Annotated in this window: 210 protein-coding genes and 2 tRNA genes (2 of these 212 cut by a window edge); 130 read left to right on the forward strand and 82 right to left on the reverse strand. The window is 33.6% G+C overall.

Features of this window, described 5'->3' with window-relative positions:
- A protein-coding gene (locus tag HGK31_RS04350; protein ID WP_191858637.1) for a S46 family peptidase crosses the window boundary here: on the reverse strand, positions 1-1,200 show its 5' portion. 891 nt of this gene lie to the left of the window's left edge; the window shows 1,200 of its 2,091 coding nt (coding positions 1-1,200); the start codon lies at positions 1,198-1,200; its stop codon lies beyond the left edge, outside the window.
- A 79-nt stretch (positions 1,201-1,279) separates the two neighbouring features.
- On the opposite strand from HGK31_RS04350, the gene HGK31_RS04355 reads away from it, so the two are divergent.
- From HGK31_RS04355 to HGK31_RS04365, 3 genes are all read left to right on the forward strand, one after another.
- On the forward strand, positions 1,280-2,422 hold the full coding sequence (locus HGK31_RS04355; RefSeq protein WP_191858638.1) for a methionine aminotransferase: 1,143 nt from the start codon (positions 1,280-1,282) through the stop codon (positions 2,420-2,422).
- Positions 2,423-2,487: 65 nt separating this feature from the next.
- Positions 2,488-2,841: a hypothetical protein gene (locus HGK31_RS04360; RefSeq protein ID WP_191858639.1), complete on the forward strand. Its 354-nt coding sequence runs from the start codon at positions 2,488-2,490 to the stop codon at positions 2,839-2,841.
- 15 nt (positions 2,842-2,856) lie between these two features.
- Complete coding sequence (locus HGK31_RS04365) at positions 2,857-3,636, forward strand: amidohydrolase (RefSeq protein WP_191858640.1); 780 nt, start codon at positions 2,857-2,859, stop codon at positions 3,634-3,636.
- Here the strand turns inward: HGK31_RS04365 and HGK31_RS04370 are convergent.
- Together HGK31_RS04370 and HGK31_RS04375 are read right to left on the reverse strand one after the other, a co-directional pair.
- The gene (locus HGK31_RS04370; RefSeq protein ID WP_233450979.1) at positions 3,623-5,179 is read right to left on the reverse strand and encodes an Ig-like domain-containing protein; all 1,557 of its coding nucleotides are present in this window, start codon (positions 5,177-5,179) and stop codon (positions 3,623-3,625) included. The two genes, HGK31_RS04365 and HGK31_RS04370, sit on opposite strands and share 14 nt — an antisense overlap.
- A gap of 99 nt (positions 5,180-5,278) precedes the next feature.
- On the reverse strand, positions 5,279-5,959 hold the full coding sequence (locus HGK31_RS04375) for a ComF family protein (protein ID WP_191858642.1): 681 nt from the start codon (positions 5,957-5,959) through the stop codon (positions 5,279-5,281).
- Positions 5,960-6,115: 156 nt separating this feature from the next.
- Between HGK31_RS04375 and HGK31_RS04380 the strand changes: the two genes are divergently transcribed.
- Positions 6,116-7,000, forward strand: a complete 885-nt coding sequence (locus HGK31_RS04380) for a hypothetical protein (RefSeq protein WP_104735333.1) — start codon at positions 6,116-6,118, stop codon at positions 6,998-7,000.
- A gap of 63 nt (positions 7,001-7,063) precedes the next feature.
- Positions 7,064-8,605 carry a glycine--tRNA ligase gene (locus HGK31_RS04385; RefSeq protein ID WP_191858643.1) on the forward strand — a complete coding sequence of 514 codons (1,542 nt, stop codon included), beginning with the start codon at positions 7,064-7,066 and terminating at the stop codon, positions 8,603-8,605.
- 73 nt (positions 8,606-8,678) lie between these two features.
- Here the strand turns inward: HGK31_RS04385 and HGK31_RS04390 are convergent, their stop codons facing one another.
- Positions 8,679-12,113 (reverse strand): hypothetical protein, encoded by a 3,435-nt coding sequence (locus HGK31_RS04390; RefSeq protein WP_191858644.1) that lies wholly within the window; start codon positions 12,111-12,113, stop codon positions 8,679-8,681.
- Between the two features lie 122 nt (positions 12,114-12,235).
- Between HGK31_RS04390 and HGK31_RS04395 the strand changes: the two genes are divergently transcribed.
- The 7 genes from HGK31_RS04395 (at position 12,236) to HGK31_RS04425 (ending at position 31,974) form a co-directional block, all read left to right on the forward strand.
- Positions 12,236-12,997 (forward strand): exodeoxyribonuclease III, encoded by a 762-nt coding sequence (locus tag HGK31_RS04395; protein ID WP_191858645.1) that lies wholly within the window; start codon positions 12,236-12,238, stop codon positions 12,995-12,997.
- A gap of 19 nt (positions 12,998-13,016) precedes the next feature.
- Positions 13,017-13,973, forward strand: a complete 957-nt coding sequence (locus tag HGK31_RS04400; protein WP_191858646.1) for an OmpA/MotB family protein — start codon at positions 13,017-13,019, stop codon at positions 13,971-13,973.
- Between the two features lie 33 nt (positions 13,974-14,006).
- Entirely contained in the window at positions 14,007-15,044 is a 1,038-nt protein-coding gene (locus HGK31_RS04405) for an NADP(H)-dependent aldo-keto reductase (RefSeq protein WP_191858647.1), read from the forward strand.
- 202 nt (positions 15,045-15,246) lie between these two features.
- Positions 15,247-22,656 (forward strand): T9SS type A sorting domain-containing protein, encoded by a 7,410-nt coding sequence (locus HGK31_RS04410; protein WP_191858648.1) that lies wholly within the window; start codon positions 15,247-15,249, stop codon positions 22,654-22,656.
- A gap of 307 nt (positions 22,657-22,963) precedes the next feature.
- Entirely contained in the window at positions 22,964-29,119 is a 6,156-nt protein-coding gene (locus HGK31_RS04415) for a T9SS type B sorting domain-containing protein (RefSeq protein WP_191858649.1), read from the forward strand.
- Positions 29,120-29,139: 20 nt separating this feature from the next.
- On the forward strand, positions 29,140-30,057 hold the full coding sequence (locus HGK31_RS04420) for a PorP/SprF family type IX secretion system membrane protein (RefSeq protein ID WP_317045760.1): 918 nt from the start codon (positions 29,140-29,142) through the stop codon (positions 30,055-30,057).
- A gap of 18 nt (positions 30,058-30,075) precedes the next feature.
- Positions 30,076-31,974: an OmpA family protein gene (locus HGK31_RS04425; protein ID WP_191858650.1), complete on the forward strand. Its 1,899-nt coding sequence runs from the start codon at positions 30,076-30,078 to the stop codon at positions 31,972-31,974.
- A 55-nt stretch (positions 31,975-32,029) separates the two neighbouring features.
- On the opposite strand, the gene HGK31_RS04430 is transcribed toward HGK31_RS04425, so the two are convergent.
- Positions 32,030-33,574, reverse strand: a complete 1,545-nt coding sequence (locus HGK31_RS04430) for an Rne/Rng family ribonuclease (protein WP_104735343.1) — start codon at positions 33,572-33,574, stop codon at positions 32,030-32,032.
- Between the two features lie 307 nt (positions 33,575-33,881).
- Complete coding sequence (locus HGK31_RS04435; RefSeq protein ID WP_044626974.1) at positions 33,882-34,172, reverse strand: HU family DNA-binding protein; 291 nt, start codon at positions 34,170-34,172, stop codon at positions 33,882-33,884.
- A gap of 134 nt (positions 34,173-34,306) precedes the next feature.
- Between HGK31_RS04435 and mutY the strand changes: the two genes are divergently transcribed.
- The 4 genes from mutY to gldD all read left to right on the forward strand — a co-directional run bounded on the left by mutY (position 34,307) and on the right by gldD (position 37,785).
- Positions 34,307-35,329 carry an A/G-specific adenine glycosylase gene (gene mutY / locus HGK31_RS04440; protein WP_191858651.1) on the forward strand — a complete coding sequence of 341 codons (1,023 nt, stop codon included), beginning with the start codon at positions 34,307-34,309 and terminating at the stop codon, positions 35,327-35,329.
- An 89-nt stretch (positions 35,330-35,418) separates the two neighbouring features.
- On the forward strand, positions 35,419-35,871 hold the full coding sequence (locus HGK31_RS04445; RefSeq protein ID WP_191858652.1) for a single-stranded DNA-binding protein: 453 nt from the start codon (positions 35,419-35,421) through the stop codon (positions 35,869-35,871).
- Positions 35,872-35,895: 24 nt separating this feature from the next.
- The gene (locus HGK31_RS04450; RefSeq protein ID WP_191858653.1) at positions 35,896-37,200 is read left to right on the forward strand and encodes a gliding motility-associated protein GldE; all 1,305 of its coding nucleotides are present in this window, start codon (positions 35,896-35,898) and stop codon (positions 37,198-37,200) included.
- 3 nt (positions 37,201-37,203) lie between these two features.
- A complete protein-coding gene (gene gldD / locus HGK31_RS04455) occupies positions 37,204-37,785 on the forward strand; it encodes a gliding motility lipoprotein GldD (RefSeq protein WP_191858654.1) in 582 nt (193 codons plus the stop codon).
- Between the two features lie 50 nt (positions 37,786-37,835).
- On the opposite strand, the gene HGK31_RS04460 is transcribed toward gldD, so the two are convergent.
- The gene (locus HGK31_RS04460; protein ID WP_191858655.1) at positions 37,836-38,354 is read right to left on the reverse strand and encodes a heavy-metal-associated domain-containing protein; all 519 of its coding nucleotides are present in this window, start codon (positions 38,352-38,354) and stop codon (positions 37,836-37,838) included.
- 88 nt (positions 38,355-38,442) lie between these two features.
- On the opposite strand from HGK31_RS04460, the gene HGK31_RS04465 reads away from it, so the two are divergent.
- Positions 38,443-39,321 carry a DMT family transporter gene (locus tag HGK31_RS04465; protein ID WP_191858656.1) on the forward strand — a complete coding sequence of 293 codons (879 nt, stop codon included), beginning with the start codon at positions 38,443-38,445 and terminating at the stop codon, positions 39,319-39,321.
- Positions 39,322-39,372: 51 nt separating this feature from the next.
- On the opposite strand, the gene HGK31_RS04470 is transcribed toward HGK31_RS04465, so the two are convergent.
- Both HGK31_RS04470 and HGK31_RS04475 read right to left on the reverse strand, forming a co-directional pair.
- A complete protein-coding gene (locus tag HGK31_RS04470; RefSeq protein ID WP_191858657.1) occupies positions 39,373-41,424 on the reverse strand; it encodes a M16 family metallopeptidase in 2,052 nt (683 codons plus the stop codon).
- Between the two features lie 17 nt (positions 41,425-41,441).
- Positions 41,442-42,761 carry a M16 family metallopeptidase gene (locus HGK31_RS04475; protein WP_191858658.1) on the reverse strand — a complete coding sequence of 440 codons (1,320 nt, stop codon included), beginning with the start codon at positions 42,759-42,761 and terminating at the stop codon, positions 41,442-41,444.
- A gap of 174 nt (positions 42,762-42,935) precedes the next feature.
- Here HGK31_RS04475 and HGK31_RS04480 point away from each other — a divergent pair, with 174 nt between their 5' ends.
- The 3 genes from HGK31_RS04480 (at position 42,936) to rpmA (ending at position 44,312) form a co-directional block, all read left to right on the forward strand.
- Positions 42,936-43,379, forward strand: a complete 444-nt coding sequence (locus tag HGK31_RS04480; RefSeq protein WP_191858659.1) for a DUF4199 domain-containing protein — start codon at positions 42,936-42,938, stop codon at positions 43,377-43,379.
- Between the two features lie 86 nt (positions 43,380-43,465).
- Complete coding sequence (gene rplU / locus HGK31_RS04485; RefSeq protein ID WP_104735352.1) at positions 43,466-44,026, forward strand: 50S ribosomal protein L21; 561 nt, start codon at positions 43,466-43,468, stop codon at positions 44,024-44,026.
- A gap of 25 nt (positions 44,027-44,051) precedes the next feature.
- A complete protein-coding gene (rpmA, locus tag HGK31_RS04490) occupies positions 44,052-44,312 on the forward strand; it encodes a 50S ribosomal protein L27 (protein ID WP_007646798.1) in 261 nt (86 codons plus the stop codon).
- Between the two features lie 52 nt (positions 44,313-44,364).
- Here rpmA and HGK31_RS04495 read toward each other — a convergent pair whose 3' ends face one another.
- Together HGK31_RS04495 and ahcY are read right to left on the reverse strand one after the other, a co-directional pair.
- Positions 44,365-44,835 (reverse strand): DUF1569 domain-containing protein, encoded by a 471-nt coding sequence (locus HGK31_RS04495; RefSeq protein WP_191858660.1) that lies wholly within the window; start codon positions 44,833-44,835, stop codon positions 44,365-44,367.
- Between the two features lie 117 nt (positions 44,836-44,952).
- Positions 44,953-46,269 carry an adenosylhomocysteinase gene (gene ahcY, locus HGK31_RS04500; protein WP_104735852.1) on the reverse strand — a complete coding sequence of 439 codons (1,317 nt, stop codon included), beginning with the start codon at positions 46,267-46,269 and terminating at the stop codon, positions 44,953-44,955.
- A gap of 68 nt (positions 46,270-46,337) precedes the next feature.
- Here ahcY and HGK31_RS04505 point away from each other — a divergent pair, with 68 nt between their 5' ends.
- From HGK31_RS04505 to HGK31_RS04540, 8 genes are all read left to right on the forward strand, one after another.
- Positions 46,338-46,967, forward strand: coding sequence for a 4'-phosphopantetheinyl transferase family protein (locus tag HGK31_RS04505; RefSeq protein ID WP_191858661.1), 630 nt, complete (start codon positions 46,338-46,340; stop codon positions 46,965-46,967).
- Entirely contained in the window at positions 46,968-47,699 is a 732-nt protein-coding gene (locus tag HGK31_RS04510; RefSeq protein ID WP_191858662.1) for a phosphoglycerol geranylgeranyltransferase, read from the forward strand. It begins immediately after the preceding gene.
- Complete coding sequence (locus HGK31_RS04515; RefSeq protein ID WP_191858663.1) at positions 47,696-47,956, forward strand: thiamine-binding protein; 261 nt, start codon at positions 47,696-47,698, stop codon at positions 47,954-47,956. Before HGK31_RS04510 ends, HGK31_RS04515 begins: the two co-directional genes overlap by 4 nt.
- Positions 47,940-48,572, forward strand: a complete 633-nt coding sequence (gene pnuC / locus HGK31_RS04520) for a nicotinamide riboside transporter PnuC (RefSeq protein WP_191858664.1) — start codon at positions 47,940-47,942, stop codon at positions 48,570-48,572. The genes HGK31_RS04515 and pnuC overlap by 17 nt, the downstream gene beginning before the upstream one ends.
- Positions 48,533-49,102 (forward strand): AAA family ATPase, encoded by a 570-nt coding sequence (locus HGK31_RS04525; RefSeq protein ID WP_191858665.1) that lies wholly within the window; start codon positions 48,533-48,535, stop codon positions 49,100-49,102. Before pnuC ends, HGK31_RS04525 begins: the two co-directional genes overlap by 40 nt.
- A complete protein-coding gene (locus tag HGK31_RS04530; protein ID WP_191858666.1) occupies positions 49,103-50,653 on the forward strand; it encodes a DUF4301 family protein in 1,551 nt (516 codons plus the stop codon). It begins immediately after the preceding gene.
- Between the two features lies 1 nt (position 50,654).
- Positions 50,655-51,062, forward strand: a complete 408-nt coding sequence (arfB, locus tag HGK31_RS04535) for an alternative ribosome rescue aminoacyl-tRNA hydrolase ArfB (RefSeq protein WP_191858667.1) — start codon at positions 50,655-50,657, stop codon at positions 51,060-51,062.
- A gap of 219 nt (positions 51,063-51,281) precedes the next feature.
- Positions 51,282-53,495, forward strand: coding sequence for a TonB-dependent receptor (locus HGK31_RS04540; RefSeq protein ID WP_191858668.1), 2,214 nt, complete (start codon positions 51,282-51,284; stop codon positions 53,493-53,495).
- Positions 53,496-53,525: 30 nt separating this feature from the next.
- Here HGK31_RS04540 and HGK31_RS04545 read toward each other — a convergent pair whose 3' ends face one another.
- Positions 53,526-53,978: a hypothetical protein gene (locus HGK31_RS04545; RefSeq protein WP_162919950.1), complete on the reverse strand. Its 453-nt coding sequence runs from the start codon at positions 53,976-53,978 to the stop codon at positions 53,526-53,528.
- Positions 53,979-54,123: 145 nt separating this feature from the next.
- On the opposite strand from HGK31_RS04545, the gene greA reads away from it, so the two are divergent.
- Together greA and HGK31_RS04555 are read left to right on the forward strand one after the other, a co-directional pair.
- Complete coding sequence (gene greA, locus HGK31_RS04550) at positions 54,124-54,597, forward strand: transcription elongation factor GreA (protein ID WP_104735362.1); 474 nt, start codon at positions 54,124-54,126, stop codon at positions 54,595-54,597.
- Positions 54,598-54,669: 72 nt separating this feature from the next.
- Entirely contained in the window at positions 54,670-55,059 is a 390-nt protein-coding gene (locus HGK31_RS04555; RefSeq protein ID WP_104735363.1) for an HIT family protein, read from the forward strand.
- On the opposite strand, the gene HGK31_RS04560 is transcribed toward HGK31_RS04555, so the two are convergent.
- Positions 55,054-55,407, reverse strand: a complete 354-nt coding sequence (locus tag HGK31_RS04560; protein ID WP_104735364.1) for a hypothetical protein — start codon at positions 55,405-55,407, stop codon at positions 55,054-55,056. The genes HGK31_RS04555 and HGK31_RS04560 overlap by 6 nt on opposite strands.
- Before the next feature lies 1 nt (position 55,408).
- Positions 55,409-56,581, reverse strand: coding sequence for a sensor histidine kinase (locus HGK31_RS04565; protein WP_191858669.1), 1,173 nt, complete (start codon positions 56,579-56,581; stop codon positions 55,409-55,411).
- Between the two features lie 120 nt (positions 56,582-56,701).
- On the opposite strand from HGK31_RS04565, the gene HGK31_RS04570 reads away from it, so the two are divergent.
- From HGK31_RS04570 to aat, 3 genes are all read left to right on the forward strand, one after another.
- Positions 56,702-57,571, forward strand: coding sequence for a flavin reductase family protein (locus HGK31_RS04570; protein ID WP_191858670.1), 870 nt, complete (start codon positions 56,702-56,704; stop codon positions 57,569-57,571).
- 22 nt (positions 57,572-57,593) lie between these two features.
- Positions 57,594-57,971, forward strand: coding sequence for a DUF3127 domain-containing protein (locus HGK31_RS04575; protein WP_104735367.1), 378 nt, complete (start codon positions 57,594-57,596; stop codon positions 57,969-57,971).
- Positions 57,972-58,286: 315 nt separating this feature from the next.
- On the forward strand, positions 58,287-58,910 hold the full coding sequence (gene aat, locus HGK31_RS04580) for a leucyl/phenylalanyl-tRNA--protein transferase (RefSeq protein ID WP_191858908.1): 624 nt from the start codon (positions 58,287-58,289) through the stop codon (positions 58,908-58,910).
- Here the strand turns inward: aat and HGK31_RS04585 are convergent, their stop codons facing one another.
- Complete coding sequence (locus HGK31_RS04585) at positions 58,911-59,474, reverse strand: DNA-3-methyladenine glycosylase I (RefSeq protein WP_191858671.1); 564 nt, start codon at positions 59,472-59,474, stop codon at positions 58,911-58,913. It abuts the gene before it with no gap.
- Positions 59,475-59,627: 153 nt separating this feature from the next.
- On the opposite strand from HGK31_RS04585, the gene HGK31_RS04590 reads away from it, so the two are divergent.
- Positions 59,628-60,245: a thioredoxin family protein gene (locus tag HGK31_RS04590; protein ID WP_191858672.1), complete on the forward strand. Its 618-nt coding sequence runs from the start codon at positions 59,628-59,630 to the stop codon at positions 60,243-60,245.
- On the opposite strand, the gene HGK31_RS04595 is transcribed toward HGK31_RS04590, so the two are convergent.
- From HGK31_RS04595 to HGK31_RS04625, 7 genes are all read right to left on the reverse strand, one after another.
- Positions 60,242-60,958, reverse strand: a complete 717-nt coding sequence (locus HGK31_RS04595) for a hypothetical protein (protein ID WP_233450980.1) — start codon at positions 60,956-60,958, stop codon at positions 60,242-60,244. The genes HGK31_RS04590 and HGK31_RS04595 overlap by 4 nt on opposite strands.
- Positions 60,959-61,021: 63 nt before the next feature.
- Positions 61,022-61,717, reverse strand: a complete 696-nt coding sequence (gene truB / locus HGK31_RS04600) for a tRNA pseudouridine(55) synthase TruB (RefSeq protein WP_191858674.1) — start codon at positions 61,715-61,717, stop codon at positions 61,022-61,024.
- Between the two features lies 1 nt (position 61,718).
- Positions 61,719-62,513 carry an undecaprenyl-diphosphate phosphatase gene (locus HGK31_RS04605; protein WP_191858675.1) on the reverse strand — a complete coding sequence of 265 codons (795 nt, stop codon included), beginning with the start codon at positions 62,511-62,513 and terminating at the stop codon, positions 61,719-61,721.
- A 56-nt stretch (positions 62,514-62,569) separates the two neighbouring features.
- Entirely contained in the window at positions 62,570-62,824 is a 255-nt protein-coding gene (locus HGK31_RS04610) for a DUF3098 domain-containing protein (protein ID WP_104735373.1), read from the reverse strand.
- A 2-nt stretch (positions 62,825-62,826) separates the two neighbouring features.
- Positions 62,827-63,180 carry a hypothetical protein gene (locus tag HGK31_RS04615; protein ID WP_191858676.1) on the reverse strand — a complete coding sequence of 118 codons (354 nt, stop codon included), beginning with the start codon at positions 63,178-63,180 and terminating at the stop codon, positions 62,827-62,829.
- Between the two features lie 27 nt (positions 63,181-63,207).
- Complete coding sequence (locus HGK31_RS04620) at positions 63,208-64,143, reverse strand: hypothetical protein (protein ID WP_191858677.1); 936 nt, start codon at positions 64,141-64,143, stop codon at positions 63,208-63,210.
- 58 nt (positions 64,144-64,201) lie between these two features.
- Positions 64,202-65,080 carry a cell division protein FtsX gene (locus HGK31_RS04625; protein ID WP_191858678.1) on the reverse strand — a complete coding sequence of 293 codons (879 nt, stop codon included), beginning with the start codon at positions 65,078-65,080 and terminating at the stop codon, positions 64,202-64,204.
- A 186-nt stretch (positions 65,081-65,266) separates the two neighbouring features.
- Here HGK31_RS04625 and HGK31_RS04630 point away from each other — a divergent pair, with 186 nt between their 5' ends.
- The 5 genes from HGK31_RS04630 to HGK31_RS04650 all read left to right on the forward strand — a co-directional run bounded on the left by HGK31_RS04630 (position 65,267) and on the right by HGK31_RS04650 (position 71,436).
- Positions 65,267-66,136, forward strand: a complete 870-nt coding sequence (locus HGK31_RS04630) for a UbiA family prenyltransferase (RefSeq protein ID WP_191858679.1) — start codon at positions 65,267-65,269, stop codon at positions 66,134-66,136.
- A gap of 68 nt (positions 66,137-66,204) precedes the next feature.
- A complete protein-coding gene (locus HGK31_RS04635) occupies positions 66,205-69,216 on the forward strand; it encodes a leucine--tRNA ligase (RefSeq protein ID WP_191858680.1) in 3,012 nt (1,003 codons plus the stop codon).
- 60 nt (positions 69,217-69,276) lie between these two features.
- Positions 69,277-69,804 (forward strand): hypothetical protein, encoded by a 528-nt coding sequence (locus HGK31_RS04640; RefSeq protein ID WP_191858681.1) that lies wholly within the window; start codon positions 69,277-69,279, stop codon positions 69,802-69,804.
- A 138-nt stretch (positions 69,805-69,942) separates the two neighbouring features.
- Positions 69,943-70,638 (forward strand): zinc metallopeptidase, encoded by a 696-nt coding sequence (locus HGK31_RS04645; protein WP_191858909.1) that lies wholly within the window; start codon positions 69,943-69,945, stop codon positions 70,636-70,638.
- Positions 70,639-70,731: 93 nt separating this feature from the next.
- Positions 70,732-71,436 carry a Bax inhibitor-1/YccA family protein gene (locus HGK31_RS04650; RefSeq protein ID WP_104735381.1) on the forward strand — a complete coding sequence of 235 codons (705 nt, stop codon included), beginning with the start codon at positions 70,732-70,734 and terminating at the stop codon, positions 71,434-71,436.
- Positions 71,437-71,488: 52 nt separating this feature from the next.
- On the opposite strand, the gene HGK31_RS04655 is transcribed toward HGK31_RS04650, so the two are convergent.
- Together HGK31_RS04655 and HGK31_RS04660 are read right to left on the reverse strand one after the other, a co-directional pair.
- A complete protein-coding gene (locus HGK31_RS04655) occupies positions 71,489-71,959 on the reverse strand; it encodes an Lrp/AsnC ligand binding domain-containing protein (RefSeq protein WP_191858682.1) in 471 nt (156 codons plus the stop codon).
- Positions 71,960-73,324 (reverse strand): saccharopine dehydrogenase family protein, encoded by a 1,365-nt coding sequence (locus HGK31_RS04660; RefSeq protein WP_191858683.1) that lies wholly within the window; start codon positions 73,322-73,324, stop codon positions 71,960-71,962. It abuts the gene before it with no gap.
- A gap of 79 nt (positions 73,325-73,403) precedes the next feature.
- On the opposite strand from HGK31_RS04660, the gene HGK31_RS04665 reads away from it, so the two are divergent.
- The 3 genes from HGK31_RS04665 (at position 73,404) to HGK31_RS04675 (ending at position 76,526) form a co-directional block, all read left to right on the forward strand.
- A complete protein-coding gene (locus HGK31_RS04665) occupies positions 73,404-73,799 on the forward strand; it encodes a DUF423 domain-containing protein (protein WP_104735384.1) in 396 nt (131 codons plus the stop codon).
- A gap of 59 nt (positions 73,800-73,858) precedes the next feature.
- Positions 73,859-75,472: a phosphoenolpyruvate carboxykinase (ATP) gene (gene pckA / locus HGK31_RS04670; RefSeq protein WP_191858684.1), complete on the forward strand. Its 1,614-nt coding sequence runs from the start codon at positions 73,859-73,861 to the stop codon at positions 75,470-75,472.
- Between the two features lie 103 nt (positions 75,473-75,575).
- On the forward strand, positions 75,576-76,526 hold the full coding sequence (locus HGK31_RS04675) for a T9SS type A sorting domain-containing protein (protein WP_191858685.1): 951 nt from the start codon (positions 75,576-75,578) through the stop codon (positions 76,524-76,526).
- Between the two features lie 71 nt (positions 76,527-76,597).
- Here the strand turns inward: HGK31_RS04675 and HGK31_RS04680 are convergent, their stop codons facing one another.
- Entirely contained in the window at positions 76,598-77,347 is a 750-nt protein-coding gene (locus HGK31_RS04680; RefSeq protein WP_104735387.1) for a uroporphyrinogen-III synthase, read from the reverse strand.
- 23 nt (positions 77,348-77,370) lie between these two features.
- Positions 77,371-78,018: a DUF4271 domain-containing protein gene (locus tag HGK31_RS04685; RefSeq protein WP_104735388.1), complete on the reverse strand. Its 648-nt coding sequence runs from the start codon at positions 78,016-78,018 to the stop codon at positions 77,371-77,373.
- Positions 78,019-78,125: 107 nt separating this feature from the next.
- Here HGK31_RS04685 and HGK31_RS04690 point away from each other — a divergent pair, with 107 nt between their 5' ends.
- From HGK31_RS04690 to HGK31_RS04700, 3 genes are read left to right on the forward strand one after another with little or no spacing between them, the layout of a single operon-like run.
- Positions 78,126-78,851: a polyprenol monophosphomannose synthase gene (locus HGK31_RS04690; protein WP_191858686.1), complete on the forward strand. Its 726-nt coding sequence runs from the start codon at positions 78,126-78,128 to the stop codon at positions 78,849-78,851.
- A gap of 4 nt (positions 78,852-78,855) precedes the next feature.
- On the forward strand, positions 78,856-80,196 hold the full coding sequence (locus HGK31_RS04695) for a dihydroorotase (protein WP_191858687.1): 1,341 nt from the start codon (positions 78,856-78,858) through the stop codon (positions 80,194-80,196).
- Positions 80,193-80,660: a DUF4296 domain-containing protein gene (locus tag HGK31_RS04700; protein WP_191858688.1), complete on the forward strand. Its 468-nt coding sequence runs from the start codon at positions 80,193-80,195 to the stop codon at positions 80,658-80,660. Before HGK31_RS04695 ends, HGK31_RS04700 begins: the two co-directional genes overlap by 4 nt.
- On the opposite strand, the gene HGK31_RS04705 is transcribed toward HGK31_RS04700, so the two are convergent.
- Positions 80,657-81,745: an NAD-dependent epimerase/dehydratase family protein gene (locus HGK31_RS04705; protein ID WP_317169718.1), complete on the reverse strand. Its 1,089-nt coding sequence runs from the start codon at positions 81,743-81,745 to the stop codon at positions 80,657-80,659. The two genes, HGK31_RS04700 and HGK31_RS04705, sit on opposite strands and share 4 nt — an antisense overlap.
- A 9-nt stretch (positions 81,746-81,754) precedes the next feature.
- On the opposite strand from HGK31_RS04705, the gene tyrS reads away from it, so the two are divergent.
- Complete coding sequence (gene tyrS / locus HGK31_RS04710; protein WP_191858689.1) at positions 81,755-83,065, forward strand: tyrosine--tRNA ligase; 1,311 nt, start codon at positions 81,755-81,757, stop codon at positions 83,063-83,065.
- A 100-nt stretch (positions 83,066-83,165) separates the two neighbouring features.
- On the opposite strand, the gene HGK31_RS04715 is transcribed toward tyrS, so the two are convergent.
- The 3 genes from HGK31_RS04715 to HGK31_RS04725 all read right to left on the reverse strand — a co-directional run bounded on the left by HGK31_RS04715 (position 83,166) and on the right by HGK31_RS04725 (position 86,379).
- Positions 83,166-84,146 (reverse strand): LuxE/PaaK family acyltransferase, encoded by a 981-nt coding sequence (locus HGK31_RS04715; RefSeq protein WP_191858690.1) that lies wholly within the window; start codon positions 84,144-84,146, stop codon positions 83,166-83,168.
- Positions 84,147-84,217: 71 nt separating this feature from the next.
- On the reverse strand, positions 84,218-85,945 hold the full coding sequence (locus tag HGK31_RS04720) for a T9SS type A sorting domain-containing protein (protein WP_104735394.1): 1,728 nt from the start codon (positions 85,943-85,945) through the stop codon (positions 84,218-84,220).
- Positions 85,946-86,043: 98 nt separating this feature from the next.
- Positions 86,044-86,379, reverse strand: coding sequence for a T9SS type A sorting domain-containing protein (locus HGK31_RS04725; protein ID WP_191858691.1), 336 nt, complete (start codon positions 86,377-86,379; stop codon positions 86,044-86,046).
- Positions 86,380-86,569: 190 nt separating this feature from the next.
- Here HGK31_RS04725 and HGK31_RS04730 point away from each other — a divergent pair, with 190 nt between their 5' ends.
- Both HGK31_RS04730 and HGK31_RS04735 read left to right on the forward strand, forming a co-directional pair.
- Complete coding sequence (locus tag HGK31_RS04730) at positions 86,570-87,253, forward strand: response regulator transcription factor (RefSeq protein ID WP_104735396.1); 684 nt, start codon at positions 86,570-86,572, stop codon at positions 87,251-87,253.
- Positions 87,253-88,290 carry a sensor histidine kinase gene (locus tag HGK31_RS04735; RefSeq protein WP_104735397.1) on the forward strand — a complete coding sequence of 346 codons (1,038 nt, stop codon included), beginning with the start codon at positions 87,253-87,255 and terminating at the stop codon, positions 88,288-88,290. The genes HGK31_RS04730 and HGK31_RS04735 overlap by 1 nt, the downstream gene beginning before the upstream one ends.
- Here HGK31_RS04735 and HGK31_RS04740 read toward each other — a convergent pair.
- On the reverse strand, positions 88,264-89,325 hold the full coding sequence (locus HGK31_RS04740) for a glycosyltransferase (protein ID WP_191858692.1): 1,062 nt from the start codon (positions 89,323-89,325) through the stop codon (positions 88,264-88,266). The genes HGK31_RS04735 and HGK31_RS04740 overlap by 27 nt on opposite strands.
- Before the next feature lie 81 nt (positions 89,326-89,406).
- Here HGK31_RS04740 and trmB point away from each other — a divergent pair, with 81 nt between their 5' ends.
- The 4 genes from trmB to HGK31_RS04760 are packed head-to-tail and all read left to right on the forward strand — an operon-like array spanning position 89,407 to position 92,072.
- A complete protein-coding gene (gene trmB, locus HGK31_RS04745; RefSeq protein WP_191858693.1) occupies positions 89,407-90,087 on the forward strand; it encodes a tRNA (guanosine(46)-N7)-methyltransferase TrmB in 681 nt (226 codons plus the stop codon).
- Positions 90,084-90,713, forward strand: a complete 630-nt coding sequence (locus HGK31_RS04750; protein WP_191858694.1) for a LysE family transporter — start codon at positions 90,084-90,086, stop codon at positions 90,711-90,713. The genes trmB and HGK31_RS04750 overlap by 4 nt, the downstream gene beginning before the upstream one ends.
- A complete protein-coding gene (locus HGK31_RS04755; RefSeq protein WP_191858695.1) occupies positions 90,713-91,042 on the forward strand; it encodes an MGMT family protein in 330 nt (109 codons plus the stop codon). Before HGK31_RS04750 ends, HGK31_RS04755 begins: the two co-directional genes overlap by 1 nt.
- Before the next feature lie 19 nt (positions 91,043-91,061).
- On the forward strand, positions 91,062-92,072 hold the full coding sequence (locus tag HGK31_RS04760) for a T9SS type A sorting domain-containing protein (protein WP_191858696.1): 1,011 nt from the start codon (positions 91,062-91,064) through the stop codon (positions 92,070-92,072).
- Positions 92,073-92,089: 17 nt separating this feature from the next.
- On the opposite strand, the gene HGK31_RS04765 is transcribed toward HGK31_RS04760, so the two are convergent.
- Complete coding sequence (locus HGK31_RS04765; protein ID WP_191858697.1) at positions 92,090-94,927, reverse strand: T9SS type A sorting domain-containing protein; 2,838 nt, start codon at positions 94,925-94,927, stop codon at positions 92,090-92,092.
- A gap of 232 nt (positions 94,928-95,159) precedes the next feature.
- On the opposite strand from HGK31_RS04765, the gene HGK31_RS04770 reads away from it, so the two are divergent.
- The 4 genes from HGK31_RS04770 to HGK31_RS04785 all read left to right on the forward strand — a co-directional run bounded on the left by HGK31_RS04770 (position 95,160) and on the right by HGK31_RS04785 (position 98,012).
- A complete protein-coding gene (locus HGK31_RS04770) occupies positions 95,160-96,296 on the forward strand; it encodes an Mrp/NBP35 family ATP-binding protein (protein WP_191858698.1) in 1,137 nt (378 codons plus the stop codon).
- 3 nt (positions 96,297-96,299) lie between these two features.
- Entirely contained in the window at positions 96,300-96,542 is a 243-nt protein-coding gene (locus HGK31_RS04775) for a NifU family protein (protein WP_104735405.1), read from the forward strand.
- A gap of 76 nt (positions 96,543-96,618) precedes the next feature.
- A complete protein-coding gene (locus HGK31_RS04780) occupies positions 96,619-97,680 on the forward strand; it encodes an NAD(P)/FAD-dependent oxidoreductase (RefSeq protein ID WP_191858699.1) in 1,062 nt (353 codons plus the stop codon).
- The gene (locus tag HGK31_RS04785; RefSeq protein WP_191858700.1) at positions 97,680-98,012 is read left to right on the forward strand and encodes a 2Fe-2S iron-sulfur cluster-binding family protein; all 333 of its coding nucleotides are present in this window, start codon (positions 97,680-97,682) and stop codon (positions 98,010-98,012) included. Before HGK31_RS04780 ends, HGK31_RS04785 begins: the two co-directional genes overlap by 1 nt.
- On the opposite strand, the gene HGK31_RS04790 is transcribed toward HGK31_RS04785, so the two are convergent.
- Together HGK31_RS04790 and HGK31_RS04795 are read right to left on the reverse strand one after the other, a co-directional pair.
- Complete coding sequence (locus HGK31_RS04790; RefSeq protein WP_191858701.1) at positions 98,009-98,908, reverse strand: metallophosphoesterase family protein; 900 nt, start codon at positions 98,906-98,908, stop codon at positions 98,009-98,011. The genes HGK31_RS04785 and HGK31_RS04790 overlap by 4 nt on opposite strands.
- A gap of 77 nt (positions 98,909-98,985) precedes the next feature.
- Positions 98,986-100,164 carry an acyl-CoA dehydrogenase family protein gene (locus tag HGK31_RS04795; protein WP_191858702.1) on the reverse strand — a complete coding sequence of 393 codons (1,179 nt, stop codon included), beginning with the start codon at positions 100,162-100,164 and terminating at the stop codon, positions 98,986-98,988.
- A 141-nt stretch (positions 100,165-100,305) separates the two neighbouring features.
- On the opposite strand from HGK31_RS04795, the gene HGK31_RS04800 reads away from it, so the two are divergent.
- The gene (locus tag HGK31_RS04800; RefSeq protein ID WP_191858703.1) at positions 100,306-101,610 is read left to right on the forward strand and encodes an amino acid permease; all 1,305 of its coding nucleotides are present in this window, start codon (positions 100,306-100,308) and stop codon (positions 101,608-101,610) included.
- A gap of 4 nt (positions 101,611-101,614) precedes the next feature.
- On the opposite strand, the gene HGK31_RS04805 is transcribed toward HGK31_RS04800, so the two are convergent.
- Genes HGK31_RS04805 through HGK31_RS04815 form a run of 3 tightly spaced genes read right to left on the reverse strand, consistent with a single transcriptional unit; the run spans position 101,615 to position 103,440 of the window.
- Complete coding sequence (locus tag HGK31_RS04805) at positions 101,615-102,325, reverse strand: tRNA1(Val) (adenine(37)-N6)-methyltransferase (protein ID WP_191858704.1); 711 nt, start codon at positions 102,323-102,325, stop codon at positions 101,615-101,617.
- A 2-nt stretch (positions 102,326-102,327) separates the two neighbouring features.
- Positions 102,328-102,855 (reverse strand): ribosome maturation factor RimM, encoded by a 528-nt coding sequence (rimM, locus tag HGK31_RS04810; RefSeq protein ID WP_191858705.1) that lies wholly within the window; start codon positions 102,853-102,855, stop codon positions 102,328-102,330.
- A gap of 60 nt (positions 102,856-102,915) precedes the next feature.
- Positions 102,916-103,440 (reverse strand): 30S ribosomal protein S16, encoded by a 525-nt coding sequence (locus HGK31_RS04815; RefSeq protein WP_104735413.1) that lies wholly within the window; start codon positions 103,438-103,440, stop codon positions 102,916-102,918.
- A 143-nt stretch (positions 103,441-103,583) separates the two neighbouring features.
- Here HGK31_RS04815 and HGK31_RS04820 point away from each other — a divergent pair, with 143 nt between their 5' ends.
- The 10 genes from HGK31_RS04820 (at position 103,584) to HGK31_RS04865 (ending at position 115,396) form a co-directional block, all read left to right on the forward strand.
- A complete protein-coding gene (locus HGK31_RS04820) occupies positions 103,584-104,261 on the forward strand; it encodes a DUF6252 family protein (protein WP_191858706.1) in 678 nt (225 codons plus the stop codon).
- A gap of 190 nt (positions 104,262-104,451) precedes the next feature.
- Positions 104,452-104,901 (forward strand): ferritin-like domain-containing protein, encoded by a 450-nt coding sequence (locus HGK31_RS04825; RefSeq protein ID WP_191858707.1) that lies wholly within the window; start codon positions 104,452-104,454, stop codon positions 104,899-104,901.
- 156 nt (positions 104,902-105,057) lie between these two features.
- Positions 105,058-109,443 (forward strand): DNA polymerase III subunit alpha, encoded by a 4,386-nt coding sequence (gene dnaE, locus HGK31_RS04830; protein WP_191858708.1) that lies wholly within the window; start codon positions 105,058-105,060, stop codon positions 109,441-109,443.
- A 139-nt stretch (positions 109,444-109,582) separates the two neighbouring features.
- Positions 109,583-109,900 carry a thioredoxin gene (trxA, locus tag HGK31_RS04835; RefSeq protein ID WP_191858709.1) on the forward strand — a complete coding sequence of 106 codons (318 nt, stop codon included), beginning with the start codon at positions 109,583-109,585 and terminating at the stop codon, positions 109,898-109,900.
- A 66-nt stretch (positions 109,901-109,966) separates the two neighbouring features.
- Positions 109,967-110,896, forward strand: a complete 930-nt coding sequence (locus tag HGK31_RS04840) for a DUF58 domain-containing protein (RefSeq protein ID WP_191858710.1) — start codon at positions 109,967-109,969, stop codon at positions 110,894-110,896.
- A 77-nt stretch (positions 110,897-110,973) separates the two neighbouring features.
- Positions 110,974-111,047, forward strand: a tRNA-Asp gene (locus tag HGK31_RS04845).
- Positions 111,048-111,285: 238 nt separating this feature from the next.
- Positions 111,286-111,966 (forward strand): hypothetical protein, encoded by a 681-nt coding sequence (locus HGK31_RS04850; RefSeq protein WP_191858711.1) that lies wholly within the window; start codon positions 111,286-111,288, stop codon positions 111,964-111,966.
- Positions 111,967-112,343: 377 nt separating this feature from the next.
- Positions 112,344-112,529, forward strand: a complete 186-nt coding sequence (locus HGK31_RS04855) for a hypothetical protein (protein WP_191858712.1) — start codon at positions 112,344-112,346, stop codon at positions 112,527-112,529.
- A gap of 131 nt (positions 112,530-112,660) precedes the next feature.
- Positions 112,661-114,700, forward strand: coding sequence for a tetratricopeptide repeat-containing sensor histidine kinase (locus HGK31_RS04860; protein ID WP_191858713.1), 2,040 nt, complete (start codon positions 112,661-112,663; stop codon positions 114,698-114,700).
- A 21-nt stretch (positions 114,701-114,721) separates the two neighbouring features.
- A complete protein-coding gene (locus HGK31_RS04865; protein ID WP_191858714.1) occupies positions 114,722-115,396 on the forward strand; it encodes a response regulator in 675 nt (224 codons plus the stop codon).
- 251 nt (positions 115,397-115,647) lie between these two features.
- Here the strand turns inward: HGK31_RS04865 and HGK31_RS04870 are convergent, their stop codons facing one another.
- Entirely contained in the window at positions 115,648-116,157 is a 510-nt protein-coding gene (locus tag HGK31_RS04870) for a DUF456 domain-containing protein (protein ID WP_191858715.1), read from the reverse strand.
- Between the two features lie 143 nt (positions 116,158-116,300).
- Between HGK31_RS04870 and HGK31_RS04875 the strand changes: the two genes are divergently transcribed.
- From HGK31_RS04875 to HGK31_RS04885, 3 genes are all read left to right on the forward strand, one after another.
- On the forward strand, positions 116,301-116,666 hold the full coding sequence (locus HGK31_RS04875; protein WP_104735422.1) for a BlaI/MecI/CopY family transcriptional regulator: 366 nt from the start codon (positions 116,301-116,303) through the stop codon (positions 116,664-116,666).
- Positions 116,663-118,114 carry a M56 family metallopeptidase gene (locus HGK31_RS04880; protein WP_191858716.1) on the forward strand — a complete coding sequence of 484 codons (1,452 nt, stop codon included), beginning with the start codon at positions 116,663-116,665 and terminating at the stop codon, positions 118,112-118,114. The genes HGK31_RS04875 and HGK31_RS04880 overlap by 4 nt, the downstream gene beginning before the upstream one ends.
- A 116-nt stretch (positions 118,115-118,230) precedes the next feature.
- Positions 118,231-118,707 carry a hypothetical protein gene (locus HGK31_RS04885; RefSeq protein ID WP_191858717.1) on the forward strand — a complete coding sequence of 159 codons (477 nt, stop codon included), beginning with the start codon at positions 118,231-118,233 and terminating at the stop codon, positions 118,705-118,707.
- Here HGK31_RS04885 and HGK31_RS04890 read toward each other — a convergent pair.
- From HGK31_RS04890 to HGK31_RS04905, 4 genes are all read right to left on the reverse strand, one after another.
- Complete coding sequence (locus tag HGK31_RS04890) at positions 118,704-119,435, reverse strand: Bax inhibitor-1/YccA family protein (protein ID WP_191858718.1); 732 nt, start codon at positions 119,433-119,435, stop codon at positions 118,704-118,706. The genes HGK31_RS04885 and HGK31_RS04890 overlap by 4 nt on opposite strands.
- Entirely contained in the window at positions 119,435-120,310 is an 876-nt protein-coding gene (locus HGK31_RS04895) for a hypothetical protein (RefSeq protein WP_191858719.1), read from the reverse strand. The genes HGK31_RS04890 and HGK31_RS04895 overlap by 1 nt, the downstream gene beginning before the upstream one ends.
- 67 nt (positions 120,311-120,377) lie before the next feature.
- Positions 120,378-121,502 carry a glycosyltransferase family 2 protein gene (locus HGK31_RS04900; RefSeq protein WP_191858720.1) on the reverse strand — a complete coding sequence of 375 codons (1,125 nt, stop codon included), beginning with the start codon at positions 121,500-121,502 and terminating at the stop codon, positions 120,378-120,380.
- A complete protein-coding gene (locus HGK31_RS04905; RefSeq protein ID WP_233450983.1) occupies positions 121,493-122,413 on the reverse strand; it encodes a lysylphosphatidylglycerol synthase domain-containing protein in 921 nt (306 codons plus the stop codon). Before HGK31_RS04905 ends, HGK31_RS04900 begins: the two co-directional genes overlap by 10 nt.
- Positions 122,414-122,517: 104 nt before the next feature.
- Here HGK31_RS04905 and HGK31_RS04910 point away from each other — a divergent pair, with 104 nt between their 5' ends.
- The 8 genes from HGK31_RS04910 to HGK31_RS04945 are packed head-to-tail and all read left to right on the forward strand — an operon-like array spanning position 122,518 to position 127,690.
- Complete coding sequence (locus HGK31_RS04910) at positions 122,518-123,156, forward strand: cell envelope biogenesis protein OmpA (RefSeq protein WP_191858722.1); 639 nt, start codon at positions 122,518-122,520, stop codon at positions 123,154-123,156.
- Entirely contained in the window at positions 123,156-123,710 is a 555-nt protein-coding gene (ruvC, locus tag HGK31_RS04915; RefSeq protein ID WP_191858723.1) for a crossover junction endodeoxyribonuclease RuvC, read from the forward strand. Before HGK31_RS04910 ends, ruvC begins: the two co-directional genes overlap by 1 nt.
- A 3-nt stretch (positions 123,711-123,713) precedes the next feature.
- Complete coding sequence (locus HGK31_RS04920; RefSeq protein WP_191858724.1) at positions 123,714-124,454, forward strand: DUF3667 domain-containing protein; 741 nt, start codon at positions 123,714-123,716, stop codon at positions 124,452-124,454.
- The gene (hemW, locus tag HGK31_RS04925; protein ID WP_191858725.1) at positions 124,454-125,584 is read left to right on the forward strand and encodes a radical SAM family heme chaperone HemW; all 1,131 of its coding nucleotides are present in this window, start codon (positions 124,454-124,456) and stop codon (positions 125,582-125,584) included. The genes HGK31_RS04920 and hemW overlap by 1 nt, the downstream gene beginning before the upstream one ends.
- Positions 125,584-126,333 (forward strand): cyclase family protein, encoded by a 750-nt coding sequence (locus HGK31_RS04930; protein ID WP_191858726.1) that lies wholly within the window; start codon positions 125,584-125,586, stop codon positions 126,331-126,333. Before hemW ends, HGK31_RS04930 begins: the two co-directional genes overlap by 1 nt.
- 1 nt (position 126,334) lies before the next feature.
- The gene (locus HGK31_RS04935; protein WP_191858727.1) at positions 126,335-126,691 is read left to right on the forward strand and encodes a DUF4260 domain-containing protein; all 357 of its coding nucleotides are present in this window, start codon (positions 126,335-126,337) and stop codon (positions 126,689-126,691) included.
- 24 nt (positions 126,692-126,715) lie between these two features.
- On the forward strand, positions 126,716-127,078 hold the full coding sequence (locus HGK31_RS04940; protein WP_191858728.1) for an MmcQ/YjbR family DNA-binding protein: 363 nt from the start codon (positions 126,716-126,718) through the stop codon (positions 127,076-127,078).
- A gap of 30 nt (positions 127,079-127,108) precedes the next feature.
- Positions 127,109-127,690 carry a PhnA domain-containing protein gene (locus tag HGK31_RS04945; protein WP_104735436.1) on the forward strand — a complete coding sequence of 194 codons (582 nt, stop codon included), beginning with the start codon at positions 127,109-127,111 and terminating at the stop codon, positions 127,688-127,690.
- 2 nt (positions 127,691-127,692) lie between these two features.
- Here the strand turns inward: HGK31_RS04945 and HGK31_RS04950 are convergent, their stop codons facing one another.
- Positions 127,693-127,842, reverse strand: coding sequence for a hypothetical protein (locus tag HGK31_RS04950; protein ID WP_191858729.1), 150 nt, complete (start codon positions 127,840-127,842; stop codon positions 127,693-127,695).
- Positions 127,842-128,684, reverse strand: coding sequence for an AraC family transcriptional regulator (locus HGK31_RS04955; protein ID WP_104735437.1), 843 nt, complete (start codon positions 128,682-128,684; stop codon positions 127,842-127,844). Before HGK31_RS04955 ends, HGK31_RS04950 begins: the two co-directional genes overlap by 1 nt.
- Before the next feature lie 131 nt (positions 128,685-128,815).
- Here HGK31_RS04955 and HGK31_RS04960 point away from each other — a divergent pair, with 131 nt between their 5' ends.
- From HGK31_RS04960 to HGK31_RS04990, 7 genes are all read left to right on the forward strand, one after another.
- Positions 128,816-129,730, forward strand: coding sequence for a dihydrodipicolinate synthase family protein (locus HGK31_RS04960; RefSeq protein WP_191858730.1), 915 nt, complete (start codon positions 128,816-128,818; stop codon positions 129,728-129,730).
- A gap of 47 nt (positions 129,731-129,777) precedes the next feature.
- Positions 129,778-130,044 (forward strand): DUF1272 domain-containing protein, encoded by a 267-nt coding sequence (locus HGK31_RS04965; protein ID WP_104735439.1) that lies wholly within the window; start codon positions 129,778-129,780, stop codon positions 130,042-130,044.
- Entirely contained in the window at positions 130,041-131,624 is a 1,584-nt protein-coding gene (locus HGK31_RS04970) for an aldehyde dehydrogenase (NADP(+)) (protein WP_191858731.1), read from the forward strand. Before HGK31_RS04965 ends, HGK31_RS04970 begins: the two co-directional genes overlap by 4 nt.
- 3 nt (positions 131,625-131,627) lie before the next feature.
- Positions 131,628-132,638, forward strand: a complete 1,011-nt coding sequence (locus HGK31_RS04975; protein ID WP_191858732.1) for a 4-hydroxyproline epimerase — start codon at positions 131,628-131,630, stop codon at positions 132,636-132,638.
- A gap of 107 nt (positions 132,639-132,745) precedes the next feature.
- Complete coding sequence (locus HGK31_RS04980) at positions 132,746-133,108, forward strand: four helix bundle protein (RefSeq protein ID WP_191858733.1); 363 nt, start codon at positions 132,746-132,748, stop codon at positions 133,106-133,108.
- Positions 133,109-133,187: 79 nt separating this feature from the next.
- Entirely contained in the window at positions 133,188-134,432 is a 1,245-nt protein-coding gene (locus HGK31_RS04985) for an NAD(P)/FAD-dependent oxidoreductase (RefSeq protein ID WP_191858734.1), read from the forward strand.
- Positions 134,433-134,609: 177 nt separating this feature from the next.
- Entirely contained in the window at positions 134,610-134,888 is a 279-nt protein-coding gene (locus tag HGK31_RS04990) for an STAS domain-containing protein (protein WP_191858735.1), read from the forward strand.
- Here the strand turns inward: HGK31_RS04990 and HGK31_RS04995 are convergent, their stop codons facing one another.
- From HGK31_RS04995 to HGK31_RS05015, 5 genes are all read right to left on the reverse strand, one after another.
- On the reverse strand, positions 134,889-135,311 hold the full coding sequence (locus HGK31_RS04995; RefSeq protein WP_191858736.1) for a YybH family protein: 423 nt from the start codon (positions 135,309-135,311) through the stop codon (positions 134,889-134,891).
- Positions 135,312-135,355: 44 nt separating this feature from the next.
- Positions 135,356-136,456: a DUF4407 domain-containing protein gene (locus tag HGK31_RS05000; RefSeq protein ID WP_191858737.1), complete on the reverse strand. Its 1,101-nt coding sequence runs from the start codon at positions 136,454-136,456 to the stop codon at positions 135,356-135,358.
- A gap of 102 nt (positions 136,457-136,558) precedes the next feature.
- On the reverse strand, positions 136,559-138,988 hold the full coding sequence (locus tag HGK31_RS05005) for a M56 family metallopeptidase (protein ID WP_191858738.1): 2,430 nt from the start codon (positions 138,986-138,988) through the stop codon (positions 136,559-136,561).
- 2 nt (positions 138,989-138,990) lie between these two features.
- On the reverse strand, positions 138,991-139,356 hold the full coding sequence (locus HGK31_RS05010; RefSeq protein WP_191858739.1) for a BlaI/MecI/CopY family transcriptional regulator: 366 nt from the start codon (positions 139,354-139,356) through the stop codon (positions 138,991-138,993).
- A gap of 143 nt (positions 139,357-139,499) precedes the next feature.
- A complete protein-coding gene (locus tag HGK31_RS05015; RefSeq protein WP_191858740.1) occupies positions 139,500-140,888 on the reverse strand; it encodes a dipeptidase in 1,389 nt (462 codons plus the stop codon).
- Positions 140,889-140,990: 102 nt separating this feature from the next.
- Between HGK31_RS05015 and HGK31_RS05020 the strand changes: the two genes are divergently transcribed.
- Positions 140,991-141,072: transfer RNA gene (locus HGK31_RS05020), tRNA-Leu, on the forward strand.
- Positions 141,073-141,382: 310 nt separating this feature from the next.
- On the opposite strand, the gene HGK31_RS05025 is transcribed toward HGK31_RS05020, so the two are convergent.
- From HGK31_RS05025 to HGK31_RS05050, 6 genes are read right to left on the reverse strand one after another with little or no spacing between them, the layout of a single operon-like run.
- Complete coding sequence (locus tag HGK31_RS05025; protein ID WP_191858741.1) at positions 141,383-142,312, reverse strand: T9SS type A sorting domain-containing protein; 930 nt, start codon at positions 142,310-142,312, stop codon at positions 141,383-141,385.
- A gap of 12 nt (positions 142,313-142,324) precedes the next feature.
- Positions 142,325-145,189 carry an alpha-amylase family glycosyl hydrolase gene (locus HGK31_RS05030; protein WP_191858742.1) on the reverse strand — a complete coding sequence of 955 codons (2,865 nt, stop codon included), beginning with the start codon at positions 145,187-145,189 and terminating at the stop codon, positions 142,325-142,327.
- A 53-nt stretch (positions 145,190-145,242) separates the two neighbouring features.
- Complete coding sequence (locus tag HGK31_RS05035) at positions 145,243-147,072, reverse strand: SusE domain-containing protein (RefSeq protein ID WP_191858743.1); 1,830 nt, start codon at positions 147,070-147,072, stop codon at positions 145,243-145,245.
- A 7-nt stretch (positions 147,073-147,079) separates the two neighbouring features.
- Positions 147,080-148,147, reverse strand: coding sequence for a SusE domain-containing protein (locus HGK31_RS05040; RefSeq protein ID WP_233450984.1), 1,068 nt, complete (start codon positions 148,145-148,147; stop codon positions 147,080-147,082).
- A 17-nt stretch (positions 148,148-148,164) separates the two neighbouring features.
- Positions 148,165-149,706, reverse strand: coding sequence for a RagB/SusD family nutrient uptake outer membrane protein (locus HGK31_RS05045; RefSeq protein WP_191858745.1), 1,542 nt, complete (start codon positions 149,704-149,706; stop codon positions 148,165-148,167).
- Positions 149,707-149,716: 10 nt separating this feature from the next.
- Entirely contained in the window at positions 149,717-152,821 is a 3,105-nt protein-coding gene (locus HGK31_RS05050) for a SusC/RagA family TonB-linked outer membrane protein (RefSeq protein ID WP_191858746.1), read from the reverse strand.
- Between the two features lie 213 nt (positions 152,822-153,034).
- On the opposite strand from HGK31_RS05050, the gene HGK31_RS05055 reads away from it, so the two are divergent.
- The 9 genes from HGK31_RS05055 to HGK31_RS05095 all read left to right on the forward strand — a co-directional run bounded on the left by HGK31_RS05055 (position 153,035) and on the right by HGK31_RS05095 (position 169,797).
- Entirely contained in the window at positions 153,035-154,075 is a 1,041-nt protein-coding gene (locus HGK31_RS05055) for a LacI family DNA-binding transcriptional regulator (protein ID WP_191858747.1), read from the forward strand.
- A 129-nt stretch (positions 154,076-154,204) separates the two neighbouring features.
- Positions 154,205-155,578, forward strand: coding sequence for an MFS transporter (locus HGK31_RS05060; RefSeq protein ID WP_191858748.1), 1,374 nt, complete (start codon positions 154,205-154,207; stop codon positions 155,576-155,578).
- Positions 155,579-155,580: 2 nt separating this feature from the next.
- Positions 155,581-156,240 carry a beta-phosphoglucomutase gene (gene pgmB / locus HGK31_RS05065; protein ID WP_191858749.1) on the forward strand — a complete coding sequence of 220 codons (660 nt, stop codon included), beginning with the start codon at positions 155,581-155,583 and terminating at the stop codon, positions 156,238-156,240.
- Positions 156,241-156,296: 56 nt separating this feature from the next.
- Entirely contained in the window at positions 156,297-158,603 is a 2,307-nt protein-coding gene (locus HGK31_RS05070; protein ID WP_191858750.1) for a glycoside hydrolase family 65 protein, read from the forward strand.
- A 2-nt stretch (positions 158,604-158,605) separates the two neighbouring features.
- Entirely contained in the window at positions 158,606-160,459 is a 1,854-nt protein-coding gene (locus tag HGK31_RS05075) for a glycoside hydrolase family 13 protein (protein WP_191858751.1), read from the forward strand.
- Between the two features lie 27 nt (positions 160,460-160,486).
- Positions 160,487-162,412, forward strand: a complete 1,926-nt coding sequence (locus tag HGK31_RS05080; RefSeq protein WP_191858752.1) for a glycoside hydrolase family 13 protein — start codon at positions 160,487-160,489, stop codon at positions 162,410-162,412.
- The gene (locus tag HGK31_RS05085) at positions 162,409-165,888 is read left to right on the forward strand and encodes a TIM-barrel domain-containing protein (protein ID WP_223115302.1); all 3,480 of its coding nucleotides are present in this window, start codon (positions 162,409-162,411) and stop codon (positions 165,886-165,888) included. The genes HGK31_RS05080 and HGK31_RS05085 overlap by 4 nt, the downstream gene beginning before the upstream one ends.
- Before the next feature lie 5 nt (positions 165,889-165,893).
- Positions 165,894-167,333 carry an alpha-amylase family glycosyl hydrolase gene (locus HGK31_RS05090; RefSeq protein WP_191858753.1) on the forward strand — a complete coding sequence of 480 codons (1,440 nt, stop codon included), beginning with the start codon at positions 165,894-165,896 and terminating at the stop codon, positions 167,331-167,333.
- Positions 167,334-167,424: 91 nt separating this feature from the next.
- Positions 167,425-169,797, forward strand: coding sequence for a GAF domain-containing protein (locus HGK31_RS05095; RefSeq protein WP_191858754.1), 2,373 nt, complete (start codon positions 167,425-167,427; stop codon positions 169,795-169,797).
- Positions 169,798-169,815: 18 nt separating this feature from the next.
- On the opposite strand, the gene HGK31_RS05100 is transcribed toward HGK31_RS05095, so the two are convergent.
- Entirely contained in the window at positions 169,816-171,096 is a 1,281-nt protein-coding gene (locus tag HGK31_RS05100; RefSeq protein ID WP_191858755.1) for a Pycsar system effector family protein, read from the reverse strand.
- A 154-nt stretch (positions 171,097-171,250) separates the two neighbouring features.
- Here HGK31_RS05100 and msrB point away from each other — a divergent pair, with 154 nt between their 5' ends.
- From msrB to HGK31_RS05135, 7 genes are all read left to right on the forward strand, one after another.
- A complete protein-coding gene (gene msrB / locus HGK31_RS05105) occupies positions 171,251-171,712 on the forward strand; it encodes a peptide-methionine (R)-S-oxide reductase MsrB (protein WP_191858756.1) in 462 nt (153 codons plus the stop codon).
- Positions 171,702-172,244: a peptide-methionine (S)-S-oxide reductase MsrA gene (gene msrA, locus HGK31_RS05110; protein WP_191858757.1), complete on the forward strand. Its 543-nt coding sequence runs from the start codon at positions 171,702-171,704 to the stop codon at positions 172,242-172,244. Before msrB ends, msrA begins: the two co-directional genes overlap by 11 nt.
- Positions 172,241-172,489, forward strand: coding sequence for a glutaredoxin family protein (locus tag HGK31_RS05115; RefSeq protein ID WP_191858758.1), 249 nt, complete (start codon positions 172,241-172,243; stop codon positions 172,487-172,489). The genes msrA and HGK31_RS05115 overlap by 4 nt, the downstream gene beginning before the upstream one ends.
- Entirely contained in the window at positions 172,479-174,041 is a 1,563-nt protein-coding gene (locus HGK31_RS05120; protein WP_191858759.1) for a protein adenylyltransferase SelO, read from the forward strand. Before HGK31_RS05115 ends, HGK31_RS05120 begins: the two co-directional genes overlap by 11 nt.
- 24 nt (positions 174,042-174,065) lie before the next feature.
- Positions 174,066-174,935, forward strand: coding sequence for an acyl-CoA thioesterase (locus HGK31_RS05125; RefSeq protein ID WP_191858760.1), 870 nt, complete (start codon positions 174,066-174,068; stop codon positions 174,933-174,935).
- Positions 174,932-175,621 carry a glycerophosphodiester phosphodiesterase gene (locus tag HGK31_RS05130; RefSeq protein WP_191858761.1) on the forward strand — a complete coding sequence of 230 codons (690 nt, stop codon included), beginning with the start codon at positions 174,932-174,934 and terminating at the stop codon, positions 175,619-175,621. Before HGK31_RS05125 ends, HGK31_RS05130 begins: the two co-directional genes overlap by 4 nt.
- Positions 175,622-175,731: 110 nt before the next feature.
- Positions 175,732-179,430, forward strand: a complete 3,699-nt coding sequence (locus HGK31_RS05135) for a BamA/TamA family outer membrane protein (RefSeq protein ID WP_191858762.1) — start codon at positions 175,732-175,734, stop codon at positions 179,428-179,430.
- Here the strand turns inward: HGK31_RS05135 and HGK31_RS05140 are convergent.
- Entirely contained in the window at positions 179,427-180,233 is an 807-nt protein-coding gene (locus HGK31_RS05140) for a hypothetical protein (protein WP_191858763.1), read from the reverse strand. The two genes, HGK31_RS05135 and HGK31_RS05140, sit on opposite strands and share 4 nt — an antisense overlap.
- Before the next feature lie 133 nt (positions 180,234-180,366).
- Between HGK31_RS05140 and HGK31_RS05145 the strand changes: the two genes are divergently transcribed.
- The 8 genes from HGK31_RS05145 to HGK31_RS05180 all read left to right on the forward strand — a co-directional run bounded on the left by HGK31_RS05145 (position 180,367) and on the right by HGK31_RS05180 (position 190,179).
- Positions 180,367-184,074 carry a metallophosphoesterase gene (locus HGK31_RS05145; RefSeq protein ID WP_191858764.1) on the forward strand — a complete coding sequence of 1,236 codons (3,708 nt, stop codon included), beginning with the start codon at positions 180,367-180,369 and terminating at the stop codon, positions 184,072-184,074.
- A 112-nt stretch (positions 184,075-184,186) separates the two neighbouring features.
- The gene (locus HGK31_RS05150) at positions 184,187-185,338 is read left to right on the forward strand and encodes a BaiN/RdsA family NAD(P)/FAD-dependent oxidoreductase (RefSeq protein WP_233451005.1); all 1,152 of its coding nucleotides are present in this window, start codon (positions 184,187-184,189) and stop codon (positions 185,336-185,338) included.
- Entirely contained in the window at positions 185,335-185,868 is a 534-nt protein-coding gene (locus HGK31_RS05155; protein ID WP_191858766.1) for a DUF1697 domain-containing protein, read from the forward strand. The genes HGK31_RS05150 and HGK31_RS05155 overlap by 4 nt, the downstream gene beginning before the upstream one ends.
- Positions 185,869-185,874: 6 nt before the next feature.
- The gene (gene mvaD / locus HGK31_RS05160; RefSeq protein WP_191858767.1) at positions 185,875-186,960 is read left to right on the forward strand and encodes a diphosphomevalonate decarboxylase; all 1,086 of its coding nucleotides are present in this window, start codon (positions 185,875-185,877) and stop codon (positions 186,958-186,960) included.
- Positions 186,961-187,022: 62 nt separating this feature from the next.
- On the forward strand, positions 187,023-187,370 hold the full coding sequence (locus HGK31_RS05165; RefSeq protein WP_104735476.1) for a four helix bundle protein: 348 nt from the start codon (positions 187,023-187,025) through the stop codon (positions 187,368-187,370).
- Between the two features lie 36 nt (positions 187,371-187,406).
- Positions 187,407-188,336 (forward strand): mevalonate kinase family protein, encoded by a 930-nt coding sequence (locus HGK31_RS05170; protein ID WP_191858768.1) that lies wholly within the window; start codon positions 187,407-187,409, stop codon positions 188,334-188,336.
- A gap of 11 nt (positions 188,337-188,347) precedes the next feature.
- Positions 188,348-189,262 carry a geranylgeranylglycerol-phosphate geranylgeranyltransferase gene (locus tag HGK31_RS05175; protein WP_191858769.1) on the forward strand — a complete coding sequence of 305 codons (915 nt, stop codon included), beginning with the start codon at positions 188,348-188,350 and terminating at the stop codon, positions 189,260-189,262.
- Positions 189,263-189,303: 41 nt separating this feature from the next.
- On the forward strand, positions 189,304-190,179 hold the full coding sequence (locus HGK31_RS05180) for a pseudouridine synthase (protein WP_191858770.1): 876 nt from the start codon (positions 189,304-189,306) through the stop codon (positions 190,177-190,179).
- 31 nt (positions 190,180-190,210) lie between these two features.
- Here the strand turns inward: HGK31_RS05180 and HGK31_RS05185 are convergent, their stop codons facing one another.
- From HGK31_RS05185 to HGK31_RS05200, 4 genes are all read right to left on the reverse strand, one after another.
- Positions 190,211-190,735: a hypothetical protein gene (locus HGK31_RS05185; RefSeq protein WP_191858771.1), complete on the reverse strand. Its 525-nt coding sequence runs from the start codon at positions 190,733-190,735 to the stop codon at positions 190,211-190,213.
- A gap of 55 nt (positions 190,736-190,790) precedes the next feature.
- Positions 190,791-191,147 carry a hypothetical protein gene (locus HGK31_RS05190; protein ID WP_191858772.1) on the reverse strand — a complete coding sequence of 119 codons (357 nt, stop codon included), beginning with the start codon at positions 191,145-191,147 and terminating at the stop codon, positions 190,791-190,793.
- 155 nt (positions 191,148-191,302) lie between these two features.
- Complete coding sequence (locus HGK31_RS05195) at positions 191,303-192,313, reverse strand: transglutaminase domain-containing protein (protein ID WP_191858773.1); 1,011 nt, start codon at positions 192,311-192,313, stop codon at positions 191,303-191,305.
- A 20-nt stretch (positions 192,314-192,333) separates the two neighbouring features.
- Entirely contained in the window at positions 192,334-192,825 is a 492-nt protein-coding gene (locus HGK31_RS05200) for a carboxypeptidase-like regulatory domain-containing protein (protein WP_191858774.1), read from the reverse strand.
- A 474-nt stretch (positions 192,826-193,299) separates the two neighbouring features.
- Between HGK31_RS05200 and HGK31_RS05205 the strand changes: the two genes are divergently transcribed.
- The 7 genes from HGK31_RS05205 to HGK31_RS05235 are packed head-to-tail and all read left to right on the forward strand — an operon-like array spanning position 193,300 to position 198,386.
- Positions 193,300-194,697, forward strand: coding sequence for an arginine decarboxylase (locus HGK31_RS05205; protein WP_104735482.1), 1,398 nt, complete (start codon positions 193,300-193,302; stop codon positions 194,695-194,697).
- On the forward strand, positions 194,690-195,631 hold the full coding sequence (speB, locus tag HGK31_RS05210) for an agmatinase (protein ID WP_191858775.1): 942 nt from the start codon (positions 194,690-194,692) through the stop codon (positions 195,629-195,631). Before HGK31_RS05205 ends, speB begins: the two co-directional genes overlap by 8 nt.
- Complete coding sequence (locus tag HGK31_RS05215) at positions 195,621-196,595, forward strand: deoxyhypusine synthase family protein (RefSeq protein ID WP_104735484.1); 975 nt, start codon at positions 195,621-195,623, stop codon at positions 196,593-196,595. The genes speB and HGK31_RS05215 overlap by 11 nt, the downstream gene beginning before the upstream one ends.
- A 2-nt stretch (positions 196,596-196,597) precedes the next feature.
- A complete protein-coding gene (locus HGK31_RS05220) occupies positions 196,598-196,930 on the forward strand; it encodes a hypothetical protein (protein WP_191858776.1) in 333 nt (110 codons plus the stop codon).
- 14 nt (positions 196,931-196,944) lie between these two features.
- Positions 196,945-197,175, forward strand: coding sequence for a hypothetical protein (locus tag HGK31_RS05225; protein WP_104735486.1), 231 nt, complete (start codon positions 196,945-196,947; stop codon positions 197,173-197,175).
- Between the two features lie 11 nt (positions 197,176-197,186).
- Entirely contained in the window at positions 197,187-197,603 is a 417-nt protein-coding gene (locus HGK31_RS05230; protein WP_191858777.1) for a VOC family protein, read from the forward strand.
- Positions 197,604-197,606: 3 nt separating this feature from the next.
- Complete coding sequence (locus HGK31_RS05235) at positions 197,607-198,386, forward strand: RMD1 family protein (RefSeq protein WP_191858778.1); 780 nt, start codon at positions 197,607-197,609, stop codon at positions 198,384-198,386.
- On the opposite strand, the gene HGK31_RS05240 is transcribed toward HGK31_RS05235, so the two are convergent.
- From HGK31_RS05240 to HGK31_RS05270, 7 genes are all read right to left on the reverse strand, one after another.
- Entirely contained in the window at positions 198,387-199,211 is an 825-nt protein-coding gene (locus HGK31_RS05240; RefSeq protein ID WP_191858779.1) for an alpha/beta hydrolase, read from the reverse strand.
- Entirely contained in the window at positions 199,201-200,535 is a 1,335-nt protein-coding gene (locus tag HGK31_RS05245) for a glycosyltransferase 87 family protein (RefSeq protein ID WP_191858780.1), read from the reverse strand. Before HGK31_RS05245 ends, HGK31_RS05240 begins: the two co-directional genes overlap by 11 nt.
- A 34-nt stretch (positions 200,536-200,569) precedes the next feature.
- Positions 200,570-202,054, reverse strand: coding sequence for a cellulose synthase family protein (locus tag HGK31_RS05250; RefSeq protein ID WP_191858781.1), 1,485 nt, complete (start codon positions 202,052-202,054; stop codon positions 200,570-200,572).
- Positions 202,051-202,743 (reverse strand): glycosyltransferase family 2 protein, encoded by a 693-nt coding sequence (locus HGK31_RS05255; RefSeq protein WP_191858782.1) that lies wholly within the window; start codon positions 202,741-202,743, stop codon positions 202,051-202,053. Before HGK31_RS05255 ends, HGK31_RS05250 begins: the two co-directional genes overlap by 4 nt.
- Before the next feature lie 273 nt (positions 202,744-203,016).
- Positions 203,017-203,325, reverse strand: coding sequence for a GIY-YIG nuclease family protein (locus HGK31_RS05260; protein ID WP_191858783.1), 309 nt, complete (start codon positions 203,323-203,325; stop codon positions 203,017-203,019).
- 137 nt (positions 203,326-203,462) lie between these two features.
- Positions 203,463-205,055, reverse strand: a complete 1,593-nt coding sequence (locus HGK31_RS05265) for a 4Fe-4S binding protein (protein WP_191858784.1) — start codon at positions 205,053-205,055, stop codon at positions 203,463-203,465.
- A 2-nt stretch (positions 205,056-205,057) separates the two neighbouring features.
- Positions 205,058-206,362 (reverse strand): NAD(P)/FAD-dependent oxidoreductase, encoded by a 1,305-nt coding sequence (locus HGK31_RS05270; protein WP_191858785.1) that lies wholly within the window; start codon positions 206,360-206,362, stop codon positions 205,058-205,060.
- Between the two features lie 96 nt (positions 206,363-206,458).
- On the opposite strand from HGK31_RS05270, the gene HGK31_RS05275 reads away from it, so the two are divergent.
- Positions 206,459-207,466: a glycoside hydrolase family 113 gene (locus HGK31_RS05275; protein ID WP_191858786.1), complete on the forward strand. Its 1,008-nt coding sequence runs from the start codon at positions 206,459-206,461 to the stop codon at positions 207,464-207,466.
- Here HGK31_RS05275 and HGK31_RS05280 read toward each other — a convergent pair.
- The 9 genes from HGK31_RS05280 to HGK31_RS05320 form a co-directional block, all read right to left on the reverse strand.
- Positions 207,463-208,989, reverse strand: coding sequence for a carboxypeptidase-like regulatory domain-containing protein (locus HGK31_RS05280; protein ID WP_104735858.1), 1,527 nt, complete (start codon positions 208,987-208,989; stop codon positions 207,463-207,465). The genes HGK31_RS05275 and HGK31_RS05280 overlap by 4 nt on opposite strands.
- A gap of 114 nt (positions 208,990-209,103) precedes the next feature.
- Positions 209,104-209,829 (reverse strand): TIGR04283 family arsenosugar biosynthesis glycosyltransferase, encoded by a 726-nt coding sequence (locus HGK31_RS05285; RefSeq protein WP_191858787.1) that lies wholly within the window; start codon positions 209,827-209,829, stop codon positions 209,104-209,106.
- Positions 209,822-210,526 (reverse strand): DUF547 domain-containing protein, encoded by a 705-nt coding sequence (locus HGK31_RS05290; protein ID WP_233450986.1) that lies wholly within the window; start codon positions 210,524-210,526, stop codon positions 209,822-209,824. Before HGK31_RS05290 ends, HGK31_RS05285 begins: the two co-directional genes overlap by 8 nt.
- A gap of 37 nt (positions 210,527-210,563) precedes the next feature.
- Entirely contained in the window at positions 210,564-211,535 is a 972-nt protein-coding gene (arsM, locus tag HGK31_RS05295; protein ID WP_191858789.1) for an arsenosugar biosynthesis arsenite methyltransferase ArsM, read from the reverse strand.
- Between the two features lie 4 nt (positions 211,536-211,539).
- Complete coding sequence (locus HGK31_RS05300; protein ID WP_191858790.1) at positions 211,540-212,352, reverse strand: purine-nucleoside phosphorylase; 813 nt, start codon at positions 212,350-212,352, stop codon at positions 211,540-211,542.
- Complete coding sequence (locus HGK31_RS05305) at positions 212,333-212,947, reverse strand: TIGR04282 family arsenosugar biosynthesis glycosyltransferase (RefSeq protein WP_191858791.1); 615 nt, start codon at positions 212,945-212,947, stop codon at positions 212,333-212,335. Before HGK31_RS05305 ends, HGK31_RS05300 begins: the two co-directional genes overlap by 20 nt.
- Positions 212,940-213,434 carry a rhodanese-like domain-containing protein gene (locus HGK31_RS05310; RefSeq protein WP_191858792.1) on the reverse strand — a complete coding sequence of 165 codons (495 nt, stop codon included), beginning with the start codon at positions 213,432-213,434 and terminating at the stop codon, positions 212,940-212,942. Before HGK31_RS05310 ends, HGK31_RS05305 begins: the two co-directional genes overlap by 8 nt.
- A complete protein-coding gene (gene arsS, locus HGK31_RS05315; RefSeq protein ID WP_191858793.1) occupies positions 213,434-214,486 on the reverse strand; it encodes an arsenosugar biosynthesis radical SAM (seleno)protein ArsS in 1,053 nt (350 codons plus the stop codon). Before arsS ends, HGK31_RS05310 begins: the two co-directional genes overlap by 1 nt.
- A complete protein-coding gene (locus HGK31_RS05320) occupies positions 214,487-214,822 on the reverse strand; it encodes an arsenosugar biosynthesis-associated peroxidase-like protein (protein WP_104735504.1) in 336 nt (111 codons plus the stop codon).
- A gap of 152 nt (positions 214,823-214,974) precedes the next feature.
- On the opposite strand from HGK31_RS05320, the gene HGK31_RS05325 reads away from it, so the two are divergent.
- From HGK31_RS05325 to HGK31_RS05360, 8 genes are all read left to right on the forward strand, one after another.
- Positions 214,975-216,231 carry a cation:proton antiporter gene (locus HGK31_RS05325; protein WP_191858794.1) on the forward strand — a complete coding sequence of 419 codons (1,257 nt, stop codon included), beginning with the start codon at positions 214,975-214,977 and terminating at the stop codon, positions 216,229-216,231.
- On the forward strand, positions 216,228-216,854 hold the full coding sequence (locus tag HGK31_RS05330) for a Crp/Fnr family transcriptional regulator (RefSeq protein WP_191858795.1): 627 nt from the start codon (positions 216,228-216,230) through the stop codon (positions 216,852-216,854). Before HGK31_RS05325 ends, HGK31_RS05330 begins: the two co-directional genes overlap by 4 nt.
- Positions 216,855-216,930: 76 nt before the next feature.
- Complete coding sequence (locus HGK31_RS05335; protein WP_104735507.1) at positions 216,931-217,734, forward strand: sulfite exporter TauE/SafE family protein; 804 nt, start codon at positions 216,931-216,933, stop codon at positions 217,732-217,734.
- A gap of 70 nt (positions 217,735-217,804) precedes the next feature.
- Positions 217,805-219,217, forward strand: coding sequence for an MBL fold metallo-hydrolase (locus HGK31_RS05340; protein WP_191858796.1), 1,413 nt, complete (start codon positions 217,805-217,807; stop codon positions 219,215-219,217).
- A gap of 115 nt (positions 219,218-219,332) precedes the next feature.
- Complete coding sequence (locus tag HGK31_RS05345; RefSeq protein ID WP_191858797.1) at positions 219,333-219,611, forward strand: heavy-metal-associated domain-containing protein; 279 nt, start codon at positions 219,333-219,335, stop codon at positions 219,609-219,611.
- A complete protein-coding gene (locus HGK31_RS05350) occupies positions 219,601-220,608 on the forward strand; it encodes a Tll0287-like domain-containing protein (protein WP_191858798.1) in 1,008 nt (335 codons plus the stop codon). The genes HGK31_RS05345 and HGK31_RS05350 overlap by 11 nt, the downstream gene beginning before the upstream one ends.
- A gap of 2 nt (positions 220,609-220,610) precedes the next feature.
- Positions 220,611-220,907, forward strand: coding sequence for a thioredoxin (gene trxA, locus HGK31_RS05355; RefSeq protein ID WP_191858799.1), 297 nt, complete (start codon positions 220,611-220,613; stop codon positions 220,905-220,907).
- The gene (locus HGK31_RS05360) at positions 220,900-221,493 is read left to right on the forward strand and encodes a methyltransferase domain-containing protein (RefSeq protein ID WP_223115303.1); all 594 of its coding nucleotides are present in this window, start codon (positions 220,900-220,902) and stop codon (positions 221,491-221,493) included. The genes trxA (HGK31_RS05355) and HGK31_RS05360 overlap by 8 nt, the downstream gene beginning before the upstream one ends.
- Before the next feature lie 3 nt (positions 221,494-221,496).
- Here HGK31_RS05360 and HGK31_RS05365 read toward each other — a convergent pair whose 3' ends face one another.
- Complete coding sequence (locus HGK31_RS05365; protein WP_191858800.1) at positions 221,497-222,375, reverse strand: sterol desaturase family protein; 879 nt, start codon at positions 222,373-222,375, stop codon at positions 221,497-221,499.
- 139 nt (positions 222,376-222,514) lie between these two features.
- Here HGK31_RS05365 and HGK31_RS05370 point away from each other — a divergent pair, with 139 nt between their 5' ends.
- The 3 genes from HGK31_RS05370 to HGK31_RS05380 are packed head-to-tail and all read left to right on the forward strand — an operon-like array spanning position 222,515 to position 224,138.
- Entirely contained in the window at positions 222,515-223,072 is a 558-nt protein-coding gene (locus tag HGK31_RS05370; RefSeq protein ID WP_191858801.1) for a YeeE/YedE family protein, read from the forward strand.
- A gap of 3 nt (positions 223,073-223,075) precedes the next feature.
- Complete coding sequence (locus HGK31_RS05375; RefSeq protein ID WP_191858802.1) at positions 223,076-223,489, forward strand: YeeE/YedE family protein; 414 nt, start codon at positions 223,076-223,078, stop codon at positions 223,487-223,489.
- Between the two features lie 49 nt (positions 223,490-223,538).
- On the forward strand, positions 223,539-224,138 hold the full coding sequence (locus tag HGK31_RS05380) for a peroxiredoxin-like family protein (protein ID WP_191858803.1): 600 nt from the start codon (positions 223,539-223,541) through the stop codon (positions 224,136-224,138).
- Here HGK31_RS05380 and HGK31_RS05385 read toward each other — a convergent pair.
- The 4 genes from HGK31_RS05385 to HGK31_RS05400 form a co-directional block, all read right to left on the reverse strand.
- Complete coding sequence (locus HGK31_RS05385) at positions 224,135-224,866, reverse strand: porin family protein (RefSeq protein WP_191858804.1); 732 nt, start codon at positions 224,864-224,866, stop codon at positions 224,135-224,137. The two genes, HGK31_RS05380 and HGK31_RS05385, sit on opposite strands and share 4 nt — an antisense overlap.
- Before the next feature lie 33 nt (positions 224,867-224,899).
- Positions 224,900-226,000: a hypothetical protein gene (locus tag HGK31_RS05390; RefSeq protein WP_223115304.1), complete on the reverse strand. Its 1,101-nt coding sequence runs from the start codon at positions 225,998-226,000 to the stop codon at positions 224,900-224,902.
- Positions 226,001-226,234: 234 nt separating this feature from the next.
- Positions 226,235-227,317, reverse strand: a complete 1,083-nt coding sequence (locus HGK31_RS05395) for a sensor histidine kinase (RefSeq protein ID WP_191858805.1) — start codon at positions 227,315-227,317, stop codon at positions 226,235-226,237.
- Positions 227,314-228,084 carry a LytR/AlgR family response regulator transcription factor gene (locus HGK31_RS05400; RefSeq protein ID WP_223115305.1) on the reverse strand — a complete coding sequence of 257 codons (771 nt, stop codon included), beginning with the start codon at positions 228,082-228,084 and terminating at the stop codon, positions 227,314-227,316. Before HGK31_RS05400 ends, HGK31_RS05395 begins: the two co-directional genes overlap by 4 nt.
- 392 nt (positions 228,085-228,476) lie before the next feature.
- On the opposite strand from HGK31_RS05400, the gene HGK31_RS05405 reads away from it, so the two are divergent.
- A protein-coding gene (locus HGK31_RS05405) for a SusC/RagA family TonB-linked outer membrane protein (RefSeq protein WP_191858806.1) crosses the window boundary here: on the forward strand, positions 228,477-230,686 show its 5' portion. Its footprint extends 886 nt past the window's final position; only the first 2,210 of its 3,096 coding nucleotides appear in the window; the start codon lies at positions 228,477-228,479; its stop codon lies off the right edge, out of view.

Below are 230,686 nucleotides of genomic sequence, written 5' to 3' on the forward strand. Positions count from 1 at the left end.
CAATTCATTGGTTACCAAAAACACTTCAATGAAATTTCGGCGCTTAACATTGACATCAGCAAAATCTTTATATAGTTTGTCAAATTCAGGTAAGATATAGCCATACTTGTCTTCAAGTCCTTTTTCTTTTAAAGCTTTAGTGAATGTGGCTTCAAATGCTTTGCGTTCAGCAACCGCATTACTTTTTTCGATTCCTAAATTTTCACCAATCCATTTTTTCCAAGCATTAGCAATACGTGCTTGTTTGGATGCATATTTAATACGCACTTCGTCATCAGCTTTCATTTGTGCATCAATAACTTTTAAAGCTGCTTCACGAATAGCAATATTACTTGGATTATAGTCTTTTGTAATATGCTCAATAGCAACGGCTGGAAGGTACTCGTCGGTACGACCTGGAAAACCAAATACCATTGTGAAATCGCCTTCGGCAACGCCATCTAAAGAAACTGGTAAAAAGTGTTTTGGTTTGAATGGTACGTTGTCTTCACTATATTTTGCAGGACGATTGTTTTTATCGGCATAAATTCTAAACAGTGAAAAATCACCCGTATGTCTTGGGAATACCCAGTTGTCAGTATCACTACCAAACTTACCTATACTACTTGGTGGTGCACCAACCAAGCGGATATCTTCATAACGTTCTGTTACAAATAAGAAATACTGATTGCCTTTGTAAAATGACTTGACTTTAGTGTCTTGCCAAGCCTCTTTTTTTACTTCAGCTTGTAGGCTATTACTGTTTTTATCAATGGTCGATTGCTTTTCCTTTTCGGTCATTTCTTCGGTTACACCTACTAAAACTTGGTCAGTAACATCTTCAATGCGAACAATAAACTCAATGAACAGACCTTCGTTTGGTAATTCTTCATCTAAATTCATAGCCCAAAAACCATCCTTTAAATAATCGTTTTCTAATGAAGAATGCGATTGAATTTGACTAAAACCACAATGATGATTAGTTAAGACTAACCCTTTTGGGGAAATTACTTCACTTGTACAACCACCGTTAAAATGACCAATGGCATCTTTTAAACTGGAGTTATTAACGTCATAAATATCTTTAGCGGTTAACTTACTGCCCAAAGCTTTCATTTCGTTCTCGTTCATGCCTTCCAATAACGAAGGAATCCACATACCACCTTGTTGTGCTGAAACTTGAAGTGTAATAAAAAGAAAAAGAATTCTGAATAATTTCATAGTGTATAAATTTTGAATCTTTCAAAGATAAAAAGTTCTGGTTATAAAATTGTTAATTGAAGTTATTACCTTTACAAATATGAGTTATAAGTCAAAATTACCACATGTTGGGGATAGTATTTTTTCGGTGATGAGTGCTTTATCTAATAAGCATAATGCCATTAATTTAGCTCAAGGATTTCCTAATTTTAAAAGTGACCAGAAACTGATTGATTTAGTCTGCAAAGCCATGAATTCTGGTTATAACCAATATGCACCTATGCCAGGAAATTCAGAATTGCGTCAAGCTATTTCAAAGAAGTTTGAACACTTGTACAATGTAACCTATCATCCGGAAACTGAAATCACAGTTACGGCAGGAGCTACGCAGGCCATTTTCACAATTATTTCAACCTTTATAAAACAAGATGATGAGGTAATAATTTTTAAGCCAGCATATGATTGTTACGAACCCAGTGTTGAGTTGTTTGGAGGAGTTGTGAAGTCTATTCCATTACATGCACCAAATTATCGTGTTGATTGGGAATTAGTTAAAAATACTATAACCCATAAAACCAAGATGATTATTATCAATACGCCACATAATCCAAGTGGAACTGTGTTATCTGAACAAGATATGTTACAGCTACAGAGACTTACGGAAAATACAGATATCATTGTTTTAAGTGATGAAGTGTATGAACATATTATATTTGATGGACTAAAACATCAAAGTGCTTGTCTGTTTCCTAATTTAAAATCACGTAGTTTTATTGTAGCTTCTTTTGGAAAGACTTTTCATAATACTGGTTGGAAAATGGGATATTGTTGCGCACCTAAAGACTTAATGGATGAGTTTAGAAAAGTGCATCAGTTTAATGTATTTGCGGTTAACCACCCCATGCAAAAAGGATTAGCCGATTATCTGCAAGAACCAAGTCATTATTTAGAATTATCAGAGTTTTACCAAGAAAAGCGTGATTATTTTCTAAAATTAATTCAGGGCTCAAGGTTTCAATGTAATACATCTCAAGGAACGTATTTTCAGGTTTTAGGATTTTCAGATATTACAAATGAAAGTGATGTTGAATTCTCGAAAAGACTAACTATTGACAATGGTTTGACATCTATACCCATGTCTGTTTTTAATGAGCAAGGAAAGGATGATAAAATGTTGCGGTTTTGTTTTGCTAAAACCAATGAAATATTAGAGCAAGCTGCCGAGATATTAAATAAAATATAATTCGTGTTACTAATCTTAAATTATTGTGTCTAAAGCTTTATATTCACAAATAAATGAATTAATACATGAAAGGAATAATTTTGTTTTTGGCATTGATAATGTTTAGCTTTAATCTATCTGCTCAAGGATTGAGTGAGAAAGAAACTAAAGCCATTCACAAAGAGCACCAAAAAGCTGAAAAAGAAATGAAGCGTGCTGAAAAAAAGCACAAAAAGGCAGAGAAAGAACACCAAAAGAAAGAAAAAGCTAGAAAAAATTTAGAGAATGCTAAAGAGAAGTATGAAGATAATCAATCTAAATACCAAAAACTTAAAGCCAAAGGAAAGCTTGACGCAGATGCTGAAGAGAAATGGTTAAAGAAACTAGATAAACTAAATGAAAATATTATAAAAACAGAAAAGAAACTTAAACAGACTTAAGCATCAAAAATAACTATGCAAAACCAACTAAAAACAGCCATTATTCAAACCGATTTAGTTTGGGAAGATGCCAAAGCTAATCGTAAAAACTTCGAACAAAAATTTGAAGAACTACCATCAGATATAGATTTGATTATACTTCCTGAAATGTTCACAACAGCTTTTACCATGAATGCTGAAGCAGTTGCTGAAACCATGGACGGAAAGTCCGTTGCTTGGATGAAGAATCATGCAATGCAGCTAGATACTGCTTTAATGGGAAGTCTTATAATAAAAGAAAATGATAAGTTTTATAACCGTATGATTTTTGCTTTTCCTGACGGTTATATAGTTACTTATGATAAACGTCATACATTTTCTTTGGCAGGAGAAGACAAGGTGTTTGAGGCTGGTAAAGAAAAAGTTATTATTGATTATAAAGGTTGGAAATTGTGCCCATTAATTTGTTACGACTTGCGTTTTCCAGTTTGGTCTAGAAACACTGCAGAGTATGACGTAGTGATTTACGTAGCTAATTGGCCAAAACCAAGAATTGCAGCTTGGGATGCCCTTTTAAAAGCAAGAGCTATTGAAAACATGAGTTATGCTGTAGGAGTTAATCGAATTGGGATTGACGACAAACAAAATGAATATTGTGGTCATTCAGCGGTATATGATGTTTTAGGAAATAACATAACACCTATTAGACCAAACAAAGACCAAATAGAAACTGTGACTCTTGAGAAAAAGCACATTACCTATTATCGTGAAAAGCTCAAATTTCTCGATGATAAGGATACGTTTACAATAATGTAAACTCTACAATCAAATCAAAGTTGGAACGTATCTCTTGTATTTTAGGATAGTAGCTGACACGTTCAGGTTGGCGTCTTTCAAGAAATTTACCAGGATCATATTTGCCATTTTCATTAGCATCATAGATTACTCTTAAGAAGAGATCACCTGTTTCTAAATGCCTAAAATCAAGAGGCTCTGGTTTGGTGCTATATAATTCATATTTTACTTCGCCTTGCTCTGTTACTAATTGAACAATTGCAGGGTATTCAGCATTTTTTAAAATCACTCGCAGATTACCATAATCAGCAAAAGTTTTGGTGTTTAGGTTATACCTTAAAGTGTCATTAGTGTCACCAAAAAAATCAGTAAAAGCTTCAGGTAGAATTTCAATCTTATAGCGTTCACTTTCTTTCTTTTCAAAGTTGAAGATATACGTGTTTGTAATTGAATCCAACTTGGTCGAAAAAGTTACCGCAAGGGAATCTTTATCTAAAATACGTACTTTCTCTTTATCAAAATTTGTAAATGGAACCGAGCCCGAAATTTCAAAATCTTGATTAAAATTTATGGATCCGGCTGGTGAAGCAGAAACTGTTAATGTGTCTCTGGTTTGTTCACTTATTTTAACTGTAAAATCTTCAGAGTAGTCAGTATTAGTAACATTAAATAATAATGAATCAACTTCTAAACGTGGTTTATACCAATAATTCAAAGTGTCAGACTTGGCATCTTTTGTAATACGGTATTCATAGTTATCAGGTACTTCAGATAGTACTTTAATTTGGACATTCTTATAAGGGCCTTCATAGCCAAACCCTATTTTTTCACCTGAAATTAATCGTGGTCTAATAATTTTAGGATCTAATTCCTCTTTGAATAATTTTAACGTAAAAAGGCTATCCGTTGGGACATCCACATAAGTATCTTGAAAGGCTATTTTATCTGTTTTAGGTTGGAATTTATAATCTTGATTTTCATCCTTTATTGCAACCATCAAATACTTGCCAGCTTTTAAGTTTTCTAAAGTGAAAGTTGTTGTACTATCTAGAGTGTTGGTAATATATCTGGGTTGTTTATTATAAATTATAGAATCCGTTAAAGTAGAGTCCACTTCATACAGCATGACTGACACAAAATCATCAGGTTTCTTTAAGGTTGCATCAATAATTTGTCCTTTAACTGAAAGAGAATCTATATAATCACCCGTTGAAAAAACGTATTTATAGTAAGGAAAAGGATTCTCTTCGTTATTATCAACAATACTGTTCCCAAAGTTAAAAGTATAGGTAGTATTTGGAGACAGTGTATCCGTTATTTTTATTTTTATGTCTTTACTAGCATTACCCAAAGGAGTAATTTCTGGAATAGGATCCATTGGTGGAGAAATAATCAGTTGGCGTTGGAGGTTCTTGATTTTTATATATTCATCAAATTGGATTTTAATTTCATCTCCATCAAAATTAACCGATTGATTTTCAGGGTCTGATTTAACAATTGTTGGCGGTGTAACATCTTTAATTCCACCACTAGGTCTTCCTCTATTGGCACAATTGGAAATCATGAGCAATAAAGCTATTATGAAAATAAAATTTGAAAATAAGTTCCGCATTTCTACCAATTATTTGTGCAAAGAAACAACATATTTATCATTAACAAAACATCAAGATGCCACAGCCATTGTTGCAATACTAATTTTAACATTAGGTGCTTTTTGTAAAACCAGAATACAGGATTCCAAGGTAGCACCAGTTGTAACTAAATCGTCAACTAATAAAATATGTTTGTTGGCAATCCTTTCAATATTTTTGGTTTTAAAAACTTCAGGATTATTAAACCATCTTGAAATACGATTTTTGTGAACCTGTGAATTTGTATTGGTTGTTTTTATGAGTACATCTTCTATAAATTCAGCCTGAAGAGTTTTGGCTATTTGTTGTCCAAATAGGCTTACTTGATTGTAACCTCTTTTGCGTTGTTTCTTTTTGTGTAAAGGAACAGGTATGACCGCATCAACATTATTATAATGTCCACAATTGTGAAGTTCATTACCAAGCCAATCACCCAAAAACTGACCTATTTCCTCAAAACCTCTATATTTTAAATTATGAATTAACCTTTGGGTAATACCTTTCTTTTCAAACCACAGTAAGGCTGTGGCTTTTTCAATTTGGCATCGCCCATAAAGAATATTTTCAACTGTTTTGTCTTGGTTAAAATGAAAGTTGGTAACCGGTAAATCATGCCTGCAAGTGGTGCAAATATACAGCTCATTGTCATGAAGCAAATTGTTACAAGCGTAACATACTTTTGGAAAGAATATGTCAATTAGATGCTGCAACATTATTAAAGAATTTATTATAAATATATTACAAGTTTATTATTTCAAACATATAATTTGACCAGCAACTTTGTTTTTAACAAGTTTTTTATCTTTTTATCGATAAAAATCACGCAACACAATCTTAATATTTAGATTCGTAGGATAAAATTAATTAAGATGATAGTTAACCCTCAATTATTTAACTACAGATTAATTATTGGTACTTTGGTGATAGCCATTGTTGTATTAGGGTCGTATAGTTTTTCTAGTTACAACACACTTAAAAATCATGAACAGTTTGTTCAACAAGAAGTTAATCTTGTTCAAAACGAATTATCGGACATGATTGCACTTTATGATGAGGTGAGTGTTGATAACAAGGAATTAGCATTACAGTTACAACAGTCACAATCTAGAATGCAAATTATTCTTGATTCGTTGAAAATGGCAAAAGCTAATTTCCCTTTAATTTCTAAGTATAAAAATGAAATTGCAGTTTTAAAACAAGAACGAAGAAGCTTGTTTAAGCAAATTCAAACTATTCAAAATAAGAACAACGATCTCGTTGAAGAAGCACAGCATGTTTCAGAAAAACTGGAAATACAAGCCAATACAATTACCATGTTGTCTGAAGAGAATGCTAAACTTGAGAGCATTGTCAATGAGGTGACAGCCTTAAAATTAGCCAATATTGATGTTTCGGCGATTATTACAAACAATACAAATTATGATGTTGAGACTACAAAAGCAGTTGAAGCAGATAATTTAGAAGTGTGTTTTACAGTTCAGCAAAATGCTTTCTCACCTGAAGGGAATAAAGATATTTATGTACAAATTTTAGGACCAGATAACAATGTGGTTTCAGATCGTGGTGCTGTGTCCTTTGGAGATTCAGAATTAATTTACAGTGGAAAAACATCTGTTAATTATAGAAATAAAAACCTTGATGTTTGTACCAAAATCAATGTTAATCAAAAACAAAAATTAAAAAGAGGAAATTATATAATTTCCGTTTTTCATGATGATTTTAAATTAGGATCATCAGAGATAATACTTAATTAACTAATCAATTTTATTTTTCAAGAAACCGTTCCATTAATTGGAGCGGTTTTTTATTTTTGCAGCATGGCAAACAACGACGATCAATTTAAAAAAGTAATCTCTCATGCAAAGGAGTATGGTTACGTATTTCAAAGTAGTGAAATCTACGATGGATTAAGTGCAGTGTATGATTATGCTCAAAACGGAGCAGAATTAAAAAAGAATATTCGCGACTATTGGTGGAAAGCCATGGTGCAAATGCATGATAACATTGTGGGTATTGATGCAGCCATTTTTATGCATCCAACCACTTGGAAAGCCTCTGGTCACGTAGATGCGTTTAACGATCCGTTGATTGATAACAAAGATTCTAAAAAGCGCTATCGAGCGGATGTTTTAATAGAAGATTATTGCGCCAAACTGGAAGCCAAAATTGATAAGGAAGTCGCTAAAGCTGAAAAACGTTTTGGTGATGCTTTTAATAAAGAGGAATTTATATCAACAAACGGTCGAGTTCTAGGTTACCAAGAGAAAATTAACGCTATTCTATCACGAATGGGCAAGTCTTTAGAAAATGAAGATTTAGCCGATGTCAAAGCTCTAATTGAAGAGCTTGAAATAGCCGATCCACTATCAGGAAGTAAAAATTGGACAGATGTAAAGCAATTTAACCTCATGTTTGGAACCAAACTAGGTGCGTCTGCTGAAACAGCTATGGATTTGTATTTACGTCCTGAAACCGCTCAAGGGATTTTTGTTAATTTCTTGAATGTTCAAAAAACAGGCCGCATGAAAATTCCATTTGGTATTGCCCAAACAGGAAAAGCCTTTAGAAATGAAATTGTTGCCAGACAGTTCATTTTTAGAATGCGTGAGTTTGAACAAATGGAAATGCAATTTTTTATCAAGCCTGGTACCCAAAAGGAATGGTTTGACTATTGGAAGGAAACCCGATTAAAATGGCATAAATCTTTAGGAATGGGAGATGACAATTACCGTTTTCATGACCATGAGAAATTAGCGCATTATGCCGATGTGGCAACTGACATCGAATTTAAATTCCCGTTCGGGTTTAAGGAATTAGAAGGAATCCATTCGCGTACCGATTTTGATTTAAAGCAACACGAAGAATATTCTGGAAAGAAATTACAATATTTTGACCATGAAGAAAATGCGAGTTACACGCCATATGTTTTAGAAACCTCAATTGGTCTGGACCGTATGTTTTTGGCTGTGTTCTCAAATTCATTGGTTGAAGAAGAATTAGATAATAATACCACAAGAACCGTTTTAAAACTACCAGCAGTTTTGGCTCCAACAAAAGCTGCCATTTTCCCATTAGTTAAAAAAGATGGCTTGCCAGAAGTTGCCAAACAAATTGTTGATGATTTAAAATGGGATTTTAATGTGTTTTATGATGAAAAGGATGCTGTTGGAAAGCGTTACAGACGACAAGATGCCGCAGGAACACCATTTTGTATAACAGTTGACCATGACACATTAGAAGATAACAGTGTTACCATTCGTCATCGTGATACTATGGATCAAAAACGTGTTAAAATAGACGAGCTTCGAGACATTATTAAAAAAGAAGTTGATGTTAAGGAATGGTTGATGAAGATGTAATATACTCCTGCAAAAGCAGAAATCTCAATATCAAAATCCCAGGTTAGCACTTGGGATTTTTTGTTTCACTTTTTTAAAAATAAGCCTTTAACTGAACATTCCCAGTATGTATCACTTTACTGGTTTCAGATTTTCTGCCGTAATAGGTCAGGTTTAAATCTAAATACCTTGTAATTTTTTTCTGTGCCAACACACTCCAGGTGTAGTTTTTTCCTGGTTGTAAGCCTTCCATCATTTGATAAGCCACAGCGGTATTGGCACTACCAGCAAAATCATTTGTGAAATAATTAAATTCGCCACTTATGGCAGACTTTTGAAAGTTAGCAAAGGTGAACGAGGCACCATATTTTTGCTGTTTTAAGGTTTCAAAATTACTGATGGTATTTTCTTTTGAGGCATATTGAAAGAATACATCAAAACGTGTGTTGTCATTTAAGAGGTATGATAATTTGGGATTCAAGTTGGTTTCGTCAATATCAAAGTTCTTGCTGGCATAGTTTTCACTGATACTGATGTTATTGTTGAAATTAGATTCCAGATTTAGTAACCAACTGGTGGCAAATTTATGTGTAAACTGCAGTTTATGACTTTTCAGTTTGCTTTCAATAAAACCAAATGATAAGGTGTTTTTTGTGGCGTTTGTCAAATAGGTGTAAGACGTTGTATAGCGTTGCTTCCCACGATTAAAAAACAAAACACTCCTAAAGTTTTGTTGTAATGCCAATTGATTAGCCTCATCACCACCAAACGGATTTAAGTTAAAGGTATTGCCCTCTCGCTTTTCTTTCCTATCAATTAAAAATGAGGTTTGACTATGAAAATGCGATAATACTTTTAAAAAACCGTGGTCGCTATTTGACCATTGTTGTGGGTTTAAAGTCAATAATTGGCTCAACCTATTTTGATGGGTTTTAATAAAAACCTGGTTGGGTAACAGCACGCGAATATAATCAGCTTCATCCTGAAATTGTGCTAATTCAAATTCCTCCAATTCTTGAATACCATTGTTGTTATAATCAATCCACGTGTAAATACCAGTGCCAGATTCTACTTCCACATACGTAAAGTCTTGCTGTGGTAAGGTACCAGAATTGGTTTCAAAAATAGTATTCCAATAAATGAGTTGTTCAAAAAAACGTTGCCCATAAATTAGACGTGAATTTAAAGACTGTTCATTTTCTTTATCAGCGTCAACATCTTTCAAAACGCGATAATTGGCATAAATTGATAAATTAGTTTGGTTATTTTGAATAATTCTGGAATCTAAATAAACTGTATTCGAGGTATTTACTTTTTGAAGGGTGTTGTTTCTAATGCTATCATTGGTTCGGTATTTGTAGCCGACTTCAGCAAATATTTTGGTGCTATCACCAATACCTGCAAAAACTTCGTATGATTGAAATCGTTGACTCAATGGTGTATAAGCGTTAGTTTCTTTTTCTTTTTGCTCATTGTCTTCCAGGCCTATTCGTGTTCCTGTCCAAGCTTTGTTAAAACTATAGGTTACTTGATTATAGGAACGTAAGAATGTAGAAGTGTTAGTACTAGCCGTTGCCGATAAAAAACTGGAATTTGAAATAATACGCCAACGATTTAAATTGAAATTAAGACCCATCAAATGCCTATTGCCGTTAAAGTTATCAGTGTAATTTAAATGTTCAAACTGATAATTGGCAATTCCTTTTTTGGTATGAAATAGGCTTAAACCAGATTTGAAAATCAATTGATTGCCAAAGTTGGTAATATTCTGCGAGCCAGTTTCCAAACCTAAATTCCAGTCACGGTTAAATTCCGCATTATAAATACGCTGAATGGTTCTAAAGTTTTCATTGATATAATCGGTGTCTATATTTGCAGTGATATTCCATAAACTATCATTTTTCACAATAGCTTGATCAATTTTGAGCTTGGCTGCATAACCGTCATTATTGTCATCATCAATACTTGAGAACAAATTTAAATCGTTCTTGCTGCCTGCTATTTCAAAGCCAATATTGGTTTTTTCTGTTGGTGTATAAGCACCATTTACAATAGCCAATTGCAGTTTGGTAGGTGCGACTAGCTGGATAATAGGCTCATAATTTCCCTGTGGAATTCCAGCTATGGGCTCTACATATTCATAAATGGTTGAAATAGCATCAATTGAACTTACTATATAATTCCCTTGGTTTTCACCTACTAATGAAAATGTGACACTAAATAGCGTGTCATCTGGATTATTGGAAAACACAAAGGCTTCAACACCATTAATAATTTCTTTCTTATAAAGAATACGATTTTCATTGAAGGCTTCAGGTGTGCTTGAAGGTGCTACCATTAAACTCTTGTCGTCACCAGCTTCAGATAATATTTGAACCTGTTCTTCAGATAGATTTTGCTGCAGCGGATTATTTTTGGAGTCATTTTCACTATAAACACTTACGCCTAGTTTTAATTTGTCACTTGTATAATTTCCGCCACCAAAAACCACTAAACGCGAATAGTTTCTCTCGCTAAATTGGTAATCGACAGTGATTCGCATTTCTGAAGTTATAGGGAAAGTAGCATTAAAGATGATTTCGCCAGCATTATAATCAATAATGTAATCTTTATTTTCACCACGTTCTAATGGTATGCCATTTACATAAACCGTTTCGCTTCCCGAAACAATTAGTACATATAACTCTTCATTGGGTCCTCTCAATTTATAAGGCCCTTGATTGCCTTCTTGAGCTATAAACTGACTTGTAGTAAATTGGCCTCGCACCAAAGCACCAGCAGCAAATAAATTGGTTGTAGATTCCGAATGGTTTAATCGGGCATTTATAGAAAGTCCTTGGACGCGTTTGCTGAAATTTCCAAAATAAGAATTGTTGTTTTCTAAATCCACATCACCAGCTCGTATTTTCCAATTATCACTAAACAATTCAATAAACACCTGGTCAAATTCGTCCAAACGCTGTGAATAACCACTCTCTTGCAAAGGAATATTGGCATCTTGAATAGATGCCCTTAATGATACTTTCTCACTTAATTTACCTGTAACCTGTAAATCCAATTCGCTGTTCAATACCGAATTCTGATTATTACCAATAACGATACCACGTGAAATACTACCGGTAGTTGTTAATCCATCAAATGGTGTGAAATTTGATTTTTCGCTAGGTTGGGAAAGCTTATACAATTTCTGCTGATTGGTTGTATTGGCTAATATGATATCATCTTCTAATTGCCTGTAGGTTTTGGTCAAAAAATCTGGATAAAGTAAATAGCTTATAATTATGGAATCTGATGGGATTGGGTTTGTAATTGTTAAAGTAGCTTTGGCAAAATCAATTTTATAAAAAGAGGCGTCAACAAAAGAACTGTCTTTAGTCTTGATTGAAAAAAAACTAGAATTGATACTTACAGAATCGATAACGATTGTGTCAGAAACAGCCACTTTTTTGCTTTTGTAATTAGAGTTTTGGTCTTGAGCAAAAGCACAAAAACCAATAAAAAATAATAAAAGCGTTGCAGTTAATTTCATTTGATACTTAAACTACTTTATATCCAAAATATTTTGTTGATAGTTTTTGTTAAAAGCACTTTAAATTAATAGTGTAAAAGTAACGCATTATTTATTTTAGCTGAAATTCTAATAAGTTAAAGATGAAAATCATTTCATATAATGTTAATGGTATAAGAGCTGCAATTAATAAGGGCTTTATAGATTGGTTGAAATCGGCAAATCCTGATGTTATTTGTTTGCAAGAAATTAAAGCCATGGAAGAACAATTGGATTTAAACATTTTTAAAGAAGCAGGTTATCATTTTCAATATTGGTTTAGTGCTCAAAAAAAAGGGTATAGTGGCGTAGCAATTTTAAGTAAGGTTCAGCCTAATCATATAGAATATGGAACAGGAATCGAATCTATGGATTTTGAAGGCAGAAACCTTCGTTTAGATTTTGATCATTTCTCTGTAATGAGTTTATACTTGCCATCTGGAACCAATGACGCTAGATTGGATCATAAACTAGAATACATGGATATGTTTCAAAACTATATTAATGATTTAAAAGTAGAGATACCCAATCTTATTATTTGTGGTGATTACAATATATGCCATGAAGAAATAGATATCCACAATCCCAAAATGAAAGGAGTTTCAGGATTTTTGCCAGTTGAACGTGAATGGATTGGTAACTTTATTAGAAGTGGTTTTATTGATTCCTTCAGGTATTTACATCCAGAAAAACAAGAATACAGTTGGTGGAGTTACAGAGCCAATGCTAGAGCCAACAATAAAGGTTGGCGATTGGATTATGCAATGGTGTCAAAACCTTTACAAGAAAATATAAATAGAGCCGTTATACTTTCGGAAGCAGTGCATAGCGATCATTGTCCTATTTTATTAGAAATAAGTAACTAACAGATTAATAGCATTTTAAATGAAAAAACAAATTTTAGGAGTTTTAGTAATCGTCATGATAAGCTCCTGTGTATCTCCAAAAGTATATAAAGATTTAGAAAGTAAATACAATACTTTAAAAGATCAGAATAGAGAACTTGCTTCAGAAAATGATGCCCTTCTAAAGGCAAAAAATCAAGCCTTAAATGATTTGAATGCTTTGCAAAAAGAATATGACGAAACGTTGGCGCAACGTGACAAATTACAGCGTGATTATAATGCTACAAAGTCTAGTTTGGATAATCTAAAAGCATCCTATGATGCACTTGAAAAAAACAGTTCAGCTTCAATTGCTGAAAATGCTCAAAAAAATCGTGAATTATTGGCGCAACTAGAGGCTAAAGAACAAGCTTTGGCAGCTGAAAATGCGCGATTGGAAAGGCTGAAAAAAGAACTTGAAGATCGATCTAATCGTGTTGCAGAATTGGAAAATGTGTTATCTGCAAAAGACGCGCAAATGAAGCGTTTAAAAGATGCTATATCTAGTGCGTTGACTGATTTTGAAGGTAAAGGATTAACCGTAGAACAACGCGGTGGAAAGGTTTATGTGTCCATGGAAAACAAATTGTTGTTTGAGTCCGGAAGCTGGGCAGTTGGTTCAAATGGAAGAGAAGCAGTCAATCAATTAGGAAATGTATTGGCAGACAATCCTGAAATCGCAATCCTTATTGAAGGTCATACGGATAATGTGCCTTATAAAGGTAGTGGGCAATTAAGCGGCAATTGGGATTTATCTACAAAACGTGCTACTGCAATTGTAAACATTTTAAGAGAAAATAGTTCAATTAATCCTGAAAATTTAACGGCGGCTGGTCGAGGTGAATATGCGCCAATAGCATCAAACGATACGGCTGAAGGAAGAGCTAAAAATAGACGTATTGAAGTTATTTTAACACCAAAGCTAGATGAGATTACCAAATTATTAGATGATATGTAATTTTTTTGAAATTCAAATCACAAGATCAATCTTATGAAATATACCAACTTACCACATACAGATATTAAGGTCAGTAAAATTTGTTTAGGAACCATGACTTGGGGAAATCAAAACACCGAATCTGAAGGTCATGAGCAAATGGATTATGCACTTGCCCAAGGCGTTAACTTTTTTGATACGGCTGAATTGTATCCCGTACCAGCAACGGCTAAAACCTATGCTGAAACGGAGCGTATTATTGGTAATTGGTTTCATAAAACAGGCAATCGAGACAAGGTGGTTTTGGCGACAAAAATTGCAGGACCTGGAGACTATACTGCACATATTCGTACCAATGGTTTTAGTCGAGATGCATTAAGGGATGCGGTTCATAATAGCTTAAAAAGGCTTAAAACAGATTATATTGACTTATACCAATTGCATTGGCCTGAAAGACAAACAAATACTTTTGGGGTTAGAGATTACAAGCACAACCAAAGCGACAAATGGCAAGATAATTTCAATGAAATTTTACATACTTTAAATGAAATTATAAAGGATGGTAAAATAAGACATATTGGTATTTCAAATGAAAAAGCTTGGGGTGCCATGCGCTATCTGGAGGAATCAAAAAGAAATAATCTACCAAGAATGGTTACCATACAAAATGCTTACTCACTTTTAAATCGTGTTTTTGAAGGTGACATGGCTGAACTATCCATTCGTGAAAACATGGGTTTATTAGCATATTCCCCTATGGCATTTGGAGTGTTATCTGGTAAATATATAAAAGGAAATGCTTCAGATAATTCGAGATTGAAATTATTTCCACGATTTTCTCGTTACAGTAGCGAGCAATCAACAAAAGCAACCAAAAAGTACATGGAATTGGCTGCTAAAAACAACATGTCCCTTGCTCAAATGGCATTGGCATTTGTGACACAACAACCCTTTGTAGCCAGTAATATTATTGGTGCTACAAATATGAATCAACTAAAGGAAAATATTGATAGCATCCATGTCAATTTGAATAAAAGTGTTTTAGAATCAATAAATGAAATCCATAAATTGATTCCAAATCCAGCTCCTTGATTAGAGGAAAATGCTATAATCTTCGACAAACAGTTCCTGCTTATATTGTGTTGTCCAATTCAACGAATAAAGAAGTAGTTTGTCATATAGTTCCTCTGTAAACAATCATTTTCATTAATTTTAAGGCTCTATATTTTACGGTCCCAGTAAAATAGTTACAACCTACTGCATTATTAGTCATTAAACCTAACAATTAATAACAATGAAAAAATTTACATTTTCCATTTTATTTGGGTTGATTTCACTTTGTGGGTTCTCTCAAATAGGATTAACTGAGAATTTCGACAGCGGATTGGTTCTACCAACAGGTTGGACGTCTGATTCTGGAGATTATTTTGGAGCTGTAGTTCAAGTTTGTCAGACACTCTCACCAAGAGCAAACTTATTTGACGGCAATACTACTGCCCACCTAACTTCACCCAACATTGTTGGAGCCTCTAACGCCAGTGAGCTGACCGTTACATTCGACTACAAAATAGTCGATTGGTCAGCAGCTACTGATGCCACACCACCTGGTTGGGGTGAAATTCGCATACAGTACTCCACTAATAATGGTGGCAATTGGACAACCATTGAAACAATCAATGATGATAATCATATTACGTCTAACGAGTGCTTTAATTTTAGTACCACTGTTGATGGTGCTGATTTACCAACAGGCTCGGACTTCAAGCTGCGCATAGATGCAACTTGGTTAGAAGGAACTTATTACATATATATAGATAACGTTACGGCAACACAGGTTGTTGTAGATCCACCTTCATGTGTGAATCTAATTACACCAGCCAATGGTGCAAATGGTGTTGGAATTAACACTAACTTAGAATGGAGTGCAGCTTCAGGTATTCCAACAGGCTATACATTGACTGTGGGTACAACTCCAGGCGGAACAGATGTGGTAGATAATCAAGATGTAGGTTTATCCACATCTTTCAATTTTGCGGCACCTTTGGAATATTCAACTACTTATTATGTAACAGTATTAGGTTATAATGCAAATGGACCTGCAGAAGGATGTGAAGAGTTTTCATTTACAACAGGAGCTGATCCAAATGCACCAGTAGATTGTGCAGCAGGCACACCAATTAACACGGTATTTTGTTATGATAACAATGAGACGATGACCTGGAACTTCCAAAGTTCAGATGGTGGTCCAATGAACGTGTTTTTTAATGCTGGACAAATGGAAGGCTGTTGTGATGAGGTTACCATTTATGATGGTACAGATAACACAGGAGTAGTATTATATGATGACAACAATGGCGGAGATATGACAGGTGTTTCTGTTAATTCCACAACAGGATTTATATTCATAGAGATAGATAGTGATGGTTCAGTGAGTTGTGCATCTAATGGTTATACACCATTGAATTTTGATGTATCCTGTATAGATACTACGGCTGTACCAAACTGTAATTCAGTATTAACAACACCAGCGAATGGTTCGGTTGATGTTAATGAAAACACAGACATCACGTGGAGTTCAGCTTCAATCATTGTAACTGGTTATACAATTTCGATAGGAACTACACCAGGAGGGACAGATATACTAGACAGTTTTGACAACGGACCAGCAACAACTTATGATCCGGGGACATTAGATTATGAAACCACATATTATGTAACTATTGTACCATATAATGATAATGGTCCTGCGATTAATTGTAATGAACAGAGCTTTACAACAAGAGACGACCCTAATCAAATAGTTGATTGTTCAACTGGAGAAGTTGTAAACACAACTTACTGTTACGGTCCAAATGACACGATGGTATTCAATTATGCTAGTAGTGATGGTTCACCTTTATCAGTTGTGTTTAACGCAGGTCAGGTAGAGAACAATTGGGATGAGTTGATAGTTACTGATTCTGATGGAACCGAATTATACAATGGCTACGGTAATGCAGGAAATTTAGCAGGATTGGTATTTGTTTCTTCAGGAAGCACTATAGCAGTTGCTATTAATTCAGATGGTGTAGGAAGCTGTACAACAAGTGGCTATACACAATGGGATATTGATGTTTCATGTGTCGATACTACAGCACTGCCAAACTGTAATGCATCCTTAACAGGTGAAGTTGAAGATGGAACAACTGACGTAAGTGAAAATGAAGATTTAACATGGAGTGCTGCATCTGTTTTTGTTACAGGATATATAATCAACATGGGAACGACTCCAGGAGGTACTGATGTATTAGATGGTGTTGATGTTGGTAATGTTCTTACCTATGACCCAGGTACTTTAGCTTATGAAACAACGTACTACGTTACTATTATACCATATAATGATAACGGTAATGCAACAGATTGTACAGAGGAAAGCTTTACTACTAGACCAGATCCAAATCAAATCGTTGATTGTGAATCAGGGCAAATTGTGAATACAACTCATTGCTACGAAAATGGTACAAATAACTTATATGTTGAATTATATAGTTTCCAAAGTTCTAATGGTAATCCGTTAAACATGTTTTTCCATTCAGGAACTATTGAAACCTGTTGTGATACCATTAGAATAGAAGAAGGAGATGGAACTGTAATCTATCAAGGTACTGGTACTGCCGGAAATTTAGCAGGTTTATCATTAAATTCTACAACCGATAGAATAGTTATGTTTGTTGAAGCAGATGGTTCAGTGAGCTGTTCAAGTGGCAGTAGAATAGAATGGGATTTTGATGTATCATGTATAGATGTATCAGCAGTGCCCAACTGTAATGCAGCCCTAACTGGTGAAGTAGCAGATGGATCAATTGATGTTGATGAAGATGAAGATCTAAATTGGAGTCCAGCTTCTATTATTGTTACAGGATATGTTATTAATATGGGTACTACGCCAGGAGGTACTGATGTGCTAAATGGTGTTGATGTTGGAAATGTCTTAACATATGATCCAGGTACATTAGATTACGATACGACATATTATGTGACAATTATTCCTTACAATGATAATGGTAATGCAACTGACTGTACTGAAGAAAGCTTCACGGTAAGATCAGATCCATTCCAAATCGTTGATTGTGATGCTGGACAAGTAGTAAATACAACCCATTGTTACGAAAATGGTACGAATAATGTATATGTTGAATTGTATAGTTTCCAAAGTTCTTCAGGTTTCCCATTAAATATCTTATTCAACTCTGGAACGATAGAAACATGTTGTGATACATTAAGAATCGAAGAAGGAGATGGTACAGTATTGTATCAAGGAACTGGAAATGGTGGAGATTTAACAGGTCTTGCATTTACTTCCACGAGTGATACTATTATAGTTTTTGCAGAAGCTGACGGTTCTGTGAGTTGTTCAAGCGGCAGTAGAGAGATATGGGATTTTGACGTTTGGTGTCAAACGTGTGTGCCACAAACCGTAAGTTTTGATGTGGTAAATGGTGATTGTATTACTGACCCTAACAACCCAGTATTTGAGGTTAGTGTTGATGTCACTGATATGGGAAGTGCTGAATCAATTACAATTTCTGATAATCAAGGTGGAGCACCACAAGTTTTAAATGGAGTTGGAACGGTTACTTTTGGCCCTTTTGCGGCTAATACAAATGTTATTATAACAGCGGCAAATACTGATGACCCTAACTGTATCATTGAAAGTAATCCGTTATCATTTTTATGCCCACCACCACCAAACCCTTGTTCTATAGCATATGCTGGAGAGGATACGGCAGTGGATTGTGAAAATCCAGATGCGGAATTGACGGCTAATTTCCATCTTTATGGTCAAGACACTGAAAACTATGATATAAATGCTATTGATACATGTCCAACACCTCCTGTTGATGGAGCAACACCAACAAGTGTTGAAACGGATGATGTGTGGTCTGAAGTTATTGATTTAGGGTTCGAGTTTTGTTTCTACGGAGGGACTTATGATCAAATTATTGTAGGTTCTAATGGTGTTTTAAGTTTTGAAACAGAGTTTGCCAACACTGGAAATGGTTGGGCATTTGATCCTGAAGATACTTTACCAAATAATGATAACCCATCTATTACTGAAGGAAATATCTTTGGTGTAGGTCATGATATTGACCCAAGTGTTTGTGGAAGTATTGATTATGTTGTACTTGGTTCTTCTCCTTACAGACAGTTTGTTGTTAATTATAATGCTGTTTGTCATTTTGGATCTCAATGTAATTCAAATACATCTACCACTCAAATTGTACTTCATGAGTCATCAAATAATATTGATATACATATCTTAAGTAAGCCAACTTGTACAGCTTGGAATGATGGTTTAGCAGTAGTTGGATTACAGAGTGTTGATGATACACAAGGTGTATCACCTCCAGGTAGAAACATGGGTGTTTGGACAGTTGATGAACCAGAATCTTGGAGATTCTCTCCATCTGGAACGCCTAATTATACATTACAATGGTTAGATGATGAAGGTACTGTTGTTGGAACAGAAGATACTGTAACGGTATCTCCAACAGAAACAACAACTTATACGTTTGCCGTAACTTATGATTTATGTACAGGTGGTCAAGCTACAGTTACAGATGATGTAGTTGTAAGTCATACTGGCGGAGGCGGAGGCGATGCTTCATTTACAATGGAAGCAACTTGTGATGGTGGTACTGCAACTATAACCGGAGATGAAGGAGGAACCTTTGCATTCAACCCTGAACCAGATGATGAAGCTGAAATAGATGAAAGTACTGGAACTATAACAGGAGGGACTCCTGGAGAAACCTATACAGTTGAATATACACTAGGCGATGAAAACTGTCCTTCAGTGAGTACTCAAGATGTTACAGTATTGGATGCTGAAGATGCGTCCTTTACTATGGATTCAACTTGCAACGGTGTTACAACTACCATCACTGGAGATACTGGAGGAACATTTAGTTTTAATCCAGAGCCAGGAGATGAGGCAGAAATTGATGCTGAAACAGGTGAAATTACCAACGGAACTCCAGACGCTACTTATACGGTTCAGTACACAACTGCTGGTGATTGTCCAGCAAGTAGTACCCAAGATGTAACGTTGTTATCTGCAGAAGATGCTTCGTTTACACTAGAAGCTACTTGCGATGGTGCGATTGCAACCATAACTGGAGATGCTGGAGGAACATTTAGTTTTAACCCTGAGCCAGGCGATGGTGCCCAAATAGATTCTGATGGAACTATAACTAATGGAACACCAGGAGCAACTTATACGGTAGAATATACTACAGCTGGTGAATGTGCTTCAAGCAGTTCACAAGATGTTACGGTGTTATCTGCAGAAGACGCTTCGTTTACACTAGAAGCTACTTGCGATGGTGCGATTGCAACCATAACTGGAGATGCTGGAGGAACATTTAGTTTTAACCCTGAGCCAGGCGATGGTGCCCAAATAGATTCTAATGGAACAATAACTAATGGAACACCAGGAACTACCTATACAGTAGAATATACAACAACTGGAGAATGTCCAGCCACTAGCACACAAGATGTAACAGTTTTAGATGCTGAAGATGCATCGTTTGCATTGGAAGCAACTTGTGATGGTGCTACTGCAACGGTAACTGGAGATGCAGGAGGAACATTTGCGTTCAACCCTGAACCAGGAGATGGTGCTCAAATTGATTCTAATGGCAACATTACAAATGGAACACCAGGAGCAACCTATACAGTTGAATACACTACTTCAGGACCTTGTCCAGCTAGTAGCACACAGACAGTAACTGTATTGCCAGCTGAAGATGCATCATTTACATTAGATTCAACATGTACCGAAGCGACAGCAACTATAACCGGTAATATTGGAGGTACATTTGCCTTTAATCCAGAGCCAGGCGATGGAGCAGAGATTAATGAAACAACAGGTACGATAACCAATGGAACATTAGGTAATACCTATACTGTAGAATATACAACTTCAGGTCCTTGTCCTGCTAGTTCAACAGAGACAATTACATTAGAGGATAATGTGCCTCCAGTGGCAATTGCTCAAGATATTACAATTGAGTTAGACAGTTCAGGTAATGCAACTATTACTGCTGAAGATATCAATAATGGATCATCAGATGATTGTGGAATTGCATCAATTTCAATTGACATAGATACTTTCAATTGTGATAACGTTGGTGATAATACAGTGACATTAACTGTAGTTGATGTTGCAGGAAATGTATCAACAGCAACAGCAACAGTTACTGTGGAAGATAACACAATGCCTGATGTTGTTTGTAACAACATTACAGTCTCATTAGACTCAAGTGGAAGTTATACATTATCAGCTGCAGACCTTGATGCTATTAGTTTAGGAAGTAGTGATGCTTGTGGAATTGCATCAATGAGTGTTTCTACAGAAAATTTCTCTTGTGAAGAAATAGGTGATAATACAGTAACGCTTACTGTTGTAGATGTAAATGGAAATGAGAATAGTTGCGAGGCAACAGTTACTGTTGAAGGTGTTATTCCTGAATTATCAATTACTGAAGAACCACTTTCAGTATTCTGTCAAGGTGTAATTTTAACGGCTGAAAGTGACGTGCCTGTGACTTATGAATGGTCTACTGGTGAAGACACCCAAAGTATTACTGTTACCGAAAATGGAACTTATGGTGTTACAGTGACTTCAGAAACAGGTTGTACAACTTACGCTGAATATTTAGTGACTAGTATTATTGAAGGAACACCTTTATCTGATTATACAATTTTTGCATCAAATGAAGTTTTCCTTCATGGCAATAATGCTGTTCAATCGGGTGGTGTTGGAGTAGGTAGTGCAAACGGTGAAATTAAGTTACATCAAGATAGTCATATCGAAGATTTTGGTCAAGCTACATCATTTACACTTAACCAAGGTAGTACGATTGGTGAAGAAATAAACAATCCTGCAAATCCAATCATGCCTGATTTTATTTATAATACGCTTTCAAGTAATAATAGTGAAACTGTTAGAATTTCTAATGGAGATACACAAACACTTGATGGAGAAGTTTATGATGAAGTATGGGTAAGAGCAGGAGCAACCGTTATTTTCTCACAACCAAACGTCTTTATTAACAGATTAAAAACAAGCGAAGGAGCTACTGTAGAGTTTGAAGGTTGTTCCAATGTATATTTGAATAGCATGTTTATGTTAGCAAAATATGGAACTATCAATTCCAATGGAAATGCTATAACATTCTATGTTAATAATGATGTTCATATTGAGAAAGGATCTGACGTGAACGCAGTCATTTATTCAACAGGTCAAATTTTAGCTAAAGGATCTAATGTGAATAGTAATAACCCTGAACCAACTTACATGACTGGTTTATTTATTGCTAATAAAGTTCACGGTCTTAACAATGTTATTTGGAATGCAGCTGATATATGCGACCCATGCCCAGTATATGATGATGTTTCCCCTCAAAACAGAGAAAGTCAATTTGATGCTGTAGCATGGCCAAACCCATCAAACACAACATTTGATATGAGAATTATTTCTCCAGATGTTAATAATGATGCAGTTGTATATGTTTATGATATGAGTAATAAGTTAGTTCATACTGCTACATTCAGACCAGATCAAAAGCATACATTTGGATCTGATTTAGATGGAGGAGTTTATATTGTTAAAGTTAAACAAGCTAAAAACTCTAAAGTAATTAGATTGATTAAATATTAAATTTCATAAAATTTATAAATTAAAATGCCTGGTAAAACCAGGCATTTTTTTTTGCCTTCTATAAAGTAGTGGGATTTAATAGAAATAAAGGAAGTTCACTTTAACGATTAAATTTGTCGTTAGTCTATTAACTATAGGTTTGTTTATTCATGACATAAAAATTCCTAATTTTAAGGATTAATTTTTTTGAAAAGATAAAACAGACTAAATCTAATATGATTTATAAGTTTTTTTAAATTTTATTTAAGTCTTAATCAGTTGATATTAAATGATTTAAGACAACTAACTAACTTATTGATTAATAGCAATGAAAAAATTTACATTTTCCATTTTATTTGGGTTGATTTCACTTTGTGGGTTCTCTCAAATAGGATTAACTGAGAATTTCGACAGCGGATTGGTTCTACCAACAGGTTGGACGTCTGATTCTGGAGATTATTTTGGAGCTGTAGTTCAAGTTTGTCAGACACTCTCACCAAGAGCAAACTTATTTGACGGCAATACTACTGCCCACCTAACTTCACCCAACATTGTTGGAGCCTCTAACGCCAGTGAGCTGACCGTTACATTCGACTACAAAATAGTCGATTGGTCAGCAGCTACTGATGCCACACCACCTGGTTGGGGTGAAATTCGCATACAGTACTCCACTAATAATGGTGGCAATTGGACAACCATTGAAACAATCAATGATGATAATCATATTACGTCTAACGAGTGCTTTAATTTTAGTACCACTGTTGATGGTGCTGATTTACCAACAGGCTCGGACTTCAAGCTGCGCATAGATGCAACTTGGTTAGAAGGAACTTATTACATATATATAGATAACGTTACGGCAACACAGGTTGTTGTAGATCCACCTTCATGTGTGAATCTAATTACACCAGCCAATGGTGCAAATGGTGTTGGAATTAACACTAACTTAGAATGGAGTGCAGCTTCAGGTATTCCAACAGGCTATACATTGACTGTGGGTACAACTCCAGGCGGAACAGATGTGGTAGATAATCAAGATGTAGGTTTATCCACATCTTTCAATTTTGCGGCACCTTTGGAATATTCAACTACTTATTATGTAACAGTATTAGGTTATAATGCAAATGGACCTGCAGAAGGATGTGAAGAGTTTTCATTTACAACAGGAGCTGATCCAAATGCACCAGTAGATTGTGCAGCAGGCACACCAATTAACACGGTATTTTGTTATGATAACAATGAGACGATGACCTGGAACTTCCAAAGTTCAGATGGTGGTCCAATGAACGTGTTTTTTAATGCTGGACAAATGGAAGGCTGTTGTGATGAGGTTACCATTTATGATGGTACAGATAACACAGGAGTAGTATTATATGATGACAACAATGGCGGAGATATGACAGGTGTTTCTGTTAATTCCACAACAGGATTTATATTCATAGAGATAGATAGTGATGGTTCAGTGAGTTGTGCATCTAATGGTTATACACCATTGAATTTTGATGTATCCTGTATAGATACTACGGCTGTACCAAACTGTAATTCAGTATTAACAACACCAGCGAATGGTTCGGTTGATGTTAATGAAAACACAGACATCACGTGGAGTTCAGCTTCAATCATTGTAACTGGTTATACAATTTCGATAGGAACTACACCAGGAGGGACAGATATACTAGACAGTTTTGACAACGGACCAGCAACAACTTATGATCCGGGGACATTAGATTATGAAACCACATATTATGTAACTATTGTACCATATAATGATAATGGTCCTGCGATTAATTGTAATGAACAGAGCTTTACAACAAGGGACGACCCTAACCAAGTGTTGGATTGTACCAATGGAGAGGTTATTAATACTACTTATTGTTATGAGCAAAATGATACCATGGTATTTAACTATGCCAGTAATGATGGTTCTCAAATATCGGTTGTGTTTAATTCGGGTTGGATTGAAGCAGGTTGGGATGAATTAATTGTTACTGATTCTGATGGAACTATAATTTTTCAAGGAGATAATGGAGGAGACTTAACTGGACTGTCATTTTTATCTTCAGGAGATTCTATTTCTGTTGCTGTTGACTCTGATGGTTCAGTGAGTTGTCAAAGTACTGGTAATGCCCAATGGGATTTTACAGTTTCATGCTTTGATGCAACATCAGTTCCTAACTGTAACGCTACCTTAACAGGCGAAGTTGCAAATGGAACTATTGACGTGAATGAAAATGAAGATTTAACATGGAGTGCTGCATCAGTTCTAGTTACTGGATATATCATAAATATGGGTACTACACCAGGAGGTACTGATGTGCTAAATGGTGTTGATGTTGGAAATGTACTTACTTATGAGCCTGGTGTTCTTAACTTTTCAACAACTTATTATGTAACTATAATTCCTTATAATGATAATGGTAATGCAACGGGCTGTATTGAAGAAAGTTTTACAACTAGAGATGATCCTAATCAAATAGTTGATTGCGCATCTAATCAAGTTATAAATACAACCTATTGCTATGCAGGGAATGATACAATGGAATTTAATTTTGCAAGTAGCGATGGTTCTCAATTGGTTGTATTCTTCAATGCTGGTTGGATTGAAGCAGGATGGGATGAGTTAATTGTTACTGATTCAGATGGAACAATTATTTTCCAAGGTGACAACGGAGGAGATTTATCAGGTCTGGTTTTTATATCTTCTGGTGATTCCATTACAATAGGCGTTAATTCAGATGGCGTTATAAGTTGCGCAGGATCAACAAATGCTCCTTGGGATTTTGATGTTACATGTTTCGATGCTACTGCTGTTCCAAACTGCGATGCTGAAGTTTTAGTGCCTGCTGATGATACTATTGATGTGGCGATTGACACAGATATTACATGGAGTGCAGCTTCTATTTTTGTTACAGGTTACACTATTTCAATTGGCACAACTCCCGGAGGAACTGATGTGGTTGACAATTTTGATGTTGGAAATGTGCTTACCTATGATCCAGGGATCTTAACTAATGCTACTGAATATTATGTGACAGTTATTCCTTATAACGATAATGGACCAGCAGATACAGATTGTACTGAATCATCATTTAAAACAATATGTATTCCACAAGTTGTTAGTTTTAATGCTGTTGGTGATTGTGAAACAGATCCTGATAATCCAGATTTTGTAATTGAAGTAAATATTACCGATTTAAGTGGTTCAGCTTCGATTATAGTATCAGATGATCAAGGCAGCGCACCACAGACTGCTGATACCATAGGAATTGTAACAATGGGTCCATATGCAGCCAATACTGTTGTTACCATAACAACAATTAAGTCAGATGATGATACTTGTGATGTGATTAGTAGTCCAATAACGTTTATTTGTCCACCACCACCTAACCCTTGTTCAATCATTTATGCTGGTGAGGACGTTACCATTGGTTGTGAAGAATCAACCGATTTAGAAGCAAGTTACCATTTGTTTGGCCAGGATACCAATACTTATATTATTAATGGTTTGGATGCTTGTCCACTTCCAACAACTGTTGGTGGAACACCAACTAGTTTAGATATTGACGATCGCTGGTCTGAAGTTATAGACATTGGTTTTGAATTTTGCTTTTTTGGTGATACTTATACCCAATTATTAGTTGGTTCAAATGGTGTACTATCTTTTGAATTAGAAAATGCTGAAACTGGCAACGGTTGGGCAATGGCTGCCGGAGATTTATTGCCAAATAATACCAATCCAACTTTAGCAGAAGCTAATATTTTTGGTGTTGGTCATGATATTGACCCTGGTGTTTCAGGAGACATCAATTATTTAGTAATTGGTACGGCACCATATAGAATGTTTGTTGTGAACTATACAGATGTAGCTCACTTTAGTTCTGCATGTAATCAAACTCTATTTTCTAGCTCACAAATCATTCTTTATGAATCTTCAAATAACATTGATGTCAATATTTTTGAAAAACCAATTTGTTCTGGCTGGAATGGAGGACGCGCTGTAGTTGGTGTTCAAAATATTGCTGGAGATACAGCTTTTACACCTCCAGGAAGGAATACAGGTGTATGGGAGGTAACTCCTGATCAACCTGAAAGCTGGCGTTTTGCGCCTTCTGAAGGAACACCTAATTATACATTTGAGTGGTTTGATGGAACTACCTCATTGGGGAATACTGAAACAGTTACAGTTTCCCCTACAGTTACAACTACCTATACTGCTACTGTTACTTATGAGTTATGTACAGGAGGTACTGCTACATTAACCGATGATGTTACGGTAGAAGTAATTACTGATAGCACTGATGACCCGTCCTTTACTGTTGAAGCAACATGTGATGGAGCTATTGCTACAATTACGGGTACTCAAGGAGGTATGTTTCAGTTTAGCCCTGAACCAGGAGATGGTGCTGTTATTGACCCAGATACTGGTGAAGTAACTAATGGGGTTTCAGGCGAAACATATACTATTCAATATATTGTTTCAGAAACAGGAACGTGTCCAGCATCAAGTACACAAGATGTAACCATATTATCAGCTGATGATGCTTCATTTATAATCTCACCTGCTTGTGATGGCGGAACAGCTACGGTTACTGGCGTTATTGGTGGAACATTCGCTTTTAATCCTCAACCAGGAGATGGAGCCATGATTGACCCTGATACTGGAACGGTTACGGGAGGTATGCCTGAAACTGATTATACAATAGAATACACAACAAATGGTGATTGCCCTAGTTCTTCTACTCAAGTATTGACAACGTTGACTGTAGGTGGTGGGTTTATGGAAGATTTTGGAACTAGCCCTGATAGGGAATCTACTCCATACACCAATTATACATTTAACGAATTTACTCAAGTTGAAGATGGAGAATATACTTTGAATAATAACGCAACCGACCTTAACACTGGTTGGCATGATATGGAGGATCATACATCAGGAGATACTGATGGATTGATGTTTGTTGTTAATGCTTCCAATGCTGCAGGAGAGTTTTATAGACGATCTATTTTTGTGAGTTCTAACACCGAGTATAATTTTAGTGCGTGGATTACAACAGTTTATGATATTGATACTGCTATTTGTCCAGGAACAGGCGTTCCTTCTAATGTTACTTTCAGAATAGAAGATGAATTTGGTAATTTAATTACTGAAGTGAATACGGGTGATATTCAAAATGAATCCAACCCTAATTGGCAAGAATATCAACTAAACTTTAATACTTTGAGTAATTCACAAATTCAATTAGTATTATTGAATCAAGGAGTTGGAGGATGTGGAAATGATTTGGCGATTGATGATATAAGTTTAACTGCTGTTCAACCTGTTCTTTCATTTACACCTGATTGTGAAGGAGGAACCGTCACAGTAACGGGTACTTCGGGTGGTACATTTGTATTTAACCCTGCACCAACAGATGGTGCTGTAATTGATGAAATGACAGGCGTTATTTCTGGAGGAACTCCAGGAGCAACGTATTCAGTAGAATATATCGTACCTGGAGGATGTGCTTCAAATATCATAAACACAACATTACTACCAGGAGAAGATGCTTCATTTACAGTATTACCAACATGTGATGGTGGGTTAATTACTATAACTGGAGATGTGGGAGGTTCATTTGCTTTTAATCCTGTGCCAACAGATGGTGCTACTATTGACCCAATTACTGGTAATGTTACCAATGGTATGGTAGGAACAGCATATACTGTTGAATACACAACTGCAGGTACTTGTCCAGCGATAAGTTCTCAAACATTTACTGTTTTACCTCAAGACGATGCTTCATTCACTATGTCAGCAACCTGTGATGGAGGAACAGCTACCGTAACAGGTTTATCAGGAGGGACGTTTGTATTAAATCCTGATCCTCAAGATGGAACAACAATAGATCCTGCAACAGGAACTGTTTCTGGAGGGGTAATTGGAGAAACTTATATGATTGAGTATATAACCAATGGACAATGTCCATCATCGAGTTTTGAAGCTGTTACTCCTTTATCAGCTGAAGATGCTACGTTTGCCGTTACAGCAGTGTGTGGAGGTGCTGAAGTTGAAATAATTGGTGACACGGGCGGAACATTTGCTTTTAATCCTGATCCTGGAGATGGTGCTACAATTAACGTGGATACTGGATTGGTTGAAGGTGCTACGGGAGATACTGAATATTCTATTGAATATACTACATCTGGTCCTTGTCCTACAAGTACAACAGAATCTTTTATTGCATTGCAATGTATTATTCCGCAAGTTATTACGCCAAATGATGATGGTTTTAATGACTCTTTTGATTTAAGTGGTTACAATGTTAGTAGTCTAGAAGTTTTTAACCGAAATGGGGTGAAAGTTTATAGTAAAACGAATGGTTATACAAACGAATTTAATGGTGTTGCTGATAATGGAGATGAGTTACCAGTTGGAACCTATTTCTATGTAATGAAATACCAAGGAGGTAAAGAACGAACTTCATGGGTATATATCAATAAATAATAGAACACAACGAAAATTTAATGATGAAAAAACTATATATAATTTTAGTATTTGTATTGTCTGTTTCTTTTACACAGGCTCAACAGGATCCTCAATATACACAGTATATGTATAACATGAATGTTGTTAACCCAGCTTACGCTGGTTCTTATGATGGCATTGCAGTTGGAGCGCTTTATAGAAGTCAATGGGTTGGTTTAGATGGAGCTCCAAATACCGGAACGCTCGCTGTACATGCTCCAGTTGGCAGAAGGGTAGGATTAGGTTTCTCTTTTATTAACGATGAAATAGGCCCAGTAAGAGAAAATAATGCCTATGCAGATTTTTCATATACTCTTCCTATAGGCAATGACAATAAATTGGCTTTTGGTGTAAAGGCAGGTGCTACGTTTCATAAAATAGGATTAATTGGGTTGGATGTAATTGATGCTAACGATCCTTTTTTACAAGAAAATGTGGATGCTGTCACACCCAACGTTGGTGCTGGTGTTTATTTTTATAAACCTAATGAATATTATATTTCTGTATCTATGCCAAACATGCTGAATTCAGTTCATTTGGACGCTACAAACGGAACTAAAGTAGGTTCTGAAACACAGCACTTGTTTGCAGCAGCTGGTTATGTTTTCAATCTGTCAGATAACTTTGCTTTAAAGCCACATGGATTATTAAAAGTGGCTTTTGATGCTCCTGTAAGTTTTGACTTAAACGCAAACCTATTTATGTACAATATTGTAGAAGTAGGTGTAGGATATAGGCTAGAAGATTCTTTTAGTGGTATGATTAACTTTATGGTAGCTCCAAATTTAAGAATTGGTTATGCTTATGATAGCATTCGTTCTGATTTGAATATAGCAACCACATCATCTCATGAGATATTTATAAACTTTGATTTCAGTTTTACAAAGAAAGTTTCACGTTCTCCACGTTATTTCTAACCACTTAAGCTAAACATTATGAAAAAAATTAAAATACTTATAACGCTAGTAATATTGAGTGGTTTAACAGTGACTGCTCAAAATAAAGATACTCAAACTGCTGATAAATTATTCAATAGACTGGAATTTGTTGATGCTATTGAAGCGTACAATAAATTAGTTGAGAATGGGAAAGCAAATGAATACGTTTACAAACAATTAGGAGATGCCAATTATAAAATATTTGCTACTGAAGAAGCAGAAAAATGGTATGCAAAAGCTTTAGAAACGTCGCAAGATTCTGAAACAATCTACAATTATTCTCAAATGCTTAAAGCAAATGGGAAATATGATGAATCCAGTAAATGGATGCGGAAATTTGCTGATATGAATCCCAAAGATGACCGAGCAAAGGCTTTTAAAAATAACCCAGATTTTATTCCTGGAATATTGGAAGGCGAGAAGAAATATGAATTAAAAACTTTAGGATTTAATTCTGAAGAATCTGATTTTGGAGGTACAGTCAATAATGAAATTCTTTATTTTGCATCGGCTAGAAATAATGCAAGACGTAATTATGGATGGAATGAGGAGCCTTATTTAGATGTATATCAAGTGTCATTAACATTAAATGATGAAGACCAAGAAGCTGATTTAGTAGAAGGAAACATTAATACAAAACACCACGAAGGAACAGTAGCATTTAGCCCTGATGGAAATACCATGTATTTTTCTCGTGAGAGCTATTTTGAAGGAGATTACGAAAAAGATAAAGATTCAAAATCAAAATTCAGTGTCTTATATTTATACAAGGCAACTAAAGATGGTGATAAGTGGAGTAATGTTGAACCACTTCATATAAATAATAAAAATTATAATATAAGCGCTCCAACTATGAGTGCAGATGGTAAAACACTATATTTTCATTCCAATATGCCAGGAGGTTTTGGATTAGAGGATATATACAAGGTTTCAGTTAATAGTGATGGAACGGTTGGTGAACCAGAAAATTTAGGAGATAAAATCAATACTGAAGGATCTGAAAAATATGCATTTATCAGTTCAGAAAATACCTTATATTTTTCTTCCAATGGCCATTTAGGATTAGGAGGTTTAGATGTGTTTTTTGTATCTGAATCAGGAACTATTGAAAACGTGGGTGTACCCATTAATAGTAATTCTGATGATTTTGCCTTTACCATCAATGAAGAAACCAAAGAAGGCTTTGTATCATCCAATAGACCTGGAGGAAAAGGTGGTGATGACATCTATGGTGTAAAGCGTTTGGAACCTTGTAACGTGATGTTAACAACTTCTGTAATTGATAGTGAAACAGGAGAGCCACTTTCTGGAGCCACAGTAGTTATAAAAGATTCTAATGACCGTATCGTATTATCCGAAACTTCGGATGATAAAGGGCAAGTTTCTTACGAGGTTACATGTGAAAAGTCATTGGAAATTTCAGGTACACTGCCAGATTATGAAGGTAATACGTTGAGTTTTGCTGGTAGTCAAGATGAAGAGGTTAACTTACAATTAGAGTTAAAACCAATTGATAAAATAATAGTTGAAGATCGCGTGGTATTAAACCCAATTTTGTTTGATTTTGATAAGTCTAACATTACATCACAAGGCGCTTTTGAATTAGATAAATTAGTTGCAGTGATGAATAAATATCCTGATATGGTGATTTTGGCCGAATCTCATACAGATAGTAGAGGTTCAGTTAATTACAATGAAAAACTATCTGATAGAAGAGCGAAATCTACAGTTCAATATGTGATTTCAAAAGGCATTGATGCCAACAGAATATCGGGTATTGGTAAGGGAGAAAATGAACTAAAGGTTGATTGTGGATCTAAATGTACTGAAGAAGAACATCAAATGAATAGACGTTCAGAATTTATTATTGTTAGTGGCGGTCCTAACCAAAATTAATTAATTAAACTATACTCATAAAAAAAGCCTTACTCAATTGAGTAAGGCTTTTGTATTATTTAATTTGATTACCATCTTTATCAAAAAAGTGGTATTCTAAATATGTGTAAGCATCTCTTGGTAAAATTTTCACCCATTTTTTATGTTCAAAAAACCATTTTGAACGAATTGATGGAAAACCTTTAGTTAAAAAGGCTGCTATAAAAGGATGTGTGTTTAAAGTCAGCTTTTTATAGTCTTTTTTAATAAGTTGTTCAAGATCATGTGTGATTTTTGGCACTATACTAATAGGAGCCTCTATCTCTTTGCCATTAATGGCATTTGGATTTTCTTCACGCGTTTTAATGTTCATTTCAGGACGAACACGTTGTCTTGTAATCTGTACCAAGCCAAATTTACTTGGCGGTAAAATTTTATGTTTCGCTCTATCATCCTTCATTTCATCACGAAGGAAATTATAAAGCTTTTTTCTGTTTTCAGCTTTTGTCATATCAATAAAGTCAATAACTATGATGCCACCCATATCACGAAGACGTAATTGTCTTGCGATTTCAGCAGCAGCAATCATATTTACTTCCAATGCCGTGTCTTCTTGAGTTTTAGCTTTGTTTGAACGGTTTCCACTGTTTACATCTACTACATGTAATGCTTCAGTGTGCTCAATAACCAAATAGGCACCTTTTGCCATAGAAACGGTTTTTCCGAAAGATGTTTTTATTTGTCTTTCTATCCCGAATTTTTCAAAAATAGGAACATTGGATTGATACAACTTAACTATTGATTCTTTGTTTGGTGCAATTTCATGCACGTAATCTTTAATTTGAATGTAGAGCTCTTCATCATCAACATGAATGCTAGTAAAGGAATCATTAAAAATGTCTCGTAAAATTGACGAGGCTTTATTGAGTTCTCCTAATACTTTACTTGGATGATGGGCTCTGTCTAGTTTTTTACACATTGCGGTCCAACGACCTAACAAGTTTTGTAAATCTCTGTCTAGTTCTGCTACTTTTTTGCCTTCTGCTACGGTACGAACAATAACGCCAAAACCTTGAGGTGTAATACTTCTTACAAGGCGTTTTAAGCGATCTTTTTCTTCACGATCCTCTATCTTCTGTGAAATAGAAATTCTATCAGAAAAAGGCACTAAAACAATATATCTACCTGCTATTGAAAGCTCGGAACTAATTCTAGGTCCTTTGGTGGATATAGGTTCTTTTACTATTTGTACTAAAGTAGATTGATTTGATTTTAAGACGTCATTTATTTTACCGTCTTTATCAATATCTTTTTCAAATGGGAAATTTTTTAAAGAATAATCTTTTAGTTTACCTGTGCTTACACGTTTTGTGAATTTTAAAAGTGAAGGTAGTTTAGGTCCTAAATCATGATAATGTAAAAAGGCATCTTTTTCATAGCCCACATTTACAAAAGCAGCATTTAAGCCTGGAACAGCTTTTCTTATTTTGGCTATAAACACATCACCAACAGAAAAGTTATTACCACCTTTGTCTTTTTGAAATTCAACTAGTCTTCCATCTTTTAATAAGGCAAAATCAACATTTTCTGAACCAGAACGAATAATCAATTCTTTATCCATTTAGTTAACTTTTATCCATCACACATAAGGTGCGACAGATGGATTAATACTATATTCTTCACAGGATTTTTAATCCGTGGAGTAACTCATTACGCAAGGTAACACGATAGAGTAACTCAATATCAAAGAACGTTTTGATTTTAAAACCAAAAAAGTAGTTGAACAACTACTTTTTCAGTTTATTTTTTCTTTTTGTGACGATTTGCGCGTCTTCTTTTTTTACGCTTATGCGTCGCTACCTTGTGTCTTTTTCTTTTTTTACCACTTGGCATAAATTTCTTCTTTTAAGGTTATTAATTTAATATTGTTATTTAACGTCTACATTTGTTTTTACACCTTCAACAAATACTTTTGCAGGCTTAAATGCAGGTATATTGTGAGCTGGTATTTTGATAGTTGTATTTTTTGAAATATTTCTACCAGTTTTTTCTGCTCTTGTTTTAATTATAAAACTACCAAAACCTCTTAAATAAACGTTATCACCGCTTTCTAATGAAGTTTTTACTTCGTCCATGAATGTTTCTACAGTTGCCTGTACATCGCCTTTTTCAATTCCTAATTTTTCAGAAATTTTTGCTACTAAATCAGCCTTCGTCATTTTAAATATTTTTTTGTTACTATTAATCTTTTAAAGGGTTGCAAATATAGGAATTTAATATTCAATATTTCAAACCTAATTCATTAAAATTTAAGAATATAAACGATTATTTTTGCAATTAGTATATACGTCAAATGCATATTACGAAAATTTTAACATCTTGGTATTCAGACAACAAGCGTGAATTACCATGGCGAAGAACCAAAAACCCATATTATATATGGTTATCTGAAATTATTTTACAGCAAACTCAAGTTAAGCAAGGATTACCTTATTATGAAGCCTTTGTAAGTGAATATCCAAATGTGTTCGATTTGGCAAAAGCAGATGAAGAGCATGTTTTAAAATTGTGGCAAGGTCTAGGTTATTATTCACGAGCTAGGAACTTACATGCGTCTGCGAAGTTTATAGCCTCTGAATTAGATGGTGAATTTCCGAATAATTATATGGATCTTTTAAAACTAAAAGGAGTTGGTGATTACACGGCTAGTGCTATAGCATCTATTTGTTTTGGTGAAGTAGCAGCTGTAGTTGATGGCAATGTTTACAGAGTTTTGTCACGTTATTATGGGATTCATACACCAATAAATAGCACGCAAGGGAAAAAAGAATTTAAGGCTCTCGCACAAGAAATTATAGACAGAAAAAATCCAGCAGATTTTAATCAGGCCATCATGGAGTTTGGTGCCATGCAATGCAAACCGAATAATCCAGACTGTTTGATTTGTCCGTTGAACAAATCTTGTCAAGCTTTTTTGGAACAGAAAGTATCATTGCTTCCAATAAAAATTAAAGCCTCTAAACCAACTAAAAAATATTTTAATTATTTAGTTTACATTAATAATGACCATGAGACAATTTTAGAGAAAAGAGAGGATAAAGGTATTTGGCAAAACTTATATCAGTTTCCGCTAATTGAATCTAATAAATCATTGACCTACGAAGAACTAAAGACTATGATTGAATTTAAAGTAAATGATATTAGTCTATTCAATGAAGAAAGTATAGTTCATAAATTATCCCATCAACATTTACATACTAAATTTTGGATTATCACTACGGATAGATTGCCTGATAAAGGCATTTCAGTGAAAGATATACATGATTATCCTACGCCAATTTTAATTAAAAATTTTATAGACACCTTTAAATTTTAATTTGAAATTAAGGGCAATCATATTTTTTTCTTAAATTTAAGTTTATGAATGGCAATTGATTAATTTTGCCAGATAAATAAAAACATACTATGTCAGGAACATTGAACAAGGTTATGCTTATTGGGCATTTAGGAGATGAAGTTAAAATGCATTATTTTGAAGGAGGTGGTTGTATTGGTCGTTTTCCTTTAGCAACTAATGAAACATATACCAACAAGCAAACTAACGAACGCGTTACCAATACAGAATGGCATAATATTGTTGTCAGAAACAAAGCTGCTGAAATTTTTGAAAAATACGTAAGCAAGGGTGATAAGGTGTATATTGAAGGCAGAATAAAAACCAGAAAATGGCAAGATGAAAGTGGTAATGATCGCTATTCTACCGAAATACAATGTACAGAATTCACATTTTTAACTACCAAAAACGAAAGTGTTAATACAGCTTCTAATCAGCAAAGTAATTCTAGTTCTCAACCAAAGCAAGATCCAATTACTCCAAAACCAGAAGTTGATTTACCAGAAGACGATTTACCGTTCTAAACTTTTTAATTAAAACCCAAACGATTGGACCCAGAACCCACGCGATTTTTAGCACTTTTAATCTCTATTGAATATTCAGTAATATTTGGTTTTATACTACTTTTTGTTTTATTGCTTTGTTCAGCTTTAATTTCTGGGGCTGAAGTTGCTTTATTTTCTCTAACTCAATCTGATATTGAAGAAAATTTAGATGAAAAGCATGCCGCTATTTCTATAATTTCTAAATTATTAGAGCGTCCAAAAAAATTACTTGCCACCATATTGGTTGCCAATAATTTTATAAATATTGGTATCGTCATATTATTTGCATATCTAGGAAATTTTATTTTTCAGAATATAGAAAATTACATTCTAAAGTTTCTTTTAGAGGTTGTTGTCATTACGTTTTTAATATTATTGTTTGGTGAAATTTTACCTAAAATTTATGCTAGTAGAAACAAAGTAAAGTTTTCTGTTTTTATGGCCTATCCTCTACGCGTTTTGGATGTGTTGTTTTCTCCTTTAAGCCTTCCTATGCGAGGTATTACAATTGCTATTCACAGTAAATTAGGAAAACAAAAATCAAATTTGAGCGTTGATCAATTATCTCAAGCATTAGAACTTACAAGTGAGGAGGATACAACTAAAGAGGAACAGAAAATTTTACAAGGCATCGTGTCATTTGGTAATACAGATACTAAACAGGTTATGAGGCCAAGAATTGATATTTTTGCTCTGAATATCACCCAGAAATATCTAGATATTATACCAGAAATAGTTGCCAATGGCTATTCACGAATTCCGGTATTTGAAGATAATATTGATACCATAAAAGGTATTTTATACGTAAAAGATTTATTGCCATATATAGATAGAAAACAATTTGATTGGACCACCTTATTACGCGATCCTTTTTTTGTTCCAGAAAACAAAAAACTAGATGATTTGATGGCAGAATTTCAAGAGAAAAAGGTCCATTTAGCTGTTGTAGTCGATGAATATGGTGGTACATCCGGCTTAATTTCTTTAGAAGATATCATTGAAGAAATTGTTGGCGATATTAGCGATGAATTTGATGATGAAGACTTGGTTTATTCAAAATTAGATAATCATAATTATGTTTTTGAGGGTAAAACGGCATTGAAGGATTTTTATAAAATAATAAAGCTAGAAGACGAAAGTGTTTTTGAGAATAACAAAGGTGAAGCCGAAACATTAGCAGGCTTTATTTTAGAGATTTCCAAAAGTTTTCCAAAACAAGGAAGTAAAATAAATTTCGAAAATTACGTTTTCACTATAGAAGCATTAGATAACAAACGGATTAAACGCCTAAAAATAACATTACCTTAAAGCATGAGGAATATTGGACTAGTAAGTATTATACTATTGATTTGTTTTTCTTGTGGGAATGACACATTACCTAAACCAAATGCTTATTTAAGATTAGATTACCCTGAAGCAGATTACAAAACTTTCAGCCCTGGATTTCCTTTTACGTTTGAAAAAAATGAACTGGCATCTGAAGTGCGAGCGAGGATATTAACAGCAGATTCGGCAAGTTTAGGTGTTGATTTAATTTACCCTTCATTGAAAGGAACAATCTATTTAACCTATAAAAAAATTAATAACAGCCCTGAACAGTTACGGAATTTATTGCGTGATGCACAAGGTTTTACGCAAGAGCATACTCAAAAAGCTGATGAAATTGCTGAGCAACTTTATGAAAGCAAGGAGCATGATGTTTATGGTATGTTTTATGAAGTTGGTGGTAACGCTGCATCGCAATCACAGTTTTATGTAACAGACAGTATTAATCACTTTTTGACAGGTTCGTTGTATTTTTATGCTAAACCTAATTATGACTCAATTCTGCCTGCTGCAAATTATCTGCAGAAAGACATTCAGCATATTATGGAAACATTGCGATGGAAATAAAAAAACCACTCATTATGAGTGGTTTTTTTATTTAATTTATTGAGCTTGTTTTAAGCTTTAGCTTTATCTGCGCAACAAGCCATTTTACAGTCTTTGGCACAAGCCATTTTTTCTGCTTCTGTTTTATTAGCACAACAGGCTTTTTGACAATCTTTGTCACAAGCTTTTTTTTCAGCACTAAAACTATCAACAGTTTTCATGTCTTTTACTGAATAAACATCACCAGCTTTTTTAACAACCTCTTCAAGTGTAGTAGGCGTCACTTTAGCTTCATCATATTCAACCATAGCTATTCTTGAATCAAAATCTACTTTTGCAGATTTTACACCTTCTAATTTTGCCATTTTCTTTTCAATAGTTTTGGCACAACCCATGGCGCAAGTCATTCCTTCAATGGTGAATTCTGCTTTTGCATAATTGGCATTAGGGTCTAATTCTTTTATCTGATCAGTTGTCATTTCAGTAGATTCATTTTCAACCGTCACAACTTCAGGAGTCGTTTCATTCTTACAAGCAGAAAAAACTACTGCCAACAATAAAACAACTATAATGTTTTTAAATGTATTCATTTGTATTACGTATTAAGTTCATCACAAAATTACTAAATAATGCTGTTTATTGCATTAAAATTAACAATTTTGTCATTTCATTTGCCTTATGAAACAAATTAACGTTAAATGGTTGTATTTAATTGTGCTCTCTTTAATTTGGGGAACCTCTTTTATACTGATTAAAAAGGCATTATTAGGTTTAAACGCTTACGAGCTAGGTGCTTTAAGAACCATTATTACAGGTGTTTTTTTGTTACTTGCAGGCTATTCTTCATTAAAAACGATTGAAAAGAGCCAATGGAAATGGATTGCACTTTCGGGGTTTTTAGGTTCTTTTTTTCCAGCTTTTTTCTTTGCGATTGCCGAAACAGAAATAGATAGTGCCGTGGCATCTATTTTGAATTCGCTCGTGCCATTAAATACTATATTATTAGGCTTCGCTGTGTTTAAAATAGCATCGACTAAGCGACAGGTAGTTGGCGTTATAATTGGGTTTATTGGTACAGCTATTTTAATATTAAAGGGAGCAGAACTAAATCCAGAACAGAATTATTTGTATGCAGGTTTTGTTATCGCATCAACTATTATGTATGCAGCTAATGTAAATATTATAAAACGTTATTTACAGAACGTTAAACCACTTGCTATAGCTGCTGGAAATTATGCAGTAATCATCATTCCAGCTGTGATTGTTTTATTGATGAGTGGCTTTTTTAAGGAAGGACATTTAAGTAATCCCAATTTAAAACTATCTATTTGGTACGTAGTTATTCTATCGTTTTTTGGGACAGCCTTGGCAAAAGTTTTATTTAATAAACTAGTCCAAATTTCCTCACCAGTATTTGCATCTTCAGTTACTTACGTTATGCCAATTGTAGCACTTACTTGGGGTGTTTTGGATGGGGAAGGGTTCAGTCTTTTGCAAGGTTTTGCAACATTCATCATTTTAGTAGGTGTATACTTATCACATAAGCCAAAAAAATAAAAACTCGCTGTTTTCAGCGAGTTTTTATTTTATGTTTTTAAAAGATTGTTATTAATCAAAATCAGCATCTTCTACACCTTCATTAACTTTAATTTCTTTAACAATAAAGTCAAACTTACGTGGACCCGCTGTTTGAGAAATTTTGAATGGGAACATTATTCCGGCTACTTCTTTGTAGTCTGTATAAAATATAGATGAGGTTCCCATTTCAGAGTTTCTGTCTTCTTTTACTTTTAAACCAGTAGAAACGCTGTAATAAGCAGTAAGCTCATCTGAAACTTTAACCTTATAAGCTTTTTCACCATCAACATCTTCAATTTTATCCAATGTCACGCCCTGATTTAAATAATTTATTTCAGGAAATGGTGACGATTGTTTTTGAGCTTTTACAATTTCATCTTCCGTCATATCAGAACGCTGCCCTTGAACAACTTTATAACCAGCATTACCATCTAATACTTGTTTTTGAACAGAAGTTCCCATAGCTGTAATTTCCTGCATCAGCTGATTTTTTGATGTTTTTTTCATTTCTAGATTCATCATCATACCAGGTTGTAATTCAGCTTCAGCTTGTATAACAACGGCATTGACATTATCAAGTTTCTCCCGACCACCAATAGCGTCAATATAAGCTTGTAGCACTTTATTTGGTGTGATATCTGAAGGCATTTCAATATCGTAGTTTGGCTTTTCGGTTGCGTTGGCATATTTGTCAAAATACTTTATTGGAATTTTTGTTTTTTCAAGATTTTCAATGACATCACTACCGTTTCCAATAATAACTATTCTGGCATTGTCAGGTTTCATATACTTTTGAGCAACACGATTTACATCTTCAACAGTCACATCATTAATTTTTTGAAGATAGTTGGTATAGAAATCTTCTGGTAAATCATTGAGCTTTATATTTAAAGCATAGTTAGCAATAGTTTGAGGTCGCTCAAGTGCCATTACAAAGTTTCCAGTGTATTTGGCTTTTACATCACGTAATGTTTCAGGAGAAACGGGTTCATTATTAATACGCTTTATTTCCTTTAATGCCTCAACCACAGCGCTATCTGTAACTGCATTTCTTACTTTTGCACTTGCAGTAAATCTGGAAATTCCAAATCTGTTGGCTCCTAAATCAGAATAAGCACCGTAGGTATAACCATGTTCTTCACGAAGGTTTCTGAATAAATAACCTTCTCCACCACCACCAAGTATTTCGTTGGCAATTAAAGCTGCATGATAATCCTCATCATTCATTTTCAAATCTACATTGTTAGTAATAGAAATATTAGATTGTGTTGCACCGGGAACATCAACAAAGTTAATTTGTGTGTATGGAACATTTGGATTTGGAGGTGTTATAGGCGCATCAACAGTAACATCACGCGTCCAATCGCTAAAGTGCTTTTTAACTTGTTTTTCAATAGCTTTAAAATCTACATCACCTACTACTACTAAATATGCATTTGATGGGTTGATGTACATTGAGCGATAAGTTTTAATGTCGCTAAATTTTATGTTGTTAATGGTTTCTTCAGTAGTAAATTCCCCATATGCATTTTGCTTGCCATAAGATAATGCACTTCCTACACGGCCAGCAATGACATCTGGGTTTTTTTCGTTGTTTTTAATGTTTTCAATGAGTTTTACTTTTTCTTTTTCAAACTCTTCTTCAGTTAACAACGGATTAATAACAGCATCTGCCATTAATTCTAAAATGCGTTCAGAATATTTTGACAAACAGCTAGCAAAACCACCATTAAAACCTAAATTAAAATTAGCACCTAAATAATCTATTTCTTCGTTAAATTCATCTTTAGGAATGCTAGTTGTTCCATTACCTAACATGGCGCCAAGTACACTTGTGACACCTGCTATATTTCCTTCAACAATAGGTTTGTTGTCTATTCTTAAAGAATAAGATACTCTGGGAAGTTTATGATTCTCTACAACCAACACTTTGAGTCCGTTTTTCAATTCAAACTCACCTGGTTCTTCAAGAGTAATTTCAGGTGCTGGACCAGATTTAGGTGGTTTAGATCGATCTATTTGGGCATTTACACCCATAGACAATAAAAATATTAGAATCAAAGAAGCTATTTTAGTTTTCATTTTATAAGTGTTCATAATTATTGATCATCTGTTTTTGGTAAATATTCTATTTCAACACGTTGATTTGTGTTTAAGTATTTTTTTGCAACGGCTTGAATTTCCTCTCTAGTGATAGAACGGTAAATATCAATCTCTGTATTGATTAAGTTCACATCACCATAAAGCAGGTAATAGGTAGCCAAAGAACTGGCAATACCAGCGATACTTGAATTGGAATTGACAAATTGATTCTCAAACTGGTTAAGCAGTTTTGTGTGATCACGTTCTGAAATAAGTTCAGTTTGCATCTTCACTATTTCTTCATCCATTTCAGATAATAAAGTATCTAATGGCGTTTCGCCCAGAGGAATTGCAAACAAGGCAAAAATATTATAATCTACTTGTCCTAAATTTACTGCCTGTACAGTTAGTGCTTGCTTTTGTTCATCTACCAATTTTTTATAAAGCACAGAACTTTTTCCACCACTTAAATAAGTTGAAATCATATCCAAAACACGCGCGTCTCTAGTAGCAAACCCTGGCATTCTGTAAGCTGCAATTATGGCTGGAGTTTGAATGTTTTTATCGTAAGCTTTTACTTTTTTTGTTTCAGTAATTGGTTTTTCTTCAGGAAAATTTCTAACAACTTCAGGTCCTTTTTTTACAGCACTAAAGTAATCTTTAACTAGCTTTTTGGTCTTGTCTATATCAATATCACCTGCAACTACTAAAACTGCGTTATTAGGAACATAATATTTTTCGAAGTAAGCCATAAATTCTTCAAGCGTAGCAGCATCCAAATGTTCCATCTCACCAATATTGGTGTCTTTATATGGGTGAACCTCAAATAAATTTTCGCCAAGCACTTTCAATATCTGACCATAAGGTCTGTTGTCATAACTTTGACGCTTTTCTTCCTTTACAACTTCATTTTGTGTGTCAACACCAACTTGGTCAATAACTGGATGCAGCATGCGCTCTGACTCTAACCATAGTCCAAGTTCTAATTTGTTGGAAGGAAAAATCTCATAATAGTAAGTTCTATCTTGAGAGGTATTGGCATTAAATGTACCACCATTGGCAGGTATGATTTTCATGAATTCCCCACGTTTTATATTTTCAGAACCTTCAAATAGTAAATGTTCAAAAAAGTGAGCAAATCCTGTACGATTTCTATCACCATCTTTTCCGCCAACATCATACATAACAGAAGTGGCTACAACAGGAGCTGTATTATCTTGATGTAGAATAACGTGTAGACCGTTTTCAAGGTCAAATTCTTCAAAATTGACTTCTTGCGCATTTATAGCTGTTAAAGCCAAAACAAATACAGCAAAAGTGAATAAGTATTTTTTCATTGTGGGTTTAATTTATGTGGTTAAATATTGAACTGTAAGTAGTTTAAAGAGTAAAAATGTTACAGAATTTCAAAAATAATAAATCATCTTGGTTTTATATGGTATTTAAAGAAATTTCATAGGAAATTATTATTTCTAACAATTTTTCACGAAATTTAGTAAAAACAAAAAATCATGAAAAAAGTTAGTCTTCCTATACGATTTGGATTGATAATGAGTGTTATTCTTATTGCTTATTTTCTAATTCTGTCATTGTTCAATATTCATACAAATCCGGTGTATAGTTTTTTAAATGCCTTTATTACAGTTTTCGGAATTTATGAAACGGTTAGATATTATAAATTGGAGCAAGGAGATGATTTTAGCTATTCAAAAGGAATAATTGCAGGTTTGATTTCTGGTTTTATAGCAACTGTAGTTTTTTCGATTTTTTTCTTGTTTTACATTACAGAAATTAATTCAGACTTTATACCTGGATTACTAGAAACTACCAATTATGGCTCTGATGTAAGTGTTGGGGTTGTCACCTTTACGGTTATTGTAATGGGCTTTGCAACCACAGTTATTTCTGCACTAACTGTGATGCAATATTTCAAAAAAAGCTGGAATGCCTCTTAAATTAAATAAATCGTTTGTAGTTTAATTATTTAGCAGTATATTTGCACTCATTTTTGAATAAATTAATTTAATAAAAACGTTACGCTATGTACGCAATTGTAGAGATAGCAGGGCATCAATTTAAAGTTGAAAAAGACCAAAAAGTTTTTGTTAACCGTTTAGCAACAGAAGAAGGTAAGAAAGTTTCTTTCGATAATGTTCTTTTAATTGGTGATGGTGACAATGTAACTGTAGGCGCCCCAGCTATAGGCGGAGCTCAAGTAGGAGCAAAAGTCTTAAAGCACCTTAAAGGTGATAAAGTGATAGTTTTCAAAAAGAAAAGACGTAAAGGTTACCGTGTAAAAAATGGTCACAGACAAGCCTTAACTGAAATTCAAATTGAAAGTATTGTAGCTTCGGGAGCCAAAAAGGCTGCCAAAGTTGAAAACGAAGGAGCAAAGCCAGCTAAAGCTGAAAAAGCTGCTCCAAAAACAGCTGAACCAAAAGCTGCTGCTCCAAAAGCAGAAGCAAAACCAGCTAAAAAAGAAGAATCAACTCAAGATTTAAGCAAATTAACTGTTGCTGAATTAAGGGAGATGGCTAAAGCAAAAGAAATTACAGGATACTCTTCTATGAAGAAAGCCGAATTAATTGCTGCTTTAAGTTAATTTAACAATATAAAATCGAAATAAAATGGCACATAAAAAAGGAGTCGGAAGTTCGAAAAACGGTAGAGAATCAGAATCGAAACGATTAGGTGTTAAGATTTTTGGTGGTCAAGCTGCCGTTGCAGGTAACATCATTGTAAGACAAAGAGGTACTGCACACAATCCAGGTGAAAATGTTTACGCTGGAAAAGATCATACATTACATGCCAAAGTTGATGGCATTGTAAAGTTTACAAAGAAAAAAGATAACAAGTCATACGTTTCTATTGAGCCTTTTGAAGCTTAAGAAACTATTTTGTTAAGATATTGAAACCCTTTCTGGAAACAGAGAGGGTTTTTTATTTCAAAATATCTCGAATTATTTTTAAATGGTGATTGGTATGTAATTGTAAAAACTGAATGGTTTTAGTTTTATTAAGCTGCCCAAAAACAAAGTGAGTGAAATAGGCATTATCATCAAGTGTCTTTATACGATTAATGTTATCGTTCGCTAAACGAATTTGTGTTTTTAAATCATCAATTGAAATAACTTCTGGAGGTCTAACAATTTTTGGTGCTTTGGCTTTGCCTCTTGGGATGTAATTAAGAGTGAATAAGAGCAGCCTCCATTTATTAAAACCCCATTTATATTGATCAGGATTTGAGCTGGCTAAAGCTTCTGTAACAAGATTAATAACTTTTAAAGAGTGATCTATTTGCCAAGCAACATCAGAGTTTGATATTGTATTATTCCTTTCATCCTTAAACTGGATGTGACTCTCTAATTTTTTAAGAAGCGGAATAAGATTTTCAGAATTTAGTTTTTGCATGTTTTAAACTACTAAAAAACCCTCACATATTTTCTCAACTTGATTGAGATTCATGTAAGGGTTTCTCTATTATCTAAAATCGAAGCGATCTAGAATCTAGATGCGCTTGTCGTCTTTTTAGTATCTATAGTATTCTGGCTTATAAGGCCCTTCAACTTTTACACCAATATATTTAGCTTGGTCTTCTTTTAACTCGGTTAACTCAACACCAATTTTTTCAAGGTGCAATTTCGCTACTTTTTCATCTAAATGTTTTGGTAACATATATACTTTGTTCTCGTAAGCATCCTTGTTATTCCAAAGTTCAATTTGAGCTAATGTTTGGTTTGTAAACGAGTTACTCATTACAAAACTTGGGTGACCAGTTGCACAACCTAAATTCACTAAACGTCCTTGGGCTAAAATAATGACATCTTTTCCGTTTATGGTGTATTTATCAACTTGAGGCTTAATAACATTCTTTGTGTTTCCATAGTTATTATTTAACCAAGCCATATCAATTTCGTTATCAAAGTGACCAATGTTGCACACTATGGTTTTATCTTTCATAGCTTCAAAATGCTCACCACGAACAATATCTTTATTCCCAGTAGTTGTAATAACGATATCAGCGTTACCAACAACAGTTTCTAATTTCTTCACTTCAAAACCGTCCATTGCTGCTTGTAAAGCACAAATTGGATCAATTTCTGTTACTGTTACAATACTTCCAGCGCCTTTAAAAGAAGCAGCTGTACCTTTACCAACGTCGCCATAACCACAAACCACTACACGTTTTCCAGCTAACATCACATCAGTAGCACGACGAATAGCATCAACAGCACTTTCACGACAACCATATTTGTTATCAAATTTAGATTTTGTAACCGAATCATTTACATTAATTGCAGGCATTGGCAATGTGCCATTTTCCATACGCTCATACAATCGGTGAACACCAGTTGTAGTTTCTTCAGATAATCCATTAATTCCAGAAACCAATTCAGGATATTTATCTAATACCATATTGGTTAAATCGCCACCATCATCAAGAATCATATTTAATGGTTTTCTATCTTCTCCAAAAAACAAGGTTTGCTCTATACACCAGTCAAACTCTTCTTCTGTCATATCTTTCCAAGCATATACAGCAGTTCCTTCCGCAGCAATAGCAGCAGCGGCCTGATCTTGAGTAGAAAATATATTACAAGAACTCCAAGTTACTTCAGCACCTAAAGCCTGTAGTGTTTCAATTAGAACAGCTGTTTGAATAGTCATGTGTAAGCATCCTGCTATACGTGCACCTTTTAAAGGTTGAGAATCTTTATACTCTTCACGTAAACTCATTAATCCTGGCATTTCAGCTTCAGCCAATTCAATCTCTTTTCTTCCCCAAGCCGCTAGCGACATATCTTTTACCTTATTAGGTACGTAGGCAACTGTTTTTGTGTTCATATTGTTATATTTGTGTTTCAATAATTATTTGCGACTGCAAAGATAACTAATAACTTTCAGAATATTAAATGCCTCTATATAAAACCCTTACTCCAAATTCGGATACAACTGTTAAAATTTGGAAGATAACTGAAACCTATGATGATTTGATGAAGCCTATCACCTTAAAGCCAGAGAATATGGAACGTGTTTTGGGCATGAAAAGTGAACTGCATCAACGTGGGTTTTTAAGTGTTAGACATTTATTGGCCGAATTTGGTTATACAGATTCAGATTTATTTTATGATGAAAACGGAAAACCACATTTAAAAGATGGTAAGCATATTTCAATAACGCATTCTTTTACGTTTTCGGGTGTTGTAGTGAGTGATACGGAAGTTGGAATAGATATTGAAAAACAGCGTGAAAAAATTGGGCGTATTGCTCATAAATTCATGGATTATGAATCACAGTATTTAGATTCAAATGATCATGAATACGTACGAAAACTAACTGTTATCTGGTGTGTAAAAGAATCTCTTTATAAATTGTTTGCTACGCCAGGCTTAAGTTTTCTGCAACACACATTAGTTATTCCTTTTATGATACAAGATGAAGAAACAGTATCTTGGATTGATTATGAAAATTCAAAACATCGCTTTGATGCTACTTTTTTTGAATTTGAAGGTTTCACTTGTGCCTTTGCATTGCCATCGTAAATGAAAAATATCTATAATAATATATTACAGTCTATTACCAATGATGAAAAATTATTGGCTGTACTTATTGATCCAGATAAATTCTCAATTAGGACAGCAGAAGATTTTCTAAATAGAGTTAATAAGTCTGTTGCTACACATATTTTTGTTGGTGGAAGTGAGGTTGAAGGACAACAAACAGGAATTTTAGTAAAAGCTTTAAGGCGTTTTACGCAATTACCAATTATATTATTTCCAGGAGATGTAACTCAAGTAACTAATGAAGCCGATGGCATTTTATTTTTGTCATTAATTTCTGGAAGAAATTCGGAATATTTAATCGGGAAACATGTCAAGTCAGTTTCAAGATTGAGTGAAACAGAACTTGAAATCATTCCAACGGGTTATATGTTAATTGAAAATGGTAAGGAAACCGCGGTTGAACGTGTAACAGGCACAAAACCATTGTCCAGAGTAAATATACAGCTAATAGAAGACACTGCTAAAGCGGGTGAATTTTTAGGAATGAAGCTTATGTATTTAGAAGCGGGAAGTGGTGCAACGCATCCTGTAACTGTAGAAATTATCTCAAAAGTGAAAAAGAATATCCAAATCCCATTGATAGTTGGAGGAGGCATACGAACAAGGCAACAATTGGATGAGGCCTACAATTCTGGAGCAGATTTAGTGGTGATTGGGACTGCATTTGAGGAAGATGAATCGTTTTTTGATAGCCTAAAAAAGAAAATATGAAAATATCAGTAGAACTAACGTTAACACCTTTGCAGAATGATTTTGAACCTGCAATTATACACTTTATTAAAAAACTTCGTGCTTCAAATTTAAAGGTTCTTGAAAATCCATTGAGCACCCAAGTTTATGGTGATTATGATGAGGTGATGTCTTTATTGCAAAGTGAGATTAAAGAAGCTTTTGAACTCATTGAAAATGGTTTACTTTACATGAAAATTGTAAAAACAGACAGATACGACTATGAACCACATTTTTGATTTTTTCTTTTCACAGTATCAAGATTATGAAACGCTTGATATTGTATTGGAAATTGTTGCGGTTATTTTTGGATTTTTATCCGTCTGGTTTTCTAAACAGAATAAAATTTGGGTGTTTCCTACAGGTATGATAAGTACTGTCATATTTGTGTATTTATTGTATAAATGGGAATTGTTAGGCGATATGATGATTAATGCGTATTATTTTATAATGAGTGTTTATGGCTGGTATGTCTGGACTCGAAAAGTAGATGCAACACATGTAACGCCCATTTCTACAACTACAAAAAAAGAAAATATCATAAGTGCTGGCATATTTTTGGCAACATTGTTATTTGTTTTTATAGTTTATCAAATCTTTGATAAATGGACTGGTTGGGTAGCTTATGTTGATACATTTACAACAGCTATTTTCTTTGTAGGCATGTGGTTAATGGCACGACGTAAAATTGAAAACTGGCTATTTTGGATCATTGGCGATATCATATCTGTTCCACTTTATTTTTATAAAGGATTTACATTCACTAGTCTGCAATATTTAGGATTTACCATTATTGCAATATTTGGATATTTAGCATGGAAGAAGAGCTTAAACAAAAGAATAGCAACTGCATAAAAGTAGTTTTGTTTGGTCCTGAATCAACAGGAAAAACAACCTTGTCCAAACAATTGGCGAGGCATTATAATTCTGTTTGGGTACCTGAATATGCTAGAGAGTATTTACAAAACAAATGGAATAACGAGAGAAAGACCTGTGAACCTAAAGACTTACTACCAATTGCTGTAGGTCAAATGAAACTTGAAAACGAGCTAGCTCAAAAAACAAATACAGTGCTTGTTTGTGACACAGATTTGTTGGAAACCAAGGTCTATTCTGAAACCTATTATTCTGGAACTTGCGATTCTATTCTCGAAAAATACGCATTACGTAATACTTACGATTTGTATTTTTTGACCTATATTGACACGCCATGGGTAGCTGATGATTTAAGGGATAAACCAACTGAACGTCTGGAGATGTTTAAAGCGTTTGAGCAAGCCTTAATTAAATACAACAGACCTTATGTGTTATTAAAAGGCAATAAGGAAGAGCGCTTAAAATTAGCAGTTTCTTATATTGACAAACTATTAAATGAAAAACGTTAAATGCTTTTAGAAAAGGATAACATACAAATAGAAAATAAAGGTCTTACCATTGGTAAGGTAAAAGAGCAGATCCAACTGTTTAAAGACGGTTTGCCGTTTGTAAATTTAGAATCTGCAGCAACCAGTGATAATGGCATTTTAAAACTATCAAATGATGAAAAACAACATTTAATCGAATTGTTTGATGTAAGAAGAAACGAAAATTCAATACTAAAGTTTGTTCCAGCTTCAGGTGCAGCAACTCGAATGTTCAAGTCGCTTTTCAAATTCATTGAAACGTTTAACCCTGAAAAGGAAACTTTAAATGCCTACATAAATAGAGAAAAAGAATCTAATCTGTCATTGTTTTTTGTGGGTTTAGAAAAGTTTCCGTTTTATGGTATTGTAAAACAAGAAATGAAAAGGTATTATGCAGATTCTGAATCGTTTTCAACAGATGAACAACGTTTATATTTCGTAAAAACCATGTTGGATTCAGATAAGCTTAATTATGGTTTTTTTCCAAAAGGATTGTTGCCATTTCATACGTATAAAGGGCATATTGCAACAGCATTTGAAGAGCATTTATTTGAAGCAGCATTATATGCCTCTAGTAATAATAAAGCACATTTACATTTTACAATTTCGGAACGTTATAAAAACATCTTTGATGATGAATTTAAACGAATTCAGGATATCGTTGAGCGTAAAACAAACACAAAATTCTACATATCTTTTTCGTATCAAAAGGAATCGACCGATACTATAGCTGTGACACCAGAAAACAAACCGTTCCGTTTAGAAGACGGCAGTTTATTGTTCAGGCCTTCTGGTCATGGTGCCTTATTACAAAATTTAAATGAGCAGGATGCTGACATCATTTTCATAAAAAACATTGATAATGTCGTCGTGTTTAAATACGAGCGAGAAGTTGCCAATTACAAAAAGGCACTTGCAGGCTTATTGGTTTCACTTCAAAAGAAGGCATTTGATTATTTAAGGCAGTTAGAAAACGAATCAATTACTGAAAACAGTTTAATTATAGTTGCTGAATTTTTGAGTAATAAGCTTAACACAAAAATATCTACCGAATTTGAGAAGTACTCTAAAAAATATCAAATAGAGTATTTAAGATCAAAATTAAATAGACCTATTCGTGTATGTGGAATGGTTAAGAATGAAGGAGAGCCAGGAGGTGGCCCGTTTTGGGTAAAGGATGAAAGCGGCCAGATTTCATTGCAAATTGTCGAGTCTGCTCAAATAAACAAAAGAGATAAGAGGCAGAAAGACATCCTTAAAAATGCAACACATTTTAATCCTGTAGATTTAGTTTGCGGTATCAAGGATTATAGAGGGAATAGATTTGATCTTGAACAATTTGTAGATCCTAAAACGGCTTTTATAACCATGAAAACCAAGACAGGAAAAGAACTAAAAGCACTAGAGTTACCTGGACTTTGGAATGGTAGTATGGCTAATTGGAATACCATTTTTGTTGAGGTTCCACTAATAACTTTTAATCCTGTAAAAACGGTTACTGATTTATTAAAACCAACGCATCAAATCAAATAACATGTTTCATGAAGAACTTTTAATATCTGAATTACAATTTAAAGCTGTAAGAAGTTCTGGAGCAGGAGGGCAACATGTAAATAAGGTGTCTTCAAAAGTCGTTTTAAATTTCGATTTAAATAATTCTCAAGTATTTTCAGAAGAACAAAAAGTCTTGCTATTTAAAAATTTGGCAACCCGATTAACTTCTGAAGGTGTGTTAATTCTTCAAAGTGATGAAAGTCGCAGTCAGCATAAAAACAAAGAATTTGTCATTAAACGATTTTTAGAATTGATAAAACAAGGATTAATCGTTCCAAAAAAGCGTAAGCCAACAAAAACTCCCAAATCAGTAAAACTTAAAAGGCTTGCAAATAAAAAGCAACAGTCTGAAAAAAAAGCAAATAGAAAGCCTCCAAAGTTAGAGTAAATATTAATCATTCTTCATTGTTAATTCTTCATTGTTAATTATCTTTGCAGCGTTCTCAAAAAAGGGGTGCCTATTATCGGCTGAGATCATACCCATTGAACCTAGAACAGGTAATGCTGTTTAGGAATTTTTAATTGTCATGCTGAGCTTGTCGAAGCATCTAATAATTTATTAACCAAAGAATAATGACCTCTTTTTATTCGATTTTAATTAATCGTAATGAAAAATTTATTCACAACCATTGGTTTTTTTGTTTTTACCATGAGTCTTTTTGCTCAAGAAAAACCTAATGAACAACAAAATGATTCCACGAATCTTGAAGTTTTAAATGAAGTTATGGTGAGTGCTGTACGTGTTAAAGCGACTTCACCAATAACGCATTCAAATATATCCAAAGAAGAGATTCAAGAACGTAATTTAGGACAAGACATTCCAATTTTGTTAAATTACTTGCCTTCAGTAGTTACCACATCAGATGCTGGAGCAGGCGTTGGTTATACAGGTATACGTGTTCGTGGTATAAATGCACAATCAACCAATGTAACTATTAATGGTATTCCATATAACGATGCAGAATCGTTAGGAACATTTTGGGTGAATTTAGGCGATTTTGCCTCTTCTGTTGAAAGTTTACAATTACAACGTGGTGTTGGAACATCAACAAATGGATCTGGAGCTTTTGGAGCGAGCATTAATGTATTGACCGATGCCATTTCTGAAAATGCTTTTGCAGAATTCGCTAATTCTTTTGGAAGTTTCAATACGCATAAGCATACTTTAAAGTTTAGTACAGGTTTACTAAACGATCATTTTGAAGTTGCGGGTCGTTTATCAACTATTCAGTCTGACGGTTACATTGATCGCGCGACTTCTGATTTAAAATCCTATTTCCTACAAGGTTCTTATGTAGATGATAATCGCTTAATAAAGCTGATAACATTTGCTGGTAAAGAACGAACCTATCAATCGTGGAACGGACTTGAAGATATAGAAAAGCTTGAAAATGATAGAACCTATAATACGGCTGGCGAATATACCGACGAAAACGGGAATATTCAGTTTTATGAAAACGAAGTTGACAATTACCAACAGGACCATTATCAAATACACTGGAACGAACGCTACAACAACTATTGGTCTACCAATTTAGCCTTAAACTACACGTATGGTCGTGGCTATTTTGAACAATATAAAGAAGATGAACCTTTCGCCGATTACGGATTAAATGATGTTATAATTGGTAGTGAAACAGTAACTGAAACTGATTTAGTAAGAAGACGCTGGTTAGATAATGATTTCTACGTTGTAAATGCCAATGCAAATTATAAAAAAGGCGGTTTAGATGCTATTTTTGGAGGCTCTTATAGTTATTATGATGGTGACCATTTTGGAGAAATTATTTGGGCGCAACTTGCAAGTAATAGTATGAATACTGACAGATATTACGAAGGAAATGGAACAAAAACAGACTTAAGTTTCTTTGGTAAAGCAAATTACAGATTAAATGACAAGATTAGCTTGTTTGCAGATTTACAGTTGCGTTTAGTGGATTATAAAACAACTGGGTTAACATCAGATAGAATACCCTTATTGGTAGATGAAAACTATAGCTTCTTCAATCCAAAAGCAGGTATCACCTATACCATAAATGGTGCTAATAGCTTGTATTTTTCGTATGCAAGAGCCAACAGAGAACCAAATAGAGATGATTTTGAAAATAACGATACCGTCAAACCTGAACAGCTAAATGATTTTGAATTAGGTTGGCGTTACAATACAGATACATTTAGAATATATGCCAATGCCTATTATATGCTATATAATGAACAACTGGTCTTAACTGGACAGCTTGATAATGTAGGAAATCCAGTTCGTACCAACAGTGGTGAAAGCTATCGTTTAGGTTTAGAAATAGAAGCAGCTATTCAATTAGGAAAAAAGTTTGCTATTCAGCCAAACCTAACCTTAAGCTCCAATAAAAACAAAGAGACTATTACATCTTTCAACGGTGAATTGGTGAATTTAGGAAAAACAGATATTTCATATGCTCCAAATATAATTGTTGGTAATGCATTCGTTTTTCAGCCTATCTCAAATTTGCAAATGTCGATATTAAGTAAATATGTTGGAGACCAATTTATGAGCAATACCGAAGCCGAAGCCTCAAAATTAGATAGCTACTTTGTAAACGATTTTAATATTAATTATGAGTTATCGTTTAAAAGAGATGAGGAGTCTCAACCGTTTTTAAAATCAATTGTTTTTACTGGATTGGTAAATAACCTCTTTAATGTGAAGTACGAATCTAACGGTTATTATTATACCTATGATGATACGTGGTCAAACCCACCACAAGTCACAACCATTGAAGGAACTGGTTTTTACCCACAAGCAACCATAAATTTTTTATTAGGAGCTACTTTGAAGTTTTGACATAATAGTGCGACCATCAGGTCGCACTATTTAATTATTCCAAACTCTTATAATATCACCAGTTTTTTCAACAAAATAGCGTTTTAAGCCGTAAGAGCCAGTTGTGCCTTCTTGAGGTTGTCCTGTTAGAATATCATAGGTTTTTGAATCGTCGCAATCACAAGTAGCCAATACGCCTTCAACCGTCAAAGTAGAACAGGTGCGCAAGGCGTGATTAGGATCGCTCAATTCAAAAGCATTATAGTTATTACCTCCTGCATAATAAACAACTACTCCATTAATACCGTAATTGGAGTTTAATATCACGTAATTATTTGGGAATAGCAAATCAGTATATGGTATCAAAGTAGTGTTTATTAGATCACCTGTATTAAACGAATAATTCGGTAGGTACTGGTTATTGTTGTTATTATTGTCATCATCATTATTCTTACATGACCATATTAAACAACAACATATTAAAAGGATTAGGACGTTTTTCATAACACGCAATTTTTGTTGCAATTTACAACAAAAAGTAAAGAGAGTTGAATTTTTTGTATATTTGCATAGTAATCTCGTGAAAGCGGGATTTTTTCGTTAGTCCCGAACATGATTCGGGTCTTTTTAATATATAAACGATGAAGTTATGAGTAAAGTATCCTATTACACAGCAGAAGGGTTAAAAAAATTAAGAGACGAGTTAAGACAATTAAAAGATATTGAACGCCCTCGTGCTTCCCAAGCTATTGCAGAGGCAAGAGATAAAGGTGATTTAAGTGAAAATGCTGAATACGATGCTGCTAAAGAAGCACAAGGTATGTTAGAAATGAAAATTTCTAAATTAGAAGAAACCTTGGCTGGTGCACGTTTAATTGATGAATCACAATTAGATAATTCTAAAGTATTAGTGCTATCAAAGGTGAAGATTAAAAACCAAACTAATGGTATGGAAATGACCTACACGTTGGTGGCTGATGGTGAAGCTGATTTGGCTTCTGGTAAAATATCTGTTAATTCACCTATAGGGAAAGGTTTATTAGGAAAATCAGTTGGTGAAGTTGCGGATATTCAGGTACCTAATGGTGTTATGAAATTTGATATTTTGGAGATTTCTAGATAAAATTAAACTAAATAATAATTAAAAGATTCCTGTCCTGCAGGAATCTTTTTATATTTACATAAACCTGAAATTATGGCATCAATCTTCACAAAAATCATTAATGGTGAAATACCTTGTTATAAAATTGCTGAAACCGACAAGTTTTTTGCTTTTTTGGATATAAATCCTAATGCTAAAGGGCATACTTTATGTATTCCAAAACAAGAAGTTGATAAATTATTCGATTTAGATGATGACATCTACTTGGAACTCATGGCTTTTTCAAAATCAGTCGCGCATGCTATAAAAAAAGCGGTTCCGTGTAAACGTATAGGTATGACGGTTATAGGATTGGAAGTACCACATGCTCACGTACATCTAATTCCATTAAACACGATGGAAGATGCACGTTTTTTAAGCAAAGAAAAACTCACTGATGAACAGTTCAAAGAAATTGCTTCTGCTATAAAAGCACATTTATAAACTGTCTTTTAGAAAAAACAAAGTCACACCTGCTATTAGAAGCGCTACAGTGATTCCAATAAGTAACCAAGCTTTCTTTTTTAATTTGAAAGTATCTTTTTTTGGAACAAACGCACGTTGGTGATAGTTTACTACACGTTCAATATCTTCTGTCCAGCTTACAGGATATATTGTTGTATTACAAGTTTTACAGTTTAAAATATGCTTGGTTTCTTGGGTAATGGACTTATAAAAATTTGATTCTTTAAACTTTTGTTTAAAAGTTAAATGTAAACCATCATTACTATAACATTCTGGGCAGTTGTTTTTTAGAGCAACTTCTTTTATGGTAATAAATTTCTCAGCCATATTATAATGATTTTAATTCAATTTGCATGGTTGTTCCCTTGTTAGGTTCAGAGTGTAGAACCTTTATTTTTCCTCCATGGAATTCTTCAATAATCCGTTTTGCTAATGATAATCCCAATCCCCAACCGCGTTTTTTAGTAGTATAACCAGGTTCAAAAATAGTTCTAAATTGTTTCTTTGAAAGTCCTTTTCCGGTGTCACTAATTTGGATTTTTACATTTTGTTCCAATTGGACAATTTCAATAATCAATTGCCCTTTGCCTTTCATGGCATCAATGGCGTTTTTAACCAAATTTTCAATCGTCCAGCTATAAAGTTGTCTGTTTAATTGGACATAAATGGCTTCATCTGGAGCTTTTAATTCAAACTCAATTAAATCAGATGAGCGTGCTTTTAAATAATCATAAGAATCAATAGTTTCTTTAACTATATCAGATTTTTCTAATGTGGGTAAAGATCCAATTTTACTGAAACGTTCAGTTATGGTTTGTAAACGACTAATGTCTTTTTCAATTTCAACAATGTATTCTGGGTTTACATGTTCAGTTTTTAGTATTTCTGTCCACCCAATTAGCGATGATAAGGGTGTCCCAATTTGGTGGGCTGTCTCTTTTGCCATACCAGACCACAATTTATTTTGTGTTGCAATTTTTGAGCTACGGTAAAAGAAATAAACTACCGCAGAGAATAGGAAAATTATAAGTAGTAATGCGAGAGGATAATATTTTAATTTATTGATTAATGGAGAATTACCATAATACAATTTTCCCAAAGTTACTTCTTGGTCTATTTCAGAATCAAAATAAGAAAGCTCAATAGGCTTATTTTCGTTTTCAAACTTTGCAACAAGCTTATTTACGTAATCTGAATTTTCAAGTTTTGTGCTATCTAAATTTCGCCAAAAACCAACTTCATTTTTTTCGTCAACTACAATCATGGGATTGTCGTTTTTAGTGTCAAAAAAAACTTTTGAAGAAACAGGATTGATATTATCGGTTAAAAAATTTTGTTGGATGTCACTTTGCGCAGCTGCCCAGATGTCCATTTTTTTTCGCTGTTCTTCCTTAAAATGTTGAAAAAACACATAAGTATTCCATAGAATTAGTGAAATAATTCCGAAGGAAGCAATAACAATTATCCAACGAGTAAGGTTGCGATGTTTAGAAAAAATCATAGCGTAATTTACAATCTGTAATATAATGTAAATCTGTTAATAATATTGTGCGATAAGTCAATCAAATCATTTTTAGTTCATTATCATATTAATTACATTTGTGCAAATTAATAAAGATTCATGACATCTTACGATCCTAAAGCATTATCAACAGGTAAACTGCATAGTTATTTATTAAGTGCTGTGGCACCAAGGCCTATTGCCTTTGCCAGTACTATGGATAAAAACGGTAAGCCTAATTTGTCACCATTTAGCTTTTTTAATGTCTTTAGTGCTAATCCACCTATCTTAATTTTTTCACCTGCAAGACGCGTGAGAAACAATACAACAAAACATACGTTAGAAAATGTATTGGAAACTAAAGAAGTGGTGATTAATGTTGTTAATTACGACTTGGTACACCAAACTTCTTTGAGTAGTACTGAATATGCCGAAGGAATCAATGAATTTGAAAAAGCAGGTTTGCATATGTTGGAGTCTGATTTAGTAAAGCCCTTTCGTGTTGCTGAATCACCCATTCAGTTTGAATGTAAAGTAAATGATGTTATTTCTTTGGGAGAAGAAGGAGGTGCTGGAAATCTGGTCATATGTGAAGTTGTTAAGTTACACATTGATGATGAGGTTCTGGATGCTAATGGGCATATTGATCAAGTAAAGTTAGATTTAGTAGCTAGGTCTGGAGGTAGTTTTTACAGCCGTGCTAAAAGTGGTTTTTTTGAAATCCCTAAACCACTATCTACTTTAGGTATAGGTGTTGATGGTCTTCCTGAACATGTAAGAAATAGCATGATTTTAACAGGTAATGATTTGGGTATGTTAGGTAATGTTGAAGAATTGCCTAGCGAAGAATCGGTTAAGGAGTTTGTAGCATCAATTAGTGAGCGTTACCCAAATATTTCGGCTGCATCACATAGAGAAAAACATAAATTGGCACACAACTATTTAAGCTTTGGCGATATAGAAAGTGCCTTAAAAATATTATTATCATAACACAGAAAATTAGAACTTAAAAATGGAAGTACAAGGTAGAATTAAGGTTATTGGAGAAACGCAAACCTTCGGATCAAACGGATTTAGAAAAAGAGAGGTGGTGGTTACAACTGAAGAACAATACCCACAGCATATTATGGTAGAATTTGTTCAGGATAAAACCGATTTATTGAACAATTACCAAGTGGGGCAACAGGTTAAAATAAACATTAATTTACGTGGTAGAGAATGGGTGAACCCACAAGGAGAGACCAAATATTTTAACTCCATTCAAGGATGGCGTATTGAAGCTTTACAAGCAGATAGTTCAAACCCAGAAATGCCACCTGTGCCACCAGCAGAGGCTTTTGAGCCTGCTAGCAACATAAATGAAGACGATCACGACGATTTACCTTTTTAAATCGTGTTCCTTTATTTCGAGTGTGCCATCTGTTGTTGGTAAACATTGAGAAGTATTGTAATGAGTGTTTAATTTAAACTTAAAACCCAGCTCAAAAGGTTGGGTTTTTCTATGAAAAAAGCCTTGTGAAAACAAGGCTTTAGTTTTGTGGTTTTAGATTTGACCTTTATAAACAAACTCAAAAAAAGCAATGATGAACAAAATTTATTGCACAAAGGTCTCCGTAAAGATGCTAAAAAAAGTTGTATTTTCAAAGTCAAATATTGGTTTGACTGTCATGTTTTGGCAGCTAAACAACATGTTTTCAATAGGTTTATGTATTATATAGGGCGTGATATAAAATTTTCTAATCCACGAGAGGCAAGTAAAGATGGCCTGATTGGTGTTGGAGGTGATTTATCGGTTGAGCGTTTGCTTTTAGCTTATAGGAAAGGCATTTTTCCCTGGTTTGAAAAAGAGCAGCCTATTTTATGGTGGTCTCCAGATCCTAGGTTTGTATTGTTTCCAGAAAAACTAAAAGTGTCTAAGAGTATGAAGCAAGTTCTACGTAATTTAGATTTTGAAGTAACCGTAAATAAAGATTTTAATAAAGTAATTAAGGAATGCTCACAAGCCAATAGAAATGGCCAATCAGGGACTTGGATAACTCATGACATGATTGAGGCTTATATACAGTTTCACAAATTAGGTTATGCCAAATCTGTTGAGGTTTGGTCAAATAATGAGTTGGTTGGAGGACTTTATGGCGTTGACTTGGGTAATGGTATTTTTTGTGGTGAAAGCATGTTTACAAAGGTGAGTAATGCTAGTAAAGTAGGCTTTATAACCTTTATTAAAAACTCTGATTACAAGCTGATAGATTGCCAAGTTTATACCAATCATTTGGCGAGTTTAGGTGCTGAAGATATTTCTAGAAATGAGTTTTTAAAACAGTTATAGTCACACTTCATTATATCTAAAACAATTTATCTCGTGGTCATTAACCATGCCAGTTGCTTGCATATGGGCATAGATAACGGTACTACCCACAAACTTAAAACCACGTTTTTTTAAATCTTTACTTAAAGCATCCGAAATTGCAGTTGTGGCAGGAGCATCTTTATAATTTTTGATTTTATTCTTAATGGGTTTATGGTCAACAAAAGCCCAAATGTATTTGGAGAAAGAGCCAAATTCATCCTGAATTTTCATAAAGGCTTGGGCGTTGGTAACAGTTGCATGTATTTTGAGTTTATTTCTGATAATACCAGCATCTTGTAACAAGCTATCAATTTTAGGCTGCTTGTAATGGGCAATTTTTTTATAGTTGAAATTATCAAATGCGTTTCTAAAGTTTTCACGTTTTCTTAAAACTGTAATCCAACTTAATCCAGCCTGAAAAGTTTCTAAAATTAAAAATTCAAAGATAGTTGCGTCATCATAAATGGGAACACCCCATTCTTGATCATGATAGGCTTCATAAAGCGCATCACCAACACACCAACCACATCTATGTTTTGTCATATTTTGTAAGATTTTGATATAAAGTTAGACATACATATGATATAAATCATATTTGAAGCCTAAAATTCAGATTACTTTTGCTGTCTAAATGTAACAAGAGTTACTAAAATAGTGAGTTATTGGCAGTAATTTTGTAAAAGAAAAATAAAATATATGGAAGTCATTCAAACAACATCAAAGGATATTATTGTTTCAGCTTTATCGAAAAGTATAACCTACCAAGACTATAGAAAAATGGTTAAGACGCTAGTTGAAAATAATTCTACAACTGGTAATGACAAATCAGAAGCTATGGTAAATTATACCATGCTAAATGATAGACGTATGAAGCGTTGGGACAAAACAGTAAAGGTGTCAGATGAGGTTAAGAACCGATTATCAAATTTTTCAGGAGATGTTACTTGGTTGGTTATTACAGAGAGTTGGTGTGGCGATGCGGCTCACGTAATTCCGGTAATAAATAAAATAGCCGAGTTGCACGATGGTATTGATTTAAAATTAGTTTTAAGAGACGAAAACGATGCTTTAATGAATCAGTTTTTAACTAATGGCGGAAAAGCTATTCCCAAATTGATTATGATTGATAATGCTACTGGACAAGTGATAGATACTTTTGGACCACGACCCAGCGAAGCAACCAAAATGGTAAATGATTATAAAGCAACTTTTGGCAAATTAACACCAGAATTTAAAGAAGATTTACAACGTTGGTACAATCAAGATAAAGGGCAAACAGCTATAGAAGATTTACTGCAATTGCTCTGTCTTTAGTGCTTTCCTTCAAAATAAAAAGTAATAGACCCTAATTGTGATTTTTTAGAAGCATCTGAACTAAAACGGGCATTATTGGCATATTCAATGGCATGATCTTTTAGGCATTGATTATCAATTGAAGCGGCTTCGTTTATTGAACTATTGGTGACTTTTCCAAGAGAGTTCACGGTAATATTGACAACTATTTTACCACCTGATTCACATAAGTAAACAGGAGTAGGTAAATAGCTATGTGTTCTGTTAACCAAAGAATAATGCATAGAACTTTCCTTATTCACTGACTGCTGACTTATATTACTCCGCTGTTTTTTTAATAAGGAGTTCACATCATTAAAGGATGACAAAACATCATCATCAATTTCAGGTTGTGATGTGCTAGTTTCATTTAGGCCATCATTATTTACTTCTTGATTTTCAGAAGGCCTATATTCATAGTCTTTTGGAGGTGCAATAGGCTGATAAGCTTCAGCAAAACGCTTATAGTTTTCAGTCTCATTAAAGGCTTTATTAGTTTCAGCCGTGACTTGTTCTTCAGCCTGGGCTTTTTCTAGTTCTTCTTGTATTAGCTCTTCTTCTGTTTTGGGTTCTACTAGATAATAACTTTCAGTTAAATGCGGGTTTTGTTGCTTTAGATGAAAGCTAAATAAACCCATAACCAAAGACCCAGCAAGCAGTCCGGTTAAGAGTAAAGATTTATGTTTATCAGTCAAATTCAAAAACTAAAATATTGGGCTAAACACCAGGTGTTGTAATGTAATATACGGAAAAAAGTATTATTTGGTTGTTAAGCCTGTTATAAAGGATTCTGGAGTTAGCGCATTTTTAACCGAGAAATCACCAATTTTGGTACGCCTTAAAACCGATAAATGCGCTCCTGAATTTAGTGCTTTTCCAAAATCATGAGCCAAAGAACGAATGTATGTTCCTTTACTGCAAACCACTCTAAAATCAATAGTATTACCATCAATATTGGTGATTTCAAATTCTGAAATAGTAACGGTTCTTGGTTTTATCTCAACTTCTTCGCCAGCTCTTGCAAACTCGTATAAGCGTTTACCATCTTTTTTTATAGCTGAAAATACAGGAGGATATTGTTCGATATCACCAATAAATTGTTGCGTGGTATCGTGAATCAATTTTTCAGATATGTGATTAGTAGGGAAAGTTTTATCAATTTCAGTTTCTAAATCATACGAAGGCGTGGTGCTACCTAAAACGAAAGTGCCAGTATATTCCTTTTCCTGACCTTGAAAGGTATTGATTTGCTTGGTCATTTTACCCGTACAAATAACCAGTAAACCAGTTGCCAATGGGTCTAAAGTTCCGGCATGACCAACTTTTATTTTCTTGATGTTAAGGGCATGACGAATTTCCCATCGCAATTTATTGACCACTTGAAAGGACGTCCAATTCAAAGGCTTGTCAATCAATAAAACTTGACCAGATAGGAAGTCGTCGGCTGTTTTCATACTAATTAACTAAAGTATAGATAATGGCACCCAAACCAACAATTAGACAGTAAATAGCGAAATAAGATAATTTACTTTTTTTAACCAACGAAATCATCCAAGTACAAGCAAACAAACCAGCAATAAAAGCTGCTATAAAACCAACGCTTAAAGATGTAAAGTTTGATGCTTCATAGGTTAAATCACCGCTAAAAATATCTTTAGCAATTTTCCCAAAAATTAAGGGTACTACCATTAAGAATGAGAAGCGTGCCGCTCGTGTTTTATCATTTCCCAATAAAACGGATGTTGAAATGGTTGCTCCAGATCTTGAAATTCCAGGAAGCATGGCTATTGCTTGCGAAATGCCAATAATAAAAGCATTTGCAAATGTAACTTTTTTGTAAGTGTCTTTTGCTTTGTCAGCAAGTAAAAGCAAAATAGCTGTAACCAATAACATAAAGCCTACTAACATAATATTGCCGCTAAATAACTGTTCTAATTCGTCCTCAAAAAACAAACCAACAATAACAGCAGGAATCATAGATAAGGCAATTTTTGAAACGAATTGCAAATCTTCATTCCACTCCAATTTCATAACACCTTTGAGTATCAACCAAATGTCTTTTCTAAAAACAACCATGGTACTTAATGCTGTTGCAAAATGAAGAACAACAGTAAATAATAGACTTTCTTTTGGTATTGAGTTATCACCAAGAATAGCCTTTCCTAATTCTAAATGTCCGCTAGATGAAACAGGTAAGAATTCGGTAAGTCCTTGAATGATTCCTAAAATTATTGAATCTATAATATCCATAGGGCAAAAATATCAAAATACACTTACCAAAGGATAAAGTTGAAAGAAAATAAGTGTTATTTCTTATTCGGATTTAAAAGAATAGCATAAACCTCAATACCAAAACCTAATAGAACCAATCCTGGAGCCAATCGGATACGTCTCCAGTTAAAAATTTCTGGGTTAAAAACGTTTGGATCGTCACTGCCACCGCCAGACATCAAAATAAAGCCCAGTGCAATAACTCCTAAACCAATAAGCATGAATTTATAATTCTTTTTACCGAATATAAATTCAGTTTTTGCAGCTTCTTTACGTTTTTGTTCTCCCATAATTAATCGAATTCAGTATAAATAATGTCATCACCTACAGCGAGTTGGGCAATATGCTCTGAAGTACCCAACCACAATTTAGCTAAATGCAAAGTAACAGTTTTATTTAAAACTTTTGCGTTAAGAGAATCTAAATTTAATCCGCGTTCCAATCCACGATTTATATAATAATTGTCACCACCACTGTCTTTAAACACAATATCATTTGAAGCAATTCCTGAAATACCGACAATTGTTTTGGTTTCAACGACACATTTTTCAGGTTTTGGGTCTTTAATCAGTGAAGTTATAGCGACAAGCCCAAAAAAACCGACACAAAAGGCAAGAATCATATAAATTAGAGTGCTTTTTTTCATAATAATTACAAGTGAAATTAATTTCAGCTATTCAAATTTTGAAATGACTTTATTTTTGTCTTTAAGGAAAATACTCAAATTATCCTTATCTCTGAACGGATGAAATAACAGTTTATTACCATAACTCATAACAATTAAAGGAGCATGGCTTTCATTTTCTATTTTTATTAACTCTTTCTCCAAGCTACTTGTGCCACTTAAAAAATAGAAAGAATTTTTATCAACAAAAATCAAGATTTCATTAGCATTTACATATAAATGATAAAAATAATCTTTCAACTCAAATACAAATTCCTGTTCGTCACTCCAAATGTGATTGTATTCAAAAATGAATTTATCATTTTGCCAATAAATCTCTATTCCATAATTTTCTTGACCAGCAATTAAAATTTTTTCTTTAATAAACTCATTAATTAATTCCGAATCTGATGCGAAAATTTGATTGATTACTTCATCATTGGTTGCTAATGAAGTTAATGGTCCAAGCAATTCTCGATATTCATATACATTATATTCAATTGACTTTTTGGTTAAAAAAGAATTTGTTTTCTCTCTATTGTTTATCGTAAACTCTATGAGCTTTAATACGTTAACAATATCAATTCTATCAGTATAAATTCTTATAGATAGACCGTGACCATTAGATGGTGTTTTATAATCAGATTTTATTCCTCCAATTATTTTAAAATTAGAGTTATTATATTCCAATAAATATAAATCGTCTGAATATTCTTTAGCGTAATCTTGAATATATTCAATAAATACTGTGTCCTTGTATTGTAAACGGTTGGATAGTTTTTCTGCTAGTTGCCCTACAATTTTAGTTTTGTAAATGTCTGAATAGTCAAATCCAGTTCTCATATATACTTTGACGTTGCCATAGTTCTCTGCAACAACTCTATTCTTGTGTGAATAGCAGTTAATGGAAAATAATATCGAAAAAGTGAAAATTACTAATCTCATTATTTTTTCATAATATCTAACAACTAACAACTAACAACTAACAACTAACAACTAACAACTAATAATACAACTGATCCGTTTTCAAATTTAAGAAACGTTGTGTAGCGATAAAGGTACTTATCCAGGTAATAATAATACCCAGCATAAATACACCTACAAACAATACAACCAATAGAACCGTATTGTTCATTAAATTTAATTCTGGAAATGTTTGGTTTACATAATATAAAACCACAGCCATTCCAATAAGTGCTAAAATGGCCCCAATCATACCTAAACGAACACTTTTCCAAACAAAAGGACGTCTAATAAATTGTTTAGTAGCACCAACCATCTGCATGGTTTTTATAGTGAAACGTTTCGAGTAAACAGACAAACGGATGGAACTATTTATTAATAGAACAGCAATTACTGTAAACAACCCACTGATTACTAAAATCCAAAAACTTATTTTCTTGACGTTGTTGTTCATTAAGGTAACCAAATCATTATCATAGCGTACTTCATCCACAAAGCTTTTCGTTAAGGCTTCTTCCGAAATGACTTGTAAACGTTCTTCAGTCACAAAATCGGCCTTAACATGTACATCTATAGAATTTTGCAACGGATTGTAACCTAGGAACTCCATAAAATCTTCACCATTTTCAGCTTTAATAGATTCTGCCGCTTGCTCTTTGGAGACAAACTCCGTAGATTTTACATAATCCGAAAGTGCTAAACTTTTTTCTAGCTGCTTAATTTCGACATCTTTAGCCGAATCTTTCAAATAAATGGTCAACACCACTTGCTCTTTGAAATGGTCAGATACTTTTTTAGCATTTATAACCAACATGCCTAATAAACCTAATAAAAACAATACCAAGCCAATACTCAATACAACTGAAAAATACGAGGAAATTAGTCTGCGTTTTTGATACTTATCAAAAGATGAACTCATATAAACGTTTGTTAATGATGTAAAAATATAAAACAATTTGAAACAAAACTTCAAAAGACAAAAGTCTTTTGATATCAGTAAAATTGTCATTCTCACTAAAGTGAGAACCATTTGTTAATCTTTAAACGTTTAAACTTTCAACATTGTTATAATAAGCTTAAATTTGAGTTATAAAAGATCCCCAATTTGAAATTTTCACTTCAAGATTTAAAAATTTCTAGACCAGGTTTATGGTTTCCAACAATTTGGATTTATTTAGTTCCTTTCAATTTTCAAAATGCGTTTTGGCTGTCCTTAAACTTTTGGATTGGATTATTATTTGTCACGTTTCCCCTAAACTATTTAGTCTATGGATTTAATGATTATAATGACACCTATGCCGATAAGGTCAATAAAAGAAAAGGGAACTTTTTGTTTGGTGCTAAATCTAATGAAACGCAATTAAAAGGGGTTCCTCTAAAAATAGCTTATATCATTGTACCTTTTATAGCTTACTTTTCCATAATTAGTGGTTGGAAAATGTTCGGGTTATTGGTTTTTATGATTTTAATTAATTGGGTGTATAATTTCAAACCATTTAGAATAAAAGAGCGGCCGCCTTTTGAAATTATAATACAAATAGGCTATGTGTTTACAGCATTTTTTAGTGTATTGTTAAATGATTTAGGGATGTTGCCTTGGCAAACTATTTTATACTTAACATTGTTTGCATTTCAAGCGCATATTGCTGGAGAAATCATGGATATTGAACCGGATTTAAAATCAGGAAAACGAACGACTGCCACAATAATAGGTAGAAAAAACACCAAGCTTATGATGCTGTCAATACTATTGGTTGAAGTTTTTATTTTATCTGTTTTGTTTCAAGATTTTGTGCTTGCTGGATTCTTGACCGTTTTTTCATTATGGCTTATACTAGATACATTCATTTTTTTTAAATCGAAACCCTATACAGTTAAACAAATGAAACTCTTTGGAATAGCTATGAATGTCTCTGCTATTTTATCTATGATTTGGATTTTATATTCTGGGAAACTTATGCATCCTGTTTTTTGATTACACTTCCTTTTACAGTCTTATAATAAAGCGTAAATTTGCCGTTTTACAAGCGGAAAAACAGTACGATGAAATACCATTTCAACGAGATAGAAGCCAAATGGCAAAAATATTGGGCAGAGCACCAAACCTTTAAAGCTGAAAACCATTCAGATAAACCGAAATATTATGTATTGGATATGTTTCCGTATCCAAGTGGTGCAGGTTTACACGTTGGGCATCCTTTAGGGTATATCGCTTCAGATATTTATGCACGCTATAAACGTCATAAAGGATTTAATGTATTGCATCCACAGGGTTACGATAGCTTTGGATTGCCAGCCGAGCAATATGCTATTCAAACGGGTCAGCATCCTGCTGTAACGACTGAAGCCAATATTAAAACCTATCGTCGTCAGTTAGATCAGATTGGCTTTTCCTTCGATTGGTCGCGAGAAGTACGCACAAGTGATCCCAATTATTACAAATGGACACAGTGGATTTTTATTCAACTGTTCAACTCGTGGTACAACAAGGAAAATGATAAAGCCGAAAATATTTCGGAGTTAGTAAAGATATTTGAAACTGAAGGTAATGTTCACGTAAATGCAGCATGCGATGAGGATGTGGTTGATTTTACAGCAGAAGAATGGAAAGCGTTTTCGTCTGAACAAAAACAAGATATTTTATTACAATACCGACTAACCTATTTAGCAGAAACCGAAGTCAATTGGTGTCCAGCTTTAGGGACTGTTTTAGCCAATGATGAAATAGTAAATGGTGTTTCTGAACGCGGCGGACATCCTGTAGTTAGAAAAAAAATGACTCAATGGTCTATGCGTATTTCGGCTTATGCGGAGCGTTTATTGCAAGGTTTAGAAACTATAGATTGGACAGATTCATTAAAGGAAAGTCAACGCAACTGGATTGGAAAATCGGTTGGTGCATCAGTCACGTTTAATGTAAAGGAACATGATGCCACTATTGAAGTATTCACAACCCGACCCGATACCATTTTTGGAGTCAGTTTTATGACATTGGCCCCAGAACACGACTTGGTTTCTCAAATCACAACAGATGAACAACGTGCTGCAGTTGAAGCCTATGTTGAAGCAACTGCAAAACGTAGCGAGCGCGATAGAATGGCTGATGTAAAAACCATTTCAGGTGTGTTTACAGGTGCTTATGCAGAACATCCGTTTACCAAAGAACCGATTCCAATTTGGATTGGCGACTACGTATTGGCAAGCTATGGAACAGGAGCCGTAATGGCTGTGCCTTGTGGCGACCAGCGTGATTATGATTTCGCCAAGCATTTTAATATACCGATTCCTTATATATTTGAAGGCGTAGATATTTCAGAAGAAGCCTTTGCTGATAAAGAAAATACCAAAATTTCGAATAGTGATTTCCTAAATGGCATGAACTACAAGAAGGCAACTAAACGCGCTATTTACGAATTAGAACAAATAGGTCAAGGTGAAGGCAAAATCAATTACCGTTTACGTGATGCCGTGTTTTCACGCCAACGTTATTGGGGCGAACCTTTTCCTGTGTATTATGTGAATGGTATGCCGCAAATGATAGATGCGCAACATTTACCAATTACCTTACCAGAAGTTGAAAAATATTTACCAACCGAAACAGGCGAGCCACCTTTAGGGAATGCTACAAAATGGGCTTGGTGCACAAAAACCAATACAGTTGTCGATAATGACAAGATTGATGATAAAACAGTATTTCCATTAGAGCTGAATACTATGCCTGGATGGGCAGGAAGCTCACAGTATTTTAATCGTTATATGGATCCACATAATGAGGATGAAATTTTCTCACAAGAGGCGGTTAATTACTGGCAGCAAGTGGATCTATATATTGGTGGAAGCGAGCATGCTACAGGTCACTTGTTATATGCGCGTTTCTGGCAAAAATTTATGTACGATTTAGGCTTGGTCCCTGTTGATGAGTTTGCTAAAAAATTGATTAACCAAGGAATGATTTTAGGGACAAGTGCTTTTATATACTTTCTAACCTATGATTTAGAAGAGGTAAATAATGTGCTTCGAAATTTTGAAGATATTGAAAAAGAAAGGGAATTTCGTATTGCCTTACAATTATTAAATAGTAATGTCTATGTTTCTGCTAATTTAGTTGAGGATGAGGGTTTTTTAATTAATATAAAAAATACCATATCATCTCATTTAAACATAAACAATGACATTTTAGATTTAATTCAGCTTAAATTTATTAAACGCCATGTCATAGTTAAATATGTAGACTCATCTGATAATTTAGATGTAAAAGGAATAAGATATGATGAACAGTTTTGGCAAGCTTATAAAAGAGCTGATTTTATAGACGAAAACTATAATTTCATTAAAAATAGTGAGGGAGTATTTAAAGTACTACGCGAACCTGAAAAAATGTCCAAGTCCAAATACAATGTTGTTAATCCGGACCAGATTTGTGAAGACTACGGTGCCGACAGTTTACGTCTATATGAAATGTTTTTAGGGCCTTTAGAGCAATATAAACCTTGGAATACAGCAGGTATCACAGGTGTGCATGGTTTCCTAAAAAAACTGTGGAAGTTGTATATAGATGATAATGGCTTTAAAGTAACTGATGCAGAACCAACAAAGGAGAGTTTAAAAACCTTACATAAAACCATTAAAAAAGTAGAAGAGGATATTGAGAATTTTTCGTTTAATACCTCTGTATCTACCTTTATGATTGCGGTAAATGAGCTAACCGCTCAAAAATGCACTAGTCATGACATTTTAGAACCATTAATTGTGTTGATTTCACCTTATGCACCGCATATTGCGGAAGAATTATGGAGTCAGTTAGGTCATGAAGAATCCATATCAACGGCACCTTTTCCAAAGTATGAAGAAAAGCATTTAGTAGAAAGCAGCAAGAATTACCCTATTTCCTTTAATGGTAAAATGCGTTTTACGTTAGAGCTGCCATTAGATATGAGCAAAGAAGATATAGAAAAAACGGTTTTAGCACACGAAAAAACCCAAGACCAATTACAAGGTAGAACACCTAAAAAAGTGATTGTGGTACCTGGTAAAATTGTAAACATCGTTGGGTAATGTCATTCCTGCGTAGGCAGGAATCTCATGGCTGCATAAATTTTAAAGTTAGAAATAAGCATGAAAAAAACGCTTCTTTTTTTACTGACGCTAATTAGTTTTCAACTTTCAGCTCAATCGGATTCACTACATTTCCCACAGGATTTCTATGGTATTTACAAAGGGAATTTACACATCACCAATGCCAGAGGAAAGCAAACCATACAAATGGAATTTCATTTAAACCCAACTGATACTGTTGGAAAATATCAATATATGTTGGTATATATTATGGATGGAAACAGACAGGAACGCCACTACAATTTATTAGAAAAAAATGTTGAAAAAGGCGAGTATATGGTAGATGAAAATAATGGCATTGTATTAGATGCCAAATTAATTGATAGCACCATATTTTCCATGTTTGAAGTGCAAGGGAGTATCTTAACAACTACCGAAAGGTTTTATAAAGACAGTATGGATTTCGAGATTACTTTTGCCAATAAATTACAACAAACAAAATCTGGAACAGAAGGCGAAGATGCCACCGAAGTGATTTCCTACCCTATTTCAGTGCTTCAAAAAGCACACTTAATCAAGCAAGAATAATCTACGTCAGTTCGAGTGAAATGTTTGTAAAACATTTTGTATCGAGAACTCTAAACCTGACAAAATTTCTTAACTAATATTTGGCTTATTTTTTGATAAATAACTACTAAATTTATATTTCAAAATAAGAATAAAATGATGATTGGATATTATATATTAATTGGAGGTATTGCATTAGTAAGTTGGTTAGTTAGTAATCAACTAAAACAAAAATTTAAAAAGTACTCAAAAGTCCATTTACGAAATGGCATGAGTGGAAAGGAGATAGCAGAGAAAATGTTATCTGATAACGGTATATATGATGTTGAGGTTATTTCAACACCAGGACAGCTTACAGATCACTACAATCCTAAAAACAAAACGGTTAATTTAAGTGAGTCAGTTTACAGTCAGCGTAATGCTGCTGCAGCAGCTGTTGCTGCCCACGAATGTGGTCATGCTGTGCAACATGCACAAGCTTATAGCGCATTACAAATGCGATCGGCATTGGTGCCAGTAGTTTCAGTCACTTCAGGCATGTCGCAATGGTTGGTTTTTGGTGGATTGGTTTTAGGTGCTGCTGCTGGTGTGGGTATGGGCTTTTGGATTGCTGTTCTAGGATTAGTTTTTATGGGAGCCGCAACATTGTTTAGTTTTATCACCTTACCAGTAGAATATGACGCTAGTAATCGTGCTTTGGCATGGTTAAAAAATAAAAACATGTTATCACAACAAGAATATGCAGGCGCTGAAGATGCTTTAAAATGGGCTGCTAGAACCTATTTGGTAGCAGCTATTGGAGCTTTGGCATCCCTATTATATTGGGCTTTACAGATTTTTGGTGGTCGTGATTAATAAATCAAAGAATATAAATTATAAAGTCAGATACGCGTATCTGACTTTTTTTTTCTTAAATTTCAGCTATTAATTATAACTAACTAATCTTTTATGGAAAATCAAATTCAAGAACCTTTATTGTTAAGTCAAGTTTCAGATGCAGAACGTATTGCATTTTACAAAAAGACCTATGCACATGTGGCAGGAGGTGTTTTAATTTTTATTCTATTTGAATATCTATTGTTGCAAAGTGAAACCATTGTCAATTTTATGTTGTCAATGACAGAGGGTTACAGGTGGTTAATTATGTTAGGTGGTTTTATGTTCGTTACCAATTATGCTGAACGTATGACTATGAAAACGACAAATACAAACACGCAATATTTAGCTTATTGTCTGTATATTTTCGCTCAAGCTTTAATTTTTGTGCCACTAATTTATATCGCCATAGTTTATACAAATTCTGGAATGGAATTACTAAATCAGGCAGCCATTGTTACTTTGGCATTATTTACAGGATTGTCAGCTGTTGTTTTTGTAACTAAAAAAGATTTCTCGTTTATTAAAACAGGTTTAACTATTGGATTCTTTATCGCTATTGGTTTAATAATAGCTGGTACGTTATTTGGTTTTAATTTGGGATTATGGTTTTCAGTTGGGATGTGTTTATTAGCTGGAGGATCAATATTATATCAAACATCTAATTTGGTTAATAAATACTCAACAGAAGATTATATTCCAGCCTCATTAGGCTTATTTGCGTCCCTAATGTTATTATTCTGGTATGTTTTATCTATCTTTTTATCTAGAGATTAATTTATAAGTAAAATAATTCAATAAAAAAGCTCCTAAATTTCAGGAGCTTTTTTTATAATTCTATTTGTCTATCTATCTGTTGTGCCAGCGATATAAAAGTTTCAGTTCTCGAAACGCCTGGTATAGATTGAATGTTTTTATTTAGCAAGTGCATTAAATGTTCGTTATCCCTGCATAATATTTTAATAAAGATGCTCCAGTTTCCTGTTGTGTAATGGCATTCTAAAACTTCAGGAATTTTCTCGAGTTGTTTTACGGCTTTAGGATTGCTCATGGCTTTATCGAGATAAATACCAATAAAGGCCATAGTTGTATAACCTAAAACTTTGGGGTTAATTACAAATTTAGAACCAGATATAATGCCAGAGGCTTCCAATTTCCGCAAACGCTGATGAATAGCAGCGCCAGAAACACCTACTTCTTTAGCGATAGCTAAAATAGGTGTTCTGGCATCTCGCATCAATGCACGCAAAATAGTTTTGTCTATACCATCAATCTCAATATTTTGATTAATCACTTTCATTTATAAGTTCAATTGGTTGTAACCCAAATAAGGCACTTCTGTTTCCTTAAATGTGATGTCATATTCTTCCAATTCCTTCAAAATAGGCTCGTAAACTTCTTTTGTAATTGGCATTTGAACACCTGGTGTTGTGATTTTTTCGTTTAGTATAGCTAATGTAGCGATAGCAACAGGTAAACCAACTGTTTTTGCCATAGCTGTATAGGTTTGATCTTCACCCAATGTAACCATAGTAGAATCTATCTGGTGTTTTTCACCATTAAGTTCATATCCAAATTTATGGTACATCACAATCATATCTTTATCATCCTCGGCTAGAGTCCAGCTATCCATCAATATTTTTTGTAGTATTTGCGCTGGAGTCGCTTTTTTAAGCTCTACCATCTTTTTATTACTGAATATATCCAGCTCCATAAGTTTGTCCCAAACAATATCATCCTGATCAATTTTTAAGGCATGTCTGAATTTTAACTCTACAGAATCTGTTGGGCTATATGGTAAAAAGGCATTTACAAAATCACGATACGACATGTTTTCGCTGTCATCTATCGTATATTCATCATCCGTCATTCCCAACTGCACAAACATGTTCCAGGCACGACTAAAACCAACTCGACGCATGGTGCCACGATATAAGGTTTTAGCATGATCTAGGCCGTATGCCGATTGGTATTTTAAAGAATCACGATTAGCATAAGCTTCAAATCGCCCATAACCTTCAACATCTAAAAATTCAGTACGTCTAAATAATCTGTTGTATGGAATATACTTATAGGTGCCTTCTTGTAAGAATTTTGCAGCACCTCCTTGACCAGCTACTACTACATTTCTCGGATTCCAGGTGAATTTATAATGCCATAAATTATTATCACTTTCAGGAGCTACCAAGCCACCAGTGAATGATTCAAATAAAATAATATTTCCGCCTTTTTCACGAATACGATCAATAACCTGCATTGCACTCATATGGTCAATACCAGGATCAACACCAATTTCATTCATAAAAATAAGTCCTTTTTCTGTAGCCGCTTTATCAAGCTTTTGCATCTCTTCACTTATATATGAAGCAGTAACCATATTCTTATTAAATGCAATACAGTCGCGAGCTACTTCTATATGGAACCTTGCAGGTAACATGGAAATAACAATATCACAATTTTGTATAGCCGACTGTCTGGAAGACTTGTCAAACACATCAAGCATTATGGCTTGAGCGTTTTCATGATTATTTATAAGTTTTTTAGCATGTGAAAAATTAACATCGCCAACTATAATTAAAAGGTCTTCTTTTTCAGATTTATCAAGTAAGTATTTTATAAGATATGATGCCGATTTGCCTGCACCTATCACTAATATCTTTCGCATAATGGAATTTGTTGAGTATTTTTGTGTACACGAAAGTAGTAAATACAAATTGTTATAAAAACTCAATTCATAATTTAATATGAACAAAAAACTATTAGTATTAGGGGCAATTCTTGGTGGGCTAGCTGTGGTATTAGGCGCATTTGGTGCTCATGGATTAAAGGATTTGATTTCTACTGAATCAATTGATGTATATGAAACAGGTGTACGTTACCAAATGTATCATGCTTTCTTTTTATTGTTTGTTGGATTGGCACATTTTCTTGATACCAAAACCAAGAAAATATTGTTTTATTTAATACTATTTGGAGTGTTGCTATTTTCTGGCTCTATATACGGATTAGCGACCAATTCACTGTCGTCATTTGATTTTAAAACCATTGGATTTATAACGCCTATTGGTGGTTTATTGTTAATTGTTGCTTGGCTTTTATTGTTAATAAAGTTTTTGAAAAACCAAGTTGATATTTCATAAAATTAGATGGCTACTTTAAAATAATGTTTAATTTTGCATCATAAACAACACAAAATATTATGGTCGATCATACCCAAGCTTCGAAAACGATTTCGTTAGAAAACTACGGAATAAAGAATGCTAAAGTTCAGTATCAATTATCTTCAGAACAATTACACAATATTACAATAGAAAAAGGTCAAGGCGTTGAGGCATCCTCTGGTGCTTTAGCAGTTAACACAGGTGAGTTTACAGGGCGTTCGCCAAAAGACCGTTTTATTGTTAAGGATGACATTACAAAAGATCGCGTTTGGTGGGGGAACATCAACATTCCTTTTGATTCTGATGATTTTGCTAAACTGTATGATAAGGTGACAAATTATTTATCTGAAAAAGAGGTTTTTGTCAGAGATTGTTATGCTTGTGCTGATGATAATTACAGATTAAATATTCGTGTTATTAATGAATATCCTTGGAGCAATATGTTTGCCTACAACATGTTCTTAAGGCCTGAGGCTTCAGAATTGGATGATTTCACACCAGAATGGACAATTGTTAATGCGCCAGGTTTTATGGCTAATCCAGAAGTTGATGGAACACGTCAACATAATTTTGCCATTTTGGATTTCACAAGAAAAATAGCCTTAATTGGTGGGACAGGTTATACAGGAGAAATTAAGAAAGGAATTTTTTCTGCATTGAATTTTATATTACCAGTATTCAAGAATACCTTACCAATGCACTGTAGTGCTAATGTTGGTGAAGATGGTGATACAGCTATCTTTTTTGGTTTATCTGGAACAGGTAAGACTACATTGTCTGCAGATCCTAAAAGAAAACTAATTGGTGATGATGAACACGGATGGACAAATGAAAACACGGTTTTTAACTTTGAAGGTGGTTGTTATGCTAAAGCCATTAACTTAACAGAAGATAATGAGCCAGATATATATAGAGCTATAAAGAAAGGTGCGATTTTAGAAAATGTTGTCATGAACGACAATGGTGATGTAGATTTTACGGATACTTCCATCACTCAAAACACACGTGTGAGTTACCCAATACATCACATTGATAATATTCAAGTGCCATCAATTGGAAAGAACCCTAAAAACATTTTCTTTTTAACAGCAGATGCCTTTGGAGTGTTGCCTCCTATTTCAAAATTAACACCTGGACAAGCTGCATATCACTTTATTTCTGGTTATACGGCTAAAGTAGCAGGAACAGAAGCAGGTATCGATGAGCCATTACCAAGTTTTTCTGCATGTTTTGGAGCGCCTTTTATGCCGCTGCATCCCACAAAATATGCTGAAATGTTAAGCGCTAAAATGAAAGAAGCAGGTGTTAATGTTTGGTTGATTAATACGGGTTGGACAGGTGGTCCTTACGGTGTTGGAAGTAGAATAAAATTAAAATATACACGAGCCATGATAACGGCTGCGCTTAATGGTGATCTCGATGAGGTGAACTATGAAACGTATCACACGCATTCCGTTTTTGGTTTATTGCAACCTAGACATTGTCCAGGAGTTCCTTCAGAAGTGTTGAGCTCTCGAAGAACATGGGATAATGACGAAGGATATTACAAAGCAGCTTATAAATTATCAGAATCTTTTAGAGAGAATTTTAAGAAGTTTGAATCGTACGCTAACGACGAAATTCTTGCTGGAGCGCCCAATTTAAAGTCTTAAATAGGGTGTTTCGATAATATTTTAGACGTAATGCACGTTTTTAGCTTGTTTGTGTACTGCAAAAGTGGTAATTTTATAGGTTGAATATATAATTATATAACCCATGAAAAAAACTACTTATTTACTTGCAATACTTATTGCATTTCAAACTTTAACCTTTGCACAATATACTGCTATTCCTGATAGCAATTTTGAGCAAGCCCTGATTACTTTTGGCTATGATTCCGAAGGTACATTAGATGGCCAAATACTAACTGCTGATGCTGTAGGAGCAACAGGATCGTTAGCCTTTGCTGGTCAAAATATTTCAGACATTACAGGTATTGAGGCTTTTACTAATATTGATGGCCTTAATATGTCTTACAACCCGATCAATGTAGCGGTTGATTTAACATCAAATACGTTGCTAACATCTGTTAACTTTGAAGAGTGTAATAGCTTACCGGGTTTAACAATTACAAATTTGACAGATCTACAAGTACTTAATGTATTTGGAACAGCCATGACTACTCTTGATGTTTCAACCAATACAGCTCTTACTGATTTTACAGCGAGAAATGGGAGTTTAACAAGTTTAGATTTGTCAGCTAATACGAGTATTGTTTCTGTTAATGTAAGAAACTGTGCCTTGACAAGTCTAGATATGCGTAATGGAAATAACGCAAACGTAACAAGTTTTAATGCTGATTTCAATGGTAATTTAACATGTATTTTTGTTGATGATACTACAGAACCGAATTTAAATACATGGTCCGTTGACGCAGGAAGTACATTTGTTGAAAATGAGGCTGAATGCGCTACGTTAAGTGTTAAATCTGTCAAAGCTTTAGTTTTTGATCTATATCCGAATCCTGCAACTGATAGAATTAATATTGCCTCTAAAACACAGTCTGCTTCTGTTGAAATTTATAATATCACCGGAAAAAGAGTTTTCACTAGAGACTTAAATTTAGGAGATAATGTTATTAATATCGGGTCATTAAAATCAGGTGTATATCTTGTACGATTGATTTCTGATTCTAATGTTGAAACTAAAAAACTAATAATTAATTAGAGCAATTTTTATTATAAACACAAAAAAAGCACAACTTGAAGTTGTGCTTTTTTTGTAATATGTGGATGGCTTTATTTTTTCTTATTATTTTCCTTAATGTATTTTTCCAAAGCCATAGTCATAGATGGTGTTTCAGGCGTTGGCGCAGCTATATCTACGCGTAATCCATGTGCTTCAACTGCTTTGATAGTTGTGTTTCCAAAAACAGCAATACGCGTTTCATTTTGCTTAAAATCAGGAAAGTTATGGAATAACGATTCAATTCCTGATGGACTAAAAAAGACTAATATGTCATAATACACATTTGCTAAATCAGACAAATCACTAATGACTGTTTTATAAAACACAGCCTCTTTCCAATTTACATTTAAGGCATTCAAAGTTTCTGGAACTTCAGGTTTTAATTTATCAGTTGTAGGCAGTAAGAATGTTTCGCCTTTATATTTTTTTATTAGCGGTGATAAGTCGGCGAAATTACGTTTACCAACATAAATTTTACGCTTTCTGTAAACAACATACTTTTGTAGATAGTAGGCTACTGCTTCAGACTGACAGAAGTACTTCATGGTATCGGGTACCTTGAAACGCATCTCTTCTGCTACTCTAAAAAAGTGATCAACGGCATTTCTGCTAGTTAGAATAATGGCAGTGTATTTATTTAAATCAACTTTTTGTTGTCTAATTTCTTTTACATCTACTCCTTCAACATGTATAAACGGCCTAAAGTCGATTTTTACTTTTTGCTTTTCCTGAAGATCAAAATAAGGCGAATTTTCTATTTTAGGTTCTGGTTGAGATACTAAAATTGTTTTCACTTTCATAAATAAATGTCATTTTTCTAACCTTAAAAATCAATTATAATACTGAATATAATGACGTAAGGTGCGATTTCAAGTGCGCAAAGATACAAAATAAAATAGAATAAATTTTGTTTAATTAGATTTTGATAAACCTTTAATGTAGTCAATAAACCAATAAAAAAAACAAGTAAAATTATGGCCACTATGCAATAGATAATTATTGGGCTACCTTGGAAACTGTAAATAAGCAATGCGTTTAGAGGCAATAGTAAAATACCAACGAAATTTTTATAGCTAATTTTTTGAAACAGGTAATTATCAATCAGGAAATCAATATCAAAAACACTACCAATTAACCGTTCAACCAATATTTTCATGATTATAAAAATGGCAACGGCTAAAAATAATTTAAGCATTAATATCAAAGATATTTCAACTGAACTATAGAGTTCAGTAAAAGAGAGAATACCAAAAATAGTAATTGAGAATACAAAATTTCCAAAAAGCATCGCATCAAAAAAATCAAAAAACTTCTGATCCTTTGAATAAATTTTAAGGTATTTAGAATTACCTAAAACAAAAACAAAATCGTTAAAACGCTTGGCGAATAATACTTTTGTGATTGCTATTAGAATTAAACCAATAACAAAACAAATTGTAAATAAATCATTTGATATTACAGGGCGTAGCATATTGTAAAATTATTATAAATTATTCTATCAGGCAGTAATATTTTAAGGAATATTTAAAAAAAAGTATCCCTCAAAAGTTTACATTTGTTAAAAATTAAGAGCTTTTAATGCAGGATGCTATTGTTATAATCCCAACTTACAATGAGATTGAGAATATTGAAGCCATTGTCCGAGCCGTTTTTTCTCAAGAAAAACAGTTTCATATTTTAGTGGTTGATGACAACTCTCCTGATCTTACAGCATTAAAAGTAAAAGAATTACAAAAAGACTTTCCGCAAAGATTACATCTTTTGCAAAGAGAGGAAAAAACAGGTCTTGGTACAGCTTATATTGCTGGTTTTAAATGGTGTCTAGAGCGTAAATATGATTATGTTTTTGAAATGGATGCTGATTTTTCTCACAATCCAAATGATTTGATAAAACTTTACAATGCTTGTCACATTGAGAACGCTGATATGTCCGTTGGGTCACGTTATGTAAAAGGTATAAACGTGGTTAATTGGCCAATGAGCAGAATACTTTTGTCTTATTTTGCATCGAAATACGTAAGGCTTATAACACAAATGAAAATTCACGATACAACAGCAGGATTTGTATGTTATAAAAGAAAAGTACTTGAAACAATTGATTTGGACGCTATAAAATTTGTTGGCTATGCTTTTCAAATTGAAATGAAATTTAAGACCTATTTAGAAGATTTTAAAATTGTTGAAGTTCCTGTGATTTTTACTGATCGTGTAAGAGGAAAGTCTAAAATGAGCGGCAGTATCATTTCGGAAGCTATATTTGGTGTAATAAGTATGAAATTAAATAGTTTGTTTAATAAAGGTTAATAGTATGGATAACTTGCTTATAAAAAATGCAAAAATTGTTAATGAAGGTATTATCAAAGAATGTGATATCTACATTGAGGGTGAAACGATTAAACAAATTGGAAATTCGATAAATGTTAATTTAGAAAAGACAAAAGTTATTGATGCTTTAGGAAACTATGTGATTCCAGGAGTCATTGATGATCAAGTGCATTTTAGGGAGCCTGGATTAACACATAAAGCCGATATTGAAAGTGAGTCAAGAGCTGCTATTGCAGGTGGTATTACATCATATATTGAAATGCCAAATACAAATCCGCAAACAACAACAATTGAAAAATTGAATGAAAAGTTTGAGATAGCCTCTAAAAAATCATTTGCAAACTATTCGTTTATGTTTGGAGGTACCAATGATAATCTTGAAGAAATATTAAAAGTAAACACTCAAGAGGTAGCAGGTTTAAAACTGTTTTTAGGATCTTCGACAGGAAATATGTTGGTTGATAATCCCGAAATTTTAGAAAAGATTTTTTCAAGTACAGATATGATTATTTCTGTTCATTGTGAAGATGAGGAAACCATAAGAAAGAATACCGAAATTTATGTAGATAAATATGGTGATGATATTCCTATTAAATTTCATCCGATTATTAGAAGTGAAGAGGCTTGTTATTTGTCATCTTCAAAAGCTATTGAATTGGCTAAAAAAACGGGTGCAAGATTACATGTTTTTCATTTGTCAACAGGAAAGGAAACCCATTTATTTTCAAATGATATACCGCTGAAGGATAAAAAAATTACTGCTGAAGTATGTATACACCATTTGTGGTTTTCAGATGCTGATTATGAAGAAAAAGGCACTAGAATAAAATGGAATCCTGCTGTAAAAACGGCAAGTGACAGAGACGAATTATGGAAAGCGTTATTGGATGATAGAATTGATGTTATTGCCACAGATCATGCGCCACATACTGTTGATGAGAAAAATAACCCTTATACCAAAGCACCTTCTGGTGGACCATTGGTACAACATGCATTAGTTGCAATGTTTGAGGCCTATCATCAAGGAAAAATTTCAATTGAAAAATTGGTTGAAAAAATGTGTCATAATCCAGCTATTTTATTTCAAGTAGAAAAGCGAGGGTTTATTAAGGAAGGTTATTTTGCAGATATGGTTATTGTAGATATAAATAATCCATGGACTGTGCAGCCAGATAATATACTATATAAATGTGGTTGGTCACCATTTGAAGGCGCAACTTTCAAATCCAAAATAGCACAAACTGTACTTAATGGTAAAGTCGTTTATAATAACAATAAAGTAAGCGACATAAAATCAGCAAAAAGATTAACTTTTAATAGATGAACAGAGTAGTAACAATATTACTTATTAGTATAATTACTTTTTGTAGTTGTAAGAATGACAATTTGCCCGAAAAGCCAGAAAACTTGATCTCTGAAGACAAGATGGTTCACATTCTTATTGATTTATCAATACTGTCCTCGGCTAAAGGACTTAATAAAAAAATAATAGAGAACAATGGTATTACACCTGATGCTTATGTGTATCAGAAACATAATATTGACAGTACACAATTTTCAGAAAGTAATACCTACTACTCGCATTTTATTGACGAATATTCAAATATTTATGTTCGTGTAAAAGATAGCTTGGAAAAGTTAAAGCTCAAATATGTAAGATTGGAGCAAATAGAAAACGAAGAAAAAGAGGCTAGTCGCACAGAAGAAAAAAAACGAAATAAAGCAGAAGCGCTAAAAAAACGAAAAAAGGATAGTCTTTTATCGCCACCATCTTTTGACGATAACTAGTTTTTTTCTTGTAAAAACTGGTTCGCTACAGTTTGAATACTTTTCTCAATTGGCATGAAATTATAATCTAAAGTTTGTTTGATTTTTGTATTATCATAATCTACTTGATTAAATAACGAAGCCACCATTTGTTTCACAAACAAACGACGTTTGCCTGTTAGTTTGTGTTTTAACCAATCTAAACGCCAGGCAATTGCAAGTAACCATGGTTTAGCTTCTTTTGTTGGAGGCTCAACCTTTAAATGTTCGGCAATAGTATTTATAAAATACTGATAAGAAATATTATCAGCTACAAGTATGAATCTCTCATTAGCAATGTCACTTTTTAAGAGGTTGGTCATAATGTTTACAACATCAGTAACTGCAATAGCTCCAACACGACCGTTAGTGTAAAAAGGCAACTTATTGTAAACCTTTTTTATAATGTTACCACTTCCATGAGACCAAATCCCACCGCCAATAATTATTCCGGGATTCACAATTACAGCAGGCAAACCTTCTTGTGTTCCACGCCATACTTCCAGTTCGGCACCATACTTAGTAATGGCATAAACACTGTTGTCTGCTTCTGCGTTCCATGCTGTTTCTTCATTTATAACATTGCTTTTAGATGATTCTCCTAATGCCGCAATAGAACTTACATAGCATAACTTTTTGACGTTATTAGAAATAGATAAATTGACAATATTTGCAGTGCCTTCAATATTAGTCCTTCGCAATAAATGGTATTTATCAGGTTCAAATGAAACAAAGGCAGCACAGTGATACACATATGTCACACCAATAAAGGCATCGGATAACTTGGGAATATCCAATAAGTCACTTTCAACCCAATCAATTTTATTGTATAGCTCTATGGGATTGTCAGTATAATAAGAAAAGACATTCTTGACAATTTCTAGTTTTTTAGACCTTCTGTAAATAGCCCTGACCGTCTCATTTTTACTAACCAAGTGGTAAAGTAAATGAGAGCCAACAAGACCTGTTCCTCCAGTAACCAATATCATACAACCAAAATAAAGAATTATTAATAAAGACACAGTAATTATGCATTGATTTTTATCTTTGCCAAGATTTAATTTCATTTTTGGATTATGACAAATGCATTTGTAGAAGAACTACGTTGGAGAGGTATGGTACATGATATTATGCCAGGAACTGAAGAGCAACTCAATAAAGAAATGACAACGGCATATATTGGGTTTGATCCAACCTCTGATTCGTTGCACATTGGTAGTTTGGTACCTATTATTTTATTAGTGCATTTAGAGAAAGCAGGACATAAACCAATTGCTTTGGTTGGAGGTGCAACAGGTATGATTGGTGATCCTTCAGGGAAAAGCGATGAACGTAATTTACTGGACGAAAGCACATTAAATCATAATGTTGCCGGAATAAAAAATGTGTTATCTAGATTCTTGAATTTTGATTCAGAAGCGAAGAACGCGCCAGTTTTAGTGAATAACTATGATTGGATGAAAGATTTCACGTTTATAGATTTTGCTCGTGATGTAGGAAAGCGAATTACTGTAAATTATATGATGGCAAAGGATTCTGTAAAGAAGCGTTTGTCTGGGGAAGATGGCAGTGTTGGTATGTCATTTACAGAGTTCACATATCAGCTTATTCAAGGGTACGATTTTTACCATTTACATAAAACACATAATTGTATGTTGCAAATGGGAGGAAGTGATCAATGGGGAAATATTACAACAGGGACTGAATTGGTAAGGCGTATGAATGTTGGTGAAGAGGCTAAAGCTTACGCAATGACCTGTCCTTTAATCACCAAGGCCGACGGTTCTAAATTTGGTAAAAGTGAAGGTGGTAATATTTGGTTAGATGCTGATAAAACTTCAGTATACAAATTTTACCAATTCTGGTTAAATACGTCTGACGAGGATGCAGAAAAGTACATCAAGATTTTTACATTTTTAGATAAAGCAACGATTAACAGTCTAATTTCAGAACATCAAGAGCAACCTCATTTGCGTTTACTTCAAAAAAGATTAGCAGAAGAGATAACTACTTTCGTTCACTCTAAAGAAGAATATGATAATGCCGAAAAAGCATCAAATATATTATTTAGCAAATCCTTTAATGAAGATATTAGAACCTTGAACGAAAAAACCTTTTTGGATGTTTTTGAAGGTGTTCCTCAAGCTGAAATTTCACGTTCAGATTTTGATGAAGGTTTAGATATGATTGGAGCACTTTCAGCTAAAACAAATTTTCTAGCTTCAAACGGTGAAGCACGAAGAGCTCTAAAAGAGAATTCGGTTTCAATCAACAAAGAAAAAGTAAACGAAAGCTATATCATTAGCAAGACTGATTTGATAAATGACACCTATGTTATTATCAATAAAGGAAAGAAAAACACCTATATTATAAAAGTTGTTGAATAAGAAAACGCCTGAATTATCAGGCGTTTTCTATTAACCAACCAGCTAAAAAAATAAGTTTTCTTTTTCTAGCAAGACTTTTGTCGTTAATTAGGCTTTTAACTTACAAAGCCATTAGATTACATCCTCTAATATCAGAATTGTCAAATCTTCCAATAATTTCAAAAGAGCCATCAGTATGAACGCGACCAAGATCTTGGGTCGCGATAAACGAACAAGAATTAATATTGGCTAAATCAATTATATTGATTCCTCCCGTTTTGTTGTTTTTTTGAATTGATAAAGCGTCTTCTGGGTCTCGTGTTAAAACTTTCATCCAATTTGGACATTTAAAAGTTCCATTTCCAGGAGAATATGCTTGGCTTAATAATTCTGTCATACCGTATTCACTATGAATGGTATTAACTCCAAAGCCATTTTTTAGAATAGCGTGCAGCTCATCTCTAATGATTTCTTTGCGCCTACCCTTCATACCACCAGTTTCCATAACAATCGTGTTTTTTAATTTAAACTGATGTTTTTCAACCAAGTCTAGAAGAGCAAAGGAGACACCTATCAACATAACTTTCTTTGAACTTTCATCAAGCTTCTCTAGCTTTGATATTAATTCGTCAAGATTGTTTAAATAAAAACCACTATCGGCATTCATGGATTTTTTTATAAGCTTATCTACCATATAAACTAATGAAGATCCATCACGTTCCAAATAGGATGGAAGCAATGCTAAAATGGTATAGTCTTCAATACTTCCATAAAAGTGATAGAACCCATTTAAAAAACTATTTTCATACAAATTTAAATCGGTTATAAAATGTTTACTGGCCATTGAACCCGTTGTTCCAGAACTTGTAAATGTTTTAATGACTGGGCTTTGAGAACTTAATACAGGTTTTGATTTGAAGAACTCAATAGGTAAAAAAGGAATATCATGTATTGATTGTACTTCACTTGGATGCTTGTAAAGTAAATCACAAAATGAACGATAAACAGTATTATTTTCAAATTGAAACCGAAAAATAGTTAAAGCTAATTCTTCAAAACTAGCATCAGATTTAATGTTGAAAATAGCTTTACTGTCTATCATACTGTAAAAATATGCAAAAATAAAAAGCGCTGCCTATTTGGCAGCGCTTATATATTATAAAAGCAGTTCGTTTATTTAACCACTAATTTTTTAGTAATTGATTTTCCGTTTTGAGATATCTGTAAAATATAAATACCTGTATTTAAACTAGAAACATTAACTCGATTGTTAATGACATTTGTATTTACAACACGTTTACCTAAAACATCATAAATAGCTACAGACATATCATTGCTATTTGAAGATGTAATGTTAACATAACCACTAGTAACAGGATTAGGGTAAACATTAAATTCACTGGTTTCAAAATTATCAACTGTTAAAGTAAGCTCGTTTAAAGAACGTGCTGTTACTTGAGGAGTAGCGCCAAATTCAGAAACAATAACAATCATATTGTTATTTCCTGCAGGTATGGTTTCGCCAATATAATCCACTTCAGTAGCGTCAAAAGCTGTTCTGAATGTCATTGAAGAGCCACCTTGCAAAGAAGACGTATCATTAATCAAATAATCTTGATCTTCAACAAATGTGCTTCCTGCATCTGTAAAAAAAGCATCGTTAATTTGAACGATTTGTGATTCATATGGCTCCCAATCATTCAACAACGTAGCAATAGTGACAACTTGTGGTGTAATTGTTGATCCAGCAACAACCGCTGGGTTAACAGTAGGTACAAATTGAAGTACTCCTCCAAAAGAAGAAGATTGCCCTACAAGACCACTCATGCCATCACCAATAGAAAATGAGTTAGTGATTGTACCAGCACTATCATCAATTAATATGGCTGCACTATCATCTTGAATGTATTTTTGATTTCTATTGCTGGCATCTCTTACAAATGTTACTGTTGGTGTATTTTGTAATTCGTAATAACCACCTGTTCCATTAGTTTCAATTTCTGTTCTTAAAGCAGCAATATTAGCTACAGGAGTTGGCGCTAATACATCAAAAATAACAGTGGTTGATACACCAATAGGTTGATGACTATTGTCAACCAAATTCATGGTAATAAAATAAGAACCACCATTTGTTACAGCTATTATTTCATCATCTGTATCATACTTCATTGGTTGTGCCACATCACCAGAACCACTATCTATAGTCCAGTGAATATGACCGTCACCAGTACCACCATTTCCAGGTAACTCATCAACAACAAAATTTTGAACGTTAATTGATAATGTTACCATTGTTGTTCCCGGAGGAAAGAATGCACCATCTGTTGGAGACGTAATTGAAATACTTGGTGTATTGGCTGCCGTAAAAGTTTGACCAGTGTTAACAGCTCCATATGTGTTGGCTTGAGCTGGTGCCCAAGTAAACTCTTCATAGGTATCACCTGTGCCAGTTAATTGAAGCGAGTGACCTATTGGAGTTGAACTTGTTTCAGCAACACCAATATCAGTAGAAGTCATACCATTTGCAGTTCCATCGGTTGCAGTAAGTTCACCTTCATAGCTTAAAAATTGAATAACTGTTCCGCCATCATCAACAAGAGCGATTGCATCTGGAGAACCATTCTGTAAACTAGCAGTTAAGAAATTCAAGGTGCCATAACCGGCTTGTTGGTCAGCAATAGTACCACTTAAATTAAAGGTATCATAAAGTGCTCCATTACTACCGTTATAAGCTTCAATAGTCCATCCAGTTAAATCGGTTCCTGCTGGACCTGCTATTTCAACAGCTTCGTCAACATCACCACCAGCATTATCATAATGTAGTTCATTGATAAATACAGTAGTTTGACTAAACGCTGCGAATGAGATTAAAGTAAAAAGTAAAAAGTAAAGTTTTTTCATAATTAAAAAATATAAAATTAGGTAAACAAATATATGTAGAATTTAGGGTTTTTTCTAATTAAAAAAACCTCAATATGCTTTTTTACAATATGATAACACTACTTAACAATTAGTTTACGCGTTGCACTAAAACCATTTTCAGTTACTTTAATGACATAAACACCAGGTTTTAATTTGGAAATATTAAGTTCTTTACCATAAAGTGTAATAGATAATATTTCTTTTCCTAATACATTGAAAATAGCAACTTGTTTTGTGAAGTCATTTTTTGAAACAATGAATAATTTGCCGTTGCTTGTAGGGTTTGGGTATATTGATAAATCTTCAATAGATGAAATGGTCTGATTGTTTTTATCAAAAGTGGATTGCGCATTACTAGTATGCAGAAAAGCACTGACAACAAATAATATAAAAAAAGTAATTTTTTTACCCATATAGATAAGGTTAATACTTACAAGTTAGGAATTATATTCAATTTGTATGCCAAATTAAATGTTAAAATAGAATTTCATACGTTTAAATTTACAAAATTGTAATCTTAAAGTTACTTAAACGTTATTTGTGTTATTTTATAGTTTTAATCTTTGTTATTAATTTTATCTTTACTGTTCAGATTAATACAATATGAAGAAAAAAGACATTACAATATTATTGGTAGATGATGAACCAGATATTTTAGAAATAGTTGGTTACAATTTATCTGCTGAAGGTTATCAAATAATTACGGCTTCAAACGGAATAGAAGCTGTTAAAAAAGCCAAAAAAGAAAAGCCTCAACTTATTGTAATGGATGTTATGATGCCAGAAATGGATGGCATAGAAGCTTGCGAGCAAATAAGAAAGGTACCAGAGTTAAGTGATACTATCATTACATTCTTGACAGCGCGAGGAGAAGACTATTCTCAAGTTGCTGGTTTTGATGCAGGTGCTGATGACTATATAACCAAACCTATTAAGCCTAAAGTTTTAGTCAGTAAAGTGAAAGCATTATTAAGAAGACTAAAAGATGAAGAAGCTTCTGATTCTATCCTGAAATTGGGCCCTTTAGTTATTAATCGTGATGAATATAAAATCACTTTAAAGGGTGAAGAGATTATTTTGCCAAGAAAAGAATTTGAATTATTATCTTTATTGGCATCAAAACCAGGCAAAGTATTTAAACGAGAAGATATTCTAGATAAGGTTTGGGGTAATGAAGTTGTTGTTGGTGGTCGGACCATTGATGTTCATATTAGGAAGCTCAGGGAAAAGATAGGAGACAAATCGTTTAAAACTGTGAAAGGCGTTGGTTATAAGTTTGTTGACTAATGCAAAAAATCAAAAAAACGTATAAGTTTGCGATTAAGACATCGCTCTATTTATCTATAATCTTAACACTCCTATTGAGTGTTTTTTTATATTTCACCAATACCTTAAGTTGGATAGTTATACCACTGTTACTCGTGTTTTGGTTACTTTCATTTATTACAATTCAGTATCGAGTTGAACGCTTTATCTATAGAAGAGTAAAAAAAATATATGACGATTTAACACTTCTTGAAGCTACAACATTAAGAAATCAACCCATCACGACTGATATGGCAACGCTTACAAGAGAAATTGATAAGTATGCTAAAGATAAAAAGCTAGAGATAGAAACTTTAAAGGTTAGAGAAGAGTACCGAAAGGAATTTTTAGGAAATGTATCGCACGAATTAAAAACACCATTATTTACTGTGCAAGGTTACTTACTTACTTTAATAGATGGCGCTATTGAAGACAAAAAAATTCGAACTAAATATTTAAATAGAGCCAATAAAGGTGTTGAACGACTCATTTATATTGTAAAGGACTTGGATATGATTACCAAGTTGGAAGTTGGTGATTTAAGTTTGAATAAAGAATCATTTGACATTGTTGAGCTTATTCAAAGTGTTTTTGATTTACTGGAAATGAAAGCTGCCAAAAAGAAGATTTCCTTAACCTTTGACATGGATTATTCCAAACCTATTATGGTATTTGCTGATAAAGAACGTATGCAGCAAGTATTGACCAATCTAATAGTTAATTCCATTAAATATGGCCGAGAAAAAGGTACCACAGAAGTGAGTATTGAAAATCTCATCAAAAACAAAGTTATAGTAAGAGTGACTGATAATGGTGAAGGTATAGCCAATGAACACTTAAAAAGAATTTTTGAACGCTTTTATCGTGTTGATAAAAGTGGGTCAAGAAAAGAAGGAGGCTCTGGTCTTGGGCTTTCAATTGTAAAGCACATTATTGAAGCACACAACGAACGTATTTATATTGAAAGTGAAGTTGACGTAGGCAGTGAATTTTCATTCAGTTTGGAAAAGGCTGAATAATTCCTTGTAATTTATTTCATAATCAAAAGTTTTAAGGCCATTAAATTCAGTTATATCATCAAGCTTTTGAATTGAAAACTCGTCTTGATTACAACTAGGTACAAGTTTGTTTTTACTTAAGAGGTCTGCTAAATATTCTTGTTCAAATTGTCCAGGTGTAGGAATAAAAAAGGCTTTCTTCCCTAATTTTGCAAAATCCATAATAGTGGTATAACCAGATCGTGAGATTACCAGTTCACTGCTGTTCAAAGAGTCTTCAAGTAAATTACTGGTCATGTAGTTGTAGAAGGTAATATTGCCTTGACTCTCTTTTTTAATCTCTCTTTCAACTAGCCCTTTTACAAATAATATTGCTCCTGAATATTGTTGTAATTCAATTGTGAGTTTTTGCTCTAAAATGCTGCGTTGTGGTTCTGGACCGGATAACAAAACCATAATATCATATGTAATTGGTAAAGCAGCTTTTTTAAAACGACTTACAGGCCCTATGTATCTTAACTTCATGTCTGATGCGTCAACATGACCTAATTTACCACTTAAGTTGGGTTCTTCTCTATAATCAGGAACCCAACATTCATTAAATTTCCGAATAATTTTTTCATGCATTTTAGTGCTCAACCATGTGGTGCTACCACTCAACACTTGTAATTGATGGGTAATAAATACTGATGATACTTTTTTAGAATAAACACCAAATCTATTGTCAGATATAATTCCTGAAATGTTATAGTTCTCAACAATTTGTGAAGTAGCTTTTTTTTCAGCCTGTATGTTTTTCAGAATTCTAGGCGAGTCTTTTAATAGTTTGTATTTAAATAGCTTGCCTATTTTGGAATAAGTGATATTGTAAGACGGTAGAGTTAAGCATGTTAAATTAGGATATTCTTTTTTTAATAATTCTAAGGCTGCTCCATCGCTGGCTATAATGGGATCAAAGTCATGATTAATAAGCGCATTAATAACAGGAATACATCTTGTTGCATGCCCTAATCCCCAATTTAGAGGTGCTATTAAAATACGTTTTTTGTGAGCCATTAAAAACAAAGGTAAGCATATATCTGCTTCAACATATTTCCGTAATTTTACCCAAACTTTTATAAATTATTAAATAATTCAGTGGGAAGTAAAAATAAACTCAAACGCTTTAAGGAAAACGAGACTTTTGATAATGTGGTACAGCCAACAAGAGATCAATTAGTTAATATTGGATTCGATTTAAAAGGTAACTGGAATAGCGATTTTTTTAAAAATGAAAATCCAATTGTATTGGAACTTGGTTGTGGTAAAGGTGAGTATTCTGTTTCGTTGGCCAAAAAATATCCTAACAAAAATTTTATTGGTATTGATATAAAAGGGGCTCGTTTTTGGCGAGGAGCAAAAACAGCTGTTGAAGAAAAGATAGAAAATGTTGGGTTTTTGAGAACTCAAATTGAACTGATAGACTATGCTTTTGCAGCCAACGAAGTAGATGAAATTTGGATTACGTTTCCTGACCCGCAAATAAAGTACAAGCGCACAAAACATCGCATGACCAATTCAGAGTTTTTAAAACGTTACAAAACCATATTAAAGCCTGATGGCATAGTAAACCTTAAAACGGATAGTGAGTTTATGCATGGTTATACTTTAGGGTTATTGCATGGCGAAGGTCATGAAGTTTTGTACGCCAACCATAATGTATATAAACAGGAAGGTAGTCCAGAAGAAGTGACCAGTATTCAAACCTTTTACGAGAGTCAATATTTAGAACAAAACAAACCAATTACGTATATTAGGTTTAAAATCAAAGACTCTTGAATATAACAGTTGTATTTTTATCAGGATTTGTTGCAACATTTTTGGCCACATTGCCACCAGGTTTATTAAATATGACAGCTGCCAAAATTAGCTTAAAGGATGGGCATGCTCGTGGTATCACCTTTTCATTGGGAGCTTGTTTTGTTATTATTTTTCAAGCATTAATAGCCACGGTTTTTGCTAGATATTTAAATAAGCACCCTGATGTTATTGATGTCCTGCAACGAGTTGCTTTTGTTATTTTTGTTCTTATCAGTATTTATTTTTTATTCATTGCAAAAACGACAGATAAAAATGACGAAAGTGTTGATGTAAAAAGTAAATCCAGTCGTTTTTTTCAAGGGGTGTTTTTGTCAAGTATCAATGTTTTTCCCATTCCTTTTCAAGCTTATATAGCTATTACCATAGCTTCATTTGGCTGGTTAGATTTTGATAATACCGGAATTACTGCCTATGTAGCTGGCGCTAGTTCAGGAGCTTTTGTAGCCTTATATATTTATATGTTTTTCTTTGAGAAAATAAAAGGCACTAAAATGACTTCTCAAAAGAGCATGAATCTTTTAATAGGAATCATTACTGCGGCCATAGCTATTATTACTTTGATTAATATTATTAAAGAACTCTAATGAAAGCCGAAACATTAAATTTCTTTGAAAAAGTATATGAAGTAGCTCGTCAAATTCCTTCTGGTCGTGTAACGAGTTATGGTGCTATTGCAAAATTTCTTGGTGCTGCCAAAAGTGCCAGAATGGTGGGCTATGCTATGAATGGGTCTAGTGGTAAAGATGTGCCTGCTCATCGCGTTGTAAACAGGCATGGTTTGCTGACTGGCAAGCACCATTTTGATGGTACCAACCTCATGCAACAATTATTGGAAAGTGAAGATGTTTTGGTTATAGATAATCAAATACAAGATTTTGAAACCCTGTTTTGGGATCCGTCCAAAGAGATATAAAAATGCTTATATTTATTGCATGAGGATGATACTTTTTTGGTTGCTTGGTTTGTTTGGCTTTAGTGCAGTAGCGCAATGCCATATTAATACTTATATTGAAGACAACTATACTTTGGACGCTAAAATTTTGGCATTAAGAGATATTTTAGCAGATTCATCAGATCCCGATTATGATAATCCGTTTCTTCCCGAAGGCAGAGTGACACCCTATCTTGAACTATTGTCAGGGATTTATGAAAACCCAAATAATGATAGTGATATAGATATGCTGTTTAACGATTTTAACTTTCATGTCAATCAAGAGTATATGTATCCTATTGAATACAAGACATTGGTGTTTCGTGTTCCTACTGCTTTGCCTTGGGTAGAAGGGTTTAAAAACACAGGTATTTCAGGAATTCCTGAACTAGATAACTTAATGACCACCTACCAATTTACTGTAGATGATTTTTGGGAATTCAACACCTGTTCATGTACTATATTTTTTCTTAAAACTGGATTTGACTTTTTAAACTTATATGCTTTAATAGATGATTTTGAAGTTGTTGAAAATGTAGAATATGCTGATGTTTATGTACAAGATTTTGATTTAAGATTTAATTACACAGGAATTCCCTATACTATTTCAGGAGAAGATGTGTCAGTGTGTGATATTACTGTCCAATATAATACTACTGAAAATAATTATTTATTCACTTTTACCTTATATGGTGGAGACTGTCCTGCTGGTTGCACAGTATCAGAAACGAGATTTGTTTATGTTGACGAAAATTGTCAACCCCTTTCAACCAAAGAAAATACCTTTTACTCATTTAAAATTTATCCTAATCCAACATCTGATTTTGTGACATTTTCAACTCTTAATGACGACTCGGTTAATGTGATTGTTTATAATCTTGAAGGGAAAAATATCTTAACAAAAGCGTTAAAGAATAAAACTTTAGATGTTTCAAATTTGAAACAAGGCGTTTATTTTTTAAGGATAAACCAAGGGAGTCAAACAGAAATTAAAAAACTAGTTGTTAAATAACACGATTTACAATAACTTTAGTTTTTAATCACTTTTCTAACAGATTCACCTGTTTCGGTTTCAATTTTCACGAAATAAGTCATTGGAATAAGTTTTTCAGTAGAAATTTCCAGTTTGTGTTTTGTCCCTAAAACAGCAATCTCTTGAACCGTTCTACCAGAAATGTCAAAAATTGTGACATGTTCGATAGGCTGTTTTGATTCTAAATTCAAAATATTGGTCGTCGGATTCGGATATAATACCATACCATTATCAGCGAATCCAAACTCATCAATACTTAAGGCAGCCACAGTTGTGGTGGCTTCATCTGTAATGATAGGGAAATTATAATCAAAGTAAATTTCAGCATTGTTGTCAAAGGAATCTCCCAACACCAGAGTCTCGAGTGTTTTGATTTTAAAGGCCACATAGCCATCGTTGTTGGCATCATCAAAAGGCAGATTGATATCCTCAAAGATAAACTCAATGTAATGGTCATTGCCTTGATCTTTTATACGAGCAAAGAAGTCATGACTAGCATGCAAAGGCACCAGTGTAGATAGGTCATACTTGGTAATATCGATATCATCCTTTACCACGATGTTCACAGCACTGGCTGTTCCCGTATTTTCAAAACGAATCAGATAGTCCACATACTTACCAACTTCTTCAGGTGTAATATAATCACCTTTCAGGCAGGTTTTGTCATTGGGGTCAAAAGAGTTAACAACGGTTTGATTAAAGACTGCTGTATTGTCATCAGGTGTCTCATCAGTTTCAGAATGGTTAACAGATGCTTCATAAACCAAAATATCATCGCCATTAACGGGAGGTGTATCGGTTGGAGCATTAAGACCCATTGTGAATGTAATTTCACGAACTTCAAAAGGTGCTAAATCTGTAAAATTCCAACTTAACATACCACCAGTTTGTGCATCTTGAGAAGGAGTAGCAGAAACAAAGTCCATAATATCATCCTGAAAGGTTAAATCTACACTGCCAGAAAGTGTGGTTGTACCCTTGTTTTTGTATACTATTTTATAGTCTGTATCAAAACCAGGACGCGCACCTTCCAAAGGCAACACAGCAACTTCCAAGTCGTGATAAGAGCCATTAGCTGTCACACAAAAATCTTGAACAAAAGGACTGGTGTCAGACGGAAAATTGACGGTAAGACTACTTGGAGAAGCCGAATAATATTCTGGGTTTTCAAAATTGGGTGCGATGGTATGAGAACCGGAATCTATATACAATGTAAACGTTCCATCGGTGTTTGATATAAAACTATCATTTATGGAGTTACTGGTAATATTGTAATTAACATTTTGCATGGCAATATCACTAACATCACAGCCATCATTGTTAGAATCAAAAGTAGTTTCGCCTTGTACAATATAGTATTCTCCATTTGGCTCAAAGGAACAATAAGATGAAATAGCAACATCCGTATACCCAAACTCAGTTAATTTGTTTTGTACCTGATCAAAATTTTCTTCTATGGTACACACTACCGAAAGATTTGGGTTTCCATCAAAAAAAACATCATATTCCCAAGCTAGACTTTCTGCATTACCAAAATTTAAGGAGGTAAATTCATTATCACTGGCATATAAGTTTATTAGTGAACTGTTATTACTGATGTCCAAAGAGGTGAGTAAATTATTTTCACAAAAAATACCCTCAAGATTTGGACTATTGCTGATGTCTATTTCAGTTAGAAAATTATTTCTAACACTTAAAGTTTCCCATGTTATGGGACAAAGGTTAATTGAAGTCAGTTCATTATTATCAACAATTAAATCTTCAATGGATTGCAAATTTGATACGTCTAACGTAGTTAGGTTATTATTGCTGCAATCTAATGTCCCAAATGAAGATTGATTTGAAAAATCTAAAGAAGTCAATAAATTATTACCACAATATAAGTAATGAAGATTAGGCGCATTGTTGATGTTTAACACAGTTAATTGATTGTTATTACAACTCAAATTATAAAGTGTTGTAGAATTTACAGTTAATTCGGTTAACAGATTGTTTCCACACACTATCTGGTTAATATTTAAATTTCCTAAAATTAAAGAAGTTAACTGATTGTCTTGGCAGATTAAACTATTTAAAGTTGTCATTGTAGAAACATCTAAAGAAGTTAATTGATTATTATTACAGGTTAAGCTATTTAAACTTTCCATAGAGGAAAGATTTAAAGATGTTAATAAGTTGTTGCTGCAATCCAAACTAGAAAAATCCGAAGCATTTATTTGTAAGGATGTTAGTTGATTATTATTACAATCAACGTTCAAAAGTTCAATTGAATTAGGAATAGTTAAATTTTCCAGTAAATTATCTTGGCAGTATAAACGTTTTAAATTAGTAAAATCAGCAATATTTAAAACCGATAGTTGATTATTACGACAATTCAATTCTTCGATATTGACCAATCCACCTAATTCTAAACTTGTTAATTGATTATCACGGCAATTCAAATTTATCATATTTTCCAAACCGCTTAAATCCAAAGAATTCAGGTCATTATTTTCGCAATACAAATAACTTAAGTTTATTAAATTACTTAAGTCTAAACTAGTTATTTGGTTATCGTTACAACGTAAGCTTTCTAAATTCGTAAATGACTCAATGCCCAATAATGATGTTATAGATTCATTATCAACATTCATAGAAACAATTTGTAAGGCTTCACTTGTTTGAATTTCCCCGTCATTATTAAAATCTGCATCAGTCCATGCGCCAACACCAGTATTACAACAAATTGTACTGGTCAAAGCATTCTTAAAATTAGCGTCAGGTATATTAATTATCTGCGCTTGTAGGGAAAAAGAAAATAATAGGGCTGCGGTAAAAATGTAAAGTTTTTTCATGTGGTTGATTAATAAGTAATTAAATATACAAATAAAAATAGCAACACTATAAATGACTTGAATTGTTGTATAAATCATTTCAATAAAAGCGTTTCAAAATCTAAACAATTCACTGTATATTTGCACTTTAGAATGATTCTTAATTAAAACAGAAATAAGAATAGAGAAAAAGGAATTTACGCTATAAACACATGTCTTTGCTCTTTTGTCTTTGTTCTTTTGTCTCAAGAAAATGAAATTAAACAAACAAGATATATTTAAGGCGCTTGAAACTATAACGGCTCCTGGTGAAGGGCGAAACATGGTAGAAAGTGGTGCCGTTAAAAATGTGGTGACATTTGGTGATGAAGTCATTGTAGATATTACCATCGCCAACCCTAGTTTGCAAGCCAAAAAGAAAACAGAGGTAGATATCATGAAAACTATTCATGATAAGGTCTATGAAAAAGCAAAAATCACCGTAAATGTTAAGGTTGATGCGCCTACAAAACAGGCAAATAATGTCATTAAAGGGAAAGAAATTCCTGGTATTCAAAATATTATAGCTGTAGCTTCAGGAAAAGGCGGAGTTGGTAAATCTACAGTAACGGCTAATTTGGCTGTCACCTTGGCTAAAATGGGCTTTAAAGTCGGTATTTTGGATGCTGACATTTACGGACCTTCAGTACCCATTATGTTTGACGTTGAAAATGAAAAACCTCTAGCGGTCAATGTTGACGGAAAGTCTAAAATGAAACCCATTGAAAATTATGGTGTAAAGGTTTTATCTATAGGGTTTTTTACGCAACCAAACCAAGCTGTTGTTTGGAGAGGACCTATGGCTGCCAAAGCTTTAAACCAAATGATTTTTGATGCCCATTGGGGTGAGTTAGACTTTATGCTTATTGATTTACCTCCTGGAACGGGTGATATTCACTTAAGTATCATGCAATCATTACCAATAACTGGCGCTGTTGTTGTTAGTACGCCTCAAAATGTTGCTTTGGCTGACGCTAAAAAAGGCGTTGCCATGTTTCAGCAGGAAAGTATTAATGTGCCTGTTTTAGGCATCATTGAGAATATGGCTTACTTTACACCAGAAGAGTTACCAGATAATAAATACTATATCTTTGGAAAAGAAGGTGCCAAAAATTTAGCTGAAGATTTACAAGTGCCATTTTTAGGGCAATTACCTTTGGTGCAGAGTATTCGTGAGGCTGGTGATATAGGACGACCAGCAGCTTTACAGACAGCTACTGTTTTAGAACAAGCGTTTGAGACTTTAACGCAGCATGTTGTTCAAGAGCTGGTTAGAAGAAATGATAACTTGCCACCTACTGAAGCAATAAAAATAACGACCATGGCTGGATGTTCAGCTGTTAAAAAATAAAACATGAATACAGAAGAACTAAAATTAAATATAGAAAAAGCATTGGATGAGATTCGTCCCTTTCTACAGAGTGATGGTGGTGATATTTCATTGCTTTCTATTGAAAATGATAAATTGGTCAAAGTCCAACTTCAAGGTGCATGTGTGGGTTGTAGTGTTAATCAAATGACACTAAAATCTGGTGTAGAAATGACCATAAAAAAGTATGCGCCACAAATAGAACAAGTTATTAATGTTGAAGCTTAATTTTTTTACGAATGTGACTTATGTCACATTTAATAATTAAAGTAAATAATAACTTTGTTTTCGAAACTTACAATTCATGATTAAAACAGATATACTTATAATTGGAGCTGGTCCAACAGGTTTGTTTACTGTATTTGAGGCAGGGCTTTTAAAACTTAAATGTCATCTTATTGATGCATTACCTCAACCAGGAGGACAATGTTCAGAAATATATCCTAAAAAGCCCATTTATGATATTCCAGCTTATCCAGAAATTTTAGCAGGTGATTTAACAGATAAATTGTTAGAACAATGTAAACAATTTGAACCAGGATTTACTCTTGGAGAGCGCGCAGAAACAATAGATAAACAGGAAGATGGTACGTTTATAGTAACAACCAATAAAGGAACAAAACATCATGCACCTGTAGTTGCTATTGCTGGTGGTTTGGGGAGTTTTGAACCACGTAAACCTTTAATTCATAACATAGCTGATTTTGAAGATAAAGGTGTTGAATATATGATAAAAGAGCCTGAAATGTATCGCAATAAAAAGGTGGTAATAGCAGGCGGTGGCGATTCGGCATTAGACTGGAGTATTTTTTTGAGTGATGTGGCAAGCGAGGTAACGCTCATTCACAGACGAAACGAATTTAGAGGACATTTAGATTCTGTTGAAAAAGTTCAGGAATTAAAAAATTTAGGTAAGATAAATTTAATTACGCCTGCTGAAGTTACAGGAATTGTAGGGCATCATCACGTGAAAGCAGTTGTTGTTTCTCAAGCCGAGCATATTGAAAAAGAATTTGAGATTGAGTGCGATCATTTTATTCCACTGTTTGGTTTATCTCCTAAATTGGGACCTATTGCAAATTGGGGTCTGGAGATTGAAAAAAATGCTATAAAAGTAAATAACGCATTAGATTATCAAACCAATATACCTGGGATTTTTGCCATAGGTGATGTGAACACGTATCCAGGAAAGCTTAAGTTGATTCTTTGTGGGTTTCACGAGGCTACTTTAATGTGTCAAGCTGCTTATCAAATTATTAATCCTGGAAAACGGTATGTTTTAAAATACACAACGGTTAGTGGTGTAGATGGTTTTGATGGGACTAGAAAAGAAGCGCCAAAGGCTGTTGTAAAAGCTATAGAGTAATGGAACAAGACATTAACATAAAAATAATTGATAGAGATGGTTTAAAGCATGAGGTTATGGCACCAACAGATATGGCTATGAATTTGATGGAAGTTGTTAGGTCATATGAATTAGCTCCTGAAGGCACCATTGGAATTTGTGGCGGAATGGCTATGTGCTCATCATGCCAATGCTATGTGTTGTCTGATCATGAATTACCTGAAATGCAAGATGATGAAGAAGCTATGTTGTCTGAAGCATTTAATGTAAAGGATAATAGTAGGTTAGGTTGCCAATTACAAATTAATCCTGATATGGAAGGTCTGGAGGTTGAACTCGCTCCAGAAATTTAATCCGTTTTATAGTCTATTAATTTTTGAGGTCCTTCCAAAAGGACTCTTACTATTTTAAGTGTACCATCATCGGTTGTGGCAATTTGCCATTTAATTAAGGATATTTCACCATTTTCAATTTCTATTCCAGTTATACTTCTGGGATGAACACAGCTACCATCATTAAAAAAGGCAATGTCACCTGGCTCAGGGAAACGTGGTCTGTGAGTGTGCCCAACAATTGTGATGAGATTATTGTTATTAATAATCCATTTTTTAATGCGTCGTTCAACTTTAATAAGCTCCTTATAATTTTTAGCAGGACTCGTTGGGTCAGCAATGCCCATGACATTTAATGGTTTCCAGAGTACTCGAACCATAAATCGGCTCCATTTCCAAAATGTATAATTCCACCAATCAGCTTGATGACCATGGGTTAAAAAAAGCCGTTGTTGTGTTTTTTTGTGTTTTAAAACTAACCCTTCATGATATGTTAGGTTTTTAAAAAGTTCTTCATCTTTTCCCGTTATTGGTTCAAAATAAATAGATAAATGTTTCTCAACATATTTTTGATCCTTGTAAACCATATCATGATTCCCATATAGTAAATGCAAACGTTTATTTTGATGGAAAGCCTTTAATAATAAAAAAACATTTTTATGAGCTTCGAATATAGATTTAAAGGTTAGATTCTCCCAAAGCTCGTCGCCATCGCCCAATTCACAGTATGTAAAACCTTCAGCATAATAATGCTTTAAAGCATGAAAGTATATATTGCGGTTATTGGCAAAATCATCAGCGAAACTGTTATCACCTCTATGACAATCACTAAATAAAATAAACTTACTAGAATCATCAAATTCAACAATAGGAGATTCTTTGTAGGCTTTATTTAATCGTTTTTTACTGGAAAACATATAGTAAATGTAAACAAAAGTCCATAAAAAAAGCGAACCACAATGATTCGCTTTATAATGTTTTTAGAATTTACTATTTATTTAAAAGCATTCAAACCAGTAATATCCAAGCCAGTAATCAGTAAATGAATATCATGTGTGCCTTCATAAGTAATCACACTTTCTAAATTCATAGAATGACGCATAATACTATATTCACCGGTAATACCCATACCACCTAACATTTGTCTGGCTTCACGAGCAATGTTTATAGCCATATCCACATTATTGCGTTTCGCCATGGATATTTGAGCTGATGTAGCTTTGCCTTCATTACGTAGCACACCAAGCCTCCATGTTAATAATTGAGCTTTGGTGATTTCAGTAATCATTTCGGCTAATTTCTTTTGTTGTAATTGGAACTGACCTATTGGCTTGCCAAACTGCATACGTTCTTTACTATATCGTAAAGCGGTATCATAGCAATCCATTGCTGCTCCAATGGCTCCCCAAGCAATACCATAGCGTGCAGAATCTAAACACCCTAGTGGAGCACCAAGTCCTGATTTGTTAGGTAATAAGTTTTCTTTTGGTACTTTCACATTGTCAAATATTAACTCCCCAGTTGCACTTGCACGTAGTGACCATTTATTATGAGTTTCTGGTGTTGTAAATCCTTCCATGCCACGTTCAACAATTAATCCGTGAATACGGCCGCTTTCATCTTTTGCCCAAACAACAGCAACTTGTGCAAAAGGCGCATTAGAAATCCACATTTTAGCACCATTTAAAAGATAATGGTCTCCCATGTCTTTAAAGTTTGTTACCATACCTCCTGGATTAGAACCATGATCGGGTTCAGTTAATCCAAAGCATCCCATCCACTCTCCAGATGCTAATTTTGGTAAATATTTTTGACGTTGTTCTTCATTGCCATATTTCCAAATTGGGTACATCACCAACGATGATTGCACCGAAGCCGTACTGCGAACACCTGAATCACCACGCTCAATTTCCTGCATAATTAATCCATAAGAAATTTGATCTAATCCTGCGCCACCATATTCTACTGGAATATATGGTCCAAAGGCACCTATTTCGGCAAGACCTCCAATAATTTGTTCTGGGAATTCAGCTTTTTGTGCGTATTCTTCAATAATAGGAGATACATCACGTTTTACCCATTCTCTGGCTGCATCACGAACCAACTTATGTTCATCAGTTAACAGTTCGTCTAAATTATAATAATCAGGTGCTTCAAATAAGTCTGGCTTCATTTTTAATCGAATTTTTAAGTCTGGCCAAATTTAACCAAATACATATAAAAAGGTGAAAGATTTCATTAGAAATATTTTAATTGTACATTTAACCTGCCTCATTTTTATTAATTAGTCAAAAATCGTTATTCAGATATAAAAATGAGCAAAATTCCCCCTAAAATAGGTTTGGTCACCGCAACCTGCATTGTCATTGGAAATATGATAGGTGTAGGGATTTTTATCTTGCCAGCTGCCTTGTCTAAATACGGTAGCATAAGTTTGCTAGGTTGGGTTTTTACAACAATTGGCGCTTTGATTCTGGCGAAAATATTCAGTAATTTTAGTAAGATCATCAAAAAGGGCGGCGGCCCTTATGCTTATCCAAAAGCTGCTTTTGGTGATTTTATGGGGTTTTTAATTGCTTGGGGCTATTGGCTGTCCTGTTGGATTGGTAATGCGGCTTTGACTGTTGCCATCATCGGGGCATTGAGTTTCTTTTTTCCTGTTTTGGAAACCAATACGCTTTACAAAGTTGTTATTGGATTGGGATTGATTTGGGCTTTTACTTGGATAAATACACAAGGAATCAAGGAGTCGGGAAGGGTGCAGGTTGTTACAACCGTACTCAAACTGTTACCATTAGTTTTTGTAATTGTTGTTGGAGCTTTCTTTTTTAGTATTGATAACTTCCCGGCATTTAATTTAACGTCCGAAAGTGATTTTGCCACATTCCCAATGGTTGCAGCACTAACACTATATGCTTTTCTCGGTCTTGAATGTGCTACCATCCCTTCGCAAAGTATTAGGAATCCGGAAAAGACTATTCCAAAAGCGACTATGATGGGAACTATAATAACTGCAAGCGTTTATATTTTAGGAACTGTGGTGCTTTTTGGTATTTTACCTATTGATAGGTTGCAAACATCAGCAGCGCCTTTTGCCGAAGCAGCCCGAATAATTGCGGGTGAATTTGGCGGTTATTTTGTGGCCATAGGTGTCATAATATCTGGTTTGGGTGTTTTAAATGGTTGGATTATGGTTACTGGACAAGTTCCTTTGGCAACTGCAAAGGATGGATTGTTTCCCAAGGTATTCAAGAAAGAAAATGAAAAAGGAGCGCCAGCTATGGGTCTGATAATAGGTAGTTTGTTGACAACAGGTGTGCTGCTTATGAATTTATCAGAAGGCCTTGTTGATCAATTTAAGTTCATTGTAGATATCGTCGTGTTTGTGGCTTTGGTACCTTATCTCTTTACTGCGGCAGCTTACATTCTGATCCTGATTGAGAAGAAAGTTCATCTGCAAAACTGGGTAAAAACTTTTGTTTTAGGTGGTTTGGGCTTTTCGTATTCACTATGGGCAATTTTTGGTTCTGGACAGGAAACGGTTTTCTACGGATTTATTCTATTGGTATTAGGCATACCTTTTTATGTATTGATGAAGTGGAACAAGCGTCATGACTAAAACCTTACATTTTTAAGTAGAAATCTTTGGTGAGATTTATATAATCTTGCGTGTACTGATGCCGTTCAGTCTCGATAACTAGAACCTCTGTATTCACTTTGTTTTTTTTATATGAGAATTCAATCAGGCTTCTTTTTTTTTCTGAATTAGGATTTCCTTTTACATGTAAAATTCTATTTGGAAATAATTTAATCAGGCTAGCTTCTTCAATAACGATTTCTTCTTCTTTATAAGGAACAATAATGGAAAATTTCCCGTTTTCAGAAAGGAAGTTGATAACTGCAAAAATAATATGCTCTAGAGGCATGGCATCACTAAAACGTGCTAAATTCCTAGATTTGTTTTGTGTTTTATAGTCTTCAGAATAAAAGGGTGGATTGCAAATAATGAGGTCAAACTTTTCATCTACAGCTTCGATATATTCAAATAAGGAAGCATGAAAGCAAAAAAGTCTATCGTTCCAAGGTGATTGCTCAAAATTTTCAACACACTGTTCAAAAGCATCATCATCAATTTCTATAGCTTCAATTTGTTCAGCATGACTACGTTGAGCTATCATAAGACTTAAAATTCCTGTGCCAGTACCAATATCGAGCACATTAAATGGGTTGTGATTGACTGATGTCCATGCGCCCAGCAGCATACTATCTGTGCCAATTTTCATGGCGCAACGGTCTTGATTTATGGTAAATTGTTTGAATTTGAATTCGGACATAATTATTCAAGGTAAAGGTCTATCAATCCTTCTGGTGTGTTTACCAAAATTTCCTTTTTGGTTTTGTCGACTTTTGAAATGAATTCATCATTCATTGGAATTAAAATTTCAATACCATCTTTATCTATTTCAAACAAGGCTTGCGCTGTTGAATCGTTAACCGATTTTATTGTCCCAATATTACCATGAGTTTTATCAATAACCTGAAAACCTATAATTTCATGGAAATAGAACTTATCATCATCTAGTTTTGGTAAAAATTCCAAAGGCAAATAAATGTCACTTTTTATTAAAGCATCAGCATCAGCTTCTGTGTCTACATCTTCAAATTTTACACGTAATAAATCAGATTTATGAAGTTGTGAGGACTCAATAAAAAAAGGCACTAAATTATTTCTTAAATCAATAAACAACGCGTCTAGGCTTTCATATAAATCAGGTTCGTCAGTGTCTAGTTTAATTAGTAATTCCCCTTTAAAGCTGTATTTTTTTACAATTTTACCTAAGTAAAAACAATCTTCTTTTTTCATATTTTAAAATAAAAAACCCAGACTTTTTAGTCTGGGTTCAAAGGTATGAAATAAAATATTTTACTCCTCTTCGTTTGAAGCTTCAGCTTCAACTTCTGGTGTATCTTCACTTGCTTCTTCAGCAACTTCCTCAACAACAGGAGTGTTGGCTGCAATACGCGCTTCGTTAGCTGCTTTTTCTGCTTCAAAAGCTTTGGCTTTAGCTTCCGCTTCAGCTTTTGCTAAATCTTCAGTTTTTGCTTCAACTTTTCCAGTTTTCTCTTCTTGCCAAGCTTTGAATTTTTCTTCAGCTTGTTCTTCTGTTAAAGCACCTTTACTAACGCCACCTGCTAAATGATTTTTAAGCAAAGCACCTTTATAAGATAAAATTGCTCTAGCCGTATCGGTTGGCTGTGCGCCATCCTGTAACCATTTTACAGCACCATCGACATCTAATTCAATAGTTGCTGGGTTTGTGTTTGGATTGTAAGCACCAATTTTCTCAAGGTATTTACCATCTCTTTTTGCTCTTGCATCTGCTGCAACAATCCAGTAATAAGGTTTTCCTTTTTTACCGTGTCTTTGTAATCTAATTTTAACTGACATAAAAATTAATTAGTGAGGTTCTCGACCTCGATTATTAATAAGTGCGCAAAGATACTATATTTTTTTTGATTTTTAAATAGTTAAGTAAAATTCTAACTTATTACGTTTTTTATATTATTTTTGAGTTCCTAAATATATGTACTATGAAGAGAATAAGTGTTTTAATGCTGGTTTTGGTGACAATTTTAAGTTGTAGTGATGAAATAAAATTTAACACGCCAGCCGTACAAGGGAAAAAGGATGGTAATTTATGGCGAGCAACTTCTTATGAGGTTCGGTATAATAATGCTGGCAGAATTGTTATTGTTGGTAAAAACGGCAATGATGGGTTATATTTTACTGTCCCTAATCTAGAATTAGGAGCTAAATATCTCGGTAGAGGAAGTTCTAGTAAAGCAGAATATTTAATTTTTGATCAAATTAGTTATTCAACGAATTTTGTGCCCAACCCAGAATTTTCATTATATCCACCAGATGGAGAAATTGAAATTACTCAAGTAACAGCTACTTCAGTTTCAGGCCGTTTTTGGTTTAATGCGTTCTCACAAGACGGATTGAAAACGGTTAATTTTAGTCAAGGTGTATTTTTTGATGTTCCACTGTATAATTTGGGAGGTGGTTTAGATTCTTGTGACGATGTTGTAGCTGAAGCTCAAGCTGCAGAAGAACTTTACAATAATACAGACCCCAGTAGTCCGCAATATACTGAAGTATGTTTGGCTTATAAAGCAGCCTTACAACAGCAAATTGCCACTTGTGGTGGTGGCGGTGCAAATAGTCCTTTACAAATTATCATTAATGGTCTTGGAGACTGTCAGTAATAATTTAAATCTTAAAATATTTAACAAACGCGACCAATTGGTCGCGTTTGTTGTTAAATACTATTAAAGTTTATCATTAAAGTGATATAATACTTGACTTGAGCACGTATTTCTGTTATACTGTTGTGGAAGATGTGAAACAATACGCATCTATAAAGAATTTATTGAAATTTAAATGAAAAGTAAGATTATGAAGTATTCAGAAGAAATTTCAAACAAGTTAAACGAATTATTAATTAAAAATTATGATGCTGAAAAAGGCTATTTAAATGCTATGGAGAATGTAGATTCTCCAGAATTAAAAATGTTCTTTAAGCGTCGCGCAACTGAACGAAGCCAATTTGCTAAAGAATTGCGAACTGAAATTCTGCGTTATGGAGAAATACCTGAAGATTCAGGAAGTTTCAAAGGTGCGATGCATAGAAATTGGATGAGCCTAAAATCATTATTTACATCAAATGATGAAGAAGCTATTTTAGAAGAAGCTATACGTGGAGAGGAAGCTAGTCTCGAAGAATATAAAGAAATTCTTAACGACAGAACGTTGCCGCCAAGTATTGATTCGTTGTTGATTAAGCAAAAAAATGCTATTCAAGCAGCTATTAATACTGAAAAAGTTCATGAAGAATTAGTGTCATAATTACATTTTAAGATAGAATGTTAAACGCAACCTTATGGTTGCGTTTTTTTGTTTACAACTGTTTATAACTTCACTTTAATAAAGAAGTATTTCTATGTATTTTTATAAGCTCGTTTATAATCTTTTGTGATACCTTTTAATTGATAGATTTTTAACATGTATTTAATTTTTGATACCGAAACTACGGGATTGCCAAAACGTTGGGATGCACCAATAACTGATACTGATAACTGGCCAAGATGTATTCAGATAGCTTGGCAATTACATGATGACATGGGTAATTGTGTTGATCATCAGGATTATTTGATTAAACCTGAAGGATTCAACATTCCTTTTGATGCTGAAAAAATACATGGTATTTCTACAGAATTAGCACAACAACATGGTGTGCCATTGACAGAGGTTTTAGATAAGTTCAATAAAGCTTTAAATCAAACAAAATTTGTTGTAGGACAAAATGTTGGTTTCGACCTCAATATTATGGGAGCTGAATTTGTGCGAGAAGATGTGGCCAACCATTTACAAGAACTTCCCGTGTTAGATACGTGTACAGAGCATACAGCTCAATTATGTAGAATCCCAGGAGGTAGAGGTGGTAAGTTTAAGCTGCCAACGCTTACAGAATTACACGAGTTTTTATTCAACGAGCCCTTTGCCGAAGCTCATAATGCTACTGCCGATGTAGAAGCAACAACACGTTGCTTTTTGGAGTTGGTTAGACGTGAAGAATATACCAAAGAACAACTTGATGTTCAACCGGATTATTTTAAACATTTTTCTGAAGCTAACCCTAAAGAAATTCAGTTAATAGGCTTAAAGCATATTAATTTAAAAAAAGCTAGCGCAAAAATACACGAACGGTTACAGCAAGCTCAAACCAATGATATTTCTGACCAAGAAATTAAAGAAAATATCTCCGAGCTTAAAGAGGTTGACTTTGTTCATTTGCATAATCATTCGCAATTTTCTATTCTACAATCAACCATCAGCATTCCAAATTTAGTTGCAGCAGCTGTTAAACATGGTATGCCAGCTGTAGCATTAACTGATCATGCTAATATGATGGGTGCATTTCATTTTGTGAAGCAGATAAATAATCACAACAAATCTGTAGAAGAAAAAAATAAAGCGGCTAAAGATAAAGGCGAAACACAAATAGCTAAAACTATAAAGCCCATAATTGGCTGCGAGTTTTTTGTTTGTGAAAACCACCAAGACAAATCCAGAAAAGATAACGGTTATCAAGTAGTCTTAATAGCGAAAACAAAAAAAGGCTATCACAATTTAGCGAAATTATCGTCTATAGCTTATACCGAAGGCTTTTACTACGTGCCTAGAATAGATAAGGAACTCATAAAACAATACAAAGAAGATTTATTAGTACTTACTGGAAACTTGTATGGTGAAGTGCCAAGTAAGGTTTTAAATGTTGGTGAAAATCAGGCTGAAGAAGCTTTACTCTGGTGGAAACAAGAGTTTGGTGACGATTTATACATCGAGATTATGCGTCATAATCAAGAGGATGAAAATCGCGTGAATCAAGTTTTAATCGAATTTTCTAAAAAGCATAATATTAAATTAGTAGCTACCAACAACACATATTATGTAGATAAAGAAGATGCTAATGCGCATGATATTCTACTTTGTGTTAAGGATGGTGAAAAGCAGGCAACACCAATTGGCCGTGGTCGAGGCTATCGTTATGGATTGCCTAACCAAGAATATTATTTTAAGTCTTCTGAAGGCATGAAGGAACTCTTTAAAGATATTCCTGAAGCTATTAGCAATATTCAAGACGTTGTAGATAAAATAGAGCCATACCAACTAGCAAGAGAGGTCTTGCTTCCAAAGTTTGATATTCCAGATGAGTTTAAGGATTCAAATGATGAAAAAGATGGCGGTAAGCGTGGTGAGAATGCCTTTTTAAGACATTTAACATATGAAGGTGCTAAAAAACGCTATGGAGAACTAACCGATGAGATTAAAGAGCGTTTAGATTTTGAGCTTGATGTTATAGAAAAAACAGGATATCCAGGCTACTTTTTGATAGTTGAAGATTTTATTCGTGAAGCTAGAAATATGGATGTGTCAGTTGGTCCAGGTCGTGGTTCAGCTGCTGGTTCAGTTGTGGCTTATTGCCTTTGGATTACTAATATTGATCCTATTAAATACGATTTACTTTTTGAGAGGTTTTTAAATCCAGATCGAGTGAGTATGCCAGATATCGATATCGATTTTGATGATGAAGGTCGTGGTCGCGTTATGGATTATGTTATTAATAAATATGGAAGTAATCAAGTAGCTCAAATTATCACTTACGGAACCATGGCTGCCAAATCTTCCATACGTGACACCGCTCGTGTTTTAGATTTGCCATTGTTTGATGCTGATAGAATTGCCAAATTAATCCCAACCATGTCTAAACTTGGGAAGATTTTTGGCATGGAAGAAAAGGAATTAAGTAAAAAATTCCGTGCAGAAGATTTAGAAAAAGTTAATCAGTTACTTAATATTTCAGATGGTGAAGATTTAGAAGCAGAAACTGTAAACCAAGCCCGAATATTGGAAGGTTCGGTCAGAAATACGGGTATTCACGCTTGTGGTGTTATTATCACTCCAGATGATATTACCAATTTTGTTCCTGTTGCAACTGCCAAAGATTCCGACCTATATGTTACTCAATTTGATAACTCGGTAGTGGAAGATGCTGGATTGTTAAAAATGGATTTTTTAGGGTTAAAAACTTTGACTTTAATTAAAGATACCGTTAAGATTGTTAAAGCGAAACATGGTATTACACTAGATCCTGACAACTTCCCCTTGGATGATGAAGCAACTTACGAGCTCTTCCAAAGAGGTGAAACTGTAGGTATTTTTCAATACGAATCTCCTGGCATGCAAAAACATATGAAGGACTTGAAGCCTACTGTGTTTGATGATTTAATTGCTATGAATGCGCTGTATCGTCCTGGACCAATGGAATACATTCCTAGTTTTATCGCTCGTAAACATGGTCGTGAGGATATCGTTTACGATTTGCCAGCTATGGAGGAGTATTTAAAAGAAACCTATGGTATTACGGTATATCAAGAGCAGGTGATGTTATTGTCGCAAAAGTTAGCCAGTTTCACTAAAGGTGAAGCCGATGTACTTCGAAAAGCCATGGGTAAAAAGATATTCGCCTTACTTGAAAAATTAAAACCGAAATTTTTAAATGGTGGTGAATCCAATGGACACCCAAGAGATGTTTTAGAAAAAATTTGGAAAGATTGGGAAGCTTTTGCGAGTTATGCCTTTAATAAATCACACTCAACCTGTTATGCTTGGATTGCTTATCAAACGGCTTATTTAAAAGCACATTATCCAGCAGAATATATGGCGGCTGTGCTTTCTAATAATATGAATGACATTAAGCAAGTTACTTTCTTTATGGAAGAATGTAAGCGCATGCGATTGGATGTTTTGGGCCCAGATATTAATGAGAGTTACTATAAATTTTCTGTTAACCAAGACAATGCTGTTCGGTTTGGAATGGGAGCTATCAAGGGTGTGGGTCATGGTGCTGTAATGACCATTGTTGAAAACCGTAAAAAAGATGGTCATTATAATTCAATTTTCGATTTTGCAAAGCGTATTGATTTACGTGCAGCCAATAAAAAAGCATTTGAAAATTTAGCATTAGCTGGAGGCTTTGATTGCTTTGAGAATACGCATCGTGCACAGTATTTTCATGATGATGGTGATGGTATTACCTTTTTGGAAAAAGCTATTAAATATGGAGCAAAACATCAAGAGAATGAAAATTCTGCACAAGTAAGTTTATTTGGAGAAGCAAGTGATGTACAAATTGCAGAACCAGAGGTGCCGCCTTGCGAAGAATGGGGAACTATGGAAAAATTAGCACGAGAAAAAGAAGTCGTGGGAATTTATATTTCTGGTCACCCATTAGATGATTTTAGAATTGAAATGAAAACTTTTTGTAATGCCAATATTGCGTTGTTTAATAATTTGGAGCAATATGTAAATCGTGAAATGACCTTTGGTGGCGTTGTTACTGATGTTCAGCATCGTGTGAGTAAACAAGGCAAAGGTTGGGCTCTGTTCACGATAGAAGATTATACAGATAGTTTTGAATTTAGAATTTTTGGTGAAGAATATTTAAAGTTTCGACATTTCCTTCTAAAAAATTCGTTTGTATATGTTAAGGTTTTTATTCGGGAAGGCTGGGTGAATCGGGATACAGGAAAGAAAAGTGATCCAAGGTTACAGTTTAATAGTTTTCAGTTGTTGCATGATGTTATGGATACCTATGCAAAGAAACTTTCTGTACAGCTAAATATTGCGGATCTTCAGGAAAAACGTATTCAAAGTCTTAAAGAGTTGTTTAATCTTCATCAAGGTGATAATGCACTTAATTTTGTGATTTATGATAATGAAGAGCAGATAAAATTAAACATGCCGAGCAGAAGGCAGAAAATAAAAATATCTCAAGAATTATTAGATGAATTAGAAAAACAGGATGTGTTTTATAAATTAAATTAATGCATTATTACTCGTTAAGAATAAATAACCTGAAACAATACATGCATAAGGAAAACAAATTGTCAGGTTGTAAGCTTTGGCATTTTTTTTGACTAATATTGCATAACAAATAGAAGTAGAACATATTAAATTATAGATTATGGCATTAGAAATAACAGATGCAACATTTGAAGAAACAGTATTAAAAAGTGATAAACCTGTAATGGTTGATTTTTGGGCAGCTTGGTGTGGACCTTGCCGTATGGTAGGACCAATCATTGATGAAATTAGTAATGAATATGAAGGGAAAGCTTTAGTTGGTAAGGTAGATGTAGATGCTAATCAAGAATTTGCTGCAAAATATGGTGTAAGAAACATACCAACAGTATTAGTGTTCCAAAACGGAGAAGTTGTAGGACGCCAAGTAGGTGTTGCGCAAAAAAGTGCTTACACTGAAGCGATTGATTCGCTTTTATAAAATACTTTCTAAAAGAAATGATAAAAGGTTTGTCCATGCGACAAACCTTTTTTAGTTTAGTCTCGTATGGATTTGCAATTAGAACTTAATAAAGCTGGTGGATTTAAAAATCTGGAACTTTTGGCCAAACAAGTGGTTGAGGGTTTTATTGCTGGTATGCATAAAAGTCCATTTCATGGGTTTTCATCAGAATTTGCAGAGCATAAAATTTATAATCAAGGTGAAAGTACCAAACATATAGATTGGAAGTTGTTTGCAAAAACTGACAGGTTATATACAAAACGGTATGATGAAGAAACCAATCTGCGTTGTCACCTAATTGTTGACAATAGTAGTTCAATGCACTATCCACAACTAGCTGACTTCAGCATTGATAGTTTAAACAAAATAGCATTTTCTGCATTAGCCTCGGCAGCATTAATGCAGATTTTAAAAAAGCAACGTGATGCTGTTGGTTTAAGTATTTATAGTGATAAGTATGATTACTATTCGCCAGAAAAAGGTAGTGAACGACATCATCAAATGTTATTGCATCAGTTGCGCGAAATGGCAATTTCAAAGCCTAAAAATAAGACAACAGATACATATACATACTTACATCAAATAGCTGAAAAGATAAAACGACGTTCGTTGATTTTCTTTTTTACTGACATGTTTCAAACAACTTCAGATGATGAAAAATTATTTGAAGCTTTACGCCATTTAAAATATAACAAGCACGAGGTAGTTTTGTTTCATGTTTTTGACAAGCAGCATGAACTGGAATTTAATTTTAGTAATACACCAAAGCGATTTGTTGATGTTGAAACAGGTGATCACATTAATCTATATGCTGAAAATATAAAAGAGAATTATGAAAAAGCTGTTGCTGATTATTTTTCAGAAATAAAACTTAAATGTATTCAGTATAGAATTAAATATGTAGAAGCAGATATTAATAAAGACTTTAATAATATCTTAATGACCTATATGATAGAGCGTCAAAAGTTTTTGTAAATAAAGATTAAAATATTTTAAAAAAAGGTTTGACTTATAAAAAAAGCCGTGTATATTTGCATCCGCAATAGAGCAACGGTCTGGTAGTTCAGTTGGTTAGAATGTCGCCCTGTCACGGCGAAGGTCGCGGGTTCGAGTCCCGTCCAGACCGCTAAATTGCTAAAGCTCCTAAATTTGGAGCTTTTTTTAGCAATAAAATTTAGTTGTGTTGTTTTATCTCAATAGAGATGTTGAGGTAAATGTAGGAGATATCCAATTGTGTTGGGTATTCCGATGGAAAGCTTTCCTTTTTTCTTTTTAAGAAGATTGGGATGCTTTTTTGTTTTACGATGGGCTCTGTTTATTTAAAAATATTATTATATTTTTAAGTAGTAAAAATATGTGTCTTTATGAACTCAAAATTATTCGTTGTAATTATACTTTGTTTTGTTTCTACTTCAATTTTTAAAGCCAATGCTCAAATCAATATAAATACAAATCCATATTGGAAAGGAGAAATTAGACTATTAGATGGGACCTCAAAAAAAGGACTTATTTTGGTTCCTAATTCTTCTGGAGAAGATTATATAGCATACAAATCTTCAGAAAATGGAAACAAAGAGACTTTTAGAAGAAAATTAATAGACTATGTGGTTGTTGCATCTGAAAATGGACGTAGTTATTTGTATGAAAACATCCCAGTTGCATATACAATAAAAGGGATAACTTCTAAAAACACTAAATTACTTCTAGTTGCTGCTAAAAATAATTATGTTACGTTTTATGTAGAATCTGGAGTATATAAGGTCGATGAAAAAACAAATGAAATTTATTTTTTATACAGATCTCAATTCGGAAATGATTTGCCAGCTACTTATTATTTTATTCGAAAACAAGATGCCTCAAACGCAAATTTATTTGCCTTATCGGGAAATAATATTGTAGGATTAAATAGTAAGTTAAAAAAAAGTGCCAAATATCATTTAACTGAAACACCTGACTTAATTAAGAAAATTGAAAAAAAAGAGTTAAAACACAATGATGTTCCAAAAATAATTAGTCAGTATATTTCCTCTACAAATGATATGTAGTTTTTATAATTTAAAAAAGTAATCTTTTTTTATGGATATATTATGTTGTAAGAAAATTCCAATTATCTCGCATTTAATCGATATAAAATGCATTTAAACGACTATTTAGTGTAATCACAGCCCTTGAATCTATATTTACTGTCCTTCAAATAAGTCCCTAAATCGAATTATTCAGCTTATTTAAGGTTTATTAATCCATTAAAGACAAGTTTTTGTCTATTCCCTCATGTTATAAAATAATAATTTGAAGCCTTTTTGGCATTTAAATATTTAAGGTTAATTATCCATTCTTCCCTCAACAGCGATTTTTAGTTTAAAAATCAATTTTATAGTAAATAATTAATAGCAAACTGTTGTTTAACCCTAAATGAACTAACATGAAAACCTTAAAAATTACCTTATTAGCTGCCGTTTTTTGTACAACCCTTACTGGATTAAGTATTAAGAGCGATGTGCCTACTACAGAGCCGAAGCAAGAAAAAGTAACAAAACAAGAAGACTTTTCATATGCTTTTGCAGTCAAGAGACATGTAAGAAAAGGAGAAATTCCTTCTAACGGATAAAATACCCTGCCTTTATAATACTTATGAACCCCTATAAATATTTAGGGGTTCATTTGTTGTTTATATAATTTAATATTCAATATCAAATTTGATACAAAATTTGATACATTTGAAGGACTTTGAAAACTCTTATGTCCTTTAAAAAAGTATTTACAATAATTATTCTTCTATTAGGAACAAATATTTGTGCTCAAGTAATGAGTGGAAGTTCCTCTCGTGATAGTCTTTTTTTTTATAGAAATCTTGCCGAAAACAAAAGTTTAAATTTAGATGAACGGATTAAAAATGTAAAGAAAGCAATTCGGTTTGCTAACGAATCAAAACAAGACACTTCAATCTTAAAAACTAAACGCTTATTAGTTACACTTTATTTAAATAAGATTGCTAGAAATGAAATGGAAGTTGATCCGCTTTACAAATTAAATCATGAAAACTTAATTCTAGCAAAAAAAGTTAAAGACACGGTTGCTCTTGGACATATTAGTAAGGTTTTGGCATATTACCATAAAGAAATTTACCAGACAGATAGTGCTTATCATTATTATTACAATGCATCTAAATATTTTGGTTCGCAAAACATGATAAATGAGCAGGCTGATGCCATCTATTATATGGCAGACATCCAGTTTGAAGAGCGTGATTATGTTGGTGCAGAAAACACAGCAGTTGAAGCAATTAAGCTTTTTGAAGAAATGCCTCAATCTGAATTTACTTTAGAAAACTTATGGGGTTTATACAATTTAATTGCTATTTCAGCTGATGAATTAAAATTATATGATAAGGCTATTGAATATCATTATAAAGCGCTTTCATATAGTGATAAAATGAAGGATAATTACCTTTATACTTTATACTCAAACAGTAACATAGCTTTAATATATAAGGAGCTAAACCAATATGATAAAGCTTTAAAAATTTATCAAAATCTATTTGAAAATAAAGTGCTTTTGATGGAAGCAATCAATAATTATGCTTTGATACTTGGAGACTATGCTCATTTAAAACACTTAATGGGCAACTACCCTGATTCTGAAATTAAAAGCATGTTATATGAAGCTTACAAGTTAGGTGATAGTATAAATGATAAAACTAGTATAATGTCTGTTTCCCTTAACGCTTCAGAATATTATTTAGATAAAAAAGAACTAGATTCAGCCATGTTTTTTTCTAACATAGCTTATAATTTAGGTAAGAAATCCTCAACCAATGATGTAATATTGAATGCATTAAAACTTAAATCTAAAATTGATACAACAGATAGGTCTGAAGTTTATTTGAATGAATACATCAAACTAAATGATAGTTTAGTCAATAAAGAACGAGCTATTAGGAATAAGTTTGCACGCATTGAACTGGAAACTGATCAGCTTGAGTTGAAAAATCAGCAGATAACCCGTGAGCGTATGTGGTTACTAATATTATCAGGAGGCTTACTTGTAACTTTAATTCTACTTTATATCATTATATCGCAAAGAGCTAAAAACAAAGAATTGAAACTTGTACAACAACAACAAGAGGCTAATGAAGAAATTTATAACCTAATGCTATCACAACAGGATAAAATTGATGAAGCGAGATCTATTGAGAAAAAACGTATTTCAGAAGAACTTCATGATGGTATTTTAGGTCGTTTATTTGGTACACGCTTGAGTTTGGATAGTTTGAATTTAAGCACAACTGACGAAGCCATAAAAACTAGAGAAGGTTATATTGTTGAGTTAAAGAATATTGAACAGGAAATCAGGAAAGTGTCCCATGAATTAAATACCGATTTTGTTTCAGGCTCTGGTTATGAAGACATTATTAGTACATTAGTTGAAACGCAGTCTAAAGCTTACGGCTTTAAAAATGATATTAGTATTGAAGGTGATATTGTCTGGGAGGATATTCCTAACAAAACAAAGATACATATCTACAGAATTATTCAAGAATCTCTTCAAAATATTTACAAACATGCCAATGCTACTCACGTTGAGATTAGCTTTAAATTAAAAAATAATGTAATTTGCTTGTTCATTACCGACAACGGATCTGGCTTTGATGTAAATAAAGCCAAAAAAGGAATAGGTATTAAAAACATGCATTCAAGAGTAAAGGAAATACATGGTGAACTTGAAATTACTTCTGAAAAAGATGTCGGTACCAGTATTTTAATTAAAATCCCAATCTAACCTATTAATTTTTAAAACCTAATGGAAAAAATAATTCGTATTCTAATGACAGATGATCACCCAATAATCATTGAGGGTTATCAAAATACGTTACTGGCAACTAAAAAAGACAATCAAAAATTACTGATAGACATTGCCAACAATTGTGACGAATCTGTAAAGTTTATGAACCGTGCAGTAGAAACTGAAAAACCTTATGATGTCTTGTTTATGGATATTAGTTTGCCACCTTCAACGGATGGTAAATTCAATTCAGGAGAAGATTTAGCAAAATATGCCAGAAAAGTCATGCCAGAGGCCAAAATTGTTATGCTTACCATGTTTAATGAGAATTATCGAGTACATAATTTAATTAAAAATATTGATCCTGAAGGCTTTTTAATAAAAAGCGATTTAACTTCTAGTGAATTAGCTAGTGCTTTTCAAGCTGTTCTTAACAATCCGCCTTTTTATAGTGGAACAGTCAATTCTATAGTAAGAAAGTCAATAACCAATGACATTGATTTAGATGACATTGATCGAAAAATTTTGTATTTACTCTCTCAAGGTATTCGTACTAAAAACCTGGTTGATCACATAGATATTTCTTTAAGTGCTATTGAAAAGCGCAAAAAGCAATTAAAGTTATTGTTTGATGTTCAAGATGGGAACGATGAAACACTTTTAGATGAAGCCAGACTTAAGGGCTTTATATAAAAATTCTTTCAAAAACTGTTAAAATTCAACATTTTATCATTTTTGAAAAGTTCTTGAAACACGCTGTATGATAGAATAGTACGGTTTTACCACAACAAGTTTACGGTTTTACCACAGCAAAAAGTTTATTTAAATACATACATTTGAAATATCAACGACAGATTTGATGAATCCCTCAAAAAATTTGTTGATAATAGCATTTACACAAACCCTGTGGTTTTCATACTAACCGAAAATCATAGGGTTTCTTCTTAAAAAGAAAAAAGACTACTCTTGTGTTCCCATACAGTCGATATAAAGAAACCAAGGTAGATTACAGCAACCAAAAATTTTATAAAAGTTCCTGTTAAAAATCCTAGAAGTGAACCAAAAGCAGCTCTCATAGCTGTTTTAGAATCTGATTTATTTAGTAATTCACCAACTAATGCACCTACAAAAGGCCATATAATAATACCTAATGGTCCCAAAACAGGAAAAATAATTGCAACCAATAGTCCTATGGTTGTGCCAATCATACCATATTTACTACCTCCAAATTTTTTGGTACCCATGGCAGGTATGATATAGTCTAGTGCGAATACAAGTAAAGCAATTAGTAAAGTAATACCTAGAAACACCCAATTGGTATCAACGGTATTTGTTAAGTGAAGTAATAACAGGCCAACCCAACTTAATGGTGGGCCAGGTAAAACAGGTAAAAAACTACCTATGATGCCTACTAGCATAAAAACAAATCCAATGAGCGTCAGTAAAATATCCATATAAATTTTATTGGTATGACGAAGATAAACAAAGAATGTTACAAAGTTTAAACTAAAAAATTAGTTTAAACTAATTTTTTAGTTATATTTGTATTCAACTAATTGTTTAGTTGACAAGTTTTATTGAACCATAAAGTTAGATGATGAAACAACTTACTAAAGCAGAAGAGGAGATCATGCATATACTTTGGCAGCTAGAGAAAGCCAATGTCAAACAAATAATTGAAGAACTCCCTAAACCCAAACCAGCATACAATACTGTATCTACCATTGTAAGGATACTGGAATCCAAAGGCTTTGTTGATTATGAAAAACAAGGCAAAGGTCATGTTTATTTTCCGGTTGTAAAGAAACCCGATTATAGTAACCAATCCATCAATACGTTGGTAGAAAATTATTTTCAAGGTTCTTTTAAAAGTATGGTATCATTTTTTATGAAGAAGAATGACATCAGTTTAAATGAATTGGAATCGGTTTTAAAAGAAATTAATAAAGACAATAAATCATGATACACTACGTCATACAAATTGTTGCATTTCAGTTACTATTCTTAATAGTTTACGATGCGTTTTTAAAAAGGGAAACCTTTTTTAACTGGAACAGGGCATATTTGTTAGGAACAGCAGTTTTGTCCATCTTACTTCCGCTTATCAAGATTGAAAGTTTTAGAAATGTTGTACCTCAAGTATATACATTTTCTTTTCCAAAATTTGCTTTTGAAACTCAAAACCCAATTGTTCTAAATGAAGTGGTACTAAAAGGAACAAGTACATCAAATAGTATCTTATCACATGTCCCTAACATTTTGTTACTTGGTTGTATTTTAGCATTGTTATACTTTTTATTCAGAATTTTTCAGATTTTAAAACTTGCTTATACCAATCCTAAAGTTAAACAAAAGGATTTTTCAATAATACAAGTTTCCAACAGTACAGTGGCTTTTTCATTTTTTCATTATGTTTTTATTGGAGAAAAAATTAAAACCCAAGAACGTGAGTCCATATTGAAACATGAGTTAGTTCATATTGAACAAAAACATACATGGGATTTGCTTTTTTTTGAAATACTTCGCGTAGTATTTTGGTTTAATCCATTGGTATATATGTACCAGAATAGAATATCAGATTTGCACGAGTTTATTGCAGATTCAAAAGCAATCAAGCAAAATAAAAAGCAATATTATGAAAACCTGCTGTCACAGGTTTTTGATATCAAATCAGTATCGTTTATCAACCCATTTTTTAAACAATCATTAATCAAAAAACGAATTATTATGTTACAAAAATCGAAATCAAGAAAAATTCAATTACTTAAGTATATATTGTTAATCCCTGTAGTTTTTGGAATGCTTTTATATTCTTCTTGCTCACAAGACAGACCTACAAAAGATGTAGCTAAACAAGAGTATAGAGTTAGCAATGAATCTCAAGAGAAAGCTTCTAGTGAAGTTTTGCAAAGCATTGCTGATTTAAAAGAATCTATTGCCGCAAAAGGGAGTATGACTGATGAAGAAAAAAATGCTTTAAAAACTTTAATGATGTTAGTTTCCCCTGACGGTCTTAAAGAACCATACTTTAAAGATGTAGTAAAATATGCTGAAATTCCTTATGGTGTCATTGAACAAGTACCTGCGTTTCCTGGTTGTGAAAAAGTTGAAACTAGAGAAGAAAGTATAAACTGTATGAGTAAAGAACTCAATTCTTTTATACTTAAAAACTTTAACACTAATTTATCTAATGATTTAGGACTTACCGGCGAGCAGAAAATTTCAGTTTTTTTCAAAATTGATGCTAATGGCCAAATAATTGACATTAAGGCTAGAGCCAATCATCCTGATTTAGAGAATGAAGCTATTAGAGTAGTCAGCATATTACCAACCATGATTCCTGGCGAACAAGACGGTGTAAAAGTAACCGTACCTTATTATTTGCCAATCAAATTTCAAATTAAGGAATAAACTAAATTGTCAAACTGTTAAAAACCGAAAACAACGTTTTCGGTTTTTTTATCTATAATTATCAATTTACTTAAAATTAATACAAAAAATTGTACTTTTCGGTATCATAACAAATTATGAAACAAGGGTATTTTATTTTAGCTTTTTTGGTTTTAACCTCCTGCAATTACTTTGACGTAAAAAAAACATCATCTGAAGCTATATTGAATGAAGAGCTAAAAACATTTACGTGGAATGAGGTTGATGAATATCCTTCATTTACAATATGTGATAATGAAATTTCAAAAGAAGGAAAAAAAAGATGCTTTCAGAATACGCTTATAGAGGCAATTTCAAAAAATATACAAGCGGATACTATTGTTGTATCTCAAAACATCAAAGACACCCTATTAATCAAATTTCAAATTTCTGAAAAGGGTAAGCTAACGGTTATGGAATATGATGTTGACTCATTAACATTGCACGAAATCCCGAATATTAAAAACCTTATAAATAATAGTTTGGATTCACTGCCAGAAATTTATCCTGCTGTAAAACGTGGTCAGCAAGTAAAAACAGCATTTACATTGCCTGTTATTATTCAAGCTTATTAAAAACGAATGGCAAGTTTGCGCATGAGTCTTAATATTTCGGCGTACAACCAAACCAATGTAACCAATAAACCCCAAGTAGCCAACCATTCTTTTTCTTTAGGGGCTTTACCTTTATAACGTTCTATGTAATCAAAGTCCAATAATAATGATAATGAAGCAAAGATAGCTGCAACTACATTAAAAGCAATTGCCCACCAAGATGTACCCCAAACAAAAACCTTAATTCCGAAGAAACCTAAAATCCATGAAATAATATAGGTTACAAAAATACTGGCACAAGCAGTAATTATAATACTTCTCAACTTTTTTGTAACAACAATTATTCGGGTTTGATATAATATCAACATCACAAAAAATGTAATAATGGTAACTCCAATTGCCTGATAAGGCATATTAGGGAATTTAGCCTGAATAAAACTGCTTATTCCACCTAAAAAACAGCCTTTGGCAATAGCATATAATGGTACTAGAAATTTTGCCCAATGCTTTCGTACCGAAATAATAATACTGATAACGATAGCGGCAAGCATCCCTCCAGTGGTAAACCACTTTACGTTGTAACCGTTATCATATAACTTCCAAATTCCAGCAGTTATCAATGCAATAATCAGTATAGAAACGAGAGATTTTATAATAATTCCAGTAACCGACATGGTTTGAGAATGGTGATTGTCATCATTCCAAAAATAATCTGAAAAAGCAGGGTTTGATGTTTTGTCTAAACGCACTACAAATTAATCTTATAGCCTAAAGCAAAATCTATTGGGAAATTGTCACTGTTATCAATAAAAATTGCATAAATATCATGATAGGCTAATGTGATGAAGCTGTTTTTTGTAATCCTTATGTCTGCACCTAAACCAAGTGTAAAAGGTACTTGAATACCAGAAGCTGATTCTTCGTAAATTCCAATTTCAGGATTACTAGACACATAAGTAGCATTTGAAGCCGTATAAGTAACCATTTTTAAATTTCCATAAAAATTAAAGGCCTCTTTGTTTATTATTCGATATCTGTAACCAATGGACAGTTGGGTAGAAGAATATTCAAAATCGTCAGCTTCTAGAGCATGTCTAAAATGAAAAAACAAAGCATGTCTAGGTAATCTGCTTTCTTCGAAAATTTCAAATTCTAATCCAAAAAACGGTACCGATTTATTATTTGGATTGGCGACAAATGGTTGATTGGTTAAACCACCAAAAGCCCCAAGTCTAGATTGTACTTTAGCACGCTCTGTATAATTGTAACCAACATCAGATGTCGCATTGTATTTATTGATGTATTCCTTTAAACTGAAAAGTGTCAGGTTTACTTTTTCAGCTGTTAGCCCGTAGTCTTTTGTTAGATTATTTAAAACTGCCTTATATTCTTCTTGATATTTACGTGTTTCTTCATTTTTAGTATTTACCAATTCTTGGATGTTACCATTGTTACTTCTTACAAAATAGCGGTATTTACCATCAAAAATATTCCATAACAAGTCCAAATTACCTTCTACTTCAGTTTTTAATTCCAGTGTTTCATTATTGACGTTATAGGTTTCTTGGGTAAATCCAGAAATGCCAAAAGCAATGAAACAGAATAAAAATAGTAGCTTTTTCATTTTACAAATGTTTAGGTTACTTGTAAAACTATAAAAATTAAACGACATCATGATATACTTTTACGGGTTATTTATTAAACGTACGTCCTTTCCAATCGTAATTTTTAAAAGTTGATATGGTCACTATGTATGTAGTAAAAAACGGATATAAAATACTTGAAATCAAAAATCTTATAAATGGAATTTGATGACCTAAAAAGCGACTTGTTTTATAGATAAGAATAAAATCTAAAAATGATTTGAATACAAAAAGGGATAGAAACGTAAAAAAATTGGTCAGGCCAGTTATTGATGAAAGCAATAAGATGACGCATAGGATATTCATGAAAAACACAGTAAATGCTGTAAATATTGAAAAAGCACTTTTATAATAGATTGATTTGGATGCCCACCGAACGCGTTGAGAAACCAACTGTTGCCGTGTTGGTTGTGGGTTAGTTGAAACGATGGCTCCTTCTGCTTTCAAATAGCCCACTTGTTCCGAATTATACCTTACGGCTTTTTGAAGTAGAAAAACATCATCGCCACTTGCTATGTTTGAATCATCTTCAAATTCGTTTAATTGATGAAACAGTGCTTTCTTGTAGGCCAAATTCGCACCATTAGCCATAAAAGGTTTTTTTAGCCCAAAACTGCCAATGGTTGAGCCCATCAAACTTATAAAATCTAAATTTTGAAAATGATCAAGAAATGATTTAGGCTTTTTATATGCTACAGGACCAGCTATAAACGAATACGCGCTGTTTTGAACAACAGTGTCATAAATATTAAGCCATTCTTTTGGCAATATGCAATCAGCATCCGTGGTAATAATCCAATCATATTTGGATTTTGATATACCAATTTTCAAGGCATCTTTCTTTGGGGAACTTGTATTAGGGTTATTCTTTAAAATCGTCCAATCATAAAGGGTGTCTTTTAAGTGTGATTTTATAATCAAAACGGAATCATCAGTAGAAGCATCATCTATCAATAGTATTTCATAAAGTTCTTTGGGATATTCCAATTGCAAGATAGAATCCAACAAGCGTGGTAAATTGTCTGATTCATTTCTAAAAGGAACAACAATTGAAAATTTTGTTTTTGGTACTAGTAGCTTTACTTTAAAATTATTGACATTATCAAAGCCAATAATAAATCCGCCAATCAAAAGCAGGTACAGAAATGATATGGCCATAATTATTATAAGCATACTGTTTTTTGAGGTAATTTAAATTTCAGCACAAATACGGCTCCTGTTAAGCTAGGCAAAGCCACATTAAAAAACCACATAAGCAATATGGTGCTCAAAATAATTATGTTGCCTACACCAGTGATAGAAAACAAAAAAATGGCAACACTACCTTTTAAAACCACATCAAAAATTGAAATAACTGGAATTATGGATGCTAGAAAATACATACTTGTTATGATAACCATGGAATCAAAATAACTCAATTTCACACCAAATAATGTGAGTAAAAAATAAAATTGAAATGAAAAAACCATGTAACGAATAAGTGAGAATAAAAATCCTTTTACATATAATGCTTTTGGGATTTTGGAATAAAATGCTCTGGCAGTTTGAAAGGAAATTCCTTTAATAGAAAATTTGGTTTTTGCCAAACCTATTATTGGAAATAAGACGATAATTAATAAAACAACACCAAATTTAAACACCTTGTAATAAGATATGTCAAGCGGATATCTCAATACAAAAAGACTTAATCCAGCAACGCCCAAGAGTGTTGTAACTGCCATCTGCAAGCTATTGTTCAATAAATTCATCGCAACTATCTTCTTGCTTTCTGATAATTTAAAATACATGGCTTTTACACCGTACTCACCCACACGGTTAGGGGTAAATAATGATGCTGTTAAAGAACCAAGACTTTGTTCTAAAGAATTACAAAATGATATTTTATGAATATAGGATACTAAATGCTGCCATTTTATAATTTCAAAAAACCAGTTTAAAATGCTTAAAAGCATCAAAAAAATCACATTCTTTATTGAAAACGCATTGTTTTTTGATAAAAAATCCCAGAAAACTTTAAAATCCATTTCTTGGTTAGAAGTGAGTTTATTATAAATAAAATAAAAAGCACCAACTACTATACTCATTTTAATAAGTACAAAAAAGAATTGTTTAGTTTTGTAAGGAACGGCTCCAAACATACAATTGAGTCGTAGATTATATTTTGTACAAAATAAAACAATAAAGTCATATGAAGATAGCTTTTGCAAATTATAGATTCAGTAGCTTGTTTTTACTATTGTTTTTTACAACAATCATTGTTTGTGGGCAAAGCGAGGCTAGTAAATGGAAGGCTCAAGTTGCATTTGGTCTTAATAGTCCTAGTTCAAGTGGATTTGTGCCAGGGTTTGAAGCGAAACCTGTAAATTTTCCAACTATTCATTTAGGAGTTCAGCGCATGTTTAAACCGCAATATGGTGTCAAATTAGATTATGGTTTTAATCGTATAGCCAATAACAGCGACTCACCTTATTTTAAAATAAATTATTCAAGAGTTAATGCTCAATTTGTTTATGATGCCACGACACTAATGACTTTCTTGCCAACGCATATAGGTATAGTGGGACACGCTGGACCAGGAATATCTTTCGTTAAGCCTTTAAGTGGTTATGCCGATAACAACCTTACCTATTTCAATGCCATGGCTGGCATCGAGTTCCATTATTCAGTTTCAAGAACCTTTTCGGTGTTTTTAGATACGTCCTATATTTATGGTTTTGCAAAAGAGTTTGATCCTATATTTGATGGCTTTGGGTCATTCAATGGAAACCTCCTAACGGTAACAGTTGGTGTTTCGGTGTCTTTAAGTGGCTGTTATTTTTGTGATTAATGAGTAAAGAAAAAATTATTTTAGGTATTGATCCTGGTACAACCATAATGGGTTTTGGACTCATTAAGGTTGTGGGAAAAACAATGTCATTCATGCAACTCAATGAATTAGACTTGAAAAAGTATGATGATCACTATCTAAAACTCAAACTCATTTTTGAACGTACAATTGAACTCATTGAAACCTATCATCCTGATGAGATAGCCATAGAAGCACCTTTTTTTGGAAAAAATGTGCAAAGTATGTTGAAATTAGGTCGTGCCCAAGGTGTAGCAATGGCAGCAGGTTTATCTCGAGAAATACCCATAACGGAATACTCTCCTAAAAAAATAAAAATGGCTATTACTGGCAATGGTAATGCTAGTAAAGAGCAAGTGGCTAAAATGTTGCAAAGTACTTTAGGCTTAAAAACCTTACCAAAAAATCTAGATGCAACGGATGGTTTAGCAGCTGCAGTATGTCACTTTTACAATCAGGGTCGTGTTACTGTTGGTAAAAGTTATTCTGGTTGGGCTAGTTTTGTTAAGCAAAATGAAGGTAGAATTAAGAAGTAGATTATGACTGAAACTACTATTTGCAAAAATTGTAATACTGAAACAGCTAGTGAATATTGCCCTAACTGCGGACAACGCACATCAATCCATAAAGTCACGTTTTCTGAAACATTTCAAGATGTCATAAATGGTATGTTTTCTTTAGATGCACCATTATGGATGACACTAAAAACGTTGGTCGTAAATCCAGGAAAGCTCTTCAGAGATTTTTTATCTGGTAAACGAAAAACGTACTATAAACCCGTTTCATTTTTTATTTTAACTACTATTGTTTTTGTGCTAACTAAATCGCTATTGAATTATGACCCTATGCAAAATATTGCACAAGTACAACATGATTCAGTTAATGCGAAATTATTAAATAGTGCAGGCGTTTATATGGCTAAAAACATTAACAATATTATCTTTTCATTTGTATTTGCTTTTGCACTCATGCTAAAATTATTCTTTTATAAGTCCTATTCATTAGCCGAATATTTAGCTGTTTCATTTTATGTGGTTGGATTTTACACTTTAATTACTACCATATATATGATTGGTTTAAAATTTGTAAATCCAGAATACAAATCCCTACCTTTTTTATTAATGTTCGTATATGTAGTTTACACTTTAATTTCATTTTTTCAAAAGCGAAACTTAACTGCCATTTTAAAAATGATATTGGTTTATATATTCGCAATGACATTATATATCATAATCGGTTACGGAATTTCATTTCTAATAGTATGGCTTAAATCTGTATAATGGCAGGCATCTACATCCATATTCCATTCTGTAAGCAAGCCTGTCATTACTGTGATTTTCATTTTTCAACTTCCCTAAAAAAGAAGGAAGACATGGTTTTTGCGTTGCAAAACGAACTGCTATTAAGGAAAGAGGAACTGAAAAATCAAGTTGTTGAAACTATTTATTTTGGAGGAGGCACGCCGAGCTTGTTGACCAATGACGAAATTCAAGAAATTATCAACTCGGTTTACAGTAACTACCCAGTTGTTGAGTCTCCTGAAATTACATTAGAGGCCAATCCGGACGATTTAACTAATAAATGCATTAATGAATTGATTGATTCTCCAATTAACCGATTGAGTATTGGTATTCAGTCCTTTTTCGAAGACGATTTAAAACTAATGAATCGCGCGCACAATGCTAATGAAGCCAAGAGCTGTTTGGAGGAAGTTACCAAACATTTTGATAATATTTCAATAGATTTAATTTACGGTATTCCCAATGCAACCAACGCGCATTGGCTCAAAAATATTGAAACAGCCTTGTCATATGGCGTTCCACATATTTCATGTTATGCTTTAACTGTTGAACCCAAAACAGCTTTACATAGTTTTATTAAAAAAGGGATTATAGAAGAAGTCGATGATGAAGCCGCTCAAGAACAATTTCATATATTGTTAGATATCCTAGAATCGAATAATTTTGTTCATTATGAATTGTCAAACTTTGGTAAAACAGGATATTTCAGTAAAAACAACACAGCCTATTGGCAAGGAAAACCGTATTTGGGCATTGGGCCATCATCACATTCTTTTAATGGGAAACAACGGGGTTGGAATGTTAGGAATAACACCAAGTATATCAAAGCTTTACAAGACAATCAACTACCAATAGAATGGGAAGTCTTAACTAAAACAGACCGCTATAATGAATATATTATGACTGGTTTACGAACCATTTGGGGTGTGTCTTTATTAAAAATTGAAGCAGAATTTGGAATTTCATATAAAAAGTATTTATTACAACAAGCCGATAAATTCATCAATCAACATTTGTTGTATATTGACAACAACCAACTTTTAGCAACTAAAAAAGGAAAATTTTTAAGCGATGGCATCGCTTCAGATTTATTTAAACTAAATTTATAATGCTAGCAACTATAGAAACCAATTCAAGAAAATATAAAATAGATTTATCTAAACCATTAGATATTTCAATACCATTAAAAGCGTCAAAATCTAACGTCAACGCCTGGTATATTGATGAGCCCAAAATAGAACCTGTTCAAGATGGTGAGTGGATTGCAAGTGTTGAAAAAGGAGCCAGTGTTAATTTTAACAATATACAGTTTAATCCGCATGCGCATGGTACACATACCGAATGCGTTGGTCATATTACTAATGAATTTCTTTCAGTGAACAAAAACTTAAAACAGTTTTTCTTCCTTGCTGAACTAGTAACTGTAGCACCTGAATTAATTGACGAGGATTTTGTTATTTCAAAAAAGCAATTACAATTTGCATTTGGTAATAAAAAGAGAGACGCCATTATTATTAGGACAATCCCTAACACCAAGGAAAAAAAATCAAGGCAGTATTCAAATACCAATTGGGTATATTTTCAAGATGAAGCGATAAAATTTCTGGTAAAAATGGGAATTAAACACCTACTGATTGATTTACCAAGCGTTGATAAAGAAAAAGATAATGGTGAGTTAAAAGGGCATAAGGCTTTTTGGAATTTTGATGGTAAATTACGAAAAGACTGTACAATTACAGAATTTATTTATGTCTCTAATAAAATAGAAGATGGTACGTATTTTCTGAACTTACAAATAGCACCTTTTGAGAATGATGCTTCACCAAGTAAACCTATCCTATATCAACTTTTAGAATAACATGAAAAATTTACTGAAATTAGAAGAACTCGCTATGTTTGGTTTGGGGATTCTCGCTTTTAATCAATTACATTATGCTTGGTGGTGGTTTATTGTGTTGTTGCTAACGCCAGATATTGGAATGCTAGGTTATCTCGTCAATCCAAAATTTGGAGCAGTGACGTACAATTTATTTCACCATAAAGGATTAGCTGTTGTGATTTACATTATAGGAATTGTATGTAACGATACCGTGTTACAATTAATAGGAATAATAGTATTTTCACATGCTTGCATGGATAGAATTTTTGGTTATGGTTTAAAATATAAGTCTTCTTTTAAAGACACACATCTAGGGAAAATAGGTGTTAAAGAATAAAATTTTAAAACTAAATAATGATATATGAATATCGACAACATTAGAGATTATTGTTTAGCAAAACAGCAAGTAACCGAACATTTTCCTTTTGATGACAATGTTTTAGTATTTAAAGTTGCGAATAAAATGTTTCTACTTACCGGTTTAGATACATGGGAAAAGGGTGAAGCTGCTATAAATTTGAAATGCGATCCTGAGTATGCATTAGAATTACGTGAGCAATATGAAAGTGTCGAGCCAGGTTACCACATGAGTAAAAAACACTGGAATACTATTAGATTATTCAAAGGCGAATTAGATTGGAACTTTACCAAGCAATTAATTGACCAATCATACGATTTAATTGTAAAGTCTTTGCCCAAAAAAGTGCGTGATACGTTTCAGTAAAGTAGTATGTTTGCAGAATAAATTGAATTTATGAGCGTCTTAAAAATACTTCAAGAAAGAAGCAAGAATACGTGCGAATTATGTTCTTCAACCGAAGGCCTACGGCAATACACTATTCCACCATCATTAAATGAAAATGTGGCTAACGACATTTTGGTTTGTGAAACGTGTTGTAATCAAATTGAAGGTAACGTAGAAGTAGACCCTAATCATTGGCGTTGCTTAAATGATAGTATGTGGAGCGAACATGTAGCAGTACAAATTATGGCTTGGCGCATGTTACAACGACTTCGTAATGAAGGCTGGCCGAAAGATTTATTGGACATGATGTATTTAGATGAAGAAGCATTAGCATTAGCACGTGCAACAGGAGAGCATGAAGATGAATCTGCTAAAATTATTCATCGCGATATAAATGGCGTAATTCTTGAGAATGGCGACTCAGTTGTGTTAGTTAAAGACTTAAAAGTAAAAGGCTCCAGTATGGTTGCTAAACAGGGTACAGCTGTAAGAAATATTCGTTTAGATCATGAAAATGCAGAATACATTGAAGGTAAAGTCGATGGACAACAAATTGTAATAATAACAAAATACGTTAAAAAGACTTCTTAAAATTATTCTTCGGGTTCATCATTTTTCTTTCTTAAAAATGAAAACCCAAACGGAATCATAAAAAGTAAAAATAAAAACTTGCCAGTTATCAAACCATATATTGTGATAATTGCTGCAAGTATCATTAATGTATATTGAGTTTTTGTAGACATTAGTTTTGAAGTTTTTTGACTTTTGAAGGGCTCATGTTTTTTATAGATTTAAACTGTCGGTTAAAATTTGATATATTATTGAAACCAGAAAGTTCAGCAATTTCGGCAATGGACAAATCACTGTTGGTCTGTAGTAACTTAGTAGCCTGTTCAATTCTAATGTCGTTTAAAAACTGAATGTAGGTTTTGTTGGTTCGTTTTTTAAAATATTTACAAAAGGCATTTTTGGTCATATTGGCCACTTCAGAAATAGTATTTAAATCAATAGAAGTTTTATAATACTTTAAGGTGTACTCAATAACATTTCGCATGCGTTCACCTTCGTTGTCTGAATAGTCTCTGTTATATACAAACGAAGACAAACTGGAATACTTACAACTTGAGGCCAATTTTAAAATTTCCATCAAGCCTATAAACTGATTGAGTTTAGATTCATGCTCTATATTTAAAAATACTTTTCTAATGGCTTTCTGTTTACTTGTCACCTTGAAACCATGTTTACAACGCTTAAAAAATGATTTTAAATCATGCATTTCGGGTAGATGAAAAAATGATGACCCAAAGGCATCTTTTGTAAAAAAAAGGGATAGCATATGTGATTCTTTTTCATGATAGTCACTTTTAAATACATGAGGTAAGTTGCCGTCAATAATCATTATGTCTCCACTTTGATAGTGGTTTATGGTGTCACCAATTATTAAAGACCCTTCACCAGAAACAATATAGCTAATTTGAATCTCTACATGTTGGTGTAGTTTATCGTAAAAGGCCATTTCCTTATCAACTTGATAAACAAAAGCTTCGTTTTGAGGTTTAGTTATTTTAAAAGGAAGCACCTTCATATTGATAAAATAATATTCAAAAAAATAAAGATATGTAAATACATGGATAATATAGTATCTAAATCGGATAAATGCCTATTAATTGCATTTGGGAATCTAAAGTAATTTTACAGATGTAAATAAATTAGATTATGAGTATTCAATGGAAAGGCGTTATGCCAGCAGTAACTACTAAATTCACAGATAATGATGAATTGGATTTTGATATGTTTGAAGTCAATATTAAAGCGCAATTAATGGCTGGTGTACACGGTATTGTTCTAGGTGGTACACTTGGTGAAGCCAGTACTTTATTAGATGAAGAAAAGCGCGAACTCACCAAATTTACTGTAGATTTGGTAAAAGAAACCGTGCCTGTTTTAATAAATATTGCAGAGCAATCTACAAAAGCTGCAATTGCTGCGGCTCAAAAAGCGGAAGATGATGGGGCCAAAGGTTTAATGATGTTGCCACCAATGCGCTACAAATCTGGCGATCGTGAAACGGTAGAGTATTTTAAAACAGTTGCAAACAGTACATCACTTCCAATTATGGTTTATAATAATCCCGTTGATTATAAAGTTGAAGTGACATTAAAAATGTTCGATGAATTGTTGAAGTGTGATAACATTGAAGCGGTAAAAGAATCAACACGAGATATTTCCAATGTTACTCGAATTATAAACCGATTTGGTGACCGACTCAAAATTATGACAGGTGTGGATACCTTGGCGCTAGAAAGTTTGCTAATGGGTGCAGATGGCTGGATAGCCGGTCTCGTTTGTGCATTCCCAAAGGAAACGGTTGCCATTTATGAACTTCAAAAAGCAGGTAGAATTCAAGAAGCATTGGAAATTTATCGCTGGTTTTTGCCGTTGTTGGAGTTAGATATAAACCCTAAATTAGTACAGAATATAAAATTGGCTGAAGTGGCAACAGGAATAGGTTCAGAAAACGTAAGAGCACCTCGATTAATTTTACATGGTGAGGAGCGTAAACATGTTTTAGCTGTAATTGCCAAGAGCATGCGTACAAGGCCAACCTTGCCAGATTATAAAAATTTATAGAGTTATGTCATGCTGAACTTGTTTCAGTATCTCATCAGAAAAAACAGATGTTAGAAATTAGACCAACATGTGAACATTGTAATAAGTCATTGCCTTTTGATTCTCAAGAAGCAATGATTTGTACGTTTGAATGCACTTTTTGTAAAAACTGTGTCGAGACTATTTTGCAACGGGTTTGTCCAAATTGTGGAGGCGGTTTTGAAAAACGACCCATCAGACCGGTTGAATTATTGGATAAATATCCAGTATCAACAAAAATCATTCATAAGCCAGTAGATTTAAAACAGCATCAGGAAAGAATTAATAGGAAATGATAACAGGAAAAAATTATATAGGAAATAAGCTATCAGCAAAGGGATCTAAAACGTATAATACGTTTAACCCCTTGTTGAATTTTGAAAACGAATATGTTTATATTGAAGCAACTTCGGAAGAAATTGATGAAGCGGTAGAAATGGCATCAAAGGCATTTAAAACGTATAGAACAATAAATGGAAAACGCAAAGCAGCATTTTTAAATGCTATTGCAGATGAAATTTTAGCTTTAGACGATATTCTTATTCAAACCTATTGTTCGGAAACAGGATTGCCAGAAGGTAGAGCAAAAGGTGAACGAGGACGAACCGTAGGTCAACTGCGCATGTTTGCCGATTTAGTTGCGGAGGGTTCATGGGTAGATGCAACAATTGATACAGCTCAACCTAGTCGTGAGCCCTTACCAAAATCAGATATTCGTAAAATGCTTATTCCTTTGGGGCCAGTTGTGGTTTTTGGAGCGAGTAATTTCCCGTTAGCTTATTCAACGGCTGGAGGAGATACTGCCGCAGCATTAGCATCTGGGTGTCCAGTAATTGTAAAATCGCATCCAATGCATGCCGGGACAGGTGAATTGGTGTCCTCGGCAATAATTAAAGCGGCTGAAAGAACAAATATGCCAAACGGCGTATTTTCAAATTTAAACAGTTCGGGAATTGAAGTGGGCACGCAACTTGTAAACCATCCAAAAGTAAAGGCTGTTGGATTTACTGGCAGCATAAAAGGAGGTAGAGCATTATATAATTTAGCGGCACAGCGTGATGAACCTATTCCTGTTTTTGCTGAAATGGGTAGTATTAATCCGGTTCTAATTTTACCAGAAGCCCTAAAAAACAGAAACGAAAGTATAGCAAAAACGTATGCAAACTCCATTACATTAGGGACAGGACAATTTTGTACAAATCCTGGGCTCATTCTTGGAATTAAAGGAGAGCACCTAACTAAATTCATGGTTAAATTATCTGAAGAAATTGTAAAAATTGATCCGTCTTGTATGCTGCATCCTAATATAGCTCAAGCATTCCATAACGGAAGAAGTCAGGCCATAGAACAAAATGATTTACAGGTTGTTGCAGAATATCGAAATGAGGTAAAAAATAACTTTGCTCGACAGACACTAACCAATGTTTCTGGTGATACTTTTTTAAAGAATCCAACTTTACATCAAGAGGTTTTTGGACCATATTCCTTAATTGTTGAATGTGATAATACAGAACAGTTAGAAGAAATTGTTTCAAAATTAGAAGGACAGTTAACAGGTACTGTAATTGCTGATAATGGTGAGGTATCTCATTATTCTCAAGTAATTTCAGCTTTACAAAATCGCGTCGGGCGTATTATTTATAATGGTGTACCAACTGGTGTTGAGGTATGTCCTTCAATGACTCATGGTGGTCCATATCCTGCGTCTACAGATAGTCGTTTTACTGCGGTGGGAATACATTCTATAAAACGTTGGGTGCGCCCATTTAGCTATCAAGATTGGCCAAATACATTATTGCCCGATGAATTAAAAAACGAAAACCCCTTAGGTATTTCTAGGTTAGTTGACGGCAAACAAACACTTGAAAAGCTCTAATTTATGCCAAAGTCAACTTTCGTTTGCATTGATGCGCATACTTGTGGTAATCCAGTGCGGGTTATAAAAGAAGGTGGACCAAATCTTGTTGGTAAAACGATGAGTGAAAAACGTCAACATTTTTTAAAAGAATTCGATTGGATTAGAAAAGGCCTCATGTTTGAACCTCGAGGTCATGATATGATGAGTGGTAGTATTTTGTTTCCACCTCACCATCCAGAAAATGATTTTGCTATTTTATTTATTGAAACTTCAGGATGTTTGCCTATGTGTGGTCATGGTACTATTGGAACCATAACTATTGCAATAGAAGAGGGTTTAGTTACCCCAAAAATTCCAGGAAAAATTAGAATGGAAGCTCCAGCTGGGTTGGTGGAAATTGAATATCAACAAACAAACAATAAGGTCGATTGGGTAAAGCTTATCAATGTTAAAAGTTATTTGGCTGCTGAAAACCTTCAGATTGATTGCCCTGAATTGGGAAAAATTACGTTTGACGTAGCATATGGCGGAAATTATTACGCCATTGTAGATCCTCAAATAAATTTTTCGGGAGTTCAAGATTTTACAGCTTCAAAAATCATTCAGTACTCACAAGTTTTAAGACAACGAATCAACGAAAAGTATCCGAATGTATTCATTCACCCAGAAAATGAAACTATAAAGGATGTCACACACGTGCTCTGGACAGGAACTCCAATTGATTCGACATCATCTGGAAGAAATGCTGTTTTTTACGGTGATAAAGCTATTGACAGAAGTCCATGTGGCACCGGAACTTCTGCACGAATGGCTCAATTATATGCCAAAGGAAAATTACATATTGGAGAAGAATTTGTTCATGAGAGTTTCATTGGGAGTAAGTTTGTTGGAAAAGTTGAATCAGAAACTCAAATTGATGGTAAAAAAGCCATTATTCCGAGTATAAAAGGTTGGGCAAAAATTTATGGACAAAACACGATAACAATAGATACAGAAGATGATCCCTATGCATTAGGATTTCAAGTTATTTAATAATGAGATATTGAAACAATGAAACAATGAAACAATGAAGCAATGATAGAATGAAGCAATGATAGAATGAAATAATGAAGCGATGATATAATTAATGATTAAACGATATGGATAAATCGGAGTTTGTTGAATATTTGAAGGATAGAACCAAGAAATTAGCTGTAGATATTGTGTTGTTTTATAAGAATCTTGACAAATGTGAGACTAGTAGAGTAATGGGAAGACAATTAATTCGGTCGGCCACATCAACAGCGGCAAATTATAGGGCAGCTTGTATTTCAAGATCCCAAAAAGAGTTTTTTTCTAAAATGTCAATCGTGGTTGAAGAAGCCGATGAAACATTATTTTGGTTGGAAATGTTTAGAGATACGGAGTTTGTTTCAGATAAAGAATTAAAACCTTTAATGGAAGAAGCTCTTGAGATTCTTAAGATTGTTTCAAAAGCTAGAAAAAATGCTGGTGCCAATTGAAAAACTATTGATCTGTCATGTCATTAAATCATTAATACATTAAATCATTAACACATTGTTTAATTAACACATTATCTCAATGAAAAACTGTATTATAATTGGTGGAGGTATAATAGGTTTATGTTCAGCTTATTATTTGAATAAAGCAGGATTTGAGGTTACTGTAGTTGATCAATCTAATATGGATTCGGGGGCTTCTTATGTTAATGCAGGATACTTGTCTCCCAGTCATTTTATTCCCTTGGCCTCTCCGGGTGTCATGAAAAAAGGCTTGAAATGGATGTTTGATGCATCTAGTCCTTTTTATATGAAACCTAGATTAAATTCAGATTTCTTGAAATGGGTATTGGCATTCAACAAATCTTGCAATATCAAGCATGTTGAAAAATCGATACCTGCCATAAAACAGATCACGTTATTATCTCAATCTCTATATGACGAAATTAAGCGAGATGAGCATTTTACATTTCATTTGGAAAAAAAAGGTTTGATAATGCTTTGTCAAACCGAAAAAATGCTTGAAGAGGAAGTCAAAATAGCCGAGGTTGCCCAATTGGAAGGTTTAGATGCCCGAGAGATTAACTTATCTGAATTAAAGGAGTTAGAGCCTCATATTAATATAAATGCTCTAGGTGCTACCTATTACGGCTGTGACTCCCATTCCACACCTCACGAGTTTATGTCTGAAATGAAATCTTGGCTAATAAGTCATGGTGTGACAATTTCACAAAATGAACGCGTTGAAGATTTGGAAATAATAAATACTAAAATTCAATCTGTAAAAACGAATAGACGCAAGCTAAAAGCAGACGAAATAGTTTTAGCAGCTGGTTCATGGAGTCATATATTGAGTAAAAAATTGGGGATTAATTTGTTGTTACAAGCAGGAAAAGGATATCGAATAAACTCATTTAAGAGTACACATGTATCTCGACCAGCAATTTTAGCAGAAGCTAAAGTGGCCGTAACCCCTATGAATGGATTTACACGTTTTGCAGGAACTATGGAGATAGCAGGTATAAATGGTAAAATAAATGCGGTTCGAGTTGAAGCAATAGCCAATGCTGTGACAAAATATTACCCAGATATTCAAATTTCAAATGAAGAAAAAGGTGAAGCGACCTCGGGATTACGACCTGTTTCTCCAGATGGACTACCTTATATTGGTAAATCTTTAAAATGTAAAAACTTAATTATTGCAACAGGTCATGCCATGATGGGTTGGAGTATGGGAACAGCAACAGGCAAACTGGTATCAGAAATAATATTGGATAAAAAAGCATCAATTTCAATTGAAGCATTTCACCCGGACAGAAAATTTTAGTAAATATTTATCTTCTTGTATTTCATCGATTTTTTAGACATGAATTTTTCAATTAACTAGAACTTTTACTGAATATCGATTAGATAATAACAATTTCATTTTCAGCAGTATATTTATACCATTCCCTCACTGATTATTAGCACATTTTTTATTGATTAACTATTAAACCATGTGTTCATGAATTTGAAGATTACACACTACAACAATTTTTTTAATGTGAAAGGAATATTGGATAAGCATTCTGTTCAAAGATTTCAAGACGAAATTAATGATGCTTTTGAAAATTTACAGTCCATAACAATTAGTTTGGAAGGCCTAGAAAGTATTGATAAATACGGTGTTATGGCTTTGGCAAAACTACATAATGAATCATTGTCAAAGCACAAGCAATTGTCAATTATTGGATCTGGATGTCAAAATCTATTCGATCATTTTAAAACAAATGATGCTGCTTAATTAGGTAGACATGTCTGCTATAATTTTCCATTCACCATCTATTTTCTTAAAGATGATGATAAACTCGCCATTTGCGTCACCAACAGTACGTTTCAAGAGATATTGTCCCATAATATAATAAGAACCATTTTCTATGGGTGCTATGGAATTTAATTTGAAAGTTAATTGCCCTGTTTGTGCTTTAGAGGTATAATTTTTCTTGTAATTGTCCAAAGTTTGTTGCCAACCTTTGGTAATGTAACCGCGACTATAGAATTGCAAAGAATCTGATTTCCAGTAACCTTGCATAAAACCTTCAATATCATAGTTGTTCCAAGCATCTTGCTGCTCTTGCATCACTTTTCTAATTGCTATTTCATCAGCAGATTGAGAAAAGACACTTATTGAAAAGAATAGAAGTACAATACAATAGAAAGATTTCATTTGGAAACAGGTTAATTGGTTTCCATAAAAATACTAACTAATTCTTAAAGGGCGTTCTTTTGATGTTTAAAAAAAGCGTCGGCTTGTAATTGCATGAGTTCTCTAGCTTTTTTACGTTTATACGCATATAATTCATCTTCTTCGGCAAGGTCATTATATATTTTATTGTTAACGCTCATATCGGTTTTTAATAAAATCTCACGTTCATTGACCTTTTGTTCAACCCAAGTTTTGACAGCCGTTTCAGCGTCTTCAAGTTTATAATCATACTCACCTTTTGGAGATAATAATTTAGCAAAAATAGGAGACGTTTCAATAGCTAGAAACAAAAGGAAAATAAAAAAAGATGGTAACCAAGGTAATTTACCTAATGCATTTACTCGAGCCATTAAACCATCAAAACCATCTATTACAGGTTGCGTAGTTGTAACTTGCGTATTATAATCTGTTTTTAATTGACCAATTTGGGTTTCAGCATTTTGTATTTTTTGTTTATTGTCTGCTTTTAATTGATTGAGTTCAGCTAGAGCAGCATCATGCTTCTCGCGTTTTTCTTTGTAAACAGGTCCTTTGCCAAGAAGTTTAGTTCCTGCAGTGCCTTCAGCTTCAGAAATGTAAGTATCATAAAGGGCGTTAACTTCAGCTTCTTTAGTGTCAATTTGTTGTTGTAAGGATTGAATATCATTTTCTAAAGCAGCAACACCAGGATCGAATTGTTTGGCTAATTCGGTTTTGTTATCTAAAGTCATTTGGTTTTTTTCGGTTAGTAGCACCTGATTGATTTCCTTTTCAAAAATCTTTAATTCCAAGGGTTTTGAAATTACTACTGCAATGATAATGGCTAAAATAATTCGAGGTGAAGCCTGAATAATTTCGTCTAAAACATGATTGCGTTTTTTAATAGTTGATACAATAAACCGATCAAGATTAAAGATTAATAAACCCCAGATAAACCCGAATGCAATAGCTGTAATATAATTGTCAAAAACGGTGTAAAGTGCATAACTGGCTGCAATAAATGCCATAACTGCCGTAAAGAAAACGGTAGCACCTATGCCAGCATATTTGTTTTGTTCGCCTATGGAGCAGTTATCTAAAATATCGGTGTCAGAACCCGAACAAATAATGAAGAATTGTTTTAACATGATTTATGAAGTTTTGATTGATGAAATATTAGAACGTAAAAAAAGGTGAAATGTTACAAAAAAGCCTCGAATTATCGAGGCTTTAACATTTTGAAAGGATTATTAATTCTTTGATACAGGTTTTGGAGGAGGTGGAGGTAAAAATATATCAAGACTATTAATGATATCTGCTACTTCAGCAATAATTTCTCTAGAATCCTTTTTGTCAGTTTTAATAAGTGTGTCAATATTCGAACCTGAACGTAACTCATTATTGTAAAGACTCTTTAGCCTATTTTTAAGATCTGATATTGTTGTATTTTCTTTAATGTTCTTTTTATTATCTATTAGTGTCAAGCTACCATCCTTATTGACTAAAATATTTAATTGGGCATTGAAATTTGCGGGTGGAGGTGGTGGCGGAACTTCTACAATTTCTACCGTTTCAATATTGGGTTTTCTATCACTAATATCTACTCTTGTACGATTAGAGCTCGTGTTTGAGACCAAAATATGCAAGTTGTGGTTTTCACGCGTTAACTTGACAGCCTCCTTTCCACTGATATTTTTATCATTATAGAAAAAGACAGCATTTTTTTCTGCTAATTGTTTCATGTGCTCACTAGGAATTGGCAGTATCTTGGAGGAGTTTTCGTCGTCTGAATAATGTACAACTGCCGTTGTAGTAATACCCCAAGGGTTTTCGTTTTTTGGAGGAGCAGGTGGGACTTCTACAATTTCTTGTGTATCTCTTGTGCTTTTAATGAGTTTTCCTTCATATTTAAACGAGGCAAGAGAATCATAGTAATGTTGTTGCGCTTTTGGTGGTTGCGCCACAGACATTGGTTTTGGTGGTGCAGGAGGTAAAGGTTCTCGCTTACTTACCTTACCATTTTCAACTTTATACTTTTTATAGTATTCCTCACGTGCTTTTTTATATTGTTTTTTTTGTTCTGGCGTGGCATCAGCTGGTACAGGAGGCGGTGGAGGTGGTGGAGTTGACACGTCTCTTTCAGGAGCATGAACAGTTATTGTTTTACCATTATCGTCTTTGTATTTATAAGAATACGCTTTGCCAGCTTTTGCTTTTTTAGCCATGCTTTCATATTCAGCTCTTTCTTTTTTACTAACACTTTCTGGAGCTGGAGCAGGTGGTGGAGGCGGTGGGAAATTTGGAAAGGGTTCTGCAGATTTACGCTGCTCTTCTGTCATTAAATCGTATAAATATTTAATACGCTTCATGTCAGAAAGTTTTATAGTATAGCTTTCCCCTTTTTGGGAGTTATAGTGTTTAGCCAATTTGTTATACTCTGCAATTTGTTCTTTAGAAGCGCCTTTTTGGTGTGTGTGTATTTCAAATTTTGAATACCCTAAATTTCGTAAAGTTTCCTTTATGTCAGTCAAAACACCCATCTCAGTATTTTTTTCTAATAGTGTAATTGAGACCAGTATTTTGTTTTTGTCTTCATTGGATAACTTTGTACTAACCGAATTTATAGTTGATTCAAATGTTTCAAAATCTGCTTGGATATTATTGATAAAAATTTCTCCATTTTCAGAAATAGTTATATTTATATTTTCATGAGGATTGATTTCTTGATGTTTGGTTTGCTTTTCAATAATAGGTTTAGAAGCAATGCTTTTTTCAACAATTTTGTTTGTGCTAAAACTGTAAACTAGAATGGCTAATAAAGGCAGCAGTACTAAACTTCTTACCCAAATAATGTGTTTTGATGTGTGTGTTTTCATAACTGTAAAACGTTTTTTGACCTGCCCGAAATGACTTGAAAAAAGTTCATTGGTCAGGCGGGTGGATGAATAATTTATGGCATTTGCCAATTGTGGTTCTTGGGAATTTGATGAGAATGCCAATAGGGTATTTTGATAACTCTTAACTTCAAAGCCATGATTTATAACAGCTTGGTCAGCTAAAAATTCATGATTAAGCTTGATGTCTTTTTTAATAAAATAGAGTAGCAGATTAAACCAAAAAATAATCTGTAATATTTCAATAAACAAGATGTCTAAAGCGTGCTTTTCTTTGGCATGGGTTTCTTCATGTAGCAAAACCTCATTGGGAATTTCATGGGCTTCGTATTTGGTTTTATTAAAAAAGATATAGTTTAAAAAGGTATGTGGCTGTACTAAATCGTTTAATAGCACGTGAATAACCGAACGATTCTTAAATTTTGGGTTTTGTTTTATGCGTTTAACAATATTCGTTAAGTTTATTCCAAACCGTATAGTAAAAACCAAAGCACCAATTATATAAATACTCCACAAAATCTTTGGCCAATAGTTTACAGGTTCTTCAAACATGTGTTCAGGAACATAAGGCGGTGTTCCTACTTCAGAATTGTAAACAGGCATTTCCAATGGAGCCACTTCAACGTAAGTTGTAAAAGTTATGAGCGGAATAATAACCGAGGCAATTAACGTTCCCAACAAATAGAACCGTTTGAACTTATGGAAGCTTTCTTTTTCTAAAAATAGTTTGTAGAATAGCATAAAAACAGCCAAGCAAGCACTGGATTTTAAAATATATAGTATCATGGTTATCTGCTTTTAATTTCGTTATCAATCAGTTTTTTTAAGTCTTCCAATTCCGCTTTAGATAAATTGGTTTCTTTAGTAAAGAATGATGCAAATTGTGATGCACTGTCATTAAAAAAGTCCTTGATGAGTCCGTTTACGTGTTTTGAGAAATAGGCTTTCTTTTTTACCAACGGGTAGTATTCGCGAGATTTACCGAAGGTATTGTATGCTACAAACCCTTTATCAGTCATGCGCTTAATAAGAGTTGCAATAGTTGTTGGTGCTGGTTTAGGGTTCGGGTAGGCATCGAGTAAATCTTTCATAAATGCTTTTTCCAGTTTCCACAGGTGGTTCATTAACTCTTCTTCTGATTTTGATAATTGCATTTCTCTACAAGTTTAGAATATGTTCTACAAACATAGAATAAAAATTTGTATTCTACAAGTGTAGAGTAAAAAAATATTATTCCCTTATTGTAAGAGATTCCTCGACAAGCTCGGAATGACAATTTAAAATCGAATACGCTAATTTATTTTGAAAGTTCTGTAAAATATTTGTAGAACAGTGGAATGGTTTCAATGCCTTTAAAGTAATTCCAAATGCCATAATGTTCATTTGGTGAATGAATGGCATCACTATCTAAACCAAAGCCCATTAAAATGGTTTTGCTTTTTAATTCTTGTTCAAAAAGCGCTACGATTGGAATACTTCCACCACTTCGTTGAGGTATAGGTTTTTTTCCAAAAGATTCCTCATAGGCTTTACTAGCTGCTTGATAACCAATACTATCAATTGGCGTAACATAGCCTTGTCCACCATGGTGTGGTTTCACTTTTACTTTTACGCCATCGGGTGCTATACTCTCAAAATGAGATTTAAACAGTTCAGTAATTTCTTCCCAATCTTGATGTGGTACTAATCGCATGGATATTTTAGCATAAGCTTTACTCGCAATAACGGTTTTAGCACCTTCACCTATGTAGCCTCCCCAAATGCCGTTCACATCCAATGTTGGTCTTATGGAGTTACGTTCGTTAGTTGTATAGCCTTTTTCACCATATACTGAATCGATGTCAAGTGCTTTTTGATAGTCTACAAGAGAAAAAGGTGCTTTGGCCATTTCGGCACGTTCTTCTTGAGATAATTCTTCTACTTTATCATAAAACCCTGGAATAGTGATATGATTGTTTTCGTCATGAAGGGAAGCAATCATTTTTGTTAACACATTAATCGGATTTGCTACAGCTCCACCATATAATCCAGAATGCAAATCACGATTTGGACCTGTGACTTCAACTTCAACATAACTCAAGCCACGCAATCCTGTTGTGATACTTGGGACATCTTTAGCAATCATGCCTGTATCTGAAATTAGAATCACATCATTTTTTAATTTGTCATGATTGTTCTTCACAAAAGTAGATAGGTTGACACTACCAACTTCCTCTTCGCCTTCAATCATAAACTTCACATTACATGGCAGCTGATTGGTTGAAGTCATAAACTCCAAAGCTTTCACATGCATATACATTTGACCTTTGTCATCACAAGCACCACGCGCAAAAATAGCACCTTCTGGGTGTAATTCTGTTTTTTTAATTACTGGCTCATAAGGAGGCGAGTCCCATAATTCAATAGGGTCTGCAGGTTGCACATCATAGTGACCATAAACTAATACCGTCGGTAAGTTACTGTCTATTAATTTTTCACCATAAACTATTGGATAACCATCAGTTTCGCAAATTTCAACAGTATCACATCCTGCTTTTTCAAGGCTTATTTTAACGGCATCAGCTGTTTTTAAAACATCATTTTTAAAGGCAGAATCTGCGCTAACAGAAGGTATCTTTAATAATTCAATCAATTCATTTAAAAAGCGATCTTTATTTGCTTCAACGTATTTTTGTATGTTATCCATAGTTTGATTTCAATTTTTTCAAAAGTACAAAACAGTAAGAACTTTTTCCTATTAGATGCATTTGAATATTCAAACTATTGTTTATATTTGCAGTCCTTAATTGCGGGCGTGGTGGAATTGGTAGACACGCTAGACTTAGGATCTAGTGCCGCGAGGTGTGAGAGTTCGAGTCTCTCCGCCCGCACAATATAAGATAAAGCTTTGGTATATGCCGAGGCTTTTTTATTGGAAAATATTTAAGAGTTATATAGAGGAGAGACGAGAAGTTTATGCAGAGCTTGTCGAAGTAAGTCTCTCCGCCCGCACGATAAACAAAAGCTTTGGTTTAACCAAGGCTTTTTTTGTTAACGCAGTTGGCACAAAAGGAGAGACGAGAAGTTTATACAGAGCTTATCGAAGTAAGTTTCTCCGCCCACTAAATTAAAAGAAAAAGCTTCTTGTTTTCAAGAAGCTTTTTTTGTTATTGAATAACTGCTATTAATCAATAATTAGACTCAGATTTTCACAAGTTTAGTGGTTAAATGTCCTCCTGAGTTATTTTGAGCTTTTATGATATAAATTCCACTTTTCAATGATGAAATATCAAAAACTTGATTTTTTGGAAAAGTACCTTTATAGGATTTTACCGATTTTCCAGTTATATCAAGTATTTCAACAGATGTAGTATTTCTATTAAATTGAAAATTATTACTTGTTGGATTAGGATATAATGCCATAACTTCTGTTTCAGGACCTTGATGGCCATCTACTCCTAATGTCATAGCATAGGTGTATTCAGTTGAAGGTTTCCAATAAATATTGGCATTACTTGATCCATTCCAATCATCGGCAAAATATATGGCATACCCAGTAATATTTATATTGTTTAAAGTGATATTAAATACTTCGGCTCCATCATTGATAGAAACAGACATGGTAGTTTCAGTATTAAGTGTAAACTCAAATTTGAAATCACTATAATTGGTAGATCCATTTATTGACGAGCTGTTTACTGTTCCAGCATTAGAGACTACTTCCCAAGGGTCATAGGCTCCTCCGTTTCCATTTAAATTCACTTGAACAGCATAATTATTTTGCCTATCATCCCAACCACTAGTTGAAGTAGGGTTGGATAAAAGCGCCACGCCAATTTGACCAAAAGCCTGCGTTGCAGCTACAGTTATAGTGAAACTGTCTCCAACAGCCATAGTACTTGGTGTTCCATCAGTCAATCCATTTTCGGTAAAATTTCTCCAGGCAACAGATTGTTTTGCACCACCACCATTAGCCCACATACCAAGTTCGTCTGCACCATTATCAAAATGACCACCACTATCAAAAAATATAGCGTCATAATTAGCTAGTCTTTGTGGGTACTGAATAGTAGTTTGCGCTAATGCACTTAAGGAAATTAGGGTAAAAGCTAAAACGTAAAGATTTTTCATAATTACGTGTTTTTAATTAATAATTAATTGTTTGGTTACAGAATTATAATTGGAATCTAATTTTACCAAGTATAATCCTTCAGATATTTTTGAAACATCAAATTCATGGTTCTTATCAAAACCACCTTGAAATTGAGAGATTAATTTACCAGTTGTATCATAAATAGTGACAACATCTACAGGCTGATTCACTTTAAATGAATTGTATGTCGGGTTTGGATATATACGGATATCATTAACAGCTTGAAAATCGTCAACGCTTAATGTAGGCAGAACATTTCCATATATTCTGAATTCGCCCGGTGGAATATTAAAAGGAGCTGTGGTATTAGTTACATTAATAGAAGTGCTACCTGTGTCATCCATTAAATCATACCAAGTCCCAGTATAAGGGAAATCAGGTACAATATTTTGAGCAGTCACATCAAAATTTGCCATAATAACAACATTTTTCAATTGAGTGCTTGGAAGTGCATCATCCCAAATAAATATTCGGGGTGTTGTGTCTCCTGAATCTATAGAATAATTACCTTCAAAAACAGCTTCATTGATTTTAAGGGCATTTAATCTTGCCCAATCGTTATAGATTTGATTTCTATTGGCGTCACCAAGCCAATTATTAACCCATTGCGGTTGTGGCTTTGTATCTAGTTTACAGTCGCCATCTGTTCCTCCGGGTTCATTTACTGTTCCATTATTGCATGTAAAAATGGAATTTTCCATCCCTAACTCTCCAAAATGCCAAATCATTTTAGGCCCTGGAATTGTTAGTGTCACGGCACCTAAAGCGGACATTCGCCCTAAAGCAGTATTTAGATCTCTAACATCGTAACCACCGGAATTATTGCCAAATTGAAGGTTTTTATACATTAATCGTTCTTCATCATGACTTTCAGCATAACCAACCAATCTTGGAGCTGTAAAACCTCTGGATTCATGACCCATTCTATTTATGTTAGAAGGATAGCCCATTGTAAGCTCATTATAATCATGGTTCATTATTCCCCACATCATGATGCCTTTGCCTTCTCCAATTCTGTAGTTAGCCCATTGCTGTTCTTCATTATCCTGACCTAAATGCTCAAAAATAACGTAATGATCAGGATCTAGATTCCATGAATAATCAGCGTAAGCCTTTAAAACATCAACACGATCTTGCTGATATGAGTTAGTACAACCCTCATCACTTCCTGAGCAGTTTTGGGTAAACCCTTTTGTTAAGTCCCAACGAAATCCATCAATATTAAATTCTTCTATCCAATGTTGAACAACACGTTGTACATAATATTGCGTCATAGGCTGTTGATGGTTGAAGTCGTTACCAACATTATAACTATGCCTAGGAGATTGGTTAAAATATGGGTTTTCGCTACTTGGTCCACCCCAACCATCACCATCAGGATCATCCATCCACATACGTACCATTGGGTTTCTACCAAATGCATGATTTAAAGCGATATCCAGAATAACTGCAATACCATTTTGATGGCATATATCAACAAACTCTTTGAATTTTGCTTCAGTGCCGTAAAATTTGTCAAGAGCCATATGAAAGGCTGTATTATAACCCCAACTTTCGTTGCCCTCGTATTCCATTATTGGCATTAATTGAATGGCATTTACATTTAAGTTTTTGAAATAGTCAATTTTGTCAATTAAATCTTGAAAGTTTCTATCTTCATCAAAATCTCTAATTAGAACCTCATAAATAATAAGATCTTCCTTTTTTGGTTTTTGAAAATCAGTTACTTGCCAATCATATTCTGTTTGTCCTGTTTGAAGTACAGTAACCTCACGTGATTGACCAGTAGGATATTCTGGTAAGTTTGGATATGTTGTGGCAGGAATCCACGGATCATCAAAAGGCGATAAGACCAATGTAGAAAAAGGATCGGCAGTTTTGACTTCATTTGGAGAGTTACTAACTGGGTCATTGTCATAAATCCAGTACTGATACGTGTATATTTCACCTGAATTAAGCCCTGTTAATTCTAACCAAAATTTTGAACTAGAATTATCCTTTTTCATTAAATGAGCACTGTAAGGATTCCAGCTATTAAAGCTTCCAGCCAAAAAGACAAAATCCTTGTTTGGAGCATCTATTACCAACGTAGCTTTAGAAGGGTCGTTGTTATCGTAATTTATACCATCAACAAGACCTGAAGGCAATTCTTCAGTAATTAAATTAACAATTACAATTTCAAAAGTAGCTTCGCCCGACTCAGTAAATCCAAATGGTGTACCAACCACTCTTACTGTCCCAGATTCAGTAATATTATTAAGCGTTGTTCCAAAATTTGGAAATCCTTGACCAGTAGCAACAGATACATTATTAAAAAATACTTCAAAATTACCTGCTTCTAAATCACCAGCAGATTCCATGTAAGCATTAATTGCTACATTATCACCAGATTCTAAAATAACAGTATTTGAAGTTGGGTTATTAAAAAACACATTTACTGTTCCAACAAAATATGTTTCATCTTGAGATTGTAACTCGCCATCATCAGTTTTAACCAGCATGCCTATTTCAGTAATACCAGTGTCTCCATAGAAGGTTGTTGGAGTAAGTGTGAAAGTATAAGTTCCATCGCCATTATTTGTTAGCAATTGTGATTCATCTGAATTAGTCCATTGTCCATTAGTAGGAGAGTCTGATTGAACTCCATTAGAATCTTTATACCATGCCCACAGATATAAATTGGCTCCATTAGTACTTCCCCAAACTCCAGCATCTAAACCTGACACTGTAATGGTAATTTCTTGATCTTCATCAAAAGCACTAGGATTTAACTCAAATAGCACATCATCTTGATCTGCTTGAGCTAGAATTAATGTGGGAAATAAAATAAAGAAAAATCGTAATAAATACTTCATATTTAATGTAATTAAAAAGGCTATGTTACAACATAGCCTTTTTTAAATTTTATTTATTGAATAGTTATAGTTTTGCTTACTGTATCTAAAGTTAAAGTATAAACTCCAGGTGTTCCAACAAATTCAAAATTGCTGTCACCATCCATGGCGTTTACAAAATTACTGTCAATGGTATAGCCTTCACCTTCATAATACGGGTAGTTAAAACTTGTTGGACCCCAATCTTGTTGCGCAAAGAATCTAAAAGCACCGTTGGCAAAATTAACTTGTGCTGAATAAATACCAGCGCCTGTACATGGGAATTCTACTGGCGTATCCCAACTCCAACCTGCATCTGCTATTCCAGCACCAACTAACCATAGTTGGTCAAATTCGCATGCCGTTTGAGGTGGGCCTAACGTTATAGTTTTCGCAACAGTATCAACAGTCAAGAAATATTCTCCTGTTGTACCAATGAATGCAAAATTACTGTCCCCATCCATAGCGTTTGCGAAATTGCTGTCTATTGTATATCCATCATCAGCATAATATGGGTAATTGTAACTTGTTGGTCCCCAATCTTGTTGCGCAAAAAATCTAAAATTATTGTCTGCACCACCATTATTCTGTAGGGTTACATTTCCTGAATATACACCGCTTCCAGAGCAAGGTAATTGAACTGGACTGTCCCAGCTCCAACCTGCATCAGGAACACCTGCACCAACCAACCAAAGTTGATCTAGTTCGCAGTTAGGACCTACTATAGGAGGCCCTAAAGTAATAGTTTTATTTTCAGTATCAATCTCTAAAAAATACTCTCCAGCAGTACCAACGAATTGGAAATTGCTATCGCCATCCATGGCATTTACTAAATCTTCATCAATGGTGTATCCTCTGCTTTCGTACCATGGGTAGTTAAAGCTTACAGGTCCCCAATCCATCTGGGCAAAAAATCTAAAATTACCACCATTATCAGGAGATAAATTCACATTGCCAGAATAAACGGCTCCTTGTAAAACAAATTCTTCTGGAGAATCCCATCCCCAACCAGCATCAGGCATGCCTGCACCAACACCATAAATAATTGGTGGTAAGGCTGTTTCATAAGGAGTTACAGTTATGGTAATAAAATCAGAAATTCGTTCTAAATCACCACTAGCAGTTTCAATTACTGAACGCACTCTAATATCCATAGTTCCAGGCGTATCAGCTGCTAGTCCTAAATTAAGAGCAGCATCATTTAATTCGCCATGAGTAGTATCATCTGTTCTTTCTGAGGTAATATTTCCAATGTTTTCCACCACAGCAAAATCAGTGCCTGCAGCAGCAGCTTCTAGAAAGTAATTAATTGGCACTTGTGTATCATCTGAAAAATCAGGATCATCCCAAGTAACCGTTAAGGCATTTTCATCTTCAGTAACATCAGATAAAACAACAGCAAATGTATTATCAGGACTAGTAATCACTGGATTTGATTCTGGATAAGAACTTATTGTCAATGATATAGGTTCAGTGTATTGACCATTTGCATTAACCCTGAAGTATAACGATGTTTCTTCAAGTGCTGAAATCTCATAATCTAATAATATAGCATTTAAGTCTTCAACTGTTAAAGAAAAGGTGTTGCTTGAAGAAGCACCTAGAGGTACTGACTCTGTAAATTCTTCATTTGAAGATATTTCTACTGAATAACTGTTGGAATTGGTTACATTATCCTCCCAAATAATTGTAAGGGCTATATTTTGCTCATTTTGACTATCTAAAAAGAGTGTGGCACCACTGTTTGGCGATACAATTGTAAATTTATCGTCTGGCGTAACAAATCCAAAGTCATTTTCGTCATTGCAATTAACAGCTACAAAGCATAGTGTTAATATTGATAATATTTTTAATAAATTTTTCATTGTTTAATTAGTTTAATATTAGAGAATAGCTGTACTCTCTTGGATTAGATAAGTCTAAAACAATTGTATAATTTCCAGATGTTGGAACACCAATGTTATCACCACTAAACTCCATAGTTCCGTCTCCACCAGTGTCACCTAGATTAATTGTCCAATCATCGTTGACTCTGAATTTTAAACCATTATCAGGTGCTTCTTGAGCTACTAAATCTAAAGTTAGTCTTAATGTTCTAGTGGCAGGATCGTATATCATATCAGTATCACTGTCCCATCCTGTTGGTGTTGCGTTTCCAATTACTCCCCAACTATGTGCTTCGGCTGAATAGGTTAACAAATCTGTGTCAGCTTTAACTAAATAATAACCTGTGGTGGCTGTACAATTAACTTCATCATCTACTACTAAAAAGCCATTAAAATTTCCGTTATCTCCCCAATCTGTATTACCCCATTCAAAGTCACCGGTTTGATTAGGTGCTACAAATTTATATTCACCGTCTAACCAAACATAGCCTTCATAATCAGTTTCACCAAAAGCTGATGAAGCTAATTGTGGCGCAGTTGGAGGATCCCATCCTTGATGATTTCCTGGAACAGCTATTCTAGGTAAATCTGTTGTGAATGGTGTGACCGAAATCGTTACAGTATCTGAATATTGTGGTAATTGACTTGGGTCACCTACTGTAGATTTAATTCTTATATCTACAGTATTTGATACAAATGGAGGTAAACCAAGTGAACTTACAACTGCATTGAAATCTGCAATATTCATTGTAAAATAGGTATTGCTTAATGTTGCAAGTGTTCTAGCTTCACTAAAATCCGTTCCGCTAGCAGCTATTTCAACAGAATAATCTATTCCGGTTGGCGTGCCGTAACTAGAGTGGTCCCAGCTAAAAGTAATAGCTATATTCGTTTGCTCTTCTAATGGATTTAAAATAAATTCTTGACCATTAGTTGGTGTATTTATAACACTAGCTTCTTCCGAAGCAAGAGTTAATTTGTCATCATCATCTGAACAAGAGCTCAAAATTAAAGCTAAAGTAAAGAGATATGTTATTTTAAATATATTTTTCATTTTCTTCATTTTTTAGATTAATAACCTGGATTTTGTTGAAGATTAGGGTTCGCACTTAAAGCTTGTTCAGGAATAGGGAACAGGTTATAATGCACTGGAATTGATGCTCCATTTTGTACATTGCCTTTCCATGGCCATAAATAACTACTTCCAGTAAATTTTGCAAAACGTATTAAATCGGTTCTTCTATGACCTTCAAGATTTAATTCACGACCTCTTTCATCAATAATAAAATCTAAAGTTAATTCATTCATACTAATTGCTGCAGCAGAAGATCTAGTTCTAACAGCGTTTACAAGGGCTAATGCTTTCGACATATCAGCACCAGCAGCACCCCTTAAAGCACATTCAGCATACATAAGATTAGCATCTGCTAATCTATATAATGGAAAATCAGTACTTGAAAAAGAGGTGGTAGTATTAGAATTTGAATTAAATTCAGTGTTTCTAAATTTTATAGAAGGGTAACCATCTGTCCATTCTTTGTAATCAGTCATAACATAATTATGTCCATTTGTCCAAAACAATTCGGCACGTGCATCATTAGAAGCACCTAGGTCACCAAATAGACCATACCATGCTTCAGTAGCACGATGGCCTTGCCACCCTTCAGCCGCACCATAATCAGATAATGTCATGGTGTCAGAACTCAAATTACCGTTTACAATGTAAGTGGTATTACCAAAGCTTTGACTGTTTACAGCATCGGCTATTAGTGGGAAAATGATTTCAGGAGAACTGTCATTGTCCGCTGAAAAATTTTCTAAAAAATTATCGGCTAATTGATAGCCACCTTCATCTATTACAATATTTAAATAGGTTAAGGCTTGATCATATTTGTTTTCACCAATATATACTTCAGCATTAATATAAAGTTTTGCTAAAAGCATAGCTGCTACATATTTATTAGCACGACCATAACCATTGTCTGGCGACATGATTGGTTGTATTTCCAATAGTTCACCTTCTACAAATTCAAAAAGTTGTCTTCTAGTAGCTTCAGGAAGTGGATCGGTTTGATTTAGGTTTTCTTCAGTTACTAACACACCTTTACCAAAAGCATCTATTAAATAAAAGTAAGCTAATGATCTTAAGAATCGCGCCTCTGATAAAGCTTCCTCTGCGTCCGGAATATCTGTAGATGTATTCAAAATGCTAATAAGGTTATTACATTGTGGAATTGTGTAATAAGCTCTATTATAGAGGTATCTAAAAAACTTATTGTTGGCATCCCAATTGGAAGCAGTGGTTAATTGATCTAAACCATCATCTCCCCATCTGTTTTTCATGCCATCCGCAGTAAAGTCCTGTAAATTAATAATCCCTCTCAAAAAAGGTGATTCTCCTGGGTCATCACTTATATCAGAACTTCCAGGGCCATTTGGACCTGAAAGCGCAAATGATGCATAAAGTCTTGATACAATACCTTCAATAGCATTTGGGTCTTCGGCTAAAATTTCCTCTAATGACAATTCTACTTTAGGTTCTGTATCTAAATCAGCAGTACATGACACCAGTGTCAGTAATAAAATTCCTGTTAATAATAATATTTTTTTCATAGTCTATTTTTTAAAAGTCAAAATTAACACCTAATGTAAAGGTGGTAGGTCTTGGATAGAAATCACGATCAATGCCTCCAAAATTTTGAGGATCCATACCATCATAGTCAGTGATGGTAAATGGGTTTGTTACAGCGCCATACATTCTGACATTACCATTCTTTATCATATCATTAAAAGTGTAACCCAATACAAGGTTATTGCATCTCAAGAATGTGGCATCCTCTAAATAATAATCTGAAAATTGGATATTTCCATTCACATTCTCGAATGCTGGGTCTGCTGCTCCGTTGTAAAAATTCAATGCATTAGTAATACTATTGTTATTTGCTGGAACGACAGATTCAGTAAACCCAAAATTCATTTTATTAAAGTTGTAGAGATTTCCACCAACTTGCCCTATAAACCCAGAGGAGAAATCCCAATTTTTATAAGCAAAATCTAAACCAAATCCATAGGTCCAGTTAGGCGCTATTTGTACATGGTACCTATCATCATCATTAATGACATTATCACCGTTTAAATCAGCAAAAGCACCAGGAATAGGATTACCATTGCTATCATACATTTGCTTAAATACAGATGCGCTTTGAGCTTGTTGGCCAACAACATCACTTAATAAAAAGGCACCTGTGCCTCTTAAACTACCGCCTCTGTTAATATCTGCTTGACCACCGATATCAGTAATTTCATTATATACATAACTCAAGTTACCATTTAAAGATAAGGAAAAATCATCAGTTTGAACAGCATTCAGTATTAGGTTTAATTCAAAACCTTTACCTTCTATTTCACCAACATTTTTTATGAAAGTATCTGAAAACCCTTGACCAGGTGGAACATTTACTTGTGCTAACAAATCTTCAGTAAATCGTTTGTATATATCAAATGAACCCGCAATAAGATTGTTTTTAAAGAAACTAAAATCAACTCCTAAATTGTAAGTGGTCGTTTTTTCCCAGGTTAGATCTGGATTGAAAGGCAATGCAGAATAGAGACCTGCTCCTGGAAGGTACTGGCTATTATTCCCACCTGCAGTAAACAACGGAGTTGTTGGATAGTATCCAACTGCATATGATATATCTTGTTGACCGGTTCTACCCCAGCCAACTCTAATTTTTAAATCATTAACAAAATTCAGGTTGCCCATAAAATCTTCATTAGTCACTTTCCAAGCAAAGGCAGCTGCTGGAAAAAAGCCCCAAGCATCTGAATCCCAAACATCATCGGCTACAAAAAGTGATGAAGCGTCTGCCCTTAATGAAAATGTAAACAGATACCTATCTAAAAGATCCACATTGGCTCTTCCAAAGAACGATTGTAAATTCATGACATTGTAATAACGATTGTTTGGGTTACTTTGATTAAATGTTTCGAAACGCAAACCAGTATCATTGTCATAATCATATAGATCTTTATTGCCGTCATTTTTGAAGTTTTGATAAGAATACCCAGCTTGAACATCAAATTTACTTACAAACTTGTCGTCATATGATTTTGTGTATTGAACAAAAGCATCTAAAGTTGTATTGGTAAGATGTTGATGTTCTTGATAGTGAATACCAGGATTAAACACATAATTTGTATTAATATCAGAATCTGAACTATCAAATCTGTAAGTTGCAGCAGCATTATCAAAATAACGCTCCTTAATAGTTGATTGAGATGCGTCTAATCCTAAATTAACAACTGCTCGTAATCCAGGTAGAAAATCAAAAGAATAATCTAGTTCTAAATTCCCAAGAAAACGTGTTGTACGTTCAGGACGTTCACGCTGTTCTAAAAGGGCCAATGGGTTCCATTGACCATCAAGAATTAAACGGTTTCCATCAACGTTAGTATTAAAGTAATAACCGCCAAAACGATTACCAGATGCATTATTGTAAACCGGTTTTGTAGGGTCAAATGTCAAAGAACCACCTAAAGCACCACCAGCATCTACCGAATTTTTATCGGCATAAGTAGCTTTGGCATTTAAAGTCACTTTTAAATTATCATCTAAAAATCTTGGTGATAAATTAATCGCAGCGGTTACACGCTCATAATCATCGGTCTTTACTACACCTTCTGCGTTTGTATAGCCAATAGAACCTCTAAAAGGTAATTTCCCAAATAAATTGGCTCTCGCATTAAAGTTTGTATTTGATGTAAATGCTGTCCTTAAAACATTATCTCTCCAATCAGTATTATAAATGGCACGAGGTCCGCCTGGCGTGTTAATTATTTGTGATATGGATTCACTAGTTTGGACGGAACCAATTGGGACACCTAATTTATCAACTAAATCTGGGTGGTATTCTTGAATAAATCTCACATAAGTATCGCTATCCATCATATCCAAACCTTCACCAGCACTATTAACAGAAACATCAGTCGAGAAATTAAATTGCGGTTCGCCAGAAGTTCCTTTCTTTGTAGTAATGATTATCACACCATTGGAGGCTCTAGAACCATAAATAGCTGTGGCTGATGCATCCTTTAAAATAGAGAAACTCTCTACATCGTTAGGGTTAACTAAAGATAAAGGGTTGCTCACACCAGCTGGATTAATATTTGATAACGGCACTCCATCTATAACGATAAGTGGATCATTATTCCCACTTAATGATGATCCTCCTCTAATTCGGATATTTGGTGCAGCATCTGGTTGCCCTCCTGCATTCGTGATTCTAACACCAGCGACTTTACCATTGATTAATTGGTCAGTTGATACAATGTTACCTTTGTTAAAATCGTCGTCGGTTACTAATGATACGGAACCTGTTGCATCTTCCTTTTTAACACTACCGTAACCAATAACAACCACCTCGTCCAGTTGAGCGGCATCTTCGTCTAGTACAATGTCAAGATTTGCTTCACCATTATAGGTGATTTCTTTAGTGATATATCCTATATAGGAAAATACCAATACATCTCCGTTGCTTGCTTGTATTTGATAGTTGCCGTCAAAATCTGTTGCAGTACCAGTTGTAGTACCTTTTATTATGACATTTACTCCAGGCAAAGGCAATGAAGAAGATTGTTCGGTTACTGTTCCTGTTACCAAATTTTGACCAAACATAAAAGTTGGTAAAATAAATAGCAAAAACAGCACGCTATTAATTGTTGTTTTCATATAAAGCTTTTGAATTAGTCTTAATTATATTCGTTATATTTCCACTTCTCGATGTTAAATCTATGTAAATATTATGTAAAAAAAAGCTGTGAGATTGCGATATTCGCAGCGAAAACGTTTTCGTGTTAACAACTTTTTAAGAAATTCATTATTTGAAGCAGAAAAGTACTGCAAAACGCTAATTTGACTTATATTTATTGAATAAATTGAACTATGAAAAGAAAGATTACCCTCAAACAAATTGCTCGTGAATTAGATGTGTCTATTTCCACTGTTTCTAAAGCCTTGAGAAACAGTAAAGAAATTAGTGAAGATACAAGGGAGAAGGTTCAGGCTTTTGCTAAACTTTACAATTACAGACCTAACAATATAGCATTAAGCTTAAAGAATAGAAAAACAAAAACCATTGGGATAATCATACCTGAAATTGTACATCATTTCTTTTCTAAAGTGATTAGCGGTATAGAATTGGTAGCCAATAAGCGTGGTTATAATGTTATTGTTGGATTGTCTAATGAGTCTTTTGATAAAGAGGTTATTAACATGGAAATGCTTGCCAATGGCAGTATTGATGGGTTTATACTCTCTATTGCTAAACAAACATTACAGCAACAAGATTACCATCATTTTAGTGAAACCATCAGCCAAGGTATGCCTATTGTGATGTTTGATCGCGTTGTAAACGACATACAATGTGATAAAGTTATTGTGGATGATGTTCAAGGAGCTAAAAAAGCAGTAAATAAGCTTGTAGAAAATGGTTGTAAAACCATAGCTATTATAACTACAAAAGACTATGTAAGTGTTGGTAAATTGAGAACCCAAGGTTATTTAGAGGCATTGGATGAAAATAAAATTCATCCAGAAGCTAGCTTAATTTTAAAAGTAGATGATAAATTGGTTTCTGAAGATTATTTGGATATTTTAGAACGAGAAATAGAGCAACTTTTTCAAACTAATAAAAAAATGGATGGTATTTTTGCTGTCAATGAGTTGTATGCTATTACTGCCATGAAAGTTGCTAGAAAGCAAAATAAGAAGATACCTGATGATATTCAAGTTATTGGTTTCACGGATGGTGTGTTGTCTAAACATGCCACACCCAGCCTCACCACTGTGAGTCAACATGGTCAAAAAATAGGTGAAAAGGCTGCTGAATTATTGATACATAAGCTTGAACATGAAGATGAAGAAGAACAGTTTCAAACAGTAATAATCGAAACCGAATTAGTTGAGCGAGAATCAACAAAATAAAATTTAACGCGGCATATTTAAAATCTTTTATATATTTACAGCCGAATCAAAACTTATATTTTCACTTCTCACAATAAGTTTTGATGAGTAAATGGCTTGTCAAAATAGTATTAATTTAATTATACTATTATGAAAAAGCGTACCCTTGGTTTTTGGGAAATTTGGAACATGAGTTTCGGTTTTCTAGGAATTCAGTTCGGTTTTGCATTGCAAGGAGGCTTTATGTCTCGAATTTTTCAAACATTAGGCGCAGAGAAAGATGCAATTCCATTATTATGGATCGCAGCTCCACTTACAGGTCTATTAGTGCAGCCAGTCATTGGTTATTTGAGTGATAGAACTTGGCACCCTAAACTAGGAAGGCGACGACCATATTTTTTAATTGGAGCCATTTTAAGTTCCCTAGCCTTATTTTTTGTTCCGCACTCCCCAGCCTTATGGGTAGCTGCTGGGTTTTTGTGGATTTTAGATGCGTCCATAAATATTTCAATGGAGCCTTTTAGGGCCTTGGTGGCCGATAAGCTACCACAATCACAACGTTCTTATGGTTTTGTTGTTCAAACTTTAATAATTGGAATAGGTACTTGGGTTGCCAGTAACTTACCATGGATGGTGTCACAACTAGGAGTAAGTAATTCGGCTGATTCTGGGGTTGTGCCTATGTCTGTTAAGGTTGCATTTGCCATAGGTGCTTTTGTGTTTTTAGCTAGTATTTTATACACTATTTTCACCACTACTGAATATCCGCCAGAGGATATGGAAGAATTTGAGAAGGAAAAGGCTAAAAAAAATCAATTCATTCCAGATATATTAAATAATATTGGAAATATGCCTTTGACTATGAAGAAATTGGGAGTTATTCAGTTTTTTTCATGGTTTGCATTTTTCACTATGTGGAGTTTGGCAAATCCTGCGCTTACTGAACATGTGTTTAAAACACCTGCTCCTATTGAATCTTCATATGATATGACAATTTCCGCACAAGCAGATGCATTCAATATTGCGAATACCGCTTTTCAAGAATCCTCAAATGCTGTAGGTTCCGCTATGGGTGTTTATGGATTATCTTCAATGGCTTTTGCTTTGTTACTTACGTTTTATACATCAAAAAGACGTATTAATCGAAAACTCGTTCACATGTTTTCTTTAATGCTCGGTGGTTTAGGGTTCTTACTTATGTACTACACCTCACCTGAACATTTAAAATATTGCTTTGTATTAATAGGTTTTGCGTGGGGAAGTATTCTTTCTATGCCATACGCCATGCTTTCCAGTTCTGTTGACCCAAAAAAAATGGGAGTTATCATGGGAATATTCAACATGTTTATTGTTATTCCTCAAATTATAGCAGCATTGGGTGGTATTAATTATGTGTCTGGTTTATTAGGTGAAGAGTCTATTAATGCCATGACAGTCGCGGGAATAAGTTTAATTATTGCAGGATTATGCAATTTGTTAATTACAAATAAAAATGCCATTACCTATCAGGCAGAAGATTTATAAAAATGAATAAAAAAGGATTCATATTTGATTTAGATGGTGTTATAGTTGATACCGCAAAATATCATTTTTTAGCATGGCAAAAATTGGCTAAAAGCATTGATGTTGATTTTACTGAAGCCGAAAATGAACAATTAAAAGGTGTTAGCCGCGTAAAATCGCTTGAAAAAATCCTAGAATGGGGAAATAAGTCCATTTCAGAAGACGAATTTATGAAGCTTATGGCTTTAAAAAATAACGATTACTTAAGCTACATTAATGAAATGGATGAAAATGAAATTCTTCCAGATGTATCACGTGTGTTAAACTTTTTAATTGATGCTAACCAAGGTATTTCATTAGGATCAGCTAGTAAAAATGCGCGAACAATTCTTAAAAAAGTAAATTTATATAACAGTTTTGAGGCTATTGTCGATGGTAATGATGTTATAAAAGGAAAGCCTAACCCAGAAGTGTTTTTAAAGGCTGCAAAAGCATTAAATATTAGTCCGGACGACTGTATCGTTTTTGAAGATTCTGTAGCTGGAATTCAAGCGGCTAATGCGGCCAATATGATAAGTATTGGAGTTGGCGAAAAAGATGTTTTAAACCAAGCCAATTATGTTTTCAAAGATTTTACAGAATTAGAAAACAGTTTTTTAAATAAGCTGATAAAAAATAAATAATAAAGAAGTAATTGTTTTCAATTGAATATGAAAACATATTTAGAATATTAAATAGAATGAATTTAGAGTATATAAAACCAGATGAGTGGTCTATTATTGAAGAGGGTTTCAATCCAGACCATGTAAAAGCTTCAGAAAGCATCTTTAGCATTGGTAATGGTGCTATGGGTCAGCGTGCTAATTTTGAAGAGCATTATTCTGGAGCAACATTTCAAGGAAGTTATATTGCAGGGGTATATTATCCAGACAAAACTCGAGTGGGATGGTGGAAAAATGGTTATCCAGAATATTTTGCGAAAGTACTTAATGCACCTAGTTGGATAGGAATAAACGTTAAGATTAATGGTGAAAACCTCGATTTATTTTCCTGTGAAAATGTTCAAGATTTTAAGCGTGAGCTCAATATGAAGGAAGGTTGGCTATCCAGAAGTTTTACAGCTACCCTAAAAAATGGCCTTATTGTAAAGGTTGAAAGTAAACGTTTCTTGAGTTTAGAATTGGATGAGATTGGAGCCATTAATTATCAAGTGACATTAGTTAATGGCGATGCCAAAATAACATACCAACCTTATATAGATTCTGATATTCATAATGAAGACACGAATTGGGAAGATAAATTCTGGGATACCCAAAATGTAAGCCATCAAAATCATCAAGCTTTTATTAATGCTAAAACCATGAAAACACATTTTAATACATGTACTTTCATGGAATCTAAATTGTTTATCAATAATAAGCCTATTATTATTGAACCTTTTATTAAAGCAGACGCCAATAGCGCGTTGTTTAGTTATGAGCACGACGTTAAACAAGGGGAGACTTACAGCATCCATAAGTATGGTGGCTATACTGTGGATAGAAATCATGATAAAGATCAACTTATTTACGCTGCAAAGTCTGTATTGGCAAAGGCAACAAATTTAGGGTTTGATGAATTGCTTGAAAATCAAAAACGAGCATGGCAGAACATCTGGAATTTAGCAGATATTTCAATTGAAGGCGATATAAAAGCACAACAAGCAATCCGATTTAACATTTTTCAACTCAACCAAACCTATCTTGGAAAAGATTCCGATTTAAACATTGGCCCAAAAGGTTTTACTGGTGAGAAATATGGTGGAAGTACCTACTGGGATACTGAAGCGTATTGTATTCCATTTTACATGGCTACAAAAGATCAGAAAGTAGCAAGAGCCTTATTGGAATACCGATATAATCATCTAGAAAAAGCCATTGAAAATGCTCAAAAACTTGGTTTTAAAAATGGTGCGGCATTATATCCTATGGTTACTATGAATGGAGAGGAATGTCATAATGAATGGGAAATTACATTTGAAGAAATCCATAGAAATGGTGCAATTGCTTTCGCTATATATAATTATTACCGCTACACAAATGACTATAGTTATATCCCGGAAAAAGGATTAGAAGTATTAATTGGAATTGCAAGATTTTGGTATCAACGTGCAAATTTCTCAAAGGATAAGAATCAATATGTTATTTTGGGTGTGACCGGACCCAATGAATATGAAAACAATGTTAATAACAACTGGTACACCAATTATATAGCGAAGTGGTGCATTGAGTATACCATAGAGAACATTCAGAAAATAGAATCTGAATTTGCTAGTGACTATACGCGTATAATGAACAAGACTCAATTATCAAAAGCCGAAATTAAGGAATGGAAAAACGTGTCTAATAACATGTACTTTCCATATTCAGAACAATACAAGGTTTATCTGCAACAAGATGGATTTTTAGATAAAGAATTAATTACGGTTTCAGATTTAGATCCTTCTCAAAGACCAATTAATCAGAAATGGTCATGGGATCGTATATTACGTTCACCATACATTAAACAAGCCGATGTACTGCAAGGATTTTACTTTTTTGAGGATCATTTTAGTGTCGAAGAATTAGAAAAACATTTCGATTTTTACGAACCATTCACAGTACATGAAAGCTCGCTGTCACCTTGTGTACATAGCATACAAGCTGCTAAATTAGATCGCATGGATCAGGCTTATACATTTTATTTACGAACCTCACGATTGGATTTAGACGACTATAATCATGAAGTCGAAGAAGGTTTACATATTACCTCAATGGCAGGAACATGGATGAGCATTGTTGAAGGATTTGGCGGCATGCGAGTAAAGGATAACACCTTATCATTTGAGCCAAAAATTCCCAAACAATGGAAAGCCTATTCGTTTAAAATAAACTTTAGAAATCAAATAGTAAAAGTGAATGTCACGCAAAACGAAACAAGTTTTGAGATTGAAGGAAATATGGAGCTACAAGTTTTTGTAAACAATGAGTTAATTACAATATCTCCAAATAATTTAGTAACTGTATAATCATGATTAGGATAGTTAAGCTATTAGTACTTTTTTTATCAATATGCAGTTTGCTTTATTGTAAGCAAGAAGAAAAACCCTTGCCTGTAGAGAACACTGAATTTGTGCCACAATGGGCAAAAACTGTTGTTTGGTATCAAGTATTTCCTGAACGGTTTAGAGATGGAGATACTACCAATAATCCATCTGCTAACGATATAAAAGGAGCCGATCCAGAAGAAGTGCCCAAATCGTGGGAAATTCATTCTTGGGGAAGCGATTGGTATGAGTTACAGGAATATGAAAATGAAAACGGTGAACCCGAAATGTGGAAGCATTTATTACGCAGAAGATATGGTGGAGATCTACAAGGCATTATTGATAAGTTGGATTATTTGCAAGATTTAGGAATTACAGCTATTTATTTAAATCCTATTTTTCAATCACCATCTTTGCATAAGTATGATGGTGAAAGTTACCATCATATTGATCCAAATTTTGGTCCCGATCCAGAAGGCGACAGAGAATTAATAGCTACTGAAAATCCATTAGACCAATCAACTTGGGTTTGGACAAGCGCTGATAAATTGGTTTTACAATTAATTGAAGAGGCACATAAAAGAGGGATGAAAATTATTTTTGATGGAGTGTTTAACCATTTGGGATATAATAGTTTCGCCTTTCAAGACGTAATCAAAAACCAAGAAAATTCTCCTTATAAGGATTGGTTTATCATTAAATCTTGGGATAATCCTGAAACAGGAGAAAAATTTGATTACCAAGGTTGGTTTGGTGTTAAGTCTCTTCCAGAACTAAAAGAAGATAGTACCGGAATTGTCAAAGGTCCAAAAGAATATATTTTTAATTCTACCAAAAGATGGATGAATCCAAAAGAAGAGGGAGTTGATAAAGGTATTGATGGTTGGCGATTGGATGTTGCCTATTGTATTGGTCATCCATTTTGGAAAAAATGGAGAGCATACGTAAAATCTATTAATCCTGAAGCATATTTAACGGCAGAGATTGTAGATACAGCCGAAAAAGTTAAACCTTACATGCAAGGAGATGAGTTTGATGGAGAAATGAATTATAACTTTGCTTTCGCATCAGCAGAGTTCTTTTTTAATCCTGATTCTACTAGTATATCAGCAAGTGAATATGATAAAAGACTTAAAGAATTAAGAGATTTATATCCAGAGGGTGTTGCCTACGTTTCACAAAATTTGTTTGGTAGTCATGATTCCAATAGAATTGGCTCTCACATTGTAAATAGAGGAATTGAAAACTTTAGAAATTGGGGAACCTATTTTAATACTTCCCAAGCCATTAATAATCCTTCATACTCTACACGTAAACCAACAAATGAAGATATTAGACTTCAGAAACTCTTTGTTATTATGCAAATGACCTATGTTGGAGCACCAATGATATACTATGGTGATGAAGTTGGAATGTGGGGAGCAAACGACCCTGATTGCAGAAAGCCAATGCTTTGGGATGATATAAGTTATCAAGACGAAGTTTACAATGCTGATGGAAAAACAAAACACGAACCAGATAAGGTGGATATTAACCACGAATTGTATGAACATTATAAGAATCTAATTAACATACGTAACGAAAATCCAGCACTACAGATTGGAACATACAAGACCTTAATAGCTGATGATGTAAATGATGTTTTAGTTTTTGAAAGAGAATTTAAAGATGAAAAAATAATAGTTGTAATTAACAATGCTAATAAATCTCAATCAGTTTCGATTCCTCAATTAAAAGAAGATTGTTTCCAGAATATTTTAAATGATATGGCCTTTCAAATTAATAATCCTATAACTGTAGAAGCCAAATGGGGATTAATATTAAAAAAATGCCTTTAGGATATTAGTCAATATTACACCAAAAATATGAACAAAATAATATTAATAGCATTCTTCTCAATTATACTTTCTTGTGGTCAAAAAAATGAAGATTCACAAGAAAGTTTAATACAAGAAGTTTCCAATGAGACTTTACATAGAGTTGAACCACCAAATTGGTGGATTGGTATGAAAGATCAGTCGCTTCAATTGTTAGTCCATCATGATAACATTGGAAAAACTACACCTGAAATTTCATATCAAGGAATTACAATAGAAAAAGTACACAAGGCTAAAAGTCCGAACTACCTCTTTATAGATTTAAGTATTTCAGAATCTACTAAATCAGGGAATTTTGATATAGTTTTTAAGTTAGACAATGGTGATGAAAAGAAACATACTTACGATTTAAAAAGCAGAGAAAAAAAGGCTGAATATTTTATTGGTTTTGACAATTCAGATGCTATTTATTTAATTACTCCAGATCGTTTTGCCAATGCCAATCCTGAAAATGATTCTTTTGAAAATTTAAATGAAAAAGTTATTGACAGATCTGATGATTATGCCAGACATGGTGGCGATATACAAGGTATCACTAATAATCTCGATTATATTTCAGAGTTAGGATTTACTGCAATTTGGCCATGCCCATTGCTTACTAACGATATGCCACAATGGTCTTATCATGGTTATGCTATGACCAATTTTTACGAAGTCGATCCACGTTTTGGAACGCTTGAGGAATATTTAGAATTATCCAGAAAAGCTAAAAAAAATGGCATAAAACTCATCATGGATCAAGTTGCAAATCATTGTGGTTTGGAACATTGGTGGATGAAAGATTTACCATTTGAAGATTGGGTAAATAATCAAAAAAACTACGAAGAAAATATAGATAATTGGAATTGGGAAACCAATATAGGGTCTAACCACAGACGTACAACAAATCAAGATAGTTATGCTTCCGAATATGATAGGAGAGGGAATAATGAAGGCTGGTTTGTAGCTGCCATGCCAGATTTAAACCAACGAAATCCGTTTATGGCAAAATACCTTATTCAAAATAGTATTTGGTGGATTGAAACGGCAGATTTAGGAGGTATACGCCAAGACACTTACCCATACCCTGATAAAGATTTTATGAGCGATTGGGCTGGAGCTATAATGAATGAGTACCCAAATTTTAATATTGTTGGTGAAGAGTGGAGTTACAACCCTTTGCTCATTGGTTACTGGCAAGAAGGCGCTCATAATAAAGACGGATATGATTCTAATTTAAAATCTACAATGGATTTTGCTATGCAAAAAAATATAGTAGATGCCTTGAATGAAAATGAATCTTGGGATAAAGGATTAGTGAAAATTTATGAAGGCTTGGCAAACGATTTTGCTTATGCTTCTCCAAAAGATATCATGCTCTTTCCAGACAATCACGATATGAGTCGCGTTTTCACACAACTAAATGGCGATGTAAAAAACACCAAAATGGCTTTGGCGACTATTCTTACCTTACCAAGAACTCCACAAATTTATTACGGGACAGAAATTTTGATGGATGATTTCGATAAACCTGGTGATCATGGCTTAATTAGAACAGATTTTCCTGGAGGTTGGCAAGGAGATGCCATAAATGCATTTACTGGAGAAGGTTTGTCAGAAGAACAAAAAGATATGCAAGCTTTCTTAAAAACTGTGCTTAATTACAGAAAAAACAGCAAAGCTATTCATGATGGTAAAACAGTGCACTTTGCACCATTTTTGGGGACATACTTTTTATTCAGAATAATTGAAGGAGAAACCGTTGTTTTAATTTTAAATAAAAACGAAGAACCTATAACTATCGATTTAAAACGTTATACAGAAATAGGTCTTGATGGGAAAGAATTAAAGAATGTTATAACAGGCGAAAAATTCCTTTGGAACGACGCCATCACATTTAATAAAAAAGGAGTAATACTATTATCTACTAAATGAGAAACAAACTTGTAATCATACTTTTTCTATTAGCCTATTGTGTAAATGCACAAGTCACTTTTGTGATTAATGAGCTTCCTGAAGCGCATGATTTTAATAAAGACATTTACATTTCTGGAAGTTTTGAAGGTTGGACAGGTGGAAGTGATGATTATAAACTCTCAAAATCAGACAATCAATATTCTATAACGTTACCAAAAGAAAAAGCATGTAATGTCCTATTTAAATTTACATTGGGTTCTTGGGAAACAGAAGAATTAGATGTAAATGGAGACAAAATTGATAATAGAAACTATACGTGTCAAGAGAAACCTGAAACAGTCTATATAACCATATTGAATTGGGGGACAAGAGACTCTGTTGTTTCTTCAACTGCTCAAGAAAATGTTAAGATATTATCCGAAGACTTTAAAATTCCTCAATTAGATAGAGAACGCAAAATTTGGGTGTATTTACCACCCAATTATAAAACCTCTAACAAGTCTTTTCCTGTAATTTATATGCACGATGGACAAAATTTATTTGATAGTAGTACTGCTTATTCAGATGAATGGGAAGTAGATGAAACGCTAAACAGATTATTTAAAGAAAAGCAGGTAGAACTAATTGTTGTCGGAATTGATAATGGTGGTAATAAACGATTAGACGAATATTCACCTTGGGTAAATAAAAAATATGGTGGTGGAGAAGGTGATCATTATATGGAATTTATTGTCAATACATTAAAACCTTACATAGACAGTAATTTTAGAACACGTTCGGACAAAGAAAACACAGCCATCATTGGAAGTTCTATGGGTGGACTTATATCATACTACGCAGCATTGGAGTATCCAGATGTGTTTGGTAAGGCAGGTATCTACTCACCATCTTTTTGGTTTTCACAAAAGTCTATAAGTTTTGCAAAAACTAAAGAAAAGCTTCAAGATTCAAAACTATACTTTTTGGCAGGTGGCAAAGAAGGTGGTAATACAGATTTCAATGAAATAAACCAGACTGTCAGAGATATGAATACGGTTGTTGAGATTTTAAAAAGTCAAGGTGTTCCATCAAAAAATATGTATTCAACAGTAATTCCTGAAGGTGAGCATAATGAAAAATTATGGAAAGAAAGCTTTGAAGAAACTATACTTTGGTTATTCCCAGAAGCTGTTCAGGAAAGGAAGTTTATTAAAGCAGAATTAAATAATAATCAGTTGGAAATTGAAGTTTCCAATGGAAGATATCTCTCTAAATTTTATTCATCCGAAATTATTGAAACTTCATTTATACCTGAAGGTGAAAAATACAATTCTAATTCACATGCCGTTGTTTTAGATAAAACATTTTCGAATGTAGATTACACCGAAAGTGAATCACAAGTGGTTTTTAAAATGGATGATTTGACTTTAGTAGTTCAGAAAAATCCACTCAATATTTCCTATTGGTATAAAGGCAAAAAGCTCACCGAAGAAAAAAATGGCTACTATAGAACAGATCCTCACGAAAATATTGATTTTGCCTTAACCGAAGATGAAATTCTCTATGGTGGTGGAGCCAGAGCTTTGGGAATGAATAGACGCGGACATAGATTACAACTCTACAACAAAGCGCACTACGGTTACGAAACTGAAAGTGAGTTGATGAATTACACCATGCCAATTGTGATATCTTCTAACCAATACATGTTACATTTTGATAATGCACCAATTGGCTATTTAGATTTAGACAGTAACAAAGACAACACGCTAACTTACGAAACTATTTCAGGGAGAAAGACCTATCAGGTAATTGCTGGAGGCTCTTGGTTGGATTTAATAGATAATTACACCAATTTAACAGGAAAACAGCCTTTGCCACCGCGTTGGGCTTTTGGTAATTTTTCAAGCCGTTTTGGTTACCATTCGCAACAAGAAGTTGAAGAAACTATTGACAAATTTAAAGAAGAAGACATTCCAGTAGATGCGGTAATTATAGACATTTACTGGTTTGGCAAAGACATTCAAGGTCACATGGGAAATTTAGAGTTCTATAGAGATTCATTCCCTAACCCGAAGCAGATGATTAAAGGTTTAAGTGATAAAGGAGTGAAAACAGTGTTAGTTACTGAACCTTTTATCTTAACTACTTCCAAACGATGGGACGATGCAGTAGCAAAAAATATTTTAGCAAAAGATTCCATTGGAAACCCAGCTCGATATGACTTTTATTTTGGGAATACAGGAATTGTTGATGTTTATAATCCGAAAGGTAGAACTTGGTTTTGGAACATCTATAAAAGTCTCGCTGAAATGGGAGTAAAAGGTATTTGGGGAGATTTGGGAGAGCCCGAAGTACATCCAACTTGGGTCCAACACGCAACTGGAAGTGCCGATGAGGTTCATAACACGTATGGTCACGATTGGGCAAGATTGGTTTATGAAGGTTATGAAAAAGATTTTCCTAATCAAAGACCTTTTATTTTAATGCGTTCAGGTTCTTCAGGCTCACAACGCTTTGGACTTATTCCATGGTCTGGCGATGTAAATAGAACTTGGGGCGGATTGCAAAGTCAAACCGAAATTGCTTTACAAATGAGTATGCAAGGTTTGGCTTATATGCATAGTGATCTTGGGGGCTTTGCCGGTGCAAATTTAGACGACGAATTATATACACGTTGGCTACAATATGGTGTGTTCCAACCTATTTACCGTCCACACGCTCAAGAAGAAGTCCCGGCAGAACCAGTTTTTAGAGAAGAAAAAACCAAGCAACAGGCTAAACAGGCTATTGAGTTACGTTATAGGTTATTACCTTATAACTATACCTTGGCTTTTGAAAATAATCAAACAGGAAAACCGCTAATGCGCCCATTGTTTTTTGAAGAACCAAACAATAGTGAACAGTTAGTGAATGCTTCAACTTATTTATGGGGTAATGATTTTTTAGTAACACCAATTGTAAATCCTGAAATCACAGAAAAAGAAGTGTATTTTCCAAAAGATTATATGTGGTTTGATTTTTATACAGATGAAAAAGTTTCAGGTGGACAAAGTAAAATGGTTTCAACATCCATTTCTTCAATACCTACATTTGTTAGAGCTGGTGCCTTTATTCCATTGGCTGAATTGGTTCAAAGCACAGATAATTACAATTTAAACAGTTTTGATTTACATTACTACTATCATAATTCAATAGATGAAAGTGAAAGAACCTTTTACAATGATGATGGCTTAACACCTAATGCTTTTGAAAAGGGAAAGTATGAGCTATTAACTTTTGAGGCAGAATTAGAAGAAAACAATTTGGAAATAGATTTTGAAGCAGAAACAGGTAATAACTATCAAACAAATACAAAAAACATAAAGGTAATTGTTCATAATATTGATTGGAAGCCAACAACTGTCAAAGTGAACGGAAAAAGGGTTTCTGTCAATTGGCAATCAAATAATACGCTTTCTATTCCAGTAACTTGGAATACTTCAAAAGAAATAGAAATAAAAATTAAACTAAAATAATAGCAATGAAAAAAACAGCAATTTTATTACTAACCTTATCAATATTAGCTTCATGTAAACAAGAGAAAAAAGTTGAAGCTATTGAAGAAATTACAACTGAAGAAACTTTAGAAATTCAACCTATAAATGATGATATTTTAGAGTCAGCAGTTATTTATGAGGCCAATATTCGTCAATATTCCGAAGAAGGTACTTTTGATGCTTTTACAAAAGATATTCCACAGCTAAAGGATTTGGGCGTGAAAATTATCTGGCTCATGCCAATTAATCCAATATCAGAAACCAAACGAAAAGCAACAGGTGGTGATTTTGCTAATTTAATTGAAGATGAAACAGAACGTGCTAAAATGTTAGGAAGCTATTATGCAGTATCTGATTATAAAGCAGTTAATCCAGAATTTGGCAATATTGAAGATTTTAGAGAATTAGTTAAAACAGCTCATGACAACGGTATATATGTGATTTTAGATTGGGTACCAAACCACACAGGTTGGGATCATGTATGGATAAAAGAGCATCCAGAATATTATGTGAAAAACGATAAAGGCGAAATTACAGACCCATTAAATCCGGACGGAACCTCTAAAGGTTGGGGCGATGTAGCTCAATTGGATTATACCAATATGGATATGCAAAATGAAATGATTCAAGATATGATGTATTGGGTAAAAGAAGAAAAGGTAGATGGTTTTAGATGTGACCATATTGAACCAACTCCTGTAGAATTTTGGAAACGTGCAATTGCTGAATTAAGAGCCGAAAGAGCTGTGTTTATGTTGGGTGAAAATGATGAGCCTAAATTTATGAAAGGAAACGATTTGTTCGAGATGGAATATGGCTGGAAGTTTCATCACTTGATGAAGGATATTGTAAAAGGAGATAAGTCAGTTAATGATTTTTATGAGCTTATGAACTATATAGATACTGCTTACGAAAAAGATGACATTATCATGAATTTTGTGACCAATCATGATGAGAATTCTTGGAACGGTATAGTAACAGATCGCTATAAAGAAGCATCTGAATCTGTATTAGCGTTGAGTTATGCGATTCCAGGTATGCCATTAATTTACTCTGGACAGGAATATGATTTAAGCCATCAGTTAAAGTTTTTTGAAAAGGATTTGATACCAAAAGAAAAAGGAAAAGTGTGGCCAGTTCTTGAAAAATTAGGAGAGCTTAAAAATACAAACCCGGCTTTACATGGTGGAAAACAGAAAGCAGATTACGAGCCATTAGATTTGAAAAATGAATATGTTTTAAGTTTTAAAAGACACAAAGGGAACGACGAAGTAATTTACCTTGGCAATTTTTCTAACAAAGAACAAACGATATCAATATCTGAAAAAGGATCCTATAATGAATATATGACAGGTAAAAAATTAGAATTGAGCAATGAACCTGTAACTTTAAAACCTTGGGAATACATGATATTGGTGAAGTAGTTTTTTTACATTCACATACCTGTTATTTTTTATGAAGTTTCTCGTCTAAACCATATAGTTGAAAATTTCGTATATTACTTAAATGAACAGGATGAATATTAACGATCAGATTGAGGCACCTTTCAAATTGCTTATTAGCTTTAATAGTGTTATTGAGCAATATGAAAATTTGCTAGATAGTCAAGATGAATCTTTAGCCATACGAGCTAAACAGGTTATGACTATCGCAGAAGAAAACCCAATTTTAAGAGAAGGGTTTTCAGATCCTGAACTGATAAATACCTACGATAATGAAATCAGTTTACTGTTAAAAGATGCCTTTAGTCCTATATTAACTAAAAATGAAATCAAAACAGCATCCATTCCATTTCAAGATTTTATTTTCAATTCATCGGAAAGATTTAAAAGTATTATAGAAACTGCTGGCGAAAACTTCGAGTTAAAAATGCAGAATATTCCAGAGCATGATTTTTATATAACAGCGTGTACAGCAATTTTAAATTTTCGTTACGGATATAATCTAAATTTTAAGCGACCATTATACTATAAAATACCTGACGGAAAAGGCGTTTTAAGAACCTATAAAATCTTATATAATGCTGATTTTACAGAGATTATTAAATCTGAAAACGCTCCTGAAATAACTGAAGCAGATTATTATGAACTATTAGATAATTTTGAAAACATTGAGCTTTGGAAACAAAAGTTTCCGCCGGAAAGTTATGTGTTCAAGGGATTCGTGATTTCTAATATTTTTGATGTGACTGATGATCAGTCAATATCCAATATAAAAGCCACATTAATAAGACAAGATAAACGTAAGGACGAGAGTTTTATGAATGACTTTCATGAAATATTTCGATCCTTATTGAATGTCAAAGATTTAGAAGTGGGCTTTTCAATTTATAATAAAGAAGAAGATACTTTTGAACGTGTTTATGGTGCTGGAATGAGCAGTTATTTACTAGATGATTTGGATGTTAAGGAATGCGCAGATGCTTTATGTGAATGGTCATATGATAAATTGTTGAAGCAAAATCAATACATTTCAATATCTGATGTTGAAGCAAGCACAAAACAAAACAAATCTTGTGCGCCTCATGTCAAAATACTACACAAACAAGGTATAAAGAGTGCTATTTTTGCTCCAATCGCCAATGATGACGAACTTATGGGTATTCTAGAATTAGTATCACATAAACCCAGAGTTTTAAATAGTATTGTTGCTAATAAGTTGGTAGATGTTTTGCCGTTTATTGTTTCAGCTGTTGAACGTTCAAAAGATGAGGAGCAAAATCTAGTAAAGGCAATAATTCAAAAAGAGTGTACAGCAATACATGACAGCGTTTTATGGCGATTTGAATCAGAAGCTAGACGATTCATTAAAAATGAAATGAATGGGAAGGAGGCTGTTTTTAATAAAATTAGTTTTAATAATGTCTATCCGCTCTACGGACAAATTGATATTCAAGGTTCCTCTGATGCTCGAAATGAAGCTACAAAACTAGATTTATTACAACAATTGGATTTAGCTAAAGGTATTTTGGAATTGGCTCTAGAAAAAGAACCCTTACCAATCTATGAGCAATTTTTATTTCAAATTGAAGACTATTCAAAACACTTGAAAACAAATTTTCAAGTTGATAGCGAACAAAAGATAATTAATTTCTTTAATCAGGATATTAATCCATTACTTGATCATTTTAAAAATGATGAATTGATAGCTTCAGCTGTTGATAATTATTATCTTCATATCAATCGCTCAATGAATGAGGTGTATGAACATCGTAAAGATTTTGATGATACCATTTCCAGTATCAATAAAAAAATGGCTGCTTTGCTAGATGAAAAGCAAATTCAAGCACAAGCCATGTATCCGCATTTTTTTGAACGTTATAAAACGGATGGTGTTGAACACAACATGTATATTGGTGAGGCAATTACTAGAGAGGATAGTTTTAACGACATATATCTCTATAATTTAAGACTTTGGCAATTACAAGTTATGTGCGAAATGGAAAATGCCTACTATCTGATGCGCCATAAACTACCAGTTGCTTTAGATGTAGCATCTATGATTTTAGTATTTAACAGACCGCTATCAATCAGTTTCAGAATGGACGAAAAACAGTTTGATGTGGATGGTACATATAATGCGCGATACGAAATAGTGAAAAAACGTGTTGATAAAGCAAAAATAAAAGGAACAGATGAGCGTATTACTCAAAAAGGGAAGTTAACCATTGTTTACTCGCACAAACAAGATGAACAGGAATATTTGAGATATATTGGTTTTTTACAAAACAAACAAATGCTTGACACAGATGTAGAGATTGTAGAGTTAGAGGACTTACAAGCAGTAACAGGTTTGAAAGCCATTCGTGTTAGTATTTTATACAGTAAAGATAAAAAGGATGAAGAGTTTTACACTTACGAAGATTTGATGACCGAAATTAGCTCTTAATCATTAACTCCTTTTGTTCTATATTACAAAGTCATTATTTTTTAAATGGCTATTATCATTGTAAGATGACGAATTCATAGTATCTTCAGGCAAGATTTCCTTAAATTCAGCTTCTGCTTCAGGACTAGATTTTACAGCAAAACCAAAAGCAATTACGGATATAATTATACCAGTCATAAATATGGTATAGGTAACTCTTAAAATACGATACTTGCGTTCTAAAACCTTACCTAAAAAATATAAATCCTTTGTCAATGATTTATAAACATAGTCCTTGTCCTTTAATAACTCTTCAATAGCCCATTCAAATTCTTTTAACTTCATTTTATGGAAATTTCCAAAAAAGGTAAGATTTACTTTTTGGTTCTCAACATCTTCTTTTGTGAATTCACCACTTGTTACATTGGGTCTTGTAGCCAAAATTGATAATATCATTGAAATAACACTTGATACTGTAAAAATAGCTGTTGGGTAAACTAGATATTCATTAGAATCTAATTTTGAAATTAAATTAGAAAGTACAAGCGAGATAATAATGGCATTAACAGACAATAAGATGTTAGCTTTGGTATCCGCTATATCACTTAATTTAATATGATTTCTTAAGGCTACTCTGTAAAAAGTCTGTATGCCACGTTCTGGGCTTTCATTTTTATATTTAGCTTTATATTTAGCTTTTATCTTTTCTTTTTTTATTTTTTTCAATCGCTTTTTTTTGTCTTTTATCAATTTAGATAAATTTTTATCTTTTTGCGACTGCCAATTTTTTAAAGCATATTCCGTGTAAAATTGATGTTTCTCTGAAAGGACTCTGATGTTTTCGTCAAGCCATTCAGTGGGAGAATATTCAGCAATATCTTGGATTTCTAATTCTTTTCTCAAAAACTCACTGGCTTCACTAAAGTATTTTTTTCCAAAATGTGAAGCATCAGCGTCTCTAATTATCTTGCCTAATTTAGAATGGGGAGTGTCCTTGAATTTAGTGTCCATTATACAAGCGTTTACAGCTTCAATTGTTTTTTCATCCACATTATGGTCTTTCAAGAAAGTAGTAGCAATTTTCACACTTTGTCCCTCATGTCCTTCTCTAGTTTTGATATAGCCCGTATCATGAAATAATGCGGCCAATTCCAGTATTTCGGCGTCAGATTTATTAACTTCAGTATGTTCTATTATTTCTCTAATACTTCGTAAAACACGTTCAGTATGCTTGTAGTTATGATATAAAAAGGACTGGTCTAACTCATCCTTAAATAAGTTAAAAACATAATCTTGGGCATTCTCTACCAATTTAGACATATAGACTCTAGATTTTTGAAATGACAAATTACTAAAAAAATAAAAATAATGTAACGTAATAGCAAATACTATTAACTGTAAGGAAATTCAAAATGATTCGTCTATATTTATCCTTAAGCATATTATTAATTTAGAACAGAAAGGAAACTTTATTATGCTAACATGGAAAGATGTTATCAAATTTGCAGTTAATGGAAACCCAACTCCAGACAATCGTGTAGAAAAAACTGAAAATGAATGGCGAAAACTATTAACACCTGATCAATTTCGAATAACCAGGTTAAAAGGAACAGAGCGACCTCATAGTGGTGATTTATGTAGCACTTATGATGAAGGAAAGTACAATTGCGTTTGTTGTGACACGCCGTTGTTCGATTCAACCATAAAGTTTAGTTCAGGTACTGGTTGGCCAAGTTTTACGCAACCAATTGCTGAAAACGCCATTAAATACGAAAAGGACGATTCATTTGGAATGGTTCGCGTTGAAGTTATGTGTAATACCTGTGATGCGCATTTAGGTCATGTGTTTCCTGACGGACCAGAACCCAGCGGACTTCGATATTGCATTAATTCTGAATCCATGATTTTAGATAAGGAGGCTCTAAATGACAACTAAAAAGTTACAACAGGCAACACTGGGAGGTGGTTGCTTTTGGTGTACTGAAGCCGTTTTTCAAGAAGTTAAAGGCATAGAAAAAGTTATTTCAGGTTATTCCGGTGGAAATGTGCCAGGACATCCAACATATCGTGAGATATGCTCCGGATTAACTGGTCATGCTGAAGTCATTCAAATTACTTTTGATGCCAATACAATTTCTTTTGCAGATATTTTAGTGGTTTTTATGACAACTCATGATCCAACAACGTTAAATCGTCAAGGAGCAGATAGAGGTACGCAATACCGTTCGGTTGTTTTTTATCATGATGATGAACAAAAAGAAATTGCTGAAGAAGTCATAAAGCAACTAAACCCATATTACGAAAATGCTATAGTAACAGAGCTTTCGCCTTTAGATGCTTTTTATGAAGCTGAAAAAGAGCATCAAGATTACTATAAAAATAATAGGGAACAAGGATATTGCAGTTTTGTGATTACTCCAAAGTTAGCTAAACTTCGAGCATTACATGCTGATAAATTGAAATCATGATATTAAAATTATATGGTTCTAAAGAGTGCCATAAATCAAACTATTATAAAACATTTTTAGAAACACGTAATTTACGTTACGTGTTTCTTGATGTTATAGATAATGAATCTAATGCTGAAGAATTACGTAACTTGTATGACAATAGAAAACTCAATTTTCCTACTATATTACTTGGTAAAAAGAAATTGCGAAACCCTTCAGATTACGAACTCGACAAATGGATTAATAAATTAAATGAGTCTTAAGATAAAAAACAAATTTACGGCTGAATTACCAGCAGATGAGAATTTAGAAAATTCAAGACGGCAAGTTTTGAATGCATGTTATTCTGAAGTAAAACCAAGAAAAACCTCTAACCCTGAATTAATTCACGTATCACCAGAACTTGCTGAAACACTTGGTTTTGAAAAAGATTTTATTCACTCCAAAGAGTTTTTAAACATTTTTTCGGGTAATAAAGTTATTGAGGGTTCAACATCTTACGCCATGTGTTATGGTGGGCATCAATTCGGATCTTGGGCAGGACAATTGGGTGATGGTCGTGCTATAAATTTAGGGGAAATTGAGCACAAAAATAAATCATGGGTTTTACAGTTAAAAGGTGCTGGAGAAACGCCTTATTCAAGATCTGCCGATGGTTTAGCAGTTTTGCGCTCGTCAATTCGTGAGTATTTATGTAGTGAAGCTATGTACCATTTAGGTGTACCAACAACTCGAGCCTTGTCTTTGGTATTAACAGGTGATCAAGTATTACGCGATATTATGTATGATGGTAATCCTGATTACGAAAAAGGCGCAATTGTTTGTCGCGTTTCCCCATCTTTTTTAAGATTTGGGAACTATGAAATTTTCACCGCAAGACAAGATATAGATACATTAAAAACCCTATTAAATTTTACAATAAAACACCATTTTCAGCATTTAGGAAAGCCTTCAAAAGAAACATACATTCAGTTTTTTAGAGAAGTGATGGAACGTACCCTTTCCATGATTATACATTGGCAACGTGTTGGATTTGTTCATGGTGTTATGAATACTGATAATATGTCCATTTTAGGTCTAACAATCGATTATGGACCGTATGGTTGGTTAGAAGGATTTGATTTTGGCTGGACACCAAATACAACGGATAGCCAGCATAAAAGATATCGTTATGGAAATCAACCAAATATTGGTTTGTGGAATCTTTATCAATTAGCTAATGCCTTATATCCATTAATTGAAGACCCAAAACCATTAGAAGAAATACTAAATGATTATAAATCAGTTTTTGAAGTGAAATCATTAGAGATGATGCGTTCTAAATTAGGATTAGAATTAAAACAGGAAAATGATTTAAAATTAGTTCATGAATTAGAAACTGTTTTGCAACTTTCAGAAACCGATATGACTATTTTTTTTAGAAATTTAGCAAATCTGAGAAAGGATGATTCTGAATCTGGAATACAGGTTATTGAAGATGCTTTTTACATACCAAGTGACATTTCAGATAAAATTAGACAATCCTGGAAATCTTGGTTAAATAAATACAAAGAAAGACTTCAAGAAGAAACGTTAAGTGATAATGATAGAAAGACAAAGATGAATTTGGTTAACCCCAAATATGTACTACGAAACTATATGGCTCAATTAGCTATTGATGAGGCTGATAAAGGTGATTATAGGTTAATAAATGAATTATATACATTACTGAAGAAACCCTATGACGAACAATCAGAATATGCAAAATGGTTTGTTAAACGCCCAGAATGGGCTAGACATAAAGTTGGATGTTCTATGCTATCATGCAGCTCTTAATTATATTTGTACAAAAAGAATTTTATGACATCAGTAACTGATTTATTAAACATACTTCATCTAGATCAACAAGACGATAATACCTTTTTAGGAATAAGTAAAACGGTTGGTAGCCCTAATGTATTTGGAGGTCAAGTTTTGGCACAGGCTTTGAATGCTGCCTACCGTACCATTAAAAACGGACGCGTTTTACATTCTATGCATTCCTATTTTTTGGAGGCTGGAGATTTAGAATTACCTATCAACTACCAAGTAGGTATAATGCGAGATGGTGGAAGTTTTTCAGTAAGGCGTGTTACAGCGAGTCAAAATGGTAAAACCATATTTATTTTATCAGCTTCATTTCATAAAAATGAAAAGGGACATGAGCATCAAATTGAAATAAATCAAAACGTAAAAAGCCCAGAAGAATTAATGAGTTGGTCAGATTTATTAAAAACTTATGGTGAATTATTACCAAAGAGAACCAAAACGTTTCTGGAAATTCCAAGACCAGTTGAGTTTAAACCAACGGTAATTAATAATCCACTTGAAAAAAAAGATTTACCACCTGTTCTAGACGTATGGTTTAAGTTAAAAGGTGATGTTAATGATTTAGACTTGGCGTTGAGTCAACAAATTTTGACCTACATTTCTGATTATAATATTTTGGCGGTTGCTATACAACCTCATGCAAGTAAAGCACATTGGGGAAATTTACAAACAGCTAGTTTAGATCACTCAATGTGGTATTATAGAGATTTTGATTTTTCTGATTGGTTGCTATTCTCGTTAGAGTCACCTAACACCTCTAATGCTAGAGGCTTTGCAAAAGGCAATATTTTTACTAGAGAAGGTAAATTGGTCGCTTCAGTAGCTCAAGAAGGACTTATGCGACCTATGGACAAAAAATGAAATCACAAATATTAAATATTGGTCATCGTGGCGCTAAAGGGCATCTAGCAGAAAACACACTTGAGTCTATTAAAAAAGCTTTAGAAATTGGTGTTGACGGTATAGAAATAGATGTCCATAAGTGTACTTCAGGCGAGTTGGTGGTATTTCATGATTTTACATTGGATAGAGTGACAAATGGTTCTGGTGAAGTTTCAAAGCAATCGCTTTCACAATTAAAACAATTAAAGGTGTTGGGTAAGTATGAAATTCCAACATTAATTGAAGTTCTAGATTTGATTGCTGGTAAATATCTCATAAACATTGAGCTTAAAGGTAAAAACACAGCTTTAGGAACATTTGAAACCGTCATGGATTATGTGCAAAATAAAAGCTGGAAATATAATCAATTCTTGGTGTCTAGTTTTCAGCAGAATGAATTACAAAACCTATATAATCTCAATAAGAATATACCGCTTGCTGTTCTAACTAAAGCTAGTGTTTCTGATGCTATTCAATTTGCACTAACTGTTCAAGCTCATGCTATTCATCCTAATTTTGCTTTGGTAACCATGGACAATGTTAAGGCTGCTCATGAAAAAGGCTTAAAAGTAAATACCTGGACAGTAAATGAAAAAGAAACCATTGAAAGAATGAAAAGTTATGGTGTTGATGGTATTATCAGTGATTTTCCCAATCGTTTTTAGAATCAAATTGTGTTAAAGGTCAATTTTATATTGATAGCATTAATACAAATTTGTTTTAGTGCTATCTTTGATTTTTTAGGATATTAAAAAAGGAAGCAATAATTTTTTAAATGAAGAATTACAAGATTTTACTAACATTTTTAATTATAATAATTTGTAATTCATGTGCTACATTTAAAGCACAGTATAAGGACAACGATTACCAAGTGACTGCTTTTCCAGACAAGGAAATAGACAGAAGATTTTATTTAATAGGAAATGTTGGTGCAGTAAATGACCAAACGGAGATATTAAATGTTTTTAAAAAGCATTTAAAAGAAAATGCTACTTCAAGAGACTTTGCTCTTTTTTTAGGTGATAATAGTTATCCTGATGGTTTTCCATCAAAAGAATCAAATAAAAGACAATCCGCTGAAGATGTCATTAATAAACAAGTTGATGCAATTCAAGATTTTAAAGGGAAAGCCTTATTTATTCCTGGTCATTTAGATTGGAAAAAGGAAGGTGTAAAAGGTTTAAAGAGACAGGAAAAGTACATTGAGGATATTTTAGGTAAAAACCGTTTTCAGCCGGAAAATGGATGTCCTTTAGAAAGTATTGATGTAAGTAAATCAATTCAGTTGATTGTCATTGATACGCAATGGTATTTGGAGGATTGGGATAAAAACCCCACAATGAATGATGAATGTGAGATAAAAACCCGTGAACGCTTTTTTGTTGAGTTAGAAGGTGAAATTAAAAAGGCAGGAAACAGAACAATAGTTCTTGCTATGCATCACCCAATGTTTACTAATGGTATTCGTGGCGGATTCTATCCTGCGAAAAAGCATATTTTTCCTTTTAACAATTATATACCATTACCTGTAATTGGCTCCTTAATAACACAAATAAAAACACAAGGCGGTGTTTCTACTCAAGACCGTTACAATGAACGTTATAATGATTTAATGCGTCGTCTTGAAACGTTGGTCTATGAGGAAGAAAAGCTTGTTTTGGTATCTGGTCACGAACACACCTTGCAATACATAGAAAATAAAACCATAAAACAAATTGTTTCTGGTTCAGGATCAAATGAGTCAACAGCTGTTCTGGCAAATAACGGTCTGTTTAGTTATGGAAAAAATGGTTTTGCAGAATTAACTGTTTTTAAAGATGGAAGTAGTTGGGTAAGGTTTTATGGTGTTAATGACAATAAATTAAATTTGTTATACCAAAAAGAAGTAATTCCACCTGTTGAGCCCTATAATGTGTCCCAATTACCAGATACATTTCCAAACTATGCTGAAGTTTCAATTTATAGTAACGAAGAAACCGATAAGTCAGGTTTTTATAAATATGTTTTTGGAGATCATTACCGAAGCTTATACAGTACAAAAATTAAAGCCAAAGTAACTACTTTGGATACCCTTTATGGAGGCCTAGAGATTGTAAGAAAAGGAGGCGGACATCAAACACGTTCTTTACGATTAAAAACCAAGGATGGGAGGGAGTTAAACATGCGTGCATTAAAAAAAAGTGCGACACAGTTTTTACAAACGGTTCTGTTTAAAGACACTTATATCATTGATCAATTTGAGGAAACTGCTGTCGAGGATTTCATTATGGATTTTTATACTGCTGCGCATCCTTATGCCTTTTTAGCAGTTCCAGATTTGTCTGATGCGGCGAAGATATATCATACCAATCCCAAGTTGTATTTTATTCCCAAGCATAAATATCTAGGGGATTATAACGCTGAATATGGCGGAGAGCTTTATATGATTGAAGAGCGACCTGAAGAAAATTATGCTAATGAAAGAAATTTTGGCTATGCTGATGATATTGAAAGTTCTCATGATATTATTGAGAAAATAAGAGAAGATGAAAAACATAAAATTGACGAAGTAACCTTTATAAGAGCGCGACTGTTCGATATGCTTTTAGGTGATTGGGATAGACACCAAGATCAATGGCGTTGGGCGCAGTTTGATTTGGAAAATGGAGATAACCTATTCAAGCCTATTCCAAGAGACCGAGACCAAGTTTTTTCTAATTTTGATGGTGCACTGTTAGATGTTGCCAAAGTAGCAGCTGGAGCAGCAAAACAACTCCAGACTTTTGAGGAAGAACTAAAAGATGTTAAATGGATTAACAATGTTGGAATTCGATTAGATCGTGTGTTAATTCAGCAATCAGGTAAAAATGTCTGGTTGGATCAAGCCGAACTTTTACAGGAATATATAACGGATGACGTTATTGAGCAGGCACTTTCAAAAATACCAATTGAGGTTCAAGACGAAACATTTCAGGAAATAAAAACAAACCTAAAAGCAAGACGTAATAGCCTTAAGGATATTGCAGAGCGCTATTATAATTACATGGCTGAATTGGTTGTTTTAACCGGAACAGATAAAGACGATTACATCGAAATTATTAGAGAAGAAAACAATCAAACGCGTGTAATAATATCCCGAATTATCGATGGCAAGAAAGAAGAGGTGATTGTTGATAGAGTATTTGATAAAGCTATTACCAAAGAACTATGGGTTTATGGTTTAGACGACAAAGATATATTCGAAGTAACTGGAAATTCTAAAGGGCTTATTTTTACACGTTTAATTGGAGGACAGAACAATGATACTTACATAATCAAAAATGGACGTCGCATAAAAGTGTATGACCACAAAACAAAGAAAAATACTGTAGAAGAAAAAAATGGCGCGTCGTTCAAGTTTACCAACATATATGATCTCAACCATTTTGACTTTAAAAAAAATATACTGCGCTCAAGAGTTATGACACCTAATATAGGGTTTAATCCAGATGATGGCGTTCTGATAGGTTTGTCTTATGCAAGTACCATTAAAGGTTTTAAACGAAATCCATTTTCGCAACAACACAAAATAAAAGGAGGTTATTATTTTGCAACAGGAGGCTTGACATTAGATTACAACGGCGAATTTGCAAATGTGTTTGGTGATTGGAATTTAAGCATTGGAGGTTATTTGGCAACTGAAAATTTCACTTATAACTTTTTTGGCTTTGGAAATGAAACTCAAAATAGGGATGATGATTTAGGCATGGATTATAACCGCGTGAGGACAGGAATTTATGGCGTGGATTTTGGCGTAGTAAAAAGAGGGCATTTTGGTAGTCAATATGGTTTTAAAACCATATTTCAAGGAATTGAAGTTGAGGACACCAATGATAGATTTATTACTGATGTTGTCCCAGCAACCAATTCTGAATTCTATGAAAGAATGTTTTTTGGTGCCATTGAAGGAAACTATGAGTACAGCAGTTTTGATAGAAAAATAAATCCTACACGAGCCATGGCCTTTGATATTCATTTGGGAACAAGATCGAATTTAGAAGACATTGAAGATAATTATGGTTACTTAAATACTAGTTTGGGATTTTATAATGCTATTTCTAAAAACAGAAAACTTGTATTGAAAACAGATGCCAAAGCACAATTTAGATTTGGTGATAATTATACTTTTTATCAAGCTGCAAATATAGGTGGAAATAATGGGTTGCGTGGTTACCGAAATCAACGCTTTACTGGTCAACATGCTTTTATTGGTAGTGCCGATTTAAGATACAGTTTTAATTCGTTTAAAACAGGTATTTTGCCATTGCAAATAGGTGTTTTTGGTGGTTTCGATGTAGGTCGAGTTTGGTTAGATGATGAAGCATCAAAAAAATGGCATAATGATTATGGGCTTGGAATTTGGGTCGCTACTGCTGAAAGTCTAGCAGGAACCGTAAATCTTTTTAATGGTAGTGATGGTTTGAGATTTTCCTTCGGTTTTGCTTTAGATTTTTAGTCTAAATTATAGGAATAGATATTCCCGCCATGACTTCCTTGTAGTTCGTCAGTAATTAACAATTGGTTTTTACCAAAGAAGCAAATGCCTTCTTTTTGTGAACTATGCTTAAAATCTAACATTTTTTTATTCCCTTTAAAAAAATCATCACCCTTAAAATTTGAAAAGTGCCAAGCTTTATCATGATTTAACAAAACGATTGATTGACCATCTTCACTAATATCAGCCGATGTGATTTTAGAACGCTTACCAGTGATTTCAAATTCGGTCACCAGTTCTGCAGTATGCAAGCTTTCAATATTTGGAACTTTTATAACGACACCTTTTTTATGCTCCTTACTGAAAATATAAAAATGATTCCTAAAAAGAAAAAAAGCTTCAAAATCTTTGGACTTCATTTTTTTGGGTAGTTCAAAATCAATTTTTGTTGCAACTGCTTTATCTGAAATAGTATTAATGTTGGCTATTTTATAAATGGTAAAAACATCACGTTTTTCATTGTTGTTACCAAAATCACCAATATATATCGTATTGTTATTATCAGTAGTTAAATCCTCCCAATCTTTATTCTTTGCATTTGTTATGGTAATTTCACGTTCTACTTTTCCGCTAAAGTTTATGCCATATAAAACATTGTCGTTTCCGGCGTCTTCTATCAACCATAGTAAATCTGAATTAGGAAATTTTTCAACAGCACTTATTTCTGGGAGATCAGAAGGCAAGTCTGCAATCACATCAAGGTTACCAGTACTGCAGGAAATGAAACTCAAAATACCTACTAAAAGAAATTTTTTAATATACAAACTCAATTTTTTTTAGGGTAAATTTACAAATTATGAAAGGTTAAACAATATTATTACAGACCATCTTTGAATGAATTGGAGTAATGTTACCTGCTATAATGTGTATCTTTAGGTTTATAATAAAATGTAAAAAATGCCTATCCGATTTGTTTTTGCTTTACTGTTATTGATAACGTTTTCATGTGCTACTTATAAGCCACAATATACTTCAGAAGAATTCATAGCCTCTGATTTACCTGCTAAAAAAGTTGAAACCAAACTATATCTTATTGGTGATGCTGGATATTCACCACCAAATAGCATGTCTAATGCCTTATCAGCTTTTCATAACTATGTTTCAGATAAAGATACAAAGGGGCATTATGCCATATTTTTGGGAGATAATATTTATCCAGAAGGTCTGCCAGAAAAAGGTCATAAGTACAGGGTATCTGCTGAAAATGCGCTCAATGGTCAGTTAAAATCTATAGAGAACTTTAATGGTACACCCATTTTTATTCCTGGAAATCACGACTGGTATTCAAATGGGTTGGAAGGTCTTAAAAGACAAGAAAAATTTATAGAGGATGCTTTGGGTAAGAACACGTTTTTACCAGAAGATGGTTGTCCTATTGAAAGTATTGATGTTAGTGATACAATTCAGCTTATTATAGTAGATTCAGAATGGTATATTGAAAACTGGAATAAAAACCCAACCATTAATGATGATTGCGAGATAAAAACAAGAGAACGTTTTCTTGAAGAATTAGAAGGTGAAATTAAAAAGTCAGAAAAAAAGACTACCATTATCGCTATGCATCACCCAATGTACACTAATGGGATTCATGGTGGTTATTATCCAGCATATAGGCATTTGTATCCTTCTGCAAGTAAAATCCCATTGCCTATTCTAGCATCACTAGTCACACAAATAAGAACACAAGGAGGCGTTTCTATTCAAGATAGATTTAATGAAAGCTATAATGAATTAATGAACCGTATGGAAAGATTGGTTCTAGATTCCAAAAACGTAGTTATTGTTTCAGGACATGAACATTCGTTGCAATACATAGAAAAAGAAGGTGTTAAGCAGATTGTTTCAGGGTCAGGCGCAAAGGAATCTGTTGCGGCATTGGGAGAGAACGGTCTATTTAGTTATGGGAAACAAGGATTCGCTGAATTAATAATTTACGAGGATGGAAGTAGTTGGGTTCAGTTTTTTGGGGTTGAAAACAACAAACCTAAATTATTGTTTCAAAAGGAGATCATTCAACCTAAATCAGTTTTTAATGTTGAGGAATTACGTGAATCTTTTCCAGATTCCGTCGAAGTTTCAATTTACAGTAAGGAGGAGACTGATAAATCTGCATTTTTTGAGAGCATTTGGGGCGATCATTATAGGGATGTTTACAGTCAGAAAATAAAAGTTCCAGTAGCCACATTAGATACGTTGCATGGTGGATTAGAAGTAGTTAGAAAGGGAGGTGGTCATCAAACACGTTCATTACGATTAAAAACAAAAGACGGGAGAGAACTTAACATGCGTGCATTACGAAAAAGTGCTACTCAATTTTTGCAAACTTCTATGTTTGAAACAACATACATTGGTGATGATTACGAACAAACTGCTGTGCAAAGTTTAATTCTAGATTTTTACACAGCAGCCCATCCATATGCTTTTATGGTCGTGCCAACTTTAGCGCATGCTGCAGAGGTTTATCACACTAATCCTAAAATATACTTTATACCCAAACACAAACATTTAGGAGATTTTAATTCGGAGTATGGCGGCGAATTATATATGATTGAAGAGCGACCAGAAGAGAATTATTCAAAAGAAAGAAACTTTGGGTATGCTGATGATATTGAAAGCACTTATGATATAATAGAGAAAATTAGAGAGGATGAAAAGCATAAAATTGATGAAAATGCTTTTATCAGAGCGCGTTTGTTTGATATGTTAATTGGTGATTGGGATAGGCACCAAGACCAATGGCGTTGGGCGCAGTTTGATTTGGAGAATGGAGACAATATTTATAAGCCTATACCTAGGGATCGAGATCAAGTTTTTGCAAATTTTGATGGTGCTATATTAGATGTTGCGCGCTTTATTTCAGCATCTACTAATCAGTTGCAGGTTTATGATGATCAATTGAGCAATGAAGATTTAAAGTGGATAAACAGTGCAGGAATTAAATTAGATAGAGTTTTACTTCAACAAGCAGATGAATCTAACTGGATAAAGCAAGCCGAATTTCTCAAAGACCACATTACAGATGACATCATAATGGAAGCTTTTGCCCATGTCCCAAAAGCTGTTCAAGATTCAACATTAACAGAAATAGTTGGTCATTTAAAAGCTAGAAGAGAAAATATGGTAGATATAGCAAAGCGTTATTACCAATATTTGAACAGTCTGGTTGTTTTGACAGGAACTGATAAAGATGATTACATTGAGGTTGCCAGAGTTGGAAATAAAGAAACACGAGTTAAAATTTCAAGAATAATCGATGGCAAAAAAGGTGAGGTTATTGTTGATAGAACCTACCATAGGGATACAACCAAAGAAATTTGGATTTATGGGCTTGATGATGATGATGTTTTTGAGGTTTCAGGAAAAGCCAATAATCTAATTTATACAAGAATCGTTGGTGGTTATGGTAATGATTCATACAATGTTAAAAGTGGTCGACGCGTTAAAGTTTATGATCATAAGTCAAAGGAAAATACTATTGTAAACAAAAAAAGATCGGTCATTAGATTTACAGATGTCTATAATCTTAATTTATTTGATTACAAAAAGCATATTACCAAAACCAATGTGCTTTCTCCTGCCATTAGTTACAATCCTGACGATGGGTTTTTGTTGGGAGCTACAGTCACCATGACCAAAAATGGCTTTCAACGAAATCCATTTTCGCTTCAACATCGGTTTAATGTAGCTTATTTTACTGCCACAAGTGGATTTATAGTCAACTATAATGGTGAAATCGCAAATGTTTATGAAGACTGGAATATGATTATAGGCGGTAAGCTTACGACTAAAAATTACACGCAAAACTTTTTTGGCTATGGTAATGAGACGGTTAATAATGAATCAGAATTAGGTATGGATTTTAATCGGATTGGAACAGAATCCTATGCTGCACGATTTGGAATGGTTAGAAGAGGGCCGTTTGGTAGTGATTATGGTTTTAGAACAGTTCTAGAGGGTTTTAAAATTGTAAATGACGCGAATAGGATTTTAAAATCTCTTGATACCGATTCAGATTTTTACGACATGAAATTTTATTCGTCTCTTGAGCTAGACTATGATTATGAGAGTTATGATAATAAAGCAAATCCTACAAGAGGCATGAATTTTGGTTTGCATCTTGGAGGTACAACAGAACTTGAAGATGTTAAGAAGGTTTTTGGATATATTAATACAAACATGGGCTTTTATAACTCACTTATTAAAAATCGAAAATTGGTCCTAAAAACGAGTGTGAATGCCCAATTTAGAATTGGGAACGACTTTGAGTTTTATCAGGCATCAAGTCTGGGAGGCGATAATGGCTTAAGAGGTTATAGAAATGAAAGATTTGTTGGGCAAAATGCTTTTGTGACAAGTGCAGATTTACGTTACACATTCAAATCAATTAAGACCAGTACGTTGCCGCTGCAATTTGGTGTTTACAGTGGTTTTGATTTAGGAAGGGTTTGGTATAAAGGCGAAGGCTCAAAAAAATGGCATAATGATTATGGTGGCGGTTTTTGGATTACTGCTGCCGAAAGTATTTCAGGTTCATTTAATTTATTCCATGGTGCTGAAGGTTTTAGATTCACATTTGGATTGGGTGTTGACCTAAATTTAGATTGATTTTTAGTACTTTTCAAAATTCAAACAGAAACAAGAAATTCACTTGAATAAAACATGCTTTGACGTTATTATAATCGGTGGAGGTGCTGCTGGCTTTTTTGCAGCTATTAATATGGCTGAACAAAACCCTAGCTTGAAAATTGCGATATTGGAAAAAGCTAAAGAAGGCCTTCAGAAAGTGAAAATATCCGGAGGAGGTCGTTGTAATGTTACACACGCCGAATTTATACCCCAAGAGCTAGTAACGAATTACCCTAGAGGTGAAAAAGAATTGTTAGGACCTTTTCATCAATTTATGACTGGTGATACTATTGAATGGTTTGAAAAACGAGGTGTGGAACTTAAAATAGAAGATGATGGACGTATGTTTCCCATTACAGATAGCTCTAAAACAATTGTCGATTGTTTTTTAAATGAAGCTAAAAAACACCACGTAGAAGTTTTTTATAGTAAAAATGTATCCAAAATAATTCCGACTGATAATTTAGGTTTTAAATTGGAGACAACAGATGAAAAATTCTCTTGTAAAAAACTCTTAATAGCAACAGGAAGTAGTGTAAAGTTTTGGAAGCTACTTGAAAATTTAGGGCACACAATTTCTAAACCTGTCCCATCACTTTTTACATTTGATATTAAAGATAAACGTATAAAGGATATTCCAGGCGTAGTTGCTCAACAGGTGAGTGTAAAAGTTCTTGGAACAGACTTATACAGCGAAGGCCCTTTGCTTATAACACATGTTGGTATGAGTGCACCGGCTATTCTAAAATTATCAGCTTTTGGTGCTGTTGAATTAGCAAAACGAAACTATTTATTTGATATTGAAATTAATTTTATTAATGATACATATGAAAATTGTTTAAATAAACTAAAGCTTTTTAAGCATGATTTGGCAAAAAAATTAGTTTTGAAATCAGCTCAATTTCATTTGCCAAAACGGCTATGGAAACAATTGGTCTTAGCTGCAGATATTGAAACAGAAGCGCGTTGGGCAGATTTGAATAAAAGTCAATTAGAGGGATTAGCCGCTCAATTAACACAAGCTGTTTTTCATGTTAGCGGGAAAAGTACATTTAAAGACGAGTTTGTAACTGCTGGTGGTGTGGATTTAAAGGAGGTGAATTTTAAAACCTTTGAAAGTAAGCTTTTTCCAAACTTGTATTTTGCAGGTGAAGTACTGAATATTGATGCTGTAACAGGTGGATTTAATTTTCAAAATGCTTGGACAGGTGCTTATATTTCAGCAAAAGCAATAGCCAAATGAAAACATATATTGCATTATTAAAAGGTATTAATGTAGGTGGTCATAAAAAAGTACCTATGATAGATTTGAGAAATTTGCTAGAAAAAGAAGGTTTTCAAAATGTACAAACCTATATTCAAAGCGGAAATGTGATTTTGCAAACCAGTGAAAGTAATAAGCTAGAAATTGAAGAGTACATTTCAAAAGCCATACAATCTCATTTTGGTTTTGAAGTATCTGTTATGGTAAAAACTAGAACCGAACTGCTGAACATTTTCGAAAAATCTCCTTTTAATGAAGAAAAAAAGAAGGCTAGCTATTTTATGATGTTGCATGATGAGCCAAAAGCTGAAGTGGTTCGTGAAGCTTTACAAAAAGTGTATGAAGGTGAAGAATATCACATTATCAATGATTGTATCTACTATTTTCATGATAAAGGATTGGGTAAGGCAAAATTTAATGTCAATTTTTTTGAACGAAAATTTCAAACATTCGCAACTGCTAGAAACTATAATACAATGCTAAAGTTGTTATCTTTGTCCGAAGATTAGCAAAACATGACCGAACACGATTTTATTCCAAAGCCATATACTATTGCAAAGCAAACTGGGAAAGTTTCTTGGGAATCACCAAGTAATATAGCACTTGTAAAATATTGGGGCAAAAAGAAAGATCAGATTCCGGAGAATCCATCCATTAGTTTTACTCTCAATAATTGTAAGACAATAACAACCTTGTCCTACAGTCCTAAAGAAAATGTAGCTGATTTTTCATTTGAAGTGTATTTAGACGGGATTAAAAAAGACGATTTCAAACCAAAAATTCAAACATTCTTTGAACGTGTTGAAGATTATCTACCTTTTTTAAGACAATTTCATTTTAAAATTGAAACCCAAAACACTTTTCCGCATAGTTCTGGAATTGCATCTTCTGCATCTGGAATGAGTGCTTTGGCTTTGTGTTTGATGAGTATTGAAAAGTCTATTCAACCACAAATGACTGTCGAGTTTTTTAACCAAAAAGCTTCCTTTTTAGCACGATTGGGTTCTGGTTCGGCTTGTAGAAGTATTGAAGGCGATTTAATAGTTTGGGGAAAAACAGATAGTATTCAAGGAAGTAATGATTTATTTGGTGTTAAATACCCATACGCTGTTCATGAAAACTTTAAAAACTACCAAGACACCATTTTATTAGTTGATAAAGGAGAGAAGCAGGTAAGTAGTACAGTTGGTCATAATTTAATGCATGATCATCCGTTTGCAAAAAACAGATTCCAACAGGCTCATACTAATTTAGAAAGTCTGAAATCAATTTTAAAATCAGGTGATTTAGATTCTTTTATTGAACTTATAGAAAGTGAAGCCTTGACATTACATGCCATGATGATGACGAGTATGCCATATTTTATTTTGATGAAGCCAAACACTTTAGAGATAATCAATAAAATTTGGAAATTCAGAAAAGCAACGGGTTTACATATAGGCTTTACTTTAGATGCTGGAGCCAACGTTCATGTGCTTTATCCCAAGAAAGAGTCTGAAAAAATATTGGAATTTATTCAGAACGAGTTAGTTGCATATTGTAAAAATGAAGAATATATTTGCGACGAAATTGGTTTTGGTGCAGAAAAAATTAATGATTAAAAGTTAAAAATGAATAATTTTTATACCTTAACTTTTTGGTGTAGAACTAAAATTATTCATTTATGAAACCTAATGTTATTAAAGATAAAAGCTTTGATTTTGCAGTTGATATTGTTGATTTATACAAAGAATTGGCAAACAATAGAAAAGAATTTGTGATGTCTAGGCAACTTTTAAAATCAGGAACATCAATTGGAGCAAATGTACGAGAAGCTGAATTTGCACAAAGCAAACCTGATTTCACAAACAAGATGTCAATTAGCTTAAAGGAAGCCAATGAAACAGATTATTGGTTAGATTTGTTATACGCAACGGATTTTATCAATAAAGAAGAATTTGAAAAATTTAAGCCTAAATCACAGGAAATGTTACGATTATTGGTTAGTATTGTAAAAACATCTAAAGTTTAATTATTAACTTTGCATTATTAATTTTTCATTAATCAGATGAAAGGACCACTTTTTTATTCAAAAATTCTACTCTTTGGAGAATATGGTATCATCAAAGATTCTAAAGGACTATCAATTCCTTATAACTTTTATAATGGTGCTTTAAAGGTTTCAGATACTGATACGGAAGTCACAAAAAAATCAAATAATAATTTAAAGCGGTTTGCTGATTATTTAGAAACAATAGACTCGCAATTGGTGAGATTTGATGTTGAAGCCCTTCGTAGTGATTTGGCTGAAGGTATGTATTTTGATTCGTCAATTCCTCAAGGGTATGGTGTGGGAAGTAGTGGTGCTTTGGTTGCTGCTATTTATGATAAATATGCTTTCAATAAAATTACGGTTTTAGAGAATTTAACAAGAGAAAAACTCTTAAAATTAAAAGCCATATTTTCTGAAATGGAATCCTTTTTCCATGGTAAGTCATCTGGTTTAGATCCTTTGAATAGTTATTTAAGCATTCCTATTCTCATTAATTCAAAAGACAACATTGAAGCAACGGGTATTCCATCACAAAAAGTAGATGGTAAAGGAGCAGTCTTTTTATTAGATAGTGGTGTTGTTGGTGAAACTGCACCTATGGTTCGTATTTTTATGGAAAATATGAAGCAAGAAGGTTTCCGCAGTATGCTTAAAGACCAGTTTATTAAACATACAGATGCCTGTGTGGATGATTTTCTTAAAGGTGATGTGAAATCATTGTTTAAAAACACAAAACAATTGTCTAAAGTCGTTTTAAATCATTTCAAGCCAATGATTCCTAAACAGTTTCATGATTTATGGAAAAAAGGTCTAGAAACCAACGATTACTATCTTAAACTATGTGGTTCTGGAGGTGGAGGCTATATTCTTGGTTTTACTGAAAACATTGAAAAAGCCAAAGAATCCCTTAAAGATTATAAATTAGAGGTTGTATACAACTTCTAAAATCTCCCGACATGTTATCCCGTAGGCAAAAACATATTTTACTAAAGTTTTTTAGTATGTTTTCTGTCATAAGAGGTTACAATATTCTTATCATTATCATAGCGCAATATCTTGCCGCCATTTATATTTTGGCACACAATAAGACCTTACGTTCAGTATTGCTAGACCTCAATCTTTTTATGTTGGTTTTAGCATCCTCGGCAACCATTGCAGCTGGCTATATCATCAACAATTTTTATGACTCTGAAAAAGATTTAATCAATCGTCCGCAGAAATCTATGTTAGATAGGTTGGTCAGTCAAAACACTAAACTTTCATTCTATTTCGTGCTTAATTTTATTGCAGTCATTTTAGCTAGCTATGTTTCGTTTAAAGCAGTTATTTTCTTTTCAGTTTATATTTTTGCTATTTGGTTTTATTCGCATAAACTTAAAAAAATGCCCTTTGTAGGTAATTTGACATCAGCTATTCTAACCATTACTCCTTTTTTTGTCATCTTCATATATTACAAAAATTTTGAATCGGTTATTTTTGTTCATGCCATGTTTTTGTTTTTAGTTATATCAATGAGAGAACTCACAAAAGATCTAGAGAATATTACTGGTGATTTGGCTCAAAACTATCATACCATTCCTGTGGTTTATGGGGAAAAAGCTTCAAAAACCATGCTTACCATACTGGGTGCACTAACACTCATTCCAGCTTTTTTACTCATTTATAAATTTCAGGTTGGCAGAATGGCTTATTTCTTTTATTTGAGTGTAATTTTACTGGTTGTTTTTCAGTTACTATTATGGAAATCAACCAGTAAGCCACAGTATTTGGTGCTTCATAATATATTGAAATTCATAATTATTGCTGGTGTTGTTAGTATTCCATTGATTGATGTGTCAGTGATATTGAATAAAATTCCTATTATTAGTTAAGCTATTAATTATCATCTATCTTTGCCAAAAATTTGGTAATCATGAGCAGAAAGCAAGGAACAGGCGGAAAGAAGCGCCCTTCAGGAAGAGGACAAAGACATAATAACGCAAACACAACTGGAAGAGGTGGTAATAATTCAGGCGATAAGAGCCTGGCACGCGGTAATTCACCTATGAAAAAGAAAGCAACAACCAATACATCTGGTGATTCTGATAGCATCAGGCTTAATAAATATATTGCCAATTCAGGTATTTGCTCACGTCGTGAAGCTGATGAGCATATTGCTATTGGTTTGGTTACTGTAAATGGAAAGGTTGTTACAGAAATGGGTTATAAGGTTAAGCTGGAAGATGATGTACGTTATGATGGCAGACGCATTAACCCAGAAAAGAATGCTTATGTATTGCTCAATAAGCCAAAAGGCTTTGCTACAACTACTAGTGAAGGAAAAGGCAGAACGGTTATGGATTTGGTGGCCAATGCGACCAATGCTAAAATAAAACCAATAGGCCGTTTGGGTAGAAACTCTACAGGATTACTGTTATTTACCAATGATGATAGTGTGGTAAAAAAGTTTACAAATTCTAAAAATGGTGTGCCACGGTTGTTTCAGGTGGAATTGGATAAAAACCTGAAATACGAAGATTTAAAAAGTATTCAAGACGGTTTTAAAATTGATGGTAAGTTAATAGCTGTTGAAGAAATAAGCTATATAAAAGGCGAAAGTAAAAATCTAATAGGCTTAAAAATAAAGAATACAGGAAACACCATTATCCGAACCATTTTTGATCATTTTAATTATGACATGATTAAAATTGATTGTGTCGCTATTGGGCATTTAACCAAAAAAGATATTCCACGAGGTCACTGGAAACACCTGACCGAGCAGGAGGTGAATACTTTGAGGATGTTGTAGGTTGTGTAGATAACTTAAGATAAAGTAACTGTTAGTCTATATTTTTTTCATTGAGACTAATTGTTATTGTTGATTTTATTTTGCCATCAAATTTTGGAAAAGGTAAAATAGAGACTACTAATATCGGACCTTTATTTTTATCTTTCCAAAAATAATAGATATCAGCTTCATTGTTCCCATCGATGCCTTTTTCATTTCTGAATGTTAAATCAAAGCTTTTTAGTAGGTTAAAAATAGTGTAAAAGTTAGATTTATCTATTTGATTATGAATTAAAATCCTTTTCTGGGTGGATACTTTATCATCAAAAAACACTAATAACTCTGAATCATTATTCAGGTCTAAAATTGGGTTTTCTATTATTTTGCTCAATATAACATCATCTCCAACTTTTGCGTCTGTGATAAATTCAGATTTATTCATTTCTTTCAAAATTGTATATGCACTTTTTTTAATTGGAAGGTCATAAAAAAGGTCATCAATAAAATCATCCAGTTCACTGTTTTGAGAATTTGCGTTAATAGCAAAGAATAAAAAAAGTAATAATAAATATCTCATTTTACGTTAGCTTCATTAATAGGTTATTTGTATTGCGTATAGTGTTTGGTTTTGTTTATGCATCTATGACTGTAAACCCTTTTACTTTTGAATCTTTGCTGTTTTCATCGTATAATACCAAAATATTACAAGTATCTCCTACTGATAATGTTTTAAGTTTTTTGCTTAATCTAGGCATCCATTTCCATAATCTATTAGACTTAACTAAATCATAGATGTAAGAAATAGATACACTTGGGTAAGATTTAATGGCAGCATTTATTTCATCAGCACTTTTTTTGGTATAAGCATCGAAAAAAACTATTGCATATGCAGTACCATTATCATGCGTTAATGCAGTGCCATTATCTCGTTCTAATCTAATTTCGTTTATTTTTATCCCAGACAAAACCTGATTAGGATTGGTAATCAATATTGAATCCTTTATTAGTGGCCAAATTTTTTTTTTTAAGTTCGTCTTTCATAGGTTCCACTATAAATGGTAAATCGGTCTAATTTTTAAAGCATTATATTGGTTATTAACGTAATGTAATCATTTTTAATTTTAATTTCAAATAAACTCTAAAACTAACCTTTCACCTCAAACGTATACGTAGAAATATACTCCTCACCAATCATGAGATGTACATCATAAAATCCCACAGCATTAAACTGGTATTCCAGAGTTAAGTTTTGATTTATAATTTTTGTTGTTGGTGAAACATGCCTATCGCTTGTGCCATTATCTATTATAAGGCTAATGGTATTATCAGAAACAGGTTTTTGTAATTGATACGTAAATGAAACGGTTTCATGCTTTTTAACCGTATTATGAAATCTTTTAGGAGCATGATGGGTTTCTAGCGTTTTATAAGCGTTGCCATACAATAGAGGTGCCTCCAAAAAGTCCCTAAAAGCAGGTGTTGTGCCTTCAAACAATAACCATTTAGTATCCATAGGATAATGATTTAGAACAAAGAGTTCTGGATTGGTTAAAAAATAACCGTCATTATAGTCAAAAGTAAACGTTAAGGTTTCGGCATTCTGGATGCCACTGGCCCAAGTTGGGTCGCACAAGTACCATTTGTCATTGAGTTTTACAGCATTCCAGGTATGGTTTGGCATATCCGATTCATGTAACAAATTCGTGCTCGTTTTTCCATAACCATGAACAATTTCACATGGGATGTTGGCCAATGACGCCAGTTGTTGAACCATAAAAGCATAACCTGTACAAATGGTCTTTTTATCTTTAATTAACTTTCTAAAAACATCTTTTTTTAATCGATTGTTCCAGTTTTGAGTTTTTAGACTGTCTGCCTTAAAGCGTTGCCGTTTGCGTTTATTTTTTAAATACAGATTATAATCATTCTTTATGTTGGTGCAAACCCACATGTAAATGGCTCTAAAGCGTTCTACATCGGTTGTCAATCCAGTGGATAGGTTATTAGTCAATTCCTGTAAATCATATAAATCAGTGCCTTTATAAGCCAATGCCAAGCTATCGGCTTTCCGAAAGTCAATATGTTTGAAATCGGACTGCTGCGCTTGGATTTGGCATGCTATTAAAAAGATACAGCTATACAGTAATTGTTTCATAAAACTAGAAAGGAAGTACCTTACTTCTTACGTTTGCTTTTATAGGGTTTGTCACTTTGCAAAGCACCTAACATTTGAACAGTTTCGGAAGCCAATTCAACTTCTATAAATGGTGCATTTTTGTCAATCTTTATTTCTTGGGTATGATACCCTAAATGACTGAAAACTAATACATCATTTTCTTTTAGTGCTTGTGGAAAAGTAAACATACCTTTTTTGTCTGTTATGGTTCTTGTGTCTGTACCTTTCAAGGTGATGGTTACTTGATCTACTGGACCATTTTCATCGCTAACAATGCCTTTTACTTCCGTTCCAGTGTTGTTTTGAGCTAATAGATTACTGGAGAAGAAAAAAGTCATCACAATAATGCTTAAAAAAGAAATTGTTTTTTTGGCTGATTGCGTGTCTAGGTCAAACGGCCAATGATAATTTTTTTTCATCAAAGGCTTTTTTTCTGTTTCTGGCTTTTTTAAGCCATTTTTTTTCTGTGACATTGGTTTTGTTGTTTTCATAATTATAAGATTTATACTCAAATCTATGGCTATTCTATTTATAAAAATAGTGCTTATTAGCTTTTGCAATCATTTTACAAGGGAACGTGCCTTTTCAATTAGTAAAGCACTAATTTAATGATTAAAAGACACTGAATTTCAAGGCATAAAAATAATTTCAAAAAAAATATGAAAATGTTTTGCATGTCAAAAAAAAAATTACATTTGCAGCGCATTTAGCTGAACAAATTGAAACCTGTTTTTATGTTCGGGCTTTTGAAAATTAGGAAGTCATATTCAAAAGCTGCTTATCGTTTAAGTAACCGAATTTTAGAGCTAACTTCCGCTTACTACATCGTCATGAGCCAACATTTGTTTGGATTCATCCCTACAACACATCCGCAAATTCAAGTTTGATTATTTGATATTTAATGATATCTTAATGCTGAAAGTTAATTTCAGTTTGTACCTTTAAATTTCAATTAAAAACTAATAATGAATACAAAATATATTGACTTGGTTAATCAAACATTTGATTTCCCACAAGAAGAATTTAAACTTGAAAATAAAACACTAGAATTCCACGATATTGATTTAATGCAGTTGGTTGAAGATTATGGTGCACCTTTAAAATTCACGTATTTACCTCAAATTTCTAATAATATCAATCGTGCTAAAACGTGGTTTGGTAATGCCATTAAAAAACATAAGTACAAAGGCAAGTACAACTATTGTTACTGTACAAAAAGCTCACATTTTAAACACGTTTTGGATGAAGCATTAAAAAATAATATTCACATTGAAACATCTTCAGCTTTTGATATTGACATTGTTGAAAGCCTTAAGGCTGAAGGAAAAATTACTGATGAAACGTTTGTGATTTCAAATGGTTTCAAGCGTGCTCAATATGTTACTAATATTGCACGATTGATTAACAATGGTCATAAAAATGCCATTCCGATTATTGATAACTATGAAGAAATTGATTTACTTTCTGAAGAAATAAAAGGTAAATTCAACATAGGTATTCGTATTGCTTCTGAAGAAGAGCCTAAATTTGAGTTCTACACGTCTCGTTTAGGTATAGGATACAAAAACATTGTGCCATTCTATAAAACTCAAATTCAGAATAATAAAAAGGTGAAACTAAAAATGTTGCACTTTTTTATCAATACAGGAATTAGAGATAATGCTTATTATTGGAATGAGTTGTCTAAATGCCTAAAGGTTTACACGAGTTTGAAGAAGATATGCCCATCATTAGATAGCTTGAATATTGGTGGCGGCTTTCCAATTAAAAACTCGTTGGCTTTTGATTTTGATTATGAATATATGGTTGATGAAATCATTAACCAAATAAAAACGGTTTGTGAAGATGAGGAAGTAGCAGTACCGCACATTTTTACTGAATTTGGAAGTTTTACCGTTGGCGAAAGTGGCGGAGCAATCTATGAAGTGCTATACCAAAAACAGCAGAACGATCGTGAAAAGTGGAACATGATTAACTCATCATTTATCACAACTTTACCAGATACTTGGGCTATAAACAAGCGCTTTATTATGCTACCTATTAACCGTTGGTATGATAGCTATGAACGTGTGTTATTGGGTGGATTAACCTGCGACAGTGACGATTATTATAACAGCGAGCAGCATATGAACGCTATCTATTTACCAAAATACAATAAGGAAAAACCTTTATACATTGGCTTCTTTAATACGGGAGCCTATCAAGAAACTATTGGCGGATTTGGAGGTTTGCAACACTGCTTAATTCCGTCGCCAAAGCATATTTTAATCAATAAGGATGATAACGGAAATATCACCACAAAACTATTTAGTGAACAACAAAAGAGTGAAGACTTACTTAAAATTTTAGGTTACAATGAGTAATAAAACATACGCAGGAATAGAAGACCAATATTCCAAATTAGACAATTCAAAAATTGTATTAATTCCTGTGCCATATGATGGTACAAGTACTTGGCAAAAAGGAGCTGATAAAGGTCCAGAAGCATTTTTATATGCATCAGAAAATATGGAACTTTATGATATAGAAACTCAAACTGAAGTATATAAACAGGGTGTGTATCTGGCTAATCCTGTTACCGAAAACACGTCACCAGAAAGTATGGTTGATGCTGTTCATGACGTTACTAAAAAGTATATCAAAAAGAATAAGTTTGTTACTATTTTTGGAGGTGAACATTCTATTTCTATAGGAACTATTCGTGCTTTTAATGAGTGTTATGATAATCTTACGGTTTTGCAGTTAGATGCGCATGCCGATTTACGTCAAGAGTATCATGGTAGCAAATGCAATCATGCTTGTGCTGTTTATGAAGCAAGCCAAACAACTAACTTGATTCAAGTAGGTATTAGAAGCATGGACGTTATTGAAACCACTGTTATGGATACTGACAAAACATTTTTTGCGCATGATATGGCAGTGGATGATACTTGGATGGATTCGGCAATAGATTTAATGACTGACAACGTATTTATAACTATTGATTTAGATGCTTTTGACCCTTCTATTATGCCGAGTACTGGAACACCAGAACCCGGTGGTTTACTTTGGTATGAAACATTAGAGTTTTTAAAGCAGGTTTTTGAAGAAAAAAATGTGGTTGGTTTTGATATTGTTGAACTATGTCCAAACCCTAATGAAGGGTCTTCAGACTTCTTGGCAGCAAAATTATATTACAAAATGCTATCATATAAATTTATGCATGATGAAGCTGATGATAATTTCGATAATAATTTTAACGAATCTCAAGTAGGTATTAATAAATTTTCTAAATTTAATGACGAAGATGACAACTAAAGGACATATATCACAATTCATAGAAAAGTACTATTTACACTTTAATGCAGCTGCCTTGGTAGATGCTGCAAAAGGGTATGAAGATCAATTGAATTCAGGTGCTAAAATGTTGGTCTCTTTAGCTGGCGCTATGAGTACTGCCGAACTTGGTAAAATATTTGCCGAAATGATTCGTCAAGATAAAGTGCATATCATTTCTTGTACTGGTGCCAATTTAGAGGAGGATATTATGAATTTAGTCGCTCATTCGCATTATAAACGCGTACCTAATTATCGCGATTTAACACCTCAAGACGAATGGGATTTACTTGAAAAAGGCTTGAACCGTGTAACGGATACGTGTATTCCCGAAGAAGAAGCGTTTCGTAGAATTCAAGAACATATTGTTAAAATATGGAAAGATGCAGAAGCTAAAGGTGAGCGCTATTTGCCTCACGAGTATATGTACAAGTTATTATTGTCTGGAGTTTTAGAAGAATACTATGAAATAGATATTAAAAATTCATGGATGTACGCAGCGGCTGAAAAGAATCTACCAATTGTTTGTCCAGGATGGGAGGACAGTACCATGGGTAATATCTTTGCGAGTTATGTGCTTAAAGGCGAATTGCAAGCCAGTACCATGAAATCTGGAATTGAATATATGACCTTCTTGGCCGATTGGTACACAGATAATTCTGAAAAAGGAATTGGATTCTTCCAGATTGGAGGCGGAATTGCAGGTGATTTTCCTATTTGTGTTGTACCTATGTTGTATCAAGATATGGAACGTACTGATACACCGTTTTGGAGCTATTTCTGTCAAATTTCAGATTCAACAACCAGTTATGGTTCTTATTCCGGAGCCGTACCAAATGAAAAGATAACCTGGGGTAAATTAGATATTAACACACCAAAATTTATAATAGAAAGTGATGCTACTATTGTAGCGCCATTAATTTTCGCCTACTTATTAGATATGTAATTATGAATAAAAAAGACAATTTGAAACGCGTAATTGTAGATTTTAAAAAACTAACACCTGAAATTTTAGCTTTGTTGGTTGAAAAGTATCCAGATGGTTATGATGAAGATCAAATCATCACCTTCCGAAATGCTAAAAATGAAATTATTGATGCTGTTGAAGTGACTACTGAAGACACCAAGTATTTGGTGAAAGTGAGCACCAAATTGGCTGTAACCATGGAAAATTATGATGAGGATGATTATGAGGATTTTGATGATGATGATCCAGAAGCAGTGCAAGATCCGGAATTAGAAGTTTCAGATGATGACACCACCGATAACGAAGAAGATTAAATTAATTTAGAATCATGAGAACTGCTGTTTTTAAGTCTTACAAGAACGGTTATTTTACGTTTTGGTTTGAAAATGGAGAAGAATTGGCTTTTGAGGAAGTACACCCACGTGTCCTTAAACAATTCGACTTAAAAAATGATAAAAGTTTAAGAGACCAAGAGTTTCGCATTACGTTTGTGGAAGTATATGAAGATGATGATGAAGACTTGGTTATATATAGAGTTGAAAGTTTAAAACCCATCTAATTCTTTTTTCTATGGATACATCATTTCACATGTCTTTACCTTGCTCCAGCATTAAAGACACAAAGAACTTTTATGTTAACAGTATTGGTGCCACATTAGGTAGGCATACACAAAATTGGATTGATGTGAACCTTTATGGACATCAAATGACGTTTATTAAAGCAGGAAAGTTTGATTTTAATAATCCCAATTATGTATTTGAAGGCCGTATTCTGCCTTCCTTTCATTTTGGTGTTATAGTTGACAGTATTGCTTGGAAAGAAATCTATAACAGATTTGAGGATACCGATTTGGAATTGGTAACCAAAACAACGTTTTTAGAAGGAAAACTGGGTCAGCATACGTCTTTTTTTATTAAAGATCCAAATGGTTATATGTTAGAGTTTAAAAGCTTTAAAAAACCTAACGAGACCTTCAAACATTCATGAAACATGTATAATGTTGTTGCTTATCAAGTAGCAGACACTATCAATATTAAACAAGTTAAAGAGCAACTGTCAATGCAGTTACTCTTTCAAGATAGTGATGAGATTTATTTTAAAAAATCTGATAATAAATTCTTGTATATCTTTCACTATGGTATGGTGAGTTTTTTCAACATGGATAATGCTGAAATAGATATGGTTTTAAAACACATTAAACCGTTTTGTAAAAACTATACTTTTGATAGTAATTCGGAAGATATTGAAGTCGATATTATTCCAAATAAAATGGCGGTAACCTTTGAAAAAGTTATTTTGCCTGAAATGAATGATGAAATGATTCGCTTGGTAATGCTTAATGCTTCCCAATCTGTGGCATTAAACCGTTATTCTCAAATAACTGAAGATTTATTGATTGAAACAAATGAGCATACCTTGTATTTAGAAAATAAAGGCAAATTGGATATTTCTGGTAATAAACTCAAACGGTTTATTGGGAAAATCTTAAACATTAAGAACAAAATATCAGAGAACCTCTATATTTTTGACTCACCAGATAGTACTTGGGAAGATGAGCAATTAAATAAATTGAACTCTGAACTCAAGCAAACCTTTGATCTTAAAGATCGTTATCACTTAATTCATGATAGAATTGATATTATAAAAGAGAATCTAGAACTTTTTAAAGATATCATGGATCACAAAGAAAGCAGTAAACTAGAGTGGATCATCATCATTCTTATTTTAGTAGAGGTAGTCGATATGTTTATAGCTAAGCTCTTTTTTTAACTACAGAATTTTCTTTAGCTCGTCGTAATATTGTTTAGTGATGTGTAAGCCGTTATGACCTCCTTCACGAATGGGATGTAAACTAATATTTTCAGGTTGAATAAGTTGTAACTTTTTAGCGTTGGTGTCTGGATGAATCAAAAAATCACGAGTCCCATAATAAATGTTTATAGGGCAGGTAACTGATTTAATATACTCATATGTCGGAATATCATACTTAATTAAAAACTCTGGAATGGGTGGTGCAATTTCTTCAGTAATGAGTGTTTTCCACGAGTAGTATGGCGCATTTAAAATAAGCATTTTAGGATTGTTTTTTGAAGCTACATAAGTAGCCAAACCAGAACCCAAGGAATAACCTAATACTACAATTTGGTCTTCTGAATACCGTTTTTTCACGAAGTCGTAGACTGTTTCAGAATCATGTAATAATTCTTCTGTATTGCAATATTCGCCATCACTTTTTCCATAGTTTCTGTAATCAAAAAACAGAATGTCGTAACCGTTATCTAAATACAATGGCGCACGTGTTCCCCATTCGTGAATGGCACCAGCATTGCCGTGATAATATATAATAACACCTTTTTCAGGTTGTTGTGTTTTAAAAAGTAGGGCGTTTAAGCTTACACCTTCAGCAACGGGAATGTCATATTCTTCAAACTCCTGTTCAAAAGTGTAAACATAATCCTTATCTAAATGCTTGGGATTAAAAAAGAACCGTTCCTGTTTAAAGTACATAAATACTAAAGACAGGACATACAACACTACCAAAGTGGCAATGATTCTTAAGAGTCTTCTAAAGAGCTTTGGAAAATTAATTTTCAAGTGGCTTGGTTTTTTTCAAGTCCCACAAAAATACTATAAAAACCACCACATATTCAAATGCAATAATCCAGAGATTTTCGGAGTAGTCTGTATGACTGTATGCTAGATAGCTTAACACAATCATAAAGCTCCATACTAAAGGGAATTTGTAATGCGTGAAAACAGACAGTAATAACAAGGTAACCAGATACCAAGGATGAACCGTTGTAGATAAAAATAAGTACACTGTTAAAGCCAATAGCATACTTGAAACGACATTTTTTGTATTTGTGTTATTTCTTATTAGACCTAACATAATAACACTGATAAAGACTGTACAAGCCATCAATTTGCCAATAATAGCAATTTGGTTATAACCGGAAATCCAAAAGCCTATTTCACGAAATACATAATATAGACTAGCATTAAATTCAAAATTTTGAAACCATAATCCCACGGTTTCTGTGTAGTTGTTTAGGAATTGTGGATTGTAGAACGGGACAAACGATAATAGAGTTAAACCAACAACAATCGCGCAAAACCAAAACCCTGTTTTGAGTTTGAGATGTTTCCAAATAAGGGGCAAGAACAACAAGGGGATTAATTTAACCGAAACCGAACAGGCAAATACCACTGCTGCCCATTGCCATTTGTGTTTGTGGAACAGGTAGAGACTCCAAACCAAGAAAAAGACCATGACACCTTCAAAATGAAGGTTGCCTGTGAGTTCAATAATAATAAACGGATTGAGGATATACCAATACAAATTATAGGTTGGTAGGTTTAGGGCTTGTAAGAGTTTTTTACCAAACATTAGTGTGCCAAAGTCTGCTGCAATAATAATGAGACGCAATACTAGAACAGAACCCCAAATACTTTTGCCAGCAAATAGCCCAGCTAATATAAAACATAATTGATTTAGAGGCGGATAGTTAGTAAAATGCCCAGCGCTTAAGCTACCCATGCCATTGAACAATTCTTGAGCTTGAGCTATGGGAAACAGGTTTTGATTAATAAAACTTTGCGGTGTATACAGGTAGGGATTAAAGCCCTCCAAAATCATGCGGCCATCCCAGATAAACCGGTAAAAATCTTGTGATAGGTTTGGAATTGCCAAAATAAACAGTGCCCGAAAGCCAAATGCCAAGCCTACTGCGAGTTTTGGGTGGTATTTTAACAGCGATACCAGCTTATAGAAGGACCAAAAGAGTCCAGCGTATAACAGGACTAATTTAAGGCTTTGGGTACGCTCCAAGGTATAGGCAAACACGAGATATAATACTATGGATACTAGTACATAAAGCCCAAGCCATGCGATTTGTTTGATAGCCCATTTGTTTTGCATAGTTTAAATATAGCTTATAATTGTATGAAATGATTTAAGCCTTTATAAACAGCGACTTAACAAACACATATCCAAAGCCTAAAAAGAGCATGAGGTGGAAGGGGAAGAGCCCAAAATCGCCGTTGCCTACCACAAATGCCGAGTACATACCAAAGGCAAAGTAACCCATGAGCAGGCCTTCCAAAATGACTTTAAATGAAAAAGTGCTTTTAAGGTATTTGTTGTTTTTATAAGAATCCTGCGTGGTGTTAATATTGAATTTTGGTGTACGAATAAAGTCGCTGCGTTTACCAAAATGACCTTCTATTACAGCCAAGGTATTGTGTAATGAAAAGCCCATAGCAACTGAAAAGAATGTGAAAAACATAGCTATATATTTTACGAAATCCTTGAGGCTAGAACCATAAATACGCCTATACATGACCCAATAACAGCTAAAGAAAATCAGCGTGCTTAACACAAAGAAACTCATTATGATAAAGTAAGGTTTTAGGCTCGTGTGCTGGTTTTTAATATACAGCATAGGGATACTCAATACGGCTACTATTAAGATGTTTAAAAACATGGTACTATTGAGCAAGTGTAATATACCATGTGCTTTGGTTTTTGTACTTATTTGTTTGTTTCTTAAAATTTTAAACAGCAATTTTTGGAAGTTTTCGGCACCACCTTTGTTCCACCTGAATTGTTGTGATTTTGCCGCACTGATTACTACAGGCAATTCGGCAGGTGTTTCAACATGTTCCAAATATTTGAATTTCCAGTTTTTAAGTTGTGCACGATAGCTTAAATCTAAATCTTCGGTAAGGGTGTCGCCTTCCCAATTTCCAGCATTAATTATACAGGTTTTTCGCCAAACACCAGCTGTTCCATTAAAGTTAATAAAATGACCTTTACTACTGCGTCCTGTTTGTTCTAAAGTGAAATGAGCATCTAGTGCAAATGCCTGAACTTTGGTTAACAACGAATAATCACGGTTGATATGTCCCCAACGGGTTTGTACAACACCAATGGCTTCATCTTTAAAATAAGGAATGGTTTGTTTAAGCCAGTTGGGTTTTGGTAGGAAGTCGGCATCAAAAATAGCGATGAATTCGCCTTGAGCCGTTTTCAATCCTTCTTTAAGAGCACCAGCTTTAAATCCTTCTCGATTTTTTCTATGAAGATGTTTTATATTTAAACCTGTTCGTTGTAGTTTTTGAACTTGTAGTTTTGTTGTTTTTAAGGACTCATCGGTTGAGTCGTCTAGAACTTGAATTTCCAATTTATGTTTGGGGTAGTCTATTTTTGCGATGTTATTGAGTAGGCGTTCTATTACATACAATTCGTTATAAACGGGTAACTGAATAGTTACATAAGGCACTTGTTCTGGATTTGATAAATCAAACTGTGGAGATTGGTGGTTTGTTTTGGAGGCTCTTAAATAATTGGTTAACAGATTTAGCTGGGCCAAAGCATACACAAAAATCATGAGTATGGCTAGGGTATATATGCTTATGACAATGGTTTCTATTATCATTTTTTAAGTCCGTATTTAAAAATCCAACCCAAAATCTTTATGCCAGCCATAACAGCTCCCTTAAATGTTCCAGACACTTTAGAGACACCAATGCGGTTGCGATACCTGACAGGGATTTCGGTATAAGTCATATTTTGTTTGAGTGCTTTTAACTGCATTTCTACAGTCCAACCATAGGTTTTGTCCTCCATATTTAAAGCTAAAAGTTTATCATACTTAATAGCGCGAAATGGTCCTAAATCTGTAAACGTTGAACCAAACATGAAACGCATGAGGGTTGTGGCTAGCCAATTGCCAAATATTTGAGGTCTTGTCATAGAACCTTTTTCTCGTAGTCGTTTCACACGTGCACCAATTACAAAATCGATATTGTTTTCGGTCATGGGTTGAATAAGTTTGGTTAATTCTTCCGGATAGTCACTATAGTCGCCATCTAAAAATACCACGATATCTGGTTTGATATTTTGTTCTGAAATATAAGTTATACCTTTTAAACACGCATAACCATAGCCTTTGCGGTTTTCGGTTAAAACCGTTGCACCAGCTTGTTTGGCGTTGACTTCAGTATTATCGGTTGAACCGTTGCTGACTACAATTACCTCATTAACACCATCAGGGATCTCATTAATAACATGAGTAATGGAGTCTGCTTCGTTGAAAGCTGGAATGATGACTTTTATGTTGGGCATTAGCTGTTTGTTTCGATTGGCAAAAGTACAAATGTTTTAGGGTTTATAGCGCTTCGACCTTTCGACAAGCTCAAGGTAAACTTGCTCAGCGTGACAAGGGCTCTATGTTTTTGTTGTTTAGGTTTTTATGCGCTTCGACAAGTTCAGCGTGACAAGGTGCTCTATATTTTTGTTATTTAGGTTTTTATACGCTTCGACAGGCTCAGCGTGACAAGGGGCTTATTATTTATAATATTTATAACGATGTCAGTCCGAGCTTGTCGAGGACTCATTTCATTTATAAGGATGATTATACTCTGAATAATTTTTAGAGAACGTAATTAAATCATTCCAGTTTTCATTTATCAATGCTTCCTTTTTTCTATGTGACCATCCTTTGATTTGTTTTTCTATTTTAATAGCTTCAGTTGGATTAGTACATTGTAAATGCCATACCAATTTCACAGGTCTTCGGGAATATGTGTAGGTGTCTTTTCTGTGCCCTGCTTTATGCTGTAAAATACGCTTTTCTAAATCGTTCGTCATACCTGTGTAGTAGGTGTTGTCTGAACAGAGAAGTATGTAGACGTAATAAAATTTCATATTTGATTGTTTTGATTGCGCTTCGACCTTTCGACAAGCTCAAGGTAAACTTGCTCAGCGTGACAAGGGGCTCTATGTTTTTGTTATTTAGGTTTTTATGCGCTTCGACAGGCTCAGCGTGACAAAGGGCTGTTCATTTATTTCTGATTTACTAAATCCATTAAATCCACATCATTTCCTAAAAGAATCTCCTTTGAGTTTATGCGTCCTTTCATACTATCGTTTTCTAGTTTTAAAACACCACGTGGGCAAACAGCAGAACAGATGCCGCAACCTACACAACTAGATCGCACTATGTTTTCACCTTTTTGGGCATAGGCTCTAACATCAATTCCCATTTCACAATATGTTGAACAATTTCCACAGGAAATGCATTGTCCGCCATTTGTGGTGATTCTAAATTTTGAAAATAGACGTTGCTGAAATCCTAAAATAGCAGCCATAGGACACCCAAAACGGCACCAAACGCGACTTCCGAAAATAGGATAAAAGCCAGTGCCAATGACACCTGAAAATATAGAGCCAATTAAAAAACCATATGTTGAACGCAAGGTTTCCGCTTGAAACAGAAAGATATTACTGTTAGAAACGTAATGCATAGCGAATAACACCATAATTATTATAAAATACCCAATAGCACCATAGCGTGCATCTTTGCCTAGCTCATGACGTTTAAAAATCATAGTTAGAACAAAAATTAAAGTGAGAAAAGAAGCTACCAGAATTAAGAACACATCTTTAGTTAACCAATATTTACTGGTGTCAGCTTCTAAATAGGAATGCACAACTGCAGTGGTCATTAAAACAACAAAAACAAGGACGCTATGTATTACCCATCGTTCAATTTTCCAGGCAAATTGACGTTTATCACTTAAATGTCTAAAAGGGTCTCCTGCAGTTTCTGCTAGTCCGCCACAACCACAAACCCAAGAGCAATACCATCGTTTCCCGTATTTGTAAGTTAGAATTGGTGTAATTATAAAAATAGAAGCAATTCCAAAAATTAAGATGGCTAGACCAACATCACCTGCGCTTATCATCGAGTCTACGCGATACTGCTCAAAATTATAATAATTTAATGGCCAAATGTTTTTTAAATCGTAATAAGGTAGACTAAAGGTGTCAGAGTTCAGCCGTGCCATAAACTCTGGAATTAAAAAGGCAAAGGCAAGCTGAAAAAACATTACCGAATAGGTGCGTAATTGTTCGTAACGATTATGTCGATACTTCAATAAGAACTTAAACCCAAATGCTAAAATAGCGATTGTATATAGCGTTCCATAAACAAACCACTGGCTTGCTGGATTTCCACTTAACAGTCTGCTCAACGGATCGAAGAAAGCAATTAATCCGGTATTGGCTCCACCATTTAAATTAAGTCCTAAATATTGCGGATAAAAATACAATACGATGTAAAAAAGTGTTAAAACAACGCCTGTTAACCAGCCATAAAGACCTCTTGAAGAAATAGACTTGAACCAGACACCATTGTTTTTTATCCCTTCTGGTTTGGATACATATAAATCTATAGCATAGCTGGAAATACTTAAACAAATTAAAGATAAAGACGTGTAGAGTGCTAAACCTGAAAATGTATCTAAATTAAAAAGTGTTAAAACTAGAACGAAGAGGCCAACCACACCTGTTAAAATAATGGCTTTTTGTCTAGGCGTATTTTTATATCCATCAGGCGTAGCAATTGACAAACTATAATTTAACTTATTGCTCATGGTTATGCTGTTTGATAGAAATTATTACATGTTTTCAAAATATCGGCTTCGTGATGTGTATAAAACTCGGGATCAAAATTAGCTTCCTTTAGGTGACTTAAAACAAAATCTACTGATCGCTTTTCAGTTAGCCATTTATCAAAAACTTCATGGCGCATTCGAATACCAAACGTGTTTATACCTAAAAACTCATTGTTATCTTTATGATAAGCAATCGTAATGCATTTATTGTCGTCTTGATGTTTCCAATGGTATTGTTCTTCATACTCTGGTTTAGCTTTTTTGCCATGTACCCATCCGTAAGTTTGAAATTCAATATCAAAGAATTTAGCAGAATTAAACCAATGACCTGGTTTATACGGGATGCGATTACCACAAACGCTTTGTGCAATAGTTTCTCCCATCATCCGACCTGTGTACCAAACGGCTTCAATAGGTCTGCGATTTCCAATGGCTTCGCGTTGTTCGGCACAGTCACCAATTGCAAATACATCAGAAATATTGGTTTCTAAAAATCGATTGACTAAAACACCTTTATGGGTTTCAATCGTAGAGTTTTTTAGAAAGTTTATATTAGGAGAAACACCTGCGGTTAAACCTACAAAATCGCAAGCAATTTCTTCTCCAGTTTCTTCTATGATTACCGATTTCACTTTGTCATTTTCATCTGAAACTATTTCTTTTAGATTTGTTGATAAACGTAAGTCAATTCCGTTTCGTTCAATTTCGCGATTAATCATAGCAGAATCGCTTTCAGGTAAAACACCGTTCCAAAAACTACTTTCACGTACTAAAAAGGTTACTGGTATGTTACGAGAATGGAGCATTTCGGCTAATTCAATGCCGATCAATCCACCCCCAACAATTACGGCACGTTTACAGGTGTTATTGTCTGGAGCATAAACCTCGAGGTTTTCTAAATCTTGTTTACTATATAAGCCTTGAACGCCATTTAAGTCCTGTCCTGGCCATCCAAATTTGTTTGGTTTACTTCCCGCTGCAATTATGAGTTTGTCGTATTTAAGGCTTTCTTTATTTTCAAAATGAAGTGTTTTTGTGTCTGTATCAATGAGATTGACAAAACCTTTTTTAAGATCAATCCTATTTTTTTTCCAAAACCAATCTTCGTAGGGTTTTGTGTTTTCAAATGTCATATGTCCCATGTAAATATACATAAGAGCAGTGCGAGAAAAGAAATAATCAGATTCAGCTGAAACGATTGTTATTTTATGGTCAGACAGTTTTCGGATATGCCTAGCGGCTGTAACACCAGAAATTCCATTGCCAATAATAACGATATGCTCCATATATAGTTTTAGTTAGTTGTCTTTAGGTCGAAGGAAATGTTAAAACCTTATTCCCTAAACTTGAGTTTGTTTAAATTTAGGGATAAATTAACACTTATGCGATTTCTTTTTGGATTGGTTTTGCTTTCCATTTTTGGTTGCTCCATGAAGTCAGTGGATAGCCAGAAAATTAATGGTGTAAGTTTTGTTGCTTCAGGTATAGCTATTGATTCGTCTCATACAAAACCAGTGGCCTCCATACATGCGAATTACGCAGCGATAATGCCTTTTGGGTTTATTCAAGATTTAGAACACCCTGAGCTATTTTTTAATTCACAAAGACAATGGTTTGGGGAAACACGAGCAGGAGTTAAACAATATATTGAGTCGCTTCGTAAGCAGAATATAAAGATTATGCTCAAGCCACAAATATGGGTCTCGCATGGTGCTTATACAGGGCATATAGATATGGAGTCTGATGTGGATTGGCAAACATTTGAAAATACCTATTCAAGATTTATTTTAGAGTTCGCTGAATTGGCTGAAGAACTTCAAGTTGAATTGTTTTGTATTGGTACAGAATTGGATTACTTCATTAAAAATAGGCCAGAATATTGGCATAATTTAATTGAAACTATAAAAGAGGTTTATAAAGGAAAACTCACTTATGCCGCCAATTGGGATGAATTTAAACGCACGCCGTTTTGGAATGATATAGATTATATAGGTATTGATGCTTACTTTCCGTTAAGCGATTTGCAAACGCCAACCATTGAAGACTGTAAGAACGGTTGGCTAATGCATAAACCGATTATTAATAAATATGCCGATTCATTAAACAAACCAGTTCTGTTTACAGAATTTGGTTACCGCAGTGTTGACTATACAGCCAAAGAACCATGGAAATCCGATAGATCAATGACTCAAGTCAATTTAAGTGCTCAAGCAAATGCTACCCAGGCTTTATTTGAAACGTTTTGGGAAGAGCCTTGGTTTTCAGGTGGTTTTGTTTGGAAATGGTTTCATAATCATGATGACATAGGAGGTGAAACAAATAGTCAGTTTACGCCTCAAAACAAACCTGTTGAGTCGATTATAAAATCACATTACCAATTACACAATTAATCTTCAGTTTCAATTATTTTAAAATCTTTAATAGCTTGATTTGGTTCAATGATGTTATAACCTTTCCAGAATTCAGGGTCATATTGTGGTAAGTAAGTAGGCGTCACATCGGCTATTTCTTTAAAACTGTCGAAATCGGCATCCGTAATGGGATTAGATTCGAAAACAATAAGTTCACGCTTATCAATGTTTTTCACAATAAAATGAATATCTCCAGCCACTTCATTTTGTTTACGCCTACCTTTTACGTTTTTATTTTTTTCAATAATTTTTATGGGCCTTTTAATGCCAACGCGTTGTCCAAAAGACGCATCGGCATATTTTAGCGTGTATTTTTCGTTAGTATTTTTTTGATAAATGATGGTGCCCTCTTTTAAAAATTCATTGAGCGATATACCTAGTAACCCAAAAGTTCTTAATGGTTTTACGTTTTTATAATCTACACGTACAATTGCAAAGTCATCAGTGTTTACGTACATGGTGCCTTCAAAGTCTGCACCTCGTTTTGGTTTGAAACTTATGGTATAAACAAACGCGTTGTTTAAATAAGCAAAATCTAATAATTCGAATTCGTATTTTCTTGATTTTTCTATGAAGTTTAAATCGGTGTCTTCAGCTAAAAAACCATTGTTTTCAAAATTATGAATTGTGTTTTTTCGCCAATTTAAAAAGTTAGCTTTTCGTTTTTCCTCTTGCTCTTTTTTCTGTTCAATAAATTCAGCAGTCTCTTCATCTACCTGTTTATCTTCAAAGAATGTGGAATCTATTTCTTCTTTAGTGCCAAACCAACCTGATTTTATTTTAAAATAGGAATCGCGCTTCACATGTTTTCTGACTATTTGATTGAAACGATCTTCATAGTTTTCAAAAGTCACCTCATTTTTCTTATCGTACAAGCGGGAAGCCTTTAGGATATCCATTTTTTGCGGTTGACCGTTTTCGATCTTGCCATACAGTTCGGCAAGAACTTCTGTATGACTATCTGTGTTTTTTGGAACGGCAGACAAAACACTATCTATAAACGCTTGATTGAATTCGGGAATAGTTGATTTTTTAATGTCGATATCTGTTTTTAGCATAGTCGTGTAATACGATTCTCGGTAGAATAATTTCCGTTTGGTTAATCCAAAATCGTAGTTATTTTCTAGCCCTGCTTTTACTTTATCCATTATTTCATCAATGGTGTAATTTTTATTTGTGATAAAAACTTCACTTAAATCAATAGATTTAGCATTTAAGGTAATAATACTATCTGTAAAATTTTGGACTGCTATATGTTTCTGCTCATAGCCCAAACAACTAATAAAAAGCGAGTCTTGAGACGTTATTTTTTTATTATAGGTAATGTTAAATTCTCCTTTATCGTTACTTATGACACCTGTATAATCGTCAATTGAAATGGTTGCATATGGAATAGGTGCTTGATTTGTTGCATCTATAAGTTTTGCAGATATTGTTTGCTGGGCATGTGCAGCAGATACAAACATTCCAAAACATAAAATGATTAGTTTGGTTAGTCTCATGGTAATTAATTTGTTATCGAAAGTATTGTTTTCTGAATTACAGAACATACATTTTATAGATTTTTTAAGTAAGATTTATCTTATTTTTAACAGACGAGCGTAGCCTAGGTTTTGTTACACTGCTATATGTTTTTTGTAGTATCTGTATAGTTCATCGGCCGAAGCACCTAACCACTTTTTTACATAGATGGTCCAGAAATGATATTGTAATTTCCAGACACCATGTTTTTCATATAGTCGAGCCGAAGTTTTAATTTTCTCTTGAATAACAACAAATTGCTTTTTAGCATACAATTCGTTAATCAATATATTATCCTCATAAATAATATAGTTTTCATTGTAGCCTCCTATTTCTTCAAATAGGGATTTGGTAACAAACTGACTTTGATCACCTCCTCTGCAAGCACGCCATGAAAATTGCGTGAGCCAACTTGCTAAACGTAACCACCAATGACTATTATTAAATTGCATTCTAAAACAACCGGCTTCTTTTCCTTTGGTGACTTCATTAATAATAAAGCGGTCAAAGTTTTTAGGCGGAAAGGAATCGGCATGTAGAAAATAGAGTATGTTTCCAGTTGCCTTTTTAGCACCTAAATTCATTTGTTTAGCTCTACCTTTCTCGGAACGCAATAACTTAATGTCAGTTCGAGTGAAATTTGCATGTGCAAATTTTGTGTTTAGAACTTTTTCTGGAGTACCATCTGTACTACCTCCATCAACTACAAGAATTTCAGCGATATTTTCAGGGGAAGCATTTTCATTGAGATGATTTAATAATGAAACGATGTTTTCAGCTTCATTTAAAACTGGAATTATTATGGAAAGTTTATTAGTCATTCAGCTCCCAACTATAATCCAAGTAATTGATTTTAGCATCTTCTGAAATTTGCACTTCTGAATATTGATTCAGAAAATCAATTAGACTGCCCTTTTGTTTGAAATCTTTAGAAAACCATTTGAAAATTTTAGAAAGCTCTAATTCATTTTTCGTAATTCTATTTTTTGTGTTATCGTCTAAAAATTCCTTGGTTGCATTAGTTAATTGTTGTTCTAATTTATCAGCAACAAAGGCTTTATTCTGAAGTTTAGGGCAGGATTCCGAAGCACAAACAATGGCGAAATGAATTCTAGGTTCATCCATTTTTCTTAAAATCTCATGTTCAATATCATTTAAAGAAATCAGTTCGCCATTAATTGGAATAAATTTTTGATCCCAAGGATCTTTAATGTCTTTTATACTTTGTACAGGATAGTTGTCTATAATCAACTTAACGGTAAAGGCATTATATGCGTTAATCCAGTAGGCTAGTATTTCATTTTTTTTCCAAGTTTTGCTTGGAGATATTTCAACAAATTGGTTGAGATAATTAGTTAATTCTGCGTTATTTACCTTGATGTTTTTGTAATGGACGTGACCATCTTTACTTACATGGTTTTGTAAAAATGTTGACCAAATTGTATGATCAACCTGTTGCGCCATTGATAATTGATGTGTGGCTATTATTATAGTGATAAGGATTAAAACTTTTTTCATACTCATCTAAATTCAATAACTATTCCAATATTGTTAATTAGCAACAGCCACCACCATCATAATGGTATGTTGACTCGCTAATAAATAAATCATGTCTATTTAAAGAAGCTAGCGCAAGCGCCGTTTTATCACATATAGCTAAAGGTTGATTCTTTAATAAAACATGACCTGCCTGATCATCAAAAAAATCGTCTTCGCCATAATAAATAGCAGCTTTTCCTGTAAAGATACAAGGCCCATCAACAGGCATTGGATCTTTAATTGCTGCTACTTCAATAGATTCAATATAAATTATTTCGTCTGTTGGATAATGCAATGGATCTAAAATACGATACGGTTTTCTAGCGCGAATTTCAATCGTTCCAAAACCAGCATCAGTTAACATTTTTACATAATCAGCAATAGGCAAACTACCGCTTAAACACAAAGCTCTTAATCTATCGTCATTTCGCAATTCATCATTCATTTGTTGTTCACATGTTGGATCACTCATAACTAAACGTCCATGGGGTTTTAAAACCCTATACATTTCAGCAATAGCCTTTTTTAAATCGTCTGCTTTAAAAATGTTAAATAAACAATTTTGTGCAGCAACATCAATACTATTATCTGCTACAGGCAAATTCATGGCATCACCCTTTTTTAATTCTATAAACTCACTTTTAAACCATGGATTTAGTTCTTCAGCTTCCTTAAAGTTTTTTCGTGAAGCTTCTAACATTTCATCAACAACATCAATCCCAATGACACCATTTTTTTCACGATTGAAATAGGCAAATTGTAATAATTCCATACCTCCACCAACACCAACATAAAGCATTTTTGGATTATTGGTTAAATCACGTGCATGCACAGTACTACCACAACCATAATTCATTTCTTGCATGATTCTTGGAATTTTTAATCCAGGTAGTTCCCAAATAGGATTAGTCGTACAACATAACCCAACATCTGGTGTTAGCGCTGCTTCTTTATAAACATCATGTGTAGTGTCTAGGTAATTGCTCATGTATTTAGAGTGATTTAATTAATTCTTTAAAGAGCGTAATCATTTGCGGTTCTGCTTTTCCAGCCATTTCAATTATTTCTGAAATATCAACAGGTTTTAGATTATCTGGGTCGCATTCATCGGTTAAAACTGACACTGCTGCAGTTTTTAAATTTAAATGATTAGCGACAATAATTTCAGGAACCGTACTCATACCAACCGCATCTGCACCAATTATTTTTAACATTCGGTATTCAGCTTTTGTTTCTAATTGCGGACCAACAACACTGGCGTAAACACCTTTGTGAAGGTTAATACCTTTGTCATTAGCAATGGATTCGATTTTAGAATTTATTTCAGCGTCATAAGGTTCACTCATATCAGTAAAGCGTTCGCCTAAAAACTCAACACCTTTAAAGGCTAATGGTGAACTGCCTTGAAGATTTATATGGTCATCAATTAGCATGAGCTCCCCTTTTTTGAAATTCAGATTTATTGCTCCTGATGCATTCGAAACCAATAAGGTTTTTATACCTAGTTTTTCCATTATGCGAACAGGGTAGGTGACGTCCTGAAGCGTGTAACCTTCATAAACATGAAAGCGTCCTTGCATAACCACAACTTTTTTGCCTTCAATTAACCCATAAATCAATTTGCCTTTATGAAACTCAACTGTTGCTGTGGGAAAATTAGGAATATGATTATAACTCACTTCGGCAATGATTTCTACTTCATCTAAAAGTTTACCTAAACCGGTTCCTAGTATAATTCCAATTTCGGGGTTGTCAAATCCTTTGCTTTGTAAATATTCTGTTGTTTCAGTTATTAATTTTATCATGTAAATAAGTCTTGTAAATTGTTGATGTTTTAAAGTCTTCAAAAGTATCAATGTCATTTAGCATTTCTAACAATTCAAATGAATTATTTTCAGATTTCAACTCTTGAATAGTGTCATGCAATAAACTTGCTGTACTCCAAGCTTTATTATCAAAAACACAGTTATATAGTTGTTTCATACCAACTAAATAGTAGCCACCATCTTCAGCTGGACCAAAAACAGTGTCATTAGTTTTAAGAATTTCAAATGCGTTAGTTAAAATAGATTCAGAAATATCGGGTAAATCCGAACCAATAAGAATGATGTTTATATAACCTTTATCGAATCCATCTTTAAAAGCATTTTTCATGCGTTCGCCTAAATCAACACCTTTCTGAACAGTTTTAAAATCGTTTGGCCATTTCGTTGAAATGATTTCATCTGAAAAATAGATATGCTTGTCAACTGGCAAGTATTTCGTGGCTTCTTCGGTTTTATCTACAAGTATTTTGTAAATGGCAAATGCTTCTTGATTTCCAATGGTTTTAGCCAGGCGTGTTTTTACTTTACCAAGTTTGATGTTTTTTGCAAAAACGATGAGGAGGTTTTTATTCATAAACACATTCACCTTTAATTAACCACTTGCTCCATTCCTTTGAAAAGCCATGTATTTTAGAGGTTTCTCCATCATTGTTATAAACTTTAAAACCGTTATTCTTCCATTCAAAAATGCCGCCATACAAATTGTAAACATTGGTATACCCTGCCTTTTTAAATTGTTCAGCAATGTCTTCAGAACGTATGCCTAAAGAACAGTACACAACTACTAATTCATTTTTATCAGTCAGTTTATTTTCTAAAATTTTAATATCAAAGCTATCATAACCAACATGAATAGCATCTTTTAAATGACTTACTTCATATTCTGGTAGTTCTCTTGCATCTAAAATTATAGCTTGTGTTTTAGGCATAGCTAGTTCCTGAACAGATATGTAGGGAACTGAATTGGTATTGTACTGCTTAAGTAAATTCGATAATGTTTCTTGTGAAAAACCGGATAATACAACACAAAAAAGAGCGATATGTAAAAAAATTGTTTTCATCAGGTTACACTTCCTTGGCAGCTACTTCCTGCACCTGCTGTGCAGCCATAGCAATGTTGCGAAATGACAATAGAACGACCTTCTAGTAATTCAGAGTTATATTCTGAAATATGTTTGGCTTTACTTTTTACAGGTAAATTTAGCATTTGATTAAAATCACAATCATACAAATAGCCATCCCAACTCACCGAAATAGTATTCGTACACATAACATTTTTAACAGCTTCTGGATTAAAGGCTTCTACTAACGAATACATATAATCTTCGTAATTTTCTGAAGCAATTAAATAATCTAAAAATCGACTGATAGGTAAATTAGTTATAGCGAATAAATTATGAAATTGAATATTAAAATCGTCTAATAAAGCTTTTTTGAAATCCTTTTCCAATGCCATTTGATTCCCAGGTAAAAAAGCTCCAGAAGGATTATAAACTAAATCCAAACGCAAATCACTTCCTGGCAAACCGTAACCAATAGCATTTAAATCTTTTAATGCTTGGATTGATTTATCAAAAACACCATTACCACGTTGCTTATCTGTTTTACCTTTGGTCCAATGTGGCATAGAACTGACAACATGAACATTATGCTTTTTGAAAAATTCTGGTAAATCGTGATATTTTTTATTGGCTCTAATAATGGTCAAGTTAGAGCGTACAATAAAGTCTTTAATTCCAGCTTTTGAGGCTTCTTCAACAAACCATCTAAAGTTTGGATTCATTTCTGGTGCACCTCCTGTTAAATCTAATGTATGTGCTTCAGTTTTTTTAATAACATCAAGACATTGTAACATGGTTTCTTTGGTCATAATTTCTTTGCGATCAGGACCTGCATCTACATGACAATGTGCACAAACTTGATTGCACATATATCCGACATTTATTTGCAATATTTCAAGTTTGTTTGCTTTTAAAGGGAATTGATTGCTTTCTGCTATTTTATCTTTAAATTTTGGCAAGTCACCACTCTGGAAAATACCGTTGGATAATATTTCTACTTGACGTTTACTTTTAGCTAGTTCACTATGACGTTTATGGAGCGATTTCAGCATTTATAAATCTAATTTATTGACTTTATTCATCATCTGCACACCATGTACAAGGGATGCGCCACCTCTTATAGCTCCGGCAACATGAAGTGCTTCCATCATTTCTTCTTTAGTAATACCACGTTGCAGACCATCACCAGTGTAAGCATCTATACAATAAGGGCATTGTATGGTATGAGCTACCGCTAACGCAATAAGTGATTTTTCTCGTTCCGTAAGGCTTCCTTCTTTAAATACCGAATTATAATATTCGAAAAATTTAGAGCCCAATTCTTCATTCCAGTCTGAAATTTTACCGAACTTTCTCAAATCAGCTGGATCGTAATAAGTTTTTTGCATTTTTTCTTTTTAGGCGATTAATATTTCTACGAAAAAAATGAATATACGGTTTTAAGTCGAAGTAATTTATTAATGATTACATAAAATTGTGAGGTTTTTCAACTTTTAAAAAAAGTGAAAATAGTATATTGCATATTCAATAAAATTTATTCATGGATTACTTTCATATCATTACAATACTTGTTGTTTTATCAGCCCTTTTTGGTTATGTAAATGTGCGATTTTTGAAGCTTCCTAACACCATTGGTTTAATGTTTATAACTATTGTATTTACAATGGTCGTTTTTGCATTAAGCTATTTTGATTCAACATTATTGGATGCCGAAAAGTATATCATTACGCAAATTGATTTTAAGGAAGTCTTACTCGATATTATGTTGAGTTTTATGCTATTTGCTGGTGCACTTCATACTAATTTTGAACAGTTGCGCGTGCAACGATGGCCAGTTTTGGTGTTTGCAACATTAGGGGTTTTGGCTTCAACTTTTCTTGTGGGTTATGGGATGTATTTTGTTTTACCATTGTTTGGGTTAGAAATCAAACTTATTTATTGTCTCTTATTTGGTGCGTTAATTTCCCCAACCGATCCCATTGCGGTTTTGGGAATACTTAAAAATGTTGGTGCGCCTAAACAATTAGAAGCAAAAATTGTTGGTGAATCGTTATTTAATGATGGTGTTGGAGTGGTAATATTTTTAACCATTTTTAAAGTTGCCCAAATAGGACATGGTGAAATTGAAGTTTCTGAGATATTCGAGTTGTTTGCTGTTGAGGTAATTGGTGGAATTACTTTAGGTCTCGCAATAGGCTGGATTACATACCGATTAATGAGGTCAATAGACGATTATGATATTGAGGTAATTATTACTCTCGCCGCTGTTATGGGAGGAACTGTTATTGCACAAGCTTATCATTTATCTGCACCATTAGCAATGGTAACGGCAGGATTGGTTATTGGTAATGATACCGTTAGGAATTCTGCCATGTCTGAAATAACAGAAAGTTATGTCGACAAATTTTGGGAACTTATAGATATATTATTGAACACTATTCTGTTTGTTTTAATAGGAATGGAAATCCTAGTTTTAACATTTGAAACGAATTATATTTCTGCAGGATTAATTGCTATCCCTTTGGTATTATTATGTCGTTATTTGTCTTTACTAATTCCAGTTCGATTTTTTGAAAAACGATTAAATTTTGCACCAAAAACCAATTTAATTATGACTTGGGGAGGATTGCGAGGAGGTATTTCAATTGCTTTAGCATTAGGATTAACCGTTGATATGGAACGTGATTTGTTTTTGGTGATAACCTATTTTATAGTTGTGTTTTCAATATTGATTCAGGGTCTATCACTCGGAAAATTGGTGAAACGATATGCTTTAACAGAAACTAAATCAGAATGATTCAAGAACTCATACATAACTACTCACATCTTTTTGAAAAAGAACTTTTAAATGAGATTAATCAAGTTGGCACATTTAAAGAAGTTCCTGAAGGTGATAAATTGATTGAGATTGGCCAATATGTAAGATCAATGCCTTTATTAGTTTCTGGTGCTGTTAAAATATTGCGTGAGGATAATGATGGTGATGAATTACTCCTGTATTTTCTTGAAAAAGGAGATACCTGTGCTATGACATTAACTTGTTGTTTAGGACAAACTAAAAGTGAAATACGTGCCATTGCTGAAACTGATGCTAAATTAATCATGATTCCTATCGAAAAAATGGAAGAATGGTCAGCAAAATATAAAAGCTGGAGAAATTTTGTTTTTGAGAGTTATCATAATCGCCTGAATGAATTACTAGAAACAATCGATAGTATAGCTTTTTTGAAAATGGATGAACGCTTATTGAAGTATTTGAATGAGAAAGCTCGTATTTCAAACGATAATATTATAAATAGTACACATCAAGAAATAGCTTATGAGTTGCATACTTCACGCGTAGTGATTTCTAGATTACTCAAAAAACTAGAAAATTTAGGAAAAGTCGAGTTACATAGAAATCATATTGTTCTAAAGTAAATATGACATGTAACTATTGTTACTTATTGCCTATTTATCAATCTGTATCTTTGCACACATATTTCATTAACGAATTATGGATTTATTAGAAATTTTCGGATATATAAGTGCTTTAATTATTGGCATATCATTAGGTCTTATTGGAGGTGGAGGTTCTATATTAGCTGTGCCTGTGTTGGCTTATTTGTTTATGGTAAATGAAAAAGTTGCAACAGCATACTCATTGTTTGTGGTTGGCTTAAGTGCGCTAATTGGAGGAATAAAACAACATTTCAAGGGTTATGTTGATTGGCGTACGGCTTTTGTATTTGGCGTGCCAGCCATCATAGGTGTAACTTTGGTGAGGCATTATGTTGTACCAGCACTTCCAGATGTTTTATTTCATATAGGTGAGTTCGAATTTACACGCCGAATGGGCATGTTTGGACTTTTCGCTCTTTTAATGATTCCTGCAGCTTTTTCTATGTTAAAAAAACGAGAAGAAAAAGCCGATAATAAAGAAATTAAATATAACTATCCATTAATTCTTCTAGAAGGTTTAGTTGTTGGAGCCATAACAGGTTTTATTGGAGCGGGAGGCGGTTTCTTAATCATTCCAGCCCTGGTAATACTAGCTAATGTGAAAATGAAAGTTGCCGTAGGCACATCATTAATCATTATAGCCTTTAAATCCTTATTAGGTTTTTTTCTGGGAGATGCTCTGACCATGGAAATAGATTGGGTATTTCTTTTAACATTTACTGCTCTGTCATTAATTGGTATCTTTATAGGGAGTTATTTAGGGAATTTTATCGATGGTAATAAACTGAAAAAAGGATTTGGTTACTTTATTTTTGTGATGGCTATATTTATTTTCTATATGGAGTTTTTCGTGAAATAGATATGTAACTTTAGTTACTGTCAAACTTTAATTAAGGCTTTAAATTTGTAAAAAATTAAAAAACAGAATTATGAAAATTGAACAAATATATACAGGATGTTTAGCGCAAGGCGCTTATTATATTGAAAGTAAAGGCGAAGTGGCCATTATAGATCCATTACGGGAAGTAAAGCCGTATATAGATCGAGCCAAAAAAGATCATGCTAAAATCAAATTCATTTTTGAAACGCATTTTCATGCAGATTTTGTAAGTGGTCATGTAACCCTAGCAAAAGAAACTGGAGCAACCATCATTTATGGGCCAACTGCAAATCCTTCCTTTGAAGCGCATATAGCTAAAGATAACGAAGAATTCAAACTCGGTGATATCACTATCATAGCTTTGCACACACCGGGGCACACCATGGAGAGTACAACGTATTTGTTACGCGATGAAAATGGTAAAGATCATGCTATATTTAGTGGAGACACCTTGTTTTTAGGTGATGTTGGTCGTCCAGATTTAGCTCAAAAGGCGGCTGATATGACACAAGAAGAATTAGCAGGAATGTTGTTTGATAGTTTGCGTTCTAAAATTATGCCTTTAGCCGATGATGTTATCGTTTATCCAGCACATGGCGCAGGTTCGGCGTGTGGCAAAAATATGATGAAGGAAACGGTTGATACGCTAGGAAACCAAAAGAACATGAATTATGCCTTAAGAGCTAACATGACAAAAGAAGAATTTATTCAGGAAGTGACAGACGGATTACAGGCGCCGCCTAAATATTTTCCTTTAAATGTAAAAATGAATAAAGAAGGATATGATGATATTGATGAGGTTTTGAAACGAGGTACTCAAGCCTTGTCACCAGACGCATTTGAAGCTGCAGCCAATGAAACGGAAGCCATTGTTTTAGATGTGCGTCATCAAAACGATTTTGTAAAAGGACATATTCCAAGATCAATTTTTATTGGAATTGATGGTGGTTTTGCTCCATGGGTTGGAGCACTAATTGCCGATGTAAAACAACCTATTTTATTGGTTACGCCAAAAGGACGTGAAGAAGAAACTGTAACACGTTTATCACGTGTTGGATTTGATAATACCCTGGGGTATTTAGAAGGTGGTTTTGAAGCTTGGAAAGCGGCTTCTAAAGATTATGATACGATCTCATCGATATCTGCAGAAACATTTAAAGCAGCATTAGAAAAAGACGATATTCCAGTTTTTGATGTAAGAAAAGAAGGTGAGTATGCGAGTTCCCATATAAAATATGCACATCTTACGCCATTAGATTTTTTGAATGATCATTTAAGTGAGTTTCCAGAAAACGAAACATTTTATGTGCACTGCGCAGGAGGCTATCGAAGTGTCATAGCCGCTTCTATTTTAAAAAGTCGTGGCATTCATAATTTAGTTGATGTTGCAGGCGGATTTGGAGCCATTAAAAAAGCAGGTATACCAGTAACTGAACATGTTTGCCCATCAACTTTAAAATAATTAGATTTTATATTTTCAATTAAAAAAAGAGCGTCTACAGACGCTCTTTTTTTGTATCAAATGTTACATTAAAATTTAACCTCTTTTATTAATTTTATACTTTAAAATGTTACTTATGAAAAAGACAATAAAAATTCAAAATCTAAAATGTGGTGGCTGCGCGCATACTATAAAAACAAAACTTTTAGAATTAAAAGGCGTCAAAAACGTAGATGTCATAGTTAATAAAGATGAGGTTGTTTTTAACTACGATTTAGAACCAATAGTTTTGGAGTTAAAACAGAAACTAAAGGCACTTGGATATCCAGAAATGAATGACGACAATTCGTTAGTTACTAAAGCCAAATCATTCGTGAGTTGTGCAACAGGAAAACTATCAAATCATGAGAAATAAGTTAATATTCATTTTAATTTTAAGTATAGTAGTTATCAGTTGTAATAACGGTTCCGAAAAGAAAAATGACTATACAGTGGCAACTTCATTAACAAATGAGAAAGAACATCCTGGTAAAAAACTATTAGAAATTAATTGTAATGTATGTCATAGTCCAACTGCAGGACATGATGAGCGCATTGCGCCACCGATGATAGCTGTGAAAAAGCATTACTTAACAGACGGAATTTCGAAAGAAGACTTTATAAAGAGTATTCAGGACTTCATGAAAAATCCTAATGCTCAGGATTCAAAAATGCCTGCTGCAGTTAGACGTTTTGGTGTTATGCCTAAAGCTTCCTATCCAGAATCAACCATTACTTTAATAGCAGAATATCTTTATGAATTTGATATTGAACAGCCAGAATGGTTTGAAGATCATTTTCAGCAAGGTCATGAAAGCGAATCTAGAAAAGGAAATGGTATGGGTAAAGGAAAGATGAAAGATATACAGCAGGCAACAAGATTAGATTCTAATCTTTCATATAAAGACATTGGGATGAAGTACGCTATGGGAACAAAAGCCGAGCTCGGAAAAAGCTTGATGATGTCTATTCAGAAAAAGGGAATTATAGAAGCTGTTGAATTTTGTAATGAAAAGGCATATCCAATTACTGATAGTATGGCTTTATATTATAATGCCACAATAAAACGCGTATCAGATAAGCCAAGAAATCCGAAAAATGCCGCAAAATCAAAAGAAAAATACTATTTGAAGAAATTTGAAAAGGTTATAAGTAATAATCAAGAGCCACAACCTATTGTTGAACATTTATCAGATAAAGTAAACTTTTATTATCCTATTACTACTAATTCTATGTGTTTACAATGTCATGGTAAAAGTATAGACCATAATGTTTATAGTACTATAAAACGCTTGTATCCAAATGATATGGCCATTGGATATACTGAAAATGAGGTTCGTGGTATGTGGAGTATTTCGTTTGATAAAAAATAATTATGAGCAATTTTTTAAGTATTATTAATAAAGATAAACCTGTTTTAATCGATTTTTTTGCAGAATGGTGCGGACCTTGCAAAATGATGAGCCCAATTCTGAAAGAAGTCAAAGATATAATAGGAGATAAGGTGAGTGTTATTAAAATAGATGTTGATAAGAATCAAGAATTAGCAGCTCAGCTTCAAGTTCGTGGTGTACCAACACTTATTTTGTATAAAAATGGAAAACAATTGTGGAGACAATCTGGAGTGGTTCAAAAAATTGACTTAATAAAACTTATAGAATCACATGTCTGAAATTATCGATTTATCTGAAGAGTTTTGGGATAGACGTTATCAAACTAACGACCTAGGTTGGGATATTGGTACAGTTTCTAGACCCTTAAAAACCTATATTGATCAATTAACAAATAAGGATCTAAAAATTTTAATCCCAGGTGCTGGAAATGCGTATGAAGCAGAATATTTATGGTTAAATGGTTTTGAAAACGTTTATGTTATAGACTTATCTCAAACAGCTTTAAATAATTTAAAAAAGCGTTTACCTAAAATGCCCAATAATCAATTAATTAACGGTAATTTTTTTGATCTAGAAGAATCTTTTGATTTGATTTTAGAGCAAACATTTTTCTGTGCACTTCATCCTAATTTGCGCTCCAATTATGCCGTTAAAATGCATGAATTATTAGAGACAGATGGAAAATTAGTTGGTCTTCTTTTTGATGATCCTTTAAACACTACGCATCCACCGTTTGGAGGTTCTAAAAACGAGTATATAAAATACTTCGAGCTCTATTTTAAGATTGAAACATTGGAAACCTGTTACAACTCGATTGATAGCAGAAAAGGAAGAGAACTCTTTATAAAGTTACTTAATAAATAGTCATTACTTTTTACTAGAAAAGAAACCATAGGTTAATTGTCTCCAGAAATTTTTAGGCATTTGTTCATCACCTTTATAACCTAATTCTATAGTGCCACTTTCTTCAGGAATGTAGTTGGTTTTAAACAAGTAGTCCCAAACACTCAAACTAATCCCAAAATTCACACCGTAATTTCTGTCTTTTGGTAAGGCATAAGCATGGTGGTATAAATGCATAACTGGATTGTTGAAAATGTATTTTAGTGGCCCCCAAGTTATTTTAATGTTTGAATGATTGAAATGACCAATAGCTATGGCTGTAAAATGTACAATGTATGCTTGTTCAGGTTCAAAACCACCTAATATCATGACGCCAAAAACTTTCAGAGGTTTATATAGAATATTTTCCATCCAATGATAGCGCAAGTGTGCGGCAAACCCCATTTCTTTTACACTATGATGTACTTGATGAAAACGCCATAATACTTCAAACCTATGAAGCATGACATGAGTAAGCCACTGTACAAAATCTAGAACAATAAAAAAGGTTAATAATTGCAACCACATTGGCCAAACAGATATATCTATTAGGGCTAAACTTTTCATTGAAATGCCCAAGTCTTTAAAACCTAATTGCATTACAGTATATACACCACTGATTACAATTGAAAAAATGAAGAAATTAAAGAACATATAAAAGGCATCAAGCCAGAAGTCTTTTCTAAATATTGCTTGGTTTTTACGCCATGGAAAAGCTATTTCCAAAAACCAAACAACCAAAGAAATAACAATTAATCCCCAAAAGTAATTCGTGTACCAGGGTATTTCAAAAACAATAGAATTCCAAGTCCAATTTAAAGTGTTTATGAAGGAATCGTAAAATGCTTGTATGTATTTATTCATTTTTCTCTCTCAATGCTTTTGCAAATTTACGGAACATTTCTTTTACAAGTTAAAACTACTGTTAATCGAAGATAAATTTCGTAACAAATGTTACATTGCAAATAATTAGTATTTGTTTTATTTGCAAAAAAAAGTTAGTATGGAATATATATTACAACCTTGGCCATGGTGTGTTTCTGGACCAATGATAGCTTTAATTATGTTTTTATTAATTATGGTTGATAGGCGATTTGGGATGTCTTCCAATTTAAGAACCATGTGCAGTATCGCTGGAGCAGGAAAGAAGGCCGATTTTTTTAATTTCGACTGGAAGTCTCAACGTTGGAATCTTATAGTTGTTCTTGGAGCTGTTATTGGAGGATTCATAGCTTCAAATTTTTTAACACCTAATGATGCTGTGCTCATAAGTGAAAGTACTATTTCAGATTTAAATAGTTTAGGGTTTAAAAGTGCTGGACAAGCGTATTTACCAACTGAGCTATTTAGTATTTCGGCTTTGAGTAATATAAAATCGTTAGCTATTTTAATAATTGGAGGTTTTCTGGTAGGTTTTGGAGCAAGATACGCTGGAGGTTGTACTTCAGGACATGCGATTTCAGGGTTAAGTAATTTACAATTACCTTCTTTAATAGCTGTAGTTGGTTTTTTTATTGGTGGATTGGTTATGATTCACTTTTTATTCCCTTTAATATTTTAAGATATGAAGACACTAGTTTATTTAGCAATCGGGATTTTGTTTGGAATTACCATGTTTAAATCTGAAGCTGCATCATGGTTCAGAATTTATGAAATGTTTCAATTTCAAGCTTTTCACATGTATGGAATTATTGGTTCGGCATTAATTTTAGGCGTATTGATGACTTACGTTATAAAGCGTTTTAAAGTTAAATCCTTTTATAAAAACCCTATTCATTTTGAAGCGAAGGACAAAAGTTTTTATAGGTATATAATTGGTGGTATTTTATTCGGTTTGGGTTGGGCTCTAGCTGGAGCTTGTCCAGGGCCCATGTATACACTGGTTGGTTCTGGATATGTTTCCATGATTATAGTGGTTTTAGCAGCAATGGCGGGAACTTTTGTTTATGGATTGATAAAGGATAAATTACCGCATTAAATTTTTGTAAGGTAAATATTGAAGTTAAGACTCAATCAAAAACAAAATCATGAAGACACTTACAATTATCCTTACCTTATTTTTATCTTTACCAGTATTAGCACAAGTTCCAGAACAAGCCGAAGATATTAGCCCACTATTAATTGGTGAGACTATTCCAGATGCAATGTTATTGGATTCAAAAGGCAATCAAGTTTCTGTAAATTCCCTGATAAAAAATAAGCCAACGGTGTTGGTGTTTTATCGAGGTGGCTGGTGTCCATATTGTAATGCTCAATTATCGGCATTAGGTGAATCTGAACAAGAAATATTAGATTTAGGATTTCAAATTATAGCAGTGAGTCCCGATCATGTAGAATCCTTACAACCAACAATAGAAGGAGAACGTTTATCTTACGGTGTGTTTGCAGATCCTCAAGCTGAATTTATTCAAGATGTAGGTATTGGTTTTAAAACACCAGAAAAAGCTAAAGGGTACATTTTTAAGAAAACGCAAAAAGAAGCTTCTGATATTTTACCAGTGCCAACAGTTATGATTGTAGATACCAAGGGTAAAATACTTTATGAATATATTAATCCTGATTATAGTACTAGATTAAGTTCGGAATTATTATTGGCAAATCTAATAGCGTTAAAGAAAACACTTTAATTTTCCTTTAAATTCTTTTCTGCTAACTCATCAGTTATAAATGGTAGAGTTAGGTGTAAGGCTACAAAATTAGAGCTATTATTTTGAGAACTAATTTTATCAGTTAATATATCATTCAGTCCATGATAATATCTTAAATGAATGATGATGCCTTTCCCTTTATGTGCTTTACCTAAAACATAAGCGAAGTCGGCCATTAATCCGTAGTCTATATCTTCTGTATAACCATCAAAGTTTTGAGTAAAATCACCTTCGGGCCTTTTAAAAATAGCTCTTGACTTTTGTAAAAATGATATTTGAGGCCCCATTCCAAAACGATATTTTTTATTATTGGTTTGATAAGATATAAATATAGGAACATCAATGTAATTTAATGTTACCTCTGTTGGGACATTTACAAATTGTGAGTCTAAATTCACATTGCCACTAGCTAAAGAGAAATTGTTTAATTGAATGTTTCGTTTCGCTAAAAAATAGATATTTGGACTTAAAAACCAATTTTCCGATAGTTTTAAGTTGCCTCCAATTCCAAAGTTTACGCCAATTTTTGATCTATCGTTATTGTCAAGATTAGAATAAAAAGGTTGATTAAAACCTAACTCTAAACTGACATTAAATTTTTCAGAAGCAACTTTGTCTCCAAATAATAAGGCAAATAAAGCAGCTTGTGCTTGAATGGTAGAAACTGTAAAAAACAATCCCGTCAGTAATAAAAAGGTTTTTTTCATAATTGAAATCTATTCGTCATTCTTTTAAAATTTCTATAAGCCAAAGCGATATTGCAATCCTCCAAAAAACTGCTCTCTACCTGATGAATAGCCATATTCAGCACGAATCATCCAATGCTTGTTTAGCTGAAACTGACTACCTACAATGAAATTCCACATGGTTTCTTGTTTTTTATCTAGGGTGTATTGCAAACTTGAGTTTTCAGCTGTACCTAAAGCACTTTCAGCTCCATTTAAAACTCGTGAGGCTGCGTTAAGTTTGAGTTGATTTGCCTCTCGTTTGGCAACATTCACTGGATTGGATTGTTGAATAGGACTTAAGTTATCCCACCAATCATCAAGTTCTATCTGTGCTTCACCAACTTTTACTTGCCCATTTGTAATTTTTTCTTCCCATTCTTCAATAGGCAGAACTTCACCAAAATCTAAACTGCCACGTGTGTCCCGACTTACTTTAACCCGAAATCCACCAACCCATAATGAAATATTACGATGAGGTTTCTTAAAGTTAAAAGTTTTACCAATTCTCGGATCGAATACAAAGGCATAAACAGGGTTTTCTTGTGCATCAACATCAGTCCATGTAAAATTCATGTCAAGAGCAATCCAACCACCAAAAAAACCAGCTGTAGGTGTTAATCCAAAACCAACAGTAGTCGTATTAAATTCAGGACTGGTTTGAATTCTAAATAATTCTTCAGAACCACTAATTCTCGGAATAACTACACTAACATCAACATTTGTGTTGGTTGTAGCTTGAGCAAATATTCCGTAAACATTTAAAAAAGGGAATATCCATAAATCGGGTCTTATATTTAAGCCATTTGAGGTAGCTGTAGTTTTGTTAAATCGTATAAGGTCATCTACATTATATAATTCACTATTATTAAATCCTACACTTACATTAGAAATTACAATATTTGATTTTTGAGTGAGGTAATTGATACTTATCCCAGCAGAATAAGGTAAATCAAATCCTAAAGCATGTGTTTTTTTTCCAAATATGGGGAGGATATATTTATATTCGGTGGTGTCCTTCTTTTTATTGTTTAGCTCTGAATAAACTTGAGAAAAAGATTGAGAGGTGATGCTTAATAATATTAAAAACCAAGCGATTTTATTTGTAAGATTCATTCTAGGTAACTTAAATAAGAGCAAGTTAAAAAATATATGATTGTGAATTAAAATAATTGATAATTAAGTAAATTAATCAAATAATGAGTACTTAAAAATAATTCTTAATTTTAAATATTTGCTAAAGAAGACGGAAGAATAGCAATCATTAATTTAACCCTAAATTAAAATGATGATTGTTGTTATATTGCCAATATCATTTTATCCTCCTATAAAAAGGAGAAATCAAACTATTTATGATTTAATTGGAATAATCATTTGAGTAATAACTCCAATTTTGTCTTTTCTGTTTTCAATACTGAAAATAAAATTGTTTTCATATAATGTGATGAGCCTATCGACGGTGTTTTTAAGGCCAGTGCCATATTTTATATTTTCTGAAAGAGGCTCGCCATTATTTATCACTTCAATATGGAGGTTAGATTCTTTTTGAAAAATGTCTATATCAATTTTTAGGTCAGTTGAATCGTAAGAGTAACCATGCTTGATACTGTTTTCTAAAATGGGTTGTAAAATAAGACTTGGTATTAAAACGTCACCTAAATTGTCTTCTACGTGAATAGATACTTTTAAATGATCAGAAAAACGTATAGACATTATATCGATATAGCGTTTTAAGATTTTCATTTCTACAGAAAGCGGCATTAAGTTGGTGTCTTTTAAAAAAAGAATATCGCGTAACAGATTACTGAAATCGGCTAAAGTGTTTTGTGCTAATTTGGCATCTGTTTCAATTAAGGTAGAAATACTATTTAATGTATTAAAAAAAAAATGAGGGTGAAGTTGATATTTAAGTACATTAACCTGGACATTGGTTAATTGCTGTTTTAATTGAGCCTTTTGTAATTCAATTTGGGATGATTTATTAATGTAAAAATATGTGTAAATGATAAAGACATTAACAAAATAAAACATGAAATGTCGGTCAGAATAATTAACAATGTTGAACACGGCTTCATTCCAATTAAAATTATCGAAATTTAGTTCAAGTATGGTGAAGCGATATAAGTAATATATGACATAAGCTAGAACCCAAGTTACTGCAGCAAAAAATAAGTGAACACTTAAAATAGCATATCTAGAAAAATCTTTGTGAATCATTTTTTTTGTAAGAAATAAAATGAGTGCCAAAAGCATTGTCATAATCAATATATCTGTAAGATAATATTCTATAAAAAAATTGGTCCAACTTATATCATCTAGAGCGTAGCCTTTAAATTTAAAATAACTTTGTTTAGCTATTTTTATGTTACTGTAAACTAAAGTGAAAATAAAAAGTATGCTAAATAATTTCTTATCGTTTTTTTCTTTCATCATAGCCCCATTTTATTTAGAAACTCTTTTTTGAAGCTTCTACTAATTCTAAATAGATTGTTGTCATTCATTTTTACATCAATCTCACCATAGTTCGAGTGTATGAGCTCTTTTATAAAATCTAGATTTATTATAGTAGAACGATGAATTCTAACAAATTTTGAAGCATTCAATTCTTCTGTTAAATTATTTAATGATTCTCGCAACAGATGCTTTTTGTTTTCAGTGTGTATTTCAGCATAATAACCTGAGGCAATTATATATTTTATTTCTGAACTGTCAATAAACACAACCTTATTTCCAAGTTTAATAGGGAATTTAGTTGTTTTGTTTTGTTTTTCATTTCTAGAATAAACAAAATTCAATAAACCTTCTATCTTGTCTTCAAATTTTAAATTATTGCGTTGTTTTACCTGTTCAATTGCTTTTTTTGTTGAAGTAAAGAAACGATCATCTTTAAATGGTTTTTGAAGATAATCAAACGCAAAAAACTCAAAAGCTTTTAGAGCATACTCATTGTAGGCTGTTATAAATACAACAATGGGCTTTAAAGCATTGTCAATTTTTTCGAGCACATTGAAACCGGTCATGTCCTTTAGTTGGATGTCTAAAAAAATTAAATCAGGTTTGTTTGACTCAATAGCCTTTATTGCTTTTTTGCCTGTTGCGCACTCGTCCAATATCTCAATCTCAACAATATCTGTTAGCAAGTTTCTAATGCGTTGTCTTGCAAGAGGTTCGTCGTCAATAATTAAGGTTGTAATTTTCATCGGAAATAATAAAAACTAGTATAAAAAAGGTATTAGCTATATGCAAATTAAACTTTTAATTTTATTTGACTCTTACCTAAAGTTTTTTTAAGAATAATATAACAACTTCTCACTGCAAGATATAAGCTGTTCACTTCAAATAATCAACAGTTTAAATATTTTTAAAGATCAGGTATTATTAGTAAAAAATGGTCTTGAATGGGCTTAATTTAATTTTGAACAACCAAATTTGCTATATATGTGACATTTTTCATGAAAATCATCAAATATTCCTAGTGGTAAAGCTAAAGACTCGTTATTCACATCAAAATAATGACTGTATGCTTCAACAGTAAAATAATGGAGTATGTAACCAATTAGATTAGCATATTATTAACATTAAAATAATATCAATGAATCAAGGTTACAAACTATTTTTCTTATTCGTATTTTTTTCAATTTGTTCATACGCACAAGAAAAATCAATAACAGGAACGGTTTCTGATGAATCAGGATTGCCACTTCCTGGGGTAAATATTATTGTCAAAGGAACAACTAATGGTACCCAAACAGATTTTGACGGAAATTATACTTTAACTGTCAATCAAGGAGATGTGTTACAAATTTCATATCTCGGTTATACATCATTAGAACAAACGGTAGGCACCAACAATGTAATTAATGTTTCACTTGAACCTGATGTAACAGCGATTGACGAGGTTGTGATTACAGCATTAGGAATTAAGCGAAAGCCTAAAGAGCTTGCTTACGCTACTACTGAATTGAAGAAAGAGACCTTGGTTCAAGCGGCTCCAGTTGATGTAGCTTCTGCGCTTTCAGGTAAATCTTCAGGTCTTAATATAAATACAAGTGATAATGGCGTTAATCCTACTTCTCAAGTAGTACTCCGTGGGTTTAGTTCTTTAACAGGTAATAACGGAGCACTTATAGTTGTAGATGGTGTGCCGCAATCTCAAGGAACACTTAATAATTTAAATGCAAATGACATTGAGTCTATAAACATCCTGAAAGGAGCTTCTTCAGTAACACTCTATGGTTCTAAAGGAGCAAATGGCGCTATTATAGTAACTACAAAGAGAGGTGGTAATAATGAAAAAATTAATATCAACTTTAATTCGGTAGTGACTTTTGAAGAAGTTAAGTACTTTCCTGAAACACAAACTAAATTTGGTAGTGGATCAACACAGAACTTTGAATATGATCCTATTGAAAACGAAAGTTGGGGACCACGATACGATGGATTACCTAGGCGCGTAGGGCCAATTTTGGCTGATGGAACTTATCAGGTATTACCTTATGCACCAATAAAAAATAATAAAAAAGACTTTTTTGATACAGGTATTACCTTGCAAAATGCCATTTCTTTAAGTGGTGGTGGTGAGAACTCAAGTTATTTCTTTTCAGCACAAAGAGTTGATAGAACAGGTGTAACACCAGGCGATGAATATGTTCGGGATAATTTTAGATTTAATGCTACTAGAAAATCTGGTAAATTAGAAACATCAACTTCAGTATCATTCTTCCAAGATAAAACAGACGTTGCGGGAGCCAGTCCTAATGATGGTAGTTACTATAGAATTTTATTAAATACACCAGGACATATCCCTATTTCAAATTATAGAAACTGGCGTACCGATAAATTCTCAACGCCTGATACTTATTTTAATGCTTACTTTAAAAATCCGTATCAAATAATTGATCAAAATAGAAATACAGCACGATCAAATAGATTACAAGGAATTGCTAGGTTGGATTATGAATTTAATGATTGGATAACTGCGACCTATACGTTAGGAGGTACTTGGTTCAACAGCAGCTTTAAAAATACACAAGAAGCATGGCAATATGATCCAACGCTAACTTATACAAGACCTAGTGATGAGGTAAATGCCGTCCAAGACGGGATGACTGACAACTTTAGGTTGAATTCAGATTTATTAGTCAATTTTGATAGGCAACTGACAGAAGATATTAGTGCTAGGTTAATTTTAGGAAATCATGTTGAAACGTTTAGAAGTAAACAAGTTAATGTAGGTGGAAACAACTTATTTACAAATGTTATTTATAATGTAAATGTAAGAACAGGAGAATTAACAGGAGGAGAAGGAACCACTCAGAAACGATTATATTCTTATTTCGGTGATTTGACTCTAGGGTTTAGAGACTATCTATATTTGACAGGTTCTTACAGGCAAGATATTTCTTCAACGCTACCAATAGACAATAATTCATATGGGTATTACAGTGCAGGTCTATCTTTTGTGCCTACAGATGCATTTACAAGTTTAAAAGAAGGTGCGTTAGATTACTTGAAATTTAACGTCAGTTATGCTCGAGTAGGTAATGATGCTGGAATAGGTCAAACTAATGAGAACTTTATTGTGCCAGGAGGATTTCCGTTTGGTACTACAACTGGATTAAGACCTACAACTATTGCTGTAGACCCTGAATTAAGTCCGGAGTTTTCAACATCTATTGAAGGTGGTTTTAATGTGGAGTTTTTCAAAAGAAGAATTACGTTAGGAGCTAACTATTATTTTGTAAAATCAGAAGACCAAATTAACTTTTCACAAGCATCAGCTGGTTCTGGAGCAAGATCCTA

It is taken from the genome of Hanstruepera ponticola (assembly GCF_012931685.1).
Lineage (GTDB): Bacteria > Bacteroidota > Bacteroidia > Flavobacteriales > Flavobacteriaceae > Hanstruepera > Hanstruepera ponticola.

Coding starts and splice junctions, on each gene's coding strand:
- HGK31_RS05350 (WP_191858798.1), top strand. CDS start 219,601: ATGAGAAATAAGTTAATATTCATTTTAATTTTAAGTATAGTAGTTATC.
- trxA (WP_191858709.1), top strand. CDS start 109,583: ATGGCATTAGAAATAACAGATGCAACATTTGAAGAAACAGTATTAAAA.
- HGK31_RS05155 (WP_191858766.1), top strand. CDS start 185,335: ATGAAAACATATATTGCATTATTAAAAGGTATTAATGTAGGTGGTCAT.
- HGK31_RS04865 (WP_191858714.1), top strand. CDS start 114,722: ATGGAAAAAATAATTCGTATTCTAATGACAGATGATCACCCAATAATC.
- HGK31_RS05255 (WP_191858782.1), bottom strand. CDS start 202,743: ATGCCCAACATAAAAGTCATCATTCCAGCTTTCAACGAAGCAGACTCC.
- HGK31_RS05125 (WP_191858760.1), top strand. CDS start 174,066: ATGACATCAGTAACTGATTTATTAAACATACTTCATCTAGATCAACAA.
- HGK31_RS04740 (WP_191858692.1), bottom strand. CDS start 89,325: ATGGCTCACAAAAAACGTATTTTAATAGCACCTCTAAATTGGGGATTA.
- HGK31_RS05265 (WP_191858784.1), bottom strand. CDS start 205,055: ATGAGCAATAAGTTAAATTATAGTTTGTCAATTGCTACGCCTGATGGA.
- HGK31_RS04415 (WP_191858649.1), top strand. CDS start 22,964: ATGAAAAAATTTACATTTTCCATTTTATTTGGGTTGATTTCACTTTGT.
- HGK31_RS04780 (WP_191858699.1), top strand. CDS start 96,619: ATGATTAAAACAGATATACTTATAATTGGAGCTGGTCCAACAGGTTTG.
- HGK31_RS04930 (WP_191858726.1), top strand. CDS start 125,584: ATGCTAGCAACTATAGAAACCAATTCAAGAAAATATAAAATAGATTTA.
- HGK31_RS04820 (WP_191858706.1), top strand. CDS start 103,584: ATGAAGAGAATAAGTGTTTTAATGCTGGTTTTGGTGACAATTTTAAGT.
- HGK31_RS04700 (WP_191858688.1), top strand. CDS start 80,193: ATGAACAGAGTAGTAACAATATTACTTATTAGTATAATTACTTTTTGT.
- HGK31_RS04765 (WP_191858697.1), bottom strand. CDS start 94,927: ATGAAAAAACTTTACATTTTTACCGCAGCCCTATTATTTTCTTTTTCC.
- HGK31_RS05015 (WP_191858740.1), bottom strand. CDS start 140,888: ATGGATAACATACAAAAATACGTTGAAGCAAATAAAGATCGCTTTTTA.
- HGK31_RS04760 (WP_191858696.1), top strand. CDS start 91,062: ATGAGGATGATACTTTTTTGGTTGCTTGGTTTGTTTGGCTTTAGTGCA.
- HGK31_RS04965 (WP_104735439.1), top strand. CDS start 129,778: ATGTTAGAAATTAGACCAACATGTGAACATTGTAATAAGTCATTGCCT.
- HGK31_RS04530 (WP_191858666.1), top strand. CDS start 49,103: ATGCTTTTAGAAAAGGATAACATACAAATAGAAAATAAAGGTCTTACC.
- HGK31_RS05130 (WP_191858761.1), top strand. CDS start 174,932: ATGAAATCACAAATATTAAATATTGGTCATCGTGGCGCTAAAGGGCAT.
- HGK31_RS05345 (WP_191858797.1), top strand. CDS start 219,333: ATGAAAAAGACAATAAAAATTCAAAATCTAAAATGTGGTGGCTGCGCG.
- HGK31_RS04365 (WP_191858640.1), top strand. CDS start 2,857: ATGCAAAACCAACTAAAAACAGCCATTATTCAAACCGATTTAGTTTGG.
- HGK31_RS04815 (WP_104735413.1), bottom strand. CDS start 103,440: ATGTCAGTTAAAATTAGATTACAAAGACACGGTAAAAAAGGAAAACCT.
- HGK31_RS04755 (WP_191858695.1), top strand. CDS start 90,713: ATGAAAGCCGAAACATTAAATTTCTTTGAAAAAGTATATGAAGTAGCT.
- HGK31_RS05195 (WP_191858773.1), bottom strand. CDS start 192,313: ATGAAACAATTACTGTATAGCTGTATCTTTTTAATAGCATGCCAAATC.
- pckA (WP_191858684.1), top strand. CDS start 73,859: ATGGTCGATCATACCCAAGCTTCGAAAACGATTTCGTTAGAAAACTAC.
- HGK31_RS04995 (WP_191858736.1), bottom strand. CDS start 135,311: ATGAAATCTTTCTATTGTATTGTACTTCTATTCTTTTCAATAAGTGTC.
- greA (WP_104735362.1), top strand. CDS start 54,124: ATGAGTAAAGTATCCTATTACACAGCAGAAGGGTTAAAAAAATTAAGA.
- HGK31_RS05090 (WP_191858753.1), top strand. CDS start 165,894: ATGAAAAAAACAGCAATTTTATTACTAACCTTATCAATATTAGCTTCA.
- HGK31_RS04465 (WP_191858656.1), top strand. CDS start 38,443: ATGAAACAAATTAACGTTAAATGGTTGTATTTAATTGTGCTCTCTTTA.
- HGK31_RS05305 (WP_191858791.1), bottom strand. CDS start 212,947: ATGAATAAAAACCTCCTCATCGTTTTTGCAAAAAACATCAAACTTGGT.
- HGK31_RS04935 (WP_191858727.1), top strand. CDS start 126,335: ATGAAAAATTTACTGAAATTAGAAGAACTCGCTATGTTTGGTTTGGGG.
- HGK31_RS04395 (WP_191858645.1), top strand. CDS start 12,236: ATGAAAATCATTTCATATAATGTTAATGGTATAAGAGCTGCAATTAAT.
- HGK31_RS05270 (WP_191858785.1), bottom strand. CDS start 206,362: ATGGAGCATATCGTTATTATTGGCAATGGAATTTCTGGTGTTACAGCC.
- HGK31_RS05215 (WP_104735484.1), top strand. CDS start 195,621: ATGACAACTAAAGGACATATATCACAATTCATAGAAAAGTACTATTTA.
- HGK31_RS05290 (WP_233450986.1), bottom strand. CDS start 210,526: ATGAAAAAAGTTTTAATCCTTATCACTATAATAATAGCCACACATCAA.
- HGK31_RS05220 (WP_191858776.1), top strand. CDS start 196,598: ATGAATAAAAAAGACAATTTGAAACGCGTAATTGTAGATTTTAAAAAA.
- HGK31_RS05285 (WP_191858787.1), bottom strand. CDS start 209,829: ATGACTAATAAACTTTCCATAATAATTCCAGTTTTAAATGAAGCTGAA.
- HGK31_RS04720 (WP_104735394.1), bottom strand. CDS start 85,945: ATGAAAAAACTTTACTTTTTACTTTTTACTTTAATCTCATTCGCAGCG.
- HGK31_RS04985 (WP_191858734.1), top strand. CDS start 133,188: ATGAAAAACTGTATTATAATTGGTGGAGGTATAATAGGTTTATGTTCA.
- mvaD (WP_191858767.1), top strand. CDS start 185,875: ATGACCGAACACGATTTTATTCCAAAGCCATATACTATTGCAAAGCAA.
- arfB (WP_191858667.1), top strand. CDS start 50,655: ATGTTTCATGAAGAACTTTTAATATCTGAATTACAATTTAAAGCTGTA.
- HGK31_RS04435 (WP_044626974.1), bottom strand. CDS start 34,172: ATGACGAAGGCTGATTTAGTAGCAAAAATTTCTGAAAAATTAGGAATT.
- HGK31_RS05095 (WP_191858754.1), top strand. CDS start 167,425: ATGAATATTAACGATCAGATTGAGGCACCTTTCAAATTGCTTATTAGC.
- HGK31_RS04640 (WP_191858681.1), top strand. CDS start 69,277: ATGAAAAAAACGCTTCTTTTTTTACTGACGCTAATTAGTTTTCAACTT.
- rpmA (WP_007646798.1), top strand. CDS start 44,052: ATGGCACATAAAAAAGGAGTCGGAAGTTCGAAAAACGGTAGAGAATCA.
- HGK31_RS04545 (WP_162919950.1), bottom strand. CDS start 53,978: ATGAAAAACGTCCTAATCCTTTTAATATGTTGTTGTTTAATATGGTCA.
- HGK31_RS05120 (WP_191858759.1), top strand. CDS start 172,479: ATGAGTCTTAAGATAAAAAACAAATTTACGGCTGAATTACCAGCAGAT.
- HGK31_RS05055 (WP_191858747.1), top strand. CDS start 153,035: ATGAAAAGAAAGATTACCCTCAAACAAATTGCTCGTGAATTAGATGTG.
- HGK31_RS04400 (WP_191858646.1), top strand. CDS start 13,017: ATGAAAAAACAAATTTTAGGAGTTTTAGTAATCGTCATGATAAGCTCC.
- HGK31_RS04960 (WP_191858730.1), top strand. CDS start 128,816: ATGAGTATTCAATGGAAAGGCGTTATGCCAGCAGTAACTACTAAATTC.
- HGK31_RS04380 (WP_104735333.1), top strand. CDS start 6,116: ATGATAGTTAACCCTCAATTATTTAACTACAGATTAATTATTGGTACT.
- HGK31_RS04390 (WP_191858644.1), bottom strand. CDS start 12,113: ATGAAATTAACTGCAACGCTTTTATTATTTTTTATTGGTTTTTGTGCT.
- HGK31_RS05185 (WP_191858771.1), bottom strand. CDS start 190,735: ATGAGATATTTATTATTACTTTTTTTATTCTTTGCTATTAACGCAAAT.
- msrA (WP_191858757.1), top strand. CDS start 171,702: ATGACAACTAAAAAGTTACAACAGGCAACACTGGGAGGTGGTTGCTTT.
- pnuC (WP_191858664.1), top strand. CDS start 47,940: ATGAACCACATTTTTGATTTTTTCTTTTCACAGTATCAAGATTATGAA.
- HGK31_RS05035 (WP_191858743.1), bottom strand. CDS start 147,072: ATGAAAAATTTATTAAAAATATTATCAATATTAACACTATGCTTTGTA.
- HGK31_RS05205 (WP_104735482.1), top strand. CDS start 193,300: ATGAATACAAAATATATTGACTTGGTTAATCAAACATTTGATTTCCCA.
- HGK31_RS04635 (WP_191858680.1), top strand. CDS start 66,205: ATGAAATACCATTTCAACGAGATAGAAGCCAAATGGCAAAAATATTGG.
- HGK31_RS05390 (WP_223115304.1), bottom strand. CDS start 226,000: ATGAATCTTACAAATAAAATCGCTTGGTTTTTAATATTATTAAGCATC.
- HGK31_RS05100 (WP_191858755.1), bottom strand. CDS start 171,096: ATGTCTAAATTGGTAGAGAATGCCCAAGATTATGTTTTTAACTTATTT.
- HGK31_RS05025 (WP_191858741.1), bottom strand. CDS start 142,312: ATGAAAAATCTTTACGTTTTAGCTTTTACCCTAATTTCCTTAAGTGCA.
- msrB (WP_191858756.1), top strand. CDS start 171,251: ATGCTAACATGGAAAGATGTTATCAAATTTGCAGTTAATGGAAACCCA.
- HGK31_RS04505 (WP_191858661.1), top strand. CDS start 46,338: ATGCCTCTATATAAAACCCTTACTCCAAATTCGGATACAACTGTTAAA.
- hemW (WP_191858725.1), top strand. CDS start 124,454: ATGGCAGGCATCTACATCCATATTCCATTCTGTAAGCAAGCCTGTCAT.
- HGK31_RS05060 (WP_191858748.1), top strand. CDS start 154,205: ATGAAAAAGCGTACCCTTGGTTTTTGGGAAATTTGGAACATGAGTTTC.
- HGK31_RS04605 (WP_191858675.1), bottom strand. CDS start 62,513: ATGGATATTATAGATTCAATAATTTTAGGAATCATTCAAGGACTTACC.
- HGK31_RS05325 (WP_191858794.1), top strand. CDS start 214,975: ATGGATTACTTTCATATCATTACAATACTTGTTGTTTTATCAGCCCTT.
- tyrS (WP_191858689.1), top strand. CDS start 81,755: ATGACAAATGCATTTGTAGAAGAACTACGTTGGAGAGGTATGGTACAT.
- HGK31_RS04885 (WP_191858717.1), top strand. CDS start 118,231: ATGAAACAAGGGTATTTTATTTTAGCTTTTTTGGTTTTAACCTCCTGC.
- HGK31_RS04895 (WP_191858719.1), bottom strand. CDS start 120,310: ATGAAAAAGCTACTATTTTTATTCTGTTTCATTGCTTTTGGCATTTCT.
- HGK31_RS04900 (WP_191858720.1), bottom strand. CDS start 121,502: ATGCTTATAATAATTATGGCCATATCATTTCTGTACCTGCTTTTGATT.
- HGK31_RS05385 (WP_191858804.1), bottom strand. CDS start 224,866: ATGAAAAAAACCTTTTTATTACTGACGGGATTGTTTTTTACAGTTTCT.
- HGK31_RS04555 (WP_104735363.1), top strand. CDS start 54,670: ATGGCATCAATCTTCACAAAAATCATTAATGGTGAAATACCTTGTTAT.
- HGK31_RS04690 (WP_191858686.1), top strand. CDS start 78,126: ATGCAGGATGCTATTGTTATAATCCCAACTTACAATGAGATTGAGAAT.
- HGK31_RS05400 (WP_223115305.1), bottom strand. CDS start 228,084: ATGAAAATTACAACCTTAATTATTGACGACGAACCTCTTGCAAGACAA.
- HGK31_RS05175 (WP_191858769.1), top strand. CDS start 188,348: ATGTTATCCCGTAGGCAAAAACATATTTTACTAAAGTTTTTTAGTATG.
- HGK31_RS05370 (WP_191858801.1), top strand. CDS start 222,515: ATGGAATATATATTACAACCTTGGCCATGGTGTGTTTCTGGACCAATG.
- HGK31_RS05275 (WP_191858786.1), top strand. CDS start 206,459: ATGCGATTTCTTTTTGGATTGGTTTTGCTTTCCATTTTTGGTTGCTCC.
- HGK31_RS04695 (WP_191858687.1), top strand. CDS start 78,856: ATGGATAACTTGCTTATAAAAAATGCAAAAATTGTTAATGAAGGTATT.
- HGK31_RS04585 (WP_191858671.1), bottom strand. CDS start 59,474: ATGACAAAACATAGATGTGGTTGGTGTGTTGGTGATGCGCTTTATGAA.
- HGK31_RS05050 (WP_191858746.1), bottom strand. CDS start 152,821: ATGAAAACAACAATTAATAGCGTGCTGTTTTTGCTATTTATTTTACCA.
- HGK31_RS04420 (WP_317045760.1), top strand. CDS start 29,140: ATGATGAAAAAACTATATATAATTTTAGTATTTGTATTGTCTGTTTCT.
- HGK31_RS05000 (WP_191858737.1), bottom strand. CDS start 136,456: ATGTTAAAACAATTCTTCATTATTTGTTCGGGTTCTGACACCGATATT.
- HGK31_RS05375 (WP_191858802.1), top strand. CDS start 223,076: ATGAAGACACTAGTTTATTTAGCAATCGGGATTTTGTTTGGAATTACC.
- HGK31_RS05365 (WP_191858800.1), bottom strand. CDS start 222,375: ATGAATAAATACATACAAGCATTTTACGATTCCTTCATAAACACTTTA.
- HGK31_RS04385 (WP_191858643.1), top strand. CDS start 7,064: ATGGCAAACAACGACGATCAATTTAAAAAAGTAATCTCTCATGCAAAG.
- HGK31_RS05170 (WP_191858768.1), top strand. CDS start 187,407: ATGAAAGGACCACTTTTTTATTCAAAAATTCTACTCTTTGGAGAATAT.
- HGK31_RS05335 (WP_104735507.1), top strand. CDS start 216,931: ATGGATTTATTAGAAATTTTCGGATATATAAGTGCTTTAATTATTGGC.
- HGK31_RS05245 (WP_191858780.1), bottom strand. CDS start 200,535: ATGCAAAACAAATGGGCTATCAAACAAATCGCATGGCTTGGGCTTTAT.
- HGK31_RS04880 (WP_191858716.1), top strand. CDS start 116,663: ATGATACACTACGTCATACAAATTGTTGCATTTCAGTTACTATTCTTA.
- HGK31_RS04795 (WP_191858702.1), bottom strand. CDS start 100,164: ATGAAGCCAGACTTATTTGAAGCACCTGATTATTATAATTTAGACGAA.
- HGK31_RS05200 (WP_191858774.1), bottom strand. CDS start 192,825: ATGAAAACAACAAAACCAATGTCACAGAAAAAAAATGGCTTAAAAAAG.
- HGK31_RS05075 (WP_191858751.1), top strand. CDS start 158,606: ATGATTAGGATAGTTAAGCTATTAGTACTTTTTTTATCAATATGCAGT.
- HGK31_RS04675 (WP_191858685.1), top strand. CDS start 75,576: ATGAAAAAAACTACTTATTTACTTGCAATACTTATTGCATTTCAAACT.
- HGK31_RS04680 (WP_104735387.1), bottom strand. CDS start 77,347: ATGAAAGTGAAAACAATTTTAGTATCTCAACCAGAACCTAAAATAGAA.
- HGK31_RS04975 (WP_191858732.1), top strand. CDS start 131,628: ATGCCAAAGTCAACTTTCGTTTGCATTGATGCGCATACTTGTGGTAAT.
- HGK31_RS05115 (WP_191858758.1), top strand. CDS start 172,241: ATGATATTAAAATTATATGGTTCTAAAGAGTGCCATAAATCAAACTAT.
- HGK31_RS04660 (WP_191858683.1), bottom strand. CDS start 73,324: ATGCGAAAGATATTAGTGATAGGTGCAGGCAAATCGGCATCATATCTT.
- HGK31_RS04800 (WP_191858703.1), top strand. CDS start 100,306: ATGAGCAAAATTCCCCCTAAAATAGGTTTGGTCACCGCAACCTGCATT.
- HGK31_RS05135 (WP_191858762.1), top strand. CDS start 175,732: ATGAAGAATTACAAGATTTTACTAACATTTTTAATTATAATAATTTGT.
- HGK31_RS05235 (WP_191858778.1), top strand. CDS start 197,607: ATGTATAATGTTGTTGCTTATCAAGTAGCAGACACTATCAATATTAAA.
- HGK31_RS05225 (WP_104735486.1), top strand. CDS start 196,945: ATGAGAACTGCTGTTTTTAAGTCTTACAAGAACGGTTATTTTACGTTT.
- HGK31_RS04735 (WP_104735397.1), top strand. CDS start 87,253: ATGCAAAAAATCAAAAAAACGTATAAGTTTGCGATTAAGACATCGCTC.
- dnaE (WP_191858708.1), top strand. CDS start 105,058: ATGTATTTAATTTTTGATACCGAAACTACGGGATTGCCAAAACGTTGG.
- rimM (WP_191858705.1), bottom strand. CDS start 102,855: ATGAAAAAAGAAGATTGTTTTTACTTAGGTAAAATTGTAAAAAAATAC.
- HGK31_RS04685 (WP_104735388.1), bottom strand. CDS start 78,018: ATGCTACGCCCTGTAATATCAAATGATTTATTTACAATTTGTTTTGTT.
- HGK31_RS04495 (WP_191858660.1), bottom strand. CDS start 44,835: ATGCAAAAACTAAATTCTGAAAATCTTATTCCGCTTCTTAAAAAATTA.
- HGK31_RS05300 (WP_191858790.1), bottom strand. CDS start 212,352: ATGATAAAATTAATAACTGAAACAACAGAATATTTACAAAGCAAAGGA.
- HGK31_RS05040 (WP_233450984.1), bottom strand. CDS start 148,147: ATGAAAAATATATTTAAAATAACATATCTCTTTACTTTAGCTTTAATT.
- trxA (WP_191858799.1), top strand. CDS start 220,611: ATGAGCAATTTTTTAAGTATTATTAATAAAGATAAACCTGTTTTAATC.
- HGK31_RS05180 (WP_191858770.1), top strand. CDS start 189,304: ATGAGCAGAAAGCAAGGAACAGGCGGAAAGAAGCGCCCTTCAGGAAGA.
- HGK31_RS05150 (WP_233451005.1), top strand. CDS start 184,187: ATGGCTGAACAAAACCCTAGCTTGAAAATTGCGATATTGGAAAAAGCT.
- HGK31_RS04715 (WP_191858690.1), bottom strand. CDS start 84,146: ATGATAGACAGTAAAGCTATTTTCAACATTAAATCTGATGCTAGTTTT.
- HGK31_RS04770 (WP_191858698.1), top strand. CDS start 95,160: ATGAAATTAAACAAACAAGATATATTTAAGGCGCTTGAAACTATAACG.
- aat (WP_191858908.1), top strand. CDS start 58,287: ATGTATTATATAGGGCGTGATATAAAATTTTCTAATCCACGAGAGGCA.
- HGK31_RS04355 (WP_191858638.1), top strand. CDS start 1,280: ATGAGTTATAAGTCAAAATTACCACATGTTGGGGATAGTATTTTTTCG.
- HGK31_RS04575 (WP_104735367.1), top strand. CDS start 57,594: ATGGAAGTACAAGGTAGAATTAAGGTTATTGGAGAAACGCAAACCTTC.
- HGK31_RS05070 (WP_191858750.1), top strand. CDS start 156,297: ATGAATTTAGAGTATATAAAACCAGATGAGTGGTCTATTATTGAAGAG.
- HGK31_RS04790 (WP_191858701.1), bottom strand. CDS start 98,908: ATGTTTTCCAGTAAAAAACGATTAAATAAAGCCTACAAAGAATCTCCT.
- HGK31_RS04705 (WP_317169718.1), bottom strand. CDS start 81,745: ATGAAATTAAATCTTGGCAAAGATAAAAATCAATGCATAATTACTGTG.
- HGK31_RS04515 (WP_191858663.1), top strand. CDS start 47,696: ATGAAAATATCAGTAGAACTAACGTTAACACCTTTGCAGAATGATTTT.
- HGK31_RS04840 (WP_191858710.1), top strand. CDS start 109,967: ATGGATTTGCAATTAGAACTTAATAAAGCTGGTGGATTTAAAAATCTG.
- HGK31_RS04620 (WP_191858677.1), bottom strand. CDS start 64,143: ATGAGATTAGTAATTTTCACTTTTTCGATATTATTTTCCATTAACTGC.
- HGK31_RS04905 (WP_233450983.1), bottom strand. CDS start 122,413: ATGAGTATAGTAGTTGGTGCTTTTTATTTTATTTATAATAAACTCACT.
- HGK31_RS05320 (WP_104735504.1), bottom strand. CDS start 214,822: ATGCAAAAAACTTATTACGATCCAGCTGATTTGAGAAAGTTCGGTAAA.
- HGK31_RS04970 (WP_191858731.1), top strand. CDS start 130,041: ATGATAACAGGAAAAAATTATATAGGAAATAAGCTATCAGCAAAGGGA.
- ruvC (WP_191858723.1), top strand. CDS start 123,156: ATGAGTAAAGAAAAAATTATTTTAGGTATTGATCCTGGTACAACCATA.
- HGK31_RS05165 (WP_104735476.1), top strand. CDS start 187,023: ATGAAACCTAATGTTATTAAAGATAAAAGCTTTGATTTTGCAGTTGAT.
- HGK31_RS04360 (WP_191858639.1), top strand. CDS start 2,488: ATGAAAGGAATAATTTTGTTTTTGGCATTGATAATGTTTAGCTTTAAT.
- HGK31_RS05010 (WP_191858739.1), bottom strand. CDS start 139,356: ATGCAATTATCAAAATCAGAAGAAGAGTTAATGAACCACCTGTGGAAA.
- HGK31_RS04570 (WP_191858670.1), top strand. CDS start 56,702: ATGACATCTTACGATCCTAAAGCATTATCAACAGGTAAACTGCATAGT.
- HGK31_RS04990 (WP_191858735.1), top strand. CDS start 134,610: ATGAATTTGAAGATTACACACTACAACAATTTTTTTAATGTGAAAGGA.
- HGK31_RS05005 (WP_191858738.1), bottom strand. CDS start 138,988: ATGATACTATATATTTTAAAATCCAGTGCTTGCTTGGCTGTTTTTATG.
- HGK31_RS04870 (WP_191858715.1), bottom strand. CDS start 116,157: ATGGATATTTTACTGACGCTCATTGGATTTGTTTTTATGCTAGTAGGC.
- HGK31_RS04875 (WP_104735422.1), top strand. CDS start 116,301: ATGAAACAACTTACTAAAGCAGAAGAGGAGATCATGCATATACTTTGG.
- HGK31_RS04475 (WP_191858658.1), bottom strand. CDS start 42,761: ATGAAAAAATACTTATTCACTTTTGCTGTATTTGTTTTGGCTTTAACA.
- arsM (WP_191858789.1), bottom strand. CDS start 211,535: ATGAGCAATTACCTAGACACTACACATGATGTTTATAAAGAAGCAGCG.
- HGK31_RS04940 (WP_191858728.1), top strand. CDS start 126,716: ATGAATATCGACAACATTAGAGATTATTGTTTAGCAAAACAGCAAGTA.
- HGK31_RS04645 (WP_191858909.1), top strand. CDS start 69,943: ATGATTGGATATTATATATTAATTGGAGGTATTGCATTAGTAAGTTGG.
- HGK31_RS04560 (WP_104735364.1), bottom strand. CDS start 55,407: ATGGCTGAGAAATTTATTACCATAAAAGAAGTTGCTCTAAAAAACAAC.
- HGK31_RS04775 (WP_104735405.1), top strand. CDS start 96,300: ATGAATACAGAAGAACTAAAATTAAATATAGAAAAAGCATTGGATGAG.
- HGK31_RS05395 (WP_191858805.1), bottom strand. CDS start 227,317: ATGATGAAAGAAAAAAACGATAAGAAATTATTTAGCATACTTTTTATT.
- HGK31_RS05030 (WP_191858742.1), bottom strand. CDS start 145,189: ATGAAGTATTTATTACGATTTTTCTTTATTTTATTTCCCACATTAATT.
- HGK31_RS04955 (WP_104735437.1), bottom strand. CDS start 128,684: ATGAAGGTGCTTCCTTTTAAAATAACTAAACCTCAAAACGAAGCTTTT.
- HGK31_RS04615 (WP_191858676.1), bottom strand. CDS start 63,180: ATGAAAAAAAGCACTCTAATTTATATGATTCTTGCCTTTTGTGTCGGT.
- HGK31_RS04860 (WP_191858713.1), top strand. CDS start 112,661: ATGTCCTTTAAAAAAGTATTTACAATAATTATTCTTCTATTAGGAACA.
- HGK31_RS05280 (WP_104735858.1), bottom strand. CDS start 208,989: ATGAGACTAACCAAACTAATCATTTTATGTTTTGGAATGTTTGTATCT.
- rplU (WP_104735352.1), top strand. CDS start 43,466: ATGTACGCAATTGTAGAGATAGCAGGGCATCAATTTAAAGTTGAAAAA.
- HGK31_RS04590 (WP_191858672.1), top strand. CDS start 59,628: ATGGAAGTCATTCAAACAACATCAAAGGATATTATTGTTTCAGCTTTA.
- HGK31_RS04950 (WP_191858729.1), bottom strand. CDS start 127,842: ATGTCTACAAAAACTCAATATACATTAATGATACTTGCAGCAATTATC.
- HGK31_RS04650 (WP_104735381.1), top strand. CDS start 70,732: ATGGAAAATCAAATTCAAGAACCTTTATTGTTAAGTCAAGTTTCAGAT.
- HGK31_RS04480 (WP_191858659.1), top strand. CDS start 42,936: ATGAAAAAAGTTAGTCTTCCTATACGATTTGGATTGATAATGAGTGTT.
- HGK31_RS04540 (WP_191858668.1), top strand. CDS start 51,282: ATGAAAAATTTATTCACAACCATTGGTTTTTTTGTTTTTACCATGAGT.
- HGK31_RS05145 (WP_191858764.1), top strand. CDS start 180,367: ATGCCTATCCGATTTGTTTTTGCTTTACTGTTATTGATAACGTTTTCA.
- HGK31_RS05085 (WP_223115302.1), top strand. CDS start 162,409: ATGAGAAACAAACTTGTAATCATACTTTTTCTATTAGCCTATTGTGTA.
- HGK31_RS04625 (WP_191858678.1), bottom strand. CDS start 65,080: ATGAGTTCATCTTTTGATAAGTATCAAAAACGCAGACTAATTTCCTCG.
- HGK31_RS04425 (WP_191858650.1), top strand. CDS start 30,076: ATGAAAAAAATTAAAATACTTATAACGCTAGTAATATTGAGTGGTTTA.
- HGK31_RS04370 (WP_233450979.1), bottom strand. CDS start 5,179: ATGATTTCCAATTGTGCCAATAGAGGAAGACCTAGTGGTGGAATTAAA.
- ahcY (WP_104735852.1), bottom strand. CDS start 46,269: ATGAACACAAAAACAGTTGCCTACGTACCTAATAAGGTAAAAGATATG.
- HGK31_RS04945 (WP_104735436.1), top strand. CDS start 127,109: ATGAGCGTCTTAAAAATACTTCAAGAAAGAAGCAAGAATACGTGCGAA.
- HGK31_RS05080 (WP_191858752.1), top strand. CDS start 160,487: ATGAACAAAATAATATTAATAGCATTCTTCTCAATTATACTTTCTTGT.
- HGK31_RS05230 (WP_191858777.1), top strand. CDS start 197,187: ATGGATACATCATTTCACATGTCTTTACCTTGCTCCAGCATTAAAGAC.
- gldD (WP_191858654.1), top strand. CDS start 37,204: ATGAGGAATATTGGACTAGTAAGTATTATACTATTGATTTGTTTTTCT.
- HGK31_RS04825 (WP_191858707.1), top strand. CDS start 104,452: ATGAAGTATTCAGAAGAAATTTCAAACAAGTTAAACGAATTATTAATT.
- HGK31_RS04405 (WP_191858647.1), top strand. CDS start 14,007: ATGAAATATACCAACTTACCACATACAGATATTAAGGTCAGTAAAATT.
- mutY (WP_191858651.1), top strand. CDS start 34,307: ATGCATATTACGAAAATTTTAACATCTTGGTATTCAGACAACAAGCGT.
- HGK31_RS04410 (WP_191858648.1), top strand. CDS start 15,247: ATGAAAAAATTTACATTTTCCATTTTATTTGGGTTGATTTCACTTTGT.
- HGK31_RS04525 (WP_191858665.1), top strand. CDS start 48,533: ATGGAAGAAGAGCTTAAACAAAAGAATAGCAACTGCATAAAAGTAGTT.
- HGK31_RS04460 (WP_191858655.1), bottom strand. CDS start 38,354: ATGAATACATTTAAAAACATTATAGTTGTTTTATTGTTGGCAGTAGTT.
- truB (WP_191858674.1), bottom strand. CDS start 61,717: ATGAAAACAGCCGACGACTTCCTATCTGGTCAAGTTTTATTGATTGAC.
- HGK31_RS05330 (WP_191858795.1), top strand. CDS start 216,228: ATGATTCAAGAACTCATACATAACTACTCACATCTTTTTGAAAAAGAA.
- HGK31_RS04785 (WP_191858700.1), top strand. CDS start 97,680: ATGGAACAAGACATTAACATAAAAATAATTGATAGAGATGGTTTAAAG.
- HGK31_RS04730 (WP_104735396.1), top strand. CDS start 86,570: ATGAAGAAAAAAGACATTACAATATTATTGGTAGATGATGAACCAGAT.
- speB (WP_191858775.1), top strand. CDS start 194,690: ATGAGTAATAAAACATACGCAGGAATAGAAGACCAATATTCCAAATTA.
- HGK31_RS05250 (WP_191858781.1), bottom strand. CDS start 202,054: ATGATAATAGAAACCATTGTCATAAGCATATATACCCTAGCCATACTC.
- HGK31_RS04655 (WP_191858682.1), bottom strand. CDS start 71,959: ATGAAAGTGATTAATCAAAATATTGAGATTGATGGTATAGACAAAACT.
- HGK31_RS04445 (WP_191858652.1), top strand. CDS start 35,419: ATGTCAGGAACATTGAACAAGGTTATGCTTATTGGGCATTTAGGAGAT.
- HGK31_RS04725 (WP_191858691.1), bottom strand. CDS start 86,379: ATGGGTAAAAAAATTACTTTTTTTATATTATTTGTTGTCAGTGCTTTT.
- HGK31_RS05260 (WP_191858783.1), bottom strand. CDS start 203,325: ATGAAATTTTATTACGTCTACATACTTCTCTGTTCAGACAACACCTAC.
- HGK31_RS04855 (WP_191858712.1), top strand. CDS start 112,344: ATGAAAACCTTAAAAATTACCTTATTAGCTGCCGTTTTTTGTACAACC.
- HGK31_RS04850 (WP_191858711.1), top strand. CDS start 111,286: ATGAACTCAAAATTATTCGTTGTAATTATACTTTGTTTTGTTTCTACT.
- HGK31_RS04565 (WP_191858669.1), bottom strand. CDS start 56,581: ATGATTTTTTCTAAACATCGCAACCTTACTCGTTGGATAATTGTTATT.
- HGK31_RS04920 (WP_191858724.1), top strand. CDS start 123,714: ATGACTGAAACTACTATTTGCAAAAATTGTAATACTGAAACAGCTAGT.
- HGK31_RS05310 (WP_191858792.1), bottom strand. CDS start 213,434: ATGAAAACAATTTTTTTACATATCGCTCTTTTTTGTGTTGTATTATCC.
- pgmB (WP_191858749.1), top strand. CDS start 155,581: ATGAATAAAAAAGGATTCATATTTGATTTAGATGGTGTTATAGTTGAT.
- HGK31_RS05380 (WP_191858803.1), top strand. CDS start 223,539: ATGAAGACACTTACAATTATCCTTACCTTATTTTTATCTTTACCAGTA.
- HGK31_RS04510 (WP_191858662.1), top strand. CDS start 46,968: ATGAAAAATATCTATAATAATATATTACAGTCTATTACCAATGATGAA.
- HGK31_RS04980 (WP_191858733.1), top strand. CDS start 132,746: ATGGATAAATCGGAGTTTGTTGAATATTTGAAGGATAGAACCAAGAAA.
- HGK31_RS04430 (WP_104735343.1), bottom strand. CDS start 33,574: ATGGATAAAGAATTGATTATTCGTTCTGGTTCAGAAAATGTTGATTTT.
- HGK31_RS04470 (WP_191858657.1), bottom strand. CDS start 41,424: ATGAAAACTAAAATAGCTTCTTTGATTCTAATATTTTTATTGTCTATG.
- HGK31_RS04375 (WP_191858642.1), bottom strand. CDS start 5,959: ATGTTGCAGCATCTAATTGACATATTCTTTCCAAAAGTATGTTACGCT.
- HGK31_RS04805 (WP_191858704.1), bottom strand. CDS start 102,325: ATGTCCGAATTCAAATTCAAACAATTTACCATAAATCAAGACCGTTGC.
- HGK31_RS05360 (WP_223115303.1), top strand. CDS start 220,900: ATGTCTGAAATTATCGATTTATCTGAAGAGTTTTGGGATAGACGTTAT.
- HGK31_RS04610 (WP_104735373.1), bottom strand. CDS start 62,824: ATGGGAGAACAAAAACGTAAAGAAGCTGCAAAAACTGAATTTATATTC.
- HGK31_RS05045 (WP_191858745.1), bottom strand. CDS start 149,706: ATGAAAAAAATATTATTATTAACAGGAATTTTATTACTGACACTGGTG.
- arsS (WP_191858793.1), bottom strand. CDS start 214,486: ATGCTGAAATCGCTCCATAAACGTCATAGTGAACTAGCTAAAAGTAAA.
- HGK31_RS04910 (WP_191858722.1), top strand. CDS start 122,518: ATGAAGATAGCTTTTGCAAATTATAGATTCAGTAGCTTGTTTTTACTA.
- HGK31_RS04665 (WP_104735384.1), top strand. CDS start 73,404: ATGAACAAAAAACTATTAGTATTAGGGGCAATTCTTGGTGGGCTAGCT.
- HGK31_RS05340 (WP_191858796.1), top strand. CDS start 217,805: ATGAAAATTGAACAAATATATACAGGATGTTTAGCGCAAGGCGCTTAT.